The following is a 230,686-nucleotide window of genomic DNA, read 5'->3' on the forward strand; positions in this document are numbered from 1 at the left end:
ACATCTGTAGGCTGATCTTTATCTCTATATTGTTTATTAATTTCATGAATCCTTTCATTCGTAACAAATGTAACAGAAACCTCACTTTCAGATTCCACTCCCTCTTGATCGGCAGCGTAATTTAAGAGTCTCTCAAGGTTCTGAATTTGCGTTTGATCTAATTGTTCTGTTTCATCTAAAAAGTCTATATTTAAACTCATGCCTGTTTCACCTTCTGTTTTGACATTTCTGGATACTCAATACGTGAATGGAAAATTCCCTTCAAAGTTTCACAAAATGTATTTGCAACGATTTCCAGTTCCTTTAACGTTAAGTCACATTCATTTAATTGCCCATCTTGCAGACGATCGGCAATAATATTCCGAACCAATCCTTCAATTTTCTCCGGGTTCGGGCTTGACATCGAGCGCACCGCTGCCTCAACACTGTCAGCAATTCCAATGATAGCCGTTTCCTTTGTCTGCGCTTTCGGTCCAGGATAACGATAATCCTTTTCGTCAACTTCCAGCCCATTTTGCTGGGCTTTATGGTAAAAGAACTTTAGCAGCGTCGTTCCATGATGTTGTTCCGCTATATCAATAATCTCCTTTGGAAGACGGTATTTACGCAGTATTTCCGCCCCTTCAACGGCATGTGCAATTATAATATTTTTACTTGTCTGCGGCGGCAAGCGGTCATGTGGATTATCAATATTCATTTGGTTTTCGATAAAAAACTGCGGTCGATTCGTTTTACCAATATCATGATAATAACACCCCACTCTAGCCAATAAACCATTCGCACCAATCGCTTCACAAGCTGATTCCGATAAATTCGCAACCATCACACTGTGATGATAAGTGCCGGGTGCTTCAGTGAGAATTTTGCGTATCAAAGGATGGTTAGGGTTTGAAAGCTCAATCAGCCTCATTGTTGACAGTATCCCAAATCCCGCTTCAAAAAAAGGAAGCAGTCCCATCGTTAGTACTGCAGATGTAATCCCTGAAATAAACGCAGCTAAAAAATGGAAGGAGTATTCGAGCGCATTATATTGTCCATTTTTCATAAGAACTAACGAAAAAATGACCACAAGGTTTACAAAAGAAATAAAAACTCCCGCTTGCAATATCTTTGCCCGCTGGTTTTGCTTGCTTAAATATAAAACTGCGGCAATTCCACTGCACAGCATGTAAATTCCCACTTCTACATTTAAAGAACTGGTAATTCCCTGATTAAACATGATACTTCCACAGATAGCCATAATAGCGGTCCACAATAGGGCTATTCTCTCATCAATCAAAATTCTGATTAACATAGCTCCCATCGCTGCCGGAAAGACATATCCTATCTCTGAGTATTCAATTTGCTGCATTAAGCTGATTCCTTTTAACAGAATAATTGAAAGGAGAAAAATAATACTAAACAGCAATAAGTAAGTCTGTTTCGTTTCGGACTTTACATTCATTTCATAGAAATAATAGTACAAGGCACCTAGCAGGATCCCAATTAGCAAGAGAAGACCGATAAAAGGCAAATAAGAGTTCTCATTATCCAATAGGCCTACTAATTCTAGCTGCCGGTAAATTTCGCGATTAATGAGCTGGTTCTCTTCCACAATGATCTGTCCCTGGAGAATCTTTACAGGGTCTACACTTTCTCTAGCCTGCTGCCTCAGTTCCTGTGTTGCTTCGACATCGAAGAACTCATTTTGCATAATGGCATAGCGCCCTAATTCTACAGCAGCATTTTTCAAACCTGTATCTAAGTTCGTATACTTTAATTCTTCCTCAACTCTTTTTTTGCCATTCTCAACCTGGTCTGCCGATATCGTGTTTCTCATAATGTTGTGAATAGCCGTAACAGTTAGATCTTTGGCTATTCCTAAGTTTTCCGGCGACGCGGTTACAAGACTTAAAAAAGTTGAATCAGAAACGGCCTCCGCCACATCAACTGTTAATTTCTCCTTCAGCATCGTTACCTTCTCAGCAGAGGTTGGCGGATCATTCTTAGAAAACTCATTGTCTTCGGATGCGTTTTCTGGTTTCATGGCATTCTCTATATCCCTGTTGACTTCTATAGCAGAATCAAAGATTGATGTAATCAAATCAACCCGGTTTTCATTGATCTCCGTCTTTAATACATATACATCCTTCACCTGTGCTTCTGCTTCTTCTTTCTTTCTTTCCGTACTCTCTTTATCCGAAACCGTTACGGGGGAACGAATCGTTTCCGTCGCTACAGAAAATAAGTTTAAATTGAGTTTTTCTGGTTTTACATTGTTATACATCGATAGATATAGCACAATACCCAGCATTATAAATAGCAGTACACGAAAAAATGTTACATCTAATAAATTTCGAACCTTGGCCAATTGTTGTTGCAGCTTATCCATTTTGACCCCTCCTATCTTGGCAAATATTGGTCAGATAAGCAAGTATTAAGAGTATTACCTATATTATGTAAAAATCATAACAGGTTTCCTGATAAGTTTCATCCTAAAAAAATAGTAACACAACTAGATAGCAAAAAGCCCATTTTGATAAAAACAAAAATAACAACAGAACAATTTGACAGAATTATGAAGGAATCGCTGTAAATCCCCTCACTCGTTCACATCGAAAAACCGCTTGGAATATCCAAACGGTTCATTTTAATTATTGCTTTCGTAAGCTTGTATAATTTTCGCAACTAATGGATGCCGGACAACATCGCCTTGTTCGAAGAATATAAATCCGATTCCTTTCACACCTTGCAGGATCCTTTCTGATTCTATTAAACCTGATTGAACTCCTTTTGGTAAATCAACCTGAGTTTTGTCTCCTGTAATAACCATCTTTGACCCAAAACCAAGCCGTGTCAGGAACATTTTCATTTGCGCTTTAGTGGTGTTTTGCGCTTCGTCCAAAATGACATAGGCATCATCTAATGTACGCCCTCTCATATAGGCTAATGGAGCAATTTCAATTATACCTCTTTCAATAAGCCTTGATGTATGTTCAACTCCCAAAATATCATGCAAAGCATCATATAAAGGACGCAGGTACGGATCCACTTTCTCTTTAAGATCCCCTGGCAAAAATCCAAGACTTTCTCCCGCTTCCACAGCAGGCCTCGTCAAAATAATTCGTTTTACAAAACCATTTCTTAAAGCATTGACTGCCATTACGACGGCTAAATACGTCTTTCCGGTCCCCGCTGGTCCAATCCCAAATACAAGATCCTTTTTTTTCATTGCCGCAATGTATTGCTGCTGACCAAGCGTTTTAACCCGGATTGATTTCCCTTTAGCATTCTTTGTAATTTCTTCATCAAAAATATCCTTAAAGTATTCCAATGTTCCTTTTTTAGCCATTTGAATCGCATACATGACATCACGTCCACCTATGCCAATTCCTTTTCTAATAAGGTGAACAAGCTGTTCAATAATCCTGTTTGCAAGTTCAACAGATTCTTCTGTCCCTGAGACCTGAATATTTTCTCCTCTTGTGACAACCGATACATTCAGTTCATCTTCGATCATTTTTAGATTGGCATCGGAATTTCCTAATATCGCCAACGCTTCATTTGGATTTTCTAATTGGACACTAATGGTTTTCAAATCTTCTGTCATTCCGACTCTCCTTGAATTATTGGATATGCTTTTGCAATATTTTCTATCACTTGGAAATGCATTGATAAATATACTTTACCATTCTGAATTCTATGGTGCAAAACATTTTCCCCTTTAATAGTAGCATCTTCAGGGAGAAGGTTTTTTATATCTTTTCTCGCCATTTCTTTTGCCACGTCAATCGCTTCTTCTTTTGTATAAACTCTTGTGATATCTTCACTTTCTCTATACGTATCATGCACATAATGTATAGGCAGTTTCCATTTCAAAAATTTAAATTGTTTTTCATTTTTTTCTTTTTCAAAATCAGGATAAGATACCTTGCCAAAACCCCAAATAGGTATTGACATATCACCGACCTTTATAAAATGCTTTTCTTCCTCATTGCCATTAAATACTTTAAAGTTGCTTTTTAATGGGAGGACAACCTGAGACTTGTACCATGTTTCGCCAAAAATTTCTCCTTTTGCCGAAACAGACTTTTCTTCCCCTTCTTTTCCAATCTGACCAGAGACTAAGAGCTGACCAGGTTTTACATGGTCATTAACGGAAACGACTGGCTGTCCTTCCTCCACAAACATATCAACAATCACTGCTTTTTTCGTCGCAAGTAAATTCTGAGGTCCAAATTGTTCAGGTTTTTCCGGTTCATTTTTTTCCACTACTTGAAGATGATAAGTTGTCCCTTGAACCTCTACTCCAATCCACGTAATACTGCTGACTCCGTTGGTTATTTTTCTCTGTATTGATTCTGGGTCATCAACTAAAAATTGGAGCTTCCCTTTCTTAACACCAATCTCATCAAGTTGTTTTCTAATTTCATATTCTGTTGCAGGGTCCGCCCCTTTTATCTCAATTCCCCAAATCATATTGGACAACAGAAAAACAATGACAAGGAAAGTTCCTCCTCCAATCAAGAATCCGCTATTTTTTAACAGCCTTTTCATCAAGAATGGGAGGCCTGTCCGTGCAAGGAACTCAATTTTACAATCTGAGTTCCTTGCTTCATGTCTAAGGTTATGAATATCTTCTAATGAAATTTGAAAAGTTACAGCGGCTGTCCCATGTCTCTTGACATTCCAAATCAATATATCACTTCTAGTGAGGGCATTGATGAACCTTTCAAGCCCTTTCCCCGATACTTTAACTGTCACATATCCCGAGTATAAATGAATCCATTGGTTTCTCATTTTCTGCCTCCAGCACGTTCAAAATTTATTGATGAATGAATTTGATCAATTACTGTAAGCCTATTTATCATCATTTAGGTAGATCACCTGCTCAATTTTTCCTTCGAGCAAAATTTCCTCAGGCAGGATCGTTTTTATGACAAAAGCTTTTCCCTTCACTAAGAGCTGACCTTGTTTTAATAGGAGCCTTAGCTCTTTATCTGAGAACGCAATAAGCCCACGGTGATTTTCAATGTAAATGTGTAATTGACCAACCATCGTTATGCGGGGTAGATCCATCATGACATCTTGAGGAAGTTCCATTTGTTTCGTCATCCAGCTTTTTATTTGTTGTCCCCACTTTTTTGCCATAAAAAAAGAACCCCCTTTCATCTCATATTTATGAGACAAAAGAAGGTTCTAGCACTTCTTTTTGCTGTAGAAACAATCATTCCCTTTAGGAAAGTTATTCTAATACCACCTATTATTTCATTGATCGATGTGGTTTCTTTGCTCTTGGCGGACCCAGAATTTCTGACCATACAATCGCCTCAGCTACCTTTTCCTTTTCAATCAGGAAGGCCTTTTCAGAATAAGAAGCTTCAGGCTTTTTCCTTTGTTGATTTAATCGGCTTACCGACGCTGCTCTTTCCGCTTTTTCTGATGCTCTTCTCTGTTTATCTTTCAGTTCAGCTAATTGAGCTTCTGCACGCTTCTTCTTTTCGCTATATATTTCCTCAATATTACTGATCGCAGGTTCAGCATCAGCAATGACCTCTGGTTCTTTTTTCAAGTCCTCAAAGGAAGGAAACGGGATATTTTCGACGAAAGGCTTAGCCGTATCTGTTTTTGTTTTCTTCTTGCTTTTTCCTTTATTAAAAAGGGAGGAAATAACCCATATGACAATTATAGGAATCAGAGGGTTTTCAAACAATAATTCCAAGGCAGAACCTCTCCCTTCTGTTAGCAGGCTAGCTTAACTTAGTTTTGTTTTTTGTCATCCTTATCACCTGTGATTTTACCAATCGAGTCTCTCATATCTGTATCCGCTGAAATATTTTGGATATTCATATAATCCATTACCCCGATATTTCCGGAACGAAGTGCTTCGGCCATCGCTTGAGGTACCGTTGCTTCCGCTTCCACTACTTTCGCTCTCATTTCTTCCACTCGAGCCTTCATTTCCTGTTCTTGCGCTACAGCCATAGCACGGCGTTCTTCTGCTTTTGCTTGGGCAATCTTCTTATCTGCTTCTGCTTGCTCGGTTTGAAGTTCGGCACCAATGTTCTTGCCGATATCTACATCCGCAATATCAATGGATAGAATTTCAAAAGCAGTTCCAGCATCCAGTCCTTTCGCTAGGACAGTCTGTGAAATCATATCAGGGTTTTCTAAAACTTTTTTATGATTGTCAGACGAACCGATGGTTGAGACAATCCCTTCCCCTACACGTGCAACAATTGTTTCTTCACCAGCTCCACCAACTAAACGATCGATGTTTGCCCTTACCGTTATTCTTGCCTTCGCTTTAACCTCAATCCCATCCATCGCTACACCAGCAATAAATGGAGTCTCAATGACTTTTGGATTTACACTCATTTGAACAGCTTCGAGTACATCACGACCTGCTAAATCAATGGCAGCACAACGTTCAAAGCTTAATTCGATATTTGCCCGGTGGGCAGCAATTAAAGCATTAACAACTCTGTCTACATTTCCTCCAGCAAGATAGTGGCTTTCTAATTGATTCGTCGTCACATTAAGTCCAGCTTTGTGTGCCTTAATTAACGGATTAATGACTCGGCTGGGAATAACACGGCGGAGTCTCATCCCGACCAGTGTGAAAATACTTACTCTGACACCCGCTGCTAATGCTGATATCCACAGCATTACAGGTACAAAAGTTAACAATATAGCAATGAATACGATTCCAAGTACTACAGCAATTAATAAAAATGCTCCCGAAGGGGTAATAGTCATTATTTTTCCTCCTGATTTCTTTTATCTAAATTTTTTATTTCACGTACAACAATTCTTGAACCTTCAACTTTAACAATTCTAACTAAGGCGCCTTTTTGTATAAACGCACCCTCACTGACGACATCGATACGTTCATCTTTGATTAGTACCGTACCTGATGGACGCAATGCAGTAACTGTGCAGCCTTCTAATCCAATTAAATCAGTACGATTCAAGTTTGACACATAACCGCTCTCAGTACTAGTTGAATCCGTTAGAATCAATTTCTTAAATATTTTCATTTTTTTACCAAACACCTTTACCATAAGGATGGATGCTAAAATGGAAATCCCTATCGCAATAAGCAGGGAAACTCCCATATGAACAACATTATCGGTTGCTAAAAATAAACTTCCTAATATGGCCACTGCACCTAGTATTCCCGCTATCCCTCCTGGAAGGAATAATTCTAATATGAGTAACCCAATCCCAACTACAAATAAAATAATGGTCTCGTACCCTGCAAGTCCAGCTACTAAGTGTCCATAGAAAAACAGCAATAGAGCAGATAAACCCATGAATCCAGGAATGCCAAAACCTGGTGAATATAGTTCAAGGACAAGTCCGAGGCTTCCTACTGATAATAAAATAGGAATGACAACCGGATGCGTAATAAATCTGGCAATCTTCTCGGCAAAGCTTTCATCCACAGCACGAATTTCAGCATTAGAGTAACCAAGCTTATCAATTAATTCATCGAGGCTTGACACGGTACCTTCAGAATATCCAACTTCCAACGCCTGATCAGCAGTAAGGGTTAATAATTTGCCGCTTGGTGCTCCATATTCTGGTATATCCACTTCAGCATCAGCCATTGCAAGAGCATATTGTGGATCACGTCCATTTTGTTCTGCAGCGCCTTTCATTGCGCTTAACCAATAAGATTGGGCTTTTTGATCTGCAGCATTCCCTTGTTGATCAATAACAGCTGCAGCCCCCATCGTTGATCCCGGTACCATATAGATCTCATCAGTATTCAAAGAGATAAACGCACCTGCTGACAGCGCATCCTTATTTATAAATGAAATGGTCTTAATTTTTGTTGAAGTGAGCAGTCTCCCAATTTCTCCCGCTGCATCGACAGCACCACCAGGAGTATTAATTTCAAAAATAATAGCACTTGCTTTATCTTGTTCAGCTAACTCGATGGACCTTTCCAAAAATGCGGAAAGACCCTTTTCCACTGTTTCCTCAAGTGGAACAACATAGATAATTTCATTATTAGCATTGCCTTTAAACGGTAACAGCGTGAGAAGAACTCCCGCAATCAATAAGATAGCAAAATACAAGTATCTTCGCTTTATTCCATGGGACATCTTTTAACCTCCTTTCGATTTCATCATTGATACTAGTACTACGAAAGATATTGTAAAAGGTTTCACGATTATTAGTATTTATTCCCCACCATTATATCCCAGATAACGAAAATTACTATAATAAAAAGACCGCAGGGATTTTTCCTGCGGTCTTTTTTTTAGTTCTTCTTATTATGAAAGGTGTTGTTGTACAAGTTTATTAACTAGCGATCCGTCTGCTTTACCTTTAACTTTTGGCATAATAGCAGCCATCACTTTACCCATTTCTGCTTTAGAAGCAGCACCTATTTCATTAATTGTTTCTTGAACAATTTGAGATAGCTCTTCTTCTGAAAGCTGCTCAGGCATATACTCCTCGACATACTGTAATTCAGTACGTATTTTGTCAACCAAGTCTTCACGACCTGCCTTTTCAAATTCATGGAGGGAGTCCTTGCGTTGTTTTACTTCGCGAGAAAGGACAGTCAACTCTTGTTCTTCGGATAACTCTTGTCCGAGTTTAATTGCTTCATTTTGAATGGAAGCTTTTATCATCCGAATCACGGTGAGCTTTTCTTTTTCTTTGTTTTTCATCGCTTGTTTCATATCTTGATTTAAACGCTCGAGAAGACTCAATCAATTACACCCTCTCTTAAAACTTACGTTTTCTTGCAGCTTCTGACTTTTTCTTACGTTTTACACTAGGCTTTTCGTAGAATTCGCGCTTTCTAGCTTCTTGTAAAGTACCAGTTTTTGACACTGAACGTTTGAAGCGACGAAGAGCATCTTCAAGCGATTCGTTTTTACGAACGACGGTTTTAGACATTCTCTTTCCCTCCCTCCGAACACAACACACTTACACCACACATGAAAATCATGTACTTTGCAATTATAATATAAGGTTGATACAAGGTCAACACTAATCTCCTTTTCCTTTTAAATATGCTGCTAAATTTTTATGAAAAATTAACCATTATAAACGATAATATTGCGCATGTCACTGTATTCACCACCATATATTGAAATGGAGGAGAGATGGACATGCTGCATCTACTATTATTTGTCATTTTCATTATTCTATTTATTTTAGGAATGACTTTTTTAAGAACAGGTTTATACAACGCTTCAGCAGAATCTCTGCAAGCATGGCTTGTAAAATTGACTGATACACCGTTGAAAGGCTTCATAGCAGGAATAATCGTCACAGGGATCCTTCAAAGCAGTTCAGCTGTTATGGTCATCACGATCGGATTAATCGCGGCTAAAATCCTAAGTTTTCCGCAATCGATAGGAATTATCTTAGGAACAAATATCGGGACAACTTTTACTACAGAATTTATCACATTTAACATAGATTCCCTGCTTATACCAATGGCGATTATTGGGGCTATTTGTATCCTTTGCAATCCATTGCCGATAAAAAGCTTAGGTTTTATTTTCCTTGGACTATCATCTGTATTTACAGCTATGAATGGGTTTGAAGCATCTGCAGCACCTATTGCATCTCTTTCATTACTTAAGGATTCATTTGAAGTATTAAATAGCAGTCATATTATAAGTATCTTTGCTGGTTCCATTCTAACTGCTATCATTCAGTCAAGCACTGCCGCTACCGGTATCGTAATGGGCTTTCTCTCTAGCCATATTCTTCATTTGGATACAGGAATTGCATTGGTCCTTGGTGCAAATATCGGTACATGCATGACGGCCTATATTGCTAGTATTGGCAGTGGCAGAGAAGCCAAATTATGCGCCTATGCTCATATTTGGTTAAACGTCTTGGGAGTTTTACTATTTTTTCCTTTTATTAACATGTTAACAGAGCTTGCCGGTTATTTATCATCTTATCCAGAAACTCAATTAGCTCATATCAGTGTCATATTTAATTGTTTAAGTTCCATTATCATTTTGCCTTTCGCAAAATCATTTGGTGAACTCATCGAAAAAACACATGGCGGTACATAAAAAATGCCGGAATCTCTCCGGCATTTTTTTAATAATCTTCAGTTGAAGTCAGTCCTTGTACAATAGCAATCCCAGAGCTTGCTCCGATGCGGGTTGCACCAGCTTCAATCATTTTAGCCGCATCTTCTGCACTGCGGACGCCGCCAGACGCTTTTACACCCAGTTCAGGTCCAACAGTTTTTCTCATTAATGCTATATCTTCGACCGAAGCACCGCTTGTAGAGAAACCTGTAGAGGTCTTAACAAAGTCTGCGCCAGCTTTAACAGATAATTGACATGCACGAACCTTTTCTTCATCCGTCAGAAGAGATGTTTCAATAATGACTTTTGTTATAGCTTTTCCTTTAGCTGCTTCCACAACCGCACGAATATCTTTTTCAACAGCCTCGTCATTTCCATCTTTCAGTGCACCAATATTAATCACCATATCCACTTCAGTTGCGCCATTTTCAATAGCATTTTTTGTCTCGAAAGCTTTTGTTTCTGAAGTAGTTGCACCCAGCGGAAACCCAATAACTGTACATACCTTTACCTCACTGCCCCTTAAAAGCTCACTCGCAGTTTTAACCCATGTTGGATTTACACAAACAGATGCAAATGAATACTCTTTTGCCTCTTCACATAGTTTTTCAATTTGTCCTTTTTGGGCTTCTGCCTTTAAAAGAGTATGATCAATGTAACTTGCAATATTTTTTACCATAAAGGAAGCTCCTTTCGACGCGAAAAATTAGATGTACGTACCTCTTATCATCATATCATTGACATTTACTTTAATCGAGATTATTTTTTGTTATTTGTGATAAAACTAACCATATATTTTAGAAGAATAAAAAGGGAACCACATCTGAGTATGCAGTTCCCGAAGTACCTATATCGCAGCTTCCTTAATATCGTATTGGTCATCGATTAACCGCACAAACTCTCCTTCATTGTAAGGATAGCCAGGCTTCGTCAATTTAACCTTAACAATTTTGCCGACCATTTGTTCTGTCGCTTGAAATACCACTTTTAAATAATTGTCTGTATAGCCTTCGTAAAGACCACTGTCAGGGTCATTCTTAAATCTTTCTTCAGGAATGACTTCAAGTACTTCATTCTCAAATTGTGAAGCATATTCTTTTGCTAATTGATCAGATAACGTGATCAAACGGTGGACACGTTCATTTTTAACATCTTCATCAATTTGGTCTTCCATTCTCGCTGCTGGTGTTCCTGTACGCTTTGAATATGGGAAAACATGAAGTTCAGAAAATTTATGTTCCTTAATGAAGTTATATGTCTCCATAAATTCTTCTTCTGTTTCTCCTGGGAAGCCCACAATAACATCAGATGTAACCGCAAGACCCGGTAGAGCTTCTTTCAAACGTTCTAATCTTTCAGAGAAGAACTCCATCGTATACTTACGTCTCATTCTTTTTAAAACCGTATTAGAAGCAGACTGAATCGGTATATGCAGATGTCTCACGATAATATTAGATTGATTGATCACTTCAATGACTTCATCTGTGATTTGGCTCGCTTCTATAGAAGAAATACGAAGGCGTTTTAATCCAGTTACATTTGCTTCTAAGTCTCTTAAAAGACTGGCAAGATTATAATCCTTCATATCCTCACCATAACCGCCGGTATGAATTCCCGTTAAGACAATCTCTTTGTATCCAGCATCAACAAGCTGTTGAGCTTGGCGGATAACCTCCTCCGGATCTCTTGATCTCATTAACCCGCGTGCCCAAGGAATGATACAAAACGTGCAGAAGTTATTACAGCCTTCTTGGATTTTTAAAGATGCTCTTGTACGATCTGTAAAAGCCGGCACATCAAGCTCTTCATAAACACGGTTCTTCATAATATTTCCTACCGCATTAATCGGCTCTCTTTCAGCCTTATATTGTTCAATATATTCGAGCATCTTCACTCGGTCCTGTGTACCTACAACAATATCCACTCCTGGAATTGCCATAATTTCGGCAGGAGATGTTTGAGCGTAGCAGCCGGTAACACAAATTACCGCATCAGGATTTTTGCGGATTGCTCGTCTTATCACTTGACGGCTTTTTTTATCACCTGTGTTAGTAACTGTACATGTGTTAATAATATAAACATCGGCTGTTGATTCAAAATCAGTACGTTCGTAGCCTTCTTCTTTGAATAGCTGCCAGATTGCCTCTGTTTCGTAATGATTAACCTTACAACCTAATGTATGAAATGCAACGGATGGCATTCATCTTCACCTCATTAATTCAAAATGATAGGAAACAGCTGCTAAAGCGTATAACGGCGCTGTTTCTGTTCTTAATATCCTAGGGCCTAAACTACATGATTCGAAATCGTTCTCTTTCAGAAGTGCTACTTCCTCTTGGTCAAGTCCGCCTTCTGGTCCGAACACCAGCAGAAGAGATTGTCCCTTCTCCATTCTTGATAATGTCGAATTTAGAATCGACGTCTCCCCTTGTTTAGCATCTTCTTCAAAAGCGACTAATTTGAAATCGTAGCTCCTGCTTAATTGGAGAAGTGATTTCAGATTAACAGGGGTATTCACTTCTGGAATCAGTTGACGATGCGACTGCTCAGCTGCTTCCTTCGCAATCCTTTGCCATCTCTCAACCTTCTTAGCCGCTTTTTTTTCGTCCCACTTCACAATCGAACGAGCTGCAGTAAAAGGGATAAATTTGGATGCCCCAAGTTCTGTTCCTTTTTGTATGACCCACTCAAGCTTATCCCCTTTAGGCAGTCCATTCGCGATCGCAACTTTAATCGGTAATTCTACCGACTCATCTTCCCATTTTATAACTTTTGCAACGACTTGTTCATCGGTAATTTCTGCTATTGAACAAAGAGCGCTTTTTTCGTTATACGCGCAAATAATTTCATCCCCTGTTTTCAGCCTCATAACATTCACGATATGGTGTCTGTCTTCATGAGATAGAAAAAATTGATCATCCTTGAATGTTTCGACAAAGTATCGCTGCATCCGCTACACCTACTTAAATGAGATAATAAATTAAAAGGGATAAACTATCCCTCTACATTTTTTTGGCAATAAATGCCACCCAATCCTCCATTTGGATTGTTTCAACCATAACAAAGCCTGCGGACAAGATGGCGTCCTTTACCTCTTGTTTTTTTTGTTGGATGATTCCCGATGTAATAAAGTATCCGTTCTTTTTAACAAGCCTTGCCGCATCCTCCGTAAATCGCAAAATAACTTCGGCTAAAATATTTGCTACAATAATATCAACTTGTGTGTCGATCCCGTCCAGAAGATTGTTCTGCTCTACCGTTACTACATCGTCGACTTTATTTAGCTTGATGTTCATTCTTGCAGATTCAACTGCCACTTCATCCAGATCCAGCGCTTGTACATTCTTTGCTCCGAGCATAGCACCTGCAATACTTAATACACCTGAACCTGTCCCTACATCGATTATAACGTCATCTTTTTTAACAGTACGCTCTAATGCCTGAATACTCATGACTGTTGTTGGATGTGTTCCCGTACCAAATGCCATTCCAGGATCAAGTTCGATAATCAGTTCATCACTAGAAAAGGGCTGATACTCTTCCCACGTCGGAACGATCGTAAACTTCTCCGAAATTTTCACGGGATGATAGTATTTCTTCCAAGCGGTTGCCCACTCTTCTTCTTTTACCTCATGTAATGTCACCGTATTGCGGCCAATATCGATTTGATAGAGAATGAGGTTATTGATGGATTCCTTTATCGCTTCAACTGTTTCAGCCAGAAAACTGTTATGGGGTAAATATGCCTTCACAATCACCCCTTCTTCGGGATAATCGTCAGGATTGAGTTGGTAGATTTCTCCAAATTGGTCTTCCCTTTCCTTCTTTAGCTCAAATGGATCCTCGATAACAACTCCACTTGCTCCTGCTTCATGCAAAATATTTGATATCGGTTCAATTGCTTCATTTGTTGTATGAATGGATATTTCAGACCATCTCATTTCTACCAACTCCGTTTCTTCTATTCACCTTTAAAGGCTCTTTTTACTTTAGAGAAAAAACCCTCTTCTTGTTCTCCTCTTGGACTATTCCCGCTAATCTCAGCAAACTCCTGAAGAAGCTGCTTTTGTCTGTCTGTCAGCTTGGTAGGGGTAATGATGCGGACAATAATATGCTGATCCCCAACACCATAACCTCTTACATTCGGGACTCCTTTTCCCTTTAAGCGGAACTTTGTACCCGTCTGCGTCCCTGCTGGAACTTTTAGCTTTACTTTTCCATGAAGCGTTGGGACCTCTACTTCATCTCCTAATGCCGCCTGCACAAATGTGATTGGCATTTCACAATAGATATCATCGCCATCACGTTCAAAGAATTCATGCGAACGAACATGGAATACTACGTATAGATCTCCAGAAGGACCTCCGTTAATACCAGGTTCACCTTGACCAGAAACTCTTAATTGTTGACCATCATCAATTCCAGCTGGAATTTTTACGTGAATCTTGCGGCGCTTCTTCACTTTACCTGTTCCACCGCATGTAGAACATTTGTCTTTAATTTCTTTTCCTGTACCACTACAATAGTTACAAACTCTTCTATTGACAATTCTTCCAAAAGGAGTGTTTTGTTCAATATTTAACTGACCTGTACCTTGACAATGTGAGCAGGTTTGCGGCTTTGTTCCAGGCTTGGCACCGCTGCCGTTACATGTCTCACAATTTTCTTCACGAGGTATTTCAATATCTGTTTCCTTGCCAAAGACAGCATCTTCAAAGGAAAGCGTCATTGTATATTGAAGATCAGCCCCCTGCCTCGGAGCATTTGGATCCCTGCGTCTTGACCCGCCGCCGCCAAAGAACGTATTGAAGATATCTTCGAATCCGCCAAAGCCTCCGCCGAAATCTCCACCGCCAAAGCCCTGGTTCGGATCTGTATGTCCAAATTGATCATAGTGAGATCGTTTTTGTTCATCACTTAGTGTTTCATAAGCCTCTTTCACTTCTTTAAATTTCTCATCCGCGCCTTCTTCTTTATTGATATCAGGATGATATTTTTTCGATAATTTTCGATACGCCTTTTTGATTTCGTCCTTTGTGGCGTTTTTGCTAACCCCTAACACCTCATAATAATCCCGTTTACTCAAGCTAACCACTCCCCGATCCTTTCACATAAAGGTTATTTTAACATTCTCTAGTATTCATTCGCAAATATCTTTTCGTTGTTGTGATTACCGATGAAGTATAAACATAGAAAGAGTCAAAGCCGTAAATGACATGACTTTGACTCTTTCAAATTTACTACCTTAATTTCTTCCGCTTTTATTTATCCAGCTCCAGCGCCTAGCCCCTCTTGGGTCTAAGTCAATCCGCTTTTAAGCTTACTTATCGTCTTTTACTTCTTCGAATTCAGCATCAACGACATTGTCGTCTTTGTCTGATCCAGTGTTTCCTTGCTCTCCTTGTGCTTGAGCTTGTGCTGCTTGAGCTTGCTCGTATAATTTAACTGTTAGGTTTTGTACAATTTCTTGAAGAGCATCTTTCTTAGCACGAATTTCGTCTAAGTCATTTTTTTCGATTGCTGCTTTTAGAGCATCTTTTGCTTCATTTGCTTGATCTACTTCACCTTGGTCCACTTTTCCTTCAAGGTCTTTTAACGTTTTTTCAGTAGTAAATACTAATTGGTCTGCTTCGTTACGAAGTTCCACTTCTTCTTTACGCTTAGCATCCGCTTCAGCATTTTCCTCAGCTTCTCTTACCATTTTATCGATCTCATCATCTGATAATCCAGTTGAAGACTTAATGGTAATCGCTTGTTCTTTGTTCGTTCCAAGATCCTTCGCACGAACGTTAACGATACCGTTTTTATCAATATCAAATGATACTTCGATTTGTGGAATTCCACGTGGTGCAGGTGGAATATCTGTTAATTGGAAACGTCCAAGCGTTTTATTATCCGCAGCCATTGGGCGTTCACCCTGAAGGACATGGATATCTACTGCTGTTTGATTATCAGCTGCTGTTGAGAATACTTGTGATTTTGATGTAGGAATCGTTGTATTACGGTCGATTAATTTCGTCATTACACCGCCCATTGTCTCAATTCCTAATGAAAGCGGAGTAACATCTAGTAAAACAACATCCTTAACATCACCTGTGATTACCCCACCTTGTATTGCTGCACCCATCGCAACTACCTCATCAGGATTTACCCCTTTGTGAGGTTCCTTCCCTGTTGCTTTTTTGATTGCTTCCTGTACTGCAGGAATACGTGTAGATCCACCAACTAGGATAACTTTATCAATTTCAGATGCAGATAATCCAGCATCGCTTAAAGCTTGGCGAGTTGGGCCCATTGTTCTTTCAACAAGATCTGAAGAAAGTTCTTCAAATTTTGCTCTTGATAGAGTTACTTCTAAGTGAAGAGGTCCTGCTTCTCCAGCTGTAATGAACGGAAGTGAGATTTGTGTAGATGTTACACCAGACAAATCTTTCTTAGCCTTCTCAGCAGCATCTTTCAAGCGTTGTACTGCCATTTTATCTTTTGAAAGGTCAATGCCATTTTCTTTCTTAAATTGTTCTACTAAGTAATCGATGATAACTTGGTCAAAATCATCTCCACCGAGACGGTTGTCCCCTGCAGTAGCCTTAACCTCAAACACTCCATCGCCTAGTTCAAGGATTGATACGTCAAATGTACCGCCGCCAAGGTCGTAAACAAGAATCGTCTGATCTTCATCTGTCTTATCTAAACCATAAGCAAGAGCTGCTGCTGTTGGTTCGTTAATAATACGTTCAACTTCTAGTCCTGCAATTTTACCAGCATCTTTTGTTGCCTGGCGTTCTGCATCGTTGAAATAAGCTGGCACTGTAATAACAGCTTTTGTAACAGTCTCACCAAGATAATCTTCTGCATATGATTTTAAATGCTGTAAAATAATTGCAGAAAGTTCTTGTGGAGTGTACTCTTTGCCGTCAATATTTTCTTTATGAGAAGTTCCCATATGACGCTTAATAGAAATGATTGTGTTAGGATTCGTGATTGCTTGACGCTTAGCCACTTCACCTACTTGACGTTCTCCATTCTTAAATGCCACAACAGAAGGAGTTGTACGGTTTCCCTCTGGATTAGGAATAACTTTAGGTTCGCCGCCTTCTAGCACGGAAACACAGGAGTTAGTAGTTCCTAAGTCAATTCCGATAATTTTACTCATGTCCTTAACCTCCCAAAAATTATATGTAAGTATCTATTTATTGGTTCACTTTAACCATCGAAGGACGTATCACTCTGTCCTTTAAGATATATCCCTTTTGGAACTCTTCTACAACAATATTAGATTCAAAACCTTCTTCATTCACTTGCATAACTGCTTGGTGAAATTGCGGGTCAAATTCCTTGCCAACCGCTTCGATGATCTCGACCCCTTCGTTTTTCAAAGCATCTATTAATGATCTTTGAATCATTTCCATACCTTGAAGCAGAGACTTCGTTTGCTCATGATCTGTATCTACTTTAAGTGCTCTCTCAAAATTATCCAGAACAGGAAGCAGATCAGATATTAAGCTTTGCGATCTATATTTTTGCGCCGCTTCCAGGTCCAATCTTGAACGACGGCGTGAATTTTCAAAATCAGCTTGTAAACGAAGATAACGATTCTCTTGTTCTTCGAGCTTTGCCTCTAATTCAGCAATCTTTGCTTGAAGATCATTCCCTTCTTCCTCTGCAGTTTCTGCCTTATCTTGCTGTTCCTCTTCTGCAAAAATCGGTTCAACCGTTTCTTCCATTGTTTCTACCGTTTGGTTAGAAGACTTTGTTTCTTCATTTAAGACGTTTTTTTCTTCTGCCAAAATATTCACCTCCCTTAAAGTATAAAAAACATTTATTGTTATGAATTGAATATAGGCGTAGAGAAAGGGATGGAACGCGGATTCCACCCTTAACAATATTTCCAGCCCTACTTGTTTTGATACAGCTTTGTCAAAACAGTTGTTAAATCATGGCTTAAAATTTGCAGTAATCCAATTACTCTGGAGTATTCCATTCTGGTTGGACCCAGTATGGCAATCGTCCCCAGCTGCTCAGCTCCCATTGAATAGGTCGCCGTGATCAAGCTGCAATTCTCCATTGCTGTATTTTTATTTTCTTTACCAATCTTCACATGAATCCCAGATGGATTTTTACGAATAATCTCATACATATCTTCTTCATCCTCGATCATGTTCATGAGATTTTTGATTTTCTCAATGTCATGAAACTCCGGCTGGCTAAGCATATTGGTTTTTCCACCAAAGAATAACTTATCGTTTGCAGGTATCTTTAAAGTATCTGCAATGGATGAAAGCATCGAGTCATAATTATGAATATGCTGTTTTAACAAGATGGCTACCTCTTTATAAATTTTTCCATTTAAATCTTCCAGCGGCACATTTGTTAAACGGCTATTAAGAATATTCACCATCCGTTCGATATCTCCAGGATCTATGTTGGGCGGTAAACTAAATATCTTATTTTCGACATGTCCTGTATCTGTCACAATAATCGCAATTGCTGTTTCTTCATTGAGAGGCACAATTTGGATTCTTTTTAGCTTATTATCCTTTACTGCTGGCCCCAAGACGATAGATGTATAATTTGTGAGTTCAGAAAGAATTTGCGCAGATCGCTGCACAATTTTTTCGAGCTCATAAATTCTTTCAGCAAAAATGGATTTTACAGAATTCACATCTCTTTTATCAAGCTTTTGTGGTGACAGTAAATGGTCAACGTAGAACCGGTAGCCTTTCTCGGAAGGTATTCTTCCCGATGAGGTGTGTGTCTTTTCCAGAAAGCCAAGTTCCTCTAGATCAGCCATTTCATTGCGAATGGTCGCTGAACTATATTGAATTTCTTCTTTTTTCGCTAAGCTTCTCGAACCAACTGGTTGAGCTGACCGTATAAAATCATTAACAATCACCTGGAAAATTAATAATTGACGATCTGTTAACACTTTCATATCACCTCTGTTAGCACTCTTTCATAACGAGTGCTAAATCTATAATTAAATTATCAAATTAGGAGGGGGAATGTCAATAATTTAAGCTGTAATCCCTCACTTTATTAAAAGTTTTAATTATCAAACAAATACAAAGGAATATAACACATTCAAAAGTACTCTTACTATGCGTTAACGCCAATAAAGGATTGAAAGACTTCATTTCCTAAAAATAAGCCTTTCTTCGTTAATACAATACGATCATTGTCATGAAGAACTAAACCTTTTTCCTGTAAATCAATTAATTCATTCTGAAACAGTTCCACCGGACTTATAGCAAATTTTTCTTGAAAATGTGAAACAAGTATTCCTTCTTTTTTTCTTAGCCCTAAGAACATTTCCTCTTCCATTCTTTCTTCCTTTGTCAGGATGTTCTCATCCATTGTAGGAAGGACCCCTCTATTAATATGATCCATATATTTCTTAAGCGGTCCATAGTTCGACCTTCTAACACCAGCTAAATAGCTATGCGCCCCCGCTCCGATACCGTAATATTCATCATTATTCCAATATGTGATGTTATGATTACTTTCATAGCCAGGTTTCGAAAAATTGCTTATTTCATACTGCCTGTAGCCATGCTTCTCCATTTCCTCCATCAAAGTGCCATACATTGAAGCCTCGATATCTTCACCCGGTAAGGGAAGCTGCCCTTTTTTCATTAAGTTGTAAAATACTGTCTTCGGTTCAATGATTAGCGAGTAACCTGAATAATGAACAACATCCAGTGTGAAAGATGTTTTCAATGTTTCCTTAAAATCTTCCAATGTCTGACCGGGAAGACTATAAATTAAATCCAGACTGATATTTTTAAAGCCTGTTTTTTTGGCTAACTCAACAGATTTAAAAACATCCTCCGCCCGGTGTGTTCTGCCAATTTTTTTTAGAAGGTCATTATTGAAAGTCTGCACTCCAAAACTTAACCGATTTACTCCAGCATCAAAAAGGATCCGAAATTTCTCTTCTGACAGGTCGCCTGGGTTTGCTTCAAATGTAAACTCCGTTCCAGAATGAATAGGAAGATTTCTCCTGATGATTTCACAAAGCCTTGCTAGCTGTTTTTCATTTAAAGATGTCGGGGTGCCGCCACCAACAAAAATGGAATCAAGCACATCCGTTGGATATCTTTCGAGAGTTATTTCAATTTCTCTTTCCATCGCTGTTAAGTATTCATCGACAGGCTGCCCCTTTAAGAATACTTTATTAAAATCACAATAATGACAAATATGTTCGCAAAAAGGGATATGAAGATATACCGCTTTAACCAAAAGATCACAACCTTATGTTTTAAAATATTTCATGTTCAAAATATAAAAGAGGCTAGTGCAGTTTTTTGACAAGCTGCCTAACCCCCCCTTATAGACCCTTTATTTATTCTTTGTACTGCTATCGTCCATTTTCAGGACAGCCATGAATGCTTCTTGGGGAACTTCAACAGAACCAACTTGCTTCATGCGCTTTTTCCCTTCTTTTTGCTTTTCTAAAAGTTTACGTTTACGAGAAATGTCTCCACCGTAACATTTAGCTAAAACGTTTTTACGCATAGCTTTGATGGTAGAACGCGCAACAATTTTTTGACCAACCGCAGCCTGAACTGGAACTTCAAATTGTTGTCTCGGAATTAAGTCCTTCAATTTTTCAACAATCAACTTACCGCGTTCGTACGCAAAATCTCTATGAACAATAAAGCTCAATGCATCTACTTGTTCAGCATTTAATAGTATATCCATCTTCACAAGCTTTGATTGTCTATAGCCAATTAACTCATAATCAAAGGATGCATACCCCTTTGTGCTCGATTTTAACTGATCAAAGAAATCATAAACGATTTCCGATAAAGGAATTTCATAAACAATGCTTACACGTGTTTCATCCATGTATTGCATGTCGATGAAAGTCCCGCGTTTATCCTGGCAAATCTCCATAATCGCCCCAACGAAGTCATTAGGAGCCATCATCGTAGCTTTTACATACGGCTCTTCAATTCGTTCGATTTTCTGAGGATCTGGCATATCTGATGGATTATCAACTCTTCTTTCAGTACCGTCTGTCATAACGACATGATAGATAACACTTGGAGCTGTTGTGATCAAATCAATTTTGAATTCGCGTTCAATTCTTTCTTGAATAATCTCCATATGAAGCAGTCCTAAAAATCCACATCTAAAACCAAATCCTAGTGCTTGAGATGTTTCAGGTTCAAATTGCAAAGCAGAATCATTTAACTCTAATTTTTCTAAAGCTTCTCTTAAATCATTAAACTTTGCGCTATCAATAGGATAAAGCCCGCAGTACACCATCGGATTTAATTTACGATACCCTGGAAGCGGCTCAGTTGCACCATTTTTCGCATTTGTGATCGTATCCCCTACACGAGTATCGCTCACATTCTTAATGGAGGCAGTTAAGAATCCTACATCTCCTACAGAAAGCTCATCACTTGCTACAGCTTTTGGAGTGAACACACCCACTTCTGTTACTTCGAATTCTTTACCTGTTGCCATCATCTTCACTTTGTCACCGACTTTTACCGTACCGTCGACAACACGGATGTACGCAACAACTCCACGGTAGGCATCGTATAAGGAATCAAAAATCAACGCTTTCAGCGGTGCATCAGGATCTCCTGTTGGAGCGGGAACCTTTTCAACAATTTGTTCCAATATCTCTTCAATCCCAATGCCAGCTTTCGCACTCGCTAAAACCGCTTCAGAGGCATCCAATCCAATAACATCTTCAATTTCTTTGCGAACTCGTTCAGGATCAGCGCTAGGCAGGTCAATCTTATTAATGACAGGCACGATTTCAAGATCATTATCCAACGCTAAGTAAACATTTGCCAGCGTTTGTGCTTCAATGCCCTGCGCAGCATCTACCACAAGGACTGCACCTTCACAGGCAGCCAAACTCCTTGATACTTCATATGTAAAGTCAACATGCCCCGGAGTATCAATTAAATGAAAAGTATAAATCTCACCATCTTTAGCTTTGTACTTTAGCTGTACTGAATTAAGTTTGATTGTAATTCCGCGTTCCCTTTCAAGGTCCATGGAATCAAGAAGCTGTTCTTTCATTTCCCGGGCTGTAAGGGCATTTGTTTTTTCTAAAATTCGGTCTGCTAATGTTGATTTCCCATGGTCAATATGGGCGATAATTGAAAAATTCCGTATTTTTTCTTGTCTATTAAGTCTATCTTCTCTGTTCATCTCGTTCACTCCTACTATACTTCCACGTATACAGTGAAACTTCCAACTGTGGGAGTCCATTTTCCCAAGAGGAAAATCCCTGCTTGGGGTACACTATTTTTTGATTATATCAGTGAGTTTATGAAGATTCAACGAAAACAATAATAAGCAAATCCACACATATTCCGCTTACACATATCTATAAGAGTTTCCGTTCTTTTCTCTTATTACATGCATTTCCACAGAAAAAAACGGTTATCTCTTTGGATCACCGTCATGTTATGATAATAGGTCCGTTAATAGTTGAAGTGTCTTTTCTGTTAGAGCAGACATCGTTTCCGCGAATTTTTTTCCAATATTAGAGAAAAAGTTATAGGCCTTCATTTCCTCAAGTTTTTCTTTTTTCTTATTTAAGTCATGGCTGCTAACTTCATTTCCTAGTACCGAAACCTCAATTTCTCCGTCATTTTCCTCGTTAACTTGTAATACTTCCTTGAAGTTAGCGTCCTCATAACCTTTCATGCGATGAATTCCATCCTGTGCCAATTGCATTCCAAATAATACGGAAACAAATAAACACGAGGCTAATAGTATAAATTTCAGAAAAAACATCTTCATAACGATCACCTAATTTTCATTATCATTCGTATCGCCTGGGGTCTCTATTAAACGTTATTAATGTGCAACCGGGATATCCCCGATTGCACTAGAAAAAGTGTTAGTATTCTTTAGCAGGTACTTTCATTTCTCCATTTACACTTTCAGCATCCCAAAATATTTCACTAAAGACTTCAGCGAAGGCATCTGCTGAACGGTTTAATTCTTCGAATGTATTATCAACACCGCCGAACTCTACTAACATCGCATTCCCAGATAAATCCTGATTAAATTTGCCATTCGTATGTGAACCTTTCTTTTCGATAATTCCACGGCTTAAGCCTGGGAATTTTTCTTCTAATTTTTGATGAAGATCATTGGCAAGCTTTAGATTTTTTTCGTAATTAGGATTTTCTGCACCTATCACAAACGCAAGCTTTGCATATGATTTTCCGTTAATTTCCTTAGTGGTATCTTTCTTCCTCCTTGAATCGCGGTGGATATCAATTAAGTAGGTAAGATCACGATTGGCTGATACGGCTGCTTCTACAACATTCCTAGATTCATCATACGACCGCCCATAGCTGAGTCCTTTTTTATTCAAATTAGTCATAACATCTGTTTTATCTAAAACCGTTCCTATTCCAAGGCTTTCCAGCTTCTGTTTGAGATGGTCGCCAATCTTGGTAACATTAATTTTGGAATGGTGGGCTTTATTCGGATCCGTGACACCCTTTAGATAAGGCAGGAATGACTCACGAGTATGAGAAAAATAAATATAAACCATTTTTCGATCACCCGTTGTCAAAGGCGGACTAGCACTTTCGTCAGGACCTTCACTTTCAATGTCTTCAATATTTTGCAGTGATGCTTCATGTTCAATTTTGAGTACTTCCATCGGTGGAGCTGATTCTATTGGCAAATTAGTATAATTAGTTCCCTCTCCTGCAATGAGAATCTTCCCATCAAATAAAGAGAAACCGGGGAGTTCCCTTCCTAGCAAGCTTCTCGGGTCATCCAGGTTTACGTTAGTAGATACCTGGAAGAACGTATTTGAGAGTTTCGGCACCGGTTCGTTTTCAGGGAGTGATTCTAAAAACGCATGATTCTCCCAGCCAATTAATTGATAGAGTAACTTCCCGTTAATATTAGTAGTCACATTATTAACGGAAGAAGATTTAAATCGGTACTCTGGATCGAGAGATGTCAAAAGTCCACTGATAGAAAAAATCATAAGCAATAGGGCAAAAAGCAGTATAAAAATTTTAATAACGCTTGTCCCTTGTATGGTAACGACAAAGGAAGAGCCGCGATTATTCAATATGTTCCACCTCTCTTAAAGCAAGTCTAGTAAATCCTATGACTTTGCTAGAGATGATAGAACCTAATTCAAATTAGAATTTAGAAATGTGTCTATTCTCACAGCCCTTTATCTTGTATAAAATCCAGCATTATCTTGATCTATTGCCGAGTGCAGCGCTGAGTTTAAACCATTCGCAATAAGATTAGACATATCTTCAATAAACACATCTACTTCTTTTGGCGTAACCATTAAGTTATGACCTAAGGGTGATAGAACCTCTGAAATTAACGTTCTTTTTTCATCATCTGATAGCGTACCAATCATGCCTAAGAAAGTCTTTCGATGATGTTCTTCAGGCAAATCTTCATCCGTTAGCTTTTTGCGCTCTCCAAAAGTCATTCCTGCAGGGGCTAGCGCTCTAGACGGCCGATCGCCCTCTTTCAATTCTTTTCCAAAGTGCTTTAAGATAAAATCAATTGTGTCACTAGTAATCGAGACAGCATCTACTACAGTCGGAACACCAACAGCGATAACTGGGATTCCCAGCGTCTTTTCACTAAGCTCTTTTCGTTTATTCCCAACACCTGAGCCTGGGTGTATCCCTGTATCAGAAATTTGAATAGTAGAATTTACACGTTCGATCGACCTTGAAGCAAGAGCATCAATTGCAATTACAAAATCCGGCTTTGTTTTTTCAACAACCCCAAAAATAATATCACTTGTTTCAATACCTGTTAGCCCCATAACTCCTGGCGCTAAGGCACTGACCGGACGATATCCTTCATCAACACTCTCTGGCTGCAATTCATATAAATGCCTTGTTACCAGTAAGTTCTCGCAAACTTGCGGACCAAGAGCGTCCGGTGTCACATTCCAATTTCCTAAACCGACAACCAAGCATGAAGCATCTTCTTTAATGCCGAGATCTTTCATAAAATGGGAAAATTCATGTGCGAGTACTTCTTCCACCTTTTTCTGGAGCTCTGTGTCCTGCTGTCTAATCCCTACAACTTCAAGTGTTAAATACTTTCCTTCTTTTTTGCCTAGTGCCTCTGCACCTTCTGTTGTTATATCCACTAACGTAATCTTAATATCATTTTCTTCCCGTTCTTTAATAATTACGCCTTCGATCTCAGAAATATCTTTTTGTTCCTGTACACTGCTATTCCGTGATTCCAATACCATTTCTCTAGCCTCAACAGCCAAATCCGTCCGAACAGAGTACTTACTTAAATCAATGGATTCCTTCAAATCTATCCCCTCACAGTTATGGTTTTAAGAAATGTAATCATTTCCAATATTTATTAGGCTAGTATCTATTTTTTCCGTATATCCTAAAAACATTCACGAATTCATTACACAATGAAATTGAAACCTAGTATTGCCAAACACGAGTCTGTTTGATACAATATTTCTTGTTGTTTACTTATGTGAATGAATGTGAATATCGAGCTTTATATATCTCGATGCTTTGTAGGAGGTGAATGGAATGCCAAATATTAAATCTGCTATCAAGCGTGTTAAAACAAGCAATGAGCGCAATGCACACAACGCAACAGTTAAATCAACTATGCGTACTGCTGTGAAAAAGGTAGAAGCTGCTGTTGTAAATAACGACGAAGCTGCTGCTAAAGAAAGCTATTTAGTTGCCGCTAGTAAATTAGATAAAGCTGCAGCAAAAGGTCTAATCCACAAAAATGCTGCTGCCCGTAAAAAATCTCGTTTAGCTAAGAAATTAAATTCTTTAAACGCGTAATTGTTATGGCTATCTTTTAGATAGCCAAAATTTATCTAAAAAACCCCATTGAAGTCATCTCTTTAAGATGACTTCAATGGGGTTTTATCTTTTTGAAGGCGGAATAAAAACATCTCAACCAGCAATTCCTTACTCATCCCTCCCGTTTTTGCTTGATAATCAGCATCAGCAAGCTTGTCCATAATACTTGCTAGTTCTTCATCCTTAAAGAGCTTCGCTTGTCCTGCGGCTAATTTCACACGAAACGGATGGACCTTTAGGAAACCCGCAATCTGCTGCTGGCCGTACCCTTTACGGCTAAGTTCCTTTACCTGATAAATAAGGCGAAACTGCCCTGATATAATCGATAGTATTTTAATCGGTTCCTCATTTTGTTTTAAAAGATCATAGTAGATCCTAAAAGCTTGATCAATTCTTCGATTAACGATTTTATCTACTAAAGCAAATATATTTTGTTCTAAAGATCTTGAAACAAGATTCTCTACCATCTCAGCATGGATATGCTTTTCTTCCTCCGCAAATAAGGCAAGCTTATCTACCTCGGTTGTAAGCATAAAAAGATTGGTACCCGCTAAGGTTAAGAGCTGCTCTATCGCGTCCTCGTCAATCACCACTCCATGATACGCTGCCCGGTCTTTAATCCACCCTTTCAATTCCTGCTCATTTAATTTTTTTGCCTCAACAACACTTCCATTTCTTTTGAGTTCCTTGGTAATTTTTTTTCGTTCGTCTAATTTTTCGTAAGAACCAGAAAACACGACAATCGAATATGGTGCTGGTTCCTTTATATACGCTTCAAGTTTTTTTATGTTATGTTCCACTTTGCTTTTTGTTTTTTCAGCAGTTAAAAAACTTGGGTTATTTAAGATAATTAGTCTTTTATCACCCATAAACGGGAATGTTTCTGCATCCTCAATTGCTACTTCAATTGGGGTTTCTTCAAGATCATATGTAGAAAGATTAAAATCTGATTGTTCACCATCTAAGACATGCTGCATAAGCAGCTGCTTCGTTTCATTGATAAGAAAGGCTTCTGTACCGTATAATACATAAATAGGGGCGAACTGCTTCTTTTTTATTTGTTTCCATACATCTAATACCAATTTTCTTCGCTCCGTTCAAAATGTCATATAAATCAATCCTACCCGAAGCTGAAGTCTTTTGACAAGTAATTGAAGGGAATTGGCTTTCCATGTCAGCCAATTCCCGATCTATAGAAACGCCGTCAAATAAGGCCTAGGATACTTATTTGATGGCGGTTATCCCTTGTGTAATCTTTATTCTAGCCTAGGTTGCAGTAAAGTATTTGTGACAACTCTTGTCAGTATAGGAAAAGCTGTTATAGGACTATAGATTTTTTTGCTAGATTCGCTTATACTATAATGGAAATAGGAGGGGTAAAAATTGAATCCATTTGAAAAGGATGTTCAGAGTAAACGAAATGACGCTATTGATTCAGGAGTAGGTTTTATCGTTTCTTTCGGCTTTTTTGCAACATTGTTCATTATCGCAACTGTAGTTAAGTTCATTGGATCTTAACTAAAAAATTGCTACATAGCACGAGTTAGACCAGGGACTGCATCTTACATGCAGTCTCTTTTTTTCCCATTCTCAAATTCAATACATAGTATGATGATTTGCAAAAAAGGTTCCTCTGCCTCCGCGAAAACGAAAAGAAATGGCTCCATTTAAATCGGTGCGGTAAATCTTAACATTATGCTCACCTAATCTTTCTATCACCTCTTCATGGGGATGTCCAAAACGGTTGTTTTTTCCAACCGAAATGAGAGCTATTTTCGGCTTGTACGTTTGCAGTAACTTCTCGGTCGTAGAAGTCTTGCTGCCGTGATGTGCCACCTTAAGAACGTCTACGCGAAGGTTTCTGTAGGCAGCCATCAGCTCTTCCTCTCCTCTTTCTTCGATATCACCAGTAAATAACCATTGCAAGCCCCCTAGTTCTGCATATAAAACAATTGAGGCATCATTTCTTTCTAAATTAGTGTCTAAAGCCGGTGACAAAATCCTAAATCGTATACCGTCCGCTTTCCATTGCCGACCTCTTGATCCATAATGAATCGGAATCTTTTTTTCTCCCGCTGTTCTAATAATATCCTTTTCAATTGATGATGCTTCAGCAATTTTCGGCAGGACCACTTCGTTTACTTTAATGGAATTTAATAAAGAGATGGCTCCACCCGCATGATCCGCATCCCCATGGGTCAAAATTAACTTATCGACCTTCGTTATCCCTCTGCTCTTCAAATACGGGACGATGACATCCGCACCAACTTCAAAAGGATCTCTCCGTTCAGTCCATTCAGCTCTTTCAAAAGATAAAGCACCTCCTGTATCAATTAAATAAGTTCCCCTATTTAAAGGCAATGTGATTAAAATACTATCCCCCTGTCCTACATCAATCATTGTAACCTCTCCATAAGGATGAAGTTTTTGACTGCTGTATTGTACAAATAACATTCCAAGAGGAATCAACAGCAAGAGCAAAAAGCTCTGTCTGTTTTTCGTCCCTCCCCATTTATAAAAGAAGTATGGGATCCCAATAAGGTACAGAAATATAACGACAGACGAGGGCCGGCCAACTGTTAGTGTACTGTAAGGAAAAAGCGATATTCCTTTCGTTACTTTATTTAATGTCATTAAATAGAAATCGAACAGTGAAAGCAGTGGAAAAACCATATTCCTCATAAGAAGATGAAGGATAAATAATAGAAGGATTACTGGCAGAACGATCGATGAAAATAATGGTACATACACAATATTAATTAGAAATGATACGAGCGAAAATTCGTAAAAATGATAAAGGAGTATCGGCATAGAAGCCAGCTGGGCAATCATGGAAGTTACGAGGAGAAGATTGAACTGATTTACTGTGTATTTTTTCAATAAGGGTGCAGCAAGGATTAAGGAAAACGTAACAGAGAATGAAAGCTGGAAACCGATATTATAAATGACGTATGGCTGGAACAATAGATAGGTGAAGGCAACAAAACTGATTGTGTCAATCGGCGGGACTGTTTGTCCAATTTTTAACTTTTTTACCACTAATAATAACTCTAGCATTAAACATGCACGAATGACCGAAGGAGATGATCCTGTAAGGATGGCATATACGGGGAGAAAAATAATTAGAGAAGTTGTCATTTTTTCATGTGTTACATTCATTCTTAAGCCAATATAATACAAAATACCTGTTAACATTCCAACATGAAGTCCTGAAATGGCCAGCAAATGAACAATACCTAATCTTTGATAGGCTTCATTCAGGTCGGGGTTTATGTATTCTCTTTCACCAAAGATTAAGGCAGCTGCCAGTGCCGCTGTTTCTGCCGGAAAATGTGAATGAAGATACGAGACCCCATTTTGTCTTATTTTCTGAATAGCTATCAACGGTGAGCTGTATTCTGTACAGGATTGTAAGAAGTTCGAGTTGAAAATCCAAAAGATGTTTTGATGACGTAAATACTTTCGGTAATCAAAGCTGCCAGGATTCCCCGCTTGGTTAGGTTGTTCTAATGTACCTTTCACCTTACATTTTGCTCCAATCTGAAGCTGCTTAAGTTTTTCTTTTTCCTGCTCTGACTTTATTTTATATTGAAAGATCACTTTTTCCCCAGTAATCATATCTCTTGCCTGTGATTGAAACAAATTGCCATCAATAGTTAACGGCTGCAGCAGCAAAAAAGTAAAGTCCTGTTGCTCTCCACTTAACTTTGTTAGATTATGGCTATCTTCGATAACGGTTTTTATGAAGAAGGAGAGGAAGATAAGAACCACTAAGAGGATTTGACTTAATGTGGAACCTTTTCGTTTAATGAGGAAAAACAGGAAGCCTAAAAATATGATAAAAAAACCAATATGTACAAGAGCACTGAGAGCTGCCAACATTGCAGCCAAGAAAAAATAGATCCATCTGCCCATCAAACAACCACCTTCTTTACGATGATGATGAGGAGGCTGTCAAACAGCCTCCTCATAAAAATATTATCTAAACTGCCATTTTAAATGACCAGATAAAAGATCAGCATCATTTATAAAGTTTTCAATGCCACCCTCCATTTTAATCGCTTCTACATTGCTAACTTTTAATAAATGGTAGCAGTATTCATGATTTTTATAATCTTCAAGATAAAAGATTTTTGTAATTCCAGCCTGTAATATCTTTTTCATGCAATGAACACAAGGAAAATGCGTTACATAAATATGACTGCCTCTTGTCGATACGCCCTCCAAGGCACATTGAAGAATGGCATTCTCCTCGGCATGAAGGCATCTTAAACAGTGATTAGCTTCAACATAACAGCCAGCATCAAGGCAGTGGTCTTCACCACTGATTCCACCGTTATATCCAGTACTAATAATCCGATTATTTTTAACGAGCACAGAACCAACATTTAATCGGTTGCATGTACTTCTCATACTGATTAAATGAGCATTTAGCATAAAATATTGATCCCAGGTTAATCTTTTTTCGTTCATACCCTCCGCCACCTTTACCATAAGCTTGTCTTCTTCTAAGTTTAAAGGGAAAGTCGAAGTCGCGTCAATTTCAATTTTCTATTGAACGGTGATCAGGTCCTTTAACTTTTCAAATGTTTTTTCTCCAAATCCGCTAATCTCCATTATGTCCTCAATTGTTTTGAATGACCCATTCTGATCCCTGTATTCAAGAATCAATTGACTTTTTGCAGGTCCAATTCCAGGAAGTGTCTCAAGCTCAGCCTGTGTGGCTTTGTTTAAATTGATTTTATCACTTTGTGGTCCTCCCCCCTGCGAAACGACGGGGTTTGCTTGTCCTTCGATTTCCAATTCTTCACCTTTTTCCGGAACATACAATACCATCTCATCCGTTACTCTCATCGCAAAATTAATAACCGCCGCATTTGCAGTTTCCGTTAAACCTCCCGCTTTTTCAATTACATCTACCACCCGCTCTCCAACCTCTGCTATATAAACCCCGGGACTCGCCACCGCTCCTTTTACATCCACCATTATTTCTTCTGTTTCTGGCTCTTTATGCAATTCCTCGATTGGCGTTTCTTCTTCCAGCGTCCACGTGTCTTCTTGTTCTGGCAATTGTGCTGAGCCTGCTGTTGAAAAATAATAATAAAGTATACAAACTACGAGAATAAAACCAAGCAGAACATAACCTTTATGCTCTTTCATCCACTGTATCATTTTATGAACTTCCTTTCTTTTGGTATAAATGATCATCACTTTTCATATCGTTATATGAGAATGTGCTTGTGAGGAGGGTAGTGTCGATGAAAATTGGAATGATAGGAACTGGAAATATGGGGAGAATTTTGACTGAAGCACTCATAGACAGTAAAGCAATATCCCCTTCTTCGATGTTCATCACAAATAGAACCATTTCAAAAGCACAGGAAATTCAAAAAGCGTTTCCTGAGGTATTCGTGCTTAGTAATGCAATCGAAGTGGCAAAACAAGCTGAACTTATTTTTGTTTGTGTAAAGCCAATTAACATGTTTGAAGTATTTCAACAAATTGTTCCATATTTAACGAAGGATCAATGTGTAGTGTCGATTACTAGTCCAATTAGCGTTGATCAGCTGGAATCCGTTCTTCCATGTTCTACGGCAAGAGCTATTCCCAGCATTACAAATAGAGCCTTTGCTGGTGTTTCCCTTTTGTCATTCGGGGAGAGATGTGACCCTCAATGGAAAAAGGCATTAACAAAAGTACTACAAGACATTTCAACACCACTCTCAATAGAAGAAGATATCACAAGAGTTGCTTCTGATATTGTCAGCTGCGGGCCAGCGTTTTTCAGCTATTTAACACGGAGATTTATCAATGCTGCCGTGACGGAAACAAAAATTGATGAAGAGACAGCAACAAAATTAGCGAGTGAAATGTTGATTGGGTTAGGAGAATTACTGAGAAAAGAAATTTATACTTTGCCAAGTTTACAGGAAAAGGTTTGTGTTAAAGGCGGAATCACTGGAGAAGGAATTAAAGTTTTAGAAAAAGAGCTTGGCGATGTGTTTGAACATTTATTTCAAGCAACACATTCAAAATTTGAAGAGGATTTGGAAGAAACAAAGAAGCAATTTACACTACAATAATTCTTCCTTAAAATAAGAATTCCTGCATAAAAAATAAATATTTTTTTAAAAGCCATTCAGCGTGCTGAATGGCTTTCTAACTTTTTCTTAAGGCAAAAAATACACGTTCTGTTTGCGCATGTATTCTTTCTTCAAAATCGCCGATCATTTCAACTAATTCAAAGCCGGCTTCTTTAAGCCATGTTTGATAAGTTTCTTCTGGGTACGTTCTTTGATAGTGATTCTCATCGATTCGATCGAATTTGCCCATTGAATCCTCTACAAAAAAAGTAAGTTCATGGTCAACCGAATATGGTGCATCACCTTCAAAACAATCCCAAATATAATAAATATGATCATCGTCGTATGTAAAGGTTTGGTTCTTGAAAATCTCATTCATCTTATAAACCGAATGAACATCAAATAAAAATAATCCGCCCTTTTTTAGATAACGGTATACACGGGAAAATGTTGCTTTTATTTCATCTTCAGTGCTTAAGTAGTTTAAAGAATCACAGAAGATCCCAATAATATCATATTCATCAATGAGTTCAAGCTTTGACATATCCTGCTGAAAAAAATGAACATGACATCCATTTTTTTCAGCCTTATTTTGAGCGACCGTCAGCATATCTTCTGACAAATCTACTCCTGTTACATCATAACCATTTTTTGCTAACAAAACAGATAGTTCACCCGTACCGCAGGCAAGGTCTAAAATTTTATGTCCGCTAAATTGATATTCGTTCTGAAGCCGCTGTAATAGCTTCACCCATTTTTCATAGGGCACATCCTTCATTAACTCATCATAAAGATAAGCGAACCTCTCATAGGTCATGACCCAAGCTCACTTTGAATATTCTCAATCGGGGCATCTCCCCAAAGTCTTTCAAGCTTATAATAGCTTCTCTCATCACGATGGAAGACGTGAGCAACAACATCACCAAGGTCCACTAGTATCCACTTTGCCTCGTCGAACCCTTCCATACGTTTCACATCAAAACCATTTTCTTCTGCTTTATCTTTAATTTCTCTGGCAATTGCTTGTACTTGTTTGTCTGAATTTCCATGGCAAATCAAAAAATAATCAGCAATTAACGAAATACCTTTCATATTTAGAACTAGAATATCTTCTGCTTTTTTATCATCTGCCGCAGCAGCTGTTGTTATTAAAAGACTGCGATCATCCATTTAATCAATCCTCCTACTAATAACTAGATCATTATACGCCTCAAAAGTTTCAGGAAAAACAGCTTGGTTTTTCTTCATTAAAAATATAATGGTGTTTTGAACCGCTTTTATTAAAGCAAGATTAAGGTCTTCTTGTGCTAACTTTCTCACTTCATCAACACCTGGGAAATGCCTGCCTGGCTCGATATAATCAGCTAGATAGATGACCTTCTCCAATAGCGACATCCCTTTTCTTCCCGAAGTGTGATAGCGAATCGCATCCAGGATATCCTCATCCTTAATACCGACTACTTTTTCCACAAGGAAAGCACCAACTGGAGCATGCCATAGCTCACTGTTATAGTCTAAAAGAACCGCTGGCATCTTTTCATCAATGATTAGCTTTTTCATCTCTTCTTTTGGCTTGAATTTCGCATAATCATGAAAAATAGCAGCCGTTTCTGCCTTCTTTTCATCTGCACCATACTTTTTTGCTAAGATTATCGCTGTCTCCATAACACCAATAGTGTGTTGGTATCGATGATCAGTCAATTGGGGCTTTACTATTTTTAGTGCTTCATTTCGATCCATACAAACGATTCTCCTTAAGATATTGAATGACCGTATCTGGAAGTAAGTACTTAACGGTCTTACCTTCCCTAACCCTCTCCCTGATCAGACTTGACGAGACAGCAAATTCCGGTACATCAACATAAATGATAGGGTAAGGTGTTTCGTGTTCATAGTTTGGCCGGTCTACCCCAACAAAAGTTAACAATTCCATAAGTTCTTCTATTTTATACCATTTTGGCAAATACTCAATCATATCTGCGCCAATTATAAAATAAAATGTCACATCTGGATAAAGCTCTAATAATAATTTAACTGTATCATAGGTGTATGACGGTCCCGGCCGTTCAAACTCAATCTTTTCAACTCGAAATCTCGGTTCATCCTTTATAGCTAACTCAAGCATTTCCAAACGATCTTCATTGCGAATTTGGTCTGATTTTTCTTTATGGGGAGGTTCTTGGTTTGGCATAAACCAAATCTCATCTAGATTAAGACCATGCAATACTTCATTTGCCATCAAAAGATGTCCGTAATGCGGAGGATCAAACGTCCCTCCAAGTATCCCAATGTTCTTCATATCTCTTTACCTTCCATTAATTAGTCATCCATTGACCCTTCTAAAAACAAACTTATGGCAACGCAAGCTGCTTGTTTTCAACTGATTCTTTATATAAAACAATAATATTTCCAATGATTTGAACAAGTTCAGCCTGACAGCCGCTCGTTAGTTTTTCCGCAACCGTATCTTTATCTTCATCACAATTTTGCAGAACAGTGACCTTTATTAATTCTCTTGCTTCTAATGCCTCGCTAATTTGTTTAATCATGTTCTCATTAACCCCACCCTTTCCAACTTGGAAAATTGGGTTTAAATGATGTGCTTTCGAACGTAGAAATCTTTTTTGTTTACCTGTTAACATTATGCTCCTCCTAGCTGTTTTTCAACTATCTTCTTCATTCTTTCTGTATCAGGGAAAATTCCCGTCCACTTTTCAAACGCTAATGCGCCTTGCAGAACAAACATATCCAAGCCATTTTGCGTACCGGCACCTTTTAGACGACTATTCTTTAAAAACAATGTTTCAAAAGGATTGTAGATAATATCACTAACAAATGCAGTTTCTCTTAAGTTATGTAAAGAAATCGGTTCACATTCAGTTTTTGGAACCATCCCAATTGATGTAGTCTGAATAATTAAATCGTAACTTGCTAAGTTATCCTCTGCTTCACTCAAAGTTAACGCCTTTGTTATAACATCATATGGACAGTCATGAGCGAGGCTGGCTGCTTTTTCGGCAGTCCGATTTGCCAGGTCAATATGTTTGACGCCTTCATGTGCCATCGTAAAGTAAATGGCTCTTGCTGCACCACCAGCACCGATAATTAACACCTTTTTATCCTGTAAATCAGCAAGATAATTCTGAAGTCCTCTTACATAGCCGCTGCCATCTGTATTGTAACCAATGAGATTTCCTTCTTTATTTACTACAGTATTCACGGCCCCAATTGCTTGTGCGAGAGGATCGATTTCATCCAGTAGTGGCATAACGGCTACTTTATGGGGGATTGTAATGTTAAATCCGCTAATATTTATTGCTTTTAAGCCTCGTACCGCATCTGCTAAAGCCTGTTCTTTTACCTGCAACGCTTGATAATGCGCATCAATTCCATAGAATTGAAATAAATCATTATGCATAAGTGGTGACATTGAATGTGCAATCGGGTCCCCGATTACGGCATATAATTTTTTCATCCCTCTCCCCCATTTGTGTTTATTTTTCTATAAACAGTGATTATATCAGAGACTTCCGGAGCATCGCATGAACTCCTTCCGGTACATATGCAGCTACAACAGCTCCAGGGTCATTAACCGTAATCCAGCCAAGACCAGAGAAGACAATATCTGTTTTTCCCTCTTTAATGGTAAATTCATGCCTTACTAACGGCGGGAACGTTTCTAATTGTTCTTGTCGAGGCGGTGCCAGCATTTCCCCGACATGCTTATTATAAAGCTCATCCGCACTAGAAAGTTTTGTTCTGTGAATATTTATGTCATTTGAAAAGTGACACACAAAGGATCTGCGCCCGCCTTTCAAATAATCAAAGCGGCTTAATCCCCCAAAAAATAGCGTCTGTTCTTCGTTCAACTGAAACACCTTTGGTTTAATTTCTTTTTTAGGTGTAATAATCTTCAAGTCTCTCTTGTCCACATAATGAGCCATTTGATGATGATTAATAATCCCCGGTGTATCTACCAATACTTTTCCGTCTGCTAATGGGATTTCTATGATATCAAGGGTTGTTCCTGGAAAATGAGAAGTCGTTATGACGTCTCCTTCGCCAGTTACTTCCTTTAAAATTCTATTAATAAACGTAGATTTCCCGACATTTGTGCAGCCAACAACATAGACATCTTTTCCATTACGAAGTTTGTCAATCGCTTCTGCTGCTTCTTTTACAAAATGCCCTTTCGAAGCACTTACAAGTAATACTTCTTCAGGCATCAATCCTAATTCTCTAGATTCTTGTTTCATCCAATGAATTAGTTTATTAGGTTTAACCGAGCGCGGTAAGAGATCTACCTTATTTCCTATTAATAGAATCGGGTTGTTTCCGACAAATCTATGCAGCCCTGGCAGCCAGCTGCCATTAAAATCAAAAATATCTACAATTTTAACAATTAAAGCATCTCTTTGCCCGATCTCATTTAATATTTTTAAAAAGTCGTCATCTGTTAAATTCACGTCTTGTACTTCATTATAGTGTTTTAAGCGAAAACAGCGTTTACAGATAATATCTTCTTTTTCTAGTGATGACTTTGGAGCATATCCAATTTCTTCAGGTTGTTCTGTTTGAATTTTCACTCCGCAGCCAACGCAGATGTATTGTTCAGTCAATTACTTATCCTCCCATACGAGCTTGCCCTTTTTTCTAAACCAATCAAGCATTCTTCTTTCAATTAATCGATTGAACCTCGTCCAAAAGCCATCTGTTGATGCTACCGGTACAACCAAAATCGTATGAAATCCACTGCGATTTCCTCCAAAGACATCCGTTAATAGCTGATCCCCAATGACCACCGTTTCTTCTTTCTTTAAACCCATATCTTTGATCGCCTTGCGAAAAGCTCTTCCCATTGGTTTTCTCGCTTGAAAAATAAAAGGAATTTTTAGTGGATCCGAAAAAGCTTGTACACGATCTTTATTATTATTCGAAACAATCGTAATTGCTATATTCGCTTTTTGCATTGCTTCGAACCAATTTATTAATTTGGGTGTAGCATTTGGACGATCCCATTCAACAAGTGTATTGTCTAAGTCGGTAATAATCCCTTTAATTCCATTCTCTTTTAATTTCTCTGGCGTTATTTCAAAAATACTTTTTACATGCTGATTAGGCAAGAACTGATTTAACAATGTATGACACCTCATCTATTTATCGCAGATTAACGGTCAGTATGATCCCAACCTGCTTTATCCTCTCATAACGTTCATCATAACCAATTTTACCGGGTCTTTCAAAAAAAACCTATTTTTTCTACATAGATTTATTTTATAAATTCCTTTGTATATTTTTTGTCAATTTATATCGAAAAATAAGAGAAAATAACAGAAATATAAAAACTTTTCGACATGACTTTCGGTTTTTCAACACCTGTGGATAACTTTATGCACATTATCCAATGCAATTTTACTTGATTTAGGTATTTTACAAACAGGTTAATCACAGGTTATCCACCGTTAATTGTGGATAACAAGAACGGTTGTTCTCGTAATTTATTTCTGATAGAGTAAAGATACAACCTAGTAACTTACACTATATGTATGTAACTTTCCATTTAGAACGTTTTTTTTAAAAGGAGGTGAATTCTGACATGCGAAAACTGTCAGATGACTTATTAATTGAATCTTATTTTAAAGCAAGAGAGTTAAATTTAAGCTCAGATTTCATCCTTCTAATTGAAACTGAAATTCACCGACGTTCCTTAACTCACAAAATAAAAGCAACCTCGTAACATAGTGAAAACAGCCCAATATGGGCTTTTCTTTTTGGGGAGAATCCTCTTGTGTTAAATCAGCCTTTCTCCCCTTTATATTTGAGGTACCCGATCACTTCCCCTACTTTTACATCAGCGGGAGCATGCAGGTCTGCTAGCTTTTCAAAGAAGCCCTCTTCAAAAAGCAAAATGACCGTTGATCCAAAGGAAAAATAAGCAATTTCTTCCCCTTTCTCGATAACTTCACTTTCATAAATTGTTTCAATACTATTAACAAACATCGCTCCTACCTTAACAATCGCACCATATCCAAACTCATGTTCAACTTCAGTGATTTTTCTAAAGTTTTTTGACAGAGTTTCCCGCCCATATTTAATTCCATATTTATTGACTGGATATGAAGTATTTCCCAATGTCCATTGATCAATTACGCGTCCTCCAAAAGGACTGTGTATACGGTGATAATGACTCGGACTTAAATAAAGAAGGACATAAGTCCCGTTTATATACTTCTTTGCCTTCTCCTGACTCCCGAGCATATCAATTAACGAATAGGGTTTATCTTTAATGATTACTGATAGTTCAGCCGTAATCTCTCCATCTTCCTCAAGAACTGCATCTACCGGACTTACAACCGATTCTGGTTCTTGATTAATAGGCCTGGAGCCCGCTTTCAATTTTCTAATAAAAAACTGGTGCAGATTAGGAAAGTCATTAATTGATAACTCCGCCTCCTGCAAATTAACTTTATAAATCCTAGCAAAAGAAGGGATAAGAATTCGACTAATACTTGAAGTACTAAATTTTTGCAGCAGTGCAGAAGTCCACCTCTTATTCGTTAACTCAATCAAAAATCTATATATATATTGAAACAATCCATTCCCTCCTTTAGTAATATTACTTTATGGACTGGCATAAAACATTAAGATTAAAATATTATTATATAATAAACCCAATTTTTTCACTTCCGGTTTCTAAAGGAGTGCGGACGAGTGTTTTTATTAGATGTTTTTGACCAAACAATTAAAAAGCTAAAGGCTCAAAGTGCTAATGCTTTGACTTTAACCAATCTTACTCTCGGAGGGTTTGCGATCATAGAAGGAATTAATGGCAATTTAAATTTGAGTCTGCTGCTTATTTTCATTGCTGCTTTTATTGATCGTCTAGATGGAATGGTCGCCAGAAAGTTCAACATAGAATCGGAATTGGGAAAGCAGTTGGATTCCATGAGTGATATTATATCATTTGGTGTGGCTCCAGCACTATTGCTTTATCAAGGAATTTTATTTGAATTTGGTGCACCTGGTGCTTTTTTTACCGTATTATATATCGCATGCGGTGCTGTTAGACTCAGTCGGTTTAATATATCAGAGACTATTGGTTACTTTACAGGCCTCCCGATTACGGCAGCTGGGTGTTTAGCCACATTAAGCTATCTAGTCATTCCTTATTACCCGCCTCAATTATTTATTTTTATCATCACCATCCTTTCTATTCTCATGATCAGCCCATTTAAGATTAAGAAGATTTAATATCAAAAAAACAGCCCCGCTGGTGAATCACACATAAGGAGCTGTTTTTTTGATTATTTATAATAACTGCCAAAATACCACCAAAATCCAAAGATTAAGAGAAGAACAAACAACACAATCCACAGCGCTGTCCAAACTCCGCTTCCTCCATAGTATCCGCCTGGGTAAGGCCCTGGGTACCCATAGTTATAAGGATAACCGTACGGCATCTCCTGCAAACCCCTTTCTCTTGATGTCCACTTTACTATTAAAATATGCGCTTCCCTCTTATTCGTATGGGCAGATGTTCGTGATCTTTATAAAAAGTCAAGATTAATAAGCGTAACAATACCGCTCCCGGTTAAAAAGAGCAATTTAGCGTCCAGCAGCAACAAGGGCCCTCTTAGAAATTAAGGCCCTTGAAATATTATTTATTGGATCCATTTTTTTTCTTTTCTTTTTCGGCTCGATAAAATTCATGAAACATTTTCATCAATGCCCTTTTCTCAATTCTTGATACATAGCTTCTTGAAATACCTAATTCTTTAGCAATTTCTCGCTGTGTTTTCTCCTTTTTTAAATCAAGACCAAATCGGCCAACAATGACTTCCCTTTCTCTTTCATCAAGTACATCAATATATTCTTTTACCTTCTCTAGCTCCATATTTAATTGAATGGTTTCAATTACATCTTCCGATTCAGATTTCAACACATCAATCAAGGAAATTTCATTGCCCTCTTTATCTTGACCGATCGGATCATGTAAAGAAACATCCTTCTTTGTTTTCTTCAGCGCACGTAAATGCATGAGAATTTCATTTTCTATACAGCGTGCGGCATAGGTAGCCAGTTTCGTACCTTTCCCCTCAGAATAACTTTCTATTGCTTTTATCAAACCAATGGTACCAATTGATATTAGATCTTCCGAATCCTCACCAGTGTTTTCAAATTTTTTGACAATATGTGCTACAAGCCTCAAATTATGCTCAATTAACATATTGCGGGCATGACTATCACCTTCAGCCATCAACCGCAAATATTTTTTTTCATCGGCTGAAGATAATGGTTGAGGAAAAGCATTGTTTTTTACATACGAGACAAGGAAAATAATCTCCTTAACCAAAACCCCGAGTGCTGTTAGAATTCCAGCCATTATTACACCCCCGCTGATCTGTCTTTCGCCTATAACTAATACCTATGAAACAATTAGTTTGTTTTTGTCTGTCCAAAAATATTATTTTCACGCAGAAAATATTACCATAGGGGTAAAATAGCTATTCGCCATGAAGAAAAACTCCCATCGGAAGGGTCTTACCGCCTAAAACCCGCGAGAAAAATAAAAGCATTGACCTTTTAGCAGAAGGCCAATGCTCTTTATCTTAATAAATTCTATACACTTACTTCAGCGGCAATGATACAGCCAATTACACCACAAACGACGAATCCCATTACTATTGAAAACATCATGCCCACTCCTTTTACCCTGTTAATTCTTGCTTATCTTGAATTTACCATAAATTCTTCCGGAACAAGGTGATGGATTGTGAACATTCCGTTAAACTTCAAATCATTAAAGTGAGTTTCATCTCTTTTGGTTGTTTTTCCTCTTTCGAAAAATAAGTGTGATTAGTAGAATTCTTAAATACATTGAAATCACCCCTAAACCGGTTAGGTGGAATCTTTCTCCACCCAGAAAATTTTATGTCCGCCTTGAACAATTAGAAACATTGTTACAACCTCCTTTTCCTTTTATGATTTTAATATAAGCGATGTACAGTATAAGCGCGTTCTTTTGTTTTTTCATACATTTCACTAACTAACTGTTCCCGCATCGCAGCTTCTGCAGACTTGTTTCTCCTCTTGATCGTCACAGTAAAAAACAGAATATTTAAAGTCAATTTAATCCACCACCTTTCTTTTTCTGAACACAAAAAACCGCAGGGAAAATCCCAGCGGCTTAGAAGACAAATTAAAACCGCAGGGCACAACTCTCCCCCTGCGGTTCAATATGCTCAATATGTATTCAACATTAAGCAGTCCATTCCGTAACGGTCGAATGTGTAAATTTCAAATATGAAATTATTGTTGCCATAATCACAGTTTCTTTTGTTAGAACAATCATTACATTCAACCTCCTTTAGGAATTTATTACTTATAATGGTAATTATATCCACAACGGATAAATTTGTAAATATTTTTTTCAAAAAAATAACCCCCTATGAAAATAGGAAGTTATTTCTTTGATAAATATTCAATTCCTTCTTCCGAATCTAAAAGTTCGTTATAAGCGAGTTTGGAACGGATGAAGAAGAAAATAGCTCCGCCCAAAAACAAACTAGAAGTTCCCATCAATAAATAAAGATCGTTCAATATTTTAACTTCCGTCGGGATAATCACACCCAGATAGAAAAAGGATCCAACTGCTAAAAGAGTAATGCCGTATCGTTTATTATCAACCATTTTATCATAAAGTTTCTTTACATGATTCATGTCCAATCACCTGCTTACTGTCTTTGTTTAATACTAGGACCAGTCTTGATCCCCAATAGGATTAGTGACCTCACAAACTAGATTAACATATTCACAGTGTGATCGGACCATGTAATTATTAGCAATAATGGGTATGAAAAAAAGAAGACATGGAAACATGCCTTCCTTCTGTTATTTATTGTTAATACCGTCAACTATTTTCATCACAAGCGTGCTAGAGTTCACAGCAGCCTTCTCAAGAAACTGTTCAAACGAGACATCAGATTCCTTTCCTGCGATGTCCGATAAGGAACGGATCACTACAAACGGGGTTCCAAACTGATGAGAGACTTGGGCGATTGCTGCTGCTTCCATTTCTACTGCCTGCAAGTCTGTAAACTTATCTTGTATGTATTCCACTTTTTTAGGATCATTCATGAACGAATCACCTGTTGCAATAAGACCTTTAACCACTTGAATGTCAGTAATTTCTTTAGCCGCATTCTCAGCAATTTCTACCAAATTAACATCCGCTTCAAAAGCAGGCGGAAGCTGCGGAACTTGTCCGTATTCGTAACCGAATGCTGTTACATCGACGTCATGATGACGAACTTCTGAAGAGATAACGACATCGCCAACATTTAAAGCTGGATTATAACCACCAGCAGAACCTGTATTGATCACATAGTTTGGCTTGAATTTTTCAAGAAGGATCGTAGTTGACATGGCTGCATTTACTTTTCCGATTCCTGAACGAAGCAAAATAACATCAGCGCCATTCATTTTACCGCTGGTAAACTCACAACCTGCAATAACCTCTGCCTTTCCGTCTTGAATTTTATCTCTTAATAAAGTTACTTCTTCTTCCATTGCTCCAATTATAGCTATTTTCATCTTAAAACCTCTTTCATCAAATAATTCATGATAATCAGCAACCTCTATTTTACCATCCTTAAAAAAAATAACAAAAAGATTGTCAAATAAATTGAGGAAAACTACAATGAAAGTTATTAGAAAGGGGGCTAATCTTATGAACTTTCAGTTAGAAATCATTGAAGATAAGGTTGAACTATTCGAGGCGAATGATTTAAAAACATTAGAAAAGAAAATCAATGAGCAAATAGAGATAAACCGCTCTATACTCCTAGCTGTTCACTCTGTTTCGCATCAAATTCATGTGGATGAAAATGGGAAAAGGTATTATACAGCAGTTGTTCACTTTAAAGCAAAGAAATAGAGAATGGTTTTTAAACCATTCTCTACTGGACAATCTCTGACAGTTCTTCTACCATAGTTGGTTTCCAACCCTGATTGTCTACCCATTCTATATACACTCGATAAATCACTTCTTTATTTTTTGGATATACGGTTCCTACCGATTTATTATGACCATTGTTCCCCAAAAAGTAAATCGTCATATTGTCTTTCTCTATACCCGTAGCATAGGAAATTGCACGAACCATCTCATCCCAGTCGACACCATCGTAAACATTCACATGTTCTCCTTCTTGAACGGTACCAACCGGCTTCCAGTCAGGATTGATGATTGTTCTGATTACCTCAGGCGAACTGCCGCCTTGTTTCACAACCTGCCCGCTTGTATCTTCTGGGTCAAGTTCCTCTTCCTGTCCATCAGCTTGATCTTCTTCCGTTTCATTTTCCGCGAGGTCTTCATCAGGTTTTTCATCCAGCACAGGGTCTTCTTCCACTTCCTCTTCCTGTCCATCTGATTTTTGCTCCTCTTGCTCCTTTTCTTCTTGATCAGCTGTTTCTTGCTTTTCTGCTTTATTTGGGACTTCTGTTGCAGCTTGTTCATCATTGCCGCCTAGAAAAATGGTTGCAGAAACGACAACGATCAGCAATAATACAACTCCTATTAAACTATTTAAAATTAAGTTCGTCTTTCGTTTTTTTGATCTCTGATTGTAACGAGATTTTTCATAATCACTACTCATTGCACTATTATCCCCCTACGTATATAAAATAGGTTATGCCCGTCTTTATTTTACCATAGCTCAAGATTTAAGACGCTAGACTAGAGTTACTCAGCTAAGATGGCTGCATGAAGTATTTTTAATTGAATGCCAACATTCTATCACGACTTGAAGAAAACTTGAAGGAACTTATCTCCCCAAATTTAAAGAAGCTCCTATTTTCTTATAGGAGCTTTGGCTTATACAATTCGTTTTGTATGGCAATAGATAATTTTATCACATACTATCTTTATTTGTTATCAACCCCATGTATCGCTTTTACCATATCCGCAAATAAAGGTGTGACGGAACCTCCTCCATCTGTTACCCCTAGATTCACGGTAACCAGCGCATAACGGGGCTTTTCATAAGGAAAATATCCTGCAAACCATTTATTCAGGAGCTGGTTATCCTCCCTATATACACCTGTCTCAGCCGTTCCTGATTTACCTGCCACGTCATATGGTAACCCTTGAAGGCCTCTGCCGGTTCCTTCCTCATTCACCACAACCTCCCGAAGCAGCTTTTGCAGTTTCATAGCAGTGTAAGGGGATATCGAATCTTCTTCGAGCTTTTCCTGGGGAAAAGAGAGCATTGATGTCCCATTTTTATATTCTACACCATAAGCAACCCTTACCATTTCACTGACTCCACCCTTTGCAATCGTGGACATCATATTGGCCACTGCTATCGGCGTTACCCGTACCTCGTGTTGACCTATTGCAGACATAGCTACAAAATTAGCATCATTTCTCGCATCATTATCTAAGAACACCCTGCCAGTTTCTTCATCTTGAAGCTGCTTGAAATGGTCAAAATGATAAAAATCCCCTTCCCAAGTAACAGGGCCTAACAGCGAAAGCTTTCTAGCATACGTATCTAATAAATCTTGATCCAGATCTTTTAATTCATTTGCCAAAATACCAAACGTATTATTACAACTTTTCGCAAAACTTTCAGTGAACGATAGCATTCCATGCTGATAATTAGTGTCAGGTGTCCCTTTTATTGTAACATCACAGTTAAACCTTCTCCCTGGACCGTCGAGCTCATGATCAATAGCAGCGGCAGCCACTACTGTCTTAAAAATAGACCCTGGTATCTGCTGCTTGACCATCATATTGTCAATTCCATTTGATTTTGAGTCATAGGGTGAATTCTTATTGATATTCGGCCTAGACACAAGCGCTAAAACGGAGTTTGTCTCAATATCTAAAAGAACAAGACCTCCTCTTTTAATACCATGCTGATCAACGAGTTCTTCAGCTAGCAGCTGCATTTCCTTATCAATCGTCGTCTTAATATTTACCGGATAAAAAGGATTAGCCGGTTCAACGTATTTGACATCAATTCCAAATAAAGGCCCTCCGATCCCATCAACATGATAAACCAGCTTAGACTTTCCATCCGGAAGAAGAAATTCATCAAAGCTCTTTTCAAGCCCAGTCAAACCAATTACCGTTTGTGGAGATAGACCCTTATCCGGATATCTTCTCGCAAAAACCTTCTCATTTTCTCCGGTAATGCCAATGAGCTGCTCAGCTGGTGAATTAGCCATTGTATATTTGCGTTCAACTGCAAACACTCCGGGTATCTCCAGTTTGTTTATTTGCTCCATTTGCGATGGTGTTAATTGAAGTGGCCGGGGCTCCCCGAAAGCAAACGGATCTTTTGCTTTATCGACAGCAGCCAGAAGCTCTGGTTGAGATATCCCAATAATACTAGCAACCCTTTTGCTTTCCCAGTCCATATTTTTCAAGAAAGGGAATAAAATTAACACAGGAATTTTTTGATGTACTAGAGGTTCCCCATTTCGATCAAGGAAAGACCCTCTGCCGTTATCAATTACCATTTCCTGTGATCTTTGTCTTACACTCGACTCAAGGAGGTTAACTTCATTTTTTGAGAAGCTCTCTGTCGAAACTAATTGTAATTGAATTAACCTTCCCATAAGAACCGCCAGCAAACAAAGGATAAAGGCTAAAAAAATGGACATTCTCTTTCTCCACATAAAAAACACCTCGTCAAAAGTGTTGACGAGGTGTAAAGATTTCAAACCATATTTGACCCTTTTTCGGTTAACAAACTGTATAAAGTCGGTTTTTCTATTTAATATTTGTAATTTTTACAAGCATTTCTCCGCCTGGAGTCTGAACAGAAACTTCATCATCGACTTTTTTTCCTAACAGACTTTTAGCAATTGGTGAATCATTAGAGATTTTCCCTTCAAATGGATCTGCTTCAGCGCTTCCTACAATTGTGTAAGATTCCTCTTCACCATCTGGCAGTTCAACGAAAGTTACTGTACGCCCCAGCGTTACCACATCTCCGCTTAACTCGTCCTCTTCAATGATTTTCGCATTGCGGATCATATTCTCAAGTGTAGTAATGCGTCCTTCCACAAAAGCTTGTTCTTCTTTTGCAGAATCGTACTCTGAGTTCTCCGATAAATCACCAAAGCTGCGTGCAATTTTAATGCGTTCTACAACTTCTTTTCGTTTAACCGTTTTCAATTGTTCTAATTCCTGCTCAAGCTTTTCTTTACCCGCCAATGTCATCGGGAAAACTTTCTCTTGTGCCAAAATCCTTCACTCCTTCTAGTTTCACAACCCCCAACTTAGATTGTGTTTGTTTTTATATGTACTAATTGTGCATATACTCTATTCGTATATGCACAGGACGCGCCCTATTAAGGGCGCGCATTTTATCATTGTCAAAAAGACCTTTTGATGAAATAAAAGGCTGAACATTCCCGAAAAAGATATCACACCTTTTATTATTTAATGCCTATTGTGTCATAAAAATGATTTTTGTTCAAGAATTGTTTGGATTTTCGTGACCATTAAATCAATGGCAACATGATTATGACCGCCCTCAGGAATAATAATATCAGCATACCTTTTTGTCGGTTCAATGAACTGGTTGTGCATGGGCCGAACAACATTTACATACTGATCAATTACAGAATCCATTGATCTCCCCCGCTCTTTTATATCACGGAAAAGCCGGCGGATAATCCGAATATCTGCATCCGTATCAACATAGAGCTTCATATCCATTAAGTTTCTGAGCCTCTCATCTTCTAAAACAAGAATCCCCTCTAGGATAATAACATCCTTAGGCTCAACCATAATGATTTCTTTTGACCTGGTATGAAGAGCATAATCATACACAGGCTTTTCCACTGCTTGATATTCGAGCAGGCGCTGTAAATGCTGAATTAACAAGTCATTATCAAAAGCAAAAGGATGGTCATAATTCGTTTTTAATCGTTCTTCAAAAGGTAGATGTGCTTGGTCTTTATAGTATGAGTCCTGTTCAATCATCAGGATTGAATGTCCTTTGAAACGATCATAAATGGACCTGGTTACACTCGTTTTTCCAGAACCTGATCCCCCTGCTATCCCAATCACAACCGGTTTTGGTGCCATATTAGATCTCCTTTCGCATCATGTTGTTCGGGTAAACGCGCTGATTTACTTTAAACCGAACAATTTGCAATGGATGACGCGCTGCATCTAATTCATTGCCTTCCTCATCCCAGATCTTATCGATAACTTGTGTAAAATTGCTAATTTCAGGTCCGAAAAATTCAACCTCTTGTCCTGGTTTAAAATGATTACGCTGCTGCAATGTGATCATTTGAGTTTCTTCGTTATAATCCAACACTAATCCAGCAAAGTCGAACTTTGTCTTTTTGCTATGATTACCAAACATTTGCTCTTTATACCCTGGTACACCTTCAAAAAATGCTGTAGCCGTTTCTCTATTTGCACATTTATCAAGCTCTTCCAGCCACTCTTTTTTAATTTGGAAGTTTTCCGGGTCGGCACAATACGTATCAATCACTTTTCGATACACACTTACGACTGTAGCGATATAGTGGATTGACTTCATGCGACCCTCAACTTTTAAGCTGTCAATGCCAATTTCAATCATGCGCGGAATTGATTCAATCAGTTTTAAGTCCTTAGGACTCATTGCAAACGGATCGTCATTATCAGAAAATAGGGATACTTCCTCATTACCTTCTAATTGATATAAATCATAATCCCAGCGGCAAGATTGACAGCATCCGCCGCGGTTCGAGTCACGGGCTGTCATATGGTTACTTAATGTACAACGTCCAGAATAGGCGATACACATTGCTCCATGAACAAATGTTTCAATCTCGATATCAACCTTTTCTTTCATTTCTTTAATTTCATCTGCACTTGTTTCACGAGCAAGAACAACACGCTCTAACCCTTCTTCTTTCCAGAACTGTACAGCTTTCCAATTGGAAAGTGATTGCTGTGTGCTTAAATGAACTTCAATTTCAGGTGCAAGTCTGCGGCATGTTTCAATAATCAGTGGATCAGCAACAATAATGCCATGAATGCCCGCTTCCTTTAAACCTAATATATACTCCTCTAAGCCATCAATATTTTCATTATGAGCAAAGATATTTGTTGTTACATAGATTTTTGCACCATATTTCTTTGCAAATTCTACGCCTTCTTTCATCTCTTCAAACGTGAAGTTATCTGCGTTAGAACGCAAGCCGTACTCTTGTCCACCAATAAATACAGCATTTGCGCCATAATGAACAGCTATTTTAAGCTTCTCAAGATTCCCCGCTGGAGCAAGCAGCTCAGGTTTCTTTACAATAACACGTTTTCCGTCAACAATTTTAGAAATTTTATCATTCACTGTTGCAGTCATTTGGTGAACCTCCTTGTTTCATTTATTTTTAGTAGACCGTTTCTTTGAAGAAGAAGCCCGTATCTAATGGACGGCTTGGCGGTTGAATTTTCTCAATCTCTGCCAGCATTTCATCCTTCTCATCTTCGTATTTGTCCGGATCTTCAACACAAAGGTCGATTGCTTTTCGATATAATCTCGTGACAGCTTCAATATATTCTGGAGATTTTAATACGCCGTCGATTTTAAAAGAGTCAACTTCTGCTTCAATCAACTCTTGCAGTTCGTCAATGATACAGATATCATTTGGACTCATGATATGAGTACCATTTTGGTCTTCAAATATCGGATATTTATTTTCCCGCTCTTTATCATGCAAGAACATATTTTTATTTTCTTTACGATTTTCAACTTGGAGCGCTTTGCCTTGGTATTCAAAATAGTTTCCTAACAAAGACCGCTTTGATTGGAACATGGCTGTCATGCCATGAACTTGCACTTCGATTTCTACTTCTGCATTTTCCTTAGTTTCAATAACAGCATCCATATTAATTTCACGAGCAAGCACGGCACGTTTCGCGCCCTTGCGTCCCCAGTAGTTGCAGTGGTACCAGTTTGTCGCTGTTGTTTCTGTATTCCAATGGAGCTTTAAATCGGGCGCTGCTTCACGCGCAACCATCAATACAGCTGGATCACCAAAGATAACAGCATCCGCTTTTGCTTCATGAACGAATTTAAGATAGTCGTATAGCTCATCCACTTTTTCGTTATGAAAAATGGCATTAACAGCCACATAGACCTTTTTCTCTCGAGAATGGGCCAGTTGTATTGCTTTCTTTACATCTTCTCGTGAAAATTCACCAGCTAATCTTAATCCATAGCGCTGTTCACCGACCACAAATGCGTCTGCACCTGCTTCAATCAATGGAATGATATCTTCAACGCTGACAGGCGTTACTAAAAGTTCTGGTTTATTCATTGCTATTCACCTCTTTTTACTAATTGCCACGCCATCACCAACGGGCAGTATAACCGTATCAAAATCATGATGATTCATAATAAATTTATTAAAATCATTTAATTTCTTCATTAAGCTTCGCATCCGTCTAGTTTCAAAATTCGTCTCACAAACAAGTCCTTTAAATAGGACATTATCGGTAATGATGATGCCATTATCTGAAAGATATCCAGAATATAGCTCAAAAAATTGCTTGTACTTACCTTTTGTAGCATCTATAAAGATACAATCAAAAGGAGCAAATGCTTTAACTTCTTCTTCAACCTCTAAAGCATCGCCCTTAATTAGATGAATTTGATCTTGTTTACCTGCCATTTCAATATATTTCTCGGCTAGAGCAGAACGTTCTTCATCTCTTTCAATCGTAACGACAGTCGTCTGAGGAATGGCAAAAACCATTCGTAAAGCGGAATAGCCAATTGCTGTACCTACTTCAAGAATTGTTTTTGGTTGTTGAATTCGTAATAACTGAAGCATTGCTTCGATCCCCGATAATTCCATTATCGGGACAGAATTCTCTTTGGCATACCTTTCCATGCTCATAAGGAGTTCATTCCGCTCCGGAATCAACTCGTCAATATAGCCTAGTACCCTATCATTCAACAAACTCACCTCAGGTTCAAAAAAATATATTATTGTGATTTGTATAAAATCTTTTAGACATGAAAAAATAGCGTTCACAGACAAAGTTGATTAGATAGAAGCATGGGCTGCTAAAAATCAATACTTTACTGTGGGACACGCTATTAACAGGCGTATGAAACACTTGAACTATTTTATCATAAATCATAAGGGAATGCGAATTTTTTTCACATTCCCTATTAAGAAAAACCTTCCATTACTGTATATGCTGTGCTTTCTTCTGATTATGCTCTGCAAGCGACTTAGAGAAAAGTACTTCTCCTGATGCCGTTGCAAGGAAATAAAGGAAATCTGTTTGAGCTGGCTTAAGTGCTGCTTCAATGGACGAAACTCCAGCGTTTGCAATAGGACCTGGTGTTAATCCAGTATTTTTATACGTATTGTATGGATCATCCACTTCTAAATCTTTATAGAGGACTCTTTCCTTGTGCTCACCTTGTGCATACAGAACTGTGGGATCTGTTTGAAGCGGCATGCCTAAGCCTAAGCGGTTATAAAACACACTGGATATTTGATCCCGCTCAACTTGCTGTGTTGCCTCTTCTTCAATTAAAGATGCCATTGTTAAAAGCTCATGCGGAGTGAATTCCCGCTCCGCCATTTGACTAGAATACTGATTTACGACATCACTTGTCTTATCCAGCATCACTTTAACAATTTCTTCTATTGAAGGTTTCTCCTTGTAAAAAGGATAGGTAGCAGGGAAAAGATATCCCTCCAAAGGGAACTTTATATCTTCATTCAGGATCTCCTCTGTTAAAAGATCTGGATACTCCTGTATCATACTGTTAATAAACTCGCTGTCATTTAGATGATTAAGAATTTCTTCTTCACTATGATGCGTTTTTTCCCCAATAATTTTGGCAATTTCTTTTAATTGTTTACCTTCAGGAATTGTTATTTTAAAGACAACCTCTTCCATAATTTTTCCAGTTTTCAAATTATCAATAATCTCCTGGAAAGTCATCGCAGATGTCATCGTATATTCGCCCGCCATAAACTCCGTTTCATTTTTAAATTTCACATAATATTTAAAAACTTTTGCATCTTTTATAATCCCATTGTCCTCTAAAATCTGTGCAATTCCTGTTACCGTCGATCCTATCGGTATCTCTATTTGTTTTTCTGTTTTATTTCCAGGGTCGACAGGCTTTAATGCTGCATTGATATAGAAATACCCAGTTGTAACAGTCGCTGCAATCAGAATGAATAGAACGATGGATACGATAAAGACAATTTTCCTTACAACCTTTGCTTCTCCTTGACGCTCTATTAGTTTCTTGCGCATGTACTCCTTTTTAGAATGTTTATCTTCTAAAGACATCCAATTCCCCCTCTTATCAACAAGAGCATATTTCATTCAGCCTCGAATTATTATACTATATTTTTCATTTTCCGTCGCAAAATAATCCAAAAAACCGTTCATTTAGATCATTTTCTACATTATTTTCGCAAAAAAAAGAGGCTGACTAACGTCAGCCCTGATCTTTCTACCTATTCTTCATCTTGCTCTTCTAAAAATGTATTTAACATTTCTTCAATTAAATCCCATTCTTCATCTGATTCAATTGGCTGAAGGTCGCCGTCTTGATTATCTTCAGATGGTACAAAAGAGGAAGCATGAATTTCAATTTCCTCTTCGTCATTATCATCTGCTCCTACAGGATAATAAAGAACATATGACTTCCCAAACTCTTCTGAATCAAATGTAAAAAGGATTTCACAAAGCTGTTCATTTCCTTGCTCGTCTACTACTGTAATATGGTTATCACCGTGATCCATTTCTTTCACCTCATTATTTTTGACTGTCTAAGTATCCTTGTAAAATCATGACCGCCGCCATCTTATCAATAACTTTTTTTCTTTTTTTACGGCTCACATCCGCTTGAAGAAGGACTCGTTCTGCAGCCATAGTCGTTAGACGTTCATCCCAATAGATGACAGGTACTTCATATAACTTTTCTAACTCTTGTCCATAGACTTGACTAGCTTCTCCTCTTGGACCGATGGATCCGTTCATGTTTTTCGGCAGCCCGACTACAACTTTACTGACATCATATTCTTTAATAATTTTTCCAATTTGTTCAAAACCAAACACATTTTGTTCTTCATTAATGCGAATTGTTTCCAACCCTTGTGCCGTCCAGCCCATCTCATCGCTGACTGCTACGCCCACTGTCTTTGAACCGACATCAAGTCCCATAATCCGCATATATCAAGATCCCTCTCGCTGTTGTTGTTTTAAATACGATTTCACTAATTCTTCTATAATTTCGTCACGTTCTAATTTACGGATGATATTCCGTGCATCACGATGACGAGGAATATAGGCGGGATCTCCAGATAGTAGGTAACCGACAATTTGATTAATAGGATTATATCCCTTTTCTTTAAGAGCCTCATACACTTCAAAGAGAACTTCTTTTACATCATGTTCAAATGGCTCCTCGGGGAAATTAAATCTCATTGTTTTATCAAATGAGCTCAACGTTTTGCACCTCGCTTTTACTATTCTTAGCGAATCATTGTTCATTGTTACCTACATTCTACACTACTTTTTTCCAATATCAAACGATTTTACCAATTCCTCGACAAAACTTAAGGCCTCATTTAGTTTAGCAGGGTCTTTACCGCCTGCTTGGGCCATATCTGGACGGCCGCCGCCGCCACCGCCGCAGCGCGTAGCAACTTCTTTAATAATCTTACCTGCATGCAGTCCTTTTTCATTTAGGTCTTTAGTAACAGCCGTAATTAAATTCACTTTATCCTCACTTGGACTTCCAAGAACGATAACAGCAGATCCTAGCTTTTGCTTCAAGTCATCTGCCATATTTCGAAGTTGATTCATATCTGTTGCTTGTACGGAAGCTGCCAATACCGTCACTCCATTGATCTCTTTCGCTTGGTCAACAAGGCTTCCAGCTTCAATATTACCCAATTTTGTGCTTAAAGATTCATTTTCTCTTTGAAGCTGCTTCATTTCGCCTAAAAGAACATCTATTCTGTTAGCAACATCTTTTGGATTTGTTTTTAATTTATTAGCCGCTTCTTTAAGAACATTGATTTGGTCATTCATTAATCCATAAGCCGCTTCACCCGTTACTGCCTCAATTCTTCGGGTGCCAGCTCCAATTCCGCTTTCCGAAACAATTTTAAATAAGCCAATGACAGAAGAGTTTGGCACATGGCAGCCTCCACAAAGCTCTAGGCTGTAGTCGCCAATTTGAACCACACGAACGATGTCTCCGTATTTTTCACCGAACAACGCCATAGCGCCCATTGCTTTCGCTTCTTCTATCCCCTTGTAATCAATATTAACGCCCAAGCCTTTCCAGATATGTTCGTTAACAATGCTTTCAATCTTCTCTAATTCATCTGCCTTAATTTGCCCAAAATGAGAAAAGTCAAAGCGCAAACGATCTGATTCAACTAGAGAGCCAGCCTGGTTTACATGGGAGCCAAGCACATCTTTAAGAGCTTGATGAAGTAAGTGTGTTGCAGTGTGATTTTTAATGATTTTGCTGCGATTTTGTTCGTCAAGTTTTGCCACTACAGCAGCGTTTGTTTGTAACGTTCCGGATTCTACAAGCGCTCTGTGAAGGTTTTGTCCATTCGGAGCTTTTTGCACATCTTTAATCAGAACTTTGACTCCATTGCCTTCTAGATATCCTCTGTCAGCAATTTGTCCGCCACTCTCCGCATAGAATGGTGTCTCATCAAGGATAAACTGAATCTCTTCTCCTGCACTTGCTTCTTCAATTAGCTTGCCCTCTTTGACAATAGCCAGCACTTTTGAATTAGTTTGCAGCTGATCATATCCAACAAATGTACTTTCAACCTTTATTTCACCTAACATACCGCCTTGAACCTGCATGGAATCAACATCCTGCCTAGCAGCACGTGCACGATCACGCTGAGCTTCCATCTCCCTTTCAAAGCCTTCATGGTCAACCTTTAACCCTTCTTCTTCTGCGTACTCTTCAGTTAATTCTGCCGGGAAACCATACGTGTCATATAGACGGAAAACATCCTTCCCTTGAACGACAGTGCTTCCTGCCTCTTTCTCTTTTTTGATAATGCCGGCAAGAATGCTTAAGCCCTCATGCAGTGTTTCATGGAATCGTTCCTCTTCATTTTTAATCACTTTTTGGATGAAATCTGCTTTTGACTTTACCTCCGGGTAATAATCTTCCATGATTTCACCAACGACTGTTACCAATTCATACATGAATGGACGATTAATATTGATTTGCTTTGCGTAGCGGACTGCCCGGCGCAGCAGACGGCGAAGTACATAACCACGGCCTTCATTTGAAGGAAGTGCACCATCTCCTACAGCAAACGCAACTGTACGAATATGGTCGGCAATTACCTTAAACGCAACATCCGTTTCTTTCTTTTGGCCATATTTAACTCCCGAAATTTCTTCTGTTGCTCTAATGATAGGCATGAAGAGATCTGTGTCAAAATTCGTTGGAACATCTTGGACAACAGATGCCATCCTTTCAAGGCCCATCCCCGTATCAATATTTTTCTTTGGCAGCGGTGTATAAGTACCGTCAGGATTATGATTAAACTCAGAGAACACTAAATTCCATACTTCTAAGTAGCGCTCATTTTCCCCGCCAGGATATAGTTCCGGATCTTCTGGATCATCTCCATACTCCGGACCGCGGTCGTAGAAAATTTCTGTGTTGGGTCCGCTCGGTCCTTCCCCAATATCCCAAAAATTACCTTCAAGGCGGATAATTCTCTCTTCAGGAACCCCCATTTTTTTATTCCATAATTCAAAGGCTTCATGGTCTTCGGGATGAATCGTAACAGAAAGGCGTTCTTCTTCAAAGCCAATCCATTTCTCATCCGTTAAAAACTCCCAAGCCCATTGAATTGCCTCTTCTTTGAAATATTCACCGATTGAGAAGTTACCCAGCATTTCAAAAAACGTATGATGCCTCGCAGTTTTTCCAACATTCTCAATATCATTTGTACGAATCGATTTTTGGGCATTGGTAATGCGTGGGTTTTCAGGAATGACGCGGCCATCAAAATATTTTTTCAATGTCGCTACCCCGCTGTTAATCCAAAGCAATGATGGGTCATCATGCGGAACAAGTGATGCACTCGGCTCCACTGAATGTCCTTTTTCCTTAAAAAAATCTAAATACATGCGGCGAATCTCAGCACCGGTTAGTTTTTTCATACTTACGACCTCCTATATATGATCATTTTCTGTTCTTAAACAAATAAAAAAGCCCTCATCCCGTTACAGGGACGAGGAGCTCTGCTCGCGGTACCACCCTGATTACGAATGAAAAGCCATTCATCTCTCAATGTCCTTTAACGCAGGTGATACGGCAGGGATTAGCTGCATTCCGGATTAGCTTTCTGTTACCCTTCATCTAGAATTTCTTTCAGCCGCGGAAATTCCTCTCTTCGCTTTACGCAAGATGGTCTGTAACATACTCTTTCCTTCAACAAGATTTCATTATGTATGGATCCGTCTATGACTGATCCAAATACTAGCAGTATTTACCTAAGAACGACATAATAAACATGCACTTATAGACGAATTATAGCGATTTTAATTTAGGTTTGTCAAATTTATCTTATGATATTTTCTTCCTGCATCTTTCCCCGAACAAAATGATTTCTCGCATGAACCGCGCTCACCTTTAAAATTGCTAAAATCGGTACGCCTAGGATTAATCCCGCTACCCCTCCAATCTCACCTCCTGCTATTAAAGCAAACATGATTAATAGAGGGTGCATATGCAGACTTTTCCCAACAATTAAAGGGGAAAGAATGTTTCCTTCTAGAAACTGCAGTGCCGCCACGATCACCACTGATGTAATAATCATTTTTAGCGACATTGTAGCCGCAATAATAAGGATCGGAAATAAAGCAATAATTGGACCGAAATATGGAATGACATTGGTAACTCCGACAATAAAACCTAACAATAAGGGATAGTTCATGTCAACGAACCAAAAAAGACAAGCGGAAATCAATCCAAGTACTGCACCTACTAACAGTTGGCCGCGGATGTAGCCCCCAAGAGATTTATCTACATCTCTTAAAAACTTTATTCCGCTCCTCCGCCATTTTCTCGGTGTTAAATACCATGCCGCCTTTTTCATGACTTCAATGTCTTTAAGCATATAAAAAGCTATAAATGGAATGATGGCTAACAGGAAAATAGAATTTAAAATATGCAATAAACCGTCAATAACGTTCGCCAATAAACGATTTAATGCTTCTTCTGCTGCAACAATCCCATTTTCGATTTGTTCTTGAACGCCAATGGGCCAAGTATCTGTTTTATCCTGGATAAATAAAATCCAGCTGCGATACTGATCTGTAAATTCTGGGGCATGCTCAACTAAATCCCTTAATTGGCCGATAAATGCAGGAATTCCTTTATAGAAGCCGAATCCTACACCCCCAAAGAAAAGCAAATAAATGATTAAAATCGCGAGCCATCTCGGGAGATAGCTTTCATGTAATTTTTCAATAACAGGATGCAGTAAATAAGTGATAAATGCTGCAATCATAAACGGAATAAAAACTGTTTTTAACACTTCCAGCATCGGAGCCCAAATTGGTTTTAGTTTTAAAAAAATATATGCAACGAAAAATAATAATAAAAGAAACCCAAGCCTGTAAAACCATTTCACGCGAATATCCATCCCTTTCCTCCCTTATCCCTATTTTTAGAGCAGCCATGAAAAATATACGTATTAATAACGTTAAGGAAGGCAGACAGCAAAAACCCCCTCGTAAGGAGGAGGTTTAAAGGCTAAAACAATGTTTTAGTGATTCTTTTTTGCATTTTTTTCATATTTCGACGAGACATTAGGTTATTACGCTGAGCATAATTATATGCCGCCATACCAGCACCAACTGCTATAACAGACGTTAGCATTTTATTCATTCGTCTCACCTCGGTTTTAGTTATAAGATAAACCGGCGCTCATCTTCACTAAATAAATCGTCCAGTGAACTTAACGTTCCATCCTCTTCTACTTGGTGGGTACTAATCATACCTTGAGTCAAGGATAGTTCTATATAACAATTCCAACAATAATATTGGTTGATTCCAATTTTTCCTATATCCTTGCTCTGACAATTTGGACACTTTAACATCAAAGACCCCTCACAATCGTTTTTCGCTAGGAAAGTCATCTCTTCCTACTCTCCCATATTTTCATCAACATCAACGATGATGGCGTCTTTCCCAATTGTAGGTGGATCATCAGTCTTAATGACCCGCTTCCCTTCAACCATGTCAGAAAAGAAGCCATCCGAACATTCATACCCTACAATTGTTCCCAATTCCTCCTTGAAGTATACGTCCTCAAGAATTCCTAATTTTTCGCCTTGGGCTGTCATGAGGGGCCTTCCCATTAATTTTTCATGCCCTTCCAATGTGAAAGCAGCAGGTTTTTTTAACGGCTTAAGACTTGTGGGGTCTTCTACCATAACTCCATCCCAACCAAAAGAAGCTACATCATCTATTGCAATAAAAAAGGACTTTTTAAAGAGAGCACCGGTTTTTAAAAGCAAGCCCTTGACGATCCCTGTGTTAGAAATGTGAAGGTCATATACTTCACCAAGTTTTTCTCCCCTGCTTTTTTCATAAACAGGGAGCCCTTTCAGTATTGAAAATGTCCGCAAAGATCGGTCCCACCTTCCCGGAACATTAATAGTGTTTACTCTCTTGGGTGAAACATAAGGTGAAAGGTTTTCCATGCCACCAGAATGAAGGGTTGGAAACACTTATTTTCTTTTTGTAGATTGTTTTTCTACAAATTCATTTCTTTCGCCGCCGTCTGAAAGTTCTTCAGAGAACTCATGGTCTTTTTTTAGCAGCTTCGAGGTTTTAATAACACTTGCACCTAAATTTAAATTGGGTGCTGCTTCCTCATTTAACTTTTCACTCATATTTATCACCTCTAATCTTATTGTCTTTTTTTTGTCATCAGACATACAAAAAAAGAGATACCAAAATTGGTATCCCCGTTTATTTAAATGGTCTTTACTTCGTCCATATAGTCATATGGTGTAACATTTTCCATGCCAATTAATGGATCAACTTCCATCATATTCTCTTCCGTGATGATGAACTGTTTTTGTTCTTTTTGTACATCAATCTTTTTACTAGTGAACGTTTCATGGATTTCTTCTGCCAGTTTTTCTTTTAGGGTCGTTAATCTTAGTTGTTCGTCAGCACGTTCCACTCCGATACGGAAAGCTTCTTCTTCGCCACAAATAATTAAGAATTTCTTGCTCCTCGTGATTGCCGTGTAAATTAAATTTCTTCGAAGCATCCGATAATAACTCTTTACGATAGGAAGGATGACGATCGGAAACTCACTTCCTTGCGATTTATGGATGGAAGTGCAGAATGCATGTGTAATTTGATTTAAATCCTGCTTCGTGTATGTCGCCTCAATTCCATCAAATGAGACAACCACCATATCTTCCTTTTCGGTGTTTTCCTTTGCATAAAAAATGGCGGCCACTTCACCAATATCACCATTAAATACATTATTTTCCGGCTGATTCACGAGCTGTAATACTTTATCCCCAACCCTGTACTTGACGTCTCCATACTTTAGTTCCTTTCTCGATCCGTCATCATTGGAGTTGAAGATTTGCTGCATGATGTCATTTAATTTATCAATCCCAGCAGGACCCTTATACATCGGTGCCAGCACTTGAATATCTTTAGATGTAAATCCTTTGTTTTTAGCATTAACTACCACTTTTTCCACTACTTCTGGAATTTGTCCAACAGAACATCTAATAAAAGATCGATCACCTTGTTGTTTTGTAACATCATTTGGAAGCTTCCCTGTCTTAATCTGGTGGGCAAGCTCAATAATTGAAGAACCTTCTTCTTGGCGATAAATATCGGTTAACCTAACCGTCGGAACTCTTTCAGACTCAAGCAGATCTTTTAATACTTGTCCCGGACCAACAGAAGGCAGCTGATCTTCATCTCCAACGAGAATTACTTGAATATGCTCTGGCAAAGCCTTAAATAATTGATGAGCCAGCCAAATATCCAGCATCGAGGTTTCATCAACAATGACGATTTTCCCTTCTAGAGGATTATCCTCATCACGGCTAAAGCCTTCAACTCCATTCCAGCCCAGTAAGCGATGAATCGTTACGGCGGGGATGCCTGTCGACTCTGTCATTCTTTTCGCAGCTCTTCCTGTTGGAGCAGCTAAGATGAACGGAAATGGTTCTTCCTTTTTATAATCCTTCGGGTCCAATGAACAGCCATGTAATTCACTGTATAATTCCACAATTCCTTTGATAACGGTCGTTTTCCCTGTCCCAGGACCACCAGTTAAAATGAGCATTGGAGACATCAGTGCTGTTTGAATTGCCTCTCTTTGAGAAGGAGCATATTGAACTTTTATTCTTTCCTCTAAGTTACCAAGTGCTAATAAGAATTCCGATTCAGGAAATTGCTCTTTATACTCTGACTGTTTTAATACTCTTTTTATATTTGTAACCAATCCTTTTTCCGCAAAATATAAGGACGGCAAGTAGACTTTTCTTTCTTCAATAATGACTTTACTTTCCTCTTGCAGTTTAATTAGTTCATCAGAAATAACATTATATTCAATAGTGTCCCTTTTATTTTCCTCTAAGAGTGTCTTGACATTTTCCAAAAGAGTCTTGGCAGGAATATACACATGTCCAGCCTGCATGCTGTCATTTTCAAGTACATAGAGGCATCCTGCTTTTACACGATCAGGGTGGCTGCCTGAAATACCGAGCTGAAATCCTAGCTCATCGGCACGATTGAATCCTACTCCTTCAATATCTTCAACTAGCTTATAAGGATTGGACTGGATCGTTTCGATCGTTAGTTCTTTATATGCCTGATAGATTTTCATTGAGATTTGCGGACCAAAACCATATTGGTTAAGAGCTACCATCGCTTGCTCCAACCCTTGATTTTCCATTAAAGTATCGTAAATTTCCTTTGCTTTGTCAGGGGGCAGCTTGGGAACAGTGTCTAATAAAGATGGCTGGTTTAATATACGAGAGATGGCGTTCTCACCAAGTGTTTCGACAATCTTTTCGGCCGTTTTCTTCCCGACTCCCTTAAATAATTCACCGGAAAGATACGAAATTACCCCTTGTTTCGTTTGCGGCAGTTCTTTGCGAAAATGCTCTGCTTGGAATTGCAGACCGAACTTTGGATGATCCTTAAAATGACCGTAAAAAATATACGTCTCTTGATCATGTACTTTAGGAAAAAAACCGGTAATAACCGCCTCTTTATCGTCATACTCTTCGTTCGTATCATCAACCCTGATTCTAATGACAGAATATAAGTTCTGATCATTATGAAAGATCGTAACAAGATGCTTTCCTTTTATGTATTTACTTTCTTCACCAAAAAGTTCGAGCTTTTCTTGATCAGACAAACTGTCCCCTCCTCCCTGGTTATTGTCTTAACTACTTATTTAGATTCTGTATTTCCATTTGTCATAAGCTTCTTGCCATGCCCGGCTAATAAATGATCCGGCTGAATGTCTAAAGCTTTTTCAAACATTTCCAGTGCTTTCACTGTGTCTTCTTTAAAACCGTATGCTACTCCGAGATTATAATAAGCATCAGCATGATTTTCATCGATTTTTAAGCACTCTTCAAATTGTGTTATCGCCTCGTCAATCAGTTCTGACTGTGCCAAACATAGACCGTATTGAAAACGTGCTTCTGCATCAGTATCATTCAATTCAACACTGCGCTGCAGGTATGGCAGGGCTAATTTTATCTGGTCTAATTGAACGAGAGTCATCCCTAACATAAAAAAGTTATCACTTGATTGCAGGCCCTTTTGCATTGCTTTTTCAAACATTTTTTTCGCTTCTTCAAAGTTCTCATTTTCAAAATAAAGATTACCAGCACTATAATAAGCAGCCGCAGCATTTTCATCTAATGAGATCGCCTTTTTAAAGAAGTTTAACGCCTTCTCGTTCTCTCCTACTGCAGACAGTACATTACCAAAATTAATATAAGAAACGGCATCATCTGGGCTTTCTTCAATTGCTTCCATAAAGATCTTTGCCGCTTCTTCCCATTTTCCTTCTTGCATGTATTGTATACCTTGTTGATTTTTATCCATCGTTCACACTCCTATTACTAAAAAAGTATAGCATATTTTATTATTACCGAAATACAAGTGAAAAGGGAATTTTAGAAGAATCCCCTTTTTCCTACTAAGTTTCACTTTATCGCAACAAATGCCTCGATTCGTTATTAGAATCGAGGCATTCCACAAAGATTACCCTACATAAGTAAGTTTTTCTCCATTTTTATATATTTCATCAATCGTTCCACCGCCAAGACATTCATCACCGGAGTAGAATACAACTGCTTGTCCTGGAGTAACAGCTCGAATAGGTTCATGGAAAATCACTTTCACTTTTCCATCTTCTAACTTCTGAACAGTCACACCATTATCTGGTTGGCGATATCTAAATTTAGCCGTACAGTCAAAAGAACTTGGCTTAGCTTCATTTGAAACCCAGCTGACATCTGTCGCAATGATGCTATCAGAATAAAGCTTCTCATTGTGGAAAGCTTGACCAACATATAGAACATTACGCTGTAAGTCTTTCCCAATCACAAACCATGGCTCACCGGCACCCCCGATTCCAAGACCATGTCTTTGTCCAATTGTGTAATACATCAACCCATCGTGCTTGCCGACCACTTCACCATCTAGTGATTCCATGTTTCCTGGCTGAGCAGGCAAGTATCCGCTTAAAAATTCCTTAAAGTTACGTTCCCCGATAAAACAAATGCCCGTGCTGTCCTTTTTCGTGGCAGTCGCCAAATTAGCTTCTTGGGCAATATCCCGAACCTTGGACTTTTCAATGTTCCCAATTGGAAACATAACTTTTGACAATTGATCTTGCGTCAGTTGATTGAGGAAATAGGTTTGATCCTTGTTCTCGTCAACCCCGCGGAGCATTTTATATTCTCCTTCACGGAACTCAACACGAGCATAATGGCCTGTTGCCAAATAGTCTGCACCGAGACTTACTGCATGTTCAAGAAATGCCTTGAACTTAATTTCTTTATTGCACATAACATCAGGATTTGGCGTTCTCCCTGCTTTATACTCATCTAAAAAGTACGTAAATACTTTATCCCAATATTGCTTTTCAAAATTGACCGCATAATAGGGAATACCGATTTGATTACATACTCTTATGACATCATTGTAATCTTCTGTCGCTGTACATACTCCAAATTCGTCTGTATCGTCCCAGTTTTTCATAAAAATGCCGATTACATCGTAACCTTGCTGTTTTAAAATAAGAGCAGCTACAGAAGAATCAACACCACCTGACATCCCCACAACTACACGAGTATCTTTTGGTTCTTTTTTCATTAATTTATCCACCACACTTGCCTTCACTCAATGTTTTAAGTAAAAGTTTATTTACTTGTTAATCTCTTCACAATTTTTAACGTTTCCTGTGCAGCCTTTTTTACTTGAGCTTCCGTATTATTCAGACCAAAGCTAAACCGTATTGCATTACGTAGACGATCCGAGTTGTTTCCAAACATGGCCACCAAAACATGAGATGGATCAATTGAACCAGCTGTACAAGCTGACCCGCTAGAAACAGCAATTCCTGCCAAATCTAAATTAACTAGCATAGCCTCAACATCTGTTCCAGGAAAGCTTAAGTTTAATACATGTGGAAGCGAATTTTCAAGAGATCCGTTTAGATGAAATTCAATTTCACCTTTTTTCAGCTCTTCGATGACGATTTCCTTAAACGTAAGGTACTGTGTTCTTTTCTCTTCCTTCTGAGCTTCCACTATTTTAACCGCTTCAAGAAATCCAGCGATCGCTGCTACATTTTCAGTTCCTGCCCTGCGCTTACGCTCCTGTTCGCCGCCAAAAATCAGCGGGGCAATTCCTACATCATTTTTTACATATAGAAATCCAATCCCTTTCGGACCGTTAATTTTATGGGCTGATACTGATAAAAGATCAACCTTTAATTCTTTCACATCAATATCTTCAATCCCATACGCCTGCACAGCATCGGTATGAAACTTCGCCTGATGGTCTGCGAGCAGCTCTCCTAGTTCTTGAATAGGCTGCAGTGTACCCACTTCGTTATTGCCAAACATCACCGACAGAAGGATCGTATCCTCTCGCAATGCTTTTTTTACATCACCAACAGCTATGCTTCCACTTTCATCAACAGGCAAATACGTAACTTCAAAACCTTTTTTCTCAAGCTGTTGACAGGTGTGAAGAACAGCATGATGCTCTATCTGTGTGGTAATGATGTGTTTCCCGTTGTGACGATAGGCTTCAGCCACGCCAAGCAGAGCAAAATTATCAGCTTCAGTACCACCACTTGTAATGATTATTTCATTAGCCTTAGCTCCAATACTTTTTGCAAAAACATCCCTTGCCTCATCAAGTATATGACGAGATTCTCTGCCAAAGGCATGGATGCTTGATGGATTCCCAAATTGATTTTTCATCACTGCTGTCATCGCATCAATTGCCTTTGGATGCATCGGAGTTGTGGCGGCATGATCTAAGTAAATCCGTTCCAATACCTTCACCTTCTCTTATTCCTCTAATAGCTAGTATTCTCTTTAATATTATATATAAAACATGTATGCATCAGACTCGCCATACTCGGTATGGTTAGCCAAATCTTCTATTGTGGTGTTATCTAGAACATTCTTAATCGCATCCCTGATCCTGATCCATAGTTCTTTCTTGGCAGGCTCTTCATCTTCAATCCCTTCAACTAGGATGATTGGTCCCTCTAAGACGCGGATGACATCGCCTGCCGTAATTTTAGAAGGCTCGTTTGCAAGAATGTAGCCGCCATAGGCTCCTCTAATACTTTTGACTAACCCTGCATTTCTTAACGGAGCAATTAACTGCTCTAAATAATGCTCGGATAGGTCATTTGCCTGCGCAATAGCTTTTAATGAAACAGGACCCTCACCAAAATTTTTCGCTAATTCAATCATAATTGTTAAGCCGTAACGGCCTTTAGTAGATATTTTCATAAACTCGCACCTCTTTTTGAATGTGTTTCTGACTGTTCAAATTCTGCCTTCTTAACCTTAAGATTTGCCAGCCAACGGTCTGTGACAAGTTGACATTGCGGCAATGTGAAACCAGCTAACGGACCTACTGCCAAGCCATATAAAATCGTCCCCCAAAAGATCGGCCCCCCAAGCAGCCAGCCGGCCGAGAGCACAAAGATCTCCATTACAGCACGGACATTTCTAATTTTCATGCCTGTCTTTGTCGAAACAGCTATCATTAAACTATCCCGCGGTCCAGCTCCAAATTTAGCTGAAATATAGATTCCCATTCCATAGGCATTTATAATAATCCCTATGATAAACATAACCATTTTACCTATCAATTCTTCCGGTGTCTGTAAAAAAGGAAGCAGAAAAAACATGTCAATAAAAACTCCAACGAGGACCATATTCATAAAGGCACCAATTTGCGGCCATTCTTTTAAAATCACTGCAGCTGATGCTAGAATAATGAATCCTACGATAATCGACCAGCTTCCAATACTTAACCCCATTTGATAGTAAAGTCCTACGTGGAGTACATCCCATGGTGTCGCACCTAAATCTGCTTTTATTAGAAGTACAATCCCCAGGGACATAATGAGTAAACCGAGTATATAAATAAAAAATCTTGGTCCAGTCTGACCCTTTTTTTGTAGTTGTGTCACTGCTGTCTTATCCCCAATCTTACGCTACTTAAAATTTTATCAAAACCCATATTAAATAGATAGACTTTTGCCATTATAGCATAATTCAAAACCATATGTGTTTACGCAAGCTCTATGTTATGGTAAAAGAAGAAAAAGGAAAATCATGATCTAGTTCATAATCAAACATTGGAGAGATATGTATGAGTCTTAAACCGTTGGCTTTTCGAATGAGACCGCGGACAATCGATGAAATTATCGGTCAAGAACATCTTGTTGGGGAAGGCAAGATTATCCATCGAATGGTAAAAGCAAAACAGCTTTCTTCCATGATCTTATACGGTCCGCCTGGAATTGGAAAAACTTCTATTGCCAGTGCGATTGCCGGCAGTACAAAGTTTGCTTTTCGGATGCTTAATGCTGTTACAAATAATAAGAAAGATATGGAAGTTGTTGCAGCGGAGGCGAAGATGTCTGGCAAGGTTATTCTTTTATTAGATGAAGTTCATCGGTTGGATAAAGGGAAACAGGACTTCTTATTGCCACATCTTGAAAATGGATCCATTGTTCTTATTGGAGCAACGACAAGTAATCCTTATCATGCGATTAATCCTGCAATCCGCAGCCGCTGTCAAATATTCGAATTAAAACCGCTATCACCTGAAGAAATCATCATTTCACTAAAAAGGGCATTGAAAGACGACGAACGAGGACTGGGATCTTACCAGGTTAACATTACGGACGAAGCACTGACACACTTAGCAACAGCTTCTAATGGAGATGTCAGAAGTTCCCTTAACGCTTTGGAACTAGCCGTTATTTCTAGTGAAAAAAGTGATGACGGGGTCGTTACAATCGATTTGGCAACTGCAGAAGAGTGCATCCAAAAGAAAAGTTTTTCACATGATCGGGACGGTGATGCTCATTATGATGTTATTTCCGCTTTTCAGAAATCGATTAGAGGAAGCGATGTTAATGCCGCTCTTCATTATCTTGGCCGCTTGATTGAAGCCGGAGACCTCCAAAGCATCAGCAGAAGACTGCTTGTTATTGCCTATGAAGATATCGGACTGGCCAGCCCCCAAGCTGGAGCAAGAACTCTAGCCGCGATTGAAACAGCTGAAAGAATCGGCTTTCCGGAAGCAAGAATACCGCTCGCAAACGCTGTGATCGAGCTCTGTTTATCACCGAAATCAAATTCAGCTATTTTAGCTATTGATGCAGCTATTGCAGATATTAGAAAAGGCGTAAGCGGGGAAGTTCCTGATCATTTGAAGGATGCCCACTATAAAGGGGCAAAAGAACTGGGCCGCGGAAATAATTATTTGTATCCACATGACTATGAAAATGGCTGGGTAAAACAGCAATACCTTCCAAATAACATCAAGAATAAAACTTACTATGATCCGAAGCGGACAGGAAAGTTTGAGCAAGGACTTTATACAGTTTATCAAAACTTAAGAAATCGTAAATAAGGAAGATGATTAGTGAGGTTAAGAGGATATCTCTCCTTATATGTACCCGAATATAATTTTTTGAATCGGTGACGATAAGCGTAAACCCATTAACAAGGACGTGGTACTTTGAATAATCGAAGACTTAAGTGGACTTCAGAGGATGATCAAATTCTATACGAAACTGTCATGGAGTATGTGAGTAATGGGGATACGAAAGCCTCTGCATTTAAAAAAGCTAGTCAGCTCTTAAGCAGGACAGTCGGTGCTTGCAGACACCGCTGGAATGCGGAGGTAAAACATCTTGAACAGTCACCTATAGAAACTGAAACGAAAAGCATACTACATGAACATGAGGAAATCACTTTAAACGATTGCGTGAGGTTTTTACAAGAATCTAATGAACTTAAGAATATTGAGAAGCTGCTTGCAGAACAAGAAATACTTGTAAAGGAACAGGAAGCATTGCGGATAAAGTCTGCAAAACTTGAGGAAGCTTATGAGAACAAAAGGCATAAATATAACCAGGCATTAAAAATGTATGAAGCAATGGCGGGTGGTTTACTTGAGTCTAACGACATTATAGGAGATAAAGAGAAAAAGGCAGTGCATTAATGGCCATAAATTAAAAAGGCCGTTGCGAACAACAGACCTTTTCGTTAACCTATTTCTCATCTTTTACTCTTGTGATCTTAATTCCATCAAGCAATTGTCTGACAACATAGCTAGCCATGATCAATCCCGCTGCAGACGGAACAAAAGCGTTTGATGATGGAGGCATTTTCGCCTTTCTGATGTCCGCATCGTCCTTCCCAACTACCTTCCGGACATCTTCCCTTATCACAATCGGGCTTTCATCAGAAAAAACAACAGGAATTCCTTTTCTAATTCCCTCTTTTCTAAGCTTCGTGCGAATGACTTTCGCAATTGGATCCGTATGGGTTTTCGAAATATCTGCAATTTGGAAACGAGTCGGATCCATTTTATTAGCAGCTCCCATACTGGATATTAACGGAATATTCCTTTTTAAGCATTCCTTCATTAAATGAATTTTATAGATAATGGTATCGGAAGCGTCAACGACAAAATCAAGACCGTATTTGAAGATATCCTCATATGTTTCCTCTGTATAGAACATTTTTAACGAAATAACTTCGCAATCGGGATTAATGTCTTTAATTCGTTCCTTCATCAAATCTGCCTTAGGCTGTCCAACGGTTGATAACAAAGCAATTAGTTGTCTATTTACATTGGTTATATCAACATCGTCTTTATCAATCAGTATTAAGCGTCCCACGCCAGACCTAGCAAGAGCTTCCGCTGCAAAGGAACCGACTCCGCCAATTCCTAACACCGCAACAGTAGCATTTTTCATTCTGTCTAAGCCCTCTTGCCCAATGGCAAGCTCATTTCGTGAAAATTGGTGCAACATTTATTATCAACTCCAAAAACTGAAATATCTTATCTATTTTTACCCTTAATGAATATATCATACTTGCTATCAAAAACAAGTATTTATATAGGGATATAACACATTAAAATATCAAATATTGTTTCTGAAAATAAAAAAATTCATGCATCATTTTGCATGAATGGTTTACTATATAAGAGTCCCAATTGTGCCGTCGCTTTCAATGCCTTCATTTGAACCCGCACAATGCAGGTGGGTGTTCTATTTCAAGCTTTTGTAAGTCCTAAACCAAAGGCATTTACGCCGCTTGAAAACTCCGAACTCCCGAAGGTAATATGTTCGGTCAAATGTTTAGGTTATACCACAAACACATCAGGACTCTTTAGTTGATGTAATCATAGCATATAATGAAAGCACTTTCAATAAAATTCAACCAGGAATCTATCGTCAGATTTTGACTTTTTCGTGAAAAATTGGACAAAGGTAATCTTTTGAAAAAGAATAGCGCCAGCATGATCTGTTCATGCTGGCGCTATATTTATTAATCCTTTTTCAATGAAATTAAATGTAGTTCTAAGAGCTGCGATTCGCTAACTGCACCAGGTGCATCTGTTAACAAGTCACTTGCGCTCGCTGTCTTAGGGAACGCAATCGTATCACGAAGGTTTGTTCTGCCAGCAAGCAGCATCACAAGCCTGTCTAGTCCAAGGGCAATTCCCCCATGTGGAGGTGTTCCATATTCGAATGCATCCAGAAGGAAACCAAATTGCTCACGAGCTTCTTCCTGCGAGAATCCTAGAACGGAGAACATTTTTTCTTGTACATCTCTTTCAAAAATACGAAGTGAACCGCCGCCAAGCTCGTAACCATTCAGAACAATGTCATACGCTTGTGCTCTAACAGCTTCTGGATTACTATCAAGCAGGCTTAAATCTTCTCTTACAGGCATCGTGAACGGATGGTGTGCTGAGAAATATCTTCCAGCTTCCTCATCATACTCAAGAAGCGGCCAGTCAGTCACCCACAAGAAATTGAACTTGCTTTGATCAATAAGATCCAGCTCTTTACCAAGCTTTAGACGAAGGGCTCCAAGTGCATCTGCAACAATTTTCTTCTTATCAGCCACAAATAGGAGAAGGTCTCCTGTTTCTACTCCAAGCGCTGCTTTTAAGCCTTTATCTTCTGCCTCTGAGAAGAATTTAACAATTGGTCCCTTTAAGCCATCATCTTCAGCCTTTAACCATGCAAGGCCTTTTGCTCCATAGCGGGAAGCAAATTCAGTCAGTCCATCGATGTCTTTTCTCGTATACTTCAGACCGCCGCCTTTTACATTGATCGCCTTTACTTGGCCGCCTGAAGCAGCTTGGCTTGCAAATACTTTAAAGCTGGAATCTTTAAATATTTCCGTTAAATCAACAAGCTCCATGTCAAAGCGAGTGTCCGGCTTATCAGAACCATAGCGGCTCATTGCTTCATCATACGGCATACGCTGGAACGGAATTTGAATATCGATTCCTTTTACTTCTTTCATCATTTTCGCCATCATGTTTTCCATTAATGAAATGATATCGTCTTGGCTCATAAAGCTTGTCTCAATATCGACTTGTGTAAATTCTGGCTGACGATCAGCACGCAAGTCTTCGTCACGGAAGCAGCGGGCAATTTGATAGTATCTTTCTACTCCTCCGACCATTAACATCTGTTTAAATAGCTGAGGTGATTGCGGCAACGCATAAAATTCACCAGGATGAACACGGCTGGGAACCAAATAATCACGTGCACCTTCAGGCGTACTCTTTGTAAGAATTGGTGTTTCGATATCCAAGAAGCCTTCTGTATCAAGATAATCACGAATTACCTTTGTCACTTGATGACGCATCTTCAATGTTTCGTAAATCGCTGGGCGTCTAATATCTAAATAACGATACTTTAAACGAATATCTTCTGACACTTCCACTTTATCGTCAATCATAAATGGAGGCGTTTTGGCTTCATTCAAAATCGTTACTTTTTCTGCCTTCACTTCAATTTTACCAGTACTGATGTTTTCATTAATCGTACTTTCATCACGACTAACAACTTCTCCAACTACATCTAGTACGTACTCACTTCTGATCTTTTCCGCCATTGCAAGAGCTTCCTCTGAGACTTCAGGATTGAAGACCACTTGAACTACTCCTGTGCGGTCACGAAGGTCGATAAAAATTACACCTCCAAGATCTCGGCGCTTTTGCACCCATCCTTTTAATGTTACTTTTTCACCAATGGCTGTTTCAGGTACTTCCCCGCAAAAATATGTTCTGCCGTACATGTTAGTCCTCCTCTAAATTAATGAAGCTTTAAATTTTTCAATGAATTGATCTAATGAATATTGAGTTTGTTCCCCTGTTTCCATAGATTTTACATTAATCTTATTTTCTTTTAGCTCATCATCGCCTAAAACCGCCACATACTTAGCATTTAGCCTGTCAGCTGCTTTAAACTGAGCTTTTATTTTACGATTTAAATAATCCATTTCTGCTGAAAAACCAGCAAGCCTTAGAGCGTGCAATAGACGCACATTATACTTTTTCGCTTCTTCTCCCAATGATACTAAGTAGCAATCGACGGAAGCATTCACAGGCAGTTCAATATTCTCTGCATTCAGTGCAGCGATAAAGCGTTCAATGCTTAGCGCAAACCCAATTCCTGGCGTTTCAGGTCCGCCAATTTCTTCAACCAGCCCATTATACCGGCCGCCGCCGCATAGTGTTGTAATGGCACCGAAGCCTTCTGCATCACTCATGATTTCAAAAGCAGTATGGTTGTAATAATCGAGGCCGCGAACCAAATTAGGATCGACTTCAAATGGAATTCCAAGATCTGTCAGGTATGACTGCAGGTTCTCAAAATATGTTTTTGAATCTTCATTTAAATATTGCAGGATCGATGGTGCATCTTTCATTAGCTCATGATCACGATCTTTTTTGCAGTCCAATATCCGCATTGGATTCTTTTCCAAGCGGCTTCTGCAATCTGAGCAAAACTCATCAATCCGCGGCTGAAAATGATTGATAAGTGCTTCTCTATGTGCATTACGACTTTCTTTATCACCTAGACTATTGATGACTAGTTTCAATTTTTTCAGCCCTAGTGACTGGTAGAGAGACATCGCTAGTGCGATTACTTCCGCATCAATCGCAGGATCCGCACTTCCTAGCGCCTCTACCCCAAATTGAACAAATTGACGAAAACGTCCAGCCTGCGGCCGTTCATAGCGGAACATTGGCCCCATATAATACAGTTTTACCGGCTGGTTTGCATTTCCGAACATTTTTTGCTCAACAAACGAACGAACGACTGCTGCTGTTCCTTCTGGACGAAGAGTAACACTTCTTCCGCCCCTGTCTTCAAATGTGTACATTTCTTTTTGGACGATATCAGTGGTATCGCCAACACTTCTTAAAAATAAATCTGTATGTTCAAAAATGGGTGTGCGGATTTCCTTATATTGAAATCTTTCACAAAGCTCTCGTGCGTTTTTCTCGATGAGCTGCCATTTTTCGACTTCACCAGGTAAAATATCTTGAGTACCTCGTGGAATACTAATAGACATACTTGACCTCCTCTTATGTAGAAAAGCGTAAGCGCCTTGCTCACCCCCGACAAGCACAAGACAAGCCTCCCGGAAAGGTGTTCTTTACCTTTTTGGGAGGATTGGCTTGTGACCTCGAGGGGGTAGGCGCTGGAGCTAGACCGCTATCTAGATTCTAATAGCTATAATTTCTAGAAATTCAAAAAACTCCCGTCCCTTGTATACGAATATACAAGGGACGAGAGTTTGAGATTCCCGTGGTGCCACCCTAATTGAAGCTGCACACTTGTTGCTGCGCATGCTTCCACTTTTGACAGTTAACGCCTGTTCACGTTCAACTCCTAGTAAAGATGATCATCCCTTTCGGAGTGAAGCCTACGGAGTGTTCTTTCATTAAATCATCATGCAGAAATGATTTCAGCCCAAGTCATTTCCTCTCTATCCATGTGAACCTTAATTACTTTTCTCCATCTACGGTTATTGCTTTATTTATATAATAATACGTAGCAAGTATTATATTGTCAAGAACCTTCAAGAACGTTCCATATATTTCTTGAGCTTTCTTACATCCCTTACAGTCAGTCCAAACTCAGAAGCCATCTCAATCATATTCATACTCTGTTCCTTCTGCATAAAATCATGAAAATCAACACCATGAAGCTGATTATCCCCCTGCTGAACAGACATTGCTTTATCACTAAACCTCATCACCATCACCCTTTAACTTAATTTTTACTTATTCTTCCCAACACCCCCCAAAACATTCTTCTTCAGGTACCTTCTTTAGGTACCTGGTACCATCAAAAGACAGTTTTTAATTTTTGTCCATCTAAGGTGGACATTCTTTTGGAGGATTTTCTGAAAAAATTCATTAACAGGAGGTAATAAATACCTTAGAATAGAATAAATATAGTAGTTTTCCTTGAGATTTTGCGAGGGGAGGAGATGTTTTGCAAAAGAGAAGGTACTCTATATACCTGCTATGCTTTATTCTCTTGTTCGGGTTTCAACTCCCTGAGACAGGTACAAAAGCGGCAGGGGACACCATTACCATTTCAGCAGATCATTTGAATGTGAGAGAAGGTCCTGGCTTAAGCTATAAGGTGGTTGGCAAGGTAAACAAAGGAGACACCTTTTCCATTCAGAAAGTACAAGGAGACTGGTACCAAATTTCGATGAAAAACGGTACGGGCTGGGTCGCGGGCTGGCTTGTCACTAAGAATAAAGCTGTGAATGAAGCACGCACCGGTCAGGTTACGGCTGATGCATTAAGAGTCAGAACCAGGCCTGGGACAAGCTATCAGGTGGCAGGTTCATTGAAAAAAGGAGATACCATTAAAATTATCCAAGAAGATAACAATTGGTATGAAGTATCTACAGCTTTTGGAAAAGGGTGGGTCTCTAAAGATTATGTTCAAACTGGCTCTCCTTCAGGAAAAGCCCCGGCTAGTTCAGAGGGCAAAAGCGGACAAATAACAGCGGATTCCTTAAATGTCAGACAGGAACCATCGTTACAGTCAGATGTAATCGGGAAACTTGAAAAAGGATCAAAGGTAATCATCCTTGCTGAGCAAAATGGATGGACGAAAATCAGTTTTTCTAATAAGACAGCTTGGATTAGCAGTGATTATGTCAAAATCACAGGCAGAGGTCAAACCTCTGATGTACAGCAGCCACTAACTGCTGGAGCCGGTCCGCTTGCAGGTCAGGTTGGCAGTATTTCAGCTACGACTTTAAATGTGAGAGATTCAAATTCCTTGAACGGAAAAATTATCGGCAAAGTAACAAAAGGGGAAACATTTAAATTAATAGAGGAAAGAAACAACTGGGTTAAAATACAACTTAAAAATGGAACATATGGTTGGATAGCCGGATGGTACATAGAAAAATCTGCACAAACGACGAATAACTCAGATGAAGCAAAAAGCCAAATAACCATTCTTCATGATGGAACAAATATTAGGCAGGGACCCGATTTAAACACAGAGGTCATTTACCGTGCAAATTATGGTGAGTCTTTTTCAATAATCAACGCGCATCGTGACTGGTATGAGATCCAGCTGTCCGATGGCAAAAATGGATTTGTAGCGGGATGGATTGTATCGGCTAATGGGGCCATTCCGGATTCAGAAAAGCACGCTGCAGACGGCAGTTTAAGCAATAAAACGATTATGATTGATCCTGGCCATGGCGGACGAGATAACGGAACAACAGGCTCTAGCGGAACGATTGAAAAAAAATTAACGCTGCAGACAAGCAAGCTTTTGTACAACAAGCTGCGTGCTTCTGGGGCAAATGTCATTCTAACGCGAAACAGTGATACCTATCTGTCACTGTCAACAAGAGTAAGCATGGCTCATTATCAAAACGTGGATGCATTTATTAGTATTCACTATGATAGTGTAACGGATTCAACTGTTAAAGGAATGACAACATACTATTACAGCACTTCTCAAAAACCATTAGCCGCTTCGATTCATATGTCAACTCAGAATCAGACTAAGTTAAAAAATCGCGGCGTTCGCTTTGGTGACTATCATGTGTTAAGAGAAAATAGACAAAAAGCCGTACTAATTGAATTAGGGTATTTGAGCAATCCAACCGAGGAATTACTCCTAACTTCCAGCGGGTATCAAGAACAAGTAACCAACGGAATTCATCAAGGATTAATCCAATACTTTAAACAATTTTAGCTACAAAAAAAGAGAGCACTGAGCTCTCTTTTTCATTTCTATTTACTTTCAATAATTAGCGTTACCGGTCCATCATTGGTGAGCTGAACATCCATCATCGCTCCAAATTTTCCAGTTTCGACTTTAACACCTTTTTCGCGCAGCAGCCCGTTAAAGCCTTCATAGATTTCCAAAGCATGGTCTGGCTTGGCAGCTTCCATAAAGTTAGGTCTTCTCCCTTTTCGGCAATCCCCGTATAAGGTGAATTGTGAGACTGAAAGAATTTCTCCTCCAACATCGAGAAGAGAGAGATTCATTTTTCCATCTTCATCCTCAAAGACACGCAGGTTCACAATCTTATCCGCTAAATAAGCAGCCTCTTCTTTGCTGTCATCGTGAGTTACACCAACAAGGAGGACAAACCCTTTCTTAATCTTCCCTACAACATCGCCCTCTACCACTACTTGTGCTTCTTTACTGCGTTGTACCACTACCTTCATAACAGAACTCCTTTAATTCATTATTCTTCGAACAGCATAGATATCAGGAATTTGTTTAATCCGGTCTACTACTTTTTGCAGATGAGATACATTCTCTATTAAAATCGACATACTAATCGTTGCCATTTTATTGCGATCCGTTTTCCCAGTGACCGTTGAAATATTTGTCTTTGTTTCATTCACTGCCTGCAATACTTCATTCAACAGGCCTCTGCGGTCATACCCTGTAATTTCAATATCAACATTGTATTCTTTCCGTTCATTCAAGCCAGTTTCCCACTCAACAGGAATCAGTCTTGCTTTAGCATCTTCAGTATCAATATTGGTACAGTCAGAACGATGGACAGACACGCCTCGGCCCTTCGTAATAAAGCCGACAATGTCATCCCCCGGAACAGGACTGCAGCATCTGGAAAGTCGTATAAGCAGATTATCAATACCTGATACGCGTACACCTGACTCACGTTTTTTCTTTGTCGGTAATGGCTTTAATTCACTTACCGCATCTGAAATCGTAGCGACTTGTTCAAGATCCCGCTTTTTACGCCATTTTTCTGTTAACCGATTTGCCACCTGAAGAGCCGTTACACCGTTATAGCCTACCGCTGCATACATATCTTCTTCATTGGCAAAATTAAATTTCTCAGCCACTCTTTTAATATTATCAGGTGTTAAAATCTCTTTCAGATCAAACTCCATATTGCGGATTTCTCTTTCGACCTGTTCGCGGCCCTTCTCGACATTTTCTTCTTTTCGCTGCTTCTTGAAAAATGCCCTGATCTTATTTTTGGCCTGTGATGTTTGCGCTAACTTCAGCCAATCCTGACTAGGTCCATAAGAATGCTTTGAAGTTAGAATTTCAATAATATCGCCGGTCTTTAACTTATAATCAAGGGTAACCATTTTCCCATTCACTTTTGCACCGATCGTTTTATTGCCAATTTCAGAATGGATCCGATAAGCAAAATCAATCGGCACCGAACCTGCCGGAAGCTCCAGGACATCCCCTTTTGGTGTGAATACAAACACCATATCGGAGAATAGATCAATCTTCAACGATTCCATAAATTCTTCAGCATTCGCTGTTTCATTTTGAAATTCTAATATTTCGCGGAACCAAGTTAATTTTTCTTCTAAAGAAGAACCTTCATTAACTGATTTCCCCTCTTTATAAGCCCAGTGAGCAGCAACCCCGAATTCAGCAATTTGATGCATTTCAGATGTTCTGATTTGAACTTCAAGAGGATCTCCCTTAGGACCAATTACCGTCGTATGCAAGGATTGATACATATTAGGCTTCGGCATAGCAATATAATCCTTAAATCTTCCTGGCATAGGCTTCCAGCAAGTATGAATAATCCCAAGCACGGCGTAGCAATCTTTAATACTATTAACCACAATTCTTACGGCCAGCAGATCATAAATTTCGTTAAACTGTTTATTTTGAATAACCATTTTTCGATAAATACTATAAATATGCTTCGGACGTCCCGATATATCAGCATTGATTGATACATCTGCCAGAGAGCTCCGCATAATCTCGATGACTTCATCAAGGTACTGTTCGCGCTCCGCACGCTTCTTTTTCATGAGATTAACAATTCGATAGTATTGCTGTGGATTCAAATACCGCAGTGCAGTATCCTCTAATTCCCATTTAATTTTGGAAATTCCGAGTCGATGTGCAAGCGGCGCAAATATTTCCAATGTTTCATTCGCAATACGTCTCTGCTTTTCAGCTGGGAGATGCTTTAAGGTCCGCATATTATGAAGTCTATCAGCAAGCTTAATTAATATCACACGAATATCCTGAGCCATCGCCACGAACATTTTCCGGTGATTTTCAGCTTGTTGTTCTTCATGCGATTTATATCTAATTTTTCCGAGCTTCGTAACACCATCGACTAACATAGCCACTTCATCATTGAATTCCCTGCGGATATCATCCAGAGTTACCTCTGTATCCTCAACGACATCGTGGAGAAAACCTGCACCAACCGTATCTGGATCCATCTCCAAATCAGCTAGAATTCCAGCTACTTGAATGGGATGAATAATATACGGCTCTCCAGATTTTCGATATTGTTCACGATGTGCATGTCTAGCAAATTCATAAGCTTTTTTAACTAGTTCAACATGCTCATCATTTAAATATTTTCTAGTTTTATCGATGACTTGTTCGGCGGTTAGTACTTGGTCCTTCGCCATATAATCACCTTATCTATTTTAAAATTCATCTAATTGTTAAACATTTAACATTCTTTTTAAATTAGAATGATTGTTACTATTATCGAAAAAAAAATGACATATGTAAAGAGATACAGTACTCTTTTTCTTGGAAAATAAAGTTTTTGTCGAAATTTGAGTTAAAAACTACTATTTAAAGGGTTTTTTTACCATTTTAAATAAATATAAGGAATAAATAGTCATTCTTCCCATAACAGAAAAGAGCGCATCATACAGCGCTCTTCTTGTTAAACTTTAGTAGTGCATTAAAGTGAGGACGTCATAACCTTCTAGTTTCTTTCGTCCATCTAAGTAGCTTAGTTCTATTAAGAAAGCAATTCCTGCTACAACCCCGCCAAGTTCTTCAACGAGCTTAATTGTTGCTTCAATCGTTCCGCCTGTCGCAAGCAGGTCATCCGTAATTAGCACTCGCTGCCCTGGTTTAATAGCATCTTTATGAATCGTTAAGACATCCTTCCCGTACTCAAGGCCATAATCTACTTTTACCGTTTCACGAGGAAGTTTGCCTTCTTTACGAACAGGAGCAAAACCAATTCCTAAAGAATAAGCGACTGGACAGCCGATAATAAAGCCTCTTGCCTCAGGTCCAACGATAAGGTCAATATCTTTGTCACGTGCATATTCTACAATTTGATCGGTAGCATATCGATATGCATCACCATTGTTCATTAATGGTGTGATGTCTTTAAATTTAATTCCCTCTTTTGGCCAATCCTCTACAATTGCGATATGTTGTTTTAAATCCATTATAATTTAGCCTCCTCAAAATTAACCGACCCTTGTATCCTTTGATCAAACCAGCTTTTCAGCTGCTGATAGGAAGAATATAATAATTCACTTTCAAGAGCATATTGTGCTTGTTTTTGTTGATACGTAGGTGATTCAGATAAATCTTTCTTATTTACAACCTTATTTAAGGTGATAGATCCCTCATTTAAGGATATAAAATCTAATTCAAGAAACACTTGTGACATAAAGTCTATTGTTTCAAGAGACCAGCCGCGATATTTCGCTAGGGCATCTCCGTGTTTTTTCAAATCGAATGGAGCCTTTTTAGCAAGAAATGCATAATACCATTTGAAATGCTCTCTTGTTGGCATCGTACTAAAGAAGTCACTGTCCTTTTTATAAAAATGTGTGTAAATCCTTGCTGGGGTTTTGCCGGCAAATAAATGCTCTACGATTTCCATACTTGGCGGCATGTCCACAATGACAACATTTTCATCCGCAACCTCTAATTCTTTCGCCTGTTGAATGGTCTCAACTAGTAAGAACTCAACCTCTTTTTTCACATTAAACTTATTATGAAGTTCTTTATTAAAAATTACCCATTTTCCATTTGAAACGATATCATTTAATTTGTCCAGCTTCTTTTGGCCGCGATAGTCAAATAGTTGCCAATGAGCCACAGATAAATCTTTTACGAAAATCTGTGGTTTTCGTATGTTATTCCACTCATTAATCGATAGCTCTCCTATAACGGAAAGCTTCGATGAAGGAGAAACTTCCTCGAACACATGTCCAAGACCGAAACCAACCCCGTCTAGAGAGACACCCTCGTTTTCAAGTGTTAATTTTAGATGGTTTTGATTGGCACCTATCTTCTTAATTTGTGAAACAGCATTATCGCTAAGAAGTACTTTTGGTTTTGGATTACTCATCCCAAATGGCGCAAGAAGCTGCAGCTCTTCAATCGCTTTTATATGAACATCCTTTAACTGAACCTCGATATCAAGCTTAGTAACCGGTACAAAGTCTTCCGCTGTTAGCTGCTCAGTCGCTAGGGTATTTAATCGATTTCGGAGCTCATCTACATCATCAATTTTCAACGTCATTCCTGCAGCCATTGTATGCCCGCCGAAATGCGGTAAAATCTCACGGCATTGTGATAAATTTTTAAATAAGTCAAAGCCCTCGATGCTTCTCGCAGACCCTTTTGCCAAGCCCGTTTCTTCATCAAAACTTAATACAATTGAAGGCCGGTAAAACTTCTCAACCAGCTTTGATGCAACAATCCCGATTACACCTGAATTCCATCCAACATTGCCAACAACAATTACTGACGGTTTGTCAGAAGTATGGTGTTCCTCCACTTGCTTAATTGCTTCCTCGGCAATAGAGTTAACAATACCTTGTCTTTCCTTATTTAATTCTTCTATTTCTTCAGCGATACTTTCTGCTAAATAAGGATCATCTGCTAACAGTAAGTCAACAGCAGGATCGGCACTTTCTAGCCTGCCCACTGCATTTATTCTAGGAGCGATCGAAAAACCAATTGTTTCTTCATCTATCGCAGGCATCTCAACACCAGCAGTTTTGAATAGAGCCTTCAACCCAACTCTGTCTGTTTGTCTAAGTCTCTTAATTCCATGCTGAGCAATTAGTCGATTTTCTCCTACTAGCGGAACTAAATCAGCAATTGTCCCAATAGCCGCTAACTCTAGCAAATGCTCAGGAACTTTTTCATATAATGCATGAGCCATTTTCAGCGCAACCCCTACACCCGCTAAATCCTTAAAGGGATAGGGACTATTTTCAAGCTTAGGATGGATGATGGCTAGTGCTTCTGGGAGTTCTGGACCTGGTTCATGATGGTCAGTAATGATTAAATCGACGCCAAGTTCTTTAGCGACCTTAGCTTCGTGAATCGCAGCAATCCCTGTATCCACAGTAATAATCAAACGAATTCCACTTTCAGCAGCATAGCGGAAAGCCTGCTCATTTGGCCCATAGCCTTCTGTAAAACGATTTGGTATATAAAACTGTACATGTGCACCTAAATCTTGAAGTGTAACCATCATGACTGATGTACTGGTCACACCATCCGCATCATAATCACCAAATATTAAAATAGGTTCCTGTTCTTCAATGGCTTTCTTTATACGATTTACAGCAGCATCCATGCCCGTCATCAAATACGGGTCATGAAAGGTTTGCCCTTTATTATATAAAAACGAATGTGCTGCCTCAGGGGCGTCAATTCCACGCTTCACTAATAATGACGCTACAAGAGGCGTAATTCCTAGTTCTTTCACAAGTCTATCAGTCTTATCTTGATCAGCTTGCTGGAAAGTCCATCGTGTTTTCGGTTTTAGCATACGTTCACCCCTCAACTTTTCTATTATACAGGAGGGGTACTTCTTAAACAACAAAAACAGCGAGCTAAGCCGCTGTTACATTATACCTTAAATGATATTAAAGTCGACAGAAGAATCAGGGTTGTATGGATTGATATGCACAAAGACATTTTGAATATTTTTTTGTTCCATTAGCCTCTTTTTCACTTCTTTTCCAACTTTATGTCCTTCCTCTACTGTCATGTGGGGATCAACAGAAATTTTGAGATCTACGATTACGTAATGACCATGAACTCTTGCGTGCAGGACATCGATTTTCTTAACATCCTCTACCTCTTCCACGATTTTTCGAAAATCAACTGTTTCTTCCTCCTGAAGAACTTGATCAAGTGTATTATAGATAGATTCCTTTCCAAGCTGAAACGCCATTTTTAGAATAAATAACGAAACGAATATTCCGGCAACCGGATCTGCATAGACAAGCCAGCCTATCTGAAAAAACTCCCCAGAAATGGCAAATCCAATCCCTATTAAAGCAGCAAGAGAAGAATAAACATCCGAACGATGGTCATAGGCTGTAACGATTAAAGCATCGCTATTTAATTTTTTCCCAAGCTTATATGTATAGCGAAACATTCCTTCTTTTACGATAATCGAAGCGATCACTGCGTAAATCGCAAATGTTTTTGGCGCTTCAATCGGTTCAAAGAACGCTTCAAACGAGGACTTTCCAATTTCAAACCCAACTAATACTAATAACACAGCCACAATAATGGCAGCGATCGATTCTGCTTTCCCGTGTCCATATGGATGTTCTTCATCCGGAGGCTGCTTTGCTGCTCTCAAGCCCACAAATACAACTAATGAGCCCGCTACATCGGAAGCAGAATTCACAGCATCAGCAACCAGTGCTCGGCTGTTTGCAGATACCCCTACAATATACTTTAAGACGGCTAATAAGAGGTTCCCTGCAATTCCGACCTTTGCCACAAATTCAGCTTTCTTAAAACGTGCATCATTCTCCAACCTTACAACTCCCCTTCTGAATTTCCTTCGTTTAGTGTACCCCAAAATTACCCTGTATGATTACGAACCTTAAGTTTTAAAGACAAAAAAACCGCAGAAGGTCTGCGGTTTTTTGCTGCGACTATACTTGTGGTTCATCACTAACTTTTTTCTTCTCTTTATATGTGATGAGCACGCCTTTTTCTTTCAATTCTTTCGCTTTCCATACATACCAAAGCTGTGCGGCTAAACAAATGGAAGAGTAAACACCTGCTAACATTCCTATAAATAAGGCGAATGCAAAGTTACTAATGGCATCACTTCCAAAGACTAGGATCGCAAGAACTGCTAAAATCGTTGTTAAAGATGTATTAATAGATCTTGTCAATGTCTGGCGCAAGCTTGTATTGACAACATCCTGCAGTTCTTCAACTGTTTTAATCTTTTTCCTCTTGCGGAGATTTTCACGTATTCGGTCAAAGGTAACGATTGTATCGTTAATGGAATAACCGACAATCGTTAAAACGGCCGCTATGAAGGTCAAATCAACCTCAAGTCTTGTAATGCTGAAGAAGGCAATAATGAAAAACGCATCATGTACAAGGGCAATGACAGATGGAATTGCCATCTTCATTTCAAAGCGAACCGTTACATAAATGATAATCCCTATAGAGGCGATCACAACTGCAATCGCTGCATTCTTCGCCAGTTCTCTTCCAACTGTTGGCGATACGGTACTGACATTCGGTTCAGATCCATATTCTTCTAAGAAGTTGGATTTTAACTGTGCAATTTCGTCTTGTGTGAGCTCATCTTTTAAGCGTGCTACACCGATATTGCTATCTTCACCAGAGATAACGATATCATCTGTTTCGATGCCATTTTCTTTCAGCTTCTGCTGATATTCATCTGCCGTAAGCGCAGAGTTTGCTTGGATTTCAATCCGCGTACCGCTGGTAAAGTCAATTCCTAAGTTTAAACGGAAGATACCTAAGCTTATTAAGCCTGCTAGCACCATGATTCCACTTATTACAAAAAACTTTTTACGATGCTTTACTAAGTCCCATTTATCAAACTTAGTTGGCAAGTCGATTGTATCAAAGTTTTCCGCAATGTCTTTCATATCTTTTTGCTTTACCCCAAACCATCCTGGCTTTTTATTAAAGAGGTTGCTGTTGACCCATAATCCCAAAAGCCATCTTGTACCATACACAGCTACGAGAAAGCTGACTAAAATACTAACGATTAATGTAGTCGCAAAGCCTTTAACAGAGCTTGTTCCATAGATAAATAGTACAATCGCTGCTAAAATCGTTGTCAAATTGGCATCAAGAATGGTTGATAATGAGTTGCTGTTCCCTGCTTTAAAGGCTGCTTTAAGACTTCTGCCAACCTTTAATTCTTCTTTAATCCGTTCAAATGTGATGACATTTGCATCCACTGCCATCCCTACACCGAGAATTAATGCTGCAATCCCCGGCAGGGTCAGGACAGCATTCATCCAATCAAAAATAAGAAGCGTTAAGAATGTGTAGATAATTAAGGTTGCAACAGAAATAAATCCTGGGAATCGATAATAAAGGATCATAAACACAAAGATTGCCAAGATCCCGATAACCCCAGCTATCACCGTTGATTCAAGTGCCTGTTCACCAAACTGCGCGCCAACAGAAGTAGAATAAATTTCTTCAAGTTCTACAGGCAGGGCACCTGCGTCCAATAGATTGGCCAATGTTTGGGCTTCTTCAACCGTAAAGCTCCCAACAATCGAAACCGTGCTTTGGTTAAATATTTGGTTTACAGTCGGAGCAGAAAGATATTTTGGATCTTCTTTCCCGAGTTCAGCTGCAAAGGAGTCTACTCCTTCTTCAAAATCAAGCCAGATTACCAGCAGATTATTAGGAGCTCCCATGTTGACAATCTTCTCTGTTACTTCTTTGAACTTGTCCGCACTTTTGAGTTTAATGGATACACTTGGCTGACCATTTTCATCGAAGGTTTGTTCTGCACCGCCTTCAACTAGATCTTTTCCATCCATCATCAAATTATCATTAACATCACGAAAAGAAAGATGCGCTTCTGTAGAAAGCATTTCACGGGCTTGGTTCTGGTCTTCTACCCCCGCGAGCTGAACGCGTATCCTGTTCTCTCCTTCTATTTGGATGCTTGGTTCACTTACACCAAGAACGTTAATCCGATTATTCAGCGCTTCGGCCGTACTTGTCATAATCTCTTCATTAATTTCTTGACCTTCTTCTGGGATGACTTCATAAAGAACTTCAAATCCACCTTGAAGGTCCAAGCCTAGTTTTATATTACCTAGAATATCTTTGAATGTTACCCCTACGGTTGAACCGATTAATAAAAGAATTAAAAAGAAGGCAACTATTCGACTCCGTTTTACCATTATGTAAAAATCCTCCTTAGGTTAAGCCAACATGTTTTTAGCAGAAAAACATGTTAAAAAGCAAATGAAAATAAAAAGCCAATATTGACATTATGAAATAGATTAGATATGCTGTCAATTTTATATGTAACCATTACTGCGAGTAAATTATGGAACAAGACAATTACTTAAACAGCTCCTTAAAGTCCTCCACATCAGATGCCCCTAAATCCGGTGATTTAAGAGCTTCTACGGTTGCAAACCCCATATACTCACCAGGTGTTACCGACAAAATATCATCAACTAACTCAAAAAGTTTTTTTTCATTTTTCTCCTTCTTCCATTTCTTTTTTGTTAAATATGTCCATAATTGTTCTTCATCCACCGTTTCATATCCAAGCAGTGCAAACTCTTCTAGTTTACTTCTCAAAGCAGGCTGTACCAATTCACGAAATTCATCAAAACGACTGTTACTCACAGCCACCGCCCCCTGTAACTCTTTTTTAGAAAAAGAAATTTTCAGCTACAACTTGTCATGCTTTGTCCACTTCTATGCATATAGATAATTGTATATGATTACACCTATTTTGAGAAGGACGGGAGCCTAATGTCAAAGTTTTTAAAAGGGACCATAGTCTTATTAATTGCCGGATTTGTCACAAGAATTCTTGGATTTATTAATCGCATAGTCATTGCCCGCTTCATTGGTGAAGAAGGCGTAGGACTTTATATGATGGCATTTCCCACTCTGATGCTTGTCATAACCATTACCCAGCTAGGCTTGCCCGTTGCCATCTCAAAGAGAGTGGCTGAAGCGGAAGCCCAAGGGGACTTTAAGAAGATCAAACAAATCCTAGTCGTTTCTTTAACCACTACTTTTTCACTATCGCTGATTTTTACACCTATTTTGTTTCTATCTGCACCTTACTTATCTGAGACAATTTTCACTGATGATCGGACAAGACTGCCGCTTCTTGCCATTGCACCAATTGTACCGATTGTAGCGATCTCATCGGTGATTCGAGGATATTTCCAAGGCAGACAGAATATGAAGCCCGCTGCCTATTCACAGGTTATTGAACAAATTGTACGGATCACTCTCATTGCTCTTTTAACAAAAATGTTCTTGCCATACGGTATTGAGTTTGCAGCAGCTGGTGCGATGCTTGCTTCTGTACTAGGGGAATTAATTTCACTTTTATATCTATTTACAACATTTAAATTGAAAAAGAAATTTCCCGTTAGAAAGAGTTTTTTCAAGCATGTAAAAGAAGGGAAAAAAACGTTCGGCGAACTAATGGGGATTGGTCTTCCGACGCTCGGAAGCAGATTAATTGGGAACCTCTCTTGGTTTTTAGAACCAATTGTTGTTGCACATAGTTTGGCCATTGCCGGCGTTTCTGCCATGCTGGCAACAAAGCAATATGGCTCCCTTACAGGTTTGGCAATGCCGCTTCTTTTCTTGCCATCCTTCATTACTTATTCCTTGTCAACATCACTTGTTCCAGCAATCAGCGAGGCAAACTCGAAAGGTGACAAGGCATTGATCGAATACCGATTGCAACAGGCACTACGGTTTGTTTTCTTAACAGGCGGTCTTGCTATTATCATTATGTATGTTCTTGCTAACCCTTTAATGGAACTTATGTACGGTTCTGCTAGCGGTGCCTATTTTATTAAATTAATGGCTCCTTTCTTTATTTTTCATTATTTGCAAAGCCCTCTTCAAGCTGTCTTACAGGCACTTGATCTTGCAAGAGCAGCGATGATCAACAGTTTAATTGGTTCGGTTGTCAAGCTGGCTGTCATTTTTGGACTTGCAAGTCAGGCTTCATTTGGAATCAATGGAGCAGCGATTGGCATTATTGTTGGGATTGTTTTAGTAACCTTGCTTCACTTTGCTACCGTTCTAAAAAAGATTTCTTTTACCTTTTATGTAAGAGACTACTTAAAATCATTTATAACCATCGCCCTGTCCGGATGGCTCGGATCGATAACTTTTCAATTTTTGTCTGTTGAGGTAAACAGCATTAGTAAAATTATGATAACTGCTTTAGCCATTAGTTTATCCTACATTGTTTTCTTACTGCTGTTTGGCTTAGTTACAAAAAAGGACCTAAGGAGAATACCAAAAGTCGGCCCCGCATTATCATGGCTTGCTTTTAAGTAAGGTTAAAAAAGGCGGCATATCTGCCTCCTTTTTTAATTCACATCATTAAAATCTATAAAAAACTTTCCATCCTGGAAACTGCAAAAGGAAATGTCATTGTATTCTGTTAACCCCCGCTTTTGCAGCTGGCGTTCCAGCCAAGCTCTACTTTTTTCAATCCTTTCTAGGTTTTTTTCTTGGATCACTCCATCAATAATCAGAGGAATGGTAATCCCTTTCGTTTTTGGGTCTTTTTCGAATACCGATAATTTCCCGGAAGTCTCTAGAATGGCAAACTCAACGTCGGCAATGTTGCGAACATTTTTTTCGCGAAGCTGCAGCAATAAATCATCAAAATTATATCGCTGCTGTTTCATCTGTTCTTCATCAATTTTACCGTCATTGATGATCACCACTGGCTTTCCTTCGACGATATCTCGAAATTTCTTACTCTTTAAAGAAACGAGGGCAAGACTAATTTGAATTGCCATTAAAAACAGCATCGGAATAATAGAGTGGATTAAAATTCTTTGAGGTTCCTCGATTGCCGTAACAGCCATCTCCGCGATCATGATGTAGACGACTAAGTCTAATATACTTAATTCACCGATTTCTCTTTTTCCCATCGCCCGAAAAATGAGGATGATCAGGGCATACAAAAATAAGGTTCTTGCTAAAATCAGAAGGACCCCGTCCAATTTAATCCCCCTTCCAAGACATATTCCTTCTTAATATGTGCATGATGAACGAAAATCACTAAGCTCAATTTTTTCCTCTTTCGTTCAACATGGAATCTTCCAACAGTAAAAAAATAATTCCATTCTATTTTATCTCCAAAATGAATATGCATGTACTAAGAAAAGAAACAAGCTTATGATTATTATGATCAAGCTTTTCTGAAAGGAGATGGTTACGATAGAAGAGTCAAAAAACTATGGAAATGCCGTACTTTTCGGGATTATTGCTATTTTTCTACTACTAATTGTTAGCAGTTTGGTCGTATCAATTGTCTTAAAGTTTACAGCAACGCAAGAATCATCACTAGAATTTATTACAACAGCAATCTCTTTTGTCACCTTATTTGCTGGGGGATTTATCGCAGGCGGAAGAGGAAAGCAAAAGGGTTGGTTAATTGGGGCATTGACGGGGCTGACTTACACACTGATTATCTTTTTATTTCAGTACCTAGGATATGACAGTTTATTCTCCATAGAGCAGATTATTTATCATATCTGTTATATTTTAACGGCCATGATGGGTGGAATTTTAGGAGTTAACATGAGCACACCTAAAACACGAAATGCATAGAAGAAAGAAGCGCCTTCCAGGAAGAAGGCGCTTCTTTTCATCTTAGCTCTTTGCTAACATATCACTTGATTTTTCAACTACTTCACGCACTGCTGCACGATCGTATGTAAGACGGCTGCCATCACCGCATTTAATGACAATTTTACCTTCATCAATGGCATCAACGATTCCATGAAGGCCGCCGATTGTCACAACCTTATCGCCTTTTTTCAGCTCATTTTGCATAGTCGCAACAGCTTTCTGACGCTTTTGCTGCGGACGAATTAACAAGAAGTAAAAAATGACGAACATCAATATTAGTGGACCTATTGTTCCCAGCATTTCCATAACCTTTAGTTCCTCCTTTCTTATATCGCTCTTTCAATTGTACTCAGAAATTTTTGGCATTTGGCTCATTGAAGCCGTATTTTTCAAAAAATTCTTCGCGGAAGTCACCCAAACGATCTTCTCGGATCGCTTCTCGGACTTGCTCCATTAATTTTAGCAGAAAATATAGATTATGATAAGTTGTAAGTCTTATTCCGAATGTTTCATCGCAGCGAATTAAATGACGAATGTAGGCACGGCTGTAATTACGGCATGTATAACAATCACAATGCTCATCAATTGGACCAAAATCACGAGCATATTTCGCATTTTTCACAACCAGTCGTCCCTGGCTTGTCATTAAAGTACCATTACGTGCAATTCTTGTAGGAAGCACACAGTCAAACATATCCACACCGCGTATTGAACCATCGATTAAGGAATCCGGCGACCCTACTCCCATTAAGTACCTAGGCTTTCCTGCAGGCAGCAGCGGAGTCGTATATTCCAGCATTCGATTCATAATATCCTTTGGTTCACCTACAGATAAGCCGCCAATGGCATAGCCCGGAAAGTCTAAAGACACAAGATCCTGAGCACTTTGTTTACGTAATTCTTCAAACTCTCCACCTTGAACAATGCCAAACAAGCCCTGGTCTTCCGGACGCTGATGAGCTTTCAAACATCTCTCTGCCCATCGGGATGTCCGCTCAACAGATTTTTTCATATATTCAAATGTCGCTGGAAATGGCGGACATTCATCAAAGGCCATCATGATATCAGAACCAAGTGCATTTTGAATTTCCATTGCTTTTTCTGGTGATAGAAATAGCTTGTCTCCATTTAAATGATTTCGAAAATGTACGCCTTCTTCCTCAATTTTACGGAACTCACTAAGACTAAATACTTGGAATCCCCCAGAGTCTGTCAAAATCGCACGATCCCAATTCATAAACTTATGAAGTCCTCCTGCTTCTTTGACAATCTCATGGCCAGGACGAAGCCATAAATGATAGGTATTACTTAGGATAATCCCGGCACCCATCTGCACCAGTTCCTCCGGAGACATCGTTTTCACAGTGGCCAATGTGCCCACAGGCATAAATACAGGTGTTTCAAAAGAACCATGGGGTGTATGTACTCTGCCAAGTCTTGCTCCAGTTTGCTTACATGTTTTGATTAACTCATAGCGTATTGCCGTCAATGTCGTTACGACCTCCTGCTTTTTTCAAAAATATAATGAAGTTAAATAATCAGCATTGCATCACCAAAGCTAAAGAAACGATATTTCTCCTCCACAGCCGTGTTATAGGCATGCAGAACATGTTCTCTCCCCGCTAAGGCGCTAACTAACATGATTAGTGTGGATTTTGGTAAATGAAAATTTGTAATCATCCCATCAATCGCTTTAAATTGGTATCCAGGATAGATAAAAATACTGGTCCAGCCGCTTTCAGAAACAAATTGCCCATCATGAGCACTTGCAATGGTTTCAAGTGTTCTCGTTGAGGTTGTACCAACGGTAATAATTCTTCCGCCGTTTTCACGAACTTCATTTAGAAGTCTTGCTGTTTCTTCCGATACTTGATAAAATTCCGCATGCATTTCATGTTCATTTACATCGTCAACACTAACCGGCCGGAATGTCCCAAGTCCTACATGCAGCGTAATAAATGCAATATGTACTCCCGCTTCACGTATTTCTTCAAGAAGCTCTTCAGTAAAATGAAGTCCTGCTGTGGGCGCTGCTGCAGAGCCGCGCTCCCTCGCAAACACCGTTTGATACCTTTCACGATCTTCTAATTGTTCTTTTATGTATGGCGGCAGAGGCATTTCACCGAGCTGCTCAAGGATTTCGTAAAAAATTCCTTCGTATTGGAATTTGACCAATCTGCCTCCATGATCTGATTCACCAACACAAACCGCTTTTAATAATCCATCACCAAATGAAATCATCGATCCTTCTTTGATTCTTTTCGCTGGTTTCACTAATGTTTCCCACGTATCGTCTTCTGTCTGCTTCAAAAGTAGGACCTCAATCTTAGCACCTGTATCCTCTTTTACACCGAACAGTCTCGCTGGAAGAACTCTTGTATCATTTAATACAAGACAGTCTCCCTCTTTTAAAAATTCCTTAATATGGCTAAAGCTGCTATGCTCAATGTGGCCATTTTCTTTATTTAAGACCATTAGCCGGCTTTTCGTCCGTTCTGCTAGTGGTGTTTGTGCAATTAATTCTTCTGGTAAATGGAAATCAAATAATTCTACTTTCAATGATGTCACCCTGTTCTTAAGCTTATTAACGAAATTTGCCGATAAAGTAAAAAATGAGAGATAGCACGATGCTGATCAATAGGGATGTGACAATCGGAAAATAAACAGTCGTATTCCCTTTTTTAATGACAATGTCGCCAGGCAGCTTCCCAATGTGGATAAATTGCATCAGAAAGCCAATAACAAATATTACACCGCCAATGATCATTAAAAACTTAGCCATCCCCGTCACTTCCCGGCACCTCCATCTGAAAATGCTCATACACTAGCCGAGTAACCACACGGCCCCTTGGAGTTCTTTGCAAAAACCCAATCTGTAAAAGATATGGTTCATACACATCTTCAATCGTATGTGCTTCTTCTCCAATACTAGCGGCAATCGTGTCAAGTCCGACTGGACCGCCTCGAAACTTTTCAATAATGCCTCTTAATAATTTATGGTCAATATGGTCCAAACCTAAACGGTCTACTTGCAGAAGCTCTAGGGCTTCCATGGCAAGACGAATGTCAATTTCGCCGTTTCCTCTCACTTGAGCAAAGTCGCGGACCCTGCGCAGCAATCTGTTCGAAATTCTCGGCGTACCTCTGGACCTTTTTGCTATTTCAACAGCTGCCTGCTCCTCAATGGACACGCCGAATACTTCCGCTGTTCTCAGAACGATCTCCTTTAACTGCTCTTCTTGATAATATTCCAATCTGCTTAAAACTCCAAATCGATCCCGTAAAGGAGCAGACAAAGAACCCGCCCTTGTCGTTGCTCCGACCAAAGTAAAAGGCGGCAAATCAAGACGAATCGACCTTGCACTTGGCCCTTTTCCTATGACGATATCTAAGCAGAAATCCTCCATGGCTGGGTAGAGCACTTCCTCGATCGAACGCGGAAGACGGTGAATTTCATCAATGAATAATACATCGCCAGGTTCCAGTGCTGTTAGTATCGCCGCTAAATCTCCTGGCCGTTCAATCGCCGGCCCTGCAGTAGTGCGGATATTTACACCCATTTCATTAGCAATAATGACTGCAAGAGTCGTTTTTCCAAGTCCGGGAGGCCCATAAAGCAAGACATGGTCCAACGTTTCGTTTCGAAGCTTAGCAGCTTCAATAAACACTTCGAGATTTTCTTTTACGGCAGTCTGGCCAATATACTGTTTTAAGGTTTGAGGACGTAAACTCTGTTCAAAAGATAAATCCTGGATGTCTGCCTCTCCCGAAATAATACGATCCTCCATCAATTCTCCCCCTTAAAAAATTCTATTTTAAAAGCAATTGAAGAGCTCTCTTAATATACTGGTCAGTTGTTAAACTTTCTTTTTGCAGTTCAGGAGAGATCCTTTTAATCTCTTTTTCTGAATACCCAAGCGACTTCAGTGCAAGAGTAGCCTCTTCAAGCTCTTGGCTGCTCTCTATTGAAGGCCGTTCCCCTTTTTCAGGAGAGAACAAAGTTGGGAAGAAGTCGGGAACGACATCCTGCAATTTCCCTTTTAAATCCAAGATCATCTGCCTCGCTGTTTTTTTCCCTACACCAGGAAACTTAACCAAGAAACCTTCGTCTTCATTTTCAATTGCATCTACCACTTGCTCAGGCTCCCCAGAAGCTAAGATTGCTAAAGCACCTTTAGGGCCAATTCCTGATACATTTAATAGTTTAGTAAACAGCGTTTTTTCCTGCCTCGATTGAAATCCATATAGAGCCATAAGATCTTCTCTTACATAATGATATGTATAAATCGTAACTTCTTCACTAAGCTCTTTTGAAAAGATAAAAGGATTTGGAGTAGAAATTTGAAATCCAATTCCCCTCGTTTCCAAAACGACAAATTCAGGCCCAACATACTCGACCTTGCCTTTAATAAATTCGATCAATTCTATTCGCCCCTCTAATTTGCTGTAAACCATTGTACCATACTATTTTAAAAGTAACGAAAAGAAAACATATGTTTCAGGCAGAGCAAACAGAAAAAAAAGAACCGTTTTCCTTCGGTTCTTAATTTGCCTGCTTTTCTTGTATCGTATAATTCTTAAAAGTCTCTAACACCTCTACATACCGATCTTTATTTTTTATTGGAATCCCTTCCTTCAGTTCTTCATGCTTTCTGCTTTCAAGCCTCCCCACATCCAATTGGAAAAAGGATTGAATAATGTTTGCTTTTCTCGGCTTTCCATTATAAATAGTTAAGATTCCGTCATCGGTAATTCCAAAGTAACCATTTGCTTTTAACAGCGGGGAAATATCATCTATATGCTCTCGAAACACTACCTTTTTTTCTTCCATATCGATGAGCTCCCAATTTTCATATTTCGCCCAAAAGTCTTCTAGAGAATAGACGATTTCTTGATACATCTCTTGACTTAATTCTCCGTCTAAATACAGTCTCTCTAGGACGACTGTTACTTCAAAAGCATCCTTTGTATTCTCCGTATTCGCATGGACAATCACCTGGTGATCTGTGTCATAAAAATAAACATAAGCAAATGCAAATAAAATGACAATCGTTTTCCAAGGAATAAAACTTTTGGTTCTCAATCTGATCACCTCATTTAATACATGCATGTAAAAATAGCATCATTCAATAATATTGTGACCACTATTTCAAATAATATCCATTTAAAAATCAACACTCTAGAAAAAGAAAAAGAGCAAAGCCCAAGGCCTTACTCTTAGTCGACTCAACTTATTATCTTAATACATTGTTTGAAACAAATTCTTAATATCTTTTTCGACTTGATCTTTTGGTCCGCCATCTCGAAGTGTATTATCGATACTCTTAATGCGGCTATAATCCGACTCTTTCGTGAGAATCTTTAAAGATTTTCCAGCTAAACTAGGCTCAACCGCGCTCCTAATTTTATTCACTGTCTCTTTTTCACGATGATAATCCTTTAATACGGCAGCGAGAATCACCTTATTTTCGTGAATAACCGCCCGTGCATCATTGACGTTTTCAATAGAAGCAGCTTTACTGGAAATTGTCTTCATCAAATTGCCTTCGTAAGCTGTGAAATAAGAGCTTCTAGCTCCTCCATTTATATCGTTGAGATGCCCATGATAATTGATATCATTTCTGCTAAATTTCTGAGCTCGTGGAGCGTTTGTATTTCTTGTACCCGTTTCATTGCCGTTTTCTTTATTTTGATTTCTTTCCGTTCCAAAGGTATGGTCCATGAATTCAGTTAAGGGACCATCATTTTCCTCATTCATTCTCACATTCCCGCCGTTATTGCCGTGGTTTTCATTGGAATAGTACCCGATCGGAATAACCTCATCCGCTTCCCGATCCCCAGCAGCTCCATCATTATTTCCACAGCCGGTGAGTCCTATGGTGAGTACTGTCGCTAAGGGCAGAGCATATATTTTACTTTTCAATCGAAATACCCCCTCCGCCAATTTAAGAGCAATACAATTGCTCGTTATTAGAGTGTGAGGGAATCTCTATTTTCATGCTGTCAGTTACGCCCATCTCTATTTATTTTAGTATTGATTTCAGTTCTCTAACAAATTTTATTCTTTCTGGAAATTGTCCAGCAGTGAAATCGAGGATTTTTCGAACCTTTGTGGGATCATCATAATGACGTTCGCGTATTAATCTGTTCCATTCGCGAAAGATATCAGTAGGAAATGCGAGAGCATATAAAAAACCTTTTTCTTTCAAAAATGGTTTCAATTCGTTCATATCCAAAAGCCTATCCAGCGACCAATTCAAATACGGAAGAATACGGTTAGCATATTGTAGGATATCATTGCTTTCATGCCCGAGGCTGATTAAATCAAAATCGATAAGAAATAATTGATCATTCCTAGAACGTATAAAGTTATGATGAGCGACATCGCCATGGAGAATGACTTTTGGTCCTTTCTGAAAGTTGTCTATTTCTTTTTCAAGCCCCTTTAGTGACCAATCCGCCCATTTTAACCATTCGTCCATTATTTCCTTTTGTACAAAAAACCTAATGACTGAGGTATTTGTTAAAAACTTCCCTGTTCTTTCCCTCCACTTATCTAGCAGCTTGTAACTACCCATAATCGTGCCGTAACGCTTAGCAAATTTAGAAGTTATCTGGTGGTACTCACGTAATAAGCTTAACCCTTCTAATCGGTCCTTTTCTGCTTCGTAGGAAAAAATTGGTTCAGATGGTGTTATATACTCTAAACAGCCATAATAAGTTTGTTCAAAAAATAAAGGCGGGTCTAATGCATGATCAACAAAAGAGTATGTGTTTTTAAATCCTTCTTTTTTTAAGGTGGCTGTAAAAGTTTCTTGAAGTTTTAATCGATGATAAGATGAAAAACCTTTCAGGATAAAGATATCCTCCTCGCCCTCAATTAAATAGACCTTTTTTCGGATGGGAGTAATGGCCTTCACATGAAAGGGAAACACATCATCTAAATAGGAGAGGAGACGATTATAAAATAAATCGTCTCCTGGAACATTAATCTTCATTCTCTTCGTCTTCACTCATGTTTCTTGGCATACCATATCCTGCTCCCATTGGTCCATATGGATTCATGAATGGAGGGCTTGCCATTTGCTGGCCATAAGGCTGTGCTTGAAACTGCTGCTGTCCTGGACCAAATCCTCCTGGACCTCCCCCATAAGGAGCTGGATTGAATCCTCCCGGCATCCCTTGTGAATAAGGATCAGGACCATACTGTGCGGAAGATGGCGGTCCATAACTACCAACTAAATGCGAGCCGCCACAACCACAATCATCACTTACGCCTTGAACAGCCGGAAATGGCTGGTTAGGTGCAAAAGGCATCTGATGAGGCATATTTCCACCATACATATCAGGTGCATCATAAGGATCAACTGCTCCTTGCACCTGTGGCATTGCCGGATACCCTTGGTATGGCTGCGGATATGGCGGTACCGGGCCAGGTCCTGGCATTACCGGAGAGATTGGATATAAAGGGCCCCCAAATGGCGGACAAGGATATGGCGCCTGCATCATTGGTGATTGCATCATCGGTGATTGCATCATTGGCGCCTGCATCATTGGTGCTGCATTCGGCATATGCGGCATCCCCGCATCGTTAAAGTCTTGAGCACCCATAACGCTAGGCATTTGTCCCGCATTTGGCATTGATGGCATTTGCGGCATAAATGGAGATGATTCATCATCATAATATGAATTCTGAACTCCAGCTACTTCTGGATATCCCCCGTGCTGCATTGGTGCTTGCATCATTGGCTGCTGCATCATTGGTGATTGCATCATCGGTGATTGCATCATCGGATGCTGCATCATTGGATCCTGCATTGGCGGATAATGACCCCCATGAAATTGCGGGCATCCCCCTTGGTGACCTAGACCGCTTCCTGGCATTACCGGAGAGATTGGATACATTGGGTGTTGATATGGATACATAGGCTGTTGATAACCTCCTTGGGTAATATTCATCGATGATTCTTCAAAAGTTTCTTCCTGATCCGGTGTATAAGGCTTAATCTCAGGTAAGATATTCTTAGGCTTTGGCGGCAGCTGAGGCGGCATTTTTGGTTGTGACTGTTCTGCCGCTTGTTGTTCAACTTTCAGATTCGCCATATTCATCATGTAATAATTATTAATATCGATATCCGGAATCACTGGTTTTGGCATTTTAGGAACAAATGGTTTCTTGGGAACTTCTGCTTTAGGAGCTTCCATCTTGGGAGCTTCCACTTTAGGAGGAGCCGGCTTCACAGGAGCTTTTTTCACTTCCTTAGGAGTCTCTATTGGTTCCTCGATGGACTCTTCCTCCATAATTGGTTCCTTTGGCGGAGGCGGAGGCGGCGCAGGCTTTGGCTGCTCCTTCACAATTGGCTGCTCTTTTTTCGGCATTTCCTTCTTAGCACCTATATTGATAGCTCCCGGTTTTCCGCCTATCGGAGCTTCTTTTTTTACGCTTCCTCCAGCGGATGGGACTTTAATTTTCATTCCGGGCATAATCATATCAGGATTGCTGAGCTGAGAGTTCATCTTCTTTAGCTCTTCAAAATTCACGCCGTACTTCTTGGCGATTTCCCAAAGAGTATCCCCTTTCTGTACGATATGGATCTTCACTCTGATTTCCCTCCTATACATAAAGTGAAACTTCCATCGGTTGTTGTTATTCAAGCGATGATTAGGAACAAATCGAGCCTCTACGAGCAGTTCCTGCTGCCTGCTTCATTTACATGAACGAAACAGGGAAATGCTGTACAGGACATGAAACTCTAGTTCAGCTAAAACTGCGATTGATCTGAAATGATTAAACTGATTTTAAAAAATGATTCATGTAGTCAACTGCCCGTTTTCGATAAGTCCATATAGCATATGAAAGTGTGGGCAAATTGCTAACAATCTTCAAAAAAACTTATGCTTATTTTTTATGCTTTATGAATATACAAAAAAAATCCTTTCTAAAAAGAAAAGATTTTTCCATGATTACATGACTTTATTACTGTTGTCTCATGCAGGAAACGCATCGTTACTATAGTTAGAATTTTTTATGAAATCTCCAGCATTCTTGATAGCGCTTGAACAGCAGATTTTGCTATTTCATCTGGAACTTTAATGATATTTTGCTCTACACCCTTCTCAATAGAGTCCAAACACCAAACTAAATGAGGGAGATCAATTCTATTCATTGTTAAACATGGACACATATTCGGATTTAACGAGATAATTTGTTTATCAGGATGCTGAGCTATTAGGCGTTTCACAAGATTCATTTCTGTTCCGATAGCCCAAGCACTGCCAGGTTCTGCTTTTTCAATTGTTTGTATAATAAAGTTTGTCGAGCCTGCCAGATCTGACAGTTGTACAACTTCTCTCCTGCATTCCGGATGAACAATGATGTTCATATCAGGATAATCTTCACGAACACTTTTCACATTTTCTACCGTAAAGTTTTCATGTACAGAGCAATGTCCTTTCCATAAAATTACTTTTACATTCTCTGCCGGCCCATCAAAGATGAGCTGATTATGGATGGGATCCCAAATTGCCATTTCTTCTAATCCTATTCCTAAATTATAGGCTGTGTTTCTTCCTAAATGCTGATCAGGTAAAAACAGCATTCTCTCTTTTTCTCCCAGTGCCCAGCTCACAATTTTTTCTGCATTAGATGAAGTGACCGTCGCCCCTCCATTATCTCCAACAAATGCTTTAATGGCAGCAGTTGAATTGACATAAGTTAATGGAATAATGGTATCCCCAAATATCTCTTGAAGCTTGGTCCAGGCTCTTTCTGTTTGATAAATGTCAGCCATATCAGCCATTGAACAGCCAGCACGCATATCAGGCAGATAGACCTTTTGATTACGATCTGTTAATATATCCGCTGTTTCTGCCATAAAATGAACACCGCAAAACACAATATACTCCGCTTCACGATTTTCCGCAGACAGTTGGGCAAGCTTGAGAGAATCTCCTGTATCATCTGCAAACTGAATGACCTCATCTTTTTGATAATGGTGCCCTGGGATATATAATTTTTTACCTAATTTCGCTTTTACTTCACGGACTCTGTTTTCTAGTTCTTGTGTTGTCATCTTTTTATAGTTTTCAGGAATGATATTGGTTTTACTCTCCAATGTTTCAAAAATATTCATCCTGCCCTTCCCCCATTCTCCCTTTGTTAAAAAATATTGACTTTAACACTAATATCAATAGATTTAATGGTGTGTGTTAAGAAACCAAGTGAAATGATATCTACCCCTGTATCTCTATAGCCCGCTAGATTATCTAAAGTAATTCCACCTGATGCCTCTGTCATGATCCCATTTGGCACAAGCGGAATCCAAGCTTTTATTTCTTCAGGTTTGCGGTTGTCGAACATAATGACGTCTGCTTTTGCCTCAATCGCTTCTAACATTTGGTCTTTACTTTCCACTTCGACCTCGATTTTCACCATATGTCCGATTTGAGCACGAACCTTTTCTACAGCCTTCGAAATCGACCCTGCAAAAGAAATATGATTATCTTTAATCATTACACCATCATACAGACCGAAACGGTGATTGACCCCTCCCCCGCATGTAACAGCATATTTTTCAATCATGCGTAGACCAGGAGTTGTTTTTCTTGTATCAGCAATACGTGTGTAAGAACTGTCGAGTATCTCAACCGCTTCTCTTGTTGTCGTCGCAATGCCGCTCATTCGCTGAACAAGATTTAAAACCACACGTTCTCCTTTTAGTAAACTCGATACATGCCCGCGTACAACAGCAAGCTTGTCGCCCTTTTCAAATGTATCCCCATCTTCTAAATGGAGTTCATATTGTATGGATTCATCTAAAATTGAAAAGCCGGATTTTATGATTTCCTCCCCAGCAAAAACGCCTCTTTCTTTTGCTAAAAAGACAATCTCCCCTTGTTCATTTACATCAAAAATTAAATCACTTGTTACATCACGTTCACCAATATCCTCAAGAAAAAACTGCTGAAGCTGCTGACGAAGCTTTAATTTGTTCATCCCTTTCACCCTTTACAACTTTTCTTTTATGAATAATCTGATTTCCCAGCCATGTTTCATTTTCTTCAGGGAAGTCCACTCGAAAATGCCCACCCCTGCTTTCTGTTCTAGCTAATGCTGACTGAGTTACTAGCCATGCTGTAATCAACTTAAAAACCTCTTGAATATCATCGGTTGACAGCTGTTCAAGATCATTTTCCATCCAACTCTCCACTTGGAACCCTTCTAACCATTTTTTCAGTTTAGTTAATCCTTTTTCTGACCTCACAATCCCTGCGCAATCCATCATCATTTGACTCAACTGATGGGAATCTGGAATCGGCAGCGGAGGGACAAAGTACAGCTTTCTCTGGGGTGTTAATGGATTGTCATCGGTAGAAAATACGGGAGTATCATTAAGCCATGCTGCAAGCTTTTCTCCAATGTATAACCCTTCTAATAAGGAATTACTAGCTAGGCGGTTGGCTCCATGAATTCCCGAACAAGCAACTTCTCCAATGGCATACAGTCCATTGATATTGGTTCTGCCGCAGTGGTCACTTTTTACGCCTCCCATTAAAAAGTGACAACCCGGGACGACAGGAATTTTTCCCAACGATAAATCCACATGATGTTCGCGGCAAAGTGCTGTAACAGTAGGAAAACGCTGTTGAAAGTTCGAAATGCTTGTGATATCTAAATAAACTTTTTGTCCATTTTTCATATAATCATAAATGGTTTGTGACACGAGATGTCTAGGGGCCAGATCTTTTAATGGATGAACTCCATCCATTATTTTTCGGCCGTCCTCCGTAACCAGCTTGGCACCCTCGCCCCTTACCGCTTCCGAAACGAGGCCCGCAGCTTCCAGCCCTTCTTTGAAAAGAAGAGTTGGATGGAATTGAATAAATTCCATGTCCGTTATTTCCGCACCTGCACGGTAGGCTAAAGCAATTCCATCTCCAGAAACCGTCTCTACACTCGATGTAAAGCTATAAAGCTGCCCAAGCCCGCCAGTTGCGAGAACCACATGTTCTGCGTAAAAGTCCTCTATTCTTCCGTCCCGGTATTTTCCTCTTGCACCAATGCACTGATTATTTTCGATCATTAATTCGAAAACGGTTATATGTTCAATGATGTCTGTATGGTGCAGTCGGCCAGCAAGAAATTCGACAATCACTTTTCCGGTTGCATCACCGCCTCCATGAACAATCCTTTTTTCAGAATGGGCACCTTCCATTCCAAGCTTCAATTCTCCCTTTTCGTCCGTATCAAAATCGCAGCCTTCTAAAAATAACCCTTGAATAAGGGCAGGCGCTTCCTTTGTCATCCTTGCAACAGCATCCACATTATTGTGATAACGTCCCGCCTCTAACGTATCCTTGTAATGCTTTTTTGGATCATCAACGCTTGAAAGAGCAGCAGCCACTCCCCCTTGAGCCATGTATGAATTTCCATTGTGCAGAGTGGACTTTGTTAAAATAATCACTTTTAAGTCTTTTCGCAGCTTTCTCGCTAATTGCAAGGCTGCTACACCACTTCCAATAATGACAACATCGGCTCGTTTTACCATTCACTTTACCTCCGTGTTAACAACTGTCTTGACACCTATATTTACATAGAATTACAATATTGACAAGATATTTTTTTTGAAAGTCTAAAAGACGGAGGTTTCTATGATTTATTTTGACTATGCCGCCACATGTCCGCTTGATGATGAAGCAGCAATTGCCTATGTAAAAACAGCAACAGAGTATTACGGAAATTCAAAAAGTCTTCACGATGTAGGTAGTGCGGCCAATGAACTCCTTGAAAACTGCCGCAAGGAATTAGCTAAGCTTCTTCATGTTGAAGATAATGGAATTTATTTTACAAGTGGGGGATCTGAAAGTAATTATCTTGCCATTATGTCTTTACTATCAGCAAAGCAAAAGGAAGGAAAGCATATTATTACGGGTCTTGCCGAGCATTCTTCCGTAAAAGGGACCTTTGAAAAATTAGAATCAAGCGGCTATGAAGTTACTTATCTGCCTTTCAACCAAGATGGACTAATCGATCTTGACAATCTTAGGAGTCATGTAAAGTCAGACACCGTGTTAATTTCGATTCAAACGGTAAATCCGGAAATTGGCTCCATTCAGCCCATTAAAGAAATCGGAGAGATTTGCAGGGAGGAAGAAATTTTATTTCATAGTGACTTTGTACAGGGGTTTGGAAAAGTAAATCTTGAGTCTCCCCTAGAATATTTGGATAGTTTCTCACTATCCGGACATAAAATTTTTGGACCAAAGGGAATTGGGGCAGTATATATTTCCCCGGATATCCCTTGGCAGCCCTATTATAAAAATGCTTCCCATGAAAAAGGGTTACGGCCAGGAACGTTAAATGTCCCTGCTATTGCGGCGATGACCGTTGCAGCTCAAAAATGTTATACACGCTTGAATCAAGATGCAGAGCATTATCGACGTCTTCGAAAAACATTTATTAAAGAACTTCAGCCTATCTCTAGCAAAATCATCCTCTATGATTTGCCAGAACTTTTACAGTTACCCTCAACACTTGGGATGCGAATAAAGGGCTTGGAGGGACAATGGGTCATGCTGGAATGCAATCGGGTCGGCTATGCGCTCTCAACCGGAAGTGCCTGTCAATCCGGAATGGACACACCGTCGAAGACCATGAAGGCAATGGGTGTGGCCGATAAAGACGCAAAGGAATTTATCCGAATTTCATTAGGCAGAGATACGTCCCAAGAAGATGTCAAGGGCCTTGCTCATGCTTTGAAAAACATGGTCACAATGTGAATGACCTTGTCTTTTGAATCCATTTTACCTGAATACATTACTTAAATCCCCAAGCTTGAGGAGATCCTGCGCAGCAATCCTATCTATGTTACAATAGCTAAAAGATATGAAGTCAAACACAGCTTCTAACGCTGGCATACGTTTTCTTTGAGATGTTAAGGAGAGTAGAAAATGAAAGAAAAGAAAATACTTGGTGAAGAAAGAAGAGAGCTTATCCTACAGTGGTTAAAATCCAGTTCGGAACCGATCACAGGCGGTGAGTTAGCCTCTAAAACAAATGTGAGCCGCCAAATTATTGTGGGCGATATCACCTTGTTAAAAGCAAAAAATGAACCAATCATTGCAACAAGCCAAGGATATATGTACTTAAATCAGCCATCAGCAGCATCTACTGTTGAACGTACCATCGCTTGTTTTCATCCGCCTGATCGGACAGAGGAAGAATTAATTATATTAGTCGATAACGGAGTGACGGTGAAGGATGTTAGAATTGAACATCCTGTATACGGAGATTTAACAGCATCCATTATGGTTTCAAACCGGAAAGAAGTAGAGCAATTCATGCAGAAAATTAATGCGACGAATGCCGCTTACCTCTCGGAACTCACGGATGGAATCCATCTTCACACGATATCAGCTTCTTCTGAACAAATCTTGAATGACGCGATTGAAGTATTGAAGAAAGAGCAATTTATTATAGAATAAAAAAGGATCCCTGCGCGGATCCTTTTATTTTTTTTCAATTTTAAAATAAGGATAACTGCCAAGTACCTCAACAGCACAGCCCAATGCCTCGAGCTCCGCAATGGCCCCTGGGATCAACACATCATCCATGCTCATTTCAATGTCGATAATAAAAAAGTAATTCCCAAGCCCTGTTTTTGTTGGACGAGATTCTATTTTTGAAAGGTTCAGTCTTCTCCAGGCAAATGCAGATAATACTTGATGCAGCGCACCTGAACGGTCATCAGATGGAAGAGTAACTCTTAACGTTGTCTTGTTACCGGAAACCTCCAGCTTAATGCCATTAAATTCGACCTCTTCTTTTGCTAACACAATAAACCTTGTATGGTTGAAATCAAAATCATGAATATTTCTCTTCGCAATCACAAGCCCATACTCTTTCGCTGCTAATTCATTCGCAATCGCAGCAATTTTTTGGTCAGGATGTTCCTTTACATATTGTGCAGCTGCCGCGGTTGACGTGACCGTTTCACATGGAATTCCTCTGCATGAATTTCGCAAGAACTTATGACATTGAGGAATGGCATGTGAATGACTATAAATTGCATCGACATTTTCCCATTGATCCGCATGATCCGGATGCACCAATAAATGCTGTTTTATCGGAACTGTAATTTCCCCTCTAATGGGCAGGTTCATTTCATGTAATAGATAATCTAATGTGACATTTACCGTTCCCTCCAGCGTATTTTCCAATGGAACTACACAAGCATCTGCTTCATTGTTCATAACAGCATCCAAACAATCTGGAATGGTCATATAAGGAACAGCGTTCTCCTTTGGAAAAATTTCTCGAACAGCAAGATCTGTGAAAGTCGCCCGTGGGCCTAAAAATGCTATATTCATGCAGTTTCTCCTCCTATGAAGTGCATCCTGTTTTATAGTATACGGATGCTTTATCGCTTTAACTATTTCAAGTGTAGAAGTAAAAAATCAGTGCTCAAATCAGCTAAGCTCCTGATCCAAGCACTTCTACTTGATCTACAAATTCAAGCTTTCTTAATTTTGCCAGCAGCTCATTAATCTCCATTTCCATGTTCGAAATATTTAAGGAAAGAGTGACGTTTGCTCTTCCCTGCAATGGAATTGTTTGATGAATCGTTAAGATATTGCAGCCAGATGAAGCAACAATTCCTAAGAGCTGAGACAAGGTACCAGATCGATCCTCTAAGTGGAAAAATAAGGTGATCAATCTTTCTTTCACGATTGTATGAAAAGGAAAAACGGTATCACGGTACTTATAAAACGCACTGCGACTTAAATCCACTTTTTGTACGGCTTCCCAAACGGATTCAACTTTCTTTCTCTCAAGCATTTCTTTTGCTTCTAGTGTCTTAATCATTGCTTCCGGCAGAACATCTTCACGAACCAAATAGAATTTTTTATCAAATTTTTCCTCGCTCATTTCCCCACCCCATTACATACACGTATGTTCCTAGGAACAAGCAGGCCCGCTTATTCCTGGGAACCATACGTTCTCAACTAGACTATCTCGAGTCTTATTGAATACCTTAATCAAGAAACTCGAATTCGTAATCCATTAATTTTACTATATCTCCATTTTGAATACCCTTTTCCCTTAGGGCATCATCAACTCCCATTCCTCTCAGCTGACGGGCGAATCGGCGTACAGATTCATCCCTGGAGAAATTGGTCATCTTGAATAAGCGCTCAACAGCATCACCTGAAACCACAAAGCTTCCATCCGGATCTCTTGTAATGACAAACTCTTTTTGTTCTGCTTCATGTTTATAAACAACACGGTTTACTGTTGTATCTTCTTCTTCATGTGAAAGTGGGAATTCTGGCGTTTCTTCCACTTTATCTGCAATTGCAAATAGCAAATCCCTTAAGCCGCTTCTTGTCACAGCTGATATTGGGAAAATCGGATAATCGTCTTGAATTTGTTCCTTAAACTTCTTAAGGTTCTCCTCAGCATCAGGCATGTCCATTTTATTGGCAACAATAATTTGCGGACGTTCCGTTAAACGCAAATTATACTCTTTCAACTCATTATTAATCGTTTGATAATCTTCAAAAGGATCTCTGCCTTCCATTGAGGCCATATCAATTACATGGACGATGACTCTTGTTCTCTCAATATGTCTGAGGAACTGATGTCCCAGCCCCACACCTGAATGAGCTCCTTCTATTAACCCTGGCAAGTCAGCCATAACAAAGCTTCGGCCATCTTCTGTTTCAACCATACCAAGATTTGGCACAATCGTTGTAAAATGGTACTCGGCAATTTTCGGTTTAGCCGCTGATACAACAGAAAGCAATGTCGATTTTCCTACACTAGGGAATCCAACTAACCCAACATCTGCTAACAGTTTTAGTTCAAGAACAACCTCTTTTTCAATTCCAGGTTCTCCGTGCTCAGAAAGTTCTGGTGCCGGATTTGCAGGTGTCGCAAATCTTGAATTTCCTCGGCCCCCTCTTCCTCCTCTAGCAATGACTGCTTGCTGGCCATGCTCAGTTAAATCAGCAATAACTTCTTTTGTTTCTGCATCCATGACTACCGTACCAGGCGGCACTTTGACAATCATGTCCTTCGCGTTTTTACCATGCTGATTCTTTGACATTCCATGTTCTCCACGCGGAGCTTTAAAATGCCGCTTGTAGCGGAAATCCATTAGGGTTCTTAAGCCCTCTTCCACTTCAAATACAACATCTGCCCCTTTTCCGCCATCACCACCAGCGGGTCCTCCTTTAGGGACATACTTTTCCCGGCGAAAGGCTACCATTCCATTTCCGCCATCTCCGCCTTTAACATAAATCTTGACTTGATCTACAAACATATTCGTTCCTCCCGTCTGTTCTATGTAAGTATTCGATCATCACATGACGAGAATCGCTACTCTGCCGCATTAAAGAAACGGCATATAAATTTCCAGTGCGAGTTCCTGTTCTGATAATTGCTGTACTTTTTTTTCGATAGGTGACTGTTTTTGTAAAAAGAACAATAATTGCTCTTGTTCTACTATTATCCCTCTAAAATCAAAAAAGAAACGAATTCCTGTTTGTTGCGGTTCGACTGTTATCGACAAATGGTTTTCAGACAGGGACTCTATCACTGTATGTAAATGTTCAAAAAAGACAATTGTCCAATCTGTTAATTGCACATCATTGATTTTTTTTGCTCCGACCGTATGTTCACCTAATATTTCATATTCGAGTTGAATCTGATAATTTTCCCAATTATATGTAAAAAGCAAGGATGCAAACTGAGGAATATTCATATTGGAAAGCTTAGATTCTTGCTGTGTTTCGACGACAATTTCATCGATTATTTCAAAAACCCGATCAACTTTGTTTAAAGAAAGGTTTCCTTTTATTAATTGTAATTTATTTAACCAGTCGTGGCGAGCATGCCGAAGCACCTCAACCGTATTCCATTCTTTTTTCATAAACGCACTCCTAATTTCTACCCTTGCATACTAAATTAAACGTTTTTTCTCTTCTTCATGATAGTATATCAAAAAATTTTAAAGGCGTAAGTATATTTATGTGAGAAACAGATCTATAAACGATAATTTTGGTGGAATTTGGGTCTTTTATGTAGACTGATTGTGCTGTTTTCGTTTACTGCTGGTGAGATATCGGTCAGTTTTTGATTTTATCGGTCAGATTTTTCATATATCGGTTACTTTTAAAATATATCGGTCAGAATTAGATTTTATCGGTCACTTTTGCCAATATATCGGTCAACTTCAATTTTTTCAAATAAAAGCAAAAGAAACTCCAACCTAAGCGGTTAGAGTTTCTTAGAAGATTAAGCTTCTTGAGCTGTTGGATAAACGCTCACTTGCTTGCGGTCACGACCTAGGCGTTCGAATTTAACAACACCGTCCACTTTCGCGAATAGAGTATCGTCTCCACCTTTACCAACGTTCACACCTGGATAAATCTTAGTGCCGCGTTGACGGTAAAGGATTGAACCGCCAGTTACGAATTGACCATCTGCACGCTTAGCACCAAGGCGCTTAGCGATAGAATCACGACCGTTCTTTGTAGAACCTACTCCCTTTTTAGAAGCGAAGAACTGAAGATCTAATCTTAACATGTATTCCACCTCCTACTTTTTGAAGGTAATTTTTATGTGTTTTCCATAATCTCTTTCGATCGTCTGCAACGACACGATCATCCCTTCAAGCAAAAGCTGTACCTTCTCTTGTGTGTCCTCCGGGAGATTATCCGGGACGACGCAGCGGAGAAAGCCATCATCACCTTGCTCGATTTCTGGTTCCACTCCGGTTAACGCCATTACTGAGTTGATGGCCCCAAAGGAAACAGCAGAAGCTCCTGCACAAACGATATCATTACCGTGATTGGCTAGTAGGGCATGACCACTCATTGTAAAAGACTTAATTCGTCCAGATTCAGTACGATAAATCGTTGTTTGAATCATCTCAAACCGCCTTAAGCGTTGATTTTTTCAATCGTAACTTTTGTGTATGGCTGACGATGACCTTGCTTCTTGTGATAGTTTTTCTTCGCTTTATATTTGAAAACAATGATCTTCTTAGCGCGACCTTGCTTTTCAACTTTAGCTGTAACAGAAGCACCTTCTACTACAGGGCTTCCAACTTTAACGTTGTCGCCTCCAACGAATAAAACCTTATCAAAAGTAACTGTTTCGCCTGCTTCAGCGTTAAGCTTTTCAATGTAGATAGCTTGACCTTCTTCTACTTTGATTTGCTTACCACCAGTTTCGATAATTGCGTACATGAACTGCACCTCCTCTTAGACTCAGACTCGCCATCCTGGGTGATTTGCGAAAAGCAAACACTTAATACCCGTTCTGTGCGGTTGTAGCACGGGTGCTACAAACATAACATAGAAAATAATATCACATACAAAATCATTATGTCAACAACCTATCAAAATAAAAAAGGTACCTGGTACCGCCGAAAGACAGTGTCCACCTGGGGAGGACTGTTTAGTCATTGGCTTTCTTTTGGAGCTCAGCTGGGCTGCCTAGTTGTCTGATGGTGTAAAAGGGGCGCTTGTCCTCTTTGATGAAAAAATAAAATTGAAGTCCAAGTGTTTTTTCCAAGCGCTGCTGATGCAGACGGTCAGCTCCGGAAAATACTTCTCTTACATCGTGAGACGCTTCAATTAACACCGCTTCATGATCACTGCCCTTAAGCTCCCATAGATCTCGTTCCAGCTGGAAGGCAACCGTTTCCGGGCTTAATACCTTTCCCGTGCCCTCACATACTTCACATCGTGTAGTTAACGCTTCAGAGATGCTGACTCTTGTTTTCTTTCTTGTCATTTGCAGAATGCCGAGCGGAGTAAAGCCAATCACTCTCGTTCTCTTTTCATCCTTTAAAAGTGAATCTTTCATAGCTTTCATGATCTTTTGGCGATCATCATCACTTTTCATATCAATAAAATCAACCAAAATCATACCGGCAATATCCCTTAAGCGGATTTGCCTAGCTATCTCAACCGCCGCCCACTCATTCGTTTTAACAACCGTTTCTTCAAGATCATGTTTCCCAGAAAACTTACCTGTATTAACATCAATAATCGTCAATGCCTCAGTTTCATCGAAAATTAAATAAGCACCATTCTTCAACCAAACAACCTTTTTAAGACTCTTTTCAATTTCGTGCTGAATCCCAAAATGAGCAAAAATATTTTCAGTTTGATGGTAGTGGCTGACATCAATATTTTTGTTTTCGGTCAAACCAGTCAGCGTTTTTTTCAACTCTTGGTCATCAACGACGATCTCCACTGTCTCGTCTTTGCTCAATTCATCCACTATTTCATCCAGAAAAGTGTTGTTCTCGAGAATCAAGCCAGGTTTTTTCATATTTTGGGATTCACGCTGCAGTTCCTCATACTTTTTACGCAATTGTTCTATTTCATTTGATATTTCATCTTCTGAAAAATCTTGACAGGAGGTTCGGAATAGTATTCCTTCTTCCTCCCGCTTTATCTGAAATCCAAACTGACGCCATTTATCACGCTTTTCTTCGTTCGGTATTTTCTTTGAAACCGCCACATAGTGCCCGTTAGGCATATAAACGGTCGAAGAGCCGTTAAACTCAAGAATTCCTGTTAGTCGAGGCCCTTTCGTACCAGTCGGGTCTTTTTCAACTTGTACAAGAAGTTTTTCCCCCTGATGTAGATAAGAAGAAATAGATTTATTTTCATTTTTGGATTGCAAGTAGGCCGGAAGCTTATCACGATGTAAGAAACCATTCTTAGATTGACCGATATCAATAAAAGCGGCATTCATGCCCGGAAGCACCTTGCTTACAATACCAAGATAAATAGCACCAACCGAAGACTGTATCTTCGGTTGGTGGATAACGATTTTTTCAAGCTTATTATTTTTTAATAGCGCGTATCTTTTTTCTCTGCCTAGATGATTTATCACTAACGTATTCAATGGTAATCCTCACTTTACGTGCAAATATCCTTCATTCTCATCTATATTATCTAATTTCAGTACTGGTAAAGCAAATCTCCTACCTTTGCATTATGCAGTTTTTCAACAAAATAAGCATGAAGCAATTCGTTCTCATCGAGAGAACCTTTTTCTTTCCCATCCTTCTCGATAATGATAGGGTGTTTACACCCTCTTTGAAACTGCTCGAGTACATGAATAACCATGTCATTTTCCTCAACTATGATGGGCTTCAGTTTCTTAAGATCACTATTGTTACCATAATACCTTTCGAGGAGAAACCTTACAAATACATAGCGGTTCTGTTTCCATTCAAAAAATAATGAAAAAATTAAAAAAGAACAAACGATCCAGACATTTAAATTAATAGGTTCCGTCAGTATAACAGCAAGAATGAAAACGGCGATTGAAAAAGATGAAATCCATAATGTACGTTTGAATGCTTTTGGGAATGAAGAATTTAAAGAACATAGTAAAAAAATTAGCTTCCCCCCATCCAACGGCCAGATTGGAAGCAAATTAAAGATTAAGATCATTAAATTATATTGAACAAAAAGTGCAAATATATGGTCAGACATGAAACCCAGCTCATTTAGTACAAATGCTAGCGGGAGCAGCCAAAAATGCTGAAGCGGCCCCGCTAACACTACAATCGCTTCTTCTTTTAACGGCCGATTTCCGTGTTCATCCATTTCAGCTACCCCGCCAAAGGGAAGCAAAGAGATTTTCTTAACTCTCCACGAAAAAAAAGATGCTGCGGCTGCATGTCCCAATTCGTGGATGAGAATAATGAAGAAAAGTAGGGAAAGTTCAATAAAATGTGCAGTCACAACAGCTAAAGCCACAACAATCCATAACAATGGATGAATATGAATTTTTCTTATAATTGGAAGAATTCTATTCAAATTGTATCACCTGAATTGGGTCTATGAAGTCATCCCCTTTTTTTAGTGCGAAGTAAAACTGTCCCTTTGTTCCATCTTCCGCATTTGAAGCTACGCCAACATCTGACCCTTTTTCAATAAACTCATATAAACTAACATTGATCGTTTCTAAATTACCATACCAAGTCTCCGTTTTATCGGCGTGTTGAATAATAACCGTCTTTCCAAACCCTTCTTCCACCCCAACGTAACGAACCATGCCTTCATTCATGGCGGACACCGGTGCTCCCTTTTCCGTTTCAATCGTAATTCTCTTCCCATTTGCGTCAAACTCTTCAAGAATCCGCGCAGCAGCAGGGAGAGCATAACCTGGTTCCCCTGGAGCACTTACTTCTTCTTTTTTTGATTCAGTTTCAAGCGGAAGCAAAGCTAGCGGTTTTCCAAATTGATCCTCATACCATTCAGAAACAGCTGCAAATTGAAAATCTTGTTCCATTGATTTAGTCACAAAATTCTTAATAGGATCTACGGATTCGGCATTACTCCGAAAGAGAATGGCAATGACCAACACTAAGCAGGCCGATGTTAAAATTTTTAAGAGAAACATCTCTTTATTAAATAAGGGATGACTCTCTTCATTTGGTCCAACTTCATAGGATGGCAGCCTCTCAAATCCATGCTTCTCCTCATCACTCAACCAAAGAGACCTATTTTCAATGTTCTTCGTCATTTTTTCTCTCTCTTTTTTACGCTTCATGACTCTTTTCCGTACATCATCAGCTCTCGAACGCATTTCCCCCACCAATCCCTTTATCATTTTGTACAAGTCTATGAGCTGTCCCAAAGAAATATGCCAACTTCCCCTTAAGGTACCAGGTACCTAAGAAAGACAGAGTCTTTTCGGTGTGGACACTAAAAAATGGGCATAAAAAAAACCAGGGATCCCTGGTTTTATTTAACGCCAAAAAACTTTTTAATTTTTGAGAAGACACCTTTTTGTTTCTCTTCAAGAACCTGTAGTGGAACAGATTCTCCTAATATACGCCTTGCGATGTTTCGATAAGCAATGGAGGCCTTGCTATTAGGATTTAACGCAATAGGTTCCCCATGGTTTGAAGCCTTAATCACTTCATCGTCATCGGCTACAATCCCAATTAAATCAATCGATAAATGGGTGGTAATTTCATCAACGTCAAGCATGTCACCGTTTTCCATCATATGATTACGTATACGATTGATGACTAACCTTGGCGGCTCAACCCCTTCTTCTTTTTCAAGAAGACCAATAATTCTGTCAGCATCACGAACGGCAGAAACCTCTGGCGTTGTCACGACAATCGCCTTGTCTGCCCCTGCTACAGCGTTTTTATAACCTTGTTCTATTCCTGCTGGGCAATCTATAATAATATAATCATATTCTTGCTTTAGCTCATCGACTAGTTTTTTCATCTGTTCCGGTTGTACAGCCGTTTTATCACTTGTCTGGGCAGCAGGCAATAAGTATAGAAGATCATCAAACCGCTTGTCCTTTACGAGCGCCTGATGAATTTTGCATCTCTCATTCACAACGTCAACAAGATCATAAATTATCCGATTTTCAAGTCCCATGACAACATCCAAATTTCTCAAACCTATATCTGTGTCTACTAAACAAACGCGCTTTCCTTGAAGAGCCAAAGCTGTACCAATATTAGCGGAAGTTGTTGTTTTCCCAACTCCGCCTTTTCCCGATGTAATTACAATTGCTTCCCCCACTTTAGCTTCCCCCTTCTAATGTCGTTAAATTGGGTCGTAGATGGATTAAAACTTGTAATCTATCAATCACAATTTGATCATTTTGATCAATGTATGCACATTCCATATCTTTTTTCTCAACGTCTTCTTTAATATCAGGAGAACGATTAATATGATGACTGATTCTAAGCTGGGTAGGCATCATTTCAGATGCAGATATGATTGCATTTGTATTCCCGCCTGCCCCTGCATGAGCTATCCCTTTCAGCGATCCCATCACAAAAATGTTTCCTCCGGCTACGACTGTTCCACCAGGATTCACATCTCCAATTAGTAATAAATCCCCAGGCACTTCAAGCACTTGACCGGAACGGACGATCTTTGCTACAGAAACAATCTCCTTTTCTGCCTTCATCCGTTCTGCTTCTGACTTTGTTAGTACATTTGATTCAATTGAGTCAATAACAAGATTTTTCTTTTGGCGGACAAATTCGTGTAATTCTTCCTTTTGTTCATCCGTTAAATATCTATTTCCAATTTTTACCTTCACCGTAATAAGAGGACTTTCTTCATTTAAACGGGAACTTTCAGAAAGCTTATCATTCAGTTCCCTTTTAAGCTCCGTATAGGAACACTGGTCGTCTAAATGTAAAGTCAATCCATCTTTTGTTCCTTTTATTAATACATTCTGTGTTTTCTTCATTTCAAGATGTTCACCTCATAGAAAAGCATAGGACTCCTTTCCCCAGACGTACACCCGGGAGGCCAAATGGATGATGAAGTTCAGTTCTACATCTATAGACGACACCAACCGAAGGAAAGCAGAGTCCGGAGTTAGGCACCGGAACAGCTTACAAGCCTGTTTGCTAAAAAAGTATTTTACTACAGTACTGCAATTCGACAAACACAGGTAGAAATCCTCTTTTTCACTTAAGAATAAGGTACTTACTCATTTTTCAATTCTTCTGCATGCTTTTCAAACAGGCGTTTGATTGGGTATGCCAGCAAGACAAGAAAAATTAAATTAAGAACCAGCGTTGGAAGCAGGCGAATTTCGATGAACGTTGAAAAGTCCATATCCGTTACCTTAATTAAGTAATTCAATTCATATACACCAAGCTCAAGCAAACTCACTCCTAAGAGCGAAACAATGGATGCAACCACAATGTTTGAATGAAAAATTCTCATCATACTAAAGATAATGTAGGCGACAAGCGGAAACATAAACAGATAGATCCCAATAATTTCCGTATAAACCACATCAAATAACAGCCCAAAGATGAACCCATAGATAATGCCTTGTTTTTTACCACCGTAGATTGTCATAAAGAGAATGGTAATAATCAAGAAACGCGGCACGAGAATCATATCACTTTGAAAAAGCTGCTTCGGAAGCAATTCGACAAAGGTACTCTCGAATATAAAAAAGAAAATAAATAGCAGGGGAAGGAGGTATCTTCTCACAGTTCCTCCTCCTCATCATCAATCATTTCACTAAGATCTGGCTTTATCATCTCTCTTTTAACCACGATTACATTCTTGATATCATAGAAATTTGCTCCTGGTTCAATAAATGCCGTTTGGTTTAGTCCGAATTCATCTGGTTCAACGTCTACCACTTTTCCAATCGGCAGTCCCTCAGGAAAAATACCACCTAGTCCAGAAGTAATGACATTCTGTTTCTCTACGATTTTTGCATCCTTCGGAATACGTTTTAATTTTAAAAGTTCCCGATCCCCATCATATCCTTCGATTGTTCCATAAACTGATTCTTCCCCTTGGATCTCCGCTGAAATACGATTTGTTGGATCATTTGCACTTAAAAGCTGAATCGTTGCAGTAAATTGCTGCGTACTTTTCACCTTTCCAATCAATCCATTTGCTGTCACAACAGCCATATTTTGTTCAATCCCATGAACTTTTCCTTTATTAATGATTAATAATTCATGCCAGCGTTCGGGGTTTCTGCCGATAACCGTTGCGGATATCGGTGTATAATCTCGCAATGTTTCTTTTTCATCAATCAACTCACGAAGCTCTTCATTCTCCTTCGTAAGCTGCTGTACATCAGCCTCAAGCTTTGCCAAATTATCTAAGCGAGACTTAAGCTCTTTATTTTCTTTGTATGTATTTTGCAAGTCCTGAACATCTTCAAAGATTCCCACTACAAATTGCTGGGGCTTTGCAAAAACATTCTGTACCCAGCCCGTTGTATCTTTCAGAAATTGCTCAGGCCAAGTTAATTGTTCTCGATCTCTTATAGAAAATCCTATTAATGCCACGAGAATAATAATGCTGACAAGCAAAATAATCAGGCGTTTATTCAAAAAGAATTGTGGCACACTCTTACACCTCAATTTTTATTTTACCGGTTTCAATTTAGTAGGACAATATATGTATAACATAAAAAATAGTTGAGGAAGCTTAGAAAAAATCGTAAGCCTCCTCTGGTCCCCGTCCACTTCTAGCGTGATTCTTTAGCTCTATTTTTGAATAGATCGATATGATCGAGTGCTTTTCCAGTTCCAATAGCTACACAATCTAATGGATTTTCAGCAATTAATACAGGCATATTGGTTTCCTCGCTAATCACCTTATCAAGGTTTCGAAGTAAAGCACCTCCACCTGTTAAAACAATTCCCCTGTCCATAATATCAGCAGCAAGTTCTGGCGGGGTCTTTTCTAGAGTTGCCTTTACTGCATCCACAATCGAATACACAGTATCCCATAATGCCTTTGCAATCTCTTCCGCGGAGATTTCGATCGTTTTTGGAAGTCCCGTTAACAAGTCTCTTCCGCGAATTTCCATATTGTCAATACCTTCGGGACTGCCCGCGCTTCCAATTTCTACCTTAATTGTTTCAGCCGTTCGATCACCAATCATTAAATTATACGTTTTGCGAATATAATTAATGATGGCTTCATCCATTTCATCCCCTGCAATTCGGATAGATTGACTTGTAACAATTCCGCCTAGTGAAATAATCGCTACCTCAGTTGTTCCCCCGCCTATATCAACAACCATGCTTCCCGTAGGCTCCCAAACTGGAAGGTTTGCTCCAATCGCTGCAGCAAAAGGCTCTTCAATCGTGAAAGCATCCTTAGCTCCTGCTTGACGAGTTGCATCAATAACCGCACGCTCCTCTACAGCAGTTATTCCTGAAGGAACACAGACCATTATGTAAGGCTTCCCGGCAAATAAACTCTTACTTTTAACAGCTTCTTTTATATAGTACTTCATCATTGTCGCTGTCGTTTCATAATCGGCGATTACTCCGTCCTTCATCGGCCTTAAGGCAACTACATTTCCTGGAGTTCGTCCAATCATATTCTTCGCATCGTTCCCAACTGCAACGATTTGCTTAGTATCTGTTTGCAGAGCAACAACTGAAGGCTCCCGGACGACAACTCCTTTTCCTTTTACATATACAAGGGTATTTGCCGTACCCAAATCAATACCAAGGTCTCTTGTTCCTATTCCAAACATTCATGTATCTCCCTTTCTGATACGAATCATATAGATCTGGTTCTTTTATTCTATCTTACCGTGGCGGTTTCTTTTTCAGATTAACTTAAGACTTTACTACATCTTGCAGCAAGTTACGTTCATGATCAGAAGCTCAAAATTCACAAACTATATTATAGCTTATCACTTTTTAAAATCATAGTACTATAAATAACCTTTTTCCTTTAGGCTCACAAATTTGTTTTCTCCTATAATTAAGTGATCCAATAAGTCTATGCCGATAATCCTGCCAGACTCTGCTAATCTTTTCGTTACCTCGATATCCTCTCTGCTCGGTGTGGGGTCGCCGGAAGGATGATTATGAAGACATATGACTGAAGCAGCTGAACGGCGGAGAGCTTCCTTATATACTTCGCGTGGATGCACGATCGATGCATTCAGACTGCCAATGAAAATGGTTTTTTTATGAAGGACTTGATTCTTCGTGTTTAAATACAAACAAATAAAATGCTCTTGTGTTAAGAATCTCATATCATTCATCATGTAATTTGCTCCGTCCTCCGGAGAACGGATTACATAACGATCATGATAAGCTAAATTTGAGATTCTTCTTCCAAGCTCCACAGCAGCCAGCACTTGTATAGCTTTCGCTTTACCTATTCCTTTTATAGCGGTCATTTCATCTAAAGTCGCATCTTTTAAAAGTCTTAAACCTTCAAAGGTTGTCAGAAGCCGGTTTGCAAGCTGCAGAACAGATTCCTCCTTTGTTCCAGTGCGCAACAGTATCGCAAGTAATTCGTGATTCGATAGACTTTCAGGTCCATTTTGCTCGAAACGTTCCCTAGGGCGTTCATCCTCAGGGAAATCACGTATCATTAATGTTTCCGTTTGCAACGATATTCCTCCTTGAGTACCGTTGTGCTGGGCTGTTTCCTATAGATGTTTCAACATTAATATGGAGCTTGATATCCCAACTTTTTCAACATTCGGACCGTTTTCGAAACAGGCAAACCAACGACTGAGAAATAATCACCGTTAATTTTTTTGACGAGCATACTTCCGAAACCTTGGATTCCGTATGCTCCAGCCTTGTCGAATGGTTCCCCAGTCGCAACATATCCATTGATTTCATCATCGGTCAAATCCCAAAACACAACTTCGGTCTTTTCATAAAATTCAATATGTTCCGTTGGAGTAAAAATTGAAACACCTGTGTACACCGCATGGGTTCTGCCAGATAAGCTTTTTAACGTACTAACAGCTTCATCCGTATTTTCTGGTTTCCCAAGTACTTGCCCATCTGCCACCACGACGGTATCTGAGCCAATGACATAGGCAGATGGATGCTTTTCAGCAACAAATTTAGCTTTTCGAAGTGCTAGTTCCATTACAATTTCTTCTGGAGTTAATTCTGGATTGTAGCTTTCATCCACATCACTACTGAAGACTTCAAAAGGCAGTTTTAAATTTTCAAGAAGTTCTTTTCGTCGTGGAGAAGAAGAGGCTAATATGAGGGTTTGCATATCAATCACCTGACCTTACCGTTTGTATCAGAAAAGGGAAGATACAAATTAATCGTACCAAATTTTTCCCGAACAAACAATTTTCTATTAGACAAATTTCGCAATTTTTTTCATCCTTTTAATAGACGTCATACCTGCCTAGAAGGTTTCGTTAAATAATATAAATAACGTGAAAAACACCTTAATTTCACCGATATTTTTAATAATATATCCGCCACAAAAGGAGCCTGTCGAAAATTATGAGACAGACTCCTCTAGTTTCGTGTTATTTCCCAGAAAATATTCTTATTGTGACAAAATTATAAAGTGAAACTTCCACCAGTGATGTCTTTCAGCCACTGATGGTTAGTTGAACTTACCGGACCTTTACTGGCAGTTGATCTCCTCTATTTATTCTCAGATGTCTGGTCGGAGTCTTACTGCCTGTTAAGTGTGGGATAAAGTATGATAGACTGCTAAGAAATTTAATAAATGCTGTTGAATGGAGACAAGGTCCGAGGCTTTCGAACCTTCACGATAAGCATTTACTCCGCTAATAGCTCCATCCATCTCTTTTTTTAATTGAGCAAGTTCTTCTTTTTCTACACCCTTTATTTCCTGCCATGATGAGGATAGCTTTGCAATATTATCCATATCTTCATTGGAGATGCTGTTAGAGCTAGATGCATTAGTGCTAGCGGCTAGAATCGCTTCATATATTAGAGGCGCCTGTTCTAACAGTTTTTTCTCAGAATCATTTAGATTGGTTAAATTTGAACCAGAAAATACGACTTCCTTCGCAAAAGCATCTACTACCACTCCACTATTCTTCCGCTCCTGTCCAATTGCTTTTGCACTTTCTAAATTATCTGCTAGACCAAGGTAGATATAATTTTTACCCTCGATTTGAAGCACCTTTGTTGGAACACCCTTTTCTGACATCACCGCCGCTTCCTGTGCTGCCGATTCTGGAGTAGAAAAGACTCCACCTTGAACCATATAAGCTGTTAAAGCAGGAATATCCATGGCAATATTTCCAGAAGGAGTCGTCACGTCTGTAACAGGAGTCTCTTCAGTTGGCTCTGCTGTAGCCATTTCAACAACACCATCCGAAATAACCATTTTTAACAGCATAACCCCGAAAGTGGTTCCCAATAAGACCGCAAAAAACACCGTGAAAAAGATAGAGGGAATAACGCCTTTTTTATTCGACTTCTTAAATACAGCCGCAGCTCCCTTCATCCCTATTTTCTTCGATTCTTTTTTGGGCTTGCTGCCGCTTTTAAAATCATTTTTCTCTTCAAACCTCTCTACTTCTTCAGGCAAGATCCAATCGAATGCATCGTCCTTTGCTTCTTCTGCAGCGGCCGTCTCTTTCTGGGATAATTCTTCTATCCTATCATCAGGAATGACTGTCTTTTCTTCACGTTTACGTGTTTCCTGTTCTATGTCGTTTAAACTCGGTTCCTGAAGTGATCGTTGTTTCCCGTTAATCTTTATCGTAATCGTCTTAAAATCCTTCGGCTTGTCCAATGATAGTCCTCCTTTCGTTCCTATTGAAAGTTGGTTATATCCTATCATAGTGAACAAAAAAAATAACAAGACTTTTGTCGTCTTGTTATAGAATGATTTCGTCAATTTTTTTACTAGAGTTAAAAAGCTCATTGGATTTCGTATTCCTGTAATCATGAATTGAAGTTTCCATAGATTGAGAACATCGGAAGCATTGCCGCCAGCACGATTAAGCCAACTATTCCACCAAGAATCGCAATCATTAACGGCTCTAAGATTGCACTTAGGCGGGATGCCATCTGATCAACATCGTCTTCATAAAAATCAGCTATTTTCCCAAGCATCGTATCTAGTTGACCGGTTTCTTCTCCTACGGCTACCATATGACTTACTAATTTTGGAAAAACCCAACTTTGAGCAAGTGGTGAAGATAAGCTTGAGCCTCCGCGAAGAGATTCCCGGGACTGTTCTAGTACTTTAGCAAAAACTAAATTGTTCGCAACCTCTGCACTCATCGTCAACGTTTGCAGAACCGGTACAGAAGAGGCAAACTGCGAAGCCATCGTCCGCGTGATCCTCGCAATAATTTGTTTTTGGTTTAAAACACCAAATACAGGCATTTTTAACTTCACATAATCGAGCATATACTGTCCCTTAGGATTTCGCTTAATCGCTATATAAGCCAACACCAGAAGCAAAACAATCATCATTAAGATATACCATTGCCCTATCATAAAATCTGATAGCGCAATAACCATTTTAGTTGGCAAAGGAATTTCCCCGCCTACTGACAAAAGATTATTTAATAGACTTGGCAGCACTTTTGTAAGTAAGATAATCACAACCACTATAGCCACAATCGAGACTACGATCGGATACATCATTGCCGACTTCACTTTTTCTCTTACTTTATGTTCCTTTTCGTAAAAGACAGCCAAACGATCCATTACCCTTTCAAGATCACCGCTTGTTTCTCCTGCAAGTGCCATATTTACAAAGACTTTATCAAAAATCTTTGGGTATTTTTTACATGCATCAGAAAAGGAGGTTCCTGAACGAACATCAAGATAAACAGCATTCAGCGCCTTCTGAAATGGTTTAGAAGAAACCTGGTCAGATAACAATTTTATTGAATCTACAATCGGTGTTCCCGCATTTAACAATGTAGCAAGCTGTCGGCAAAACACAACGAAATCTTGGTTTTTTACCGGTTTACCAAGCGTAATGTTCAAATCCTTATGGAGAATGGACTCTTTTTTCTCAACGATTTCAGAAATATAGAAACCTTTCCTCTTTAAATCTTCAATCGCAGCTCCTTTTGACGAGGCATCCAGCTTTCCTTTCACTTCTTTCCCAGTACGCGCGTCAATCCCTTTATATTGATAAATCATTCACACCCCTCCTTTCAATCAATTTCATTCATGTTTGTCCCAATTCGGTACATGCTCATCTGCAACATCTCGGGTGATGATTCCATTATGAACTAACTCGCTTATCGCACGATTCATCGTTTGCATTCCGTAAGCCCGGCTTGTTTCCAAGATCGTTTGAATTTGGTGTATTTTATTAGAACGAATCAAGTTCGCAATCGCATGATTGGCTACTAGAATTTCTAGTGCCGCCACGCGTCCTCCGCCCTCTGCTGTCGGCAATAAACGCTGTGACATTACACCTACTAATGTGCTGGCAAGCTGCGTTCGGATTTGCTGCTGATGCTCTCCAGGGAATACGTCAATAATTCTATCTATGGTTTGCGCCGCTCCGGTTGTATGAAGTGTCGCTAGAACTAAGTGTCCTGTTTCTGCAGCCGTAATTGCGGTTTGAATCGTATCAAGGTCGCGCATTTCTCCGACAAGGATCACATCAGGGTCCTGACGAAGAGCCGCACGCAAGGCTACCCCAAAGGATTGACTATCTTGACCGATTTCACGTTGATTAATAATGCTATTTTTATGTTTATGAAGATATTCAATCGGATCTTCCAATGTCAAAATATGCTTACTTTGCGTTTCATTAATATAATCAATAATTGCTGCTAGAGTAGTAGATTTCCCCGAACCAGTCGGACCTGTGACAAGAAGAATTCCCTGCGTTTGCTTTGCAAATCTTTTTGTTATCTCCGGAAGGTTTAAATTTTCCAATGTCGGAATTTTGCTATTAATCACCCGGCAGACAATCCCGATTGAGCCTCTTTGGTGGAAGACATTCACACGAAATCGGCATATTCCTTGAAGTGAATAGGAAAAGTCAAGCTCCCCTTCCCGCTGGATCCTCTCGAACTGCCCTTCTGTTGTAATTTCCTTAGCCAATCTAAGGGTATCCTCAGGTAATAGACTCTCCGTTCCTACTTTCTTCAATTGGCCGTTGATGCGCAACACCGGGGTGATTCCAGTTGAAATATGCAAGTCAGAGGCCTTATTAGTAAAAGCGAAATGCAATAATTTTTCCATAGTCAATGTACTTTGTGTACTCATTGCTATTTGTCCCTTCTAAATTAAACTGTGACGCGGAAAACTTCCTCTAAAGTTGTCTTACCTTGAGAAACCTTCATGAGGCCATCGTCCATCATGTCCTTAAATCCTAATTCTTCAATATAATGCCGATAAAAAGTATCAGCCTGTTTTTTCGTAATCATTTCCCTTAATGTATCATCAATCAGCACAAGCTCATGAATGGCCATGCGCCCTTTATAACCAGTACTGTTACAATATGAACAGCCTGTTCCTTTTACAATTCCAGAAATAGGAAGACCTCTTGAGGTAAAAAGCTCCCGTTCTTCTTCCGTCAAATGATGGGTGGCTACGCAATTCTGACAGACTTTACGGACCAATCGTTGTGCGAGCACCCCCACCAATGATGAGGAAACAAGGAAAGGCTCCACTCCCATATCAATTAAACGGCTGATTGCACTCACTGCATCATTTGTATGAAGGGTACTCAGCACTAAATGACCAGTCATCGCAGAGCGAAGGGCTATTTCGGCTGTCTCTGAATCACGGATTTCTCCGACCATGATAACATCAGGGTCTTGACGGAGTATTGAACGCAAGCCGGCAGCAAAGGTCATTCCAATATTCGGTTTCACTTGGACTTGATTAATTCCTTTGATTTGATATTCTACAGGGTCTTCAACTGTAATAATATTTACTTTATCAGAATTTAAATATTGAAGAGCCGTATAAAGGGTCGTTGATTTCCCTGAACCAGTCGGACCCGTCACGAGAATAATCCCATAAGCATGGTGAATCATCTTTTTGAACTTCTCATCATTTTCCTCAGAGAAGCCCAGCTGTTCAAGTCCTAATGCAACGCTGGCTGTATCTAAAAGACGCATGACGACTTTTTCTCCAAAAACAGTCGGAAGAATAGAAATACGAAGATCAATGGTTTTGATTTCAAATTCCATTTTAAAACGGCCATCCTGCGGCAATCTTTTTTCCGCAATGTTTAAGCGCGACATGATTTTAATTCTGGAGACTAAAACGCTGTTCATTTTTATCGGTAATGTCCGTTCAGTTCGTAGAATTCCATCGACACGAAAACGGATCACCGTCTCCGTTTCATGCGGATCGATATGAATATCACTTGCCCCAACCTGAACGGCTTGGTTGATCAGCTGATTCACCATTTTTGCAACGGCCGAATCATCGGATTGCGGCGCATCCAGGAGATCAAATTCATCATCACCCGTCGGCATTTCTTCGATCATCTGATCAATCGATCTTTGCATGCCATAATAACGATTGATCGCGAGACGCAGCTCATCCTTCTTTACAATCGCCGGATCAATCTCAAATCCGGTGCTCAAGCGCAGTTCGTCCAGCGCAAAATAATCAAGCGGATCAGACATAGCAACCATCAAGCGATTATTTGATTTTTTTAGAGGAAGGACTTGATACCTTCTAGCAAGCTCCTCGCTTATGACATTCACTAACTTTCGATCAACCTTTTGTTTGTATAAATCAACATGTGGTATCCCTAGTTGAAATTCCAGCACCTCAATAATTTGCTGCTCACTGACGATATTCATGGAGGTCAACTGGTCCCCCAGCCGGAGGCCTGTATTTTTTTGCTCTTGCAATGCTTCCATAAGCTGATTCTCAGTGATAAGGGAAGCTTCTACAAGCAAGTCTCCTAATCGTTTCCGCTTTTGTATCATTTCATTTCCCTCCAATTGGAAGAATCCTGCACTATTATCCTTTTACATTCACGGGAATATAGCTGTTAAAAATTAATAGAAAATCAAGCATTAAGGCTTCCGCTTCCCATAGAGTTTCTATCTTTTTATTATTTTTGTACTCAAGCAATAGCTCATCAATCTCATTTAATAGTCTAACTGTTTCTTGAAGCTCAAGGTTTCGTCCTTCATTCGTGCTAACTTTCAAATATTCTTCAACCTTCATTTGATAGGCCTTCATTTGCGCAGCGACAACTTGGTACTGATCCTCTTTAATAGCCGGATTAGCTTGAGTAATTCCTTCTGTTATGATGGTAGTAATACTGCTTACAACATTCTCCGCTTCTGTTAAAAGCATATTTGTATCTCCCACTGTTAAACGGTATGGCAATGTTTTCACATATGAATCGTGGCCTTGACTTTTTAAAAGATCAACTATTTTCTGTGCAGACGCAATAGAGCTGTCTGTTGCAGTGTAAATATAACTCAAACGATCTCCTATGATTCTAGGATATACTCCTATTTGCGTTAGTCTTTGAGCTGCTAAAAACAAATAATTCGATGACGTATATGCACCCGTTTGGACGACATGAAACACAGGGTCACCTGGTTTGATTTCATCAATTTTCATTTCTGGACCATAGTAATCAAGACCGAGGTTATTTCCAAGTGGCGGTGGTGTGTTCATTTCACTTTCATTTAATTCAGGGTTTGCTGTAATGCCATTACTGCTAGTACCTTCACTGTTATTTGAACTGTTACTATTAGCTGGGCTATTACTAGTATCAGCCGAACTTTCTGTGTTATTAGAATCAACACTGCCTGAAGGGTCCGAAGTATTTTCTGTTTCTATATACCGTTTAATTTTCGCAGGGTCAAATTCATAATCCAGCTCAAAGTCTGGATCATCATAAATCAGATTGGCGAAATCCTCACTGTAATAGGCTCGAATCGTGACAATTCCTTCGAGAAGATTATCTTTTTCCTCATTAATGGAATAATCAAAGCCCTGCACATGAATAATTCTTTGTAAACTTTCCAGCTTATTAACAAATTTATTAACATCCTCTTGTTTTCCATTAATGTCTACCGCCAGTTCGACATAAGACACTTTGAGATCACTGACTTCCGTTAATAAATGCTCGACCTTCTCTGACAATTCACTCGGAAAAAGATGTCCCCATTGTCCCAAATTCAATGATTCTTCAGTTTGGTTGTCAACCTCGGTATTATCAATTTCTTCAAAAGGATAATTACTTACTGCTATATGGTCTATAACCGTGCCTGTTTCTAATTCGGTTCTTTCTAAGTCCTTAATAACTTCTTCCACATTCGGCTCTATTGGAATGCTGCCAATCAGTTCTTCTGCTTCTTCTTCAGTAAATGTTTGCGGTAATAAATGATCGATTGATTCTTGATAAAAAACTGCATCTTCATTTATTCGATTTAATTCTTGCCTCATATTTTCTTTCTCTGCTGCCAGCGGGCGTACCATAAAACAGTAAAAAATTCCACATAACAAAAATAAGACCAGAACGATGACTAAAATCATGTTTTTATTTTGTTCAAACAGTTTCGTCATTCTTTCTCACCCGCTATTGTGTTCAGCTTGATTGTATATTGCGCTTCATAAGCCACTTCTTCTTCCTCAGCTGAGATAGATTCTAATACAGCTCCGATCACAAATTCTGCTTGAAGAAGACGATGAAGAAATAGAGCAGAGTCCCCTTTCGAATCGAACGTAACAGTCATGAAAAGATCCCCATTATTAGAATAAGTATAAGTATTCACCTCTGCTGAAGCCGGAAGCAGCTTATAGACTTCACCTTGAAGTTCAATCGTATTTTCATAGAGATTATTTAAAAATTGATGCAAATGCTTGTATTTATCAGTAAAGTTAAATTCCGTCACTCCGGCCGTTTCCTCCCTGTATTGTGTTAAGGATTCATCACGGCTTGCCGTTTGAGCAGCGATGGTCTCGGATAAAACTTCGACGGTGTTTTTTGTATCAAAATATTGATAGATTAGAAATGAGGCTGTTCCTAAAGCTGTTACTATTCCTAGTACAGGTACAAGATAGACCGATCTTTTTTCTTTTCTACTATTATTTTGAGGTAATAGATTGATGCTAATCTCCACGGTAGGCCCCCATTCTTACGCAGCTGTTACACAACCTTATTTCTTCTTGCTTTTTTCATGAGCGCGCATCGCCAATCCAATTGCGACACTGCATGAATCTAACTGATCATGGTCACCAAAATTCTCAGCAAGGATAGAGCTGTAATCAATACGGACAACTTCCTCTGCATCAAACCGAGCCTTCAACGGCTTATAAATTCTATCAGCAAACTCACCAGTAACAATAAATCTTTTAAATTGACTATTTCTTTCGTTTAATGAATAATGAAAAAAGTTTTGCGCTCTTTCAATTTCCAGAATTAATTGCTCTACATACGATTCATCACTTACATTATTTGACCCTTCTTTTGCTGCAGCAGCCTCACTTTGCGCCTCCAGAGAGAAATCCTCATCCAAAAGTAAAAATTCGCTTTCTTGCTTATTGTCTGGCGCTAGTAAATAATCAATCTGATTGATCGACATCATTCTCGAAAAAACAACGATTCCGTCTTTGAAAATATGAATATCTACAGAGTCCTCAGAAACGTCAATAATCATATCGGTTTCCTTCAGCCAATGAGGATGTACGTAGGAAAGCAGCCGCTGAAGTGCTAATGCACGAATCTCGGCGGTCAAAGGCTTCAAAGCAGCATCTGTACACACATCCATTAAATCCTTTGATAGAGATTGGGATGTGGCAAAAAGCAGCACCTCACTTTTTGGACCTTCGATGTTCTCTTCAATCCCTTTGGCCAGGTCATCTAAACTTAATTCTTCCTCTTCTTCTAACCCGATTTTCGGATCAAGTGTTTTCGGACCAATCGACCCGATTTTCACAAAGTCATAAATCGGATTTTCAAAAGGCAAATGGATGCTTTCACCAACTTGAAACTGAAGCAGCTTGGCCAGTTCAGGCTCAGCGATATCAGGCAAAGAGGTGATTTTACGAATCAGAATACTTTGCGTTGGAATCGCCAAATGCACCTGCTTTGTTAGTTTTCCATTCTTTACTGCATCTTCTAAAGAACTCTCAACCGTGTCCATTTGCGCAAGCCGGCCGCCAGCTAAAAGATTCTCATCGACTTCCTGTTTAAAAACATTCTGCAAAACAGGCAATCCTCGTTCCAACTTTATCGTTGCAAAGGATAATGATCTATCGTGGAAATCAATTCCTGAGTATGTTTTGTTGCGAAGCATATGGTCACCTCCTACATAGTGCTTTTCATTTTAACCTTTCCCTTAAATAAAAAGTGATTGTTAAAATAGTGTTATCTTTTTGTTTCCATATTAGTAATTTCTGAGATTCCTGAAGTCCATTGGTTAAAAGTAGACTCCGGTATATTATATATAGGGGCTGGTGGTTTCGGGATATATCCACCAGCTCCACCACCCGAGTCGAAGCCATCACCACTTACCTTTATAGTAGGTGTACCCGTGACAGTGATATTTTCAGCTATCATTCCACCTGCTAACTCGTACTCACAATTTCCTGAGATTGATATACTTTTTGCTATTAGTACACCACTAATTCTAAGTTTGCCACTATTGCCACAACCAGATATATCAACTGTATTTGCATATGCCAAATATTCATCAGGAATCAGGATATCAACATCGTTGCCACTTGCACTTAAACTATTAAAATATTTAATTTTTTCATTAGAACCATCTTCCCAATTAATAGTATCCGATACGTTACTTCCAGGATTTTTGGTTTTAGGCTCTTCTAACTGATAATAATCCTTAAACTTAGTAAAACCTAAAGAGCTATATCTTGTAATCGGACTCCAGTCATCAGCTTTCGCCCCATTTACTTTTGAAAAATTCGTAAATATAATTCTGTCTCCAGGTTCCCCAGGGAAATCTGACTCACCTGATCCAGAGTCGTCATCATCATCAGCATCTTCATACGTGACCGGCAATACACTAGATTTGTTCTCTGCAATCGCGGTCAGAGAGACCTCTCTCGATAAGTGAGGCATTGTTTTATACTTCGCCACTAACGTATACTCATATTTTAACTTATTATCTCCAGATAATCCTTGATGTCTGATATCAGTTATACTAACGACAACTTTATCACCATCAATCGTAAATTCTGCTATCTTTGTATTGTCATTCTTAAGATAATAATAAGGACCGCTTTCAATTATTTGAATACGATTACCCTTTAAATCAAGCACCGGAGTGCCATCCTGATACATCAGATACCTACCTGTATGATGCTCAAAAGAGTTCATTTGAAAAATCATTAGATCTAATGCACCTTCAAGGCGGTAAAACTCTTGTTGATCTGCGATTGTAGCGATATTATTTTTTTCTCCATAGAATGTTGTATTCAATAAGGAAACACCTACGATAGTTACAAACAAAACCAAGAATAAGGTCATTAATATTGCCGCACCACGTTCATTCAGTTCAACTTTTATTTTCCTCATGAATTTCACCACATTTTATCTAGTTTATATAGAACCGTGACCTCGGATCATAATAGATGATTGTATTCGTTTGATAGGTCCTTCCTCGATCCTCAAGAGAGAGTTTGACATCAATTTTTTTTGGTCCATCGTCTATCATAAACTCTACAATATTGCTAGAAAGAACAGTCGTGCTGTTCAGAAAGTAGGCTTCTTTTCTAGTATCATCATAGCTAATAAAAATTTCTGATCCTTTTCCTAACTTCCAACCATTACCATTTTTATAGATTTTAGCTCCGTCTTTGATTTTTTCACTCATATACCCAGTAATAAATCTTGCTTCATGCTGAAGCTCATTTTTGATACTCGTTTCCTGATGAACTTTTAAAGTATTATTCACCAACATAAAAATCGGTGTAGAAATGATGGTCATAATCAATAACGTTACAAGCAACTCTACTAATGTGACACCGCGTTGGTTACTCATTGTTTCTTCACCACCGATGACAATTCTGTAAATTGACTAGGTTTGTCAGTAGTCTCCACAATGACTTTAATCTCGTAAAAGTTGTTTCTAAATTTAGTATCTGTGATAGAAGGGTCCAATGCTTCAAATTTTATACGATAAAGAGCCTGCTTATCCGCAAGATTAACAGATGCCGGATCTTTCTTTGATAAATCAATAGGGTCGCAACCATAATTGGAAGAACAAGTTCCATAAATTTCAGTTATGCCGGTTTTGGGATAAGAGGATGCCCTTGCCTCTTCCATCACTTCTTGAGCAAAATAAACGATTTCACTTTCTTTCCCTTGTGAAATCGTTCTTGTAAAAGTACCGGTCATCAACATTAAAATTGGAACAATCACGATACCAATAATGACAACAGCTGCTAATAGCTCTATTAATGTTATGCCTCTCTCATTCTTCATCAACGTCACCTACCAAAAGCTCAAATACCAGTTCAAAATATCATATCCATAGGTATAAGCTATTAGTGTTCCAACCATTATAGATGGTCCGAATGCAATTGGCTGACCCCTCTTGACTTTTCCAGACATCAATAACAGTACTCCGACAATTGCTCCAACAAAGGACGCAAGGACGAGACTAATGACGGTCAAAATCGGTCCTAAGGCAACGCCAATTGCAGCATAAAGCTTAATATCTCCCCCGCCCATGCCTCCTTTGCTGACAATTGCGAGGATTAATAATAGACCAAAGCCTATTAACCCGCCTAATAAATAAAACCAAAATGGCTCCGTTCCTATAAAAATGCGTGAAAGTACGATTAACCCAAGCATTGGAAACGTAACAATGTCTAGTATCAGCTGTTCACGGATATCTGTAAGTACAGAAATGACCAATAAGATCGTTAATAGTAATGCTGGGATGAGTTCCAATGATAATCCAACATGCTTATACACAAAGAAAATTGAAAATGCAGCCAGTATTTCTCCAAATGGATATAAAGGAGAAATGGTTGTTTTACAATAGCGGCATTTGCCTTTTAGGAACACATAACTTAGTACTGGTATTAGATCAAGGGCATGCAATCTATGATTACAATTAGGACAGTGAGAAGGCGGGAAGGCAATTGATTCCTTTTGCAATAATCGAATCGCAACGACATTGAAAAAACTGCCGAAAATAAGTGCAACTAAAAGTACTAATAGATCGATAAAAATCAACATATTTCTTCCCTTCTCATGTTTATTACTATTTTACAAAAAAGCTGTCACCGCCAAGTATGACGCGACAGCAAAAAAATTATTACTTTACACATGCATCATTTGTGTTAGTGCCATTAATACTTATAGTGCCTACCTGACCAGATGTAGAAGTAAGCTTCCATCCATTTTTATTATCGTTATCATCGGTATCAGCCGGTACACATGTTGTACCGATAGAATTAACCTTTGGAATTTCCTTAATAAATGGACCTGATTTGTCAGTAGAAGTTAAGTCTTCGATATCAGTAGGGTCTGCACCATTAATAGTATAATAACGGTTTACAGCATCCTGCATTATTGAAAGATTTTGAGCATTGGTGTTCTTTTTAGCTGAATCCTGCTGTCCCATCACCATCGGTATAGCCACAGCCGCAATTATCCCCAAAATCACAATAACAACCAACAACTCAATCAGCGTTAACCCTTGCTGATTTTTCAATAACTTCATTTTCTTGTTCAAAAGTTTTTTTAACATCTGAACACATCCTCCTTTATACTTACAAATGATTTCTATGTTCAAGAGCAGTGGTGCCCTTAAAACCAAATGGTTGATTGGTTTAGAGGCAAAAAAGACCTCTACAGACTAATGGATAATAGTACTTGTAAAGGTCGGTTGCACCACTCGCTACTTACGACTCTAGGTGCCCAAATGTAAGTCGTAGATCATCGCTCCCTTTTGCTATTATAATAGTAAATGAGACTCAAAAAATACAGAGAAATATAGGAAAAACTACGTAAAACGACAAGATTCCCTAATACATGAATTTATTATATATAAAACTTGTAAATATAGTAATAATACAATGTTAATTTCATGACTTTTTCAATAAATATTGAATATTTTTCAAATTCTTAATTAGGACTATTGACACAAACACAATAAAAGATTTCTCCATAAAACAACAACAATTATCATTCAAACAGGCTAAATGCAACAGCATTTAGCCTCAAATGTCAGTATACCAAATTCCATCGCCCAAAGCTCGAAATTTGTCTAATAGAAGAAGTTTTTATTTTTCTGTTACAAATCTCCTATAAATGCTCCCTCACAAAAGGCATTGCCTCACTAAGAAAATAAAGTGATCCTGTAATCACAAGCATTCCATCCTCAGTTACAGACCGCACGCCTTCTTTTATCGCTTGTCTCCAATCAGATTTGAAGAACTTCTTTTTAGACGTGCTAATCTCAAACAAACTCTCTGCCTTAGCTGCTCTAGGATATTCAAAATCAACAAAAGTCATTTCGTCCGCCACCTTATCGAGACGGTGAATCATATTGTCCAATTTTTTATCACTGAGGGCTGCAAATATGATTTTAATGCTCTTGTCTCGATACCTTTTATTGAGCTCTTCAACCAATGACTGTATTCCTTCCTCATTGTGTGCACCATCCATAACAATGATCGGAGAAGTCGAGATCAGTTCAAATCGTCCTGGCCAGTAAGCCTGTTTTAACCCGTTTCTAATTTGCTCTTCTTCAATTGTAAAATATTCCTTTAAAAGCAGCGCAGCCATCACAGCCAGTGAGGCATTTTCAATTTGATGCCTTCCAAGCATTGACAGAGTCAAATCTTCTATTTTTAAATTTTCATCAAAAAAAGTAAAGCTTTCACCGAAGAGTAATGATTCATGATCTTTAAAACTAAAATGGCGTCCAAGTCGATATATTGGTGCATGTTTCTTCTCAGCTTGTTCTTCAATCACCTTTAATGCTTCTTCCTGCTTAACACCCGTTATCACTGGGATACCACCCTTAATAATGCCCGATTTTTCAAAAGCGATTTCCCCATATGTTTCTCCTAAAATATTGGTATGATCGAGTCCAATGCTCGTGATGATCGATAACAGCGGCTGGAGAATATTAGTTGAATCAAATCTGCCGCCAAGACCGACTTCATACAGAACAATATCTGCCTTATTCACGCAGGCAAAATAATAGAAAGACATCGCCGTAATCACTTCAAATTCTGTCGGTCCGCCGAGGTCGCTGTTCTCCAGCTCATCAGCTAACGGTTTGACCGCATTGGCAATCTCTACTAAATCAGCGTTGCTGATCGGTACGCCATTGGTGCTGATTCTCTCATTAAATTCCACAATATAAGGAGATGTAAACGTCCCAACCTTGTAACCCGCTTCCTGCAATATGCAGCGAAGATAGGTAACCGTTGACCCCTTACCATTTGTCCCGCCAATATGTACGGCCTTGATTTTCCGTTCTGGGTGGTGAAGTCTCTCCATCATCCATTCCATTCTTTTCAGACCAGGCTTAATCCCGAGTCTTAAGCGGGAATGAATCCAATGCAATGCCTCCTCGTAATTTGCAAACATTCTTGCCTGCACCTCCTGACTGTCCCTATATGCATAAGGAAGACGAATCCAAATCGGATTCGCCCTCTTATTATTTTAAAAAACAGGTTATTCACCTTTTAACTCTTTAATGCGTTCTTCAACAGTTGCGCGCTTCTCAAGATAATCTTTTTCTTTCGCGCGTTCTTCTTCAATAACCTTTTCTGGAGCTTTTTTCACAAAGCCTTCATTACCTAATTTCTTCTGGACACGCTCTACTTCTTTATTCCATTTTTCAAGTTCCTTCTGCAGTCGTGCGATTTCTTCCTCAATATTAATTAATCCCGCAAGCGGCAGGAAGATTTCTACCCCTGTGACAACAGCAGACATCGCTTTTTCAGGAGTTTCTAGCTCTGTACCCAATGTTAATTCTTCTGGGTTACAGAAGCGTTCAATATAAGCAGAGTTCTTTTGCAGCGTTTCAAGGATACTTTCATCCTTTGCCTTGACGATCATTTTGATTTTCTTGCTTAGCGGTGTATTCACCTCTGCACGAATATTACGGACAGAACGAATCATTTCCACTAACAGCTTCATTTCTCCTGCCGCTTTTTGGTCTGTGAATTCAGGGTTTACTTCCGGCCATTTTGCAACCGTAATCGACTCCCCTTCATGAGGAAGGTTCTGCCAAATTTCTTCAGTAATGAATGGCATGAACGGATGTAAGAGGCGCATCGTGTTATCTAACACATACGCTAAAATCGAACGAGTCGTTTTCTTAGCAGCTTCGTTCTCACCATAAAGCGGCAGCTTCGCCATTTCAATGTACCAATCGCAGAAATCATCCCAAATGAAGTTATAAAGCACACGGCCAACTTCACCGAACTCATAACGGTCAGACAGTCTTGTAACACTTTCAATCGTTTCGTTTAAGCGTGTTAGAATCCACTTATCTGCTACTGATTTTTCACCGCTTAAGTCGATTTCCTCGTAAGTCATGCCATTCATATTCATGAGGGCAAAACGAGATGCATTCCAAATTTTATTTGCAAAGTTCCAAGTTGCTTCTACTTTATCTGTGCTGTAACGCAGGTCCTGACCTGGAGAACTTCCTGTTGATAAGAAGTAGCGCAGTGAATCCGCCCCGTACTTATCGATGACATCCATTGGATCTACACCGTTGCCAAGCGACTTACTCATCTTACGTCCCTCAGCATCACGAACCAAGCCATGAATTAATACATCTTTAAATGGGCGCTGTCCTGTGAACTCAATTCCTTGGAAAATCATTCGGGAAACCCAGAAGAAGATAATATCATAACCCGTAACTAACGCATCTGTTGGATAATAGCGTTTAAAGTCAGCATTATCAACATCCGGCCAGCCCATCGTTGAGAACGGCCATAGAGCTGAACTGAACCAAGTATCCAGCACATCTTTATCCTGCTCCCAGTTCTCAATATCACTTGGCGGCTCTTGGTTTACGTAAACTTCACCAGTTTCCTTGTGATACCACGCAGGAATTCGGTGTCCCCACCAAAGCTGACGGGAAATACACCAGTCGCGGATGTTCTCCATCCAGCGCAGATATGTTTTTTCGAAACGATCTGGAACAAAGTTTACTTTTCCTTCTTTTGACTGAAGGGAAACCGCTTCATCCGCAAGAGGCTGCATTTTAACAAACCATTGTGTTGATAGATATGGCTCCACAACTGCACCGCTGCGTTCAGAATGGCCAACAGAATGAAGATGGTCTTCAATTTTAAAGAGAACGCCGTCTTCTTGAAGATCTTTGACAATTTGCTTGCGGCATTCAAAACGGTCCATTCCTTGGTACTTTCCAGCTTTCTCATTCATCGTACCGTCTTCATTCATGACAAGAACACGTTCAAGATTATGGCGGTTTCCTACCTCAAAGTCATTTGGATCATGTGCAGGCGTAATTTTAACCGCACCAGAACCGAATTCCATGTCAACGTAATCATCACCAACAATCGGGATTTCACGGCCTACAATCGGAAGAATAACGTTCTTGCCAATCAGATGCTTGTAGCGGTCATCTTCAGGATGTACAGCAACTGCCGTATCACCAAGCATCGTTTCAGGACGTGTTGTCGCCACTTCAATATGTCCAGAACCATCAGCAAGCGGATATTTCATATGATAGAATGCACCTTGAACATCTTTGTAAATAACCTCAATGTCGGAAAGTGCTGTTTTCGTAGAAGGATCCCAGTTGATGATATACTCACCGCGGTAAATTAGACCCTTTTTATACAATGATACAAACACTTCGCGAACAGCTTTTGATAAGCCTTCATCAAGCGTAAAGCGCTCACGGCTGTAGTCCAGCCCAAGCCCAAGCTTGGCCCATTGCTGGCGGATATGGCCCGCATATTCTTCCTTCCACTTCCATGTTTCTTCAACAAACTTTTCACGGCCTAAATCATAGCGGCTTTTGCCTTCCTCGCGAAGCTTTTGTTCCACTTTCGCTTGTGTTGCAATTCCCGCATGGTCCATTCCTGGGAGCCATAGAACATCATAGCCCTGCATGCGTTTCATTCTTGTTAATATATCTTGAAGGGTTGTATCCCAAGCATGACCTAAATGCAGTTTTCCTGTTACATTTGGCGGCGGAATCACGATCGTGTAAGGCTTCTTGCTCTCGTCATCCTTCGCTTCAAAATACTTCCCTTTTAACCACCAATCATAGCGACCCTGCTCAATTCCCTGCGGATCATACTTTGTTGGCATCGATAACTCATTTGCTTCCATCGTTCAACTTCCTTTCATTCTCATAGAGGTACCTGGTACCATCAAAAGACACTTTGTGGTATTTGTCCGTTTGGAGTGGACATTTCTTTGGATAAGCTTTTGAACAATAAAAAAACTCCAGTCGCCATGAAAAGGACGAATGGAGTTTGCTTCGCGGTACCACCTTTTTTCCAATCAGATATATTGATTGGCACTTAAAAAGATAACGGATTTCCCGTCTTTTACTACTCGAAATGAATCTTTCATAAAAGATGCTCAAGGGTGACTTTCCCATGGTATTACTTAGAAAACCTTTCAGCTATAAGTTTTCCTCTCTTAAAGCAAGTGACCAGCGTACTTTTCCCTCTCATTGCTTAAATTATGACAAATTTCTATTCATATACTACCGAAAAATAAGGCCTAACGTCAATAAGCTTAACCTAAATTTTTATATTATATACATGAATGAGGTCCAGATACTCCATGTTTGCCTGCAATATCCGAAGAAAAGAAGGGAACTAAATTTTTAGGCACATTCTCCGATTATGCCACATAGATTTAATAATAAGTAAATTTGAGGAAAAAAGGGGACTAAAGATGAAGAGAAGAAGAAAATATACACCTTATGCACTCCCACCCTGGCTTAGAAAATTTCGCGGTGTTGTTGCGCAATTCATCATTCCTTTTTGCATCTTTCAAGGGATACGGACACTGCTTCTCCCTACCGTCTTCGACATTCTATTCTTAATGGTTCTCATTTTGCTGGCGATTGCCTTACATTTAGAAATGATATAGGAGCCCTAATCATGAATTATCTTGGGCTCCATCCTGTGCTTGTGCCTGTGCTTGCGCCTCTGCCTGCGCCTGCTTTTTTTGCTGCTCAATTTCATTAATTCTCATGACCACATACTCCTTATTTTTCAGGAGCCAATACTCTCTTTGCAGCTTCTCCACGGATTTCCTTTCATGTTTGCGAGGGTTTTTATAATAATCCTCTGTCACCGCAATAATGGATCCAGGATGACTGAAATAACTTAAAAGCAAAAGAAGCTCTTCTTCTTTTAAAGGAAAGAACTTAAAATAAGTGTAAATCCAGTCGACACATTCATCATACTTCTTCGGATAGGTCCTTAAAGTCCTTTCGAGAAATGGCAGCAGATCATGCATCGGAGGACCATACCTGCTTTTCTCAAAGTTAGAGAAATATCCATACCCTCTGTCATCATAAATAAAATGCTCTGTAGAGACCTTTCCATGCGTTAAAATAACTCTGGCTTTCTCTACCTCTTTCGTCTTCTCGTACCAGCTTTCAAACTTCTCCTTCGCAAATTGAAGGGACTGGCTGATATCCCGGTAATATAAACAAAATAATAATTCAAATGGAGACATATACCATTTGTTTTCACATTCTTCTAAAAAACCTTCTAAAAACTCCTTATGCTGCTCCCACTCTAAGAGCGTGTTCTCATAAATCTGCTCTTTCTCTTCTTTATTAACCTTTACATCTCGAACAGAAAGGGTATGCAGACGTGCAAGCTCACGGAACATTTGCTGATGACGTTCGCTGCGATCCTCTTTTATTTCATTAGGAAGCCATGGCATTAGATAATATAAATCGTTTTGATAGATCACGGCGTAACGACCATCAATCGCGGGATAAATGGGAACAATGCGGTTATAGCCTTTTTGATATAGATATTGAATATGACGGATAAAATCAGTGCCCTGCTGCGGTGAAATTTTTTTCAAAGCAAATACACCCTGATCCGCATACACGCGATACACCTTGCCAAAATTCTCGATATAATTTGGCTTTATGGAAAAGTTCTGTAACACAGGGGCCATTTGCTGCAGCAACTGATGACTCATTTATTCTCACTTCTTTCATGGAGTGCCTTCATTTATCAAATCATGATCTTTCTAATCTCCTAAAAAGAAAAACAGTTTGGGCAGGTATTAACAAAACCCACCCATCCTGTTTCGTTATCAGATTCAGACAGTTATAATGCAATGCATAATTTCAATTTGCTTTCACTATCTCCATTTTTCTATAATTGCAGTAAACTACTTTTGCGAAACAGCCATTGGAATATAGAGAACCTGCCCCTCGTATACATCTTGATTTAACTCAAGCTGGTTTACCTTTAATAATTGCTGTGCTGGAACTTCGTAGCGTTCAGCAATGTGATCGATCGTATCACCGCTTTGAACAATACAAACCTTTAGTCTGACTACATCCTCTGCCTCATCTTTTCTAGCAAAGAACTCTGTTAAAGACATCGAATCCTTTTTAGACTTCTTCTTTTTCTTTTTAACGACAGGCTCAGAGGATGAGGATGACTCCATTGCATCTGGACTTTCTTCGTACTCTGCGCCAGCCTCAAGATTGGCTTCTGGACTTTCATAAACATCAGGACTTTCGTACTTTTCTTCTTGCCGCTGTGCCGAGAAAGAGATTTCAGGGGGTGCTGGCTCCACTGGTTTCTGTGGTTCTTCTTGCACTTCGACAGAAACATTCTTTTCGGGCTCCCATTGCTGGTTAACGAAACTTGCCTGTTCATTCTCATTGATGGTTTCTTCCTCATCAGGCTCTTTTCTAGCCTCTGCAGCGAATGGGGTATACAGATCATTTGCAGATACTGAAACTTCTGGTTCTTCTACTCTAGACGGCTCTGCGTCTTCCGTTTCTAGTTCCGCTTGAGCTTCTGCTCTCAAAGGTGCAATATTAACCTCTTCCTCTGCCTCACGATTCAGAGGTTCTAGGACGACTTCTTCCTCATTCTCGACCACGACATGCTGCTGATCGCCATAAAGGCCAGAAATTGTTAAATCAGCCGTCAGCTTCATACAGCTTCTTTCTGGAAAAGCATAATCAAATGATTCGATTTCGACATCAATATCATAAATACTTTGTATACGATTGTTCGGGATCGTGATGTCAACCGGAAAACGGTGAACAAATTCACACATTCCCTCTTCTCTTTCTTCCACTTGCTGCACAAATTTTGGAGAGAAAGAACCTTCTTCATTTTCCATTTCCGCAGGGTGGCGTTTATACTCCCCGCTCAATTGCAGGGCTCCTTCAATCGTTACATATTGATCATTTTCATGAATGCTAATATTGGGATCAAGCGAAATCGAAATAAGCTCCGCTACTTCCTGTCCTTTTTGAAACCATACCGATTCTTCTAAAGAAAATCGTAAGTAAGACTCATTCCCTTCAGACAAAGCGACTCCTCCTTTCGTTTCCTATACGTAAAAATCACTTTTGTCTTTACACTTTATGAGGAGCAAAATCCAATTATGCTACGGTACGCAAAAAAAGCCGGAAACAACACGGTATTAACACGTTGATTCCGACTTTTCACATTAGCATTTATTTAAGCTTTGAAAAAGCAAGCTCTGCTGCTTCAAGGGTCTTCTTAATATCCTCATCGCTATGTTCTGTCGATAAGAACAGCCCTTCAAATTGAGAAGGCGGGAGGAACACTCCATTGTTTGCCATCTCACGATAATAGGAAGCAAAAAATTCTAAATTAGACGTTCTAGCTTTGTCATAGTTAATAACATCTTCGTTTGTAAAGAATAAACCTACCATTGACCCTGCACGATTGACTGTATGTGGAATGTCATACTTCTCAGCAGCAGCTTTTAGTCCCTCTTCAAGCATTTTCGCTTTTCTTTCAAACTCAGTATACGATTCAGGAGTAAGCTGACTTAGTGTCTCATAGCCTGCCGTCATCGCCAATGGATTACCAGATAAAGTTCCCGCTTGGTAAATTGGTCCGCTTGGAGCAATCTGCTCCATGATTTCCGCTTTACCGCCATAAGCACCTACTGGAAGTCCCCCGCCAATTACTTTTCCTAAGCATGTGAGGTCAGGAGTAATGTTAAAATACCCTTGTGCACAGTTATAGCCTACACGGAAACCTGTCATGACTTCATCAAAGATCAATACAGTACCATTCTGGGTCGTGATTTCACGCAGCCCTTCTAAAAATCCTGGCAGCGGCGGAACAACTCCCATATTGCCTGCCACCGGCTCAACGATGACTCCTGCAATATCTTCTCCATACTGTTTAAAAGCTACCTTCACAGCCTCTAGATCATTGTATGGAACTGTAATCGTATTACTAGCAACCCCTTCAGGTACTCCTGGGCTATCAGGCAGACCCAATGTAGCAACACCTGATCCAGCCTTGATTAATAGTGAATCACCATGACCATGGTAGCAGCCTTCAAATTTCAGGATTTTATTTCTGCCAGTGTATCCTCTAGCAAGACGCAAGGCACTCATCGTTGCTTCAGTCCCAGAAGAAACCATACGCACAATCTCGATCGATGGAACTCTTTCTCGAACAAGCTGAGCTAGTTTATTTTCCATTAAAGTAGGTGCGCCAAAGCTCGTCCCCATCTCCGCAACCTTTTTAATAGATTCAACTACACGGTCATTTGCATGTCCAAGAATGAGCGGTCCCCATGATAGAACATAGTCAATATATTCATTGCCATCAATATCATAGATTCTAGATCCTTTACCGCGTTCCATAAAAATTGGGTCCATATCAACTGATTTAAATGCACGGACAGGACTATTTACTCCACCTGGCATTAACTTCTTCGCTTCCTCGAACGCAGCAATCGATTTATCATACGAACGCATCTTATTCCCTCATTTCTCTATAAGCTTTTTATTGTTCCTTTAACCAGTTTGCCGCATCTTTTGCGTGATATGTAATAATCAAATCAGCGCCGGCACGCTTCATTCCAACAAGCATTTCCATTACAATCGCTTTTTCTTCGATCCAGCCATTTTGTGCGGCTGCTTTTACCATCGAATACTCACCGCTGACATTGTAGATGACAACTGGTTTATTAAAATTGTCTCTCACATCACGAACGATGTCTAAATATGGCATCCCAGGCTTAACTATTAGAAAATCAGCGCCTTCTACCACATCTGATTCTGCTTCCCTTAATGCTTCTAAGCGGTTAGCAGGATCCATTTGATATGTTTTGCGATCCCCGAATTGTGGTGCACTTTCAGCAGCATCTCTGAATGGACCGTAGAAAGCAGATGAGTATTTCACAGCATATGACATAATCGGAACATCAACAAATCCAGCCTCATCTAGTCCGGCACGAATTGCAGCAACAAAACCATCCATCATATTAGATGGAGCGATAATGTCTGCTCCAGCTTTTGCTTGGCTGACAGCAGTATCTGCAAGCAGTTTTAGTGAAGGGTCATTTAAGACATTTCCGCCTTCAATCACACCGCAGTGACCATGGCTTGTATATTCACAAAGACATGTGTCAGCAATCACAACTAACTCAGGGTAATGTTCTTTAATTAAGCGGGTTGCTTCTTGTACAATCCCATGATCATGATAAGCGCCTTTTCCTAGCTCATCTTTTTCAAGAGGTATACCAAAAAGGAGCACAGATTGGATCCCCAGCGAAACTACTTCTTCCATTTCTTTTAAAAGATGGTCTAAAGATAGCTGGTATACTCCCGGCATGGAAGAGATTGGATTTCGAATATCTTGACCCTCTACTACAAAAAGCGGATAAATTAAGTCTTCAACACGTAAATGATTTTCTCTCACCATCGATCTGATGGCTGCTGAATGTCTTAAACGGCGATGACGATCAAAAGATATATTCATAAGTAGGAACCTCCAATAATGATCTATATTTTATAGTGTATCTATTGCTTCTCTTGTAGTTGATTTATGTAAGAGCAAACACCGATTAGCATTTCATATACGGTATACTTGTCTGGCATCACATGTACGGGTAGTCCATGGAATTCACACATTTGTTTGGTGACAGGCCCAATACAGGCCACGATACAGTTTCGTATATGATCTTGAAGCTGATATTCATTCACGACATTCATAAAATGTTCCACTGTCGATGGGCTTGTAAATGGTAAAATATCAAGCTTGTCTGCTTTAATGCTTCTAATCAATGCTTTCTTGCTTTCTTCTGGGAAATAGGTTTCATAGATAACAACTTCATCTACGATTGCACCTTTTTCTCTCAAAAATTGAGCAATATAATCTCTTGCTAAGTTTCCTTTAGGAATTAAGATTTTATCCCCGCTGTTGACAAGTGGTGCGAATTCTTCAGAGAATTCTTCCGCAACATATTTTCGGGGTCTAAAATCAACAGAAATCCCTTTTCTCCGTAATGCATCTTCCGTTTTCTCACCAATCGCCGCCACATGAAAAAAACAATCAGGATCGACATGATCTAAGAATGAGAAAAAGGTCTCAACTGTAACATTACTCGTAAAAATAAACCAATTATATGTATGAAGACTTTGAAGAACGTTTTTCAAATTGGGGTCTGTCTTAGCAGGACGAAAGCCAAGCAAGGGAATCTCCACTGGAGTCCCCTCAAAGCTTACGACCATTTCTGAGAAAGATTTTGCACTTTTCTTCCCTCTCGGAACTAGTACCCTTTTACCTTCTAGCGAAAGAGAGCTCATTCATGATCGAGCTCCTCTTTAACTTTATCGATCAGAACTTTTGCACCTTGCTGGATAAGCTTATCCGCAGCTTCTAAACCTACCTTTTCAGGTTCAGAGCCTTTAACCAGTTCTTTGTAAATCGTTTTTCCATCTGGTGATGCCACCAAGGCTGTAAGAACGATTTCTTCATTCTCGTCAATATAGGCGTAGCCTGCAACCGGAACCTGACATCCGCCTTCCATTTTATGAAGGAAAGCACGTTCTGCTCTAACCGTTTGATTGGTTTTCGCACAAGTGAACTTTTCTAACAAGCTTAATAATTCTTCATCACTTTCCCTGCATTCAATTGACAGTGCACCTTGACCAACTGCAGGAAGACAAACATCTGGGTCTAAGAACTCTGTTACAACATCAGAAGTCCATCCCATTCTTGACAGGCCAGCTGCAGCTAAAATAATAGCGTCATAGCCCTCCGATTTTAGCTTTGCTAATCTCGTATCGATATTTCCACGAATCCATTTAATTTCAAGATCTGGTCGTCTCGCTAAGATTTGCGCTCCACGGCGGAGACTGCTTGTTCCAACAACAGCTCCTGCTTTTAATTCGTCTAAAGGAATATGTCCATTCGAAATTAGCGCATCGCGATGATCTTCTCTTTCTGGAATACAACCAATTACTAATCCTTCAGGAAGTACAGCAGGCATATCTTTCATACTATGAATCGCCATATCAATTTCTTCATCTATCATAGCTTGCTCAATTTCTTTTACAAAAAGACCTTTTCCTCCAACTTTAGAAAGAGTTACATCAAGGATTTTGTCCCCTTTTGTAACGATTTCTTTTACTTCGTATTCAAAATTCGGGTCTATTTTTTTTAATTGGTCAATAACCCAATTTGTTTGTGTCAATGCAAGTTTGCTGCGTCTAGATCCAACAATAATTTTTCTCATGTAAGCCTCCTGAATTGTTTAATAAATCAATTTATGAGTACCAAAAATGAAAGGATGATAATCTTCCAAATAGAAAAAAGTTAATTAATACGATTAAGAATGAGGCCGCGTTCCAAAGGGCAAGCGTTCTTCCCTGTAAGCCTTTACCGAAACGACAATATAAAAATATGCTGTATACAGCGAGGACTATGAATGAACCAAGCACTTTTGCATCATACCAAACGATATTCGGCACCTTTATGTATGCCCATCTGAGCCCTAAAATTACCGCTAATAAAAGCATAGGCACCCCAATTGCATTTAATACATTAGCCATCTTTTCGAGCTTAGAAAGATCAGGTATTCTGATTAATCTAGTTCCCCATTTTTTTCTCTTCAATAAATCATATTGTATTAGGTAAAGAAGCGAAAAAACAAAGGAGACTGAGAAAGCACCATAAGATAAAATAGCCATTGTGATATGAATAAACAAAAGCTCAGATATAAGCTGTTGAGCCATAACCTCCGATTCAAAACTAACTGGTGCAAAGGTATGAATGACCATAATGATGAATCCCAGTACATTGGTAAAAAAGACGATAAAATCAGCCTTCAACCAGCGGTTTATACCTAATGAAAGAGTAATCAGCACCCAAGTATAAAAATAAAGTCCCTCAAATATCGTGAGTACTGGAAATCTCCCAGTCTTCGTCATAAACGAAAATAGGAATATCGTTTGTAAAATCCATACAAATGAAAGTAACCAGAAGGCAACTTGATTTGCTTTCCGGTTACTGTTGAGAAAATCTATAAAATATAGAAGAATGCAGAGAGCATAAAGAACAACAGTCAGCTCCTGCAGTCTTGATAAATAGATATCGAACATGAACAGAACCCCTTTTATTGCAGGTAACGGACAGCTTGCTCCCCTAGTTCGAGACTTAGAGTAACTCAACTAGGATAAGTGGGAGGCAACTGTCCGTAAAAGCCCAATTGGTTCAACTAACCTTCATTGGGAAGGCAGACAGATTAAATGCGTCCAATCTGCACTAGCCCATCCTATGGGTGCTCCCCAATGACGGGAGTTTCACTTTATACTTGAAAGGAAGCCTGTGGTGATTTAACGGCAACCCGTTCTGGACCGGCCGCTTTCGAATCTTGCTGCTGTTGCACAAGTTCTTCAATATTAAATATTTTCACAAATAAATCCAAAGCATCATCAGCATCCGAACGTCCCGCTAGTTCTTTTGCCTGCAAAATAGGATCCTTCAGCATTTGATTAATAATACTTTTCGTATGCTTATTTAGTACTTTCATATCCCGCTCAGATAGATTAGGAAGCTTTCGTTCAAGACTGTTCATCGTTTCAGCTTGAATAGACAGTGCCTTTTGTCGCAGAGCAGAAATTACAGGTACCACACCAAGCATATTCAACCATTGCTTGAACTCTACAATCTCAGCTTCGATCATCAGCATAATTTTTTCTGCAGCTTTTTGACGCTCAGCTAGATTGGCTTCTACAATGCCCTCAAGGTCATCAATATCATATAAGAACACACTTTCTAGTTCGCTCAGCATAGGATCAAGGTCGCGTGGAACTGCAATATCAACCATGAATAACGGCTTGCCTTTTCGCTTTTTCTCGACTTTAGCCATCATGTTTTTCGTAATCACAAAGTCCTTAGCACCCGTAGAACTGATTAAGATATCTGCATCCACTAATGCCGACTGCAAATCCTCCATCGTTTTGGCTTGGCCAGAAAATCGTTCTGCTAATGTTTGCGCTTTTTCAAACGTGCGATTTACTACCGTTACTTTACTAGCACCGTTAGCATGCAGGTTTTGAATGGCCAATTCGCCCATTTTTCCAGCACCAAGAATCAGCACATGCTTGTTATTTAAAGAACCGAATATTTTCTTTGCCAATTCAACCGCAGCATAACTAACTGAGACTGCATTTGCACCAATATCCGTTTCAGAATGAGCCCGCTTCGCAAGCGTAACTGCTTGTTTAAAGAGTTGATTAAATACCGTCCCAATACTATTTTGTTCCTGCGCCTGAAGGAAGCTAGATCTTACCTGTCCTAAAATTTGTGTTTCACCCAGCACCATTGAATTAAGACCGCATGTTACATTAAATAAATGATCAATTGCACCGTCTTGTTCATAAACAAATAAATACGGTGAGAATTCCTTCTGATCGATTTGAAACCACTCAGCTAGAAATTCTTTTATATAATAACGGCCGGTATGAAGCTGGTCTACTACAGCAAAAATCTCTGTACGATTGCAAGTAGACAGGATCACATTTTCGAGAATGCTCTTTTTCTCTTTTAATGTTGTCATCGCATTTCCAACTTGATCAGGATCAAAGGTAAGACGTTCGCGAATTTCAACAGGGGCAGTTTTGTAATTAAGACCGACAACTAAAATATGCATTCTATTTGACCCCCTACGGTTTCTGCATAATTCATTAAGTTATATTATATCACGAATTGTATTCGTTTCTGATAAAAAATATGAACATAGTATGAACTCGTATGTTAAAATAAAAACGAATTGTGACGAAATCAATTATATCTTGATATGATAATTTATAAGATTCGACATGATTCTTCCTTTATGTACCTTAACAAAAAAAACAAACTCATTCAAGTATTATTGACTATTGGAAGTGGAGACATATTGAAAAATCAACGCATTTTCCCTGGATTTCTGCTCTTAGGATTTGGCATTTATTTTTTGCTCCAAGAATTGCAAGTATCTCTCTTCGAAGGGTTCGGGACATGGCCAACACTTTCCATCATTGTCGGAGTTGGCTTCCTATTACAAGGATATTTAGCTAAAGACAATGAAGCCATTATTCCTGGGACAATCCTGACAGGATTCGGACTACATGTTCATTTTGTCAACATATTAGAGGTTTGGCCAGATCATACTGGAATATTTATATTAATCATCGCATTAGGGTTCCTGCTTCGTTATCAAAAGGTTAGAACAGGATTTTTTCCGGGTTTCCTATTTTTAGCATTAGCATTACTGCTGCTTTTTTATGACAAAACGTTTGGTTGGATTAGTTCATTACAGATCGGTATTGAATTATTCTGGAAATTTTGGCCGATTATATTTATTGGTCTTGGTGCTAAATTTTTATTCTTCAAAAAAAAGTGAAAGAACATGGTCAGTGTTCTTTCACTTTTTTGTTGTAATATTTACATATAACTTTGAATAACAGACCAAGCTTCATCCTTACCCAAACCGGTCTCTGACGAAAATAGCACGATCTGGTCGTTCTTATCAAGATCCAAGGTTTCTTTTGTCACCTTTAAGTGCTTCTGCCATTTCCCTTTTGGGATTTTATCTGCTTTTGTTGCTATGATGATACAAGGAATGTCATAGTGCTTCAAAAAATCATACATTAGGATATCATCTTGTGTTGGTGGGTGCCGTAAATCAACAATGAGCAATACAGCCCTAAGCTGCTCGCGAGTCGTTAAATACGTCTCAATCATTTTTCCCCAGGCTTCACGTTCTTTTTTTGAAACCTTCGCGTACCCATAACCAGGTACATCCACAAAATAAAGGAACTCATTTATGATATAAAAGTTAAGCGTCTGTGTTTTACCAGGTTTAGATGAAATCCTTGCTAAACCTTTTCTATTTAACATTTTATTGATGAAGGAAGACTTCCCTACATTTGACCGGCCTGCTAATGCAAATTCCGGAAAGTCTTCACCTGGATATTGATCTGGCTTTACGGCACTAATAACAATTTCTGAGCTCGTTACTTTCACTGTTCAGCACCATCTCTTATCGCTTCTTTTAATACTTCGTCAACATGCGAAACAGGGTAAAATTGTAACTCGCTTCTAACGCTATCTGGTATATCATCAATATCCTTCTCATTATCCTTCGGAAGGATGATCTTCGTTAATCCTGCACGGTGAGCACTCAAGGTTTTCTCCTTTAATCCGCCAATTGGCAGGACACGTCCACGCAATGTAATTTCTCCTGTCATCCCAACTTCCTTTCGTATCGGCTTGCCAGTTAAAGCCGAAACAAGGGCTGTTGCAATCGTAATTCCTGCTGACGGACCATCTTTTGGCACTGCCCCTTCAGGAACATGGATGTGGATATCATTTTTTTCATGAAATTCTGGGTCGATCCCAAGCTCAACCGCTTTTGAGCGAACAAAACTGAATGCTGTTTGAGCCGATTCTTTCATGACATCGCCTAGTTTACCTGTCAAGACCAGCTTCCCTTTACCTGGTGAAAGTGAAACTTCAATTTGAAGTGTATCCCCGCCTACTGTTGTATAAGCAAGTCCTGTCGCTACACCTACTTGATCTTCGAGTTCTGCCTGACCATAACGGAACATCGTTTTTCCTAAAAATTCTTCCACATTTTTATCTGTAATGACCACTCTTTTCTTTTCATTTGAAACAAGGATCCTTACTGTTTTTCTGCAAATTTTCGCTAGTTGACGTTCCAGACTGCGCACTCCCGCTTCCCGCGTGTAATAGCGGACAATCTTTTGAATTCCGTCTTCCCGCACTTGAAGCTGCGATTTTGTCATTCCATGCTCTTCTATTTGCTTAGGCAATAAGTGGTCTTTAGCAATGTGAATTTTCTCTTGCTCCGTATAACCTGCGATATTGATGATCTCCATGCGATCACGCAGAGGACCTGGTATCGTCGCCAGGTTATTGGCAGTCGCAATGAACATAACCTTAGATAGATCATATGTTTCCTCAATATAGTGATCACTAAAATTATGATTTTGTTCTGGATCAAGAACCTCTAGCATCGCTGCAGATGGGTCACCACGAAAATCATTTGACATTTTATCAATTTCATCTAATAAAAAGACCGGGTTGATTGTGCCCGCTTTTTTCATTCCTTGAATAATACGTCCAGGCATGGCCCCGACATACGTTCTTCTATGTCCACGGATTTCCGATTCATCTCTCACCCCGCCTAGTGAAACTCGAACGAAATTCCGATTCAGCGAACGCGCAATGGAACGCGCCAAACTGGTCTTCCCTACTCCAGGAGGGCCAGCAAGACAAAGAATTGGACCTTTTAATGAATTGGTCATCTTTTGAACTGCTAAGTACTCAAGCACCCGCTCTTTCACTTTTTCCAGTCCATAATGATCTTCATTTAAAATCCGTTCAGCTTTGCCTATATCAAGATCATCTTCAGTCGCCTTTGTCCAAGGCAGGGATATTAACCAATCAATATAATTTCTAATGACGGAGCTTTCCGCTGAAGAAGACGGCACTTTTTCATAACGTTCCAGTTCCTTTAAAGCCGTTTTCTTAACAGACTCTGTCATCCCTGCATTCTCAATCTTCTCAGTAAGTTCAGCTACTTCTCCAGTTTTGCCTTCTTTATCACCAAGTTCTTTTTGAATAGCCTTCATTTGTTCACGCAAATAATATTCTTTTTGCGTTCGTTCCATTGATTTTTTTACGCGCTGGCCAATTTTCTTTTCCAGGTTTAATACTTCTTTTTCATTATGAATAATTTCAATTAAGCGGTTAACTCTTTCTTTCACATTAATTGTTTGTAAAATCTCTTGCTTTTCCTTAAGTTTTAACGGTAAATGCGAAGCAATAATATCCGCCATTCTCCCTGGTTCTTCGATATCTGCCACACTTGAATAAGTTTCAGCTGAGATTTTTTTAGACATTTTTATGTATTGTTCGAAATACTCTAGCATGGTACGCATAAACGCTTCGTCTTCAACATCTTTTTCCGGAGAGTCCTCATACGTGTTAACATTGACTACGTAGTAATCTTCTTCATCTAAAAATGAATTAATTTCAGCACGCATCAAACCTTCCACTAACACACGAATCGTCCCGTTCGGAAGCTTTAACATTTGTTTCACTTTTGTTAAAGTCCCCATTTTGTAAAGGTCCTCTTCAACAGGGTCGTCTATCGATATATCCTTTTGCGTGGTTAAGAAAATTAAACTGTCATCAACCATTGCCTTTTCTAACGCTTGCACTGACTTATCCCGTCCAACATCCAAATGCAGGACCATGGTAGGAAAGACAAGCAACCCGCGAAGCGGCAGGAGGGGGACGATGATTTCCTTACTTTTCGTCATTCTTTTGCACCTCCAAATGCATTCAATCCATTCCAGAATTAACAAATAATTCTTTGTACAATTCTAACTTATTTACTTTCAAGTGTCTATTCAGAACCAATGTAGAGCGAGATCAGACTAAACCTTCCATTAAAAACAAAGGAAAAACTCCGGCTTCACATTAAAATGCAAACCGAAGTTCTCACCACTAAATACTTTCCTTTTTCCCTAGTTCAATTGAAGCAGTAATGGCTTGTTCCTCTGCATTTTCCTTTAATAGAGCAATATCTAATACCTCTGATAAATGAGTGACTGGAATGATTTCAATCCCGTCCACTTCACTTAATATAGATTGTACATTTTCCTTTGGAATTATCACTGTTTTAGCACCTGCTTTTTTGGCAGCCTTAACCTTTGGATAGACGCCGCCAATTGGCTTTACATGTCCATGAATGCTAATTTCACCTGTCATAGCCACGGTATGATCAATTGGCTGCTTATAAATAGCAGAATAGATTCCTGTCGCCATGGCAATTCCTGCAGATGGACCATCGATTGGGACACCGCCAGGGAAATTGACATGTATATCGTATTCGTCTGCAGGCACCCCCATTGAACGCAGCACAGTGATTACATTCTCAATCGAACCTTTTGCCATACTTTTTCTTCTGATAGATTTCCCTTGGTTTCCAATGCTCTCTTCTTCCACGATTCCGGTAATATTAATAGAGCCTTTTTCTTTTGCCGGGATCACCGTCACTTCAATTTCTAATAGTGCTCCGGTATTTGGTCCATATACAGCTAAACCATTTACGAGACCTACAGTCGCCGCAGACATGATTTTTCTCTCCATTCTTGGTGAGAGCTGACTAGAATGAACAACCCATTCTATGTCTTCATCTTTAATATGATCTCGGTTTGATTGAATAGCCAATCCTGCAGAAGTTTGGATCATATTCACAGCTTCACGGCCGTTTCTTGCGTAATTGGCAAGCGTCTTTATCCCTGCTTCACTAATAGAAAGATTCACTTTATCTGCTGCTTTTCTGCCTACTTTTTCAATTTCTTCCTCCGTTAATTCCCGGAAAAACACTTCCATACAACGAGAACGAATGGCTGGCGGGATTTCACTTGGAGTTCTTGTCGTGGCTCCAATCAGCCTAAAATCAGCAGGCAGGCCATTCTTAAAAATATCATGAATATGATTCGGTATTTGCGTATTATCCTCATTGTAATAGGCACTTTCTAAAAACACTTTTCTGTCTTCTAATACCTTTAATAATTTATTCATTTGGATTGGATGTAATTCCCCAATTTCATCAATAAAGAGAACTCCTCCATGTGCATTTGTGACCGCGCCCTGCTTCGGCTGCGGAATACCTGCTTGTCCCATTGCACCTGCCCCTTGATAAATAGGGTCATGCACCGAACCAATTAATGGGTCTGCAATCCCTCTTTCATCAAATCTCGCTGTTGTCGCATCGAGCTCAACAAACACGGATGAAGGTCGGAATGGGGACTTCTGATTCTTTTTTGCTTCTTCTAACACAAGCCTTGCTGCAGCTGTTTTTCCCACTCCTGGTGGTCCATAAATAATCACATGCTGCGGATTTGGACCGCATAATGCCGCCTTTAATGCTTTAATGCCATCTTCTTGGCCAACAATATCATCAAAGCTTGTTGGGCGAACTCTTTCGGAGAGTGGTTCTGTTAACGAAATGGCTCTCATTTTTTTCAATTGATCCATTTCTTTTCTTGATTCCTTATCTATGGATACCTTTTGGGTACGTTGATTACGTAACAAATTCCAAAAGTATAACCCGATGACGATACCAAAAAAAAGCTGAATAAATAAGGCAATCCCTGTCCAACTCATGGTTTTCCCTCCTGTATCTCTAGCTCGTTTACTTAATTGCTAGTATCTCCCTCTAAAGATTGGAATAAACAAATTTTTAACAGAAAACTTGTATGCTTTGATACAGAATTAATAAAATCTTGCTGGAGTATATTTCGGGGAATATAAAGATTACCTGCAATGGAAAAAGGCCAAACTGCATTGCAGTTTGACCGTTGTTAACTATTGATAATAAAGTTATGCAGAGGTTTTACGTTCAGCTTCTACAACCGTACCATCTTCAAGAATCAGTTTTGGAGGGTTATTTTCCGTAACTGTTTCTTTTGTAATAATACATTTTGTAATATCATCACGAGACGGTAGATCGTACATCACATCAAGCATAATTGATTCAATGATTGAACGAAGTCCACGTGCACCTGTTTTACGTTCAATTGCTTTCTTTGCAATTTCGATTAAAGCATCTTCTTCAAAGTCAAGCTCAACTTCATCAAGTTCTAACATCTTCTGATATTGTTTAACAAGAGCATTCTTAGGCTTCGTTAAAATTTCAACCAATGCTTCCTCATCAAGAGGAGAAAGGCTGGCAATAACCGGAAGACGACCGATGAATTCAGGAATAAGTCCGAATCTTAATAAGTCCTCTGGGAGAACTCTAGATAATAGGTCCTTATCTTCAATTTCTTCTTTCTTGACGTCTGAACCAAAACCAATAACCTTTTGACCAAGACGACGTTTAATAATTGGTTCAATCCCGTCAAAAGCACCGCCGCAAATGAACAAGATATTTGTTGTATCAATTTGAATAAATTCTTGGTGTGGATGCTTTCTTCCACCTTGTGGAGGAACACTTGCAACTGTACCTTCTAATATTTTTAGCAATGCCTGCTGAACACCTTCACCAGATACATCACGGGTAATCGAAGGGTTTTCAGACTTTCTAGCTACTTTATCAATTTCATCAATGTAGATAATGCCTTTTTCAGCCTTCTCTACATCATAATCCGCTGCTTGAATCAGCTTTAGCAGGATATTTTCTACATCTTCACCAACATACCCAGCTTCTGTTAATGATGTAGCATCAGCTATTGCAAACGGAACATTTAAAATACGTGCTAATGTTTGAGCCAGTAACGTTTTTCCGCTTCCGGTCGGCCCGATCATCGCAATGTTACTTTTAGAAAGTTCAACATCATCAATTTTGCTGTTTGAATTAATACGTTTATAGTGATTATAGACCGCTACCGATAAATTTTTCTTTGCTTGGTCTTGACCAATAACGTACTCATCTAAAATATCACGAATCTCACGAGGTTTCGGCACATCTTTAAATTCAACTTCTTCTTCTGTCCCGAGTTCTTCTTCAACGATTTCTGTACATAACTCAATACATTCATCACATATATATACACCTGGTCCGGCAACTAACTTACGAACTTGATCCTGTGTTTTTCCACAGAAAGAACATTTTAATTGTCCTTTTTCATCATTAAATTTAAACAATTTTATTCACCCCTTGAAAACTACTAAACGGCATCCAAAGCTGCGCATCTTATAGAAAAAATTTTCTTTCATCTGTGTAAAACGATATTCATTTCAATAGTTATGTATTGGATTGTACCACATTTTGTATTAGGACTGGAAACAATAACACTTGATATGAGCTATGAAACCCTTCGACATCCTTCTACATCGTATAGATATATGTACTAATTAAGCTTAACCAAAAGCACGAAACTTAAATCGGTAGTTTTTGTTAAAAGCAAAGAAAGAAAGCGATTTCTTTTATTATATGTAAGGGTTTGGGTTTATAAAACAAGGCACGATAAAATCGTGCCTTGTTTTTTTAAAAAGAGTAAAACTTCTTACTGATTAATCGATTGTTTTGCTATTTTCAACAAGGAATTCAACTGCTTTTTGAACTTGCAGATCTCCTCTTAGACCATCTAAATTGTTGCCTAAAGCTTGAGTGATCTGTTCAACAGTCATGTTATACATTTCTGCCATCTTGTTTAATTCTGCATCAATATCTTCAGGAGAAACTTCAATATTTTCCGCTTTAGCGATTGCTTCTAGAGTTAAGTTAATGCGGACACGCTTTGCAGCTTCTTCCGTCATTTGTTCACGTAGAGCATTTTGATCTTGTCCTGAGAATTGGAAGTATAGATCAAGATTCATTCCTTGCATTTGTAGACGCTGTTCAAATTCTTGCATCATACGGTCAACTTCTGTATCAACCATTACTGGCGGTACGTCAATCTCTGCGTTGTCAGCTGCTTTTTCAACAACTGTATCACGTACAGTATGCTCAGCTTCATGTTTCTTATTTTCTTCTAATTTAGTTCTAAGCTTAGCTTTTAACTCATCTAATGTTTCTACTTCTTCATCAGCATCTTTTGCGAATTCATCATCAAGTTCTGGAAGTTCTTTTCCTTTGATTTCATGAATTTTCACCTTGAACACAGCTGGCTTTCCAGCAAGCTCTGCAGCATGATATTCTTCAGGGAAAGTAACTTCTACTTCTTTTTCTTCTCCAGTTGCAGCACCAACTAGCTGCTCTTCAAATCCAGGAATAAATTGACCTGAACCAAGTTCAAGAGAATAGTTATCAGCTTGTCCACCTTCGAACGCTTCACCATCAACAAAGCCTTCAAAGTCCATAACAACTGTATCACCATTTTCAGCTTTGCCATCTTCTTTAACAACAAGCTCTGCATGGCGTTCTTGAAGTGATTTCAATTCGTTTTCAACTTCTTCTTCTGTTACTTCTGTTTCTACCTTCTCAACTTCTAGGCCTTTGTATTCGCCAAGTTTAACTTCTGGCTTTACAGTAACAGTTGCTTTAAAAATTAAAGTCTTTCCTTTTTCGATTTGTTCAACATCGATTTCAGGACGATCTACTGGTTCAATTCCAGTTTCATCAATTGCATTAGCATATGCTTCAGGTAATAGAATATCGATTGCATCTTGGTAAAGAGATTCTACTCCAAAGCGTTTTTCAAACATTCCACGCGGCATTTTACCTTTACGGAAGCCAGGAACATTTACTTGTTTAACTACTTTTTTAAATGCTGCGTCTAAGCCTTCATTTAACTTATCAGCATCTACTTCAATTGTAAGGACACCTTGGTTTCCTTCTGTTTTTTCCCATTTTGCAGACATACTAAATTTCCCTCCAAAATCTATTATCATTACACTTGCATTAGATTTATGAATATGTATTTCATTTTTGACATATCCAAATAATATGTAAACATAAAATTACACATTAGAACCACTACATTATATCACACGTTCTACCTGTTTCAACAGAGAACACTAAATAATAGGGTAAGAAATTTTTTCTAATTTTTTGATTAAATGGCATGATTCTTCCATTTCACTTCTATTTACTGCGTATTCCTCCGCTATATCCTCCATGGTGCGTACTTCCACGCCACTATATTCCATCCCGGTATAATGGTATGCCCCAGCCCAGCATGCAGCAGGCGTATTTCCAAGCTCAAATGGATACAGCAAAAACAAATGTCTTTCAAATAAACTGATGGTTTGTTGATATAGGACTGGATCCTCATTTTCCAAATGTTCCTGTAATACTTTTTGAATATCATCTTTCATTGGATACTCATGAAGGGTAAACAATTTAGATGGAGTGACTGTTTTTTTCCTGCCGAACTTTTCAACAAGAACACCACTCTCATACTCTTGTTCTTGTAAGATATTGAGAAGCATTGTTTTTAAAAAAGGGTGACTTTTATCGTCCTGCAGGAACAAATTTATTTCTTCTATGTATGGTCTGACATTTTTCTTGGAGAGTTCAGCTATCACTAAGACTTGCTTGTTTGGATCAATGATTTCATTCAACTGAAGAGATGGGTTCTGGTCATAATCCAGAATCTCTTCCATTTCAGCAGAATCCCAGCTAGGGTTTTCATCAACCATTTTTCTGCTAAAAGCAAGCAGCTTGGAGAAATGTTCCAGCTTATCAGCAGGAATTTCTCTTTCCTCTAATAAAATTTCAATAGTGGTAATAATTTCCTCATAACTCTTCATTTGGACAAGAATCATTAAATATAGGTCAACGGTTTGGAAATAATCTCCCATATCCCTTTTCAGCATTTCTAACGCCAAGTCTTTAGCTTTTTGAAGAGATCCTATTTCATAATAAGCCAAAACCAGCCCAATATATACCTCATCATTCCGTTCATCTATGGATTTGGCCTCTTCCAATAATCTAATGGCTTGTTGATACTTCTTATTCTGCAGATAGTCCAAACCTCTTGTAAGAAGTCTCTTTTCAAGATCGGGAAAAGGAATGATATTTCCTTTTGAATTATTCCGTTCCTGTTTTTTCATCCAAGCTTCGCCCCTAAAACAATCACAACTGAAAGGCCAACAGCCATTTCATGTGGTAGAATTCACAACCTGAGGCAAGTTTAGCATGATCATTAAAAAAAAACAAAAAGATTTACAAAAACGACGTAAATCTTTTTGTTTTCGAACATGCGCTTACTGAGCAACCTCTTTTTGCTTTTCATAGGCAGAGATTTTATCATCAAGCTGCATCGTAATTTCGATTTCATCCCAACCATTCACTAACATCGTTTTCCAATAAGAAGAAATCGGGAACTCTGCTGAAAAACCATCCTGGTCTGTTACTGTCTGTTCTTCCAAGTTAATATTTAATGAAAAAGCTTTTTCCTTGCCTTTTGCTAATAATGTGTTCACTTCAGCTTCATCTAACGCAATTGGGAGGATCCCATTTTTTAGACAATTTTGCTTGAAAATATCAGCAAATGATGGAGCAATAACTACTTTAAAACCATAATCAAGGAGTGCCCATGGAGCATGTTCCCTTGATGACCCGCATCCAAAATTTTCGTTTGCAACCAAAATTGAAGCACCGGCATTTTCTGGTTTATTCAACTCAAATTCTTCATTAGGTTGTCCATCCGCATTATAACGCCAATCATAAAACAAATACTTTCCAAAACCTGTCTTTTCAATTCTTTTCAAAAATTGCTTTGGGATAATTTGATCGGTATCTACGTTTGCACGGTCTAAAGCTACCGCTTTTCCTTCAAATTCTTTGAAGCCACTCATCCTGACCCCTCCTTTAGACTGTTTCTACTGTAAATAGTTTTCGTACATCTACAAAGTGACCGTTTAAAGCTGCCGCTGCCGCCATCTCAGGACTTACTAGATGCGTTCTAGCTCCAGATCCTTGACGACCTTCAAAGTTACGGTTTGAAGTGGAAGCACAATGTTCACCGCTTGGAACAACATCCGCATTCATGCTTAAGCACATGCTGCAGCCTGCATCTCTCCACTCAAATCCAGCTTCAACAAAAATTTTGTCTAATCCTTCTTCTTCTGCTGCCTTTTTCACATGCTGTGAACCAGGTACTACTAGAGCTCTCACACCTGGATGAACTTTTTTCCCTTTAACAACCTCTGCAGCTGATCTGATATCTTCAATTCGTGAATTTGTACAAGAACCAATAAAGACATGCTGAATTTGAATATCTTCAATTCTTTGTCCTTCTTCTAAGCCCATATATGCTAGAGCACGTTTCAAAGAATCTTTTTCAATCTCTGTCTTATAATCATCAGTAGTTGGAATCTGAGCATCAACTTTTGCAGTCATGGCTGGATTTGTTCCCCAGCTTACCATTGGAGCAATATCATTGCCGTCAATTTCAATGATTTTGTCATACTCTGCATCTTCATCCGATGCGTAATTCTTCCACTTTTCAGCATAAACTTCAAATTGTTCAGCGGAAGGAGCATACTTTCTTCCTTTAATATAAGAGATAGTTGTTTCGTCAGGACTAACTAAACCAGCTCTTGCCCCGCCTTCAATGGACATATTACAAATCGTCATTCTTTCTTCCATTGACATATCTCGAATTACATCTCCGCAATACTCAATGACATATCCTGTCCCAAACTTAATTCCATGCTTTGCAAGCACATATAGAATCACGTCTTTTGCCGTTACCCCTTGAGCAAGCTTGCCATTGATTTCAAGCTTTAGTGTTTGAGGCTTTGATTGCCATAATGTTTGTGTAGCAAGAACATGTTCCACTTCACTCGTACCAATACCAAACGCCAGCGCGCCAAAAGCACCATGTGTAGATGTATGGCTGTCTCCACAAACAATTGTTTTTCCAGGTTGTGTTAAGCCTAATTCAGGTCCAATAACATGGACAATCCCTTGGTCAGGACTATCGATCCCTGCTAACGGAACACCAAACTCAGCACAGTTTTTTTCTAATGTCGTCATTTGATTCAATGCAACTGTGTCTGTTACTTGATGACGATTAATAGTAGGAACATTATGATCCATTGTTGCGAATGTTTTATCCGGTCTTCGAACCTTACGATTTTTCATTCTTAATCCAGAAAAAGCTTGAGGAGAAGTTACCTCATGGACTAAATGAAGATCAATATATAATAAATCCGGTTTACCTTCTTCTTTATGAACAACATGGTCTTCCCAAATCTTATCGACAATTGACTTTCCCATCTTTATCCCCCTTACTGCATTTTAATGATATAGAAACACGACCATTCGGTCGTGTCTAAAATTTGTTAACATCCCGGCTGATTCAGGTTTAAGAGTAGCACTCCATAATACTTTTAATTGTTTGATTATCAAGGATCGTTGCCTTCACTTGTTCTGTCATTTCTGTTGTTGTGACAAGCTTCATACCTTCAGACTCAATATCTTTTGTTCGGTAGCCGGCATTTAGCACTTCATCTACTGCTTTTTCAATTGCTGATGCCTCATCTTCAAGACCAAATGATAATCTCAACATCATAGCAGCTGATAGAATCGTAGCGAGTGGGTTTGCAAGATTTTGCCCTTCAATATCTGGAGCTGATCCGTGAATTGGTTCAAATAAATAAGGTCCCTCTTCTGACAAGCTTGCCGACGGAAGCATCCCTAAAGAACCTGTCAATACGGAAGCCTCATCACTTAAAATATCTCCAAACATATTTTCCGTCACTACCACATCGAATTGGGTAGGGTTCTTGATCATTTGCATCGCAGCATTATCAACGAGCATATGCTCCAATTGAACATCAGGGAAATCTTTTGAAACTTCTTCAGCAACCTCGCGCCATAAGCGGCTAGATTCCAATACATTGGCTTTATCAACAGAAGTAACCTTTTTCTTGCGGTTCTGTGCTAATTCGAATGCGAGTTTGATCACTCTTGTCATTTCTTCTTTTTGATAAAATAATGTATCCACTACCACGTCTTTACCATCTTTTACTGAGCGCTCGCTCGGTTTTCCAAAATAAAGACCGCCTGTTAGTTCTCTTACCATGAGAAGGTCTACATTTTCAATAACTTCCTTTTTTAAAGGGGATGACTCTGCAAGACTAGAATAGTAGATCGTAGGACGCAAATTAGCGTATAAATCTAACTCTTTACGAATCTTTAATAAGCCTTTTTCAGGACGCATATGCGCTGGCTGCTGATCCCATTTTGGACCTCCAACAGCACCTAGTAATACCGCATCACTTTCCTTACATAGGTCAATGGTTTCATCTGGCAGCGGTGTGCCTAATTCATCAATGGCGCCTCCGCCTATTTTCCCATAAGAAAAGTGAAACTTATGTCCAAATCTTTCTCCGATTGCTTGCAGTACGTCGACCGCACCTCTTATAATTTCTTTACCGATCCCGTCACCCGGAAGAACTGCGATCCGTTTTTCCATCATTACCCCTCCATCATCAATGTGTAAATATTCTATAAATTCATTATACACCTATAATATAAATCTCTCTAGTAAATATTAGGCAATTAGCATTTCTGCTAATTGCCTTTATAATCATTCACGAGAGATTTACCCGTTGTATAACATTACTTAGCAGCGTTTCCTACTGTTTCTTTTTTTCCTTTATTAACAAAAGGCATCATTGCACGAAGTTCTTTCCCTACTTTTTCAATTAGATGCTCATTTTCTCTTTCATTTACTGCATTAAATACAGGACGGTTAGCTTGGTTTTCTAAAATCCAGCCCTTAGCGAATTGTCCATCTTGAATATCCTTAAGAACAGCTTTCATTTCTTTCTTCACTTCATCTGTTACGATACGAGGTCCTGTTACAAAGTCACCCCATTGTGCTGTATCAGAAATTGAATAGCGCATTCCTGCTAATCCGCCTTCGTACATTAAGTCAACGATTAATTTTAATTCATGAAGAGTTTCAAAATAAGCTAATTCTGGCTGGTAACCAGCTTCAACTAGTGTTTCAAAACCAGCTTTAACTAATGCAGTAGTACCACCGCAAAGCACTGCTTGCTCACCGAATAGATCTGTTTCTGTTTCTTCCTTAAATGTTGTTTCTAGCGCACCAGCTCTTAAAGCACCGATTGCACGAGCATATGCTAACGCTAATTCTCTTGCTTCACCAGTTACATCTTGATAGATAGCAAATAGTGCAGGTACACCAGCGTCTTCTTGATATGTTCTTCTTACAAGATGTCCTGGTCCCTTAGGAGCTACTAATAGAACATCACATTCTGCTGGAGGTACGATTTGATGGAAATGAACATTAAATCCATGTGCAAACATTAAAGCTTGTTTTGTTAGGTTTGGTTCAATTTCTTCTTTGTAAACCTTTGGTTGAAGTTCATCTGGTAATAGAATCATAACAACATCTGCCTGTGCAACTGCTTCTCCAACAGGGAATACTTGAAGTCCATCTTCTACAGCCTTTTCCCAAGACTTACCTGGTCTAAGTCCGATGATTACATCAACACCGCTATCTCTCATATTTAACGCATGCGCGTGGCCTTGTGAACCATATCCAATTACTGCTACCTTTTTTCCATTTAAGTAAGTTTCGTTTGCGTCTCCGTTATAGTACATTTTTGCCATTGTAATTATCTCCCTTTCTGTGTCTGAGTGTTTAGACTATAGATATATTTTTAGTAGAATTACTAGTGCGTTGAGTCCCTCTTAAGAACGCTGTTGTGCCTGTTCTCGCAAGTTCTTTAATGCCATAAGGTTTAATGAGTTCAATAAAAGCTTCTATTTTTTCAGATTCACCAGTTAGCTGAATCACTAAACTATCTTTTCCAATATCAACGATTGTTGCTCTAAATGGTTCAATTAGTGCATTAATTTCACTTCTTGTATTTGGAGTAGACAATACTTTGATTAAAGCAAGTTCTCTCGATACAATCGCCTGATCGCTGATATCTGTTACTTTAAGTACATCAACTTGCTTATTTAATTGCTTTGTGATCTGTTCAATAATGTTCTCATTATCAACATTCACTACACAAGTGATCCTTGAAACACCTTCTAATTCGGAGTGACCAACTGTGATACTTTCAATATTATAATTTCTTTTAGAAAAGAGATTGGTAATTCTATTCAGTACACCTGGTCTATTATTTACGGTTAACGTGATTGTTCTTTTCATGGTTTCACTCCCACCATTTCATGTGACCCTTTCCCTGCAGGAACCATCGGATATACATTCTCATTAGGATCAACTCTGAAATCTAATAATGCAGGTTCATTATTGCTAAATACCTCATTTAGAATTGTCTCTGCTTCTTCTACAGAATTAATCTCATATCCTTTTATATCATAAGCTTCTGCCAGCTTAACAAAGGAAGGCTGAACTGGGTTTTTGCTATGTGAAAATCTTCCTTCATAGAACAATTCTTGCCACTGTCTTACCATCCCTAATGCCATATTATTCAGAATAATGATTTTAATAGGAAGGTTAAATTCTTTGATAACAGCTAATTCCTGCGTGCTCATTTGGAAGCCGCCATCCCCAAGAATCGCTAAGACACATGCATCACGGTCAGCAAATGAAGCACCGATACTTGCAGGAAGACCGAATCCCATTGTTCCTAATCCGCCAGATGTAACCCAGCGATTTGCTTTTGAAAATTTATAATACTGAGCAGCCCACATTTGATGTTGTCCAACATCCGTTACAACGATGGCTTCTCCTTTTGTTTTCTCAAATAGCATTTCTAATACTTTTTGCGGCTTAAGCGAACTAGTATTGTCATAGAAATAAGGATATTCCTTTTTCCAGTTTTGCAGCTGCGTGAGCCACTCTTTATGTTCAGGAAGTTTCCCTTCTTGAGCTACCAATTGTTTCAGTGCTTCCTTCGCATCAGCAACAATTGGAATTTCAGTTGGCACGTTCTTCCCAATCTCAGCAGGATCGATATCCACATGAGCTACTGTAGCGTTTGGAGCAAACGATTCTAAATTCCCTGTTAAGCGATCATCAAATCTTGCACCGATATTAATAAGGAGGTCCGCTTCATAAAGGGCCATGTTCGCCGTGTAGCATCCATGCATTCCCGCCATTCCTAAAGAGAGGTCATGCTCGGCAGGAAAACCACCCAATCCCAGCAAAGTATGAACTACAGGAATCTGCTGCTGCTCTGCATATTGTTTGAGTTCTGCTGCTGCCTTCGCATGAAGGACACCTGCACCTGCTAGAATAACCGGCTTCTTTGCACTGCTGACAGCTTCCGTTAATTTTCTGATTTGCAGATAATTAGGCTGAAGTGTCGGCTGATAACCTGGAATATTGATTTCTTTTTCCTCAGGAGGCTCTGAGATGGCCGTTGCAATATCCTTTGGAATATCAATTAACACAGGTCCCGGTCTTCCAGAGCTGGCAATATAGAATGCTTCTTTCACAATATATGGAATGTCCTCAATATTTCTAACTTGGTAATTATATTTTGTGATCGGCGTAGTGATCCCTAGTATATCAGCTTCCTGGAAGGCATCAGAGCCAATTACTCCTGTAGCAACTTGCCCTGTAAACACGACTAACGGCAAGGAATCCATCATCGCATCTGTTAAGCCTGTAACAATATTTGTAGCGCCAGGTCCTGATGTTACAATGACAACTCCCGGCTTACCTGTAATTCGTGCATAACCTTCAGCAGCATGGATTCCTCCTTGTTCATGCCGCGGCAGAACATGAAGAATTTTTGAATCATAAATTTTGTCATACAGCGGGAGAACTGCTCCTCCTGGATAACCAAAAATGACTTCGACTTGTTCCTTTTCTAAAGCTTGTAGCAATAGCTCTGAACCACTAATCGGCTTGTTATCAGCCTTCATTTTGGTAAAGGCAGTTTCCTGTAACATAGTTGACCTCCTCTTTTGATTACAATTGTTTTCAAAATAAAAAGCCCTCCCATCCCCCATCTACCTACTAATACTAGGCAAAAGGGATGGAAAGGCTTTAATCCATTTCCACGGTACCACCCTAATTCACGCATAAAGCGTGCACTCGTGATCAGCTTCTGATCGGTTTGGTAACGAGTGTCATATCACTCGATTGTCCCTACTAGAAAATATCGTTCAAGACAACGCTCAGAGGTGAGTTCATTTTATGGTGCGATCACCGGTTTCCAGCTTCACCCGGCTCTCTGTCAGATCACATGATCACAAAACTACTTATCCTCGTCATCACTTTTTTTCATATTCTCTTATCAAAGATTCTCAAAAATTAGTTAATTTGTCAAATCATTTTTTCAAAATATTTTATACTAAAACAACCAGTTTCAAAGTGAATTTCTGCTGATTTAATTAGTTATATTTGAGGATTATCATACTCGGATTTTCGTTCTTCGTCAACACTATTTTTAGGAATTATTAGATAATTTATATTAAACCTTACAATTGTATCCGCTTCCAATGTTGATATATTCACAATTATTGCAAGTTTATTTTTTTTAGTATTTTAATTATTTATTCAATTCCGCACTTCAGACTATGAAATTGGTTTGTCCAATATTAAGCAAAGCAGGAAAAAATTTATAACCTATATAATAGAAGAAAGTTAGAATTTTTGTTAGGATTCCTCACATCAAAGAAAGCGCTTTATTTATAATTTAAAAATAAAAAACCGTTAAGCAGCGCTTAACGGAATATGTACATAATGGTGTATATTATGGCGTCCCAGGAGAGATTCGAACTCCCGACCGACGGCTTAGAAGGCCGTTGCTCTATCCTGCTGAGCTACTGGGACAGCATGTTAAATTAATTATTCTAACTTATAATTTTATATCCCTTCAAACTCCCGTCCTGATCTCAGGATAGTTATTCAAGTTGCATCTCGATCAGTACGCTGTAGTAAATTCATTGAAGCATTTTCAACGTGCTGAGCTACTGGGACAAATAATTATTTATGTAAGTATATCAGGAACAATATTTATTATATTAGCATCAAAATTAAATGTCAACACTCAAATATAATTTTTTTCATCCCTCCATGACCGGGGAAGCAGACAGCTTCATTTGGGTATGAAGGGATGAATTTTAAGATGTTGAAGTTTACGAACTTGCCAAAGTAAAACGATTGTTTAAGCCAGATATTTCACCAGCATCTAAATCATACACGCGAAAATCAATTTCATCGCCGAGTAACTCTAAAATAACATATGTCCGTTCTTTCCTGCCACGAGGTAAGCGAAGACTTCCTGGGTTAATAAAAAGCTTATTTTTCACAACTTCTGCACCTAAAAGATGAGAGTGCCCAAAACATACGATCCCAGCATTTAATTCATGCGCTCGGTACTGCAGCCGCATTAGTGAACTTTTCACAGAAAAATGATGCCCATGCGTGATAAAGAACCTATACCCAGCATAATCGTCTACTATTTCATCTTGAAAAGACTCTTCATAATCACAATTTCCTCTTACTACGGAATAACCGCTAATTTCTTTATCTGATAATGTTAACTCCGAATCCCCGCAGTGAATAAAGTGCTCAACTTCATGTTGGTGCCGCTCCTTAAGTGTTTGGAGTTCAGCACGCATTCCATGGCTGTCACTCACAATTAAAACTTTAGTCATGGTCTTCACCAGCGAGAATTGATGGCAAACGATCTTCCAATCTTTTCAATGCATTAGCGCGATGACTAATCTGACTCTTTTCTGACGGTTCCAGCTCAGCCATTGCTCGTCCTAAGTCTCTCACAAAAAAAATAGGGTCATAGCCAAAACCATTATTTCCTCTTCGTTCAGATAGAATAATTCCTTCACATGTTCCATTAACCGTGACTGTCTCTCCATTAGGCACAGCTACTGCTAGAGCGCAATAAAACCTTGCAGTCCGCTTTTCTTCCGGCACCTCGGCAAGTTCGTTCAAAACTTTGTCCATGTTTGCCTCATCATCCTTTGCAGGACCTGCATAACGAGCAGAATAGATTCCAGGAGCGCCGTCCAATGCATCAACCATTAGACCTGAATCATCTGCAATAACAACCTTTCCCATTTCCTTCGCCACTGTCTCTGCCTTTAATCTTGCATTCTCTTCGAATGTACTTCCAGTCTCATCAATATCCTGTATTGATGGGTAATCTAATAAAGTTTTTACTTCATACCCCAATGGACGAAACATTCGTTCAAACTCTCTTGCCTTACCTTTGTTCTTAGTTGCGATAATAACTTCTTTCATTTTGAAGACTTCTCCTCTATCTGCTTCGTAATTTCTTCACCAAGTACGTTCTTTTGATATTCAAATAATTCACCGATACCATTCTGTGCAGCATTTAAAAGCTCTTGAAGCTGCTCATAGGAAAAAGTAGATTCTTCACCTGTTCCCTGTAATTCAACAAACTCTCCCTTTCCTGTCATGACAACATTCATGTCCACCATTGCACTTGAATCTTCTATGTAATTTAAATCTAAAACAACTTGATTGTTATCTAATATCCCAACACTTGTTGCTGCTAGAAAATCTTTAACAGGATATTTAGAGAGCTTGCGGTTTTTAAAAACTTGATGGATCGCCTGTGACATCGCCACAAAAGCGCCTGTAATAGATGCTGTTCTAGTACCCCCATCTGCCTGAATCACATCACAGTCAACCCAAATCGTCCTTTCTCCTAATGCATCCAAATCAACAACTGCACGCAAAGCACGCCCAATCAACCGCTGGATTTCCATCGTGCGGCCGGTAATTTTACCTTTTGCAGACTCCCTGATATTTCTTTGTCCAGTTGCCCTAGGAAGCATAGAATATTCTGCCGTAATCCAGCCTTTTCCCTGCCCTCTCATGAACGGCGGCACTTTTTCCTCAATACTAGCCGTACAAATCACTTTTGTGTTTCCGACAGATATTAGCACAGAGCCTTCCGGATGAATTAAATAGTCAGTTTCAATTTGTACAGGCCGTAACTGATTTGGTTCTCTTTCATCAGTGCGCATATTACATCCTCCCTCCAATTAGAAAAACACGATCTGCCTCCAACACGAGCGGTAATCGATGTCTTTTCTTACACTTAATCCTTTTGAGAAGTTAAACTTTCTTAAAGTATAAAGAAGAGGCCGGCTAAAAGCCTACCTCTTACATTGTCCTCTATATAGTATATCAAAAATAATTTTTTAAAAACTACCTGTGTTGACATTTTCTGGTCTTGTAACTGGCTCAGTGAGTTTTTCTCCGTTTTCTCTCACTAATTCTGCTTCTCCATTAACCATAATAGATACGCTTTCAATTCCTTTTTGTTCTGTTAATGAAAGGACGAGTGAATTGATTACATGCTGTGAAATAATCTTTTCTTCAAAGCTGCCGTAAACAGACTCATTGAAGTTCAAGGTTACCTCACCATTTTCAACTTTTGGTTCATCAAGCAGCGCAACATCCGGCAAAAAGTCTGTTAGTAGATTTGAAGAGTAATTTGGTCCTTTTACTAATTCAGCAACAACACCTTCGATATCGTTGTTTTGAACACGTCTAGTGACTGGAACGTAATAATAGCTTCCCTCATCTCCAGCTAAATAATAAACGGTTGCTGCTTTCGTATTCGTAAGATCGATAACATCTGAAGTATCTAGGTTAATGCCGTCTGCCCTTGTTAGACTTTCTCCGATTGGTGTCCCGCCTACAGGCATTTCATTAAGGTCATGTCCATTTAATTTTAACTTCACATGTTCAATACTATCAAATTGAGTCAGAGTCCAGGTAACTGCCTGCAATATTTTCTGCTCATTCTCAGGCTGATAGTTTTTAAATTCATTTGAAAAATTAACAGTGGCTGTTTTCCCTTTAATGTCTACACTTAACTCTGTATCGACTGGCAGTACTGCTGTAAAACCATTCGGCAGGATCTCGGTTACCGGACCACCTTGAACTAAATACTCTAGCGCTTGCTTAGCAACTGATTCGGTTTTTGGTAAAGGCAGTGACTGTGGTACTACATAACCATTTTTATCAATTAAATATAACTCAGTCATGATCGTGTTTTCTACTGCATCCTGTTCTGCCGGCATCTCTTCGCCTGTTGTTTCTTCTGTTACTGTCGTTTCTTCCTCTTCTGTGATCGTTACGGTTTGCGGCGGGTCGATGCTTTCTTTCGATTCACCGCCAAGCAATCCACAACCGGATAATAATAACGAAGAAATAATCACTGCTGACACGATGGTTGTTTTTTTATTTTTGGACATCTTTATCCCTCCAAAGACAGTTTGTACTACCATATATACGAGCCTATTTAAATTTTAGACCGTTCTATGATAAAAAAATGGACAGAACCTAAAATGAGGTTTTGATAACCAAAACAAAAAGCCTCCTTAACGGAGACTCTCATTTTCAAATTGGACAGTGATAACATTTTTAATTTCCTTATTTAACCAGCTAGATGCTATTTTCGAAAAAATCTTATCCGAACCAGTCGTATAATACTGATGCTCTGGGATTTCCTTTCTGTTCGTTAACAGCCCTTTATAGTAAAGAATTGTGCTAACTTCTCTAGCAGTTTCCTCACCTGAACTTATAACGGTCACACTTTTCCCCATTATATTTTTAATAATCGGTTCAAGTAGAGGATAGTGTGTACACCCTAGTATTAACGTATCTAATCCCCTGTTTCGTAACGGAACCAGCGTTTCAGCAACTACTTTTTTTGCTAGAGGCCCATCATATTCTCCACTCTCTACGAGTGGTACAAATTTTGGGCAAGCTAGACTTTTCACCTCAACACCTGGGTGAATCGATTTTAGCGCATTCTCATATGCTTGACTCTTAATGGTTCCTACTGTCCCTATGACACCAATTCGGCCATTCTTCGTTACTTTTAGGGCTGATCTTGCCCCTGGATATATAACACCTATTACAGGTATTTCTATTGCCTCACGAATCTCGTCTAATGCGACAGCCGTTGCCGTATTACAAGCAATAACAAGCATTTTTATTTTCTTTTTCAGCAAGAAATTTGTTATTTCCCAAGTGAACTTTCTTACTTCTTCACTTGATCTTGGCCCATATGGACATCTTGCCGTATCACCCAAATAGATAATTTTTTCATTCGGAAGCTGTCTCATTACTTCCTTTGCCACTGTTAATCCGCCTACACCAGAATCAATAATTCCAATTGCCTGCTCCAAACCTCTCGCCTCATTCTCGCATATCTTGATGTAATTTCATTAAGTTATTTTTTAATAGTATGACTTCTTCATCAGAAAAATTCTTAAGTACCTCATGGAGGTAACCTTGACGCTTTTTTATCACTTCATCAATGATCCGCTCACCTTCAGGTAAAAGATGAATTCTCACCACTCTCCGGTCATTCTGATCCTTGACTCGTTTTACGAGATTATTCTTTTCCATTCGATCGACAAGATCTGTTGTTGTGCTAAAAGCTAAGTACATTTTATTGGAAAGTTCACCGATTGTCATATCGCCATCTTCGAATAGCCACTGAAGCGCTACGAACTGGGGAGGTGTGATACGATAATCCGTTAACAGCTCTCTCCCCTTCTGCTTAATGATATAAGCTATGTATCGTAAATCTTTTTCAATTTCAGATATGATATCATTTTCCTTTATGTAAGGCTCACCTTTTTCCATATTTTACAACTCCTATAACGCATCAAAGTTCCAATGTAGAATGCCAGTCTATGAACTTTATTTTCTACTTTTTCACATAGAAATTCAAGTAAAAGAAAGACATTGCCATTTGGTCTTTGTAAATATTTAAACCGGCAGCCTATGAAGGCTGCCGGCCTAAATTAAAGTTCTAGCTCTCCCATACGAAGGAGCTCTACAACTGCTTGTGAACGCCCCTTAACACCAAGTTTTTGCATAGCATTCGAAATATGGTTTCGAACCGTTTTTTCGCTGATAAACAGTTCACTAGCGATCTCTTTCGTTGTTTTATCTTGTACTAGTAGCTCAAACACTTCTCTTTCACGTTTGGTGAGTAATGGCTTGTGAGTAAATTCATTCTCCTTCAAGTATTGTAACCCTCCTTGCCTTCGCCAGCTATGAACAGCGGGATGGGTATATATTTAGTCACCATATCATATGTGAAGAAAAGTATTGTAGTGACAATAATTGAAGGGACTGCAAACATTATTTATAAAATGTGTATTAGCGGAATTATATCGTTACCTTAAAGTTCTCTTGAATCACCTTTCTAAATGATTCTGACCAAGGAATAGCCTTTCCAAATTTCTTTGAAAATTGCACAACAGTACCTCTTCCAACAAAACAAATTTCTTCTTTTTCATTTTTAGCCATATAGTGAAGATCCACAGAGGAATTTCCAACACTTTCTGCTTTCACAAACACCTTTAGTTTTTCATCAAAGAAAACCTGCCTTAGAAAGTCGCACTGTAAATCAGCAACAACCACCATCCCATCATGATTTTCCTCTGTCCATTTCTGCATGAGACCTAATTCCTTTAGGAATTCAATCCTTGCTTCTTCAAAGTATGTAAATGGCACCGTATTGTTCAAATGTCCATACATATCTGTTTCAGAAAAGCGCACTTTCACAGGGATAAAAAAATAAAACTCGCTTTCCCAGGACGAAAGATCAGAAATATAACTAATTTTACTCATAAAAAAATCCCCCTTATATAATGAATGACTATTCATTCATCTATTATAACGTTATTATCTTAACTAAGAAATAAAAATTAACAAAAACCCTCTTTTCATTTGAAAAGAGGGTTTTTAACAAATTAAATTTGGTCACTGCCAAAGAAATTTTTAAACGATTGAATCGCAGTATCTCTGTTCAATGCAGCAATAGAAGTAGTTAACGGTATTCCTTTAGGGCAAGACTGTACGCAGTTTTGTGAGTTACCACAGTTTGCAAGTCCACCGTCTCCCATAATCGTTTCAAGACGTTCAGCTTTATTCATAGCACCTGTTGGATGCGCATTAAATAGGCGAACCTGTGAAAGTGGCTGAGGCCCAATAAAATCGGATTTGCTGTTAACATTCGGACATGCTTCTAAACAAACACCACATGTCATACATTTAGAAAGCTCATATGCCCATTGACGTTTAGTTTCAGGCATACGTGGTCCTGGTCCTAAATCGTACGTACCATCAATTGGAATCCAAGCTTTAACTTTCTTCAATGAATCAAACATACGGCTTCGATCAACTTGTAAATCACGAATAACTGGGAACGTACGCATTGGCTCAAGTCGAACCGGCTGTTCTAATTGATCAATAATTGCCGAACAAGATTGACGCGGCTTACCATTAATAATCATCGAACATGCTCCACAAACTTCTTCCAAGCAGTTCATATCCCAAGAAATTGGAGTTGTCTTCTTTCCTTGTGCAGTAACAGGATTTCGGCGAATCTCCATTAGTGCAGAGATAACATTCATATTTGGACGATAAGGTAATTCAAACTCTTCCTGGTATGGCGCTGAATCAGGAGAATCTTGTCTAGAAATAATGAAGCGAACTGTTTTTTGTTCAGCCATTGCTTAGTTCTCCTCCTTTTTCTTAGAGTAATCACGCTTACGTGGCTTGATATAGGACACATCTACTTCTTCATAAGAGAATTCAGGAGCAGTCTTCGCATCAACAAATTTAGCCTTTGTTGTTTTTAAGAAGTCCTCATCATTACGTTCAGGGAACTCTGGCTTATAGTGAGCACCGCGGCTTTCATTACGGTTGTATGCACCAAGTGTGATTACACGTGCTAACTGGATCATATTTTGTAATTGTCTAGTAAATGCTGCACCTTGGTTGCTCCATTTAGCAGTATCATTAATATTAATATTTTCATAACGCTCAAGCAGCTCTTGTAACTTCTCATCTGTTTTTAGAAGCTTATCATTGTAACGAACAACTGTAACATTATCAGTCATCCATTCTCCGAGCTCTTTATGAAGAACATAAGCATTTTCTGTTCCATCCATTGACATAATCTTGTTCCATTTTTCTTCTTCTTGTTTTACATATCCGTCGAAAAGTGAAGAAGAAATAGAGTCAACGCTCTTCTTAAGTCCATTTACATAATTGATAGCATTAGGTCCAGTAACCATACCGCCATAAATAGCAGACAATAAAGAGTTAGCTCCTAAACGGTTTGCACCATGCTGAGTATAATCACACTCACCAGCTGCAAATAACCCAGGAATATTTGTCATTTGGTTATCATCAACCCATAGTCCACCCATTGAGTAGTGAACAGCAGGGAAGATCTTCATCGGTAATTTACGAGGATCGTCACCAGTGAACTTTTCATAAATTTCAATGATACCGCCAAGTTTAACATCAAGCTCATGCGGATCTTTATGAGAAAGATCCAAGTAAACCATGTTTTCTCCATTAATACCTAATTTTTGGTTCACACAGACATCGAAGATTTCACGTGTTGCAATATCACGTGGAACAAGGTTTCCATATGCCGGATACTTTTCTTCTAAGAAGTACCAAGGCTTACCATCTTTATATGTCCATACTCGTCCACCTTCACCACGTGCAGACTCACTCATTAGACGTAATTTATCGTCTCCAGGAATCGCCGTTGGGTGAATTTGAATAAATTCTCCGTTTGCATAATATACACCTTGCTGATATGCGATTGCTGCAGCAGAACCAGTATTAATAATTGAGTTTGTTGATTTACCAAAGATAATTCCAGGTCCTCCAGTTGCTAAAATAACTGCGTCAGCTGAGAAGGATTTAATCTCCATAGATGTTAAGTTTTGAGCTACAATTCCACGGCAGATCCCTTCATCATCAACAACAGTACCTAAGAATTCCCAACCTTCATACTTTGTTACTAAACCGGCAACCTCATAGCGGCGCACCTGCTCATCTAATGCATAAAGTAATTGCTGACCAGTTGTAGCACCAGCAAATGCAGTACGGTGATGCTGTGTACCACCAAAGCGGCGGAAGTCTAGTAAACCTTCCGGCGTACGGTTGAACATAACACCCATACGGTCAAATAAGTGAATAATACCAGGTGCAGCTTCACACATTGCTTTAACTGGCCCCTGATTAGCTAAGAAATCTCCACCATAAATGGTATCGTCAAAGTGAATCGCTGGTGAATCTCCTTCACCTTTTGTATTTACCGCTCCATTAATACCACCTTGGGCACAAACAGAGTGAGAACGCTTAACCGGAACCAAGGAGAATAACTCCACTGGTGTACCTAATTCTGCCATTTTCATAGTTGCCGCCAAGCCGGCCAAACCGCCACCGACTACTATAACTTTTCCTTTACCCATCGTGACTCACTCCCTTAATCCTAAGTCAATCTAAAAAATCAAAACTAAAAACTTTTCAGTCTATTAAACGAATGCAAAAATTGCGCGCAATCCGATAATTGATAAAGCAACGAAAATAACCATTGTAACGTAAGTTGAAATTTGCTGTGATCTTGGAGAGATTGTAATCCCCCAGCTAACTGCAAATGACCATAAACCGTTTGCTAAGTGGAAAACAGCTGAGATTACACCCACAATGTAGAAAACAAGCATAAAAGGATTATCCAAAATATTCGCCATCATTTGGAAGTTAACTTCTGCTCCAAAAGCAGCAGCAAGTCTTGTTTCCCATACATGCCAAGCAACAAAGATTAAAGTAATAACACCTGAAACCCTTTGCAGCATAAACATCCAGTTACGGAAAAAGCCGTATCTGCTTACATTGTTTTTAGCAGTAAAAGCAATGTATAAACCATAGATTGCATGAAACAATAATGGTAAGAAAATAATAAAAATTTCTAGAAAATAGCGAAATGGAAGTGACTCCATAAAGTGTGATGCTGCATTAAAAGACTCCTCTCCTCTTGTAGCAAAACTATTGACTACAAGATGCTGTACGAGGAACAAACTCACTGGAATTACCCCTAGTAACGAATGCAGCCTGCGATTTAAAAACTCTCGATTACCAGCCATAAAATATACCCCCTTTAAATTTTAAAAACTATGTAGGCAGTTTCTTCTCCCCCCTAGTGGAAAAGAATTGCCTGGCAAGCAGTAAAAAATGTTCGACATTTTTTACAATTATGTGACATGTCCATTTTACTCCCAAGTGCAAATAGCGTCAAGAAAACGAATACATAAAAAATACATATTCATAAAATTTTTTTAATATATTGAATTTCAGAAATGCCTGTAAATCTCATATCCTCGCTCTTTTCCAAAAAAACTTTGGAATTAATAGGAAATAAATTCTTTTTCGAGAAATTACGCGTAAAGTAATTCAATTTGTATATAATAGAATCATAGAAAGAGGGGAGAACATTTTGACTGAAACAAAAACTTCTGAAACCACAACTCAATTGCTTCCAGATTCAGATTCCATACCTTTGTTTGGGTACGAACTATTGCGTGAAGTCCTCTTACCTAACTTACTTGGTAAAGAAACAGCATCCATTCTTTATTGGGCAGGTAAAGATCTTGCAAGAAAGTTTCCGCTCCAGAGCTTCGAAGAAATGGTTGATTTTTTTATAAAAGCCGGTTGGGGATCTCTATCCCTTAAAGATGAATCAAAACATGAAATGACTTTTGAATTAGGAAGTTCAATAATATCTGAACGGCTAAAGAGAAAAAAAGACGTTACCTTCAATCTTGAAGCTGGATTTCTTGCCCAGCAGTTTGAACTCCAAAAAGACGCTGTAACTGAAGCATATGAACACTATAAAAAACGTACAAATACGGTATTTATCACAGTTAAATGGGACAAAAAAGACCGTCTGGATGATTAATAGTATAAACTCAACAGCTTCCTTCAGGAGAGGAAGCTGTTGAGTTTAGTGCTTCATTTTCTGGGTCCTTTAAAGCCTTTTAAGATTTAACAGGTCTTCCCGCTAATTCGAAAGTATCATGCAGCGTTTCTACTGCCTTTACCATATTCTTTTCGTCAATTACGGTGGATACCTTGATTTCTGAAGTGCTAACCATTTTTATGGAAATTTCTTCTTGTGATAACGCTTCAAACATTTGCGCAGCTACCCCCGGATTAGATACCATTCCAGAACCAACAATAGAAACTTTTGCTAATTCCGATTCGTGCTTAACGGTATCAAAATGAAGCTGATCTTTGTTTTCTTCCAAAACAGCCAATGTACTGTTTAAATCCTGTGTCTTGATAGAAAAAGAAAGATCGGTCGTATTTTCATTTGTATTGCTTTGAATGATAATATCGACATTTATGTGGTTTTCAGCTAATTTCATAAAGATCGTTGGTAAGCTAGTCAAGGATTGAGGCAGACCTAACACAGCAACCCTTGTAATCTGATTTTCAAAAGCTATTCCCCTTACAACTAAATTATCCTCCATATTCGCTTCCTCCTCGATGATTGTTCCTGACTCCATTTCCATACTCGACCGTACCTCAAGAGGAATTTGATAATTCTTTGCAAATTCCACTGCTCTCGGGTGGAGCACTCCTGCACCTAGATTAGCTAATTCAAGCATTTCATCATATGAGATACAATCTAACTTTCTAGCATTTTTTACACATCTAGGATCCGTAGTAAAAACACCTGTAACATCTGTATAAATATCACATTTATCCGCTTTTAACGCCGCAGCTAAAGCAACTGCTGTCGTATCAGAACCACCGCGTCCTAAAGTTGTAATCTCGCCGCTTTCTGAGACTCCTTGGAAGCCTGCCACAACAACTACTTTGCCTTTCTCTATTTCCGCTAACACTCTAGCTGAGTCAATATCTAAAATTCGTGCATTCCCATGCACGCCTTCCGTTTGAATTCCTGCCTGCCATCCTGTAAAGGAAACAGCATCGTGTCCTAAATGCTGCAGTGCCATTGTTAATAACGAAATGGTTACTTGCTCTCCTGTTGTAAGAAGCATATCGATTTCACGCTTACTTGGGTTCGTTGTTACCTCACCAGCAAGCTTCACGAGCTCATCCGTCGTTTTCCCCATCGCCGAGACAACAACAACGACTTCATTTCCCCTTTCTTTCTCTTGTATAACACGCTTTGCAACATTACGGATTTTCTCTGCACTCCCTACAGAAGTACCACCAAACTTTTGGACTATTAATCCCATCTTATTCCCTTCTTTCATCCAGTCTTGCCTTGCCTCACTGTACAAAAAGCAATAAATGCAAAAAAGCAATGAGATTTCTATCTCATTGCTTTGGCGATTCAATGTATAAACAAAGAAAACAGCATGCACAGTAAGATAGCTCTCCAAGATTATTGTTAATCTTGACAGTCCGGCATTTATTCAATACAGAACCAGCAAAGAAAGGTATGAGTCCTCCCTTCACTTCGGCGATCCCCCTTTCAAAGTTCATCGCAGGAACTCATCTTCCTCCAAACTTTTACTAATGGTACTCGCACCTCTACCTTCACTTTAATCCAATATTATGGCTAACCTTGTATTTTAGTAGCCGTATATTAGTCTTGACCTTCTAAAGTGATAGTATATGAAATTTTTCTCATTATAACATAAAGCCTTTTTTGCTGACAATGCTATTCTTGAAGCTTTTCAAAAAGTGCCTCTGCCACGCCTGAAGGCAAGCCCAGCTCCTTGAACTGTTCGATACTAGCTTCCTTCATTTTCTTAACAGAACCAAAATGCTTTAAAAGCTGCTTTTTTCGTTTTTCTCCAATACCAGGAATATCATCCAACATAGACTGAAAAGCCGTTTTTCCACGTAATTGTCTATGAAAGGTGATAGCAAATCTATGAACTTCATCCTGTATCCTTTGGAGCAGATAGAACTCCTGGCTATTTCTTCCTAGAGGAATAATCTCAAGAGGATTTCCGTAGAGAAGCTGGGACGTTCGATGTTTCTCATCTTTCGCCAGGCCAGAAAGCGGAATGTCTAATCCTAATTCATTCTCCAGCACATCACGAACCGCTTCTATATGTCCTTTACCGCCATCAATAATAATAAGTTCCGGTAATGGCAAGTCTTCTTTGAGTGCCCTGGAATACCTTCTTCTTGTGACCTCTCTCATTGATTCATAATCGTCAGGCCCTTTAACAGATTTAATTTTATATTTTCTGTACTCCTTTTTAGCCGGCTTTCCATCTATAAAAACAACCATCGCAGATACCGGGTCAGTACCTTGAATATTAGAATTATCAAATGCCTCTATTCGATGCGGGGTATAGATTCCGAGTTGTTCGCCAAGCTGTTCAACTGCTTTGATCGTTCTTTGTTCATCCCTCTCAACAAGGGAGAATTTTTCCTTTAAGGCAATACTTGCATTTTTTTCAGCAAGCTTCACCAAATCCTTTTTTTGACCGCGTTTCGGTTTTAATACTTTTACATTTAATAAAGCTTCTGCCATTTCCTCATCTACATTCTCTGGCAAAAGAATTTCCTTCGGTTTGAAATGATTCACCTTATCATAAAATTGACCTAAAAACGTCAGGAATTCATAGTCAGGCTCATCATAAAAAGGAAACATTGAGACATCACGTTCAATCAACTTTCCTTGTCTGACAAAGAATACTTGCACACACATCCAGCCTTTATCATAGGCGTATGCAAATACATCCCGGTCGGTAAAGTCTGTTGTCGACATTTTTTGTTTTTCCATCGTTGCTTCAATATGTTGAATTTTATCACGATAATCCTTCGCCCGTTCAAAATCTAACTCTTCAGATGCCTTAAGCATTTTTTCTGAGAGTTCTTTCTTGATTTCTTTATAGCCGCCATTTAAGAATTTCGTTATCTCTTCTACCATTTCTTTATAGGTAGTCTCAGCAACCTCATTTACACAAGGAGCTAGACATTGACCTAGATGATAATATAAGCAGACTCTGTCAGGCAATGTCGAACATTTCCTTAGTGGATATAAACGATCTAACAATTTCTTTGTTTCGTTAGCCGCGGACACATTAGGATATGGACCAAAATATTTGCCTTTATCTTTTTTAACTTTTCTAGTTGTAATTAAGCGAGGATGTCTTTCCGCTGTCAATTTAATAAACGGGTATGTTTTATCATCCTTAAGCATGACATTATATTTTGGATCATGTTTCTTAATTAAATTTAATTCAAGAATTAATGCCTCTATATTTGAAGAAGTAACAATATATTCAAAATCCTCAATTTCACTAACCAAACGCTGTGTCTTGCCATCATGAGAACCAGTGAAATACGAACGGACACGGTTCTTTAATATTTTTGCTTTTCCGACATAAATAATCGTACCTTGCCGATCTTTCATTAAATAACAACCTGGTTGATCTGGGAGCAATGCTAATTTATTTTTAATAGTGTCGTTCACATTGATCTCCTCCTGTGTGCTGCCAATTGTAATAGAACATACTATTATAACATTTTAAACAGAAAAAAACCTCCCGGCAATGAATTGCCGGAAGGTTTTTGCTGGAATTTTATTATATATGTGAGTTTAAGCGTTCTTCTAAAGCTTCTTTTGGTTGGAAACCAACAACTTTATCAACAACTTCTCCATCTTTGATAACAAGAAGTGTAGGAATGCTCATTACTCCAAATTTAGCAGCTGTTTCTTGATTTTCATCGACATCAAGCTTAACGATCTTCACTTTGTCTCCCATTTCTGCATCTAATTCCTCTAAAACAGGAGCAATCATTTTACAAGGACCGCACCACGGTGCCCAAAAGTCTGCAAGTACCAGCCCTGCACTTGTTTCTGTTTGAAAAGTTTGGTCAGTTACATTTGTAATAGCCATGTTATACCCTCCTAAAATTATCAGCTATGGCCTTTACGCCTATGACCATAATGGCCTCCGACAAAAGGATTACACCTAATAAAAGCCTTAGCCTTCATCATGATTCTATACTACCGTAAGTATATCACCGATTTCAAACACATGGAAATAATTTGTTTCAACGTAATTTTTCCACATCGGTGTACTATTATTCATAAAAATAATATGTATAAGCAATGAACAACGGGCGGTAGAAGCCGCCCGTTGTTTTAGGAAAATTTAAGCATTAACCTTTAACTTTTTGAATTCTTCAGTAAGCATTGGAACTACTTCGAATAAGTCTCCAACAATTCCATAGTCTGCAACTTTAAAGATATTTGCTTCAGGGTCTTTATTGATTGCAACTATAACTTTTGAGTTAGACATACCTGCTAAATGCTGAATAGCACCAGAGATACCACATGCAATGTAAAGGTCAGGAGTTACCACTTTACCTGTTTGTCCAATTTGAAGTGAATAGTCACAATAGTCAGCATCACAAGCTCCACGAGATGCACCTACTGCTGCTCCTAAAACGTTTGCAAGTTCTTTTAATGGTTCGAACCCGTCAGCGCTCTTTACACCACGTCCACCAGAGACGATAATTTTTGCTTCTGATAGATCCACACCTTCGCTTGCCTTGCGAACAACTTCTTTAATGATTGAACGTAGATCTTTAATTTCAACAGATAATGAAGATACATCACCAGATCTTGATTCGTCTTTTTCTAATGGAGCAATGTTGTTTGGACGAACTGTTGCGAACACAAGACCGTCAGTGATAACCTTTTTCTCAAATGCCTTACCTGAGTAGATCGGGCGAGTAAACACGATGTTTCCGCCTGCTTCTTCAACTCCTGTTGCATCTGAAATAAGTCCTGATTCTAATTTCGCTGCAATTTTTGGCGAAAGGTCTTTTCCTAAAGAAGTGTGGCCAAATACAAGTCCTTCTGGCTGTTCTGATTCAATAACAGCTAGTAAGCCTTGAGCATACCCATCTGATGTATAACGAGCTAATTTTTCATCTTCTACAACAACCACACGGTCAGCACCATATTGGATTAGTTCCACTCCTAAACCGCTAACAGATTGTCCTAGTAAAACTCCAACAACTTCTCCGCCTTCTGCGACAGTTTTAGCTGCAGCAACCGCTTCGAAAGAAACGTTACGTAATGATCCATCACGGACTTCACCTAACACTAATACTTTTCTAGCCATTTTGATTTACCCTCCTGTGTTTTGTTATTAAAAGATCCGATAATCTATTAAACTACTTTTGCTTCTGAGTGAAGTAGTTGTACTAATTCTTTAACTTGGTCAGCAAGTTCACCTTCAAGCACTCGGCCTGCTTCTTTTTGAGCTGGAAGGAAAATTTCAATTGTCTTCGTTTTTGCTTCCACATCATCTTCTTCAAGATCTAGGTCATCAAGTTCTAACTCTTCAAGAGGCTTTTTCTTCGCTTTCATGATCCCTGGCAGAGATGGATAGCGAGGTTCATTTAAGCCTTGCTGAGCTGTTACTAATAATGGAAGGCTTGTCTCAATTACTTCTGAGTCACCTTCAACATCACGTACAACCGTAGCAGTAGATCCATTGATTTCTAGGTTTGTAATAGTAGTAATATATGGAATGCCGATTAATTCAGCAACACGCGGGCCAACTTGACCAGAACCGCCATCAATGGCAACGTTTCCACCAATGATTAAATCCGCTTCTTTATCCTTTAAGTATTCAGCAATGATCTTAGCTGTTGTAAATTGGTCACCATTTTCAATATCATCTTCAGTGTTAATTAAAACAGCCTTATCAGCACCCATTGCTAAAGCAGTACGTAATTGTTTTTCAGCCTCTTCATTGCCAACTGAAATAACTGTAACTTCTCCGCCTTGTGCATCGCGGACTTGAATAGCTTCTTCAATTGCATATTCATCGTAAGGGTTGATGATGAATTCTGCACCATCTTCTTTTATTTGTCCACCTGAGATCGCAATTTTTTCTTCAGTATCGAATGTTCTCTTCATTAATACGTAGATGTTCATGGTTTCCCCTCCTAAATATTCAAAACATTCTTCAATTATAAATTATTTTAATATATTTGAAAAGATATATATCAAATTGAATTTCAAAAATTTATAAAATTTAATTTTGTTAACGCTACCAATTAGCGTTATATTTTATTCTCCAGAAAACTTCGGCTCTCTTTTTTCAATAAAAGCGGAGATTCCTTCTTTTGCATCTTTCGACACAAATATTTCTCCAAAAAGCTTAGCCTCTTTTTTCACACCTTGATAATATTCTTCTGATTTTGAACAGTTTAATAGATCGATAGCTGCTTTTAAAGCCAGCGGACTCTTTCTAGCAATTTTCTTGGCCAGTGAATAAGCCTTATCCAACAATTCATTCTCTGGATAAGCATGATTGGCTAATCCATACTCTACTGCTTCAATGCCTGTGATAGGATCGCTGGTAAAAAGCATTTCAGCAGCTCTGGCCGTACCAACATATCGCGGAAGCCGCTGGGTTCCTGCAAACCCTGGAACTAATCCTAACTGCAGCTCTGGCAAGCCTAGTTTGGCATTTTCAGAGACGATACGAAAATGGCAAGCCATTGCGAGTTCCAAGCCGCCTCCAAGTGCTGCACCATGAATAGCTGCAATGATGGGTTTCGGGAATGTCTCCATCCTTTCAAATACATTCTGACCACTTTCTGCCAGCTTCGTAAAGTCAGAACCAGTCTGAATCGTTGTGAATTCTTTAATATCAGCACCAGCAGAGAAAAATCTCCCCTCGCCATGTATCAATACAACTCGAATATCCTGATTTGACTCGATTTCGTTCAAAACTGTATTTAACTCTTTGATTAACCCTGACGATAAAGCGTTCGCAGGGGCTCGATCAATCGTGATGGCTGCAATCATATCTTTGTAAGACCACTTTAAGTATTCCAATTCTGCACCTCCTTACTTTTCCGTTGCCACTCCCTTTAATAGCAATTGATGTACAGGTTTGGATAATGCCTGTAAATCATACTTTTGATCATTCATGACCCAGGTAGTTGCTGTTTCGTCCATCGTCCCAAAGATCATCTGCCTTGCCAGGCGAACATCGAGTTCAGGAGAGAACTCCCCATTTTCCTTCCCTTCAATCAGAATTTGATCCACCACTCCTAAATAACCTTTTAAAACATCATTTATTTTTAAACGGAGCTCTTTGTTGGATTGTCTCAATTCTAATTGCGTCACGATTGCTAAATGCGGATCTTGTGACAACATCTCAAAATGCATTTCAACCATCATTAATAATTTCTCTGCCGCTTTGTCTTTTCCTGCTAGATTTTGTTGAATTTTTTCTACAAAATTACCCATTTTTTCTTGGAAGAGGGAAATGAGTATATCTTCCTTGTTTTTAAAGTAAAGATAAATGGTCCCATCTGCAACTCCTGCCTGCTTAGCAATCTTAGACACTTGGGCTTGATGATAACCATTCTCTGCAATCGCAATAACAGCAGCATCAATGATTTGTTTGTACTTCGGCTTATTTTTTTTCATCCGTTTCCCTCCTCTCAAGAATTTTTGATTATGGACAGAATAAGGAAAGCTGTCCTTGATTATAAATAAATTAATGAATGAACCATCATTCATATTTTAATAATAGATTTAGATTGATAAACTGTCAAGAAATTATCACAAATTTTGCACTATATGTTATTATGCACATGTATTTGCTTTAGGACAAGACTAAATTTGCAAAAAAGAAAGAACCGCATGAAACGGGATTAAAAATTCAAGCTTTTTTTTCATCATCTTGTTGAGTTCTCTGTTTTTCCTCATCAACCAATGCCCTTCTTAGTATCTTTCCAACTGCCGTTTTAGGCAATTCATTTCTAAACTCATAGAGCCTTGGGACTTTGTATGCCGCTAGATGCTTCCTAGCAAATGCATCAAGCTCTTTTTCTGTTATGTCCGCACCTTCTTTTAAGACAATATAGGCTTTAACCGTTTCGCCGCGGTAAGGATCAGGGATTCCAGCAACCACCGCTTCCATAATATTTGGATGTTCATATAGAACTTCTTCAATTTCACGTGGGTATATATTAAAACCACCCGCAATGATCATATCTTTCTTCCGATCAACAACATAGAAATAGCCGCTTTCATCCATATAACCCAAGTCCCCTGTTAATAGCCATCCGTCCTTTAATGTTTGCGCTGTTTCTTCAGGTCTGTTCCAATACCCTTTCATAACTTGGGGACCTTTTATACAAATCTCACCAATTTCCCCTGGAGGCAATGGTTCCCCTGTATCTAATGAAAAAATCGCTGCTTCTGTATCAGGCCACGGTACACCAATACTGCCAGGAACTCGAGGCCGATCCCAGAGGAAGTTCGAATGGGTTACTGGAGATGATTCCGTTAAACCATATCCCTCAACTAACTTTCCACCTGTAATCTCTTCAAACTTCTGTTGTACTTCAACAGGTAATGGAGCGGAACCTGAAATGCATGAATGAATTGATGATAAATCGTATTTACCGATATCTGGATGATTAAGAAGTCCAATATACATAGTAGGCGCCCCTGGAAATAATGTTGGACGCTGCTTTTGAATTGTCTTTAAAGCCGCTTCCATATCAAATTTAGGCAGCAGTACCATCTTATATCCTTGGCGTACAGATAAAATGAGAACCGTTGTCATCCCATACACATGGAAAAACGGCAGAAATCCCAATACAATTTCTTTCCCACGCTGACATTTATAAAGCCAGGCCTCACACATTGCCGTGTTGGACACGAGATTTTTATGTGTAAGCATAACGCCTTTTGGAAAACCAGTTGTTCCCCCCGTATACTGGAGCAGGGCTAAATCTTCTTCAAAATCAAATGAAAGATCTTTTAGCTCTTTAGATGGCTGCTTCATGATTTCCATAAAAAGATGCTGATTACCTTCATGTTTCACTTGAACGGAGAAACCATATTGCTTTTTTTGAATAAAGGGATAGATCACGTTTTTCGGAAATGGAAGAAAATCCTTAATAGCGGTTACAAAAATATGTTCTAAGTCCGTCTGCTGCATTACTTTCATCACACGCGGGTAGAGAATATCTAATGTTATTATCATTTTCGCGCCGGAATCACTCATTTGGTACTGCAGCTCTCTCTCCATGTAAAGCGGGTTCGTCTGGACAACAATTCCACCTGCCATTAAAATTCCGTAGTAGCTAATCACAGATTGTGGACAATTAGGAAGCATAATGGCAACACGATCGCCTTTTTCAATACCTAACTCCTGCAGATAAGCTGCAAATTTTACTGCGTATCGGTACAAAGTTTTGTAATTAATTTCCCGACCCATAAAATGAATAGCAGCTTTATCCGGAAACTCTTCAGCGGTATATTTTAAATCATTTTGAATCGGTTCATTTCTGTAATTTAATGTATGTGGGATTTCTTCTGGGTAATGTTTAAGCCATGGTTTAGCTTCAGACATTGTAAACCCCCCGTTCTTAAATTTTTAGAACATTCAAACTGTTCTATCTTATTATAGTATAATAACCGTTTTGTGACAATCACAATCTTTTCAAATTCATATTCCCTTTATGTAGGACTAGTTCTTTTATTCAAGAAAAAAATCGCCCTTATGATAAGAGCGATACTTTTTAAAAAAGTATATTAACATTTTATTTTATACAAAGAACATTAAATAAATAATACCGATTACTACAAAACCTCCGCAAAGTAATAATAGGACTTTTGCCAGCTTTTCCAAAATGCCTCTCTCCTCACGAAATGTTAGCACCAATTACATATGACAAGCCAATTGAAATGACCATTGATATAAGACCAACTGCGCGGTTATCGTTTTGAATTTCTTTGTCAATATTGAACTTTGGTGTCAGAAACTCAAAAATAAAATAACCAATTAATAACAAAAAGAAACCGAAGCATCCCCAGCCAACCATCGTGAATAAAGAGTCATGGTGAGAAATTGAATGACGAAAAATGTTCGAAACACCAAAGATTTTCCCACCTGTCGCCATGGCCACCGCAATATTCCCCTTTTTGATTTCCTCCCAGTTACGATATCTTGTAACCAATTCGAAAACAGCTAAAAAAACAATCATGCAAAGAATGACCACACTATAATTTGCAGCTGTCAAGACGTATGAATTCTCCCAAAATGAGCTCATTGCTACTCTCCCTGTATTTATTTAAATTCTACTACCGTTACACCCGTTCCCCCCTCGGCAGCATCGCCAAAGCGGATTTTCTTAACAGAACGATGATTTCGCAAATATTCTTGAACACCCTGCCTCAAGGCACCTGTCCCTTTTCCATGGATCACAGAAACTCGAGGATAGCCAGCTAATAACGCATCGTCGATATATTTTTCCACTCTAAGAAGAGCATCCTCGTAGCGTTCTCCCCGCAAATCCAACTCTAAATTAACATGGAAGTCTCTTCCTTTAACAATCGCCATCGGCTTTGTTTCAACAGGCTTCTCACTTTTAATAAATTGCAGATCATCTTCCTTCACTTTCATTTTCAAAATACCAATTTGTACTTGCCATTCCTTATCAGCAGTTTTTTCAAGCAAATGTCCTTTTTGGTCAAAGCTTAATACTTTCACTTCATCTCCCGGTTTAAAAACATGCTTGTTCTTATTTACTGCGGACGTTTTTTTCTTGCCGCTCTGCTTTGGCACCGCTTCTTCTAAGCGTTTTTTCGCTTGAATCAGTTCATGCTCTTTTATTTCGGCATCCTTTTCCAATTTCATCTTTCTAAGCGAACGAATGACATCTTCTGATTCATGTTGGGCTTTTTCAATGATCTGTGCTGCTTTTGTCTTGGCTTTTTCTAAAAGTGAATCTTTCTGATCGTAATATTCAACCAATTGCTTCTGTAAATCCTTATGGAGCTTCTCGGATTGTTTTAACAGGTCATGAGCTTCTGTTAACTCTAATTCCGCTTGCTTTTTACTCTCTTCTAATGCGGCAATCATACTTTCTACCTCGTTTGTATCTGCACTGATATACGATCTTGCAGCTTGTATCACACTTTCTTTCAAACCAAGTCTTTTAGAAATTTCAAAGGCGTTACTTCTTCCAGGCACCCCTATTAATAGCTTATAGGTCGGGCTTAATGTATCAATATCAAATTCTACACTCGCATTAATGACACCTTCCCTGTTATACCCATATGCTTTTAATTCCGGATAATGGGTAGTAGCTATAACCCTTGCGCCTCTTTTGTACACCTCATCTAAAATGGATATTGCCAGCGCAGCTCCCTCTCCAGGGTCTGTTCCAGCACCCAGCTCATCAAAGAGCACTAAACTTCTAAAATCAACTTTATTTAAAATATCGACAATGTTAACCATATGTGAGGAGAAGGTACTCAAACTTTGCTCAATCGATTGCTCATCCCCAATATCAGCATAAACCGAATCAAAAACAGCCATTTCCGATCCATCTAGAGCAGGAATTTGTAAGCCGGCCTGAGCCATTAAGGTACATAATCCAACTGTTTTTAATGTTACAGTCTTCCCCCCTGTATTTGGACCAGTTATGACAATCGTTGAAAAATCTTTCCCTAGAAAGATATCGTTCGGAACGACTTCGTTTATTGGGATTAGCGGATGTCTCGCTTTATATAACGCAATGATTCCATCTTGATTCATTTTTGGTTTGGTCGCCTTCATGCTTTTTCCAAAGCGTGCTTTGGCGAACATAAAATCAAGCTTGCCAAGTACATCTACAATCACTTCTAATTCATTGCGATTTTCTCCTACAGTATTCGATAGTTCAATTAAAATTCTTTCAATCTCCTGCTGCTCTTTAACACGAATACCTTGAAGTTCATTATTTAGTTGAACAATTGCTTGCGGTTCGATAAATAATGTTTGACCTGAGGAACTCTGATCATGAATAATTCCCCCATAATGCCCTCTGTACTCCTGCTTTACCGGAATAACGAAGCGATCATTTCGAATGGTAATAATCGCATCAGACAGCATTTTTTGTGCACTAGAAGAACGGATCATGCTTTCCAGCCGTTCTCTGACCCTTGCTTCCCTCGTTCTCAATTGATTCCGAAGCGTTCTTAAGCTATCACTTGCAGAATCTAAGACAGCTCCGTTATCATCAATGGCCATCCGGATCGATTCCTCTAAGTCAGACAGCACAATAATTCTATCTGCAAATTCAAGCAATATTGGAATTTCGATTTCCTCTTCAGCCAAGTCTTCTATAAACCTTCTCATCATCCGGCTCGCATGAATCGTGCTTGATACTTCGTTCAGTTCTTGTGGACTTAGCATTCCTCCGATTGAAGCACGTTTGACATGGGGCCTAATATCAAATATCCCTCCAAGCGGAACGTTCCCCTTTAATCTGATGACCAGGGCCGCTTCATCTGTTTCCTCTTGCATCCGAACAACTTCTTCAAAATTAACTGACGGCAAAAGTTCCGTTACGAGGCTTCTCCCTAACGAGGACGATACATATCCTTGCAGCAGTTCTTTTACTTTTAAAAATTCTAATACTTTTAATACTCGTTCTTGCATGGAGAACAACCCTCCCAATTCTCTATTATGCAACTTCTCTTAGAAGCATCTGTATATTAACGATTGTGTAAAAATTCAAGCAGCTCTTCTGCTGATAATGCGTTCAACACAGATGTTCTTTTAAGCCAGCCTTTTTTTGCTGCTGCTACACCAATTTCCATATGTATAAGTGTATCCATTTTATGTGCATCCGTGTTGATAACAATTTTAACTCCCATCTCCTGTGCTTTGCGAAGATGTTCAGAAGCTAAATCAAGACGATTTGGATTCGCATTTAATTCTAATGCGGTATTCGTTTCCTTCGCAAGCTGTATGAGTTGGTCAATATCCACGTCGTACCCTTCTCTTTTTCCAATTTTCCTTCCTGTCGGATGAGCAATGATATCAACATGAGCATTGATTAAGGCAGTTTTAAGCCTTCCCATGATTTTCTCTCTCGGCTGTGAAAAGGATGAATGAATGGAAGCAATGACAATATCCAATTCCTCAAGGAGGTCATCATCATAGTCTAACGTACCATCTGGCAGAATATCCATCTCCACGCCTGATAAAATGGTTATATCATCATATTTTTGATTTAAAGCCTTAATTTCTTCCTTTTGTTTCTTCAACCTTTCAACTGATAATCCATTCGCTACCTTTAAAAACTTAGAATGATCCGTTATCGCTAAGTATTTGTAGCCTCTAGCTCTGCAAGCTTCCACCATTTCGACAATCGTATGCGCCCCGTCACTCCACGTTGAATGCATATGGAGATCTCCATTAATATCTTCTATTGATATTAATTCAAGTTCGGGTGAGTAATGATCTACCTCACTGCCATCCTCCCTCAATTCCGGAGGGATAAATGGCAGTCCAAAATGCCGATAAAACTCCTCTTCACTTGAAAAAGTCAGGATTTCTCCCGTTTCTATCTGTTCTACACCATACTCACTTATTTTTTCACCACGTTCTTTTGCCAGCTGTCTCATTCTTACATTATGATCCTTTGATCCGGTAAAATGGTGGAGCGTTGTAGCAAATTCAGCAGGCTTTACAAGCCGGAAGTCTACCGATACATCGTAGTCTAACTCAAAGACAACCGATACTTTCGTATCACCAGCAGCAATTGTCTCCTTTATACCTGATAGTTTTAACAACTGCTCTTTTACATTTGAGGGATTTGTCGTTGCGATGATAAAATCTAAATCTTTTACTGTTTCTCTCATTCTTCGCAGTGATCCTGCTCTAGAAAAGCTTTCAATGTCTTCCATGTCCTTTAAGATTTCCTCAATCTTTTCAGCCACCGGAAGCATATATGCTAATGGGAGCCTCTCAGGTCTCGATCCTACTTGCTGGATCGCAGCTAAAATTTTTTCCTCTGTTTTCTTTCCGAAACCAGTAAGACCTTGAACTTTTTTATCCAAACACGCTTGCTTTAAATCATCTACATTCTCAATTCCCAGCTCTTTATAAAGCTTAGCGATCTTCTTGCCGCCCAGTCCAGGAAGCTGCAGCAGCAGAATTAATCCTTTTGGAACCTCCTGTTGCAATTCCTTTAAAACAGACGATGTACCCGTTTCGATAAACTCTTCTATTACTGCAGCCGTTCCTTTGCCTATCCCAGGAAATTTCGTAAAATCACTAATTTCTGTTATGCTATGTTCATCAGCTTCTAAGGCATTAGCAGCCTTTCGAAAAGCTGCTATTTTAAAGGAGTTTTCACCTTTTAACTCTAAATAGACCGCAATACTTTCTAATAACCGAACAACATCCTTTTTGTTAACAGTCACCATGAACACCAACCTTTTTATCACAGGTTAACGGACGATTATACTTAAGCGCTCTTCTTAATAATAGAAAGAAGCAGCCGTCCATTTATTTTTTATATCCTTATTAGTTTATAACAATGTTTCATCTTTCATTATGAAGCCTATTCTATTATACGAAACAACGTCTAAAAAGTTTTGAAAAAAGAAAACTTCTCTTATTCAGAGAAGTTTAGGAATTACTATAATTAATCCAAATCTCTTTAAACTGTTCAGAAAAAAATGGTGTATGTTCGACAATTAATGCTGCACCAATTGAATGACCTATTGCGCTCTGTACTGCATCGATTGGCAGGAGTGCAGCTATGAATAATAGAATAAATAATAATAAATAAACTTCAAGAAAGCCTAATATACCGCCAGCCCAAATATTTAAGGTCTTCAAGATTGGTAAACTTGCAACAAAATCAAGCATACTACCAATTATCTGCAGCAAAATTTTGGCCGCAAAAAAAATCACGACAAATGCAATGGCGCGATAGTAAGCACTTTCTAAATTTCCATTGTCTAAAAGAAGCTGGAAGGTAGAATCACTGCCAAAATTGGGATATGGAATCCAAAGTGTAAGCTTGTCTGCTAATTCGTCATAGTATAGATAAGAAACGATGAATGCGATAATAAAGCCTACAAAATGTATGAGCTGGAGGATAAAACCTCTTTTTAGTCCAACTAAAAATCCGAATACTAAAATGATAAAAATGGCGAAATCTAGCATGACTTTTTCAGTCCTTTACTCTTTTTAATTCGCTTTCAAGCCGTTCAAGTTCGTCTTTCATTTTAATATAATCATTAACGGCATTGACTGCAGTTAGCACGGCTAACTTACTCGTATCGAGTGAAGGATTCTTGGAGCTAATTTCACGCATTTTTTGATCAACCATTGAAGCTACAAGTCGAACATGGCTGGAACTTTCCGAGCCAATGATTACATAAGTTTGTCCAAAAATATCAACAGTTGTGCGCGATTTTTGTGCTTCTGACAATCCGGTTGCCCCCCATCAAATGAATCCTATTCACTATGATAACATGAACCTTTTTGAGTGAAAAGTCTAATGATGTCAAAAGAAATCAGATTTAGGAAAAATTTGTTAGATAAACGAAGTGGAGTGTGAAACGATGAGTAACGTAGTTATTAAAACATCTATTAATGAAATTGAAAAAATGAAGAATCATTATAAAGCCTTCCTAGGAACAAAAGTGCCGCCAGGTGGTATATTTACAGCAAAAACAGCAAACTGTACGGTAACTGCTTATAAATCTGGTAAAGTCTTATTTCAAGGTGCAGGCAGCACCAATGAAGCAGGTCTATGGGGGAAACTTGAAAATGAAACCTCCAGCAAATCACCTAAAAAAACAAAGGCACCCGCTAATAACCTTCCGGCAAACTTTGAATCTCTATCGGTTGTTGGATCAGATGAAGTCGGAACGGGTGATTACTTCGGTCCTATTACAGTGGTGGCAGCTTATGTTAAAAAAGAAAACATTCCGCTTCTAAAAGAACTTGGCGTTAAGGACTCAAAAAACTTAAATGACCAAAAGATCTCAGAAATTGCAAAGCAAATAAAAGAAGTTATTCCATATAGTCTATTAACCTTGCATAACGAGAAATACAATTCATTGCAGCAGTCTGGAATGTCGCAAGGAAAGTTAAAAGCACTCCTTCATAATCAAGCACTCGGACATGTGTTAGATAAAATTCAACCTGAAAGACCAGAAGCGATCTTAATTGACCAGTTCGCAAAAGAGGAAGTCTACTATCAATATTTAAAAGGGAAAAAGAATATCGTAAAAGAAAATGTCTACTTTAGCACAAAAGCTGAAGGAGTCCACCTATCTGTAGCTGCAGCATCGATTTTAGCACGCTATGCATTTGTCCAGCATTTTGAAAACCTTTCAAAGAAAGCAGGTTTTACCTTGCCGAAAGGAGCTGGCCCGCAAGTCGACAAGGCAGCTGCTAGATTAATTAAAGAGAAAGGGGAATCCGTACTCCCGCAGTTTGTGAAGCTGCATTTTGCCAATACGGAAAAAGCTTTAAGGCTTGTTAAGTAAGCAGCTTTCCCATTCATTCAAATAAAAGGAGGGAACTATGAGACAGTTCCCTCCTTTTCATGATTATCCTCTTAAAACTGCGCCTGCTTTTTCTTCTACTGCATGTAACACTTTATCATGAACTTTTGTTACTTCTTCATCTGTGAGTGTTTTTTCAGGGTTGAAATATCGCAATGAGAAGGCAATTGACTTTTTGCCTGGCTCCATATGCTCCCCTTCGTACAAATCAAAGACTTTTGCTTCTTTTAATAGAGAACCGCCAGCTTCTTTGATAATGCTTTCCAATTCTCCTGCTGCTTTCCCTTGATCCACGACAAGAGCAATGTCTCTTGTAATAGATGGATATTTCGGGATTGCCTCGTATTGAAGCGGAGATACATCCGCTGTCAAGATAGCCTCAAGTAACAATTCACATACATATGTTTCTTTTAAATCAAGTTCTTTTTGTACAGTTGGATGAACTTGACCGATAAAGCCTATTTTTTTGCCTGATAAATAAATTTCTGCTGTTCGTCCCGGATGAAGACCTTCAATAGCAGTTTGACGATATTCTACTTCTGTTTGAAGTCCGAGCTTAGCAAACATTCCTTCAAGAATTCCTTTTAATACGAAGAAGTCTACTTCCTTCTTTTCACCCTGCCATTGATGGAGATTCCACAAACCTGTAATTGCTGCAGCCATATGCTCACGTTCTTCAGGTTGTTCTTCGTTTCCTTTTCCTAAAAAGACTGTCCCTATTTCATATACTGAGACGGAATCATTTTGACGAGCAAGGTTATATTTTACTACTTCTAGCAGCTGTGGAAGAATGCTTAAGCGAAGCTTGCTTCGATCCTCACTCATCGGCATAGCTAAAGCAACTGGTTCACGTTGTTCGAGAGCGTATTGAGCCGCTTTCGCCTCACTTGTTAAAGAATAAGTTACCGCCTGGAAAAGACCCGTTCCTTCTAAATACTTGCGGACAACTCGACGCTTTTGCTGATAAGCAGAAAGTTTCCCCGGTGTTGAAGCACCAACTGGCAATGTTTTAGGAAGATTATCATAGCCGTACAGACGCGCTACCTCTTCAATTAAGTCTTCTTCAATCGTGATATCGCCGCGGCGCGTTGGAACAGTCACTGTAAAGGTCTCATTATCAGAAGTAACTTCAAAGCGTAGTTTTTCAAAAATGCTGATGACTTCATCTGCCGTGATCGTTGTTCCAATCACAGAATTAATTTTCTCTAATGTGATCGACACTACCGCCGGTTCTACTTTCAATGTATCCACTTCAACGGAACCTTCTAAAATTTCTCCGCCAGCATACAAGGCAAGCATTTCTACTGCTCTTTCAGCTGCTAGCCGTACACGGTTCGGATCAATGCCTTTTTCATAACGAGAGCTTGCTTCACTTCTTAAACCATGATCTTTTGAAGCCCCTCTAATCGTCAAACCTTTAAAATACGCTGATTCAAGCAGGACCGTTGTCGTATCAGACTGCACTTCAGAGTTGGCGCCGCCCATTACACCCGCAAGCGCTACTGGTTCAGAACCATTAGTGATCACAAGATGGTCCTCTGTAAGTGTTCTTTTAGCGTCATCTAATGTCACGATTTCTTCTCCGTTTTTAGCACGGCGGACCAAAATTTCTTTTGAGCCAAGACGATCATAATCAAAAGCATGAAGAGGCTGACCGTATTCTAATAACACGTAATTCGTGATATCAACGACATTATTATGCGGACGGATTCCAGCTGCCATTAATCTTCCTTGCATCCATAATGGGGAAGGACCAATTGTTACATTTTTGATTACTTTTGCCACATAAAGAGGATTATCTTCATTTGCTTCTACAGTGACTTTAATATAATCAGAAGCTTTTTCTGAAGTTGTTTGAACTTCTGGATTTGGCAATTTTACATCTCTTCCTAAAATCGCTGCCACTTCATAGGCAACTCCAAGCATGCTTAAGCAATCGGCTCTATTTGGCGTTAATCCAAGCTCTAGAACTTGATCATCTCTGTTTAATTCAGAAATCGCATCTTCCCCAACGGTAACGTTTCCTGGGAAAACAAAGATTCCTTCAGAGTATTCTTTTGCAACGAGCTTTGTTTCCACCCCAAGCTCCTGAAGGGAACAAATCATCCCGTGTGATTCTTCACCGCGAAGCTTTGCCTTTTTAATCTTAAAGTTTCCTGGCAGCACAGCGCCCACTTTTGCAACTGCAACCTTTTGTCCTTTATCGACATTAGGCGCACCGCAAATGATTTGTACAGGCTGATCTTCGCCTACATCAACTAAACATTTATTTAATTTGTCAGCATTCGGATGCTGTTCACGCTCTAGTACGTGACCAATGACAACTCCCTTGATGCCTTCATTTAAAACTTCCACACCTTCTACTTCTATTCCGCTCTTTGTGATCTTCTCTGCAAGTTCATCTGCTGTGACTCCTGTTAAGTCCACATATTCTTGCAGCCATTTATAGGAAACAAACATGTAAAAATCCTCCTTTATTGTCTAGCTCCACTTCTGATTATTATTCGTGCATTGAAAATTGTTTTAAGAACCGGATATCGTTCGTGTAGTAATGTCTAATATCATCCACACCGTATTTCAGCATCGCGATTCTCTCAGGTCCCATTCCAAAAGCAAAACCTGTATATTTTGTAGAATCATAGCCGGCCATTTCTAAGACATTTGGGTGTACCATCCCAGCACCTAAGATTTCAATCCAGCCAGTGCCTTTACATACATTACAGCCGTGTCCCTTACAAATTTTACAAGAGATGTCCATTTCAACCGATGGCTCTGTAAACGGGAAGAAGCTAGGACGAAGGCGAATTTCACGGTCATCCCCAAACATTTTTTTCGCAAATACATCCAAAGTACCTTTTAAATCACTCATTCTGATATTTTCATCGACAACAAGACCCTCAATTTGCATAAATTGGTGAGAATGAGTCGCATCATCGTTATCGCGGCGATATACTTTACCTGGACAAATGATTCTAACCGGTCCTTTTCCTTCATTTTTCTCCATTGTTCTAGCCTGCATTGGAGAAGTATGCGTACGAAGAAGAATTTCTTCTGAAATATAGAAAGAATCCTGCATATCACGTGCGGGATGTCCTTTTGGCAAGTTCAACGCTTCGAAATTGTAATAATCCTTTTCAACCTCTGGTCCCTCAGCGATTGTATAACCCATCCCAATAAACAAATCTTCAATTTCTTCAATGATACGAGTAAGCGGGTGATGATTTCCGCTATTTACAGGACGGCCTGGAAGTGTAACATCAATCGTTTCTGAAGCTAGTTTCTTTTGCACCGCTTCTTCTTCAAGCACCTTTTGTTTTTCCTCAATGCCGGATGAGATAATATCTCTCACTTCGTTTGCTAAAGCTCCCATTTTCGGACGTTCTTCAGCTGAAAGCTTGCCCATTCCTTTTAATACTTCTGTAATAGGCCCTTTCTTACCTAAATAGGACACACGAATTTCATTTAATTCTTTCAGATCAACTGCTTTTTGCACAGCTTCTAACGCTTCTTGCTGCAGCTCTTTTAATCGTTCTTGCATGTCTTCATCTCCTTCATGATTTGCGATTTTTTTTACAAAAATAAAAAAACCTCTATCCCAGAAAGGGACGAGGTTTTGAATTCGCGGTACCACCCTAATTAGCACACCAGTTATGAAAACTTCGTTGTGCTCACTTCATTATGATAACGGCTCAGGAAGCCGATACATCTTTACATTTCTAGGTTTAGAAATGGTCCCGATGCCAACTCAGGAGGTGAACTTCACTTACTTTCTACAATAAAAATGCTTTCAGTCTAAGGCATTTTCTCCCTAAAAAGTTCGGGTAAGCTACTTTTCTCCGTCAATGTTTTTGAATATGTAATTAACGCTGTTTATTATAGTACATTCCTTTCCTAGTTTCAAATGGATTATGCCTATTTTTTACCCTTTTAAATAAAAAAGCAAGATTCCTGCAGCAACCGCAACATTTAGGGATTCACTTTTCCCAAGGATCGGAATATATAAATTGCCGTTCGTTACAGCAAGCATTTCTTTATTGACTCCTTCTCCTTCATTTCCTACCAATAAAGCAAATTGAGAGGATGGAGAGATTTCCTTATAGGACTGACCATTTTCCAAAGCCGTCCCATAGACAGGAATATTTAATTTTTGAAGTGTTTCTATCCACTGAAACAAATCTCCTCTGATAACTGGCAGGTGAAAATGGCTTCCCTGTCCTGATCGCAAGACCTTCGGATTGTATATATCTACACTTCCATGACCGACGATGACAGCATCGATTCCAGCAGCATCTGCTGTTCGAATCATCGTCCCCAAATTACCGGGATCTTGAACAGAATCAATTAACAAAAAGCTTTTGCCTTCGATATTCGTTATATCAGATTTTTCTCCCTCACATACCGCGAAGATTCCTTGCGGCGTTTCCGTATCAGACAATTCTTTTATAATTTCGTTTGTGACTGTCGTGACAGGGGTAGATCCGAAATCCCATCTCTGGGGCATTTCTGATTCTTCACTTATAATCAAATCCAGCACCTTGTTTGCTGCCAATGCTTCTTCAACAAGATGAAATCCTTCAATGAGAAAGGTTCCTGTTTTATCACGTTCTTTTTTCGTTAAGAGCTTTTTCCATTGTTTAACTTGCGGATTTTTTGCAGACTGTATGTACTTCACCTTTGCTACTCCTTTACTTTCTCTTGCGTTTTCTTATTATAGCTTAACCGATATACATAATAAATCCAAAAATTGAAAACCTATATAAAGAAGACTTCCATCAGTCGCGGTTTTGTTCATCCCACTGATGGTTAGTCGCACTTATCGGACCTCTACAGGCAGTTAGGTGTCTTACTGCCTGTTGAGGTGGGATAGAGAAGTAAACTAAATAAGGAGTGTTTCTTTTATGAACTTAAACCTTCGAAATGCTATTGTTCATAATGTTTCTGGTAATACTCAAGACGAATTACGAGATACCATCGTCGATGCCATTCAAAATGGGGAGGAAAAAATGCTCCCTGGTCTTGGCGTTCTTTTCGAGATCATCTGGAATAACTCTAACGAAGAAGATCGTAAAGAAATGCTTGATGCTCTAGAAAGTGGATTAAAATAAGAATGCGCAAAAAGAACCTCAAGCGTCATGCTTGAGGTTCTTTTCTTAATCGAAAACCACTTTATTTACCGCTTCTTGGTCAAGGCGCTTAACTACTTCAACAATAAGCTTTACTGCATTTTCATAATCATCACGATGAAGCATAGCAGCATGAGAATGAATATAACGAGTAGCGATCGTAATAGCCAGTGTCGGAGCTCCTTGATGTGATAAATGGATGGAACCAGCATCCGTTCCCCCGCCAGGAATATGATCGAATTGATACGGAATATCTAATTCATCGGCAACTCCCGTCACAAAATCCCTCAATCCTTTATGTGATACCATTGATGCATCATAAAGGATAATTTGCGGCCCTTTCCCCATTTTACTTTTTGCTTCTTTTTCCGAAATGCCTGGAGTATCGCCTGCGATTCCCACATCAACAGCAAATCCAATATCCGGCTGAATCACTTGAGCTGCAGTCTTTGCGCCGCGCAAACCAACTTCTTCCTGAACTGTTCCTACTCCATACACGATATTTTGATGATCCGTTTCTTTTAACTGCCTTAAAACATCAATGGCGATGGCACAGCCAATTCGATTGTCCCAGGCCTTAGCAAGAAGCATTTTTTCATTGTTCATTACGGTAAATTCAAAATAAGGCACAGCCATATCCCCTGGTCTTACTCCCCATTCCTCTGCTTCCTCACGGCTGGAAGCACCAATATCAATGAACATATCCTTAATATCAACAGGCTTTTTGCGTGCCTCCGGCGATAAAATATGAGGCGGTTTTGAACCGATTACCCCTGTCACATCTCCTTTACTTGTTACAATCGTCACACGCTGTGCAAGCATAACTTGCGACCACCATCCTCCTACCGTTTGGAAGCGAAGAAAGCCTTTATCAGTGATTTGTGTAATCATAAATCCAACTTCATCGAGATGGCCTGCCACCATAATTTTTGGCCCGCCTTCTTTTCCAACCTTCTTTGCAATCAAACTGCCTATCCCATCATTCGTCACTTCATCCGCAAATGGAGTTATGTATTTTTTCATGACCTCTCTCGGTTCACGTTCATTTCCCGGAATCCCTTTTGCATCGGTCAGGCTTTTGAGCATTGTTAATGTTTCATCCATTTTAGCCATTATTTCGACTCCTTTATTTAAAAGTAATGGTCATCCATATGATAGCGAATACCTGATGAAATGTACAAAAATTTACCTAGTATCCATCTTGCTGCCTTTTATAATTTACTTCATTTTTTTTAATATATGCTTCTTTAATATCTTCATCCTTGAATCCTAGCAAACTGGCTAAAAATAAATAATCCTCAAACATTTTTTTATATGCTTCCACTGTTCTTTTTTTACGAAAGTGCTGTACCGATTCGTATACAGTTAAAAATTGCTCCGTCATGGTACACTCTTTGGAATGCCTGCTTGAGATCACTTCTATTTTTTCAAAACCGCAGTTCAGCCCCAAAGAAACCATAAAATGAATCCCATCCACAAATTCCTCTAAGATGACTTCTTGAGGGGATGGGGATTTTAAGCTCCAAAATTTAAAACTGCGAGTCTCATTTGCTAGTTCGCCAATTTCCACCAACAGCGCTAACACTTTCTGATCAAATAAGTCACTCTGTTCTAATCCATGCTTTTTTTCGATATGTTGATCCAAACCCTTTTGCATTTTGAAAATTTCCTGTAACTCCACCCTTTTCACCAGCCCTTTTTTTCTCTATTCTAAAGAAAGTTACTAAAAAAATAAATGACTGAAACTTTTTCTCGTTTGAATCGTAAATAAGGAAAAGAGATGTGGAGGATATTTGATCATGATGTTTATACGATTTCTTTTATTTGCCGTTATCATTTTTTTAATATACAGCGCTATCAAATATTTACTGAATCCAAAACGAAAACTCGAACTTGCGCATGAACAGAAGCAATTTTATTTTCTAGATTATAAAAACGACGTTAGAAAAAATTTCCATCTCACTTATAAAGGAGTTCTATTTGAAGGAGAGAAATATTTAGGTACAACTGAAAATGCTTTTGAAGTTGTTTCCGTTTTTATATGGCCTCAACGAGTAGAGGCACTCAATGGTTTAGTAAGAGAAGACTTTGAGTTTATCGAGAAAAAGGTACTTGAATTGTATCCAAATGCCAAAATCGACTGGAAGAGCCCTATTCATGAATTTTTGAAAAAAGACCATGAAACAAAGTCCCCTTTCTCCAAAATTGACAACTAAAATTACTTTGAATAGGATAATAAATAGATAATATAAAATATTCTAAAAAAACACTTTTTCACTAAAGTGTTTTTTGTTTACTTGAATTTTAACAATTTATTGTATTTTTCCAAAAAACAATATAAAATTATTATTATAGTACAGTACTAAATTATATTATTGTAAGATAACAGGGAGGGGTTTTTCATGGGGGAAAGACTTCAGCTTTGGTCGAATAAATTGTGGGATATGCATGACCAAACAAAAAGACTTTTATCATTTTCCCTAGGTACTCCATCCACAAAAGTGGGCGGCAGTACGACAGCAAAAGAAACAGCAAGTCCTCAACCAGAGAACAGTCCAAGAAGAAAAAGAACAAGGGGACAATCCATAGGACTGTGGTTAGGACCAATTTTATTTTTATTAACATTGTTATTTTTATCACCGGAAGGGATGACAAAGGAAGCCCTTGCTGTCTTGGCAAGCACCCTTTGGATAGCAACTTGGTGGATTACGGAGGCATTACCGATTCCAGTTACATCACTGCTTCCTATTATTCTATTTCCGTTAACAGGTGCAGTTGAAGGCGGCGTTACAAGTGCATACGCAGATAACACCATTTTCCTCTTTCTAGGCGGATTTGTGGTAGCGATTGCATTGGAAAAATGGAACTTGCATCGCCGAATCGCATTAAACATCCTTTTGGTTGTTGGAACGAGTACAAACCGCATCATTCTTGGCTTTATGGTAGCTACCGGATTTCTATCCATGTGGATTTCCAATACAGCAACTGCGATGATGATGATGCCAATCGCATTATCCATTATTACACATGTAAATGATTCATTAGCAAACTCAAAAGAAAAAGAAAAGAATTTTGGAAAAGCGGTCTTACTGGCAGTAGCTTATTCTGCTTCAATTGGAGGTCTTGCCACTCTAATCGGGACACCGCCAAATACCATTTTTGCCGGAGTTGTAAAAGAACTATACGGTATTGATATTTCATTCGCAAAATGGATGATTTTCGGTGTACCAATTACGATTGTACTCCTTTTCGCCTCATGGTATTACTTAGTTAAGATTGCATTCCCAATGACAGTAAAAGAATTACCAGGAGGGAAAACGGTCATCCAAGAACAGAAAAAAGATCTTGGAAATATGAGCTATGAAGAAAAAGTAATAGCTGTTGTATTTGTTGCAACCGCACTCGCTTGGATTACAAGAACTTTCATCTTAAATTCATTTCTTCCAGGACTTGATGATACGATGATTGCGATTGCAGCTGCCGTTGTTCTTTTCCTTATCCCATCAAAAAATTCAAAGGATGGAAGATTGCTAAACTGGGGAGATTCCAAAAAAATTGACTGGGGAGTATTATTACTCTTCGGCGGCGGTTTAGCCATTGCAAAAGGCTTCAAAGATACTGGTCTTGCTCAATGGATCGGGGAACAATTGAATGTCCTGCAAGGAGTACAGTTAATTCTTATCATTGGAGCTATTGCACTGATTGTTTTATTCCTAACAGAGATTACTTCTAACACTGCAACAGCAACGATGATGTTTCCAATCATGGCTTCGCTGGCATTATCCTTAGATGTTCATCCGTACGCATTAATGGTAGCCGCAGGAGTCTCAGCTTCATGTGCATTTATGCTTCCTGTTGCTACTCCGCCAAACGCTGTTGTATTTAGCAGCGGGCAGATTAGAATTAATGATATGGTAAAGGCAGGATTTTGGATTAATATCTTTTGCGTCTTCATCATTACCCTGTTCGCGTACTATTTCTTACCAATAGCTTGGGGAATTGATATCACGGTCTTCCCTGAGGCCTTAAAATAAGATAAGCAAACCGGATTCCGTTTAAACGGATCCGGTTTCTTTTTTCCTTCTGTTTAAGCCGGAGCTTTGAAGAACTCCCGCCATTTTATAATCGTAACTTTTTCACGAAGAATGTACACTAGTACAGTTATAGAAAACAGGATGATGACAATCATTGATGGCGTAAAACGACTAATAAACTCCCCAAAGACCGTATAAAAAAACGCCAACGGAAGGTTGCTCACTATAGATGTCTTCATATAATCTTTAAAATTTCTCTGTCTTTCTAATAAGCAAAAATTTAATAAATGATAGTGTATAAACGGAACTAAGCGCAGCACAGCAATCTGTCCCGTAGTAAGGTTCCGATATTCACCAAACCACTTTTTCTTGATAGAAGATAATTTTTGATGAGTTTTTGGGGCTTTGCACAGGATCAGATAAAATAATAAGCTGCTAAAGAATAGGCCAATCAGCGAATAGACCGTTCCTGCGGTAGTTCCAAATAAAACTCCGCCAGCCATACAAATGACTACAACTGGAACGAATAAAAACTGTCTAAAGATATGAAATAAAATAAAAACGAGAGGTGCCAAAATTCCGCCGGTTTCCGCGATTATGAAGAGCAATGCTAACTGCTCATCCAAACCATCACCTTCTTTTGCTTTTAGATTCTAGTTGCTTATTAACAAGCTTATAGAAAATATACAGCATTATGACACATTAATTTTAAATAAGGCAGTCCACCTTTTATATGAAGAGATAAACAATGACCGCTAACTCGGCTATAGTGAGTGCCGGCAATCCCCATTTAAACTGATTATGTTTTGTTTTGTGCCTGAACCATTTCATTCCAGCAAAAGCTCCTAACGCTCCTCCAATGAAGGACACCGTCCATAAAGTTCTTTCTGAGATACGGTACTCATTACGCCTTGCTTTTCTTTTATCTATGTACATTAAAGACAGTGCAATCCCATTGATCACCAGGATATACGCAATAAAATATGTAGACATTTTAAGTGTTCCCCCTAAAAGAATAAGAGCCACTCTCATTGAGAATGGCTCTAGTAGTTAAGAAAGTCAATTACTTTCCTAAGTTCATTTTAGCAACAGATGCTAATTCAGCAAATGCTTTTTCATCATTTACTGCTAAATCAGCAAGCATTTTGCGGTTTACTTCGATACCAGCAAGGCTTAATCCGTGCATTAAACGGCTGTAAGAAAGACCGTTCATACGAGCAGCTGCATTGATACGAGTAATCCATAGCTTACGGAAGTCGCGCTTCTTCTGGCGACGATCACGATAAGCATACATTAATGATTTCATTACCTGTTGATTTGCAACTTTATATAATGTATGTTTTGAACCAAAATAACCTTTAGCTAATTTTAAAACTTTTTTACGACGTCTGCGAGTAACTGTACCGCCTTTTACACGTGGCATAGTTTTTCCCTCCTATATTTCGGAATATTACTTTAGGTTTGTTAATAAGTTACGGATACGTTTGTAATCTCCTGAAGAAACAATAGCTCCCTTGCGAAGTTTACGCTTTTGCTTAGTAGATTTGTTAGCAAATAAGTGGCTTGTATAAGCATGTGAACGCTTCAGTTTACCAGATCCTGTTCTCTTGAAACGCTTAGCAGCGCCACGGTGAGTTTTCATTTTTGGCATTATGGGATTCCTCCTTGTTTATTACTTCTCGTTTTTTGGAGCAAGCATCATGAACATGCTTCTTCCGTCCATTTTTGGATACGATTCAACAGTAGCAACCTCTTTGCAAGCAACTGCGAAACGATCCAGAACACGTTGACCAATTTCTTTATGTGTAATCGCACGACCTTTAAATCGGATCGAAGCTTTTACCTTATCGCCTTTTTCTAAAAACTTAATGGCATTACGTAACTTCGTATTAAAGTCATGCTCATCAATTGAAGGACTAAGACGAACTTCTTTAACATTAATGATCTTTTGGTTTTTACGTGCTTCTTTTTCTTTCTTCTGCTGTTCGAATTTGAACTTACCATAGTCCATAATACGGGCTACTGGCGGCTTTGCACTCGGCGCAACCAGAACAAGATCAAGATTTACACGTGTAGCAATCTCAAGTGCTTCATTCTTTGATTTAATTCCTAATTGCTCGCCATTTTGGTCAATAAGACGAACTTCGCGGGCACGAATACCCTCGTTTAACAACATGTCTTTGCTAATAGTTAGACACCTCCAAGGTTTATTACGAACACAGCGTTTGAGTCAAGAAAGTCTCACATATAAAAGATTTTATAATAGCACCGACCCATTTCATCACATGACTCAAGCTTGATACGCAGTAGTTAACATTCTTTTTACAAATAAAAAAGTGCGGATGAAAACACCCACACTTACGAAGTCAAAAGTAAAAAAATTGTTCGTAAAACCTGCCAACTGCTTTATGCGTCAATCAGGTGAGAAGCGGGTGCTTCTTCTTTTCCTCAAACTCGTATTCAATTCCTAACTACTTTAACACAAACCATGAAGCTATGTCAAATCGACACTTTGTATCGCAACAAAAATTAGTGTAACAAAAATATGTGCCGTTGACAATAGCTTTTTTTCAAATAGCAAAACCTGCTAATTTTATTATGCTCTTTTTACTTCTTTTCTCAAATCGGCAAGGAAGTCTGCGAAAGGAACCGTTTCAGACTTTTGTTCTCCATACTTACGAACGTTCACCGCATTCTCAGCAACTTCATTATCCCCTACTACAAGCATGTATGGAATTTTTTGCATTTGTGCTTCACGAATTTTATAACCCATTTTCTCATTTCGGCCGTCAAGTTCGACACGGAAGCCCGCAGCTTTTAATTCCTCTTTCACTTTTTGTGCATAATCAAAATGCACATCTGGAGATACCGGAATCACTTGAACTTGTACAGGAGCTAACCATGTTGGGAAGGCACCTTTGTACTCTTCAATTAGGAAGGCTACGAAACGTTCCATTGTTGAGACAACACCGCGGTGAATAACAACCGGACGATGCTGTTTACCGTCTTCACCAACATAGGTTAAATCAAAACGTTCAGGCAATAAGAAATCAAGCTGCACTGTTGATAAAGTTTCATCTTTTCCTAAAGCTGTCTTTACTTGAACATCCAGTTTAGGACCGTAGAACGCAGCTTCTCCTTCTGCCTCATAGTAGTCATGTCCCAGCTCGTCCATTGCTTCTTTCAGCATAGATTGCGCCTTATTCCACATTTCATCATCATCATAATATTTCTCCGTATCTTCTGGGTCACGATAAGATAGACGGAATGAGTAGTCATTTAAATCAAAGTCTTTATATACTTCTAGGATCAAATGAACCACTCGCTTGAATTCTTCTTTAATCTGATCCGGACGAACAAAGATGTGTGCATCATTTAACGTCATGCCGCGAACACGCTGCAGGCCAGATAATGCTCCTGACATTTCGTAGCGATGCATGGTACCTAATTCCGCAATACGAATCGGAAGTTCGCGATAACTGTGAATTCCGTTTTTGTAGATCATCATATGATGCGGGCAGTTCATTGGACGGAGAACCAGTTCTTCATTGTCCATTCCCATAACAGGGAACATATCCTCCTGGTAATGATCCCAGTGGCCAGAAGTTTTATATAACTCAACGTTCGCCATGACTGGTGTATAGACATGATCATAACCAAGACTTACTTCTTTATCGACAATATATCTTTCAACAATACGACGGATCGTTGCGCCTTTTGGAAGCCATAAAGGCAAGCCTTGTCCAACTTTTTGAGAGTTTGTAAAAAGACTCAGCTCTTTTCCAATTTTACGATGATCGCGTTCTTTTGCTTCTTCAAGAAGACGCAGATGTTCTGCAAGGTCTTCTTTCTTAAAGAAAGCCGTACCGTAAATTCGCTGCAGCATCTTATTGTCACTGTTTCCGCGCCAATAAGCTCCGGCAATGCTAAGTAATTTAAATTCTTTAATTTTCCCAGTAGACGGAACATGGACGCCACGGCAAAGATCAAAGAAATCACCTTGTTCATAAATCGTTACCGTCTCGTCTGCAGGAATCGCCTCGATTAGTTCGAGCTTGTATTCGTCACCAATTTCTTTATAAAGCTGGATTGCTTCATCACGGCTTACTTCTTTACGAACAACTTCAATATTTTCATTAATAATTTTCTTCATTTCTTTCTCAATAAGCGGCAGATCTTCTGGTGTAATGGACTGATCTAAATCAATATCGTAGTAGAATCCGCCTTCAATCACTGGTCCTACACCGAGCTTTACATTTTTGAATAATCTTTTGATGGCTTGTGCCATTAAGTGAGCTGTGCTGTGACGCAAAACTTCTAACGCTTCGTCACTTCCTTGTGTCACGATTTCAATAGCACCATCTTCATTAATTGGACGACGCAGATCGTACATGGCACCGTTAAGTTTACCGGCGATTGCCTTTTTCTTTAGTCCGGGACTAATGGAAGCAGCAACTTCCTCAGTTGTCACACCTACAGGAAACTCCTTCACTGCTCCATCTGGAAACGATAATTTCACAACGTCTGACATGATATTTCCTCCCTAGTGTTATATCACAATGTATTTAGCTTAAACATAGGAACATTTTTACATACAAAAAACAAAAAACCCGCCCCTGGGAAAGGGACGAGTTATCATTTATTACAACACGTGGTTCCACCCTAATTCTCACTTTTTCAGACGAAAAAGTGACTTTAGAAATTAATATAACGGTTATACCCGTCAACCATTAATAAAGATGTTATTGTATCCAAACACCTTGTTCCTGATTGAAGTTTAGAGGTGGTAAGTATTCTATTCGTGTTAGGAAGGTTGCAGCCATGCCTTCCCTCTCTGAAAACCGTCATTTAGAATACCCTTGTCCTCATCAAGACTTTTACTATATTTAAGCTATTATGTACGTTATTATAGTCGGTTAAAATTTGAAAAGCAAGGTATTCTACCGTATTTTTTATACTTTAAGATAATAAAACTACTTCCTATGGTGTTCAAAGTTTCTCCCTATTTAATATAGGGAACCTCTCCTTATCACGAATCTCCTTTATTCAAGGCTTGTCAATTGGCGAATTTTCTTTATCACTGTAATAAGAAAAGGAACCTTTTCGTTGGTAAAAGCTTGAGATGGGAAGCTTTACCACTCTTTCTTCAAAAATATTGCAGATCGTGCGGACAAGAGGCTGCTCACAATCATCACTGTATAAAAAAATCGTCGTCGGTGCGATAGATAAGAGCGGTGCAATTGTAACTGAATCAACATAAACTGGATGGTTGGAAATAAGCTTTCGATCAATCATACGTACCAGTTCCATTCTTTTAATCTCATAAAATTGCTCGTCAAAAAATGTGACCCCGTCATCTAGCAGTAAATGGAGATGGTTAATTTTAGCATCCCGGCCCATCAAAAACTCCCTCAGAGTTTGAATAAACATTTGGTATTCCTGTTCCATTTTATACTCATCAATCGATATTTCCACGTACTTTTCCAATTGGTCCATAAACGGTCGCATTCGAAAACGAACAAATGATTCGAAGGAAAAGGAAAGATGATCACGAAACATTTGATCAATAGCGTCTTGAAGTTCGCGATTCATATTCAAGCCATCAATTAAGGAAGCTAGCTCTACCCGGTTTCCTTCTAGTATTGATTGCATAATATCTAGGATTTGCTGTTGTTCTTCTTCATCGTCGTAATGAAACTGTTCTTTAAGAATAAAGCGAAACCAGTCATTGAGCTTTATTTTTATTAAGAACTGAAAAAAGGCTTCTTTAGCAGCTGTTTCAATAACAGATTGACTATTATCAATCTTCACTTTGCCTATATATTGATCTTCGATAAGAAGAATATTATCGCTGTTTAAATGAGATGGACCTAATTGCGTTTGAATATAATACTGAAATTTTTTCGCATCATCTATACTTTGGAAAATGATTTCAAGCAACCATATCCCCCCTTGTAAAAACAATTTTCTGTTTTCATGTATATGGGGAACTTGGCCAAATTAGAAGTATTGTAACAAACTAGTAAAACTATATTTTCTTTCTATAGAAAAAAGGGCATCGAAACTATGTTCGACAGCCCCAAATATCCATTCCCTATCTTCTGCGGTTAGGTCCGTCAACCATAACCGGATCGGTCAAATATTTTATTCTTTCTAAAATCCGTCTAGCCTTCACCTTTTCTTGTTCTCCCCGTTGACTATACGTTAAATGATGTTCGAGCTCTTCATAGTCAAAGTTAGAACTAAAGAAGGTTGGCAGGTTTTCCTGCATTCTAAATTGAAGGATTGGTCCGAGAACCTCATCCCTTGTCCAACTAGACATCGTTTCCGCACCAATGTCATCAATCATTAATACTGGTTGTTTTTTGATCGTTTCAATTTTCTCATTTAAGGATGAATCTGCGATCGAGCTTTTCAGCTCTCTTAACAGCTCAGGGAAGTAAACAATCATGGATGAAACCTTTTTCTTTGCTAGTTCATTTGCGATTGCACCAAGCAAAAACGATTTTCCAACACCAAATTTCCCATAGAAATAAAGACCTTTTTGATTCCCGTCACGCTGATACTTTTCAACAAAGGCAGTCGCCCGGTCAACCGCTTCGAGTCTTCCCTCCATGTCTTTCGTATCAATTTCGGCGAAGGAAGCGTTAATAATATCCTTCGGCACATGCATACTTTTGATCAGCTTTTCACTTTTCTTCTTTTCATCCTCCATCACTTTACGAGGGCAGCGATCATAAACAATATCGATACTCCCTCTTCTAATAACTAATTCAGGATGGTAGCCTTTCATTAAGTTATTGCACTCTGAAAGGGAATGACAACCCGCACAATTCTTACTTTGATTGCCGTAATCATAAAGCGTCATTAAACTTCTATCAACGATTTCTTTGGATAAATCATCACTATGTTCAATCAGAAATGCCCTGACATGAGGGTCGTGCAGAATCTCTTGTTTCATTTTTTCATATCTCGCCTGAAATTTGGAGTTATTCCCAAGCTTTTTTAATGTATCGTTGATTTTTTCCATAATCAGGTTCACCTCCTATTTTTTATACTTTTTCAATCTTTCCTCAAGCTCGCGTTTTTTACCTTCATAATCATTAGATGTATCGGTTTTTGAAGCAGACTTTTGTTCTCCTTCCTTCTCATCAAACCATTTAGGAATCGCCTCAACCCTTGTTGGCTGCTTTTTCCCAGCCTGCTTTGGACTCTTTTTATTATTCGCCCACTCTAAATATTGCCGATGCTCATTTTTGGCCAATTCCATGGCTTCTGATACCGTCTTGACCTTCTTTCTAGCCCAGTGAGAAGCAATCTTATCTACGTAGCCCTTCGTAAGCTTCATATCAGTTTTTAGCAGAACATATTGGATCAGAACATTGACTACACCCGGCATTAAATTTTGCTTAAACATTACATCTTCAATAATTTGAAGATCTGCTTTCGAGGCTTCAGCACCTCCTGATGTATCCATCAATAACTGCCTTGGTGAAGTGGTGTCTAAGTAATGAATCAGCTTTTCTTCTTTTGTCTTTGGTGCTTGTAATTCTGACTGATGCACTGGAGGCTGTATTTTATCGACAAGCAGCGGCAATCCGTCATGATTTTCGATCTGATACCAATCCCTTGCAGCTTTCCTTAAATCCTCGATATTTATCACTTCTTCCGCAACATCCATCGCATCAATAATGAGATTTTTCATTTGGATGGCATCAATTCCATAAAGATATGATAATTTGCTGATAGCTTCTCTCACCTTTGGCGTTATTGCTTTTTTCGGCACTAAAGATTCCGAAAGTCCTGCTAAAAGAAGATCAAAATCGAAGGTGGATGGATCAACGAACACGCCATTCGATTCATTTCTGCTAATAAAGCCAAGATTACCTTGCTCAAAGAAGTCTGTTTCCATTTCATTCGCTTGCTGATGAAGGGCCGATGGAATAGCAGAATCATACACATCCTGAAAGTTTCTAGTCACCTCTGCATAGCCCTCCAGAGAATGAAGCAGGGTATCACTAAAAAAGTTTTTTAATTTTGCATATTGATTTTTTCCTATTTTTCGGTATAAGTATACATTAAGCATTCCATCTAAAAAGAATTGGTCTGGTGTTAACGGCGGGAGAAGTTCGTATATAAACGTACGATTATCTTCCTCTTGCTTAACATATGTTTTTAATAAGCCAATCCCTTCAAGCTTGAGCCTGGCATCATAGATCTCATTTAACTTTAATCCCATAAAGCCCATCAAGCTATGATGGGAGTTAGAATCCGACCATAGCCGGTTCTCTTCTACTTGCGCCCATAACGTCATATATAAACTATAGGATAAGGGGCCAATCAGCGGTTGATAAAGGAGGGTAAGAATCTTCCGATCATAATCGTGCAATAAGCCATTACTGGCCACTAAGTATCGATCTATTGGCAGCATTTCCTTCCAATGAAGGGCCATCTTTGATCAACCTTTCTATTTATCTTCATCAAAAATAGAGAAAAAAGCCAAAGGATTACTTTAGCCTTTTCTCCATGTCCCTATTGTTCTTTCTTAATTAATTCTTTTAACTCTTCGATAAAAACATTGATATCTTTAAACTGTCGGTAAACGGATGCAAAACGTACATACGCTACTTCGTCTATTTTTGCCAAGCGGTCCATGACCATTTCTCCAACCACTTCGCTTTTAATTTCTGAAACGCCTTGGCTTCTTAGCTCTTTTTCAACCTCGGAAGTAATATCCTCCAGCTGTTTTAAGGCAACCGGCCGTTTTTCACAAGCCTTGATTAGTCCGCGCAGGATTTTATCACGACTGAATTCTTCACGGGTTCCTTCTTTCTTTACAACAATTAAAGGAATTTCTTCCACTTTTTCAAACGTGGTAAATCTCGATGCGCATTTCTCGCATTCTCGTCTTCGTCGAATAGACCTCCCATCATCGACAGGACGGGAATCAAGCACACGAGTATTATTGTTTTGGCATGATGGACATTTCATACGATCAGCTCCGAATCCTATTCATGGTTTACACGAACCTCTTTCTTCTATCTTATAAAAAACAAGTTGTTAGTACAAGTAAAGACTGTCAATTTTCATCACGTTACCCGCCTAAGTATGCAATAAAAAAATTCTAGAAATTAAAAAAGAGGTGTATGAATACACCTCGGTCTGATCAGAATTGATATTAATTTGTATTTTTTATAATGCTTTTGCTTGAGCATTTTTCACTTGAACAGGTCCCATTCCACGTGGAAGTTCAATATTTTCACGAGTTTGTGCACCTAATGCCTCTGCAATATAGTCTGCGGCAATGTTAGGATCCATTTCTCCGCATGTGTACACATCGATACTAGCGTAACCATGCTCAGGAAAGCTATGGATAGTTAAATGAGATTCCGAAATAATCACAACACCACTAACACCCTGTGGCGCAAATTTGTGAAAAGCAACTTCGCGAATTTCAGCACCTGATTTTAATGCAGCATCAGCAAAGATCTGCTCAATTTTGTCCATATCATTTAGTGTGTCAAAATCGCAACCCCATAATTCTGAAATAACGTGACGACCCATTGTTTCCATATTTAATTTCCCCCTTTACAAAATTAAGACGGCTCTATGAATTTCTGAGTGTTACTGGAGTATAACTACCACGGGGGAAAGTTAGTCCAGAGAGGTCCTAACCCTTTAAGTAGTTACAGTATCCAAAATTCATGAGTTCACGATGATTAGTATACTTTGTTTATATTTCTTTTGCAATATATCAATCAAAAAATTTTTATTTTTTTACGCCTATTTATTCAAACACTAAAATAGAGTCCACTGTTAAGATGGACTCTATTCTTGACCAGAAAAGAAAGTATTCGTTGGAACTCTAATTATGCTGCCAGCGAAAAATCCGTTAGCAGACTTTAACCTTTTTTGACTGAAGCAAAGCCTCCGCAACATGCTTTGTTAAATCAACCACTCTGCATGAATAGCCCCATTCATTATCATACCATGCTAATACTTTGACTTTATTTGAACCGATCACCATTGTAGAAAGGCCATCAATAACAGCTGAATTAGGATTCGTATTAAAATCCACTGATACAAGCGGTTCATCAGTGATATCTAGAATTCCTTTTAATTCTCCTTGTGCTGCCGACTCAAAAGCCTCATTAATTTCATCAATTGTGACATCTCTTTCTAGGTCAACAACTAAATCTACAAGCGAGACATTCGATGTTGGTACTCGTAATGCCATGCCGTGTAATTTCCCTGCTAATTCTGGAAGCACTAATGATAATGCCTTAGCAGCTCCTGTTGACGTAGGAATGATTGACTGTGCACATGCCCGCGCACGGCGCAGGTCTTTATGCGGGTTATCAATATTTTTTTGGTCATTTGTATATGCATGAACGGTAGTCATTAGTCCATTTTCAATACCAAACTTTTCATTTAGTACTTTGGCTACAGGCGCAAGACAATTTGTTGTACATGATGCATTCGAAATGACATCGTGTTCCTCAATATTCAATACCTCTTCATTTACACCCATCACAATCGTAACATCTTCATTTTTACCTGGTGCAGTTAAGATGACCTTTTTTGCACCAGCCTTTAAATGAAGACTTGCCTTATCACGGGAATTAAATTTCCCAGTTGCTTCAATTACAATATCGATCCCGTATTCACCCCATGGCAGTTCCTCTGGGTTACGGTTGCTTAGCAGTTTAACCTTCTTTCCATTCACGACAAGTGCATTATCTTCCGCATGCACATCACCATCAAATCTTCCATGATTTGTGTCATACTTAATTAAATGTGCTAATGTTTCTGCCGGATAACTTGCATTGACAGCAACAATTTCTAAATTATCATCAAGAATGGCCTTTCTAAATACCATTCTACCAATTCTTCCAAACCCATTAATCGCAATTTTAGCCTTCATTTTACGGCTCCTTCCGTATAATGTTATACTTTATCCATATATTTTATGATTAGTATAACATATTAGTCCTAGTTTGGGATGAATAATTTGCGGAATTTCATTAAATATTTTCTCCAAAAAAAAGAAGCCAACATGGCTCCTCAATTAAATATCCCATTCTTCTAAAATTGCATTCAATTGCTTCCTTGTATCTTCTATGGAACCGTTATTATCAATCACTGCATCACTTAAGCTTACTTTATCTTTTAATGGCATTTGTGATAATATTCGGCTTCTTGCTTCTTCCTCTGTGAAATTATTTCTTTCCATTAAGCGCTTTAATTGAGTTTCCTCATCAACATAGACAAGCAGCGTCTTTTCTACTGTAGACTTTAATTTACTTTCAAATAATAACGGAATATCCATTATTACGATTTTTTCATCATTTTCAATCGCTCGTATTCTTTTCTCATCCATTCTAGCTCTGACCGCTGGATGAACAATGCTATTTAATTTCGTTCGTTTTTCTAAGTCATTGAATATAAGTTCCCCTAATTTTGGCCGATTTATGGATCCATCTTCATGGAGTACCTCTTGACCAAAGTAGTTTACAATCTCGTTGTAGGCAGGTTCTCCAATATCAACAGCCAACCTTGCTTCGACATCTGCATCAATCACTGTTATTCCTTTTTCTTTTAACATATTCGATACGGTACTTTTCCCACTGGCAATGCCACCTGTTAATCCTACAATTATTGTCATAAACTAGTTCCTCTCCTATTTATTTACATTTTCCATATACCAATAAAAATAAGCAAAATTCCTGGAATGAAGGAAAACTTTTGCACAAAGCTGTTCTTAGAAAAGATCGATCCCATCTTCATTCCCCAAAATACAAAAAGGGAACTCATGACAGCAACGGTTAAAGCTAGGGCAATTGGAGAAAATCCAAGCATCGCAGCACCAATCCCCGCCCCAAAAGCATCTAGTGATAGGGCTAAGCCAAGCATAAAGGCTTCAATCCCTGTAATCGTTCCTGACTTATCAAAGTCCGCAGACATTGGTTTTTTCAAGATATTTATCACTATACCGAGAGATTTAATTTCAAAGTTAACAATCGTCTTTTCATGCGGTAATGAATCTTTTGACACCCCCGGTCGAAAAAATTGAAAAAGTATCCATCCGCCTAAAATTACAAGTACGATCCCGCCAATTTTCTCCGTCATTTCTGGAGAAATAAAGGCCTCAATGATTTGTCCAATCCCCATTGCCCCCATTAACGAAAGGGCAGAGCAGCAGGCAATGACCAGGATCGACTTAAAGGGAATTTTCATTTTTCTTAGACCATATGTTAGTCCCACACTAAAACTATCAAGACTTACCGCAAAAGCAAGCAGAAGAAGTGAAATTGAAAAATCCACTGGAGTAATCTCCTTCCCATCAAAAAGCTATGATAGTATATGGATGAAACTACTCCAATGTTAATGATCTTTTACAGACTTTCTTACATATCAACAAATTATTGACATTCAGCCGTTTTTATTCGCATTTCGCTGGCAATTAGGACAAAAAACTGTTCCTCTGCCGCCAACTACAATTTTTTCAAGTTCCTCTGAGCAGATTTTACATTTCTCACCTTTTCGGCCATAGACATACAGTTGCAGCTGAAACATACCAATTTCCCCTTGGGTGTTTACATAAGAACGAATCGTACTGCCTCCTTTGGCTACAGCTTCCTCTAATGTCTTGACAATCTCCTTGTGCAGCTTTGCCAGTTCATCGTCAGTGAGTGAGCTCGCCGTTCTTTCTGGATGGATTCCAGCCCTGAACAAAGCTTCATCAACATAAATGTTGCCCAGACCTACGACAACCTTCTGATCCAATAATGCCGTCTTTACACTTCTAGATGTACTAGCAAGTTTGTTTGAAAGATGCCCGACAGAAAAGTCATCTCCAAACGGCTCAGGTCCCAGCTGCGAAAGGGGCAGCTGATCAAATTCCTTTCCTTTTAAGAACAGATGCATCGTCCCAAATTTTCGGACGTCCCGATATCTCAACTCTGTCCCATCTGTAAAGTGAAAAATAACATGTGTATGCTTGTCCACTTCATCACCGCCTTTAAAGAGCCCATACCTGCCCTCCATGCGCAGATGGGATACAAGTGCAAAATCAGTGGTATAAATGATCAGGAACTTCCCCCTGCGTCCAATTTCTTCAATAACCTGTCCAACTAGTGCATCTTGAAATTGTTCAACATCAGCAGGGTGCTTAATGATTTTCGGCCAAAATACCGATACTTTATTGATCTGTTTTGTTAACACTAATGCCTCTAGGGTTCTTCGAACGGTTTCTACCTCTGGTAATTCAGGCACCAGCTTCCCTCCTTTCCCCAGCAAAACGATTATTTTGCATCGTACCAGGTTGGACCGTAGGAAAAATCAACTTTTAAAGGAACTTTCAATTCTACCGCATGTTCCATTACATCCGGAACCATTTCCTTTAAATGATCCAATTCATCCTTTGGTGCTTCAAAGATTAATTCATCGTGAACCTGGAGCAGAAGTCTTGTTTTTAAGCCATCTTTTTCTAAGCGGTCAGCCATATCAATCATAGCCTTCTTAATGATGTCTGCTGCACTTCCTTGAATAGGTGTATTCATAGCCGTTCTTTCAGCAAAGCTCCTGATATTAAAATTCCTGCTTGTAATTTCAGGCAAGTATCTTCTACGATGGAGAAGAGTGGATACATAGCCTTTTTGTTTCGCATCTTTTACTATATCTTCCATATAATCTTTTACACCTGGATAGCTCTGCAAATATTTATCAATAAATTGTCCTGCCTCTTTACGTGTTATATTCAAGCTTTGAGATAGTCCATAATCACTAATTCCATAAACAATTCCAAAGTTAACAGCTTTCGCATGCCGGCGCATGTTAGAGGTGACTTCCTCCTTACTTACATGGAAGACCTCCATCGCCGTTTTCGTATGGATATCAAGGCCTTCCCTGAACGCATTAATCAGCTTTTCATCTTCAGCAATATGAGCTAAAACCCTGAGCTCAATTTGCGAATAGTCGGCTGCAAAAATAACCCAATCCTCTTCAGATGGAATGAACGCCTGCCGGATTTTCCTTCCTTCCTCCAAACGTATTGGGATATTTTGGAGGTTGGGATCTGTTGAACTTAATCTTCCCGTCTGAGTAAGCGCTTGGTTATATCTAGTATGGACTTTATTATTTTTCGGGTTGATGACTTTAAGCAGCCCCTCAATATAAGTAGATTGAAGCTTTCCTAACTGCCGGTAATGAAGAATTTCTTTTATTATATCGTGTTTATTCTCCAGCTTTTCCAGCACATCTGCTGATGTTGAATAACCTGTTTTGGTCTTTTTTATAGGAGGAAGCTGCAGCTTTTCGAACAAAATCGTTCCAAGCTGCTTAGGTGAATTAATATTAAAAGCCTCTCCTGCTAGTTCATAAATACGTTTTTCAATGGCGAGCAGCTGCTCATTAATATCCTGTCCCATCGTTTTTAACGTATCTAAATCAACCTTAATCCCCCAGGATTCCATATCTGCTAAAATCAAAGATAATGGCAGTTCCAACTCATAAAATAATTCATATTGTTGATTTTCTTTTAGCTTGGTCTCCAAAACATCCTTCAGCTGATAAAGCGCATCTGCCTTTCTTACTAAATGCTCAGCAAGTTCTGGTTCATTCGGTATTTTTCGCTTTGCTCCCTTTCCGTAAAAACCAGCATCTGACTGTACACTTCCACTGCCGTAGGATTTAGAAACAGAAGCTATATCATCAACCGTTTCAGATGGATTAAGCAAATAAGAAGCGATGAGCAAATCAAACTCCACTCCTTGTAAGTGAATGTCATGATGACGGAGTGATACTTCTGTTCTTTTTGCATCATACACCCACTTTTTCTTTGAGTCATCCTCTGCCCATTCTTTAAAAACAGCAGAATTTACCGCCGTATCTGTTGAAATAAAGAAATTCCCTTTTTCATTAACGAATGCAATCCCAATGATCGGAGCATAGTGATAATTATCCTCGATAATTTCCACGTACAGAGCTGATTCATCGGCTAATTGATCAGAAGTTACTTCATTTAAAATTGTCAATTCAATTTCTTCAAATGACTTAGCATCATCCAATGAACCGCTCTCCCCAAGCTTATCTAACAGAGAGTTAAATCCTAGCTCTTTAAAAAGCTGGACCACCTTCTCGCTGTTAGGGCTTTCATAAACAACCTCATCCAGCTTGATTTCTACAGGTGCTTCCCTGGTAATCGTAGCAAGCTCTTTACTCATAACTGCCTGATCTTTGAACTCCTCAAGCTTCTCTTTTAATTTCTTTCCACTTACCTGATCGATTGAATTCAGAAGCTGTTCAACACTTTGAAACTCACTCAAGAGTTTAATAGCCGTTTTCTCACCAACACCAGGAACCCCAGGGATATTATCTGATGGATCGCCCATTAAACCTTTCATATCAATAATCTGTTTTGGAGTTAAACCATACTTTTCTTTGATATGTTCGGGCGTATATTCTTCGATGTCTGTAATTCCTTTTCGGGTGATACCGACAGTTGTATGTTCAGAGCTTAGCTGCGTTAAATCTTTGTCCCCTGAAATAATTTTGACTTCGTAACCCTCTTTTTCTGCCTCTAAAGAAAGCGTGCCAATAATATCATCCGCTTCAAAATTTTCAAGTTCATATCTCTTTATTCCATAAGCGTCTAACAGCTCTCTAATAACGGGAAATTGTTCAGATAGCTCCGGTGGTGTTTTTTGACGTCCACCCTTATATTCACTGAATGTTTTATGACGAAAAGTTGTCTTCCCCGCATCAAACGCAACCATAATATGGGTCGGCTGTTCATCTTCTAATATTTTCAACAGCATCATCGTAAATCCATAGACTGCATTCGTATGTATTCCTTTATCATTATTCAATAATGGCAGCGCAAAAAAAGCTCGATAAGCAATGCTGTTTCCATCAATTAACACAAGTTTTTTAGGCAAAAACAGTTCCCTCCTTCAGCATTTCTAAAAGGTTAAAGCTATGTATTCACACGACGAAAAGACCGTTATTTTCCTTATATATTCTATCATGAGAACATATAAAAAGGAAAATAACGGCATTGTACAATCGTATGCGATCTTTCAAAAAAAGGAAATCGGCTTACTCACCGATTTCTTCAATTCCAACCCTCTCACTTCTAACCTTTAATCCGTATAACCCATTAGCAGACGGGCATATGGAGAGTCAGATGGAAGAACAATAATGGTTTCACCATCAATTGTCTTTTTATAGGATTCAAGTGTTCGATACAAGGAATAGAATTCTGGATCCTTTGAAAAGGACTGATTATAAATTTTTGCTGCTTCTGCTTCCCCTTCGGCCCTGATTTTCTCTGCTTCCGCTTTTGCTTTTGCCAGCATTTCTTTTACATCTCTATCAGTCTCTGCTTCAATTTTATTCTTATCTGCATCCCCTCTGGAAAGATATTCTTGTGCAGTCGATTCACGTTCTGAAATCATCCTAGTATAAACAGATTGCTCATTTTCTTCTGGTAAATCTGTCCGTTTAATACGTACATCTGTCACAACAATTCCATATTTATCTTTTTCAAGCAACTCGTTAACCTTTTCAGTAACGATATCATTTAGAGACCCTCTTGAAGACTTCTCATCATTAATAATTTCATCATAATTAAGTTTTCCTAATTCTGTCCGGACAACAGAATAAATAAACTCTTCCATACGTGTTTCTGCATTGACAACTGTTCTTGCATTGGAAATCATATCCTTTGGATTCTCGATTCTCCATACTGCATAGTTATCGATGAGCATTCGTTTCTTATCTCTTGTATTAATCTCAGCTTCGGAAACATCATAGGTCATTTGGTATTTTGGAAGAGTCGTCACACTTTGAATAAATGGTATTTTATAGGTTAATCCAGGTTCTTCAACAATGCGGACAACCTCACCAAATTGGCGGATCACTTTATATTCTCCTTCTTTTACGACAAAAAGATTGGCAAATATTAAGCCTAGTATCGCTATGATCACGACAATAATAATTCCTAATTTAATAAAAGAACGATTAAAACCATTTCCACCACGTTCATTCATATCAATTACGTTATCATTACTCATTGATTCTTTTCACTTCCTTCCTCTTGTACCTGAGGCTTCGTACTTTCCAGCGGGCGAATCGGGAAGTATTTCATCGTATTTCCCTCATCTTTCATAATATAAATCTCGGCACCTGGCAGGACTTGATCAATTGTTTCTAATATTAGACGCTGTTTCGTAATATTAGGATTATTTTTATATTCCTCATATAACTTATCAAATACCGCAACGTCCCCTCTTGCTGTTTCAATACGGGCCGCTTTATCCCCTTGGGCATTTGCCATAAGTGCTGCTTTTTCACCCTCCGCTTCGTTCATCCTCTTATTCTGATATTTCTTCGCTTCGTTCAGCTTTGTATTCATCGTTTCACGAGCATCAGTAACATTCGTAAAAGCTTGACGTACTTCATCATTAGGCAGTTCTACATCCTGAAGTTTCACTGCAAGAATTGAAATACCAATATCATATTTTTCAATTAGACTAGATAGTAAATCACGAACATCCGCTTCAATTTCCGCTTTACCAGATGTTAAGGCATCATCAATTTTTGAGCTTCCGATAATACTTCTTAACGAGGCTGATGTGGCGTCATAAAGTACTTCTCTTGGGTTATCAACATTATAAAGATATTTAGATGGATCCGTAATCTTCCATTGAACGACCATATCGGCTAAAACGATATTTTCATCACCTGTGATCATCTTTGTTTCATCTGGAAATTCCTTGATTTGTCCATCCTGTTCCTCATAACCAAATTGAAGGCTGAAAGTCTCTTTCGATAGTTTCTCAACACTTTGAATTGGCCATGGTAATTTAAAGTTCAAACCTGGTTCTGTAATTCCCTCTTCAACCTTACCAAAAGTTAAAATAACAGCCTGTTCGGATTCATCGACCGTATACCAAGTTGTAAATGCCACTAGACTTAACACTGCTATTAAAATAATAAGTCCGATAATCATATAAATTCTTTTTATACTAAGCAACTATGTATCCCTCCCTTTTTTATAAACCCTTATTATTTTATACGATTCAAATATGAAAAGGATTCGTTTATCTAAAATATATAGGAACTAAAAAAAGGAAAAAGGTGAAAGCCGGGTCTGCTTTCACCTTTTTCTAAAAGCCCTGGATGAAGGGGTTTTCAAGTATATATTATCAATCATTTATTAATGAAGTATCATGCTTTTGTAAAATTTTTGTGAATTTGTCTTAATATAACTATTACTGTGGCAGGTTTTTATGCAGCTTAATTTCAAAAGTGGTCCCTTTTCCTACTTCACTAGCAACGATGATTTGCCCATTATGTGCTTCTACTAAATGTTTTACAATCGCTAAACCTAAACCTGTACCACCTGAATTCCTGCTTCTCGCCTTATCAATCCGATAAAAACGCTCAAAAATCCTCGGCAATTCTTCTTTTGAAATGCCTATTCCTGTATCCTTTATTGTCGTTATAATATACGAAGAATCTTCATCGATTGAAATCGTGACTTTTCCTTCATTCGGAGTGTAGGTAATAGCATTAGTTATTAGATTAATAAAAACTTGTTTGAGACGATATAAGTCTCCTTCAAGCTCCATATTCTGATTTGTCGTTTCAAATACCAGCTCAATGTTCTTTTCAGCAGCTTTTCCTTTAAGAATGGGCAATACTTCTTGAAGCAGCTGAACCAAATTAATGTCGCCAATTGACAGACTATATCCCTGCTGTTCAATTTTGGATAAATCTAACAAGTCTTGAATTAAGGACTGAAGTCGATCACTTTCTTTTAAAATAATATTCAAAAAAGCCTCTAACGTATTTTTGTCTTCCATCGCTCCATCTAGCAGTGTCTCGGAAAAACCCTTAATTGAAGTAATCGGTGTCTTTAACTCATGGGAAACATTCGCAACAAAGTCTTTTCTCACTTGCTCTAATTTCTTTAGTTCAGTAATATCATGAAAAACAAGCAGAATCCCTTTCCAGACATCATTGATGCCGATAATCGGCGCTCCATAAATTTCAAAATGCCGCCTTTCAATAGAAAGTGAAAGATGCATCTGTTTCTTTACCCTCTGCTCAGTCATAAAGATTTGCTCAATAATATCCGTTACTTCTTTATGCTCTATTACTTCATAATATAATCGATTTAAGTATTCTTCCTGTTTTACATTAAAAACTTCTTTATATGTGCGATTAACTAAATTAATATACCCACGGCTATCAATTAAGATTAGGCCGCTTCCCATATTTTCAATCAATGTACCTAACCGATCCTGCTGCATTTCTTGATTCTTCACCATCGTTTGAAGATTACGAGCCAAGATGTTAATCGATGTACTGAGCATTCCCGTTTCATCAATATGGTCTTCATAAGTTCTAGCACGATAATTTCCTTTCGCCAGCTCCATAGCGACCTTTGTGGCAGATTCAATCGGCTTTGTATAGCGAGCCGTAATCTTAATTCCTAATAATATAATAATCATTAATGCTATACCGAGGCTGATACTTAAAATCCACCAAATTTGTTGATATGCTTTTTGGATTTCAGTTAACTTTGTACTTAAAACCAAGTAGCCTTCAATATTTCCGTCCCTTATGATTTCTCGCCAATAATAATGCAAGTTGTAGCCGCCGCGAACTTCATAGACTTTATCACGATCACTGCTGCTTAGAGTATTATTTTTCTGCTGGACAATATCTTCAATAATTTCTTTATGCCTTAGATAAGCTGTATCATCTAAATCGCCACTATCATATAGAATATTCCCATCTTTATCAGAGACCGTTGCCCGTGATTCCATCGTCTTACTAAATAATTCAAGTTTTTCCTTGTTCAGGTGTTGTAACCCTCCTGAATCTTCTATCAAGATCTTAAATAGGCTTATTTCTTTGTTTAAACGTGAATCGAAGGAATTGATGTAATGACTTTTAAATAACTGGCCTAGGATAAGCGCTAAGCCAATTAAAACGGTAAAAATAAGGGTGATTAATCCAAAAAGAAGCCTAGTTCTGTACTTTGTCATTCTCCTTTGGGCTCCTCCAGCTTGTAGCCTAAACCGCGAATGGTTTTAATAAAGACAGGTTTCTTAGAATTTATCTCGATCTTATCCCGTAGATGACTAATATGGACATCAACAATTCGTGTGTCTCCCGCAAAATCATAATTCCAAACTGCACTTAACAATTGGTCTCTTGTTAAGACCCTTCCTTTATTCTTTGCCAAGTATAGCAGTAATTCAAATTCCTTAGGTGTCAATTCTAATAGAACATCATTAAAATATGCTTCATAACTATTAGGATAGATTTTCAATTTACTAATTTGAAGTGAATCTTCCTCCTCAGCAGGATCTTGTACAGGATCTGCGGGCTTCTGCTGTGTTCTTCTTAGGATTGCTTTTACTCTCGCAATCACTTCTCTTGGACTAAATGGCTTAGTCATATAATCATCGGCGCCAAGTTCTAGCCCAAGAATTTTATCAAGCTCTTCATCTTTTGCCGTGAGCATTAGGATCGGCGTTTCTACTTTTTGTTGACGCAGCTGTTTGCACACTTCTATACCGTCTAGCTTCGGCAGCATTAAATCTAAAATGATAAAGTCAGGATTTTCTGTCAGTGCTAAATCCCTTCCTTCCTCCCCATCCATAGCAGTTATGACCTCAAAACCAGCCTGGGATAAATTATATTGCAATAAAGTGACGATTGATTGTTCATCATCAACGACAAGAACTTTTTTCTCCATAAGAGCCTCCGTATCTTATATTTCCTCTTTTCCAATTACTTTCATTATAATATAAATTTTTAACAATTTAATGAATTTACAATTTCTTAACATAAGGAAAAAGATCGACCGATTTAAGAGGCCTAATAAAGAAGAGAGATGCTCATTTTCGCATCTCCCTTTTAAAAGTTTTCTAATTCTTTCCCATCAATTTCCTTAAGCTTTTGCGGAGGACAGACAGATATTAATGCTTGAACGGTTGTGTCTTCATTTTCATTGACTGCACGTACACTGATTTGGATCATGTTATTCCCCATATTCACATCTATCACCTCAAAAAGGAATTGAATCGTGTCATAATGGTAAACAGGGTTAATAAAATCAATATCCTGCTTAACTATGTAACTACCTGGACCTGGAAGATATTTAGAAATAGCCGAAGTAATGATACCTGTTAACATGATCGGGGGCACTATCGGCTTCTCATAGGTTGTTTGAGAAGCATAATCATGCTGAACATAAAGAGGATTAGCATCATTGGTTAGACCTAAATAAAGCAGCAAATCTTTATCTTCCATCTTTTCAGTTAGAGTCAATTTTTCCCCTTTATTTATTTCTTCAATTCTTCTTCCTAACTTTCGTTTCTTTCCAAGCAGCATTTGCTAAATGCACCTCCGTGTTATTATCTGAATACTCAGAACACTTACTGTTTTTCTTATCATATCACGCTGAGTGATCAAAGTGAAAGATTTTACTTAAATCTTATAAAATTCTATACATTATAAAAAAATCCGAGGAGCTCCCCGGATCTTTTTTTATTATGCTAAAACCGACATTACATTACGAACAGCTTCTGCAGATTTATCTAATGCTGCTTTCTCTTCTGCAGTTAAATCAAGTTGTATTACTTTTTCGATTCCGTTTGCTCCAAGGATGGTTGGAACGCCTAAGTAAATTCCCTTATATCCATACTCACCTTCTAAATATGCAATAGAGGGAAGAATACGACGCTGGTCTTTAAGAATCGCTTCACACATCTCAACAAGTGAAGCAGCTGGTGCGTAGTAAGCACTGCCATTTCCCAAGAGGTTAACGATTTCTCCCCCGCCTTTACGTGTGCGTTCCACTATTGCTTCCAAGCGATCTTTAGCTATTAGAGTTTCTAATGGAATACCTCCAGCGTATGAGTATCGGACTAATGGCACCATATCATCTCCATGCCCACCAAGAACGAAGCCAGTAATATCCTTAACAGAAATATTTAGCTCCTGCGCAACAAATGTACGGAAGCGAGCAGTATCAAGAACCCCCGATTGACCGATAACCCGATTTTTTGGGAAGCCGGACTCTTTGAAAACCGTATAAGTCATCGCATCAACTGGATTTGTTAATACAACAATCGTACAGTTTGGAGAGTACTTTACAATTTCGGACGTAACAGCTTTCATTACTTTTTGGTTAGTTTGGACAAGATCATCACGGCTCATACCTGGTTTACGAGCAATACCAGCTGTGATTACAACGATATCAGAATCCTTTGTATCTTCGTAGTTAGCAGTTCCTGTAATATTTGCATCAAATCCTTGAACCGGGCTAGCTTCGAGCATATCTAAAGCTTTACCTTTTGTTGGGTTTTCCATTTGTGGAATATCAACTAAGACGACATCCCCTAGTTCTTTTTGTGCCAATAAAAAAGCAGTAGTTGCTCCTGTAAAACCACTACCGATAACAGAAATTTTCTTACGTTGTAATGACATAGGAATTACCTCCTTGGTTATATAAGAATACAATTGCAATCGCTTACTTAAAGCAGCTAATGAAAGGGTGTCCTATTAAAAGGACATCCCATTTAAATTATTCTTATTAGTCCATGTTCTTGATTAGTTCAGTACCAAACTCAGAACATTTAACTTCAGTAGCGCCTTCCATTAGACGAGCGAAGTCGTATGTTACAACTTTAGAAGCAATTGTTTTTTCTACAGATTTTGTAACAAGATCTGCTGCTTCATTCCAGCCTAAGTGTTCTAACAATAACACACCTGAAAGAAGAACAGAAGATGGGTTTACTTTATCTAAACCAGCATATTTAGGTGCAGTACCATGTGTTGCTTCGAAAATTGCATGGCCTGTTTCATAGTTGATGTTTGCTCCTGGAGCAATTCCGATTCCGCCAACTTGTGCAGCAAGTGCATCAGAAATGTAATCTCCATTTAAGTTCATTGTAGCAACAACATCAAACTCACGAGGGCGAGTTAAGATTTGTTGTAAGAAGATATCAGCAATCGCATCTTTTACGATGATTTTGCCAGCTGCTTCTGCATCAGCTTGTGCTTTATTTGCTGCATCTGTACCTTGTTCATCTTTAATTTTGTCATATTGAGCCCAAGTGAATACTTTATCACCATATTCTCTTTCAGCTAATTCATAACCCCAGTTCTTAAATGCACCTTCTGTAAACTTCATGATGTTCCCTTTATGTACAAGGGTAACAGACTTGCGGCCTTCTTTAATTGCATAGTCAATTGCAGCACGTACTAAGCGGGTAGTTCCTTCTTCAGAAACAGGCTTAATACCAAGACCAGAAGTTTCAGGGAAGCGGATTTTATTAACACCTAGTTCATTTTGTAGGAAAGAAATTAATTTCTTTACTTCATCTGAACCCTTTGCATACTCAATACCAGCATAAATATCTTCAGTGTTTTCACGGAAGATCACCATGTCAGTATCTTGTGGACGTTTGATTGGAGAAGGCACCCCTTCAAACCAGCGTACTGGACGTAAGCAAACAAATAGGTCTAACTCTTGACGAAGCGCTACGTTTAAAGAACGAATACCGCCTCCGATAGGAGTAGTTAGCGGTCCTTTGATTGCAATTAAGTATTCTCTAATTACATCTAAAGTTTCTGCAGGAAGCCATTCGCCAGTTTGATTGTATGCTTTTTCACCAGCTAAAACTTCTTTCCACTCTATCTTGCGTTCACCTTTGTAAGCCTTGTCTACAGCAGCATCTAGAACTCTTGATGCAGCAGCCCAGATATCTGGCCCGATTCCATCACCTTCGATAAATGGTACGATTGGATTGTTTGGGACGTTTAATACACCATTTGTTACTGTAATTTTTTCACCTGTCATAATCTTTCTCCCTCCAAATTCGAATAGCTAAAGTATGTACTGCTATACATATTCAGAATAGAAGGTTAGAGTATTATGTTTCTCTAACCTTTTATCCCATTACTATTACAGCAATTTTTTACTAAAAAGTAAAATGCTGATTTCTATATTTTTATAACAGTAAAAATTGAAAAGCAATTTTTACTTGTCATTAACAATATTAATCTCTTTGCTCAACTGGAACGTATTTTTGCATACCAGGTCCAGTGTATTCAGCACGAGGACGAATTAAGCGGTTATTTTCATACTGTTCTAGAATATGAGCTAACCAGCCAGAAACACGGCTTACCGCGAAAATTGGCGTAAAGATATCATGGTCAATTCCTAAGCTATCATATACAGAAGCTGAATAGAAATCAACATTTGGCGGCAATTTCTTTTCACCCGTTACGATCGCTTCAATTTTAGTAGACATTTCATAGTATTCAGGCTTGCCAGTAAGTTTAGTTAACTTTTCTGACATTACTTTTAAGTGCTTCGCACGTGGATCTCCCAGGCGATATACACGGTGTCCGAATCCCATGATTTTTTCTTTTTGTTCTAACTTTTCGCGAATATATGGTTCTACATTATCTACTGAACCAATCTCAGTAAGCATCTTCATAACCGCTTCGTTTGCTCCGCCATGCAATGGGCCTTTTAATGCACCAATTGCTGAAGTGATTCCGGAGTATACATCAGATAGAGTTGCCACACATACGCGAGCAGTGAAGGTAGAAGCGTTCAATTCATGGTCAGCATGAAGAACTAATGCTTTATTAAATGCCTCTACAGCAATAGCTTCAGGTTCTTCTCCTGTTAGCATGTATAGGAAATTAGCAGCCATGCTTAAATCCTTTCTAGGTGCTACAGGTTCTAATCCTTTTCTTACACGTGAAAACGCCGTTACGATAGCAGGCATTTTCGCTTGTAGACGGATAGCTTTGCGATAATTCGCATCCGCATCCATTAGGTCTGCCTCTTCATCATACAACCCAAGAAGTGAAACAGCTGAGCGAAGAGCTGCCATTGGGTGAACTTTATTGATTGGATACATTTTAAAATGCTCGATAATTTCTTTAGGTAACTCAGAGTTATCTGCTAATTGCTGTGTTAATTCCGCTAATTCTGCAGCATTAGGCAGCTTGCCATGCCATAGTAGATAAATTACTTCTTCGAATGTAGCATTATCAGCTAAATCATCAATATTATAACCTACATACGTTAAAGTATCATCAATAATTGAGCTAATAGAGGAAGTTGTAGCTACTACCCCTTCAAGTCCACGTGTTACTGTCATACTAAATCTCTCCTTTGCCAATTAAATTTCCCCATACCCATTTTGTCTGCATATGTGTTAATTACGTTAAAACTATCAGAATACTGATTGCCTTAATCTATCTATGCGGTCTTGCTAGACCTTAAAGTCAGCATACAATGCCGAACCACAGACCTCTTGACGAAAATCGAGCGCTTGCTCAATTCTATTCATAAAAAAAGGAAATCTTCAAAAAATGGATAATAATATATTTATAGAAAATACTATCCTCAGACAAGTGTAAAAGGATGCGCTTACAAGTCCTATTATAAACAATTATCTGATTTTTGTGAACAAAAAGAAGCAAAAATGTAAAAAAATATTATTTTATTAGAATAAATAAATCTATTTTTTCTCACAAGTAAATAATATCATTTTTTAGTGCAAAAAATCAAATTTATCTGCCTAAAAAGATTAAATCTACTTGAAGAAAGCAAACATTTTCATTGCTAAATAAGCAATTCCCGCTCCTATTAAAGGTCCAACCGCTACCCCCTTAAATAGTGATACAGCCAAAATTGTCCCAAGTACGAGGGCTGTTGTAATATGGGGATCTTCAGCTAACAGTGTGACTCCTCCTTTTGCTAGCAGGGCCACAGCCATTCCTGATATTAAAGCAATCCAAGCATATGGAGATTTAAATGCACCTGATAGGTCTCTAAAACCTATTTCACCGCTAGCAATCGGAGCGAGCACAGCAATCGTAATGACCGTCACTCCCCAGTTAATTCCTTTTGATTGCAGGAAAGAAAAGGCTTTAGTGTCTAATCCTACTATTTTTAGAAAAAGAAGGAATGCTACCGCGATGATAAGGGAATTGTTTTTAGCAATAAAGCCTATTACAAGTAATAGTAATAAGAATACAAAAGCTTGAGACAACAATAAACTACACCCCTTCTCTTTTGTTATTCTAACATAACGATTAAATTTTTACTCATAAAAGCCTATCGTTTGATTTCAAACTTATTAATAAAATAGAATTAAGTTATACGAATCTTTTGCTATTTTTTAAACGTATACATACTACATTAATACTGAAACTCAACAGCCAGACTAAAGTCATAAGATGATTAGATCTTAAGGAGGCATTGTCTTGAATCCTATTTATCTGCACAGGACGCTAAGGTTATTTATTGTCATAGCTGTTACTGTTATCGGCCTGCTCTCGGTTTTTTTCCTGTCAAAGGTTACTTATCCCTTTATTATCGGTTTTGTCATTGCCTTTCTAATGAACCCCCTTGTAAACTATCTAGAACAAAATGCAAAGCTGCCCAGATCTCTGGCTGTCATCATCGGATTGGTTCTTATTTTCTCCTTATTAGCAGGATTCATTACACTTTTAGTAGTTGAAATCGTGTCTGGTGCTGATTACTTTGCAGAAGTTGTCCCTGAACATGTTGAAAAGTTTGTTGATTATATTGAGCAATTCATTGCCGCTCAAATTATTCCTCTTTACAATCAATTAGCAAGTATGTTCAATAATCTTGAAGCAGGACAGCAAAATACCATTATGGAGAATATCCAAAACATTGGCGGGACATTTGGTACGACTGTTGGAAACTTTATTCAAAACTTTTTTGAAAAGCTACCTTCCATTTTTTCGTGGATTCCAAACGCAGCAACAGTCTCCATTTTTTCTGTACTAGCTACCTTTTTTATCAGCAAGGATTGGTATCGTCTAACTAGAATCGCGGAAAAAATCCTCCCTAATCGGGCAAAATCAAGCGGGAAAACGCTTTTTACTGATTTAAAGAAAGCACTATTTGGATTCATAAAAGCCCAGTTAACGCTTATCTCTATGACAACGGTGATTATCTTGGTTGGATTGTTAATTCTGCGTGTAGATTATGCGATTACCATTGCTCTAATTACGGGACTTGTTGACATCATCCCTTATCTTGGGACAGGTTTGATCTTTGTACCCTGGATCATTTACGAAGCAATTGCTGGTGATCTAAGCCTCGCGATTGGACTCGGGGTACTGTATATTATCGTTTTAGCACAGCGTCAATTTATGGAACCAAAGGTTCTTTCATCGAACATTGGTATCGATCCGCTTGCAACCTTAATTTCCCTGTTTGTTGGTTACAAGCTCATTGGATTTTTAGGTCTTATCGTAGGTCCAGTCACATTAGTTATCATCATGACTCTTCATAGAGCCAATGTATTTAAGGATTTATGGGCCTTTATAAAAGGTTCTGAAAAATAAAATGTCAGCACCTCTCGAGGTGCTGACATTTTTTATCTTATAATTGTTACATTTCCTTTATCTATCCAATTTTTGAAGATCTTTAAGACGAGGATCTTTAAAGATGCCCTTGTGGCAGGGATTAATAGTAAGAAACCCGCGGCATCTGTAATATAGCCTGGTGATAAGAGCAGGATGCCCCCTATCAAAATACAAATTCCATCAAGGAGAGCTTCACCCGGAACCCGGCCATACTGGATATCCATCTGAAACTTCCGTACCACTTCTAGTCCTTGTTTTTTAGCCAAGTAGCCGCCTATAACCCCCGTTAAAATAATGATTGCCATAGTTGGCAGCACACCGATGGTCTTTCCAGATAACAGAAGCACTGCTATTTCTGCAGCCGGAACAATAATTAACAATAATATTAAATATCTCAACCGTTCGACCCCTTTTTGAATGTCTTATAGATCTATTATATTAACAATCGCACCACTTTATCAATTAAGAGACATTCCTTACAGAAAAAAGGAAGGGCATAAATGCCGCTTCCTTAATATCTTTTAAAGTACACTTGCATGTCCGTTATAAACGACACCTCTAGCAGCATCAACCGTTACCTCTTGTCCGTCTTTCATTAGACTTGTAGCCTTTTCTGCACCGACGATAACCGGAATGCCCAAACTTAAGCCTACAACTGCTGCATGACTAGTCAAGCCGCCCTCTTCTGTAATTAATGCAGAGCATTTCTCAATAGCCGGAACCATGTCAGCATCCGAACCGATCGTTACTAAAACAGAGCCTTCTTTTACTTTAGCCAGCGCCTCTTCAGCACTATGAGCAATAACTACTTTTCCATAAGTCGATTTGCGCCCGATCCCTTGTGCTTTTACAAGAACATCTCCCACAACATGGATCTTCATCAGATTAGTTGTTCCTGTTTCTCCAACTGGAACACCAGCCGTTATCACAACTAAATCACCATGCTTAACAATACTGCTGTTTAGGCTTTCCTCTACAGCACTTTCTAACATATCATCCGTTGTAGCCGCAAATTGACCGAGCTGAGGATAAACTCCCCATACAAGTGCTAAACGACGTAAAACTGTTGCATGTGATGTTACAGCCACAATTGGGGCTTTTGGACGATATTTCGAAATCATTCTTGCCGTATGGCCGCTTTCGGTCGGAGTTATGATCGCATTTGCATTCAAATTTAATGCTGTATGTGCAACAGATTGTCCGATTGCATCCGTAATATTCGATTCTACCTCGTTCGAACGCTTCGATAATAATCTTTTATGATCAAGAGCTGTTTCAGCACGTGAAGCAATATTATGCATCGTACGAACTGCTTCAACTGGATATTGACCTGCAGCCGTTTCCCCTGATAGCATAATCGCGTCTGTGCCATCAAAGATCGCATTTGCCACATCACTTGCTTCCGCACGGGTTGGGCGGGGATTTCTCTGCATAGAATCAAGCATCTGTGTTGCTGTTATAACAGGTTTCCCTAGATCATTACATTTTTTAATCAATTGTTTTTGTACTAACGGAACTTCTTCTGCAGGGATTTCAACACCCAAATCTCCTCGGGCAACCATTAGCCCGTCTGAAACCTCTAATATTTCATCAATCTTATCGACACCTTCTTGGTTCTCGATTTTAGGAATGATATGAATATGTGTACCGTTATTTTCTTCTAACAGTTTGCGGATTTCTAAAACATCCGACGCACGTCGCACAAAGGATGCTGCAATGAAGTCAACTTCTTGACTTACTCCGAATAGAATATCTGCAGCATCTTTCTCCGTAATTCCTGGTAAATTTACAGAAACCCCCGGTACATTGACACCTTTTTTATTTTTTAATGTCCCGCCATTTAAGATTGTTGTATGAATCTCTCCTGAAGCTTTATCTATTTTTGTTACTTCCAGGCCAATCAGACCGTCATCTAAAAGGATTTGCGAGCCAACACTAACATCATCGATTAATCCTTTGTATGTAACTGAAAACTTTTCGGTGGTACCCTCGACCTCTGTCATTGAAATAATAACATCTTTTCCAGCCTCTAGCTCAATCGCACCGTTCACCATGTTATTAGTGCGGATTTCTGGTCCTTTTGTATCTAATAAAATCGCTACATTTTTATTCGCAAGCTTTGAAGCTTCACGGATGTTTTTAATACGCTGACCATGCTCTTCATGATCTCCGTGAGAAAAGTTTAGACGTGCTACATTCATTCCTGCTTCCATTAACATCTGTAACTTTTCTACACTTTCACTTGCCGGACCAATTGTACAAACAATTTTTGTTTTTCTCATTAGAAGAATACCTCCAAAAAATAGTAATGCAATATGTACATGTTTATTTCTGCTAGATGGATAGCTCCTTTGATAAATTTAACATTGATCTATCCACACTGCGTGTCTTCTCAAATGCCTTGACAATGTCGTAATCAACTAGCTTATTTTCCATAATCCCTACTGCTCGGCCGCCATTGTGCTCCATTAAAAGTTCAACTGCACGCGCACCAAAACGGCTTGCCATCACACGATCATAGGCAGTTGGTGATCCGCCCCGCTGTATATGCCCAAGAACAGAAACACGGGTATCCAGATTAGCTGTTTCCTTAATCTTTTGCCCAATTTCTACACCGCTTCCTACACCTTCAGCCACAATGATGATGCTGTGTTTTTTTCCGCGTTCGTAGCCCTTCATTAAACGGTCCACAATATCTTTTACCGTATAGTTTTCCTCCGGGATTAAGATCGTTTCCGCTCCTCCAGCCAAACCTGACCATAGGGCAATATCACCAGCATCTCTTCCCATCACTTCAATAATAAATGTTCTTTCATGAGAAGTAGCAGTATCACGAATTTTATCAATCGCATTAATAACCGTGTTTAATGCCGTATCAAAACCAATGGTGTAGTGTGTACCTGGAATATCATTGTCAATCGTACCTGGTACTCCGACACAAGGAAAACCATGCTCAGTCAGGGCTTTAGCGCCACGATAGGAACCATCCCCGCCTATCACAACAACCCCTTCAATTCCGTGCTTCTTTAATTGCTGTATTCCTTGAAGCTGGCCTTCCTTTGTTTTAAATTCCTCACATCTTGCTGTGTATAGCATCGTGCCTCCACGATGAATAATGTCACCTACGGAGCCTAATTCAAGTTTTTTAATATTTCCGCTAATTAAGCCAGAATATCCACCATAGACACCATATACCTCAACGTTATGGTAAATGGCTTTCCTTACAACTGCACGAATAGCAGCATTCATTCCAGGTGCATCACCGCCACTAGTTAAGACACCAATTTTTTTCAAAATAGCACCTCCAAGAATTAAAAATTCTATCATTTATTTTCACTAGTTGAATCTGACTAATCGGTGGTTAATAAAAGTTTAAAAGCTACACATGTTATTATAAACAGAATCGCTTGTAATATTTCTAAAATACCATGAAGAATCTACCTTTCACAACTTTATGGCATGTTTTCATTAAAATACGGAATAATTAGAGAAATGCAAGCGTTTAACCCTATTTAGCGCATTTTTTCTCTTTATTCCGTGCAAGATAGAAATGAACGATTTAATACCTAATCCCAAAAAAGAAACGTGCTTAAAAAGCACGTTTAAGGGTTAGCATTCATAAACTCTTCTTGTTCTGAAAAATCTCCTATTGCCTTATATTTCTGGTAGCGCTGATTGATAAGTTCTTCTTCAGTCAGCAATAGCAGCTCCTTCAAGGAAGAAATAAGTGCGGTATGAATTTGCTCCGCTTGTTCCTTCATATCCTTATGTGCGCCGCCTTTCACTTCTGGAATGATATGGTCAATGACTTTCAGTTCTTTGAGATCTGGAGCAGTAATTTTCATTTTCTCTGCTGCCAGCTTTGCTTGTCCAGCATCTCTCCATAAAATAGATGCTGCCCCTTCAGGCGAGATGACAGAATAAGTCGAGTTCTCCAGCATATGAATGTGGTTGCCAACACCAAGAGCCAAGGCGCCGCCGCTTCCACCTTCTCCAATTACGATGCACACAACAGGTACCCTTAAGCCGGCCATTTCAAATAAATTTCTAGCTATTGCTTCACTTTGGCCTCTTTCTTCGGCTGCTTTCCCAGGGTAAGCTCCTTTTGTGTCAATAAAACAGATAATCGGTCTGCGAAACTTTTCCGCTTGTTTCATCAAACGCAGTGCTTTTCGATACCCTTCAGGATGAGGCATCCCAAAGTTTCTGCGGATATTTTCCTTCGTGTCTTTCCCTCTTTGATGGCCGATCACCGTAACAGGTAGACCATCAAACTTCGCGATTCCGCCAACAATGGCCTCATCATCTCCAAAGTTTCGGTCCCCGTGACACTCAAAAAAGTCTGTAAATAAATGGGATACATAATCTAAAGTCGTAGGACGGTTCGGATGTCTTGCAATTTGCACTCGATCCCAAGGCTTCATATTTTCATAAATCTCTTTTTCTAACTTTTCTAATCGTAATTCAAGAATCTTTATTTCATCTGAAAGATCTACATCTGCAGCTTTCGTTACTTCTTTCAACTCCGCAATCTTTTTTCTTAATTCAATAACGGGTTTTTCAAATTCTAGTTCTCCAACCATTGCAAACTACCTCCTGGCTGATGGATATCAAGAATAGTCGATACTTTTTCCTTTAATTCAGCTCTTGATATAACCGCATCTAATTGCCCATGTTCTAAAAGGAATTCTGCCGTCTGAAAATCCTCTGGTAACTCTTCACGAATCGTCTGCTCAATGATTCTTCGGCCAGCGAATCCAATTAAAGCTCCTGGTTCCGCGAGATTAAAGTCACCAAGAGAAGCAAAACTAGCTGACACTCCCCCTGTTGTAGGGTCAGTCATAATCGCTATCGTTAAACCGCCATTCTCACTAAATTTCTTCAAAGCGACACTAGTCTTCGCCATTTGCATCAAGCTAAGGACACCTTCCTGCATTCTAGCACCGCCGGAAGCTGTAAAGATAACAAAAGGTACACCTTCTTCTCCAGCTTTCTCAATAGCACGCGTAATTTTTTCACCAACTACAGACCCCATACTCCCCATCCTAAAGGTAGAATCCATAATAGCAACAACAATGGAATGTTGGTTGACAGTACCAGATCCCGTAACTACTGCCTCATTCATGCCCGTCTTCTCGCGATCTTTCTCTACTTTCTCAGTGTATCCCGGAAACCCAAGTGGATTTGTTGACTTTAAATCTTGGTTGTATTCAATGAAGCTGCCTTCATCCAAAAAGCTAGCTATTCTTTCCTTTGCATTCATCGGGTAATGATAGTCACAATGAAAACAGACTTTAAGATTCTTTTGCAGTTCTTTTGAATACATAATTTTTTTGCAATTGGGGCATTTCGTCATAATCCCCTCAGGAACATCTTTTTTAGAGACCTCAGAGGGAATTGTCGCATATTTTATTTTTTGTTTCTTAGTAAAAATATCTTTCAGCACGGTCTTAAACCTCCCATATCTACAAACAGAAGAATTTTATTATCATCGAGTGGTCAGACCACCAGATTTAAAACAAGCCCCTATCAGAAGGGAAGTTGCCTTATCACTGTAGAATAATAAACTAAAAAAATCCTTAAAAATTTGTCGTTACTAGATCGACAATTTTCTTAATTTCTTATAGGCTTCTAACACATTTTTTTCATCTGAAGTGAGTAAAGCTTCTATTAAAGCTTCATAATTTCGTTTTTCAAATGGTCCTTGATCCATGTTTAATGACCGATAAAAATCGCTTAATATTAACCAAATTCTATAAAAAAGATGATTGTCTGCCAATTTTACAATGTTTAAAAAAAATTCTTCGTCCTGGATTAAATCTTCCTGTACCAGTTTCATTAAGTTTTTCAGCTTTTCATCCGTTTTTTTATGAATGATAAGCCTTAAACAATCCATTTCTATTAAAAATTTCGTTTCCTTCACGTCTTTGATGGCCTTTTCATCTTGAAGGATAAATGAGCTTAATAATTCAACAAGACGATTTGTTTTAGCATCGCGCAGAAAGGTTCCTTCACCCCTTCTCGTTTCAATCAGCCCCAGCAGTTCAAGCGCCCGCAATGCTTCTCGAACGGAAGAACGCCCTACATGAAGGCGTTCTGACAGCTCACGTTCTGAAGGGATTTTATCTCCCTTTTTTAAACCATCCTGTTCAATCATATATCGTATTTTCTTGACAATCTCAATATAAACCTTATTGTGGAATGGTGCGTCCAATGTCAGTCCTCACTCACCTTTTCCAATAATGGCAAGATCCCTAGTTTTGTTCTTAATTTCTTCAGGGTCAACTTTTATTCGTGCAACACCTGTTTCCATTGCAGCCTTTGCAACAGCAGCTGCCACTTCTGGCGCAACTCTCGGGTCAAATGGCCCAGGGATTACATAGTTTTCAGTAAGTTCACTCTCTGCCACGAGGCTGGCAATTGCCTCCACAGCTGCAACCTTCATTTTTTCATTAATATGGGTTGCTCGTACATCCAATGCTCCACGGAAAATCCCTGGAAAAGCCAAGACGTTATTAACTTGGTTAGGAAAATCAGATCTTCCTGTCCCAATTACCTTAGCTCCTGCATTTTTTGCATCTTCTGGCATAATCTCTGGGTTCGGGTTAGCCATTGCAAAAATAATTGGATCATTATTCATCGTTTTAACCATGTCCGGAGTAAGAGCACCGGCAGCGGACACACCAATGAAGACATCTGCTCCCTTAATAACTTCTTCTAAATTTCCTTTTGCATTATCCCGGTTTGTATACTTTGCCACTTCTTCCTTGATTGAGTTCATCCCCTGCGGACGTCCCTCATAAATGGCACCTTTTGTATCACACATAACAATATCGCGAACACCATAGCTATAAAGTAGTTTAATAATAGCAATTCCAGCAGCACCGGCGCCATTGGCAACCACTTTTATTTCCGTAATTTTCTTGCCAACCAGCTTTAAGGCATTAACGAGACCAGCAACGGTTACAATAGCTGTTCCATGCTGATCATCATGAAAGATTGGTATATTTGTTTCTTTTTTTAGTCTTTCTTCAATTTCAAAGCAGCTTGGTGCTGCAATATCTTCCAGATTCACGCCGCCAAATGTTGGTTCTAGTAACTTTACCGTTTCAACCATTTTGTCAACATCTGTTGTATTAAGACAAATTGGAAACGCGTCTACTCCAGCAAAACTTTTAAATAAAACCGCTTTTCCTTCCATTACAGGAAGACTTGCTTCAGGACCGATATTCCCCAAGCCTAATACCGCTGTCCCATTCGAAACAACTGCTACCATATTCCCCTTCATTGTATACTCATATACCGTTTCAGGTTTATCATATATAGACTTACAAGGTTCAGCTACACCAGGGGAATAAGCAAGACTGAGATCTTTCGCATTTTTCACCTGCACCTTAGATTTTGATTCTAACTTCCCTTTATTTACTCTATGCATATGTAGAGCTTCTTCACGTAAACTCATACTTGCTCACTCCTCGTTTATCACAATAAAATCATTCTCAATCTCCACCAGTGGTCAGACCACATATATTAGAACAATATAACATTTATACCCATGTTGTAAACACTATTTCTTGAAAATTACATTTCTTTCCCCTAAAAATTCTCTCAATTCGTACAATAAGGATTCAGAGAGTTCCACATGGTTGTCAGCTCCTAAACGGATTGTTCTTTCTGTACTTTGGTAAAATAGAACTACTTCAACAGCCCCTCTGTGTTTCGTTAAGATCAGCTTTAGTGTTTGAAGGTCCCTGGCGCCTTCCTTCTCCTTTTCTATCCTTAAATACAAAGTTCCTTTTGATTGAGGTAGATTTTCAACCGCTTCGTTAGCAGCTTTGCCATGTTGCAGAACAAACTGCCTTTTTCCTTCCCGGCTCTCTATTTTACCTTCTGTATAAATGGTGCTGCCTTTTTGCAGCAGCGCCATGAATCTTTTGTACACGTTCGGAAAAACAACACCTTCCATATCACCACTTTGGTCGCTGATCGTTAGAAAAGCCATTGCTTCCCCTTTTTTCGTACGGATTTTTTTGATGTCTGTGATATAAACGATCATTTTTACATAATTATTTTGCGATGTCATTTGATCAATTTGTGTAATCCCTAAAGATTTGAAATAGGGTTTAAAGATCGAAACTGGATGATCTGATAAATAGAGACCCAGCACCTCTTTTTCAAAAAGAAGTTTATCTTCCTGTCTTATAGGGTCAACTCCAACATACTTTGGCTTGATAAAAAAGTCATCTTCTGA

Annotated in this window: 223 protein-coding genes, 1 tRNA gene, 1 other RNA gene, 1 pseudogene, 2 riboswitches and 7 other annotated features (2 of these 235 cut by a window edge); of the genes and pseudogenes, 22 read left to right on the plus strand and 204 right to left on the minus strand. The window is 38.9% G+C overall.

Features of this window, described 5'->3' with window-relative positions; genetic code table 11:
- From ybeY to rpsU, 10 genes are all read right to left on the minus strand, one after another.
- Positions 1-200, minus strand: the 5' end (the start) of a protein-coding gene (gene ybeY / locus CZ487_RS19855; protein ID WP_077214014.1) for an rRNA maturation RNase YbeY. Its footprint begins 271 nt before the window's first position; the window shows 200 of its 471 coding nt (coding positions 1-200); its start codon is at positions 198-200; the stop codon falls past the left edge of the window.
- On the minus strand, positions 197-2,371 hold the full coding sequence (locus tag CZ487_RS19860; RefSeq protein WP_077214015.1) for an HD family phosphohydrolase: 2,175 nt from the start codon (positions 2,369-2,371) through the stop codon (positions 197-199). The genes ybeY and CZ487_RS19860 overlap by 4 nt, the downstream gene beginning before the upstream one ends.
- A gap of 258 nt (positions 2,372-2,629) precedes the next feature.
- Positions 2,630-3,589 carry a PhoH family protein gene (locus CZ487_RS19865; RefSeq protein ID WP_077214016.1) on the minus strand — a complete coding sequence of 320 codons (960 nt, stop codon included), beginning with the start codon at positions 3,587-3,589 and terminating at the stop codon, positions 2,630-2,632.
- Positions 3,586-4,779 (minus strand): sporulation protein YqfD, encoded by a 1,194-nt coding sequence (gene yqfD / locus CZ487_RS19870; RefSeq protein WP_077214017.1) that lies wholly within the window; start codon positions 4,777-4,779, stop codon positions 3,586-3,588. The genes CZ487_RS19865 and yqfD overlap by 4 nt, the downstream gene beginning before the upstream one ends.
- Positions 4,780-4,839: 60 nt before the next feature.
- Positions 4,840-5,130, minus strand: coding sequence for a sporulation protein YqfC (yqfC, locus tag CZ487_RS19875; RefSeq protein ID WP_077214018.1), 291 nt, complete (start codon positions 5,128-5,130; stop codon positions 4,840-4,842).
- A 112-nt stretch (positions 5,131-5,242) separates the two neighbouring features.
- The gene (locus CZ487_RS19880; RefSeq protein ID WP_077214019.1) at positions 5,243-5,701 is read right to left on the minus strand and encodes a hypothetical protein; all 459 of its coding nucleotides are present in this window, start codon (positions 5,699-5,701) and stop codon (positions 5,243-5,245) included.
- Between the two features lie 38 nt (positions 5,702-5,739).
- On the minus strand, positions 5,740-6,738 hold the full coding sequence (gene floA / locus CZ487_RS19885) for a flotillin-like protein FloA (RefSeq protein WP_077214020.1): 999 nt from the start codon (positions 6,736-6,738) through the stop codon (positions 5,740-5,742).
- The gene (locus tag CZ487_RS19890; RefSeq protein WP_077214021.1) at positions 6,738-8,093 is read right to left on the minus strand and encodes an NfeD family protein; all 1,356 of its coding nucleotides are present in this window, start codon (positions 8,091-8,093) and stop codon (positions 6,738-6,740) included. Before CZ487_RS19890 ends, floA begins: the two co-directional genes overlap by 1 nt.
- 171 nt (positions 8,094-8,264) lie before the next feature.
- A complete protein-coding gene (locus tag CZ487_RS19895; protein WP_077214022.1) occupies positions 8,265-8,708 on the minus strand; it encodes a GatB/YqeY domain-containing protein in 444 nt (147 codons plus the stop codon).
- A gap of 16 nt (positions 8,709-8,724) precedes the next feature.
- Positions 8,725-8,898 carry a 30S ribosomal protein S21 gene (gene rpsU / locus CZ487_RS19900; protein WP_003152957.1) on the minus strand — a complete coding sequence of 58 codons (174 nt, stop codon included), beginning with the start codon at positions 8,896-8,898 and terminating at the stop codon, positions 8,725-8,727.
- A 215-nt stretch (positions 8,899-9,113) separates the two neighbouring features.
- On the opposite strand from rpsU, the gene CZ487_RS19905 reads away from it, so the two are divergent.
- Positions 9,114-10,037 carry a Na/Pi symporter gene (locus tag CZ487_RS19905; protein ID WP_077214023.1) on the plus strand — a complete coding sequence of 308 codons (924 nt, stop codon included), beginning with the start codon at positions 9,114-9,116 and terminating at the stop codon, positions 10,035-10,037.
- A 28-nt stretch (positions 10,038-10,065) separates the two neighbouring features.
- Here CZ487_RS19905 and deoC read toward each other — a convergent pair whose 3' ends face one another.
- The 13 genes from deoC to gpr form a co-directional block, all read right to left on the minus strand.
- Entirely contained in the window at positions 10,066-10,737 is a 672-nt protein-coding gene (deoC, locus tag CZ487_RS19910; protein WP_077214024.1) for a deoxyribose-phosphate aldolase, read from the minus strand.
- A gap of 168 nt (positions 10,738-10,905) precedes the next feature.
- Complete coding sequence (mtaB, locus tag CZ487_RS19915) at positions 10,906-12,258, minus strand: tRNA (N(6)-L-threonylcarbamoyladenosine(37)-C(2))-methylthiotransferase MtaB (RefSeq protein WP_077214025.1); 1,353 nt, start codon at positions 12,256-12,258, stop codon at positions 10,906-10,908.
- Positions 12,259-12,264: 6 nt separating this feature from the next.
- Positions 12,265-13,008: a 16S rRNA (uracil(1498)-N(3))-methyltransferase gene (locus CZ487_RS19920; RefSeq protein ID WP_077214026.1), complete on the minus strand. Its 744-nt coding sequence runs from the start codon at positions 13,006-13,008 to the stop codon at positions 12,265-12,267.
- Between the two features lie 52 nt (positions 13,009-13,060).
- Positions 13,061-13,999, minus strand: a complete 939-nt coding sequence (prmA, locus tag CZ487_RS19925) for a 50S ribosomal protein L11 methyltransferase (RefSeq protein WP_077214027.1) — start codon at positions 13,997-13,999, stop codon at positions 13,061-13,063.
- A 20-nt stretch (positions 14,000-14,019) separates the two neighbouring features.
- The gene (gene dnaJ / locus CZ487_RS19930) at positions 14,020-15,144 is read right to left on the minus strand and encodes a molecular chaperone DnaJ (protein WP_077214028.1); all 1,125 of its coding nucleotides are present in this window, start codon (positions 15,142-15,144) and stop codon (positions 14,020-14,022) included.
- Between the two features lie 234 nt (positions 15,145-15,378).
- Positions 15,379-17,211, minus strand: a complete 1,833-nt coding sequence (gene dnaK / locus CZ487_RS19935) for a molecular chaperone DnaK (RefSeq protein WP_077214029.1) — start codon at positions 17,209-17,211, stop codon at positions 15,379-15,381.
- A gap of 37 nt (positions 17,212-17,248) precedes the next feature.
- Positions 17,249-17,845: a nucleotide exchange factor GrpE gene (grpE, locus tag CZ487_RS19940; RefSeq protein WP_202617860.1), complete on the minus strand. Its 597-nt coding sequence runs from the start codon at positions 17,843-17,845 to the stop codon at positions 17,249-17,251.
- A 107-nt stretch (positions 17,846-17,952) separates the two neighbouring features.
- On the minus strand, positions 17,953-18,984 hold the full coding sequence (hrcA, locus tag CZ487_RS19945; protein WP_077214030.1) for a heat-inducible transcriptional repressor HrcA: 1,032 nt from the start codon (positions 18,982-18,984) through the stop codon (positions 17,953-17,955).
- A 170-nt stretch (positions 18,985-19,154) separates the two neighbouring features.
- A complete protein-coding gene (hemW, locus tag CZ487_RS19950; protein ID WP_077214031.1) occupies positions 19,155-20,297 on the minus strand; it encodes a radical SAM family heme chaperone HemW in 1,143 nt (380 codons plus the stop codon).
- Between the two features lie 99 nt (positions 20,298-20,396).
- Positions 20,397-22,235, minus strand: coding sequence for a translation elongation factor 4 (gene lepA / locus CZ487_RS19955; protein WP_077214032.1), 1,839 nt, complete (start codon positions 22,233-22,235; stop codon positions 20,397-20,399).
- Between the two features lie 258 nt (positions 22,236-22,493).
- Complete coding sequence (locus tag CZ487_RS19960; protein WP_077214033.1) at positions 22,494-22,832, minus strand: YqxA family protein; 339 nt, start codon at positions 22,830-22,832, stop codon at positions 22,494-22,496.
- A 100-nt stretch (positions 22,833-22,932) separates the two neighbouring features.
- Positions 22,933-24,135, minus strand: a complete 1,203-nt coding sequence (gene spoIIP / locus CZ487_RS19965; RefSeq protein WP_077214034.1) for a stage II sporulation protein P — start codon at positions 24,133-24,135, stop codon at positions 22,933-22,935.
- A gap of 105 nt (positions 24,136-24,240) precedes the next feature.
- Entirely contained in the window at positions 24,241-25,365 is a 1,125-nt protein-coding gene (gene gpr / locus CZ487_RS19970) for a GPR endopeptidase (protein ID WP_077214035.1), read from the minus strand.
- Positions 25,366-25,603: 238 nt separating this feature from the next.
- Here gpr and rpsT point away from each other — a divergent pair, with 238 nt between their 5' ends.
- Positions 25,604-25,870 carry a 30S ribosomal protein S20 gene (gene rpsT, locus CZ487_RS19975; RefSeq protein ID WP_077214036.1) on the plus strand — a complete coding sequence of 89 codons (267 nt, stop codon included), beginning with the start codon at positions 25,604-25,606 and terminating at the stop codon, positions 25,868-25,870.
- 62 nt (positions 25,871-25,932) lie between these two features.
- On the opposite strand, the gene holA is transcribed toward rpsT, so the two are convergent.
- Positions 25,933-26,973, minus strand: a complete 1,041-nt coding sequence (gene holA, locus CZ487_RS19980) for a DNA polymerase III subunit delta (RefSeq protein WP_077214037.1) — start codon at positions 26,971-26,973, stop codon at positions 25,933-25,935.
- A gap of 301 nt (positions 26,974-27,274) precedes the next feature.
- On the opposite strand from holA, the gene CZ487_RS19985 reads away from it, so the two are divergent.
- Complete coding sequence (locus CZ487_RS19985) at positions 27,275-27,409, plus strand: YqzM family protein (RefSeq protein ID WP_077214038.1); 135 nt, start codon at positions 27,275-27,277, stop codon at positions 27,407-27,409.
- Between the two features lie 78 nt (positions 27,410-27,487).
- Here the strand turns inward: CZ487_RS19985 and CZ487_RS19990 are convergent, their stop codons facing one another.
- The 3 genes from CZ487_RS19990 to CZ487_RS20000 form a co-directional block, all read right to left on the minus strand.
- Positions 27,488-29,806, minus strand: a complete 2,319-nt coding sequence (locus CZ487_RS19990) for a DNA internalization-related competence protein ComEC/Rec2 (RefSeq protein ID WP_084783340.1) — start codon at positions 29,804-29,806, stop codon at positions 27,488-27,490.
- Between the two features lie 63 nt (positions 29,807-29,869).
- The gene (locus CZ487_RS19995) at positions 29,870-30,364 is read right to left on the minus strand and encodes a deoxycytidylate deaminase (protein WP_077214040.1); all 495 of its coding nucleotides are present in this window, start codon (positions 30,362-30,364) and stop codon (positions 29,870-29,872) included.
- A gap of 78 nt (positions 30,365-30,442) precedes the next feature.
- On the minus strand, positions 30,443-31,063 hold the full coding sequence (locus CZ487_RS20000; RefSeq protein ID WP_077214041.1) for a helix-hairpin-helix domain-containing protein: 621 nt from the start codon (positions 31,061-31,063) through the stop codon (positions 30,443-30,445).
- An 86-nt stretch (positions 31,064-31,149) separates the two neighbouring features.
- Between CZ487_RS20000 and comER the strand changes: the two genes are divergently transcribed.
- Positions 31,150-31,974, plus strand: a complete 825-nt coding sequence (gene comER, locus CZ487_RS20005) for a late competence protein ComER (protein ID WP_077214042.1) — start codon at positions 31,150-31,152, stop codon at positions 31,972-31,974.
- Positions 31,975-32,050: 76 nt separating this feature from the next.
- Here the strand turns inward: comER and CZ487_RS20010 are convergent, their stop codons facing one another.
- From CZ487_RS20010 to CZ487_RS20045, 8 genes are read right to left on the minus strand one after another with little or no spacing between them, the layout of a single operon-like run.
- A complete protein-coding gene (locus CZ487_RS20010) occupies positions 32,051-32,791 on the minus strand; it encodes a class I SAM-dependent DNA methyltransferase (protein WP_077214043.1) in 741 nt (246 codons plus the stop codon).
- On the minus strand, positions 32,788-33,144 hold the full coding sequence (gene rsfS, locus CZ487_RS20015) for a ribosome silencing factor (RefSeq protein WP_077214044.1): 357 nt from the start codon (positions 33,142-33,144) through the stop codon (positions 32,788-32,790). Before rsfS ends, CZ487_RS20010 begins: the two co-directional genes overlap by 4 nt.
- On the minus strand, positions 33,145-33,714 hold the full coding sequence (yqeK, locus tag CZ487_RS20020) for a bis(5'-nucleosyl)-tetraphosphatase (symmetrical) YqeK (protein WP_077214045.1): 570 nt from the start codon (positions 33,712-33,714) through the stop codon (positions 33,145-33,147).
- Entirely contained in the window at positions 33,701-34,273 is a 573-nt protein-coding gene (locus CZ487_RS20025; RefSeq protein WP_077214046.1) for a nicotinate-nucleotide adenylyltransferase, read from the minus strand. Before CZ487_RS20025 ends, yqeK begins: the two co-directional genes overlap by 14 nt.
- Before the next feature lie 52 nt (positions 34,274-34,325).
- Positions 34,326-34,616, minus strand: coding sequence for a ribosome assembly RNA-binding protein YhbY (gene yhbY, locus CZ487_RS20030; RefSeq protein ID WP_077214047.1), 291 nt, complete (start codon positions 34,614-34,616; stop codon positions 34,326-34,328).
- Positions 34,616-35,449 (minus strand): shikimate dehydrogenase, encoded by an 834-nt coding sequence (gene aroE / locus CZ487_RS20035; RefSeq protein WP_077214048.1) that lies wholly within the window; start codon positions 35,447-35,449, stop codon positions 34,616-34,618. Before aroE ends, yhbY begins: the two co-directional genes overlap by 1 nt.
- Positions 35,450-35,489: 40 nt before the next feature.
- Positions 35,490-36,593 carry a ribosome biogenesis GTPase YqeH gene (yqeH, locus tag CZ487_RS20040; protein WP_077214049.1) on the minus strand — a complete coding sequence of 368 codons (1,104 nt, stop codon included), beginning with the start codon at positions 36,591-36,593 and terminating at the stop codon, positions 35,490-35,492.
- The gene (locus CZ487_RS20045; RefSeq protein ID WP_077214050.1) at positions 36,594-37,112 is read right to left on the minus strand and encodes a YqeG family HAD IIIA-type phosphatase; all 519 of its coding nucleotides are present in this window, start codon (positions 37,110-37,112) and stop codon (positions 36,594-36,596) included.
- 458 nt (positions 37,113-37,570) lie between these two features.
- Here CZ487_RS20045 and sda point away from each other — a divergent pair, with 458 nt between their 5' ends.
- Positions 37,571-37,711, plus strand: a complete 141-nt coding sequence (gene sda, locus CZ487_RS20050; RefSeq protein WP_077214051.1) for a sporulation histidine kinase inhibitor Sda — start codon at positions 37,571-37,573, stop codon at positions 37,709-37,711.
- A 59-nt stretch (positions 37,712-37,770) separates the two neighbouring features.
- Here the strand turns inward: sda and CZ487_RS20055 are convergent, their stop codons facing one another.
- Complete coding sequence (locus tag CZ487_RS20055) at positions 37,771-38,568, minus strand: phosphatidylserine decarboxylase (protein ID WP_077214052.1); 798 nt, start codon at positions 38,566-38,568, stop codon at positions 37,771-37,773.
- A 117-nt stretch (positions 38,569-38,685) separates the two neighbouring features.
- On the opposite strand from CZ487_RS20055, the gene pssA reads away from it, so the two are divergent.
- Positions 38,686-39,225 carry a CDP-diacylglycerol--serine O-phosphatidyltransferase gene (gene pssA / locus CZ487_RS20060; RefSeq protein ID WP_077214053.1) on the plus strand — a complete coding sequence of 180 codons (540 nt, stop codon included), beginning with the start codon at positions 38,686-38,688 and terminating at the stop codon, positions 39,223-39,225.
- Between the two features lie 53 nt (positions 39,226-39,278).
- Here pssA and CZ487_RS27290 read toward each other — a convergent pair whose 3' ends face one another.
- The 5 genes from CZ487_RS27290 to mtnN all read right to left on the minus strand — a co-directional run bounded on the left by CZ487_RS27290 (position 39,279) and on the right by mtnN (position 42,567).
- On the minus strand, positions 39,279-39,434 hold the full coding sequence (locus CZ487_RS27290; RefSeq protein ID WP_202617861.1) for a hypothetical protein: 156 nt from the start codon (positions 39,432-39,434) through the stop codon (positions 39,279-39,281).
- A 197-nt stretch (positions 39,435-39,631) separates the two neighbouring features.
- Entirely contained in the window at positions 39,632-40,357 is a 726-nt protein-coding gene (gene sigK / locus CZ487_RS20065; protein ID WP_077214054.1) for an RNA polymerase sporulation sigma factor SigK, read from the minus strand.
- Between the two features lie 604 nt (positions 40,358-40,961).
- Positions 40,962-41,102 (minus strand): YrzI family small protein, encoded by a 141-nt coding sequence (locus tag CZ487_RS20070; protein WP_077214055.1) that lies wholly within the window; start codon positions 41,100-41,102, stop codon positions 40,962-40,964.
- Between the two features lie 334 nt (positions 41,103-41,436).
- Positions 41,437-41,694, minus strand: coding sequence for a YrhC family protein (locus CZ487_RS20075; RefSeq protein ID WP_077214056.1), 258 nt, complete (start codon positions 41,692-41,694; stop codon positions 41,437-41,439).
- Positions 41,695-41,865: 171 nt separating this feature from the next.
- Positions 41,866-42,567 carry a 5'-methylthioadenosine/S-adenosylhomocysteine nucleosidase gene (gene mtnN / locus CZ487_RS20080; RefSeq protein WP_077214057.1) on the minus strand — a complete coding sequence of 234 codons (702 nt, stop codon included), beginning with the start codon at positions 42,565-42,567 and terminating at the stop codon, positions 41,866-41,868.
- 136 nt (positions 42,568-42,703) lie between these two features.
- Between mtnN and CZ487_RS20085 the strand changes: the two genes are divergently transcribed.
- On the plus strand, positions 42,704-42,910 hold the full coding sequence (locus CZ487_RS20085; RefSeq protein ID WP_077214058.1) for a YrzA family protein: 207 nt from the start codon (positions 42,704-42,706) through the stop codon (positions 42,908-42,910).
- A 22-nt stretch (positions 42,911-42,932) separates the two neighbouring features.
- Here the strand turns inward: CZ487_RS20085 and CZ487_RS20090 are convergent, their stop codons facing one another.
- From CZ487_RS20090 to CZ487_RS20195, 23 genes are all read right to left on the minus strand, one after another.
- Complete coding sequence (locus CZ487_RS20090) at positions 42,933-43,628, minus strand: YrrS family protein (RefSeq protein ID WP_077214059.1); 696 nt, start codon at positions 43,626-43,628, stop codon at positions 42,933-42,935.
- Positions 43,629-43,896: 268 nt separating this feature from the next.
- Positions 43,897-45,657 carry a peptidoglycan D,D-transpeptidase FtsI family protein gene (locus CZ487_RS20095; RefSeq protein ID WP_077214060.1) on the minus strand — a complete coding sequence of 587 codons (1,761 nt, stop codon included), beginning with the start codon at positions 45,655-45,657 and terminating at the stop codon, positions 43,897-43,899.
- A gap of 94 nt (positions 45,658-45,751) precedes the next feature.
- Positions 45,752-46,228, minus strand: coding sequence for a transcription elongation factor GreA (greA, locus tag CZ487_RS20100; RefSeq protein WP_077214061.1), 477 nt, complete (start codon positions 46,226-46,228; stop codon positions 45,752-45,754).
- 213 nt (positions 46,229-46,441) lie between these two features.
- Entirely contained in the window at positions 46,442-47,077 is a 636-nt protein-coding gene (udk, locus tag CZ487_RS20105) for a uridine kinase (protein ID WP_077214062.1), read from the minus strand.
- 1 nt (position 47,078) lies between these two features.
- Positions 47,079-48,350 carry a peptidase U32 family protein gene (locus tag CZ487_RS20110; protein ID WP_077214063.1) on the minus strand — a complete coding sequence of 424 codons (1,272 nt, stop codon included), beginning with the start codon at positions 48,348-48,350 and terminating at the stop codon, positions 47,079-47,081.
- A 28-nt stretch (positions 48,351-48,378) separates the two neighbouring features.
- Positions 48,379-49,308, minus strand: a complete 930-nt coding sequence (locus tag CZ487_RS20115; protein ID WP_077214064.1) for a peptidase U32 family protein — start codon at positions 49,306-49,308, stop codon at positions 48,379-48,381.
- A 6-nt stretch (positions 49,309-49,314) separates the two neighbouring features.
- On the minus strand, positions 49,315-49,953 hold the full coding sequence (locus CZ487_RS20120; RefSeq protein WP_077214065.1) for an O-methyltransferase: 639 nt from the start codon (positions 49,951-49,953) through the stop codon (positions 49,315-49,317).
- A 232-nt stretch (positions 49,954-50,185) separates the two neighbouring features.
- Positions 50,186-51,313 carry an endolytic transglycosylase MltG gene (gene mltG, locus CZ487_RS20125; RefSeq protein ID WP_077214066.1) on the minus strand — a complete coding sequence of 376 codons (1,128 nt, stop codon included), beginning with the start codon at positions 51,311-51,313 and terminating at the stop codon, positions 50,186-50,188.
- A gap of 170 nt (positions 51,314-51,483) precedes the next feature.
- Positions 51,484-51,780: a DUF1292 domain-containing protein gene (locus CZ487_RS20130; RefSeq protein ID WP_272914213.1), complete on the minus strand. Its 297-nt coding sequence runs from the start codon at positions 51,778-51,780 to the stop codon at positions 51,484-51,486.
- A 4-nt stretch (positions 51,781-51,784) separates the two neighbouring features.
- Positions 51,785-52,201: a Holliday junction resolvase RuvX gene (gene ruvX, locus CZ487_RS20135; RefSeq protein ID WP_077214068.1), complete on the minus strand. Its 417-nt coding sequence runs from the start codon at positions 52,199-52,201 to the stop codon at positions 51,785-51,787.
- A 3-nt stretch (positions 52,202-52,204) separates the two neighbouring features.
- The gene (locus tag CZ487_RS20140; RefSeq protein WP_077214069.1) at positions 52,205-52,477 is read right to left on the minus strand and encodes an IreB family regulatory phosphoprotein; all 273 of its coding nucleotides are present in this window, start codon (positions 52,475-52,477) and stop codon (positions 52,205-52,207) included.
- A gap of 63 nt (positions 52,478-52,540) precedes the next feature.
- Entirely contained in the window at positions 52,541-55,189 is a 2,649-nt protein-coding gene (gene alaS / locus CZ487_RS20145; protein WP_077214070.1) for an alanine--tRNA ligase, read from the minus strand.
- A 401-nt stretch (positions 55,190-55,590) separates the two neighbouring features.
- Positions 55,591-56,676 (minus strand): AI-2E family transporter, encoded by a 1,086-nt coding sequence (locus CZ487_RS20150; protein WP_077214071.1) that lies wholly within the window; start codon positions 56,674-56,676, stop codon positions 55,591-55,593.
- 110 nt (positions 56,677-56,786) lie between these two features.
- Positions 56,787-56,921 carry a DUF3918 family protein gene (locus CZ487_RS20155; protein ID WP_077214072.1) on the minus strand — a complete coding sequence of 45 codons (135 nt, stop codon included), beginning with the start codon at positions 56,919-56,921 and terminating at the stop codon, positions 56,787-56,789.
- 20 nt (positions 56,922-56,941) lie between these two features.
- A complete protein-coding gene (locus tag CZ487_RS20160) occupies positions 56,942-57,133 on the minus strand; it encodes a hypothetical protein (RefSeq protein ID WP_077215405.1) in 192 nt (63 codons plus the stop codon).
- A 45-nt stretch (positions 57,134-57,178) separates the two neighbouring features.
- The gene (locus CZ487_RS20165; protein ID WP_077214073.1) at positions 57,179-57,664 is read right to left on the minus strand and encodes a PRC-barrel domain-containing protein; all 486 of its coding nucleotides are present in this window, start codon (positions 57,662-57,664) and stop codon (positions 57,179-57,181) included.
- A gap of 102 nt (positions 57,665-57,766) precedes the next feature.
- On the minus strand, positions 57,767-57,931 hold the full coding sequence (locus tag CZ487_RS27295; protein WP_202617862.1) for a hypothetical protein: 165 nt from the start codon (positions 57,929-57,931) through the stop codon (positions 57,767-57,769).
- A gap of 83 nt (positions 57,932-58,014) precedes the next feature.
- Complete coding sequence (gene recD2, locus CZ487_RS20170; protein WP_077214074.1) at positions 58,015-60,441, minus strand: SF1B family DNA helicase RecD2; 2,427 nt, start codon at positions 60,439-60,441, stop codon at positions 58,015-58,017.
- A gap of 35 nt (positions 60,442-60,476) precedes the next feature.
- Positions 60,477-61,142, minus strand: a complete 666-nt coding sequence (locus tag CZ487_RS20175; protein WP_077214075.1) for a tetratricopeptide repeat protein — start codon at positions 61,140-61,142, stop codon at positions 60,477-60,479.
- 159 nt (positions 61,143-61,301) lie between these two features.
- Positions 61,302-62,417: a tRNA 2-thiouridine(34) synthase MnmA gene (gene mnmA / locus CZ487_RS20180; RefSeq protein WP_077214076.1), complete on the minus strand. Its 1,116-nt coding sequence runs from the start codon at positions 62,415-62,417 to the stop codon at positions 61,302-61,304.
- 47 nt (positions 62,418-62,464) lie between these two features.
- The gene (locus tag CZ487_RS20185) at positions 62,465-63,610 is read right to left on the minus strand and encodes a cysteine desulfurase family protein (RefSeq protein WP_077214077.1); all 1,146 of its coding nucleotides are present in this window, start codon (positions 63,608-63,610) and stop codon (positions 62,465-62,467) included.
- 48 nt (positions 63,611-63,658) lie between these two features.
- A complete protein-coding gene (gene cymR, locus CZ487_RS20190; protein WP_077214078.1) occupies positions 63,659-64,078 on the minus strand; it encodes a cysteine metabolism transcriptional regulator CymR in 420 nt (139 codons plus the stop codon).
- Complete coding sequence (locus CZ487_RS20195; protein WP_077214079.1) at positions 64,075-64,767, minus strand: YczE/YyaS/YitT family protein; 693 nt, start codon at positions 64,765-64,767, stop codon at positions 64,075-64,077. The genes cymR and CZ487_RS20195 overlap by 4 nt, the downstream gene beginning before the upstream one ends.
- Before the next feature lie 182 nt (positions 64,768-64,949).
- Between CZ487_RS20195 and CZ487_RS20200 the strand changes: the two genes are divergently transcribed.
- Together CZ487_RS20200 and CZ487_RS20205 are read left to right on the plus strand one after the other, a co-directional pair.
- A complete protein-coding gene (locus CZ487_RS20200) occupies positions 64,950-66,221 on the plus strand; it encodes a replication-associated recombination protein A (protein WP_077214080.1) in 1,272 nt (423 codons plus the stop codon).
- 108 nt (positions 66,222-66,329) lie between these two features.
- The gene (locus tag CZ487_RS20205) at positions 66,330-66,815 is read left to right on the plus strand and encodes a Myb-like DNA-binding domain-containing protein (RefSeq protein WP_077214081.1); all 486 of its coding nucleotides are present in this window, start codon (positions 66,330-66,332) and stop codon (positions 66,813-66,815) included.
- A 49-nt stretch (positions 66,816-66,864) separates the two neighbouring features.
- On the opposite strand, the gene CZ487_RS20210 is transcribed toward CZ487_RS20205, so the two are convergent.
- The 5 genes from CZ487_RS20210 to CZ487_RS27300 all read right to left on the minus strand — a co-directional run bounded on the left by CZ487_RS20210 (position 66,865) and on the right by CZ487_RS27300 (position 71,893).
- A complete protein-coding gene (locus CZ487_RS20210) occupies positions 66,865-67,632 on the minus strand; it encodes a tRNA threonylcarbamoyladenosine dehydratase (RefSeq protein ID WP_077214082.1) in 768 nt (255 codons plus the stop codon).
- A 174-nt stretch (positions 67,633-67,806) separates the two neighbouring features.
- Positions 67,807-67,993: non-coding RNA, 6S RNA (gene ssrS / locus CZ487_RS20215), on the minus strand.
- 159 nt (positions 67,994-68,152) lie between these two features.
- Positions 68,153-69,922 (minus strand): aspartate--tRNA ligase, encoded by a 1,770-nt coding sequence (gene aspS, locus CZ487_RS20220; RefSeq protein WP_077214083.1) that lies wholly within the window; start codon positions 69,920-69,922, stop codon positions 68,153-68,155.
- A gap of 12 nt (positions 69,923-69,934) precedes the next feature.
- On the minus strand, positions 69,935-71,206 hold the full coding sequence (hisS, locus tag CZ487_RS20225) for a histidine--tRNA ligase (protein WP_077214084.1): 1,272 nt from the start codon (positions 71,204-71,206) through the stop codon (positions 69,935-69,937).
- Between the two features lie 210 nt (positions 71,207-71,416).
- Positions 71,417-71,668: a binding site (T-box leader), on the minus strand.
- Positions 71,669-71,716: 48 nt separating this feature from the next.
- Entirely contained in the window at positions 71,717-71,893 is a 177-nt protein-coding gene (locus CZ487_RS27300; RefSeq protein ID WP_202617863.1) for a hypothetical protein, read from the minus strand.
- A 242-nt stretch (positions 71,894-72,135) separates the two neighbouring features.
- Here CZ487_RS27300 and CZ487_RS20230 point away from each other — a divergent pair, with 242 nt between their 5' ends.
- On the plus strand, positions 72,136-73,878 hold the full coding sequence (locus CZ487_RS20230) for an N-acetylmuramoyl-L-alanine amidase family protein (RefSeq protein WP_077214085.1): 1,743 nt from the start codon (positions 72,136-72,138) through the stop codon (positions 73,876-73,878).
- A gap of 38 nt (positions 73,879-73,916) precedes the next feature.
- On the opposite strand, the gene dtd is transcribed toward CZ487_RS20230, so the two are convergent.
- The 7 genes from dtd to CZ487_RS20265 form a co-directional block, all read right to left on the minus strand.
- Entirely contained in the window at positions 73,917-74,357 is a 441-nt protein-coding gene (gene dtd, locus CZ487_RS20235) for a D-aminoacyl-tRNA deacylase (RefSeq protein WP_077214086.1), read from the minus strand.
- Positions 74,358-74,369: 12 nt separating this feature from the next.
- Complete coding sequence (locus CZ487_RS20240; RefSeq protein WP_077214087.1) at positions 74,370-76,565, minus strand: RelA/SpoT family protein; 2,196 nt, start codon at positions 76,563-76,565, stop codon at positions 74,370-74,372.
- Between the two features lie 273 nt (positions 76,566-76,838).
- Positions 76,839-77,351 carry an adenine phosphoribosyltransferase gene (locus tag CZ487_RS20245; RefSeq protein WP_077214088.1) on the minus strand — a complete coding sequence of 171 codons (513 nt, stop codon included), beginning with the start codon at positions 77,349-77,351 and terminating at the stop codon, positions 76,839-76,841.
- On the minus strand, positions 77,351-79,702 hold the full coding sequence (gene recJ / locus CZ487_RS20250; protein WP_077214089.1) for a single-stranded-DNA-specific exonuclease RecJ: 2,352 nt from the start codon (positions 79,700-79,702) through the stop codon (positions 77,351-77,353). Before recJ ends, CZ487_RS20245 begins: the two co-directional genes overlap by 1 nt.
- An 87-nt stretch (positions 79,703-79,789) precedes the next feature.
- Positions 79,790-80,707, minus strand: coding sequence for a cation diffusion facilitator family transporter (locus CZ487_RS20255; RefSeq protein WP_077214090.1), 918 nt, complete (start codon positions 80,705-80,707; stop codon positions 79,790-79,792).
- Positions 80,708-80,828: 121 nt separating this feature from the next.
- Positions 80,829-83,093 (minus strand): protein translocase subunit SecDF, encoded by a 2,265-nt coding sequence (gene secDF, locus CZ487_RS20260; RefSeq protein ID WP_077214091.1) that lies wholly within the window; start codon positions 83,091-83,093, stop codon positions 80,829-80,831.
- Between the two features lie 163 nt (positions 83,094-83,256).
- Complete coding sequence (locus tag CZ487_RS20265; protein WP_077214092.1) at positions 83,257-83,550, minus strand: post-transcriptional regulator; 294 nt, start codon at positions 83,548-83,550, stop codon at positions 83,257-83,259.
- A gap of 129 nt (positions 83,551-83,679) precedes the next feature.
- Between CZ487_RS20265 and spoVB the strand changes: the two genes are divergently transcribed.
- Positions 83,680-85,242 carry a stage V sporulation protein B gene (gene spoVB / locus CZ487_RS20270; RefSeq protein ID WP_077214093.1) on the plus strand — a complete coding sequence of 521 codons (1,563 nt, stop codon included), beginning with the start codon at positions 83,680-83,682 and terminating at the stop codon, positions 85,240-85,242.
- Positions 85,243-85,274: 32 nt separating this feature from the next.
- On the opposite strand, the gene CZ487_RS20275 is transcribed toward spoVB, so the two are convergent.
- Positions 85,275-85,919, minus strand: coding sequence for a DUF421 domain-containing protein (locus CZ487_RS20275; RefSeq protein ID WP_077214094.1), 645 nt, complete (start codon positions 85,917-85,919; stop codon positions 85,275-85,277).
- Between the two features lie 208 nt (positions 85,920-86,127).
- On the opposite strand from CZ487_RS20275, the gene CZ487_RS20280 reads away from it, so the two are divergent.
- A complete protein-coding gene (locus CZ487_RS20280) occupies positions 86,128-86,529 on the plus strand; it encodes a TIGR04086 family membrane protein (protein ID WP_077214095.1) in 402 nt (133 codons plus the stop codon).
- Positions 86,530-86,571: 42 nt separating this feature from the next.
- Here the strand turns inward: CZ487_RS20280 and yajC are convergent, their stop codons facing one another.
- The 13 genes and pseudogenes from yajC to nadB all read right to left on the minus strand — a co-directional run bounded on the left by yajC (position 86,572) and on the right by nadB (position 99,098).
- Entirely contained in the window at positions 86,572-86,856 is a 285-nt protein-coding gene (gene yajC, locus CZ487_RS20285; protein ID WP_077214096.1) for a preprotein translocase subunit YajC, read from the minus strand.
- A gap of 43 nt (positions 86,857-86,899) precedes the next feature.
- Positions 86,900-88,039, minus strand: a complete 1,140-nt coding sequence (tgt, locus tag CZ487_RS20290; protein ID WP_077214097.1) for a tRNA guanosine(34) transglycosylase Tgt — start codon at positions 88,037-88,039, stop codon at positions 86,900-86,902.
- A 41-nt stretch (positions 88,040-88,080) separates the two neighbouring features.
- A complete protein-coding gene (queA, locus tag CZ487_RS20295; protein ID WP_077214098.1) occupies positions 88,081-89,109 on the minus strand; it encodes a tRNA preQ1(34) S-adenosylmethionine ribosyltransferase-isomerase QueA in 1,029 nt (342 codons plus the stop codon).
- A gap of 25 nt (positions 89,110-89,134) precedes the next feature.
- On the minus strand, positions 89,135-89,332 hold the full coding sequence (locus tag CZ487_RS20300; RefSeq protein WP_419865733.1) for a DUF2905 domain-containing protein: 198 nt from the start codon (positions 89,330-89,332) through the stop codon (positions 89,135-89,137).
- On the minus strand, positions 89,325-90,338 hold the full coding sequence (ruvB, locus tag CZ487_RS20305; RefSeq protein WP_077214100.1) for a Holliday junction branch migration DNA helicase RuvB: 1,014 nt from the start codon (positions 90,336-90,338) through the stop codon (positions 89,325-89,327). The genes CZ487_RS20300 and ruvB overlap by 8 nt, the downstream gene beginning before the upstream one ends.
- 22 nt (positions 90,339-90,360) lie before the next feature.
- Positions 90,361-90,972 (minus strand): Holliday junction branch migration protein RuvA, encoded by a 612-nt coding sequence (gene ruvA, locus CZ487_RS20310; RefSeq protein WP_077214101.1) that lies wholly within the window; start codon positions 90,970-90,972, stop codon positions 90,361-90,363.
- A gap of 121 nt (positions 90,973-91,093) precedes the next feature.
- Positions 91,094-91,633, minus strand: a complete 540-nt coding sequence (locus CZ487_RS20315; protein ID WP_237562922.1) for a BofC C-terminal domain-containing protein — start codon at positions 91,631-91,633, stop codon at positions 91,094-91,096.
- 156 nt (positions 91,634-91,789) lie between these two features.
- A complete protein-coding gene (locus CZ487_RS20320; protein WP_077214103.1) occupies positions 91,790-92,473 on the minus strand; it encodes a YhcN/YlaJ family sporulation lipoprotein in 684 nt (227 codons plus the stop codon).
- A gap of 100 nt (positions 92,474-92,573) precedes the next feature.
- A complete protein-coding gene (locus CZ487_RS20325) occupies positions 92,574-93,548 on the minus strand; it encodes a phosphotransferase (RefSeq protein ID WP_077214104.1) in 975 nt (324 codons plus the stop codon).
- A gap of 1,425 nt (positions 93,549-94,973) precedes the next feature.
- Positions 94,974-95,151: pseudogene (gene safA / locus CZ487_RS28055) on the minus strand (SafA/ExsA family spore coat assembly protein); the annotation flags it as partial.
- A gap of 425 nt (positions 95,152-95,576) precedes the next feature.
- Positions 95,577-96,683, minus strand: a complete 1,107-nt coding sequence (gene nadA, locus CZ487_RS20335) for a quinolinate synthase NadA (RefSeq protein ID WP_077214106.1) — start codon at positions 96,681-96,683, stop codon at positions 95,577-95,579.
- Positions 96,684-96,709: 26 nt separating this feature from the next.
- Complete coding sequence (nadC, locus tag CZ487_RS20340; protein WP_077214107.1) at positions 96,710-97,546, minus strand: carboxylating nicotinate-nucleotide diphosphorylase; 837 nt, start codon at positions 97,544-97,546, stop codon at positions 96,710-96,712.
- Positions 97,500-99,098 (minus strand): L-aspartate oxidase, encoded by a 1,599-nt coding sequence (gene nadB, locus CZ487_RS20345; RefSeq protein WP_077214108.1) that lies wholly within the window; start codon positions 99,096-99,098, stop codon positions 97,500-97,502. Before nadB ends, nadC begins: the two co-directional genes overlap by 47 nt.
- A 103-nt stretch (positions 99,099-99,201) precedes the next feature.
- Here nadB and CZ487_RS20350 point away from each other — a divergent pair, with 103 nt between their 5' ends.
- Both CZ487_RS20350 and CZ487_RS20355 read left to right on the plus strand, forming a co-directional pair.
- Entirely contained in the window at positions 99,202-100,329 is a 1,128-nt protein-coding gene (locus tag CZ487_RS20350) for an IscS subfamily cysteine desulfurase (RefSeq protein WP_077214109.1), read from the plus strand.
- Between the two features lie 171 nt (positions 100,330-100,500).
- Positions 100,501-101,034, plus strand: coding sequence for a transcription repressor NadR (locus CZ487_RS20355; RefSeq protein ID WP_077214110.1), 534 nt, complete (start codon positions 100,501-100,503; stop codon positions 101,032-101,034).
- Between the two features lie 24 nt (positions 101,035-101,058).
- Here the strand turns inward: CZ487_RS20355 and pheA are convergent, their stop codons facing one another.
- The 31 genes from pheA to CZ487_RS20510 all read right to left on the minus strand — a co-directional run bounded on the left by pheA (position 101,059) and on the right by CZ487_RS20510 (position 132,099).
- Positions 101,059-101,919, minus strand: coding sequence for a prephenate dehydratase (pheA, locus tag CZ487_RS20360; RefSeq protein WP_077214111.1), 861 nt, complete (start codon positions 101,917-101,919; stop codon positions 101,059-101,061).
- A gap of 103 nt (positions 101,920-102,022) precedes the next feature.
- Positions 102,023-102,478, minus strand: a complete 456-nt coding sequence (locus CZ487_RS20365; protein ID WP_077214112.1) for an ACT domain-containing protein — start codon at positions 102,476-102,478, stop codon at positions 102,023-102,025.
- A 106-nt stretch (positions 102,479-102,584) separates the two neighbouring features.
- Complete coding sequence (gene obgE, locus CZ487_RS20370) at positions 102,585-103,874, minus strand: GTPase ObgE (RefSeq protein WP_077214113.1); 1,290 nt, start codon at positions 103,872-103,874, stop codon at positions 102,585-102,587.
- Positions 103,875-103,943: 69 nt separating this feature from the next.
- Entirely contained in the window at positions 103,944-104,483 is a 540-nt protein-coding gene (locus tag CZ487_RS20375) for a Spo0B C-terminal domain-containing protein (RefSeq protein ID WP_077214114.1), read from the minus strand.
- Between the two features lie 365 nt (positions 104,484-104,848).
- The gene (gene rpmA / locus CZ487_RS20380; protein ID WP_077214115.1) at positions 104,849-105,139 is read right to left on the minus strand and encodes a 50S ribosomal protein L27; all 291 of its coding nucleotides are present in this window, start codon (positions 105,137-105,139) and stop codon (positions 104,849-104,851) included.
- Positions 105,140-105,151: 12 nt separating this feature from the next.
- Entirely contained in the window at positions 105,152-105,484 is a 333-nt protein-coding gene (locus tag CZ487_RS20385) for a ribosomal-processing cysteine protease Prp (protein ID WP_077214116.1), read from the minus strand.
- Positions 105,485-105,495: 11 nt separating this feature from the next.
- Positions 105,496-105,804 (minus strand): 50S ribosomal protein L21, encoded by a 309-nt coding sequence (rplU, locus tag CZ487_RS20390; protein WP_077214117.1) that lies wholly within the window; start codon positions 105,802-105,804, stop codon positions 105,496-105,498.
- A 13-nt stretch (positions 105,805-105,817) separates the two neighbouring features.
- Positions 105,818-105,897 (minus strand) — a sequence feature (ribosomal protein L21 leader region).
- A 118-nt stretch (positions 105,898-106,015) separates the two neighbouring features.
- Positions 106,016-107,479 (minus strand): Rne/Rng family ribonuclease, encoded by a 1,464-nt coding sequence (locus CZ487_RS20395; RefSeq protein WP_077214118.1) that lies wholly within the window; start codon positions 107,477-107,479, stop codon positions 106,016-106,018.
- 56 nt (positions 107,480-107,535) lie between these two features.
- The gene (locus CZ487_RS20400) at positions 107,536-108,402 is read right to left on the minus strand and encodes a M50 family metallopeptidase (RefSeq protein ID WP_077214119.1); all 867 of its coding nucleotides are present in this window, start codon (positions 108,400-108,402) and stop codon (positions 107,536-107,538) included.
- On the minus strand, positions 108,395-109,174 hold the full coding sequence (locus CZ487_RS20405) for a M23 family metallopeptidase (protein ID WP_077214120.1): 780 nt from the start codon (positions 109,172-109,174) through the stop codon (positions 108,395-108,397). The genes CZ487_RS20400 and CZ487_RS20405 overlap by 8 nt, the downstream gene beginning before the upstream one ends.
- Positions 109,175-109,332: 158 nt before the next feature.
- Positions 109,333-110,136: a septum site-determining protein MinD gene (gene minD, locus CZ487_RS20410; protein ID WP_077214121.1), complete on the minus strand. Its 804-nt coding sequence runs from the start codon at positions 110,134-110,136 to the stop codon at positions 109,333-109,335.
- 1 nt (position 110,137) lies between these two features.
- Entirely contained in the window at positions 110,138-110,818 is a 681-nt protein-coding gene (gene minC, locus CZ487_RS20415) for a septum site-determining protein MinC (protein ID WP_077214122.1), read from the minus strand.
- Between the two features lie 242 nt (positions 110,819-111,060).
- Positions 111,061-111,579, minus strand: coding sequence for a rod shape-determining protein MreD (gene mreD, locus CZ487_RS20420; RefSeq protein ID WP_077214123.1), 519 nt, complete (start codon positions 111,577-111,579; stop codon positions 111,061-111,063).
- Positions 111,576-112,457, minus strand: coding sequence for a rod shape-determining protein MreC (mreC, locus tag CZ487_RS20425; RefSeq protein WP_077214124.1), 882 nt, complete (start codon positions 112,455-112,457; stop codon positions 111,576-111,578). The genes mreD and mreC overlap by 4 nt, the downstream gene beginning before the upstream one ends.
- A gap of 122 nt (positions 112,458-112,579) precedes the next feature.
- Positions 112,580-113,602 (minus strand): rod shape-determining protein, encoded by a 1,023-nt coding sequence (locus CZ487_RS20430; protein ID WP_077214125.1) that lies wholly within the window; start codon positions 113,600-113,602, stop codon positions 112,580-112,582.
- A gap of 183 nt (positions 113,603-113,785) precedes the next feature.
- Positions 113,786-114,475: a RadC family protein gene (radC, locus tag CZ487_RS20435; protein WP_077214126.1), complete on the minus strand. Its 690-nt coding sequence runs from the start codon at positions 114,473-114,475 to the stop codon at positions 113,786-113,788.
- Between the two features lie 56 nt (positions 114,476-114,531).
- Positions 114,532-115,104, minus strand: a complete 573-nt coding sequence (locus CZ487_RS20440; RefSeq protein WP_077214127.1) for a Maf family protein — start codon at positions 115,102-115,104, stop codon at positions 114,532-114,534.
- A 426-nt stretch (positions 115,105-115,530) separates the two neighbouring features.
- The gene (locus CZ487_RS20445) at positions 115,531-116,616 is read right to left on the minus strand and encodes a hypothetical protein (RefSeq protein WP_077214128.1); all 1,086 of its coding nucleotides are present in this window, start codon (positions 116,614-116,616) and stop codon (positions 115,531-115,533) included.
- 152 nt (positions 116,617-116,768) lie between these two features.
- Complete coding sequence (locus CZ487_RS20450) at positions 116,769-117,986, minus strand: type II secretion system F family protein (RefSeq protein WP_077214129.1); 1,218 nt, start codon at positions 117,984-117,986, stop codon at positions 116,769-116,771.
- A gap of 24 nt (positions 117,987-118,010) precedes the next feature.
- Positions 118,011-119,069, minus strand: coding sequence for a type IV pilus twitching motility protein PilT (locus tag CZ487_RS20455; protein ID WP_077214130.1), 1,059 nt, complete (start codon positions 119,067-119,069; stop codon positions 118,011-118,013).
- 20 nt (positions 119,070-119,089) lie between these two features.
- On the minus strand, positions 119,090-120,754 hold the full coding sequence (locus tag CZ487_RS20460; protein ID WP_077214131.1) for a GspE/PulE family protein: 1,665 nt from the start codon (positions 120,752-120,754) through the stop codon (positions 119,090-119,092).
- A 34-nt stretch (positions 120,755-120,788) separates the two neighbouring features.
- Positions 120,789-122,354: a hypothetical protein gene (locus CZ487_RS20465; RefSeq protein ID WP_077214132.1), complete on the minus strand. Its 1,566-nt coding sequence runs from the start codon at positions 122,352-122,354 to the stop codon at positions 120,789-120,791.
- Positions 122,351-122,911: a hypothetical protein gene (locus CZ487_RS20470; RefSeq protein WP_077214133.1), complete on the minus strand. Its 561-nt coding sequence runs from the start codon at positions 122,909-122,911 to the stop codon at positions 122,351-122,353. Before CZ487_RS20470 ends, CZ487_RS20465 begins: the two co-directional genes overlap by 4 nt.
- Positions 122,912-122,947: 36 nt before the next feature.
- Entirely contained in the window at positions 122,948-124,087 is a 1,140-nt protein-coding gene (gene pilM, locus CZ487_RS20475) for a type IV pilus biogenesis protein PilM (RefSeq protein WP_077214134.1), read from the minus strand.
- A 71-nt stretch (positions 124,088-124,158) separates the two neighbouring features.
- Positions 124,159-125,328: a hypothetical protein gene (locus tag CZ487_RS20480; RefSeq protein ID WP_077214135.1), complete on the minus strand. Its 1,170-nt coding sequence runs from the start codon at positions 125,326-125,328 to the stop codon at positions 124,159-124,161.
- Positions 125,329-125,347: 19 nt separating this feature from the next.
- On the minus strand, positions 125,348-125,794 hold the full coding sequence (locus tag CZ487_RS20485) for a prepilin-type N-terminal cleavage/methylation domain-containing protein (protein WP_077214136.1): 447 nt from the start codon (positions 125,792-125,794) through the stop codon (positions 125,348-125,350).
- Positions 125,791-126,237, minus strand: a complete 447-nt coding sequence (locus tag CZ487_RS20490) for a prepilin-type N-terminal cleavage/methylation domain-containing protein (protein ID WP_077214137.1) — start codon at positions 126,235-126,237, stop codon at positions 125,791-125,793. Before CZ487_RS20490 ends, CZ487_RS20485 begins: the two co-directional genes overlap by 4 nt.
- Positions 126,238-126,246: 9 nt before the next feature.
- A complete protein-coding gene (locus CZ487_RS20495) occupies positions 126,247-126,999 on the minus strand; it encodes a prepilin peptidase (RefSeq protein ID WP_077214138.1) in 753 nt (250 codons plus the stop codon).
- Positions 127,000-127,078: 79 nt separating this feature from the next.
- Positions 127,079-127,513 (minus strand): type II secretion system protein, encoded by a 435-nt coding sequence (locus CZ487_RS27570; protein WP_077214139.1) that lies wholly within the window; start codon positions 127,511-127,513, stop codon positions 127,079-127,081.
- Positions 127,514-127,636: 123 nt separating this feature from the next.
- Positions 127,637-127,721, minus strand: a riboswitch (cyclic di-GMP riboswitch).
- A 349-nt stretch (positions 127,722-128,070) separates the two neighbouring features.
- Positions 128,071-129,366, minus strand: coding sequence for a bifunctional folylpolyglutamate synthase/dihydrofolate synthase (locus CZ487_RS20505; protein ID WP_077214140.1), 1,296 nt, complete (start codon positions 129,364-129,366; stop codon positions 128,071-128,073).
- Positions 129,367-129,453: 87 nt separating this feature from the next.
- Positions 129,454-132,099, minus strand: coding sequence for a valine--tRNA ligase (locus tag CZ487_RS20510; RefSeq protein WP_077214141.1), 2,646 nt, complete (start codon positions 132,097-132,099; stop codon positions 129,454-129,456).
- A gap of 128 nt (positions 132,100-132,227) precedes the next feature.
- Positions 132,228-132,458 (minus strand) — a binding site (T-box leader).
- A 217-nt stretch (positions 132,459-132,675) separates the two neighbouring features.
- Here CZ487_RS20510 and CZ487_RS20515 point away from each other — a divergent pair.
- A complete protein-coding gene (locus CZ487_RS20515; protein ID WP_077214142.1) occupies positions 132,676-132,873 on the plus strand; it encodes a hypothetical protein in 198 nt (65 codons plus the stop codon).
- Positions 132,874-132,882: 9 nt separating this feature from the next.
- Here CZ487_RS20515 and ysxE read toward each other — a convergent pair whose 3' ends face one another.
- From ysxE to hemA, 8 genes are all read right to left on the minus strand, one after another.
- Positions 132,883-133,947, minus strand: coding sequence for a spore coat protein YsxE (ysxE, locus tag CZ487_RS20520; protein ID WP_077214143.1), 1,065 nt, complete (start codon positions 133,945-133,947; stop codon positions 132,883-132,885).
- A gap of 195 nt (positions 133,948-134,142) precedes the next feature.
- Positions 134,143-135,306: a stage VI sporulation protein D gene (gene spoVID, locus CZ487_RS20525; protein ID WP_077214144.1), complete on the minus strand. Its 1,164-nt coding sequence runs from the start codon at positions 135,304-135,306 to the stop codon at positions 134,143-134,145.
- A 148-nt stretch (positions 135,307-135,454) separates the two neighbouring features.
- Positions 135,455-136,741 (minus strand): glutamate-1-semialdehyde 2,1-aminomutase, encoded by a 1,287-nt coding sequence (gene hemL / locus CZ487_RS20530; protein WP_077214145.1) that lies wholly within the window; start codon positions 136,739-136,741, stop codon positions 135,455-135,457.
- A 28-nt stretch (positions 136,742-136,769) separates the two neighbouring features.
- A complete protein-coding gene (hemB, locus tag CZ487_RS20535; RefSeq protein WP_077214146.1) occupies positions 136,770-137,747 on the minus strand; it encodes a porphobilinogen synthase in 978 nt (325 codons plus the stop codon).
- A 41-nt stretch (positions 137,748-137,788) separates the two neighbouring features.
- On the minus strand, positions 137,789-138,574 hold the full coding sequence (locus CZ487_RS20540) for a uroporphyrinogen-III synthase (RefSeq protein ID WP_077214147.1): 786 nt from the start codon (positions 138,572-138,574) through the stop codon (positions 137,789-137,791).
- A complete protein-coding gene (gene hemC / locus CZ487_RS20545; protein WP_077214148.1) occupies positions 138,571-139,506 on the minus strand; it encodes a hydroxymethylbilane synthase in 936 nt (311 codons plus the stop codon). The genes CZ487_RS20540 and hemC overlap by 4 nt, the downstream gene beginning before the upstream one ends.
- A 31-nt stretch (positions 139,507-139,537) precedes the next feature.
- A complete protein-coding gene (locus CZ487_RS20550) occupies positions 139,538-140,371 on the minus strand; it encodes a cytochrome c biogenesis protein (protein ID WP_077214149.1) in 834 nt (277 codons plus the stop codon).
- A gap of 206 nt (positions 140,372-140,577) precedes the next feature.
- Positions 140,578-141,924: a glutamyl-tRNA reductase gene (gene hemA / locus CZ487_RS20555; RefSeq protein ID WP_077214150.1), complete on the minus strand. Its 1,347-nt coding sequence runs from the start codon at positions 141,922-141,924 to the stop codon at positions 140,578-140,580.
- A gap of 246 nt (positions 141,925-142,170) precedes the next feature.
- Here hemA and CZ487_RS20560 point away from each other — a divergent pair, with 246 nt between their 5' ends.
- Positions 142,171-142,656, plus strand: coding sequence for a LiaI-LiaF-like domain-containing protein (locus CZ487_RS20560; protein WP_077214151.1), 486 nt, complete (start codon positions 142,171-142,173; stop codon positions 142,654-142,656).
- A 41-nt stretch (positions 142,657-142,697) separates the two neighbouring features.
- On the opposite strand, the gene yihA is transcribed toward CZ487_RS20560, so the two are convergent.
- From yihA to CZ487_RS20680, 24 genes are all read right to left on the minus strand, one after another.
- Complete coding sequence (gene yihA / locus CZ487_RS20565; RefSeq protein WP_077214152.1) at positions 142,698-143,279, minus strand: ribosome biogenesis GTP-binding protein YihA/YsxC; 582 nt, start codon at positions 143,277-143,279, stop codon at positions 142,698-142,700.
- Positions 143,276-145,603: an endopeptidase La gene (gene lon, locus CZ487_RS20570; protein ID WP_077214153.1), complete on the minus strand. Its 2,328-nt coding sequence runs from the start codon at positions 145,601-145,603 to the stop codon at positions 143,276-143,278. The genes yihA and lon overlap by 4 nt, the downstream gene beginning before the upstream one ends.
- Before the next feature lie 187 nt (positions 145,604-145,790).
- Positions 145,791-147,458, minus strand: coding sequence for an ATP-dependent protease LonB (lonB, locus tag CZ487_RS20575; RefSeq protein ID WP_077214154.1), 1,668 nt, complete (start codon positions 147,456-147,458; stop codon positions 145,791-145,793).
- Positions 147,459-147,674: 216 nt separating this feature from the next.
- Positions 147,675-148,940, minus strand: coding sequence for an ATP-dependent protease ATP-binding subunit ClpX (gene clpX, locus CZ487_RS20580; protein ID WP_077214155.1), 1,266 nt, complete (start codon positions 148,938-148,940; stop codon positions 147,675-147,677).
- 369 nt (positions 148,941-149,309) lie between these two features.
- Entirely contained in the window at positions 149,310-150,599 is a 1,290-nt protein-coding gene (tig, locus tag CZ487_RS20585) for a trigger factor (protein ID WP_077214156.1), read from the minus strand.
- 156 nt (positions 150,600-150,755) lie between these two features.
- Positions 150,756-151,793, minus strand: a complete 1,038-nt coding sequence (locus CZ487_RS20590) for a tetratricopeptide repeat protein (RefSeq protein WP_077214157.1) — start codon at positions 151,791-151,793, stop codon at positions 150,756-150,758.
- 153 nt (positions 151,794-151,946) lie between these two features.
- Positions 151,947-152,540, minus strand: a complete 594-nt coding sequence (gene leuD / locus CZ487_RS20595) for a 3-isopropylmalate dehydratase small subunit (protein ID WP_077214158.1) — start codon at positions 152,538-152,540, stop codon at positions 151,947-151,949.
- A gap of 13 nt (positions 152,541-152,553) precedes the next feature.
- On the minus strand, positions 152,554-153,966 hold the full coding sequence (gene leuC, locus CZ487_RS20600; RefSeq protein ID WP_077214159.1) for a 3-isopropylmalate dehydratase large subunit: 1,413 nt from the start codon (positions 153,964-153,966) through the stop codon (positions 152,554-152,556).
- A gap of 88 nt (positions 153,967-154,054) precedes the next feature.
- On the minus strand, positions 154,055-155,167 hold the full coding sequence (leuB, locus tag CZ487_RS20605) for a 3-isopropylmalate dehydrogenase (protein WP_077214160.1): 1,113 nt from the start codon (positions 155,165-155,167) through the stop codon (positions 154,055-154,057).
- 146 nt (positions 155,168-155,313) lie between these two features.
- Positions 155,314-156,333, minus strand: a complete 1,020-nt coding sequence (ilvC, locus tag CZ487_RS20610) for a ketol-acid reductoisomerase (protein WP_077214161.1) — start codon at positions 156,331-156,333, stop codon at positions 155,314-155,316.
- A gap of 31 nt (positions 156,334-156,364) precedes the next feature.
- Positions 156,365-156,883, minus strand: a complete 519-nt coding sequence (ilvN, locus tag CZ487_RS20615; protein ID WP_077214162.1) for an acetolactate synthase small subunit — start codon at positions 156,881-156,883, stop codon at positions 156,365-156,367.
- Positions 156,880-158,595: an acetolactate synthase large subunit gene (gene ilvB / locus CZ487_RS20620; protein ID WP_077214163.1), complete on the minus strand. Its 1,716-nt coding sequence runs from the start codon at positions 158,593-158,595 to the stop codon at positions 156,880-156,882. The genes ilvN and ilvB overlap by 4 nt, the downstream gene beginning before the upstream one ends.
- 79 nt (positions 158,596-158,674) lie before the next feature.
- Positions 158,675-158,929 (minus strand) — a binding site (T-box leader).
- Positions 158,930-159,404: 475 nt separating this feature from the next.
- A tRNA-Arg gene (locus CZ487_RS20625) sits at positions 159,405-159,481 on the minus strand.
- A 305-nt stretch (positions 159,482-159,786) separates the two neighbouring features.
- Positions 159,787-160,308, minus strand: coding sequence for a metallophosphoesterase family protein (locus CZ487_RS20630; protein WP_077214164.1), 522 nt, complete (start codon positions 160,306-160,308; stop codon positions 159,787-159,789).
- Positions 160,301-160,912 (minus strand): XTP/dITP diphosphatase, encoded by a 612-nt coding sequence (locus CZ487_RS20635; protein WP_077214165.1) that lies wholly within the window; start codon positions 160,910-160,912, stop codon positions 160,301-160,303. The genes CZ487_RS20630 and CZ487_RS20635 overlap by 8 nt, the downstream gene beginning before the upstream one ends.
- Positions 160,909-161,664 carry a ribonuclease PH gene (rph, locus tag CZ487_RS20640; RefSeq protein ID WP_077214166.1) on the minus strand — a complete coding sequence of 252 codons (756 nt, stop codon included), beginning with the start codon at positions 161,662-161,664 and terminating at the stop codon, positions 160,909-160,911. Before rph ends, CZ487_RS20635 begins: the two co-directional genes overlap by 4 nt.
- Before the next feature lie 177 nt (positions 161,665-161,841).
- On the minus strand, positions 161,842-162,903 hold the full coding sequence (locus CZ487_RS20645) for a GerMN domain-containing protein (RefSeq protein ID WP_077214167.1): 1,062 nt from the start codon (positions 162,901-162,903) through the stop codon (positions 161,842-161,844).
- Positions 162,904-163,029: 126 nt separating this feature from the next.
- Positions 163,030-163,842 (minus strand): glutamate racemase, encoded by an 813-nt coding sequence (gene racE, locus CZ487_RS20650; protein WP_077214168.1) that lies wholly within the window; start codon positions 163,840-163,842, stop codon positions 163,030-163,032.
- A 10-nt stretch (positions 163,843-163,852) separates the two neighbouring features.
- The gene (locus CZ487_RS20655; protein ID WP_077214169.1) at positions 163,853-164,305 is read right to left on the minus strand and encodes a MarR family winged helix-turn-helix transcriptional regulator; all 453 of its coding nucleotides are present in this window, start codon (positions 164,303-164,305) and stop codon (positions 163,853-163,855) included.
- Positions 164,306-164,466: 161 nt separating this feature from the next.
- Entirely contained in the window at positions 164,467-164,691 is a 225-nt protein-coding gene (gerE, locus tag CZ487_RS20660) for a spore germination transcription factor GerE (RefSeq protein WP_077214170.1), read from the minus strand.
- Positions 164,692-164,836: 145 nt separating this feature from the next.
- The gene (locus tag CZ487_RS20665; protein ID WP_077214171.1) at positions 164,837-165,301 is read right to left on the minus strand and encodes an acyl-CoA thioesterase; all 465 of its coding nucleotides are present in this window, start codon (positions 165,299-165,301) and stop codon (positions 164,837-164,839) included.
- Between the two features lie 122 nt (positions 165,302-165,423).
- Complete coding sequence (gene sdhB / locus CZ487_RS20670) at positions 165,424-166,185, minus strand: succinate dehydrogenase iron-sulfur subunit (protein WP_077214172.1); 762 nt, start codon at positions 166,183-166,185, stop codon at positions 165,424-165,426.
- A gap of 3 nt (positions 166,186-166,188) precedes the next feature.
- Positions 166,189-167,949 carry a succinate dehydrogenase flavoprotein subunit gene (gene sdhA / locus CZ487_RS20675; protein ID WP_077214173.1) on the minus strand — a complete coding sequence of 587 codons (1,761 nt, stop codon included), beginning with the start codon at positions 167,947-167,949 and terminating at the stop codon, positions 166,189-166,191.
- 63 nt (positions 167,950-168,012) lie between these two features.
- The gene (locus CZ487_RS20680) at positions 168,013-168,621 is read right to left on the minus strand and encodes a succinate dehydrogenase cytochrome b558 subunit (RefSeq protein WP_077214174.1); all 609 of its coding nucleotides are present in this window, start codon (positions 168,619-168,621) and stop codon (positions 168,013-168,015) included.
- 350 nt (positions 168,622-168,971) lie between these two features.
- On the opposite strand from CZ487_RS20680, the gene CZ487_RS20685 reads away from it, so the two are divergent.
- Positions 168,972-169,433: a YslB family protein gene (locus CZ487_RS20685; protein WP_077214175.1), complete on the plus strand. Its 462-nt coding sequence runs from the start codon at positions 168,972-168,974 to the stop codon at positions 169,431-169,433.
- Positions 169,434-169,512: 79 nt separating this feature from the next.
- On the opposite strand, the gene CZ487_RS20690 is transcribed toward CZ487_RS20685, so the two are convergent.
- The 13 genes from CZ487_RS20690 to zapA all read right to left on the minus strand — a co-directional run bounded on the left by CZ487_RS20690 (position 169,513) and on the right by zapA (position 184,741).
- On the minus strand, positions 169,513-170,742 hold the full coding sequence (locus CZ487_RS20690; protein ID WP_077215406.1) for an aspartate kinase: 1,230 nt from the start codon (positions 170,740-170,742) through the stop codon (positions 169,513-169,515).
- Between the two features lie 128 nt (positions 170,743-170,870).
- Positions 170,871-171,051, minus strand: a riboswitch (Lysine riboswitch).
- A 119-nt stretch (positions 171,052-171,170) separates the two neighbouring features.
- Entirely contained in the window at positions 171,171-172,943 is a 1,773-nt protein-coding gene (gene uvrC / locus CZ487_RS20695) for an excinuclease ABC subunit UvrC (RefSeq protein WP_077214176.1), read from the minus strand.
- 112 nt (positions 172,944-173,055) lie between these two features.
- Positions 173,056-173,370 (minus strand): thioredoxin, encoded by a 315-nt coding sequence (gene trxA / locus CZ487_RS20700; protein WP_077214177.1) that lies wholly within the window; start codon positions 173,368-173,370, stop codon positions 173,056-173,058.
- A gap of 258 nt (positions 173,371-173,628) precedes the next feature.
- Positions 173,629-174,606 carry an electron transfer flavoprotein subunit alpha/FixB family protein gene (locus CZ487_RS20705; protein ID WP_077214178.1) on the minus strand — a complete coding sequence of 326 codons (978 nt, stop codon included), beginning with the start codon at positions 174,604-174,606 and terminating at the stop codon, positions 173,629-173,631.
- Positions 174,607-174,653: 47 nt separating this feature from the next.
- Complete coding sequence (locus CZ487_RS20710; protein WP_077214179.1) at positions 174,654-175,427, minus strand: electron transfer flavoprotein subunit beta/FixA family protein; 774 nt, start codon at positions 175,425-175,427, stop codon at positions 174,654-174,656.
- A 135-nt stretch (positions 175,428-175,562) separates the two neighbouring features.
- Positions 175,563-176,336, minus strand: coding sequence for an enoyl-CoA hydratase (locus CZ487_RS20715; protein WP_077214180.1), 774 nt, complete (start codon positions 176,334-176,336; stop codon positions 175,563-175,565).
- Positions 176,337-176,348: 12 nt separating this feature from the next.
- Positions 176,349-176,936, minus strand: a complete 588-nt coding sequence (locus CZ487_RS20720) for a TetR/AcrR family transcriptional regulator (protein ID WP_077214181.1) — start codon at positions 176,934-176,936, stop codon at positions 176,349-176,351.
- A gap of 235 nt (positions 176,937-177,171) precedes the next feature.
- Entirely contained in the window at positions 177,172-178,875 is a 1,704-nt protein-coding gene (locus CZ487_RS20725) for a long-chain-fatty-acid--CoA ligase (protein ID WP_077214182.1), read from the minus strand.
- A gap of 292 nt (positions 178,876-179,167) precedes the next feature.
- Positions 179,168-179,575: a DUF350 domain-containing protein gene (locus CZ487_RS20730; protein WP_077214183.1), complete on the minus strand. Its 408-nt coding sequence runs from the start codon at positions 179,573-179,575 to the stop codon at positions 179,168-179,170.
- 17 nt (positions 179,576-179,592) lie between these two features.
- Positions 179,593-181,950: an endonuclease MutS2 gene (locus CZ487_RS20735; RefSeq protein ID WP_077214184.1), complete on the minus strand. Its 2,358-nt coding sequence runs from the start codon at positions 181,948-181,950 to the stop codon at positions 179,593-179,595.
- Positions 181,951-182,006: 56 nt separating this feature from the next.
- Complete coding sequence (polX, locus tag CZ487_RS20740) at positions 182,007-183,722, minus strand: DNA polymerase/3'-5' exonuclease PolX (protein WP_077215407.1); 1,716 nt, start codon at positions 183,720-183,722, stop codon at positions 182,007-182,009.
- 208 nt (positions 183,723-183,930) lie between these two features.
- Complete coding sequence (locus tag CZ487_RS20745; protein WP_077214185.1) at positions 183,931-184,473, minus strand: CvpA family protein; 543 nt, start codon at positions 184,471-184,473, stop codon at positions 183,931-183,933.
- A gap of 7 nt (positions 184,474-184,480) precedes the next feature.
- The gene (gene zapA / locus CZ487_RS20750) at positions 184,481-184,741 is read right to left on the minus strand and encodes a cell division protein ZapA (RefSeq protein WP_077214186.1); all 261 of its coding nucleotides are present in this window, start codon (positions 184,739-184,741) and stop codon (positions 184,481-184,483) included.
- Positions 184,742-184,874: 133 nt separating this feature from the next.
- Between zapA and rnhC the strand changes: the two genes are divergently transcribed.
- Complete coding sequence (gene rnhC / locus CZ487_RS20755) at positions 184,875-185,807, plus strand: ribonuclease HIII (RefSeq protein ID WP_077214187.1); 933 nt, start codon at positions 184,875-184,877, stop codon at positions 185,805-185,807.
- A 63-nt stretch (positions 185,808-185,870) separates the two neighbouring features.
- Here rnhC and pheT read toward each other — a convergent pair whose 3' ends face one another.
- The 3 genes from pheT to CZ487_RS20770 form a co-directional block, all read right to left on the minus strand.
- Positions 185,871-188,285: a phenylalanine--tRNA ligase subunit beta gene (pheT, locus tag CZ487_RS20760; RefSeq protein WP_077214188.1), complete on the minus strand. Its 2,415-nt coding sequence runs from the start codon at positions 188,283-188,285 to the stop codon at positions 185,871-185,873.
- Between the two features lie 40 nt (positions 188,286-188,325).
- Positions 188,326-189,363 (minus strand): phenylalanine--tRNA ligase subunit alpha, encoded by a 1,038-nt coding sequence (gene pheS / locus CZ487_RS20765; RefSeq protein WP_077215408.1) that lies wholly within the window; start codon positions 189,361-189,363, stop codon positions 188,326-188,328.
- A 60-nt stretch (positions 189,364-189,423) separates the two neighbouring features.
- Positions 189,424-189,677 (minus strand) — a binding site (T-box leader).
- 67 nt (positions 189,678-189,744) lie between these two features.
- Positions 189,745-190,497: a TrmH family RNA methyltransferase gene (locus tag CZ487_RS20770; protein WP_077214189.1), complete on the minus strand. Its 753-nt coding sequence runs from the start codon at positions 190,495-190,497 to the stop codon at positions 189,745-189,747.
- 226 nt (positions 190,498-190,723) lie between these two features.
- Between CZ487_RS20770 and sspI the strand changes: the two genes are divergently transcribed.
- Positions 190,724-190,930, plus strand: a complete 207-nt coding sequence (gene sspI, locus CZ487_RS20775) for a small acid-soluble spore protein SspI (RefSeq protein ID WP_077214190.1) — start codon at positions 190,724-190,726, stop codon at positions 190,928-190,930.
- A 45-nt stretch (positions 190,931-190,975) separates the two neighbouring features.
- Here sspI and CZ487_RS20780 read toward each other — a convergent pair whose 3' ends face one another.
- Both CZ487_RS20780 and CZ487_RS20785 read right to left on the minus strand, forming a co-directional pair.
- Positions 190,976-192,061, minus strand: a complete 1,086-nt coding sequence (locus tag CZ487_RS20780) for a M42 family metallopeptidase (protein WP_077214191.1) — start codon at positions 192,059-192,061, stop codon at positions 190,976-190,978.
- A gap of 76 nt (positions 192,062-192,137) precedes the next feature.
- Complete coding sequence (locus tag CZ487_RS20785) at positions 192,138-192,629, minus strand: dUTP diphosphatase (protein ID WP_077214192.1); 492 nt, start codon at positions 192,627-192,629, stop codon at positions 192,138-192,140.
- A 118-nt stretch (positions 192,630-192,747) separates the two neighbouring features.
- Here CZ487_RS20785 and CZ487_RS20790 point away from each other — a divergent pair, with 118 nt between their 5' ends.
- Both CZ487_RS20790 and CZ487_RS20795 read left to right on the plus strand, forming a co-directional pair.
- Positions 192,748-193,164: a sigma-w pathway protein ysdB gene (locus tag CZ487_RS20790; RefSeq protein WP_084783341.1), complete on the plus strand. Its 417-nt coding sequence runs from the start codon at positions 192,748-192,750 to the stop codon at positions 193,162-193,164.
- Between the two features lie 186 nt (positions 193,165-193,350).
- Positions 193,351-194,982 carry an SLC13 family permease gene (locus CZ487_RS20795; RefSeq protein WP_077214193.1) on the plus strand — a complete coding sequence of 544 codons (1,632 nt, stop codon included), beginning with the start codon at positions 193,351-193,353 and terminating at the stop codon, positions 194,980-194,982.
- Positions 194,983-195,035: 53 nt separating this feature from the next.
- On the opposite strand, the gene CZ487_RS20800 is transcribed toward CZ487_RS20795, so the two are convergent.
- From CZ487_RS20800 to CZ487_RS20920, 25 genes are all read right to left on the minus strand, one after another.
- On the minus strand, positions 195,036-195,608 hold the full coding sequence (locus CZ487_RS20800) for a TVP38/TMEM64 family protein (protein ID WP_077214194.1): 573 nt from the start codon (positions 195,606-195,608) through the stop codon (positions 195,036-195,038).
- Positions 195,609-195,711: 103 nt separating this feature from the next.
- The gene (locus CZ487_RS20805; RefSeq protein WP_077214195.1) at positions 195,712-195,975 is read right to left on the minus strand and encodes a DUF1294 domain-containing protein; all 264 of its coding nucleotides are present in this window, start codon (positions 195,973-195,975) and stop codon (positions 195,712-195,714) included.
- Positions 195,976-196,045: 70 nt separating this feature from the next.
- On the minus strand, positions 196,046-196,405 hold the full coding sequence (gene rplT / locus CZ487_RS20810; RefSeq protein WP_077214196.1) for a 50S ribosomal protein L20: 360 nt from the start codon (positions 196,403-196,405) through the stop codon (positions 196,046-196,048).
- Positions 196,406-196,432: 27 nt separating this feature from the next.
- Positions 196,433-196,633: a 50S ribosomal protein L35 gene (rpmI, locus tag CZ487_RS20815; protein ID WP_077214197.1), complete on the minus strand. Its 201-nt coding sequence runs from the start codon at positions 196,631-196,633 to the stop codon at positions 196,433-196,435.
- Between the two features lie 21 nt (positions 196,634-196,654).
- The gene (infC, locus tag CZ487_RS20820; RefSeq protein ID WP_077214198.1) at positions 196,655-197,158 is read right to left on the minus strand and encodes a translation initiation factor IF-3; all 504 of its coding nucleotides are present in this window, start codon (positions 197,156-197,158) and stop codon (positions 196,655-196,657) included.
- A 148-nt stretch (positions 197,159-197,306) separates the two neighbouring features.
- Positions 197,307-197,432 (minus strand) — a sequence feature (ribosomal protein L20 leader region).
- Between the two features lie 146 nt (positions 197,433-197,578).
- Positions 197,579-199,513, minus strand: coding sequence for a threonine--tRNA ligase (thrS, locus tag CZ487_RS20825; RefSeq protein ID WP_077214199.1), 1,935 nt, complete (start codon positions 199,511-199,513; stop codon positions 197,579-197,581).
- An 89-nt stretch (positions 199,514-199,602) separates the two neighbouring features.
- Positions 199,603-199,863: a binding site (T-box leader), on the minus strand.
- A 165-nt stretch (positions 199,864-200,028) separates the two neighbouring features.
- Positions 200,029-200,922, minus strand: coding sequence for a putative sporulation protein YtxC (locus CZ487_RS20830; protein WP_077214200.1), 894 nt, complete (start codon positions 200,920-200,922; stop codon positions 200,029-200,031).
- Between the two features lie 154 nt (positions 200,923-201,076).
- Positions 201,077-202,012: a primosomal protein DnaI gene (gene dnaI / locus CZ487_RS20835; protein ID WP_077214201.1), complete on the minus strand. Its 936-nt coding sequence runs from the start codon at positions 202,010-202,012 to the stop codon at positions 201,077-201,079.
- A gap of 15 nt (positions 202,013-202,027) precedes the next feature.
- The gene (locus CZ487_RS20840; protein WP_077214202.1) at positions 202,028-203,434 is read right to left on the minus strand and encodes a replication initiation and membrane attachment family protein; all 1,407 of its coding nucleotides are present in this window, start codon (positions 203,432-203,434) and stop codon (positions 202,028-202,030) included.
- An 80-nt stretch (positions 203,435-203,514) separates the two neighbouring features.
- Positions 203,515-203,973: a transcriptional regulator NrdR gene (gene nrdR / locus CZ487_RS20845; protein ID WP_077214203.1), complete on the minus strand. Its 459-nt coding sequence runs from the start codon at positions 203,971-203,973 to the stop codon at positions 203,515-203,517.
- A gap of 201 nt (positions 203,974-204,174) precedes the next feature.
- Positions 204,175-204,555, minus strand: coding sequence for an adenosylmethionine decarboxylase (gene speD, locus CZ487_RS20850; protein ID WP_077214204.1), 381 nt, complete (start codon positions 204,553-204,555; stop codon positions 204,175-204,177).
- Between the two features lie 319 nt (positions 204,556-204,874).
- Positions 204,875-205,906, minus strand: coding sequence for a glyceraldehyde-3-phosphate dehydrogenase (locus CZ487_RS20855; RefSeq protein ID WP_077214205.1), 1,032 nt, complete (start codon positions 205,904-205,906; stop codon positions 204,875-204,877).
- A gap of 144 nt (positions 205,907-206,050) precedes the next feature.
- Positions 206,051-206,647, minus strand: coding sequence for a dephospho-CoA kinase (gene coaE / locus CZ487_RS20860; protein WP_077214206.1), 597 nt, complete (start codon positions 206,645-206,647; stop codon positions 206,051-206,053).
- A 23-nt stretch (positions 206,648-206,670) separates the two neighbouring features.
- On the minus strand, positions 206,671-207,306 hold the full coding sequence (gene ytaF, locus CZ487_RS20865) for a sporulation membrane protein YtaF (RefSeq protein WP_077214207.1): 636 nt from the start codon (positions 207,304-207,306) through the stop codon (positions 206,671-206,673).
- A gap of 108 nt (positions 207,307-207,414) precedes the next feature.
- Positions 207,415-208,257 carry a DNA-formamidopyrimidine glycosylase gene (gene mutM, locus CZ487_RS20870; protein WP_077214208.1) on the minus strand — a complete coding sequence of 281 codons (843 nt, stop codon included), beginning with the start codon at positions 208,255-208,257 and terminating at the stop codon, positions 207,415-207,417.
- Positions 208,258-208,286: 29 nt separating this feature from the next.
- A complete protein-coding gene (gene polA / locus CZ487_RS20875; RefSeq protein WP_077214209.1) occupies positions 208,287-210,920 on the minus strand; it encodes a DNA polymerase I in 2,634 nt (877 codons plus the stop codon).
- Between the two features lie 204 nt (positions 210,921-211,124).
- Positions 211,125-212,057 (minus strand): protease modulator HflC, encoded by a 933-nt coding sequence (gene hflC / locus CZ487_RS20880; protein ID WP_077214210.1) that lies wholly within the window; start codon positions 212,055-212,057, stop codon positions 211,125-211,127.
- Complete coding sequence (hflK, locus tag CZ487_RS20885) at positions 212,054-213,019, minus strand: FtsH protease activity modulator HflK (protein ID WP_077214211.1); 966 nt, start codon at positions 213,017-213,019, stop codon at positions 212,054-212,056. The genes hflC and hflK overlap by 4 nt, the downstream gene beginning before the upstream one ends.
- A gap of 238 nt (positions 213,020-213,257) precedes the next feature.
- Positions 213,258-215,042, minus strand: coding sequence for a two-component system histidine kinase PnpS (gene pnpS / locus CZ487_RS20890; RefSeq protein ID WP_077214212.1), 1,785 nt, complete (start codon positions 215,040-215,042; stop codon positions 213,258-213,260).
- Positions 215,039-215,758: a response regulator transcription factor gene (locus CZ487_RS20895; RefSeq protein WP_077214213.1), complete on the minus strand. Its 720-nt coding sequence runs from the start codon at positions 215,756-215,758 to the stop codon at positions 215,039-215,041. Before CZ487_RS20895 ends, pnpS begins: the two co-directional genes overlap by 4 nt.
- A gap of 161 nt (positions 215,759-215,919) precedes the next feature.
- Positions 215,920-216,396 (minus strand): MaoC/PaaZ C-terminal domain-containing protein, encoded by a 477-nt coding sequence (locus tag CZ487_RS20900; RefSeq protein WP_077214214.1) that lies wholly within the window; start codon positions 216,394-216,396, stop codon positions 215,920-215,922.
- A gap of 159 nt (positions 216,397-216,555) precedes the next feature.
- Positions 216,556-217,494 (minus strand): malate dehydrogenase, encoded by a 939-nt coding sequence (mdh, locus tag CZ487_RS20905; RefSeq protein WP_077214215.1) that lies wholly within the window; start codon positions 217,492-217,494, stop codon positions 216,556-216,558.
- 106 nt (positions 217,495-217,600) lie between these two features.
- Positions 217,601-218,872: an NADP-dependent isocitrate dehydrogenase gene (gene icd / locus CZ487_RS20910; protein WP_202617895.1), complete on the minus strand. Its 1,272-nt coding sequence runs from the start codon at positions 218,870-218,872 to the stop codon at positions 217,601-217,603.
- Positions 218,873-219,068: 196 nt separating this feature from the next.
- Positions 219,069-220,187: a citrate synthase gene (citZ, locus tag CZ487_RS20915; protein WP_077214217.1), complete on the minus strand. Its 1,119-nt coding sequence runs from the start codon at positions 220,185-220,187 to the stop codon at positions 219,069-219,071.
- 438 nt (positions 220,188-220,625) lie between these two features.
- Positions 220,626-221,087 carry a DUF441 domain-containing protein gene (locus tag CZ487_RS20920; RefSeq protein WP_077214218.1) on the minus strand — a complete coding sequence of 154 codons (462 nt, stop codon included), beginning with the start codon at positions 221,085-221,087 and terminating at the stop codon, positions 220,626-220,628.
- Positions 221,088-221,298: 211 nt separating this feature from the next.
- Between CZ487_RS20920 and ytvI the strand changes: the two genes are divergently transcribed.
- Positions 221,299-222,414 carry a sporulation integral membrane protein YtvI gene (gene ytvI, locus CZ487_RS20925; RefSeq protein WP_077214219.1) on the plus strand — a complete coding sequence of 372 codons (1,116 nt, stop codon included), beginning with the start codon at positions 221,299-221,301 and terminating at the stop codon, positions 222,412-222,414.
- A 32-nt stretch (positions 222,415-222,446) separates the two neighbouring features.
- Here the strand turns inward: ytvI and CZ487_RS20930 are convergent, their stop codons facing one another.
- From CZ487_RS20930 to dnaE, 8 genes are all read right to left on the minus strand, one after another.
- Positions 222,447-222,833, minus strand: coding sequence for an FxsA family protein (locus tag CZ487_RS20930; protein ID WP_077214220.1), 387 nt, complete (start codon positions 222,831-222,833; stop codon positions 222,447-222,449).
- 123 nt (positions 222,834-222,956) lie between these two features.
- Positions 222,957-224,717 carry a pyruvate kinase gene (gene pyk / locus CZ487_RS20935; protein ID WP_077214221.1) on the minus strand — a complete coding sequence of 587 codons (1,761 nt, stop codon included), beginning with the start codon at positions 224,715-224,717 and terminating at the stop codon, positions 222,957-222,959.
- Positions 224,718-224,769: 52 nt separating this feature from the next.
- Entirely contained in the window at positions 224,770-225,729 is a 960-nt protein-coding gene (gene pfkA, locus CZ487_RS20940; RefSeq protein WP_077214222.1) for a 6-phosphofructokinase, read from the minus strand.
- Positions 225,730-226,037: 308 nt separating this feature from the next.
- Positions 226,038-227,018, minus strand: coding sequence for an acetyl-CoA carboxylase carboxyl transferase subunit alpha (gene accA, locus CZ487_RS20945; RefSeq protein WP_077214223.1), 981 nt, complete (start codon positions 227,016-227,018; stop codon positions 226,038-226,040).
- On the minus strand, positions 227,003-227,881 hold the full coding sequence (gene accD, locus CZ487_RS20950) for an acetyl-CoA carboxylase, carboxyltransferase subunit beta (RefSeq protein ID WP_077214224.1): 879 nt from the start codon (positions 227,879-227,881) through the stop codon (positions 227,003-227,005). Before accD ends, accA begins: the two co-directional genes overlap by 16 nt.
- 150 nt (positions 227,882-228,031) lie before the next feature.
- Complete coding sequence (locus tag CZ487_RS20955; protein WP_077214225.1) at positions 228,032-228,649, minus strand: FadR/GntR family transcriptional regulator; 618 nt, start codon at positions 228,647-228,649, stop codon at positions 228,032-228,034.
- 9 nt (positions 228,650-228,658) lie between these two features.
- Positions 228,659-229,897, minus strand: a complete 1,239-nt coding sequence (gene ystJ / locus CZ487_RS20960; RefSeq protein WP_077214226.1) for an NADP-dependent malic enzyme — start codon at positions 229,895-229,897, stop codon at positions 228,659-228,661.
- Between the two features lie 105 nt (positions 229,898-230,002).
- A protein-coding gene (gene dnaE, locus CZ487_RS20965) for a DNA polymerase III subunit alpha (RefSeq protein WP_077214227.1) crosses the window boundary here: on the minus strand, positions 230,003-230,686 show its 3' end. 2,679 nt of this gene lie beyond the right edge of the window; only the last 684 of its 3,363 coding nucleotides appear in the window; its start codon lies beyond the right edge, outside the window; the stop codon is at positions 230,003-230,005.

The organism is Robertmurraya dakarensis (assembly GCF_900156875.1).
Lineage (GTDB): Bacteria > Bacillota > Bacilli > Bacillales > Cytobacillaceae > Robertmurraya > Robertmurraya dakarensis.

What these genes read in the sequence shown, in the direction of transcription:
- CZ487_RS19860 (WP_077214015.1), bottom strand. Translation starts at nt 2,371, where the DNA reads ATGGATAAGCTGCAACAACAATTGGCCAAGGTTCGAAATTTATTAGAT.
- CZ487_RS19865 (WP_077214016.1), bottom strand. Translation starts at nt 3,589, where the DNA reads ATGACAGAAGATTTGAAAACCATTAGTGTCCAATTAGAAAATCCAAAT.
- yqfD (WP_077214017.1), bottom strand. Translation starts at nt 4,779, where the DNA reads ATGAGAAACCAATGGATTCATTTATACTCGGGATATGTGACAGTTAAA.
- yqfC (WP_077214018.1), bottom strand. Translation starts at nt 5,130, where the DNA reads ATGGCAAAAAAGTGGGGACAACAAATAAAAAGCTGGATGACGAAACAA.
- floA (WP_077214020.1), bottom strand. Translation starts at nt 6,738, where the DNA reads ATGACTATTACCCCTTCGGGAGCATTTTTATTAATTGCTGTAGTACTT.
- CZ487_RS19890 (WP_077214021.1), bottom strand. Translation starts at nt 8,093, where the DNA reads ATGTCCCATGGAATAAAGCGAAGATACTTGTATTTTGCTATCTTATTG.
- rpsU (WP_003152957.1), bottom strand. Translation starts at nt 8,898, where the DNA reads ATGTCTAAAACCGTCGTTCGTAAAAACGAATCGCTTGAAGATGCTCTT.
- CZ487_RS19905 (WP_077214023.1), top strand. Translation starts at nt 9,114, where the DNA reads ATGCTGCATCTACTATTATTTGTCATTTTCATTATTCTATTTATTTTA.
- deoC (WP_077214024.1), bottom strand. Translation starts at nt 10,737, where the DNA reads ATGGTAAAAAATATTGCAAGTTACATTGATCATACTCTTTTAAAGGCA.
- mtaB (WP_077214025.1), bottom strand. Translation starts at nt 12,258, where the DNA reads ATGCCATCCGTTGCATTTCATACATTAGGTTGTAAGGTTAATCATTAC.
- CZ487_RS19920 (WP_077214026.1), bottom strand. Translation starts at nt 13,008, where the DNA reads ATGCAGCGATACTTTGTCGAAACATTCAAGGATGATCAATTTTTTCTA.
- prmA (WP_077214027.1), bottom strand. Translation starts at nt 13,999, where the DNA reads ATGAGATGGTCTGAAATATCCATTCATACAACAAATGAAGCAATTGAA.
- dnaK (WP_077214029.1), bottom strand. Translation starts at nt 17,211, where the DNA reads ATGAGTAAAATTATCGGAATTGACTTAGGAACTACTAACTCCTGTGTT.
- lepA (WP_077214032.1), bottom strand. Translation starts at nt 22,235, where the DNA reads ATGAACAGAGAAGATAGACTTAATAGACAAGAAAAAATACGGAATTTT.
- CZ487_RS19960 (WP_077214033.1), bottom strand. Translation starts at nt 22,832, where the DNA reads ATGAAGATGTTTTTTCTGAAATTTATACTATTAGCCTCGTGTTTATTT.
- rpsT (WP_077214036.1), top strand. Translation starts at nt 25,604, where the DNA reads ATGCCAAATATTAAATCTGCTATCAAGCGTGTTAAAACAAGCAATGAG.
- CZ487_RS19990 (WP_084783340.1), bottom strand. Translation starts at nt 29,806, where the DNA reads ATGGGCAGATGGATCTATTTTTTCTTGGCTGCAATGTTGGCAGCTCTC.
- CZ487_RS19995 (WP_077214040.1), bottom strand. Translation starts at nt 30,364, where the DNA reads ATGAACGAAAAAAGATTAACCTGGGATCAATATTTTATGCTAAATGCT.
- CZ487_RS20000 (WP_077214041.1), bottom strand. Translation starts at nt 31,063, where the DNA reads ATGATACAGTGGATGAAAGAGCATAAAGGTTATGTTCTGCTTGGTTTT.
- comER (WP_077214042.1), top strand. Translation starts at nt 31,150, where the DNA reads ATGAAAATTGGAATGATAGGAACTGGAAATATGGGGAGAATTTTGACT.
- CZ487_RS20010 (WP_077214043.1), bottom strand. Translation starts at nt 32,791, where the DNA reads ATGACCTATGAGAGGTTCGCTTATCTTTATGATGAGTTAATGAAGGAT.
- rsfS (WP_077214044.1), bottom strand. Translation starts at nt 33,144, where the DNA reads ATGGATGATCGCAGTCTTTTAATAACAACAGCTGCTGCGGCAGATGAT.
- yqeK (WP_077214045.1), bottom strand. Translation starts at nt 33,714, where the DNA reads ATGGATCGAAATGAAGCACTAAAAATAGTAAAGCCCCAATTGACTGAT.
- CZ487_RS20025 (WP_077214046.1), bottom strand. Translation starts at nt 34,273, where the DNA reads ATGAAGAACATTGGGATACTTGGAGGGACGTTTGATCCTCCGCATTAC.
- yhbY (WP_077214047.1), bottom strand. Translation starts at nt 34,616, where the DNA reads ATGTTAACAGGTAAACAAAAAAGATTTCTACGTTCGAAAGCACATCAT.
- aroE (WP_077214048.1), bottom strand. Translation starts at nt 35,449, where the DNA reads ATGAAAAAATTATATGCCGTAATCGGGGACCCGATTGCACATTCAATG.
- sda (WP_077214051.1), top strand. Translation starts at nt 37,571, where the DNA reads ATGCGAAAACTGTCAGATGACTTATTAATTGAATCTTATTTTAAAGCA.
- CZ487_RS27290 (WP_202617861.1), bottom strand. Translation starts at nt 39,434, where the DNA reads ATGCCGTACGGTTATCCTTATAACTATGGGTACCCAGGGCCTTACCCA.
- sigK (WP_077214054.1), bottom strand. Translation starts at nt 40,357, where the DNA reads ATGGCTGGAATTCTAACAGCACTCGGGGTTTTGGTTAAGGAGATTATT.
- CZ487_RS20075 (WP_077214056.1), bottom strand. Translation starts at nt 41,694, where the DNA reads ATGAATCATGTAAAGAAACTTTATGATAAAATGGTTGATAATAAACGA.
- mtnN (WP_077214057.1), bottom strand. Translation starts at nt 42,567, where the DNA reads ATGAAAATAGCTATAATTGGAGCAATGGAAGAAGAAGTAACTTTATTA.
- CZ487_RS20085 (WP_077214058.1), top strand. Translation starts at nt 42,704, where the DNA reads ATGAACTTTCAGTTAGAAATCATTGAAGATAAGGTTGAACTATTCGAG.
- CZ487_RS20090 (WP_077214059.1), bottom strand. Translation starts at nt 43,628, where the DNA reads ATGAGTAGTGATTATGAAAAATCTCGTTACAATCAGAGATCAAAAAAA.
- CZ487_RS20095 (WP_077214060.1), bottom strand. Translation starts at nt 45,657, where the DNA reads ATGTGGAGAAAGAGAATGTCCATTTTTTTAGCCTTTATCCTTTGTTTG.
- udk (WP_077214062.1), bottom strand. Translation starts at nt 47,077, where the DNA reads ATGGCACCAAAACCGGTTGTGATTGGGATAGCAGGGGGATCAGGTTCT.
- CZ487_RS20110 (WP_077214063.1), bottom strand. Translation starts at nt 48,350, where the DNA reads ATGACTGCAACAGTGAATGATAAAATTTCTAAAATTGTTGACGGAAAA.
- CZ487_RS20115 (WP_077214064.1), bottom strand. Translation starts at nt 49,308, where the DNA reads ATGAATAAACCAGAACTTTTAGTAACGCCTGTCAGCGTTGAAGATATC.
- mltG (WP_077214066.1), bottom strand. Translation starts at nt 51,313, where the DNA reads ATGTCTTTAGAAGATAAACATTCTAAAAAGGAGTACATGCGCAAGAAA.
- ruvX (WP_077214068.1), bottom strand. Translation starts at nt 52,201, where the DNA reads ATGCGGATTATGGGACTTGATGTCGGTTCAAAGACAGTGGGCGTAGCA.
- alaS (WP_077214070.1), bottom strand. Translation starts at nt 55,189, where the DNA reads ATGAAAAAACTAACCGGTGCTGAGATTCGCCGCATGTATTTAGATTTT.
- CZ487_RS20150 (WP_077214071.1), bottom strand. Translation starts at nt 56,676, where the DNA reads ATGGATATTCGCGTGAAATGGTTTTACAGGCTTGGGTTTCTTTTATTA.
- CZ487_RS20155 (WP_077214072.1), bottom strand. Translation starts at nt 56,921, where the DNA reads ATGAATAAAATGCTAACGTCTGTTATAGCAGTTGGTGCTGGTATGGCG.
- CZ487_RS20160 (WP_077215405.1), bottom strand. Translation starts at nt 57,133, where the DNA reads ATGTTAAAGTGTCCAAATTGTCAGAGCAAGGATATAGGAAAAATTGGA.
- CZ487_RS27295 (WP_202617862.1), bottom strand. Translation starts at nt 57,931, where the DNA reads ATGAGTGAAAAGTTAAATGAGGAAGCAGCACCCAATTTAAATTTAGGT.
- CZ487_RS20175 (WP_077214075.1), bottom strand. Translation starts at nt 61,142, where the DNA reads ATGGATAAAAATCAACAAGGTATACAATACATGCAAGAAGGAAAATGG.
- mnmA (WP_077214076.1), bottom strand. Translation starts at nt 62,417, where the DNA reads ATGAAAAAAGAACCAAAAGATACTCGTGTAGTTGTGGGGATGTCAGGT.
- cymR (WP_077214078.1), bottom strand. Translation starts at nt 64,078, where the DNA reads ATGAAAATATCTACTAAAGGCCGTTACGGCTTAACAATTATGATTGAA.
- CZ487_RS20200 (WP_077214080.1), top strand. Translation starts at nt 64,950, where the DNA reads ATGAGTCTTAAACCGTTGGCTTTTCGAATGAGACCGCGGACAATCGAT.
- CZ487_RS20210 (WP_077214082.1), bottom strand. Translation starts at nt 67,632, where the DNA reads ATGTTGCACCAATTTTCACGAAATGAGCTTGCCATTGGGCAAGAGGGC.
- aspS (WP_077214083.1), bottom strand. Translation starts at nt 69,922, where the DNA reads ATGTACGGCAGAACATATTTTTGCGGGGAAGTACCTGAAACAGCCATT.
- hisS (WP_077214084.1), bottom strand. Translation starts at nt 71,206, where the DNA reads ATGTCTATTAGTATTCCACGAGGTACTCAAGATATTTTACCTGGTGAA.
- CZ487_RS27300 (WP_202617863.1), bottom strand. Translation starts at nt 71,893, where the DNA reads ATGAGGTTTAGTGATAAAGCAATGTCTGTTCAGCAGGGGGATAATCAG.
- dtd (WP_077214086.1), bottom strand. Translation starts at nt 74,357, where the DNA reads ATGAAGGTAGTGGTACAACGCAGTAAAGAAGCACAAGTAGTGGTAGAG.
- CZ487_RS20240 (WP_077214087.1), bottom strand. Translation starts at nt 76,565, where the DNA reads ATGGCGAAGGACCAAGTACTAACCGCCGAACAAGTCATCGATAAAACT.
- CZ487_RS20245 (WP_077214088.1), bottom strand. Translation starts at nt 77,351, where the DNA reads ATGGATTTAAAACAACATATCGCAATTGTAGAGGATTGGCCAAAAGAG.
- recJ (WP_077214089.1), bottom strand. Translation starts at nt 79,702, where the DNA reads ATGCTAAAACCGAAAACACGATGGACTTTCCAGCAAGCTGATCAAGAT.
- secDF (WP_077214091.1), bottom strand. Translation starts at nt 83,093, where the DNA reads ATGGTAAAACGGAGTCGAATAGTTGCCTTCTTTTTAATTCTTTTATTA.
- spoVB (WP_077214093.1), top strand. Translation starts at nt 83,680, where the DNA reads ATGTCAAAGTTTTTAAAAGGGACCATAGTCTTATTAATTGCCGGATTT.
- CZ487_RS20280 (WP_077214095.1), top strand. Translation starts at nt 86,128, where the DNA reads ATGGTTACGATAGAAGAGTCAAAAAACTATGGAAATGCCGTACTTTTC.
- yajC (WP_077214096.1), bottom strand. Translation starts at nt 86,856, where the DNA reads ATGGAAATGCTGGGAACAATAGGTCCACTAATATTGATGTTCGTCATT.
- CZ487_RS20300 (WP_419865733.1), bottom strand. Translation starts at nt 89,332, where the DNA reads ATGGCTAAGTTTTTAATGATCATTGGCGGTGTAATATTTGTTATTGGC.
- ruvB (WP_077214100.1), bottom strand. Translation starts at nt 90,338, where the DNA reads ATGGAGGATCGTATTATTTCGGGAGAGGCAGACATCCAGGATTTATCT.
- CZ487_RS20325 (WP_077214104.1), bottom strand. Translation starts at nt 93,548, where the DNA reads ATGAAGATTAATGTTCCAGGAGACGATTTATTTTATAATCGTCTCCTC.
- nadA (WP_077214106.1), bottom strand. Translation starts at nt 96,683, where the DNA reads ATGAATATTTTTGAAACATTGGAGAGTAAAACCAATATCATTCCTGAA.
- nadC (WP_077214107.1), bottom strand. Translation starts at nt 97,546, where the DNA reads ATGAACAAATTAAAGCTTCGTCAGCAGCTTCAGCAGTTTTTTCTTGAG.
- nadB (WP_077214108.1), bottom strand. Translation starts at nt 99,098, where the DNA reads ATGGTAAAACGAGCCGATGTTGTCATTATTGGAAGTGGTGTAGCAGCC.
- CZ487_RS20350 (WP_077214109.1), top strand. Translation starts at nt 99,202, where the DNA reads ATGATTTATTTTGACTATGCCGCCACATGTCCGCTTGATGATGAAGCA.
- CZ487_RS20355 (WP_077214110.1), top strand. Translation starts at nt 100,501, where the DNA reads ATGAAAGAAAAGAAAATACTTGGTGAAGAAAGAAGAGAGCTTATCCTA.
- pheA (WP_077214111.1), bottom strand. Translation starts at nt 101,919, where the DNA reads ATGAATATAGCATTTTTAGGCCCACGGGCGACTTTCACAGATCTTGCT.
- CZ487_RS20365 (WP_077214112.1), bottom strand. Translation starts at nt 102,478, where the DNA reads ATGAGCGAGGAAAAATTTGATAAAAAATTCTATTTGGTTCGTGAAGAT.
- obgE (WP_077214113.1), bottom strand. Translation starts at nt 103,874, where the DNA reads ATGTTTGTAGATCAAGTCAAGATTTATGTTAAAGGCGGAGATGGCGGA.
- CZ487_RS20375 (WP_077214114.1), bottom strand. Translation starts at nt 104,483, where the DNA reads ATGAAAAAAGAATGGAATACGGTTGAGGTGCTTCGGCATGCTCGCCAC.
- rpmA (WP_077214115.1), bottom strand. Translation starts at nt 105,139, where the DNA reads ATGTTAAGATTAGATCTTCAGTTCTTCGCTTCTAAAAAGGGAGTAGGT.
- CZ487_RS20385 (WP_077214116.1), bottom strand. Translation starts at nt 105,484, where the DNA reads ATGATTCAAACAACGATTTATCGTACTGAATCTGGACGAATTAAGTCT.
- rplU (WP_077214117.1), bottom strand. Translation starts at nt 105,804, where the DNA reads ATGTACGCAATTATCGAAACTGGTGGTAAGCAAATCAAAGTAGAAGAA.
- CZ487_RS20405 (WP_077214120.1), bottom strand. Translation starts at nt 109,174, where the DNA reads ATGCGTTCGAGAGCTGATGATGTACGGAAAAGAGTCATGAAGCGTAAA.
- minC (WP_077214122.1), bottom strand. Translation starts at nt 110,818, where the DNA reads ATGAAGAAAACACAGAATGTATTAATAAAAGGAACAAAAGATGGATTG.
- CZ487_RS20430 (WP_077214125.1), bottom strand. Translation starts at nt 113,602, where the DNA reads ATGTTTGGAATAGGAACAAGAGACCTTGGTATTGATTTGGGTACGGCA.
- CZ487_RS20440 (WP_077214127.1), bottom strand. Translation starts at nt 115,104, where the DNA reads ATGCAAACCCTCATATTAGCCTCTTCTTCTCCACGACGAAAAGAACTT.
- CZ487_RS20450 (WP_077214129.1), bottom strand. Translation starts at nt 117,986, where the DNA reads ATGATTTATCAATATAAAGGGATTGACGCGCGTACTGGGAAAGAAGTG.
- CZ487_RS20455 (WP_077214130.1), bottom strand. Translation starts at nt 119,069, where the DNA reads ATGAGTACACAAAGTACATTGACTATGGAAAAATTATTGCATTTCGCT.
- CZ487_RS20460 (WP_077214131.1), bottom strand. Translation starts at nt 120,754, where the DNA reads ATGATACAAAAGCGGAAACGATTAGGAGACTTGCTTGTAGAAGCTTCC.
- CZ487_RS20465 (WP_077214132.1), bottom strand. Translation starts at nt 122,354, where the DNA reads ATGACGAAACTGTTTGAACAAAATAAAAACATGATTTTAGTCATCGTT.
- pilM (WP_077214134.1), bottom strand. Translation starts at nt 124,087, where the DNA reads ATGCTTCGCAACAAAACATACTCAGGAATTGATTTCCACGATAGATCA.
- CZ487_RS20480 (WP_077214135.1), bottom strand. Translation starts at nt 125,328, where the DNA reads ATGAGGAAAATAAAAGTTGAACTGAATGAACGTGGTGCGGCAATATTA.
- CZ487_RS20485 (WP_077214136.1), bottom strand. Translation starts at nt 125,794, where the DNA reads ATGAGTAACCAACGCGGTGTCACATTAGTAGAGTTGCTTGTAACGTTA.
- CZ487_RS20490 (WP_077214137.1), bottom strand. Translation starts at nt 126,237, where the DNA reads ATGAAGAATGAGAGAGGCATAACATTAATAGAGCTATTAGCAGCTGTT.
- CZ487_RS20495 (WP_077214138.1), bottom strand. Translation starts at nt 126,999, where the DNA reads ATGTTGATTTTTATCGATCTATTAGTACTTTTAGTTGCACTTATTTTC.
- CZ487_RS27570 (WP_077214139.1), bottom strand. Translation starts at nt 127,513, where the DNA reads ATGTTAAAAAAACTTTTGAACAAGAAAATGAAGTTATTGAAAAATCAG.
- CZ487_RS20505 (WP_077214140.1), bottom strand. Translation starts at nt 129,366, where the DNA reads ATGTTTGCAAATTACGAGGAGGCATTGCATTGGATTCATTCCCGCTTA.
- CZ487_RS20510 (WP_077214141.1), bottom strand. Translation starts at nt 132,099, where the DNA reads ATGGAAGCAAATGAGTTATCGATGCCAACAAAGTATGATCCGCAGGGA.
- CZ487_RS20515 (WP_077214142.1), top strand. Translation starts at nt 132,676, where the DNA reads ATGAAGAGAAGAAGAAAATATACACCTTATGCACTCCCACCCTGGCTT.
- ysxE (WP_077214143.1), bottom strand. Translation starts at nt 133,947, where the DNA reads ATGAGTCATCAGTTGCTGCAGCAAATGGCCCCTGTGTTACAGAACTTT.
- hemL (WP_077214145.1), bottom strand. Translation starts at nt 136,741, where the DNA reads ATGCGTTCGTATGATAAATCGATTGCTGCGTTCGAGGAAGCGAAGAAG.
- hemB (WP_077214146.1), bottom strand. Translation starts at nt 137,747, where the DNA reads ATGAATATATCTTTTGATCGTCATCGCCGTTTAAGACATTCAGCAGCC.
- CZ487_RS20540 (WP_077214147.1), bottom strand. Translation starts at nt 138,574, where the DNA reads ATGAGCTCTCTTTCGCTAGAAGGTAAAAGGGTACTAGTTCCGAGAGGG.
- hemC (WP_077214148.1), bottom strand. Translation starts at nt 139,506, where the DNA reads ATGAGAAAAATTATTGTTGGATCTAGACGCAGCAAACTTGCATTGACA.
- CZ487_RS20550 (WP_077214149.1), bottom strand. Translation starts at nt 140,371, where the DNA reads ATGTTCGATATCTATTTATCAAGACTGCAGGAGCTGACTGTTGTTCTT.
- hemA (WP_077214150.1), bottom strand. Translation starts at nt 141,924, where the DNA reads ATGCATATTTTAGTTGTCGGTCTTAATTACAAAACTGCCCCTGTTGAA.
- lon (WP_077214153.1), bottom strand. Translation starts at nt 145,603, where the DNA reads ATGACGAAAAGTAAGGAAATCATCGTCCCCCTCCTGCCGCTTCGCGGG.
- lonB (WP_077214154.1), bottom strand. Translation starts at nt 147,458, where the DNA reads ATGAGTTGGACAGGGATTGCCTTATTTATTCAGCTTTTTTTTGGTATC.
- tig (WP_077214156.1), bottom strand. Translation starts at nt 150,599, where the DNA reads ATGTCTGCAAAATGGGAAAAAACAGAAGGAAACCAAGGTGTCCTTACA.
- CZ487_RS20590 (WP_077214157.1), bottom strand. Translation starts at nt 151,793, where the DNA reads ATGAAAAAACAGGAACGGAATAATTCAAAAGGAAATATCATTCCTTTT.
- leuD (WP_077214158.1), bottom strand. Translation starts at nt 152,540, where the DNA reads ATGAGTGGCTTCAAAGAATTTGAAGGAAAAGCGGTAGCTTTAGACCGT.
- leuC (WP_077214159.1), bottom strand. Translation starts at nt 153,966, where the DNA reads ATGGGAAAGTCAATTGTCGATAAGATTTGGGAAGACCATGTTGTTCAT.
- leuB (WP_077214160.1), bottom strand. Translation starts at nt 155,167, where the DNA reads ATGGAAAAACGGATCGCAGTTCTTCCGGGTGACGGGATCGGTAAAGAA.
- ilvC (WP_077214161.1), bottom strand. Translation starts at nt 156,333, where the DNA reads ATGGCAAAAATGTACTATAACGGAGACGCAAACGAAACTTACTTAAAT.
- ilvN (WP_077214162.1), bottom strand. Translation starts at nt 156,883, where the DNA reads ATGAAAAGAACAATCACGTTAACCGTAAATAATAGACCAGGTGTACTG.
- ilvB (WP_077214163.1), bottom strand. Translation starts at nt 158,595, where the DNA reads ATGTTACAGGAAACTGCCTTTACCAAAATGAAGGCTGATAACAAGCCG.
- CZ487_RS20630 (WP_077214164.1), bottom strand. Translation starts at nt 160,308, where the DNA reads ATGACTAAAGTTTTAATTGTGAGTGACAGCCATGGAATGCGTGCTGAA.
- CZ487_RS20635 (WP_077214165.1), bottom strand. Translation starts at nt 160,912, where the DNA reads ATGAAAGAAGTTATTATCGCAACTAAGAACAAAGGTAAGGCAAGAGAG.
- rph (WP_077214166.1), bottom strand. Translation starts at nt 161,664, where the DNA reads ATGCGCACTGATGAAAGAGAACCAAATCAGTTACGGCCTGTACAAATT.
- CZ487_RS20645 (WP_077214167.1), bottom strand. Translation starts at nt 162,903, where the DNA reads ATGTCCAAAAATAAAAAAACAACCATCGTGTCAGCAGTGATTATTTCT.
- CZ487_RS20655 (WP_077214169.1), bottom strand. Translation starts at nt 164,305, where the DNA reads ATGGAAAAAGGTGAGCCTTACATAAAGGAAAATGATATCATATCTGAA.
- CZ487_RS20665 (WP_077214171.1), bottom strand. Translation starts at nt 165,301, where the DNA reads ATGAGTAAAATTAGTTATATTTCTGATCTTTCGTCCTGGGAAAGCGAG.
- sdhB (WP_077214172.1), bottom strand. Translation starts at nt 166,185, where the DNA reads ATGGCTGAACAAAAAACAGTTCGCTTCATTATTTCTAGACAAGATTCT.
- sdhA (WP_077214173.1), bottom strand. Translation starts at nt 167,949, where the DNA reads ATGGGTAAAGGAAAAGTTATAGTAGTCGGTGGCGGTTTGGCCGGCTTG.
- CZ487_RS20680 (WP_077214174.1), bottom strand. Translation starts at nt 168,621, where the DNA reads ATGGCTGGTAATCGAGAGTTTTTAAATCGCAGGCTGCATTCGTTACTA.
- CZ487_RS20690 (WP_077215406.1), bottom strand. Translation starts at nt 170,742, where the DNA reads ATGGGATTAATAGTCCAAAAGTTTGGTGGTACTTCTGTAGGGAGTGCA.
- trxA (WP_077214177.1), bottom strand. Translation starts at nt 173,370, where the DNA reads ATGGCTATTACAAATGTAACTGACCAAACTTTTCAAACAGAAACAAGT.
- CZ487_RS20705 (WP_077214178.1), bottom strand. Translation starts at nt 174,606, where the DNA reads ATGGCTAGAAAAGTATTAGTGTTAGGTGAAGTCCGTGATGGATCATTA.
- CZ487_RS20710 (WP_077214179.1), bottom strand. Translation starts at nt 175,427, where the DNA reads ATGAACATCTACGTATTAATGAAGAGAACATTCGATACTGAAGAAAAA.
- CZ487_RS20720 (WP_077214181.1), bottom strand. Translation starts at nt 176,936, where the DNA reads ATGAAAAAAAATAAGCCGAAGTACAAACAAATCATTGATGCTGCTGTT.
- CZ487_RS20725 (WP_077214182.1), bottom strand. Translation starts at nt 178,875, where the DNA reads ATGTCTGAAGCTAAACCATGGCTTAAACATTACCCAGAAGAAATCCCA.
- CZ487_RS20730 (WP_077214183.1), bottom strand. Translation starts at nt 179,575, where the DNA reads ATGAGCTCATTTTGGGAGAATTCATACGTCTTGACAGCTGCAAATTAT.
- CZ487_RS20735 (WP_077214184.1), bottom strand. Translation starts at nt 181,950, where the DNA reads ATGCAAGAACGAGTATTAAAAGTATTAGAATTTTTAAAAGTAAAAGAA.
- CZ487_RS20745 (WP_077214185.1), bottom strand. Translation starts at nt 184,473, where the DNA reads ATGCTAGATTTCGCCATTTTTATCATTTTAGTATTCGGATTTTTAGTT.
- rnhC (WP_077214187.1), top strand. Translation starts at nt 184,875, where the DNA reads ATGAGTAACGTAGTTATTAAAACATCTATTAATGAAATTGAAAAAATG.
- pheT (WP_077214188.1), bottom strand. Translation starts at nt 188,285, where the DNA reads ATGTTTGTTTCCTATAAATGGCTGCAAGAATATGTGGACTTAACAGGA.
- pheS (WP_077215408.1), bottom strand. Translation starts at nt 189,363, where the DNA reads ATGCAAGAACGATTAAAAGAGCTGCAGCAAGAAGCGTTAGAAGCTGTG.
- sspI (WP_077214190.1), top strand. Translation starts at nt 190,724, where the DNA reads ATGAACTTAAACCTTCGAAATGCTATTGTTCATAATGTTTCTGGTAAT.
- CZ487_RS20780 (WP_077214191.1), bottom strand. Translation starts at nt 192,061, where the DNA reads ATGGCTAAAATGGATGAAACATTAACAATGCTCAAAAGCCTGACCGAT.
- CZ487_RS20790 (WP_084783341.1), top strand. Translation starts at nt 192,748, where the DNA reads ATGATGTTTATACGATTTCTTTTATTTGCCGTTATCATTTTTTTAATA.
- CZ487_RS20795 (WP_077214193.1), top strand. Translation starts at nt 193,351, where the DNA reads ATGGGGGAAAGACTTCAGCTTTGGTCGAATAAATTGTGGGATATGCAT.
- CZ487_RS20805 (WP_077214195.1), bottom strand. Translation starts at nt 195,975, where the DNA reads ATGTCTACATATTTTATTGCGTATATCCTGGTGATCAATGGGATTGCA.
- rplT (WP_077214196.1), bottom strand. Translation starts at nt 196,405, where the DNA reads ATGCCACGTGTAAAAGGCGGTACAGTTACTCGCAGACGTCGTAAAAAA.
- rpmI (WP_077214197.1), bottom strand. Translation starts at nt 196,633, where the DNA reads ATGCCAAAAATGAAAACTCACCGTGGCGCTGCTAAGCGTTTCAAGAGA.
- infC (WP_077214198.1), bottom strand. Translation starts at nt 197,158, where the DNA reads ATGTTGTTAAACGAGGGTATTCGTGCCCGCGAAGTTCGTCTTATTGAC.
- thrS (WP_077214199.1), bottom strand. Translation starts at nt 199,513, where the DNA reads ATGTCAGACGTTGTGAAATTATCGTTTCCAGATGGAGCAGTGAAGGAG.
- dnaI (WP_077214201.1), bottom strand. Translation starts at nt 202,012, where the DNA reads ATGGAAAAAATCAACGATACATTAAAAAAGCTTGGGAATAACTCCAAA.
- CZ487_RS20840 (WP_077214202.1), bottom strand. Translation starts at nt 203,434, where the DNA reads ATGGCCCTTCATTGGAAGGAAATGCTGCCAATAGATCGATACTTAGTG.
- nrdR (WP_077214203.1), bottom strand. Translation starts at nt 203,973, where the DNA reads ATGAAATGTCCATCATGCCAAAACAATAATACTCGTGTGCTTGATTCC.
- speD (WP_077214204.1), bottom strand. Translation starts at nt 204,555, where the DNA reads ATGGAAACAATGGGTCGTCACGTTATTTCAGAATTATGGGGTTGCGAT.
- CZ487_RS20855 (WP_077214205.1), bottom strand. Translation starts at nt 205,906, where the DNA reads ATGAAGGCTAAAATTGCGATTAATGGGTTTGGAAGAATTGGTAGAATG.
- coaE (WP_077214206.1), bottom strand. Translation starts at nt 206,647, where the DNA reads ATGACAATAATTGTAGGATTAACAGGTGGCATTGCCAGTGGGAAAAGT.
- hflC (WP_077214210.1), bottom strand. Translation starts at nt 212,057, where the DNA reads ATGAGTAATGATAACGTAATTGATATGAATGAACGTGGTGGAAATGGT.
- pnpS (WP_077214212.1), bottom strand. Translation starts at nt 215,042, where the DNA reads ATGACAAAGTACAGAACTAGGCTTCTTTTTGGATTAATCACCCTTATT.
- CZ487_RS20895 (WP_077214213.1), bottom strand. Translation starts at nt 215,758, where the DNA reads ATGGAGAAAAAAGTTCTTGTCGTTGATGATGAACAATCAATCGTCACT.
- CZ487_RS20900 (WP_077214214.1), bottom strand. Translation starts at nt 216,396, where the DNA reads ATGCTGCTTGGAAAGAAACGAAAGTTAGGAAGAAGAATTGAAGAAATA.
- mdh (WP_077214215.1), bottom strand. Translation starts at nt 217,494, where the DNA reads ATGTCATTACAACGTAAGAAAATTTCTGTTATCGGTAGTGGTTTTACA.
- citZ (WP_077214217.1), bottom strand. Translation starts at nt 220,187, where the DNA reads ATGACAGTAACACGTGGACTTGAAGGGGTAGTAGCTACAACTTCCTCT.
- pyk (WP_077214221.1), bottom strand. Translation starts at nt 224,717, where the DNA reads ATGAGAAAAACAAAAATTGTTTGTACAATTGGTCCGGCAAGTGAAAGT.
- accA (WP_077214223.1), bottom strand. Translation starts at nt 227,018, where the DNA reads ATGGTTGGAGAACTAGAATTTGAAAAACCCGTTATTGAATTAAGAAAA.
- ystJ (WP_077214226.1), bottom strand. Translation starts at nt 229,897, where the DNA reads ATGAGTTTACGTGAAGAAGCTCTACATATGCATAGAGTAAATAAAGGG.